Consider the following 224,562-nt stretch of genomic DNA (forward strand, 5'->3'; position numbering starts at 1 on the left):
GCGGGCGCAGCGGCTCGACCGGCTGTTCGCCGGCGTCGCCGCCGATCCGCTGTTCGATCGTTCGAGCGACGAGATCATGCGCGCGCTCCGCGGCGACGAGCGCCTGCCGTGATCTTCCTCGACACCAACGTCGTGATCGACCTGTTCGGCGCGCAGCAGAGCGTCGGCGCGGCCTGGTCGCGCGACGCCTATCGCGCGGTTGCCGACCGTCTATTGATGGTCAATCTGGTCGTCGTCGCCGAGCTCGCGGGCTATGCGACGCGGCCGGAGCGACTGCTCGACCGCCTTCAGGCGTTCCGGATCACCGCCGTCGATCTCACCGTCGACGCTTGCTTCGCTGCTGGGACCGCCTTTCGCGAATATCGCCGACGCGGCGGCGCCCGTGACGCGATGCTCGCCGACTTCCTGATCGCCGGTCATGCCGTCGCGCTGGGCGCCTCGCTCATGACGCGCGACCGCCGGCTCAGCTCCTATTTCCCGAACCTCACCCTCATCACACCCGAGACCGATCATGGCTGACGCATCCACCCCCTATCGTATCAAGGGCGACACCGGCGACTGGGAAGTCGTGATCGGCCTCGAAGTCCACGCCCAGGTGACCAGCCAGGCCAAGCTCTTCTCGGGCGCGGCGACGGCCTTCGGCGCCGAGCCTAATACCCAAGTGTCGCTGGTCGACGCGGCGATGCCCGGCATGCTGCCCGTGCCCAACCGCGAGTGCATCCGTCAGGCGGTGCGCACCGGCATGGCGATCGACGCGCAGATCAACCGCTGGTCGCGCTTCGACCGCAAGAATTATTTCTACGCCGATCTCCCGCAGGGTTATCAGATTTCTCAGCTTTATCATCCGCTTGTCGGCGAAGGCTCGGTCGAGATCGAGGACGGCGAGATGGTCAAGATGATTGGGGTCGAGCGCATCCACGTCGAGCAGGACGCGGGCAAGCTGATGCACGATCAGCACCCGACGCGTTCCTACGTCGACCTCAATCGCTCGGGCGTGGCGCTGATGGAGATCGTCAGTCGCCCCGATATGCGTTCTCCTTCAGAAGCAGGGGCTTACCTGCGCAAGTTGCGGGCGATCCTGCGCTATGTCGGCTCGTGCGACGGCAACATGGAGGAGGGCTCGATGCGCGCCGACGTCAACGTCAGCGTGCGGCGGCCCGGCGCCGAGTTCGGGACGCGCACCGAGACCAAGAACGTCAACTCGGTCCGTTTCGTGATGGCGGCGATCGAGCATGAGGCGAAGCGGCAGGTCGAGCTGATCGAGGGCGGCGGCACGGTCGTGCAGGAGACGCGGCTGTTCAACCCCGACAGCGGCACGACACGGTCGATGCGCTCCAAGGAGGACGCGCACGATTACCGCTATTTCCCCGATCCCGACCTGCTGCCGCTCGAACTCGACGACGCCTTCCTCGAGGCGTGCCGCGCGAGTCTGCCCGAGCTGCCCGACGCCAAGCGCCAGCGCTACGAGGCGCTCGGCATCACGCCGTACAATGCCGCGGTGCTCACCGCCGAGGTGGAGAGCGCGCGCTGGTTCGACGCGCTGCTGGAGCAGGGTGCGGCGCCGGTCGCGGCGGCGAACTGGGTGACCAGCGAGCTGTTCGGCGCGCTCAATCGACTGGGCAAGTCGATCGGCGACAGCCCCGTGCAGCCGGGCCAGGCGGCCGAGCTGCTCGCGCTGGTGGCGGACGGTACGCTCTCGGGCAGCCTTGCCAAGCAGGTGTTCGAGGCGATGCTGGAGACGGGCGACGCGCCCGGCAAGATCGTCGAGGAGCGCGGGCTCAAGCAGACCAGCGACACCGGCGCGATCGAGGCGGTGATCGCCGAGGTGCTGGCCAAGAACCCGGGCCAGCTGGAGCAGTATCGCGGCGGCAAGGTGGCGTTGTTCGGCTTCTTCGTCGGGCAGACGATGAAGGCGATGGGTGGGAAGGCCAATCCTCAGGTCGTCAATGACTTGCTGAAGAAGGCGCTGAACTGAGCCAGCCGCCCGCTTGCCGGTCGGCGGGCGGGCGGTACTTTCTCCCTCGACGGCGGGGTCGTCGACGGGGGGAGTGAATGTCAGTCTGTCGCGCGGCCGTGACGGCCTGCTGTGTCGCGCTCGCTGTCGGGGCCGCTGGGCCGGCGTCGGCGCAGGAGCGATCGGCGGTGCGGCCGGGCTTCACGCTGCCGCGCGGCACGGCGCATATCCTGCTGCTGCGCCCGCGTATCACGGTCGGTGCGCAGTCGACCGCGGGTCTGTTCCAGGCTAATGCCGATTGGACCGCGCAGGCGCGCGAGCAGATCGACGCCGCGCTGGCGGCGTCGCAGCGCACGCTCGGCAATGAAGTGGTGCGCGCGCCCGAGGCGATCGGCGCCGACACGCGGCTGGTCGCCGACTATCAGGCGCTGTTCGCGGTGGTCGCCCAGTCGGTGATCGACTATCAGTTCTTCAGGGGCAATCGGCTGCCGACCAAGAAGCGCGCCGGCCAGTTCGACTGGACGCTCGGCCCGGACGTGGCGCGGATCGCGCGCGGGCAGGGGTGCGACTATGCGCTCTTCGTCGACACCGAGGACGCTTATGGCTCGACCGGGCGCAAGATCTTCCAGCTGCTCGCCGCGGTGACGGTCGGAGTCGGGGTCAGATCGGGCGAGCACACGGGCTATGCCGGGCTGGTCGACCTGCGCACCGGCGATCTGGTGTGGCTCAACGCCGACCGGCAGATGGGCGGGGACGTGCGTACGCCCGACGGCGCCGCCAAGCGGGTCGCCGAGCTGCTCGAAGGCTTCCCGGGTCGCGCCGAGGTGCCTGCCGCTCCCGCCGCCTCGCCGGAGGCGCATTGATGCCGCGTCCGATCGTCCGCGTGGCGCTCGCGCTCGCCGCACTCTGCCTTCCGATCGAGTCCGTCGCGGCGCGAGCGGCCGAGCCGACGCTGCCGCCCTTCGCCGGCGCTTATCAGCCCCGCACCGCGGCGGAACGCGGACTCTGGATGCAGGCCGACGAGGACGAGCGCCAGCTGCGCGACTCGCACCTGCTGATCGACGACGTCGCGCTCAACGCCTATGTCCGCCACGTGCTATGCCGCACCGTCGGCGACGAACGCTGCCACGCCGCCCGGCTGTACCTGCTCCGCATCCCGGCGATGAACGCCACCACCCATCCCAACGGCGCGATCTCGGTGTGGAGCGGGCTGCTGCTGCGCGTGCGCGACGAGGCCGAACTCGGCGCGGTGCTGGGGCATGAGTTCGCGCATTTCGAGCAGCGCCATCTATTGGCGCTCCAGCATCGCCAACTCGGCGCCAGCGATCTCGCCGCCTGGACGGCGCTGTTCGCGGGCGGGGCGGCGCCGCTGGTCGGGCTGCTCACGACGGCCAGCACCTATTCGTTCAGCCGCGCGCAGGAGAGCGAGGCCGACTCGCTCGGCCTCCGCTTCGTCGCCGCCGCGGGCTATGATCCGCGCCGCGTCGCCGAGGTCTGGGGCCGGCAGATGGACGAGGCCGACGCCAGGGCGACGGGGCGCAAACAGCGCTCGCGCCGCTACGACGGGGTCCACCTCCTCGACACACATCCGACCGACCTGCAGCGCATGACCGCGCTGCGCGCCGCCGCGGCGTCGCTGCCCGCCGGGGGCGTGACCGAGGCGGCCGCCTATGCCGCGGCGCTGCGGCCGTGGCGCGCGGCGTTCCTGGCCGATCAGATCAAGCTCAACGATTTCGGCGGCACCGACTATCTGCTCGGCCAGCTGGCACAGGACGGCTGGAGCGAGGATCTGCTGTTCGCGCGCGCCGAACTCTACCGCCAGCGTGGCAATCCCCGCGATTTGGTGGCCGCGGCCGACTTCTACCGTCAGGCGCTCGCGCTCGACCAGCGCCACGCCGAGAGCCACAGGGGGCTCGGCATGGCGCTGCTGCGCGGTGGCGAGGCGGAGGCGGGGCGCGCCGAGCTGCGGCGCTATCTCGAGCTCGCGCCCGCCGCCGGCGACGCCGCGATGGTGCGCGCGCTCGTCTCGTGAAGGATCGCGCGATGAACCGCTCGACGAACCGCTCGCTGGGCGCGTGCGCGCTGCTGCTCCTCGCCACCGCCACGCCTGCCTGCGCGGGCAATCGCCTGATCGACGCCGGCCACCCGGTCGCGGTGGCGCATGACACGCTGACGGTGACGCCCGACCGCGAGTGGAACGAGCTGGGCTGGGGGCCGGGGCCGCGCTGTGACCGCTGGACGCTCGACGGCGCGGCGCTCAACGCGGTCACCTTCTGCGGCGCGATCGAGAGCGGTCGGCCGCTGTTCCGCGAGGTGTCGAAGCGCGATCGGCCGTTGCCGCATTTCTCCACGACGATGCTGCTCACCGACGTGCCCGATCTCGTCGAGAAGAGCTATCGCATCGCGCTGGGCGCCGCGGTGATGACGATCGACTCGGCCGAGCCAGCGCTGATCGACGGCGAGCGCGCGATCCGCTTTCGCTACACCTTCACGCGCCAGGACGAGGAGGTGGAGCGGCACGGCGAGGCGCTCGCGACCATCCGCGGGAAGAAGCTGTACTGGATGAGCTACGAGGCGCCCGCGATCCATTATTACGCGCGCGATCTGGAGAGCTGGCGCCGACTCGCCGCGTCCGCACGCTTCCGCTGAGCCGGCCGACGCGAGCGCCCCGGCCGGCTCCGTTCCGCCTCACTGCTGATCGTAATCCTGGTTCTTCACCTCACCGCCGGTGCCGCTGTTGCCGTCGAACGCGCCGGTGTCGGTGAAGCGCGCGGGCTCCTTGCCGCCCTCGCCGCGCGCGACGGCGTCGCTGCGCGCCTCGACCGCCTGCTGGAGGTCGGGGCGCTCGTCGTCGCGGTTCGGGATGGGGTCGATCTCTCGCTCGGTCATGTCGGTCTCGCTCAGATGCTGGGGTTGGCCGGGGCCGGGTCGCCCGCGGGCGCGCCGGGGGCGGGGACGTCGATGTCGGGGCCGGGCGGGTTGATCTCGGGCGGCGGCGCGTCGGGCGTACCGGGTGAGGTCGGCTGCGGCACGTCGGGCGGGCTGACGGGGTTGGTGGCCATCGCTTTTCTCCTTTACGGGTCAACGTATCGCCGCGCGCGGAGTTGCCCGTTCACGGCGCTTGCTCCGGCCGCGCCCGCGGTATAGAGCCCGCCGACCGGCGGTGTCCGACTTGCGGGCGTGGCGGAACTGGTAGACGCGCCAGATTTAGGTTCTGGTATCGCAAGATGTGGGGGTTCGAGTCCCTTCGCCCGCACCAGTCCCCGCGCTTCACGCGGGGTGGCCATCACTCATCCTATTCCAGACGAAAGCGGCCTATGCAGACTGTCGAGACGTTGAACGAGGGCCTGAAGCGCGCCTACACCGTGACCATCCCCGCCAGTGCGATCGCGGGGCGGGTCGATGCCGAGCTGAAGCGCGTCGCGCCGCAGATCCGCATGCCCGGCTTCCGCCCCGGCAAGGTGCCCGCCAATCTCGTGCGCAAGATGCACGGCCCGGCGCTGCACCAGGACGCGCTCAACACCTCGATCCAGGAGGGCATCCAGGCGCTGATCAGCGAGAAGCAGCTGCGCCCCGCGATGCAGCCGTCGGTCGAGCTGACCGAGGGCTATGAGGCGGGCAAGGACGCCGAGCTCAAGGTCGAGCTGGAGGTGCTGCCGCAGGTTCCGGCCCCCGCGATCGAGGGGCTGAAGCTGGAGCGTCTCACCGTGCCGGTCGACGACGCGGCGATCGACGTCCAGCTCAAGCGCTTCGCCGACATGCAGAAGCGCTGGGAGGACGCTGGTGACAAGGCGGCCGAGACCGGCGACCAGGTGACGATGGACTTCGTCGGCAAGACGCTGGACGGCGTCGCCTTCGAGGGCGGCACCGGCAGCGACATGGCGGTCGAGCTCGGCGCGGGCCAGCTCATCCCGGGCTTCGAGGACCAGGTCGTCGGCGTCAAGGCGGGCGACGAGCGCCAGATCACCGTGACCTTCCCCGAGGATTACGGCGCCAAGGAACTGGCCGGCCAGCAGGCGACGTTCGACCTGACGATCAAGGCGGTGAAGACCGCCGCCGAGAGCGCGATCGACGAGGAGCTCGCCAAGGCGCTCGGGCTGGAGAGCCTGGACCAGCTGCGCGGGCTGCTGCGCGGCCAGATCGAGCAGGAGCACAACCAGCTCACGCGCACCTATATGAAGCGCAAGCTGCTCGACCAGCTCGCCGAGGGGCATGATTTCGAGGTGCCGCCGTCGATGGTGGAGGCCGAGTTCAACCAGATCTGGCAGCAGCTCCAGCACGAGGCGACGCACGAGCCCGATCCGCAGGCGGCGCTGGCCGAGATGGAGGCCGAGCGCGACGACTATCGCAAGATCGCCGAGCGCCGCGTCCGCCTCGGGCTGCTGCTGAGCGAGATCGGCCAGGCCAATGGCGTCGAAGTGTCGCAGCAGGAGATGAACCGGCTGATCGCCCAGGCCGCGCAGCAGTATCGCGGCGAGGACCAGCAGCGCTTCGTCCAGTACATCCAGCAGGATCCGATGGCCGCCGCGCAGCTGCGCGCGCCGCTGTACGAGGACAAGGTCGTCGACTTCCTTTTCGACAAGGCCGAGGTGACCGAGCGCGAGACCACGCGCGAGGAGCTGGAGGCGGCGATCGAGAGCGAGGACGGTTTCGCGACCGGGACGCACCACCACGATCACGACAACCACAAGCCCAAGCAGACCCGCGCCAAGAAGAAGCCCGCGGCCAAGGCCGAGGGTGACGCGGCGGAGGCGGCGCCCGCGGACGAGAAGCCCGCGGCGAAGAAGCCCGCCGCGAAGAAGGCCGCCGCCAAGAGCGAGCAGCCTGCAACCGAGGCGGCGCCGGCCGAGCCCGCGGCCGAGGCACCCGCCAAGAAGCCGCGCGCCAAGAAGGCGGCGCCGGTGAGCGAGGAGACTCAGGTGGTGGAGTCCGATCCGGCGGCGGCCGAGGCCGCGGCGGGTACGGAGGCCGCCGACGCGCCCGCGCCCAAGCGTAGCCGCGCCAAGAAGGCCGAGTAAGCGGCGGACGCGCCGTCGCGCCGATGATCGAGCCGGGCTGCCGCGACGCAGCCCGGCTTTTTCACGTTTCGGTGGTGAACATCGTCTACGGTGTCGGATGTCGCGCGCCAACGCGCAGGGGATGGGACGGGCAATGACAGGGGACGAGTCGGTCACGGCGCCGCGCGTGGCGGTACTGCTGCCGTGCTACAATGAGGAGGCCGCGATCGCCGACACGATCGCCGGCTTCCGCCGCGCGCTGCCGGCCGCGACCATCTACGTCTACGACAACAACAGCCGCGACCGCACCGTCGCGGTCGCGCGCGCCGCCGGGGCGGTGGTGCGCACCGAGCGGATCCAGGGCAAGGGCGCGGTGGTGCGGCGCATGTTCGCCGACGTGGACGCCGACGTCTATGTCATGGCCGACGGCGACGCGACCTATGACTCCGCCTCGGCGCCGGTGATGGTAGCGCGCGTGCTCGACGAGCAGCTCGACATGATCGTCGGCACGCGCGTGGGCGAGGCGGCGGCGGCCTATCGTCGCGGCCATCGCCTCGGCAATGCGCTGCTCACCGGCATGCTGACACGGCTGTTCGGGCGCAGCTTCAGCGATATCCTCAGCGGCTATCGCGTCTTCTCGCGGCGCTTCGTGAAGAGCTTCCCGGTGCTGTCGGTCGGCTTCGAGATCGAGACCGAGATCAGCGTCCACGCGCTCGAGCTCAAGATGCCGCTCGGCGAGGTCGAGACGCCTTATTACGCGCGTCCCGAGGGCTCGGTGTCGAAGCTCAGCACCTATAGCGACGGCTGGCGCATCCTGCGCACGATCGCGACCTTGTACCGGATCGAGCGACCGCTCTGGTATTTCGGCGGGGCGGGGGCGCTGCTGGCGCTGCTGGCGGTGGTGCTCGCCGCGCCGCTGGCGGTGACCTACGCGCACACCGGGCTGGTGCCGCGGCTGCCGACCGCGGTGCTGGTGACCGGGCTGATGATCCTGGCGGCGCTGTGCGGCTTCGCCGGGCTGATCCTCGATACGGTGGTGCGCGGCCGGCGCGAGGTGCGGCGGCTCGCCTATCTGGCGCACCCCGCGCCCGCGCGGACGCCCGGTGACGGGGCTTGAACAAGCTGCGGCGAGCGACGATGTTGGCCGCCTTGAGGGCATAAGAGAGTTATTCCATGCACAATCCGTTCGAGACCGGCGATTTCGCAGGCGCCTTGGCGCGCGCCGGCGTCGGCATGCAGCAGACCCAGGCCGGGCTCGTCCCCATCGTGATCGAGCAGTCGAACCGCGGCGAGCGCTCGTTCGACATCTTCTCCCGGCTGCTGCGCGAGCGGATCGTGTTCGTCACCGGCGGGGTCGAGGACGGCATGGCCTCGCTGATCTGCGCCCAGCTGCTCTTCCTCGAGTCGGAGAACCCGAAGAAGGACATCTTCATGTACATCAATTCGCCGGGCGGTGTCGTCACGGCGGGCATGGCGATCCATGACACGATGCAGTACATTCGTCCGCGCGTCGGCACGCTCTGCATCGGCCAGGCCGCGTCGATGGGCTCGTTCCTGCTCGCCGCGGGTGAGCCGGGCATGCGCGTCGCCACGACGAACAGCCGCATCATGATTCACCAGCCCTCGGGCGGCGCGCAGGGCATGGCCGCCGACATCGAAATCCAGGCGCGCGAGATCCTGCGCATGCGCCACTTCCTCAACACGCTGTACGCCAAATACACCGGCAAGCCGCTCGAGGAGATCGAGCGCGCGATGGACCGCGACAAGTTCATGAGCGCGGAGGAAGCCAAGGAGTTCGGCCTGATCGACGAGGTGTTCGACAAGCGTCCGGTGCCGAGCGAGGACGTCAGCGCCGCGGCGTGATCCGGTCGATCGGCGCGGCCGACCGCGGCGCGCCGGTCGCCCGCGACGGCGGGCTCGGCGCCGCGGGTCAGCGCCGCGCCGCTACGCCCTTGAAGCCGCGGGGCGGAGGATAGATATTGCGGTTCGGCGACAACGCGTGACCGCCTCGGTGATGGCCAGAATTTCGCGGCTTTGTACGTTGTTGCTTAAGGTGCAGTGCGGTAGCCTGCGCCGCGCCCAGGGCAGGCGCCATGCCTGCGACGAAGGATGATCTGAATGACGAAACTCAGTGGCGGCGATAGCAAGAGCACGCTCTATTGCTCGTTCTGCGGCAAGTCGCAGCATGAGGTGCGCAAGCTGATCGCCGGCCCCACCGTGTTCATCTGCGACGAGTGCGTCGAGCTGTGCAACGACATCATCCGCGAGGAGACGAAGTCGGCGCTGGTCGCGAAGAAGGACGGCGGCGTGCCGACCCCGCAGGAGATCTGCGACGTGCTCGACGATTACGTCATTGGGCAGAAGCAGGCCAAGCGCGTGCTGTCGGTGGCGGTGCACAATCACTATAAGCGGCTCAACCACGGCGCGAAGGGCGCGGACGTCGAGCTCGCCAAGAGCAACATCCTGCTCGTCGGCCCGACCGGCTGCGGCAAGACGCTGCTGGCGCAGACGCTCGCGCGCATCCTCGACGTGCCCTTCACCATGGCGGACGCGACGACGCTGACGGAGGCGGGCTATGTCGGCGAGGACGTCGAGAACATCATCCTCAAGCTGCTTCAGGCGTCCGACTATAACGTCGAGCGCGCGCAGCGCGGCATCGTCTACATCGACGAGATCGACAAGATCAGCCGCAAGGCCGAGAATCCCTCGATCACGCGCGACGTCTCGGGCGAGGGCGTGCAGCAGGCGCTGCTCAAGCTCATGGAGGGCACCACCGCGAGCGTCCCGCCGCAGGGCGGTCGTAAGCACCCGCAGCAGGAGTTCCTCCAGGTCGATACGACCAACATCCTGTTCATCTGCGGCGGCGCCTTCTCGGGGCTCGAGAAGATCATCGGCGATCGTCTCCAGGGCAAGTCGATCGGCTTCGGCGCCTATGTCGCCTCGCCCGAGGAGAAGCGCACCGGCGAGGTGCTGCGCCAGACCGAGCCGGAGGATCTGCTCAAGTTCGGCCTGATCCCCGAGTTCGTCGGCCGCCTGCCGGTGATCGCGACGCTCGAGGATCTCGACGTGCCGGCATTGGTCAAGATCCTGGCCGAGCCCAAGAACGCGCTGGTGAAACAATATCAGAAGCTGTTCGAGATGGAGGAGGTCAAGCTCGGCTTCACCGACGACGCGCTGACCACGGTCGCCAAGAAGGCGATCGAGCGCAAGACCGGCGCGCGCGGGTTGCGGTCGATTCTCGAGGGCATCCTGCTCGACACGATGTTCGACCTGCCGGGGATGGACTCGGTCGACGAGGTGATGATCGATCGCGACGTGGTCGAGGGGCGCAAGGAGCCGGTGCGCGTCTACGCCGAGAAGAAGAAGGCCGGCGAGGTCGCCTGATCGTACCTTCGCCGCGGTGGAGAGCGGCGGGTTCGTCCGGAACTTCCCGTCACCCCGGACCTGCTCCGGGATCCACCGTGCCGCTTGTTCGGGAAAGCGGGCGTAGGGCGAGCGGTGGATCCTGAGACAAGCTCTGGCTGACGCCGGGAGAGAGGACGCGGCTACATCGAAGCGCGTCCTTTCGGTCTTCGTCTGAGCCCCACGCAGGGCGTCGCGGCACCACCGCGGCGCCCTTCTTCTTTGCTTATCATGTCCGGCGGATCGCACCGCCCCGCTCGCGCATTCCCTCGGGCATGGAGACGACGACCGACGCCCCGCTGCCGCCGCCCCCCACGCTGATGCCCTGGTGGGCGGTCGGCTTCCCGCTCGCCGGCGTCGTCGCGGTGCTCGCCAGCCTCGCCAAGTTCGGCAATGCGGGCACGATCGCGGCGGCGGTGATCCTGTTCGGCGCGGTGCTCGCCGCGGTCCACCACGCCGAGGTGGTGGCGCACCGCGTCGGCGAGCCGTTCGGCACGCTGGTGCTCGCGATCGCGGTGACCGTGATCGAGGTCTCGCTGATCGTCTCGCTGATGCTCTCGGACGCGGGCGACGCCTCGGCGCTGGCGCGCGACACGGTCTTCGCCGCGATCATGATCATCCTCAATGGCATCATCGGCCTGTGCCTGATGGCGGGCGGGGTGATCCACGGCGAGCAGCGCTTCTCGCTGCGAGGCGCCAGCGCGGCGCTGTGTACGCTCGCCGCGCTCGCGATCCTGACGCTGGTCCTTCCCAATTACACCTCGACCGTGGCGGGGCCGAGCTATTCCACCTCGCAGCTCATCCTCGTCGCGGTGGTCAGCCTGTTCCTCTACGGCGTGTTCGTGATGGTGCAGACGCTGCGCCACCGCGATTATTTCCTCAGCGCCGAGGGCGAGGACGATCACGGCGCGATCCCCGACGCGCGCACCACCTGGCTCGCTTTCGCGCTGCTGCTCGTCGCGCTGGTGGCGGTGGTGCTGCTCGCCAAGGCGCTGTCGGCAACGATCGAGCGCGCGGTGCTCGACGCCGGGCTGCCGCTCGCGGTGGTGGGCGTGGTGATCGCGGCGCTGGTGCTCGCGCCGGAGAGCCTTGCCGCCTTCCGCGCGGCGCGGCGCAACCGCATCCAGACCAGCCTCAACCTCGCGCTCGGCTCGGCGCTGGCGACGATCGGGCTGACCATCCCGGCGGTGGCGATCGTCAGCCTGGTGCTCGACCTGCCGCTCGCGCTCGGGATCGGCGCGAAGAGCCTGACGCTGCTCGCGCTGTCGCTGTTCGTGGCGACGATCTCACTGGGCAACGGGCGGACCACGGTGCTCCAGGGCGCGGTGCACCTGATGATCTTCGCGGTCTATCTGTTCACGACCGTGGTGCCGTGAAGGCGGTGGCTGGCCGCCGAAGGGATGGCGCAGGAGCACGCCGGCGATGGAGCGGACGCCTTGCCTCACCGCGCCCGCTGTCGGGCCGCCAGCGCGATGCCGGCGGCGATCTGCAGCACCGCATAGGCGCGCCGCCGCCCGGGCCGGCCGACGAAGGGCGCGACCAGCGCCTCTGCGCCGAGCGCACGCTTCTGCCACAATGCGACGTGGCGGCGCGGCTGGAGCAGCCCGAGCAGGCCGTCGCCGATCATGAACACCGCCGCCATCTCGGCGCCGCGCCGCGCCAGCAGCCGGCTCACTTCGAGGTCGTCGGTCGCGCGCGCCATGCCTGATACTCCTCCACCGCGACCGAGCGGCGCAGCACGCGCGCCGCCGGGTCGATCGTGACGCGCGCGCCCGCGGGGACGCGCAACTCACCCGGCACCGCGACGCGGCGGACCGTGTCGCCGACCTGCACCTCGACCGGCATCGCGAACGCGCGCGGGCGCTCGGTCGTCCACGCCAGCCGCAGCGTGTCGCCGTCGCGCGTCGTGACCAGTTCGGGTAACGCGCGGTCGCGCAGATAGGTGTCGAAGAACCAGCCATAGTCCTTGCCGGTCACGCGCGCGACGATCGCCTCGAACGCGCGCGTCGCGCCGTAGCGCGGGCGGAAGTTGCCGGGGCGCGGGTCCGGGCGGCCGTAGACCAGCCGACGCACCGACTCGTAGAAAGCGGCGTCGCCGATCAGCCAGCGCAGGGTGTGGAGCGTCCACGACCCCTTGTAATAGATGTCGGTGCCCGCGCCGCCCTTGGCGGGCTCATAGACCTCTTCCTCGGTCAGCACGCGGTCGCGCACGATCGGCGCGCGGTTCGCGATCTGGTTGCGCTGTGCCTCGAGCATCACCGCATAGCGCGCCTCGCCCTCGCGCCAGCGGCCGTACAGCGGCTGCATGTAGCTGCCGAACCCCTCGTGCAGCCAGTAATCGTCCCAATTGGCCGCGGTCAGCTGGTTGCCGAACCATTCATGCGACAGTTCGTGGTGGAACAGCCAGTCGAACCCCTCGGGCGCCTTGGCATAGCCGTTGCCATAAGCGTTGATCGTCTGGTGCTCCATGCCCTTGTGCGGCGTCTCGACCACGCCGAGCTTCTCGTCGCCGAAGGGATAGGGGCCGATCACCGCCTCGAAGAAGTCGAGCGTCGGCGCGAACTCGGCGAACAATGCGCGGGCCTGCGCCTCCTCGCCGGGCAGATACCAATAAGCCATCGGGATCGCGTTGCCGTAGCGGCTGCGGTACGTTCCCTCGATCACCTCATAGGGGCCGAGGTTGATCGCGATCGCATAGGTGTTGGGCTGGCGCGCGCGCCAGTGCCACACGCTGCGGCCGTCGGGCAGCGGCTCGACCCGGAGCAGGCGACCGTTCGAGGGCGCCTTCAACCCCTCGGGCGCGGTGATGTGGAGCAGGGCCTCGCCCGGCTCGCCCTCGGGGAAGTCGAGGCACGGCCACAACAGGTCGCAGCCATAGCCCTCGGTCGTGGTGGCGACCCACGGGCGGCCATCGGGCGTGGTCGACCAGACGATGCCGTCGTCCCACGGCGCGTTGACCGCGACGTGCGGCGTGCCGTCATAGACGATCTCGACGGTCGCGGTCGCGCGCGCGGCGAGCGGCACGGCCAGTGCGATCCGGCCGTCGGGCCGGCTGATCGCGCCCGCGCGCAGCGAGCGACCGCCGACGCGCACCGAGCGAACGTGATAATTCGAGTCGAGATCGAGCAGCAGGCGCGGGATCGCGGCCGTCGCCCGCAGCGTCAGCCGCGCGCGCGCGCTCAGCGTCCGCGTCGCCGGGTCGAGCGCGAACCACAGGTCGGCGGCGTCGAGCCGCAGCGCGGCCTGGTCGGGCGGTCGGACGCCGCCGGACACCTGGGTCTGCGCGCTGATCGGCGGCTCGCCCTTCTCCGGCACAGCGCCGATGGCCTGCGCCGTCCCGCCCGCGGCCATCGCGATCGACGCGACCCACACTGCCAGATTGATGCGGCGCCGCGGCACACCATATAAAGCGCCTTGGCCGTCCTCGTCGGACGGCGCCGGAGTATCCATGACGTCCACTTTCCCCGTACTGCCGCTTCGCGACATCGTCGTCTTCCCGCACATGATCGTGCCGCTCTTCGTCGGGCGCGACAAGTCGGTCGCCGCGCTGGAAGCCGCCATGGCCGCGGACAAGGAGATCTATTTGGTCGCGCAGCTCGATCCCGGCGAGGACGATCCCGCGCGCGACGACCTCTACACGATGGGGGTCACCGCCACCGTGCTCCAGCTGCTCAAGCTGCCCGACGGGACGGTGCGCGTGCTGGTCGAGGGCAAGGCCCGCGCCACGCTGGAGACGCTGGAGGAGAGCGGCGCCTATCTCACCGCCACGGTCGCGCCGGTCGCCGATGCCGAGGTGGAGGGGCCGGAGCTGGCCGCGCTGATGCGCTCGGTGGTCGATCAGTTCGAGAATTATGCCAAGCTCAACCGCAAGCTCCCCGCCGAGCTGGCGGCGCAGCTGGCCGAGATCGAGGCCGCCGGGCAGCTCTCCGACACGGTCGCCGGCAACATCCAGGTCAAGGTCGCCGAGAAGCAGGCGCTGCTGATGGAGGCCGACCCGCTCAAGCGGCTCGAGATGGCCTATGCGCTGATGGAGGGCGAGCTCGGCGTTCTCCAGGTCGAGAAGAAGATCAAGAGCCGCGTCAAGCGCCAGATGGAGAAGACGCAGCGCGAATATTATCTCAACGAGCAGCTCAAGGCGATCCAGCGCGAGCTGGGCAACGAGGGCGAGGAGGGCGAGGGCGACGAGATCGCCGAGCTCACCCAGAAGATCGCCACGCTCAAGCTCTCCAAGGAGGCGCGCACCAAGGCGACCGCCGAGCTGAAGAAGCTCAAGACCATGGCGCCGATGAGCGCCGAGGCGACCGTGGTGCGCAACTATCTCGACGTGCTGCTGGGCCTGCCCTGGGGCAAGAAGAGCAAGATCAAGAAGGACATCGCCGCCGCGCAGGCGGTGCTGGACGAGGATCACTACGCGCTCGAGAAGGTCAAGGACCGGATCGTCGAATATCTCGCGGTGCAGGCGCGCACCAACAAGCTGAAGGGGCCGATCCTGTGCCTCGTCGGCCCGCCCGGCGTGGGCAAGACCTCGCTGGGCAAGAGCATCGCTAAGGCGACCGGGCGCGAGTTCATCCGCCAGTCGCTCGGCGGCGTGCGCGACGAGGCCGAGATCCGCGGCCATCGCCGCACCTATATCGGCTCGCTGCCGGGCAAGGTGGTCACCAACCTCAAGAAGGCGGGGACCAGCAACCCGCTGTTCCTGCTCGACGAGATCGACAAGCTCGGGCAGGACTTCCGCGGCGACCCGGCCTCGGCGCTGCTCGAGGTACTCGATCCCGAGCAGAACGCGCGCTTCAACGACCATTATCTCGAGATCGACATCGATCTCAGCGACGTGATGTTCGTCTGCACCGCCAACTCGCTCAACCTGCCGCAGCCGTTGCTCGACCGCATGGAGATCATCCGGCTCGAGGGCTATACCGAGGACGAGAAGGTCGAGATCGCCGAGCGCCACCTCATCGCCAAGCAGGTGCAGGCGCACGGGCTCAAGCCCGGCGAGTTCACGCTCACCGACGAAGGACTGCGCGCGCTGATCCAGCGCTACACGCGCGAGGCGGGGGTGCGCACGCTCGAGCGCGAGGTGGCCAAGCTGTGCCGCAAGGCGCTGCGCCAGATCCTCGAGGGCAAGGTGGAGAGCGTCACGGTGACCCCGGACAATCTCGCGGAGTTCGCGGGCGTGCAGAAATTCCGCCACGGCCTGTCCGAGACCGAGGACCAGATCGGCGCGGTCACCGGCCTCGCCTGGACCGAGGTCGGCGGCGAGCTGCTGACGATCGAGAGCGTGACGGTACCCGGCAAGGGTCAGGCCAAGGTCACCGGCAAGCTCGGCGACGTGATGAAGGAGTCGGTCCAGGCCGCCTACAGCTTCGTCCAGGCGCGCGCGCCCTCGTTCGGGATCAAGCCCAGCCTGTTCCACCGCAAGGACATCCACATCCACCTGCCCGAGGGGGCGGTGCCGAAGGACGGTCCGTCGGCGGGCATCGGGCTGGTCACCTCGATCGTCTCGACGCTGACCGGCGTGGCGGTGCGCAAGGAAGTGGCGATGACCGGCGAGGTGACGCTGCGCGGGCGCGTGCTGCCGATCGGCGGGCTCAAGGAGAAGCTGCTCGCGGCGCTGCGCGGCGGCATCGAGACGGTGCTGATCCCGAAGGAGAATGAGAAGGATCTCGCAGAGATACCGGCCAACATCCGCGAGGGGCTGCGGATCGTGCCGGTCAGCCATGTCGACGAGGTGCTCAAGCTCGCGCTGACTCACCCGCTCGAGGCGATCGACTGGACCGAGGCGGACGAGCTGGCGGCGCTGCCGCCCGCTCCGATCACCCCGATCGGCGGTGAGCTGCATCACTAACCCAGCTTAACTCCGGGCAACTTGTCGCCGCCGCGTCCCACCTCGGGGCGCGGCGGTTTCGTTTGACTCAGGCCGGCGCGCGCGCCTTACTGGAGGGATGCGGGCCACGCTCCGCGAATCCATCACGAATGCGTAACGGTAAGGAACGGGGTCTTTTCGCATGAACAAACAGGAACTGATCGCGCAGGTCGCGACGGCGGCCGGGCTCGGCAAGAGCGAGGCGAGCCGCGCGGTCGAGGCGGTGTTCGACACGATCTCCGCGTGCCTCAAGAAGGGTGACGAGGTGCGACTGGTCGGTTTCGGTACGTTCGCGGTGAGCCGCCGCAAGGCCTCGACCGGGCGCAACCCGCGCACCGGCGAGCCGATGACGATCAAGGCGTCGAGCCAGCCCAAGTTCAAGGCGGGCAAGGTGCTCAAGGACTCGCTCAATTAATGCTGGACAGGGGCGGCGCGCTCTAATAGGTGCGCCGCTCCCGACGCGGATGGGCGCGTAGCTCAGCGGTAGAGCACACCCTTCACACGGGTGGGGTCACAGGTTCAATCCCTGTCGCGCCCACCATCCGATCGAACCACGAACCCCGCCGGTCACCCTGACCGGCGGGGTTCGTCGTTATGGCGCGGCGTGGAGCGCCGCGCCGTGTTGTAGCGCTACCAACCGGCCGCGGGGTGACCTGTGCCAGATCGGGGCGCCGGCTCGTATGTCACGCAACCGTAACGGAGGTGTCGCGGAAACGTCTCTGAAGACTCATTCAGCTGTCATGCTCACCGCCTAGCGGCGCTGCTCAGGGAGCGAGCGGGCGCACATTGTTCGACTCGCCGCACCGGGCCCCGACGCGGGGCTCGTCCTCAAAGGGAGTGAGTCATGGTCAGCTTCAGCCGTCGCAGCAAGTTCCTGCTGGCGACCTCCGCCACCTTGTTCCTCGCCTCGTGCGGGGCGGACGACGTCGCCTCGCCGGGCGCGGGCAGCCTGCCGATCACCATCGTCCAGCCGTCGCCGACGCCGACCCCGACCGGCCCGGTCGCACCGACCGCGCTGACCAATGCGCAGATCGCGCTGGCCACCACCCAGTCGGGCGTGACGATCACCGCGGACGAGCAGGTCGCGCTCCTCAACGCCGGCCAGAACAACAATCTGCAGGGCTTCGGCAGCACGCTCAACGGCGTCTACCCGATCAGCGGCACCTCGCTCGCGACCGCGAGCAACCCGCAGACGGTGCTCGGCAACAGCAGCTTCATCCAGAACACCAGCTATGTCGGCGCGCTGAGCGGCCCGAACGACGCGGCCTTCTCGGGCTGGACATGCAGTTCCACCGCGGCGAGCTTCCTCAACAGCGCGAGCTGCACCGCGGTGCCGGCGGTCGGCACCGGCGGATCGTCCGCGACCTGCCCGACCGGGCTCACCGACGACGGCATCGTGCAGACCTTCCGCATCTGCCGCCTGCCGCAGGTGGTCACGTCCGACCTGACGCTGCCCAAGATCGCGGGCGTGGTCTACCGCTTCCGCGGCCAGACCGAGGTGGGCGACATCAACAGCGCCACCGGCGTGACGCTGACGATCGCGCCCGGCGTGGTGCTCGCCGCGGACGCGTCGGAGGCGTCCAACGACCTGCTGCTCGTCAACCGCGGCAGCAAGCTCAACGCGGTCGGCACCGCCGATGCGCCGATCATCTTCACCGCGCAGCAGAATCTCGCCAGCAACGGCGTGTCGGACGCGACCCAGGGCCTGTGGGGCGGTGTGGTGCTGCTCGGCCGCGCGCCCACCGCGGTGTGCGCCGCCGGCACCGGCCCGAACGACGCCAACGGCAGCTCGGCGACCTGCCAGCAGGCGATCGAGGGCGTGACCGGGCGCTTCTACGGCGGCACCAGCCAGGCCGACAGTTCGGGCACGCTCCAGTACGTCCAGATCCGCTACACCGGCATCGCGATCAGCGAGGGCAACGAGCTCCAGGGCCTGACGCTCGGCGGCACCGGTTCGGGCACCACGATCGACCACGTCCAGAGCCACAATTCGTCGGATGACGGCGTCGAGATCTTCGGCGGCACCACCAACCTGCGCAATTTCGTCGTGACCGGCGCCGACGACGACGGCTTCGACGTCGACAATGGCTGGCGCGGCTTCATGCAGTTCATCATCGCCGCGCAGAAGCCGTCGGGCTCCACCGCTGACTCCTTCGCGACCGAGATCGACTCCAACGGCGCCGAGGACCTGCTGCCGCGCACCTATGGTCGCTACGCCAACTTCACCTTCGTTCAGACGACCTCGGCGCCCGCCGCGATCCGCCTGCGCGGCGGTGCGGACTTCGCCTTCGTCAACGGCATCGTGAAGAGCGCCGCGGGCGCGGCGTGCGTCAACATCATCGCGGGTGCCGGCGACGGCGCGACGCGTACGACGATCCGGGCCGCCGACAGCGCGCTGCAGGACGTCGGCCCGCCGACGTTCAACTCGGTCTACTTCCAGTGCCAGGGCCGCTGAGGCGCCATCAGCCCTCGTGAAGCTCGGCGGAGCCCGGGGCGCGCCTCACGGCGCGGCCCGGGTCCGCTCATAGAAACAGACTGGAACCTTCCATGCGCCAGCGCACCTATGCCTCGCTCCTTCTCCTGACGACCGTGCTGGTCGCCCCCGCGGCGCTGGCACAGGTCGCGCCGCAGACGGGCACGCCCACCACCACGTCGCCCGCCGGCCCGCCACCGACGAGCACGACGACCAACCCCGACGCCGCACCCGCGTCGCAGGATCAGGCCACCGCCACCGCCGCGCCCGGCACCGAACAGGGCGCCGACGAGCCGCAGGCCGAGGTCTCCGCTCCCGGGCTGGACGCGAGCGGCGGCGGCGACATCGTCGTGGTCGGGCGCAACATCCCCAACACCATCCGCGCCACCGCGCAGGTGGTCAACGTCTTGTCCAGCGCGGACATCGCACGCACCGGCGAGGGCGACATCGCCGGCGCGCTGACCCGCGTCACCGGCCTGTCGGTGGTCGGTAACGGCTATGTCTTCGTGCGCGGTCTCGGTGACCGCTACTCCTCGGCGCTGCTCAACGGCTCGCCGTTGCCGAGCCCCGAGCCGCTGCGCCGCACCGTGCCGCTCGATATCTTCCCCACCACCGTCGTCGGCTCGGCGCTGGTGCAGAAGACCTATTCGGCCAATTATCCGGGCGAGTTCGGCGGCGGCGTCATCAATCTGACCACCAAGGCGATCCCCGACGAGAATTTCTTCACCGTCGGCGCCTCGGGCGGGATCGACACCCAGACCACCGGCAAGCTCGGCTACACTTATTTCGGCTCCACCACCGACTGGCTCGGCTATGACGGCGGTGAGCGCAACGTTCCCGATTTCATCAAGCAGGCGCCCAAGGGCAATGGCGTGATCCCGAGCGCGCAGGTGCTCCAGCTCTCCAACGCGCGCACCACCTTGCTCCAGCGCAACACCGACACCCCCGCCAATTACTCGGGCAGCCTCGACCTCGGCGTGACCGGGGACGTCGGCGGAACGCGCGTCGGGCTGATCGGCAGCGTCGGGATCTCGAACACCTGGCGCACCCGCGACGCTACGCAGCAGGACACGGTCAGCGACGACGGCACGCTGCGCAACGACTTCCACACCGTCATCACCGACAATCGCGCGGTGGTGAACGGGTTGCTCGGCTTCGGCGCCGAGTTCGGCGAGAACAAGGTGCGCTGGACCAACGTCTACATCCACGACACGCTCAAGCAGGGCCGCGCCTCGGCCGCGACCGTCTACAACAATTCGAGTGGCAACCCGCTGTTCCAGCAGAACACCAACTGGTTCGAGCGCAAGCTGATCGAGACCCAGCTGGTCGGCGAGTTCAAGCCGGTCACCGACCTGTCGATCGACCTGCGCGGCGCCTATGCCAACACGCAGCGCAACTCGCCCTATGAGCGCCAGTTCATCTATCTGTGCAATACCGGGCTGACCAACCAGACCGGCGACGTGCCGATCAGCGACCGCGGCGTGAACTGCCCCGGCGCTTGGCAGGCGACCAACGCGTTCGATCGCTTCGCCACCGTGGTGTTCAGCGAGCTCAACGAGGATCTCTACTCGGGCCAGGCCGACGTCGCCTACAAGATCCCGGGCGAGCGGCCGATGACGGTCTCGGCCGGCTATTACTTCTCGGAGAACGACCGTACCTCGACGCGCCTGCCGTTCGTCTATCAGACCGCGACCGGCGCCGCGATCCCGTTCCCGTGCAACCTGCTGCGCCCCGACTATCTGCTCTCGCCCGACGTGGTGAACGGCTGCCCGGTCCCAGGTGCGGGCAACCCCGCCGATACGGCGGTGCAGCTGCGCTTCGACGCGGGGCAGAACGGCTCCTACGAATATGACGCGCTGCTGCGTGTCCATGCCGGCTATGCCCAGGTCGAGGCCGAGGCGCTCGACGGTCTGCGCGCGATCATCGGCGTGCGGTACGAGACCGCGACCCAGCGCGTCACCCCGATCAACGCCACCTCGACCCGGCTCAAGAACGATTACTTCCTGCCGGCGGCGACGCTCACCTGGAACTTCGCCAGCAACCAGCAGCTTCGCCTCGCCGCCTCCAAGACGATCGCGCGGCCGCAGTTCCGCGAGCTCGCGCCGCAGGCGTTCCGCGATTTCGAGTCGGATCGACTGTTCTTCGGCAACCCGCGGCTGAAGGATTCGGAGCTGTATAACCTCGAGGCGCGCTACGAATGGTTCTTCGCGCGCGACCAGCGCATCACGCTGGCGGGCTTCTACAAGCGGATCGACAATCCGATCGAGCAGGTCGGCTTCTTCCCGACGCCGGACGCGCGGCTTCAGACCGGCTTCACCAACCTGCCGCGCGCCAAGCTGTACGGTGCGGAGATCGAGGCGCAGAAATACGTCCCGCTCGATTTCCTCGGCGACGGCATGGCGGGCAAGCGCGCGGTGATCATCGCCAATTACACCTGGACCCATTCGGCGATCACCGCGGACCAGACCTGCGTGGCGGGCGTGCTCGAGGGGACGACGCTCGGCGGCTGCCAGGCCAATTTCGCGCCCGCGCAGACGCTGTTCCGCGACGGCGCGCCGCTGACGGGCCAGTCGGACCATCTCGTCAACCTTCAGCTCGGCTACGAGGATACCGACAACGGCACCCAGGCGACGCTGCTGTTCAACTATGCCAGCGAGCGCGTCACCAACCGCGGGCCGTCGCTGCTCGACGGTTCGGGCTTCCAGCCCGACATCATCGAGAAGCCGGGGATCCGGCTCGACTTCGTGATGCGCCAGCAGGTCGAGCTGGTCGGGCAGAAGGTCGAGATCAAGGCCGAGGCGCGCAACCTCACCGGAACCAAGTATCAGGAGTTCCAGACCTTCGACGGCGGCAACCGGGTCGACATCAACCGGTACCGGCTGGGTCGCATGTTCACGCTGGGCGCGAGCGTCAGCTTCTGATCGGGCGCGCGGCCGGCGCGATGCAGCGCCGGCCGCGTGCGCCCGTCGCGCTCACCAGCCCCAGGGTCGCTCGCGATACCATTTGGTGATGACGTATTTCACCCCGGCGCGCACCTTCATCCCGTGATGGATCGTCGCGGGGTTGGGGGTGTCGTCGGGACGTCGGTTGTTCCAGCCGATCAACTTGCCCGGTTCGGGCTGGATCGTCTTGTCGATCGCCTTGAACCGCGTCGCGCCACCCGCCTCGGGGGTGTTGAGATATACCATCAGCGTCCAGGTCCGATTGCCCGCAACACTGCAATAGCGCGCGAAATCGGCGCCGGTCGGCTCGAAATAGTCGGTGTGCGCCTTGAACTCCTGGCCCACCGCGTAGCGCTGCCCCTGGAGCGGTTCGCCGTGCGCGGGGTCGAGCCCGGTCGCGTCGGCGAGGCGGCGATTGATCGCGGCGACGAGCGGATCCGCGTCGGACAGATCGCAGGTCTCGCTGGTGCGAAAGGCGGTGTCGCCGTTGGGATCGGCGATGGTCGACGGGCGGCGGTCGGCGTCGATCCGCTCGATCAGCGCGGCGCATTCGCGCGCGTCGAGGAAGTCGCGCTGGATGAAGAGCGTCAGCTTGGGGGAGGGGACGCGCTGGATGCCGGGCTGTGCGCTCAGTCGCGCGATGATCGGGTCGCTGGCCATGGCCGCGCTATATTCCACTTAAGGCAAGGCGAACCAGCCACAGAAATATTACACAAGTCGTCGGCGTCGATGTAACAGGGTGGCAGAAGCCGGCGCACGCGGGAGTATCATCAAGCGCATGCGATTGAAGTTCGACGCCCGGGCGCGGGCGATCCTGCGGCGCTTGCCGGTGGTGAACGCCTATTCGGCCGTCGAGCTGCTGTTGCTCGCAGGGCTCGCGGTGCAATGCGCGCGGTTGATGTGGGTGATCGTCACCCCGGTGTCGCCGCTCGGCGCCTGGGTGCCGGCGGGGCCGACGATCCCGAGCGATCCCGGCGGCGTGCTGGCGAGCATCGATCCGTTCTACCGGGTCAGCGGCGCGCAGGCGGCGCAGGGGCCGGCGGTGGTGACCTCGCTCCAGCTGACGCTGTTCGGGACGCGGATGGACAGTGCGCAGGCGCGCGGCGCGGCGATCCTCGCCGGTCCCGACGGGCTGCAACGCAGCGTCAGCGTCGGCGAGGAGGTCGCGCCCGGCGTGGTGCTGCGCGCGGTGGCGTTCGATCATGTCACGCTTGAGCGCGGCGGGCAGCGCGAAGACCTGTTCCTCGACCAATCGACCCAGCCGTCGCCCGCGCCAGCGCCGCCCGCCGCGACCTCGGCGGAGGCGCCCGAGCCGCCGGTGGCGACATCCGGCCGCGCACCCGCCCTGCCGCGTTTCTCCGACGGTGAGGGCGGCGCGATGTCGCCCGACCGGCTGCGCACCGACATCACCGCCATCCCGCAGATCGAGGGCGGCCGCGTCGTCGGGCTGACGGTGCGCGGGCAGGGCGGCAACGCTTTCCGCGCCTCGGGGCTGCGCGACGGCGACGTCGTCACCCAGGTCGCGGGTCGTCCGGTGTCCGGCCCGGCCGACCTCGACCAGTTCACGCGCGAGCGCGCCCCCGGCGGCGCGGTCCCGGTCACCGTCCAGCGCAACGGCCAGACCGTCGCCCTCTCCATTCCGGTAAAATGATGAAGCGTCCCCACGTCCTCCTCGCTCCCCTCGCGCTCGCGGCCGCGGCGCAGCCCGCGCTCGCGCAGACCACGCTCAACGTGCGCGACGCCGACATTCGCGCCTTCATCGCCGACGCCGCCAAGGTGACCGGGCGCACCTTCATCATCGACAATCGCGTGCAGGGCAAAGTGACCGTGGTCACCGACCGGCCGCTGTCGCGCTCCGAATATCTCGAGGTGTTCCTCTCGACGCTGCGCGCCAACGGCCTGGTCGCGGTGCCGAGCGCCAACGGCGCCTTCCGCGTCCAGCCGATCGACAATGCGGCGAGCCAGCCGGGGCGGATCGGCCTCGCCGGCGCGCCGCGCAACCAGCTCGTCACCGAGATCATCCGGCTGCGCTCGGTCGACGCCGCGCAGGCGGTCGACACCGTGCGCCCGCTGGTCAGCGCGCAGGGCTCGGTGACCGCCAACCGCGGCGGCAACAGCCTGGTGGTGGTCGATTTCGCCGACAACGTCCGGCGCGTGCGCGAGGTGGTGCGGCGGATCGACTCGGACACGTCGGCGACGCGCATCATCCCGCTCAAGAACGCACGCGCCAGCGAGGTCGCGACCGCGCTCCAGGGCCTGATCGGCGGCGGTGGCGCGGGCGGCGCCGCCGCGGCGGCGGGCGGCGCCTCGGCGGTGGCGATCGAGAGCTCCAACGCGGTGGCGCTGCGCGGTGACCCGCAGACCGTCGCGCGGCTGGCGGCACTGGCGCGCGAGCTCGACCAGAGCGCGCGCAACGCCACCGAGATCCGCGTCGTCTTCCTGGAGAATGCCGACGCCAACCAGCTGCTGCCGGTGCTCCAGCAGCTCGTCGGCCAGGCGCCCGACGCGATCGAGGAGCAGGCGCTCACCCGCTCGGGGCTGAGCAGCTCGAGCACCGGCTCGACCGGCGTCGGCGCGACGCCGCAGCCGGCGACGCGCTCGCGGCCGACGCAATCGACGACGCAGCAGTCGGGCAGTCAGCCGCAGCAGGCCGCGATTACCGGGCAGGGCAACCGCACTGCGGCGGTGGTGACCCGCTATGCCGGTGCCAACGCGATCGTGATCGCCGCGCCCGCCGACATCCAGCGCCAATTGTCCGACGTGGTGAAGCAGCTCGACCAGCGGCGCCAGCAGGTGTTGGTCGAGGCGATCGTCGCCGAGGTGTCGGACTCGACCGTCAACCAGCTCGGCGCGCAGTTCATCCTGGGCAATCTCGACGGTGGCGCCTTCGCGGCATCGACCTTCAGCAACTCGGCGCCCAACATCCTCCAGATCGCCGGCGCGATCGGCGCGCGCGAGCTGGGGAGCAGTCGGACCGTCACGATCGGCGCGGACGGGACGCGGACGGAGGTGACCACCAACAATAGCGCCTCGGATCAGCTCACCCAGTCCGCGATCAGCTCGATCATCGGCTCGTCGGGCGGGTTCGGCGGTTTCGGCGGGCAGATCGGCAGCACCGTCTTCGGCGCGATCATCAACGCGGTGAAGCGCGACAACACGTCGAACCTGCTCCAGGTGCCGCAGATCATGACGATCGACAACCAGGAGGCGCACACGCTCGTCGGCCAGGAGATCCCGATCACCACCGGCGAGGCGCTGTCGAACAATTTCGACAATGCCTTCCGCACCACGCAGCGGCAGAATGTCGGCATCGGGCTGGACGTGCGTCCGCAGGTGAATTCCTCGGGCACGATCAAGATGAACCTCCACCTCGAGGTCAGCTCGATCGCGGGGCCGGTGTCGAACAACAACTCCGACCTGATCCTCAACAAGCGCGAGGTCGAGACGGTGCTGACCGTCGACGACGGCGCGATCGGGGTGATCGGCGGGCTGCTCTCCGACGAGGAGCGCCGCACGATCGAGAAGATCCCGCTGCTCGGCGACATCCCGCTGCTCGGCAACCTCTTCAAGTCGCGCGCCAAGAGCCGCTCGAAGACCAATCTGATGATCTTCATCCGCCCGACCGTGATCCGCAGCGCGGCCGACAATCGCCGCGTCACCGAGCAGCGCTACGGCTATCTCCGCCTCCAGCAGGCGGCGCAGGAGCCGCTGTCCGAGCCCTCGATCGACACGCTGGTGCGCGACTATATGGGCGCGACGCCGCCGCTGCCCCCGGCAGGCCAGCCCGGCAGCATCGAGGACCCGCGCGTGGCGGTGCCGGTCTATCGCAACTCCACCACCGTCATCCCCGGAGGAGGCAAGCGCCAGTGATCGTGCGCACCGGAGCCGAGATCGACGCCGCCGCAGCGCCGCTGCCGCTGCCCGGTGACGGGGTGACGGTGCCGCCCGCCGTCGTACCCCCTGCCGCGCTGCCCTATTCCTTCGCGCGCAAGTTCGGTGTGGTGCTCGATCAGGGCGGGACGGTCGGGACGCCCAAGGTCGCGCTGCGCGAGGGTGCCGACCCGCGCGCGCTGATCGAGGTGCGTCGCGTGCTCGGCCGCGCCTTCGACGTGGCGGTGGTGCCGGTCGCGGCGTTCGACCGCCTGCTCAGCGACAATTACGCGATGGACGGCCAGGCCACCGCCGCCGCCGCGGTCGGCATGGGCGACGAGCTCGACCTGCTCGCCGAGGGTCTGCCCACCGCGGAGGACCTGCTCGATACCGCCGACGACGCCCCGGCGATCCGGCTGATCAACGGCATCATCGCCGACGCCGCGCGCAACGGCGTGTCGGACATCCATATCGAGCCCTACGAGACCGGGCTGGTGGTGCGGATGCGGATCGACGGCGTGCTGCGCGAGACGCTGCGCATGCCGCCGCATGTCGCGCCGGTGGTGGTCAGCCGCATCAAGGTGATGGCGCGGCTCGACATCGCCGAGCGGCGCGTGCCGCAGGACGGGCGCATGGGGCTGACGCTCGGCGGCAAGCTGCTCGACGTCCGCGTCTCGACCCTGCCCAGCCGCGCCGGCGAGCGCGTGGTGCTGCGTATCCTCGACAAGGAGAATGCGGGGATCGACCTCGACGCGCTCGGCATGACCGCGCCGATGTACGCTTTGCTGCGCGAGGTGATCGCCGAGCCCAACGGTATCGTGCTCGTCACCGGACCGACCGGCAGCGGCAAGACGACGACGCTCTACGGTTCGCTGCGGCTGCTCAACGACGGCAGCCGCAACATCCTGACGGTCGAGGACCCGGTCGAATATGCGGTGGAGGGGGTCGGGCAGACGCAGGTGAACAGCAAGGTCGGGCTCACCTTCGCCGCCGGTCTGCGCGCGATCCTGCGCCAGGACCCCGACGTGGTGATGGTCGGCGAGATCCGCGACCGCGAGACCGCCGAGATCGCGGTCCAGGCCTCGCTCACCGGGCATCTCGTGCTCTCCACCGTCCATACCAACGACGCGGTCGGTGCGATCACGCGCATGCGCGACATGAAGGTGGAGCCGTTCCTGCTCGCCTCGACCCTGCGCGCGGTGATCGCGCAGCGGCTGGTGCGGCGGCTGTGCACCAACTGCCGCCGCGCGGTGCGCGCGAGCGAGACGGTGGCGCCGCTGCTCGGCGTCGATCCGGGCGCGACCGTCTACGAGGCGGTCGGCTGCGAGCAGTGCAACCGCACGGGCTTCCGCGGCCGGATCGGCGTGTTCGAGGCGGTGCGCGTCGACGCGGTCGTGCGCCGCATGATCAACGAGGGCGGCGACGAGGACGCGATCGCGCGCCACGCCTTCGCCACCGGCGACACGCTCGCGATCGCGGCGCGCCGGCTGGTCGAGAACGGCCAGACCACCGCGGAGGAAGCGGTGCGCGTGTCGCGTAGCGAGAATGCCGACGCCGCCGAGGTGGCGATCACCGATGCGTGATGGGGTGCCTCGCTTCGCACTCACTCCGTCATCCCCGCGCAGGCGGGGATCCAGACGCGCGGACCGTCGCGATAAAGTCGCGACATCAGCGTATATGGATCCCTGCCGGCGCGCGACCTCTGCGAGACCTTCTCGTCATCCCGGGCTTGACCCGGGATCCATCGGGCCGCGCACGCCTAAGCCGTTGTTTTTTTCGGCACCATGGATCCCGGCTCAAGGCCGGGATGACGGCGGTGCAGCAGTTTCGCAGACGTCTCGCCTGCGCGAGGATGACGGTAGGAGAGAGGGCGGGGCGCTGCGTCCCGGCGAGCGCCTGCCCCAATGCCGGATCGGCCGCCATGGCTGACTTCGACTATCTCGCGATCGACACGCGCGGCAACGAGACGCGCGGGCATGTCGCCGCGGCCGATCTCGCCGCCGCGCGCGCGACGCTCGACCGCCGCCGCCTCTACGTCGTCCGCCTCGAGCCGGGCAGCGCCCCCGCGACGCGGCAGCGCCCGCTCTTCGGGCTCGAGCTCGGTCGCACCAAGATGTCGGGCAAGCAGCTGACGCTCTTCACGCGCCAGCTCGCCACGCTCAACCGCGTCTCGCCGCTGGAGGAGTCGCTCCGCACCATCACGCGCCAGACCGAGCAGGAGAGCGTGCGCGCGATCGTCCAGACCGTCCATACCGGCGTGGTCGAGGGTCGCCGGCTCGCCGACGCGATGGCGCGCGAGCCGAAGAGCTTCCCGCCGCTTTACCGCGCGATGGTCGCCGCGGGCGAGAGCTCGGGGACGCTGCCCGAGATCATGGAGCGGCTCTCCACCCTGCTCGAGCGGCAGGCGGAGATCCGCGGCAAGCTGCTCACCGCGATGGCCTATCCCAGCGTGCTGTCGGCGGTGGCGTTCAGCGTGGTCATCGCGCTGATGACCTTCGTGGTGCCGCAGGTGGTCGAGCAGTTCGACACCGTCGGGCAGGAGCTGCCGCTACTCACGCGGATGATCATCGCGCTGTCCGACCTGCTGGTCGGCTGGTGGTGGCTGCTGCTGCTGATCGTGGTCGCGGCCGTCGGCGGCGCCGTGGTCGCGCTGCGCCAGCCGCCGATCCGGCTCGCCTTCGACACCTGGCTGCTGCGCGTCCCGCTGATCGGTCGGCTGTTGCGCGACCTGCACGCCGCGCGGATCGCGCGCACGCTTTCCACCATGGTGGCGAGCCGGCTGCCGCTGCTCGAAGGGCTGACGCTCACCGCGGGCACGATCCACAACCGCCGACTCAAGGCGGCGTCGGACGAGATCACCGAGTCGATCCGCGGCGGCGGCAGCCTTTCCACCGCGATGCGGCGCACCGGCGTGTTCCCGCCCTTGCTCGTGTATCTCGCCGCGAGCGGCGAGGCGGCGGGGCGGCTCGACGAGATGCTCGAGCGCGCCGCCGACTATCTCGAGCGCGAGTTCGACCGCTTCACCGCCACCGCGCTGTCGCTGCTCGAGCCGCTGATCATCGTCGTGATGGGCGCCATCGTCGCCACGATCGTGCTGTCGATCCTGCTCCCCATCCTCCAGCTCAACACCCTGGCCGGCCAGTGAGACCCTAAGATGCACAACGAACAGACCCAGCGCCGCAAGAAGAAGAACGGCTTCACCCTCGTCGAGCTGATGGTGGTGATCGTGATCATCGGCCTGCTCGCCACGATCGTCGCGCTCAACGTGCTGCCCTCGGGCGACACCGCGCGAATCCAGAAGGCCAAGGCCGACATCGCCACGATCGAGCAGGGGCTGGAGCTCTATCGTCTGCAGATCGGCAGCTACCCGACGACGTCGCAGGGCCTCCAGGCGTTGGTGACCGCGCCCGCGGGCGCCGACGCGGCGCGCTACCAGGCCGGCGGCTACGTCAAGAAGCTGCCCAAGGACCCGTGGGGCCGCGACTATCTCTACGCCTCGCCGGGCCAGCACGGCGCCGCCGACGTGTGGACCCTGGGTGCGGACGGCAAGGACGGCGGCGAGGGGATCGATGCCGATATCGGCTCCTGGCAGTAAGCGCGGGCCGATTCGGGTCGCGGCGCAAGGCGCGCATCGCGGGCGTCGCGGGCGTCTCGCGCGGAAGATCCGCGCCTTCCTCACACACGTCCGTCATCCCGGACTTGTTCCGGGATCCACCCGTCCGCGCATCCCGGAGCCGCGATTCCTGCGGAACGGTGGATCCCGGAACAAGTCCGGGATGACGGTGGGGGGCAGGTCAGCCGTCGAGACAAACGCGCCGGGCGCGAGCCTTCCAGAGCACCTCACCACGCGCGGCTTCACCCTCATCGAGCTCATGGTCGTGATCACCGTCATCGGCCTCGCCTCGGCCGCGGCGGTGCTCGCCATGCCCGACACGCGCGGCCGGCTCACCGACGAGGCGGCGCGCTTCGCCGTCCGCGCGCGCAGCGCGCATGACGCCGCGATCGTCGAGTCGCGTCCCGTCAGCCTGTGGGTGACCGAGACCGGCTACGGCTTCGACCAGTGGCGCGGCGGGCGCTGGTCGCCCATGGAGCCGCCGCTCGGGGTCGAGCAGTGGCGCCCCGGCACCGCGGCGGCGGGGCTGGTGCGCGAGCGCGTCATCTTCGACACCACCGGGCTGGCCGACCGCCCGCTGACGATCACGCTGACGCGCGAGGGCGCGCGCACCGACGTCGTGATCGAGCCCGACGGGCGCGCGCATGTCGCGGGCTGAGCGCGGCTTCACGCTGATCGAGATCATGGTGGCGCTGGCGGTGTTCAGCCTCGCCGCGCTCGCGCTGATCCGGCTGGAGGGGCAGACGATCCGCTCGACCGGCGCGCTCTCCGCCACGCTGCTGGCGCAGGCGGTGGCGCGCAACGTCGCGATCGAGGCGGTGACCGACGCCGAGCCGCCGGTGCGCGGGCGCAGCAGCGGGGTAGAACAGAACGGCGGCCGCGCCTGGACCTGGGTGCGCGAGGTACAGCCGCTCGGCGACGGCGACGTCATGCGGGTCGACGTCAGCGTCAGCGATCCCGGCGGCGCGGTGCTCGGCCGCATGACGATGGTGCGCCCGCCAGCGCCCGCGCTGTCGGTGGACGTGGCGGGATGAACGCGCGCCGCGACGCCGGCTTCACCCTGGTCGAGGTGATGATCGCGCTGATGATCTTCGGCATGATCGCGGCCGCGGGCGTCGCGCTGCTCGCCTTCAGCGTGCGCGCGCAGGGCGCCAGTGCGGTCGCGCTCGACGACACCGGCGCGCTGAGCCGCCTCTCCTCGATCCTCACCGCCGACCTCGCCCAGGCGCAGGATCGCAACACGCGCGACGTGAACGGCGTGCTGCTGCCCGCCTTCAGCGGCGACGCCGCCGCGACGCCGCTGCTGCGGCTGGTCCGCGCCGGCTGGAGCAACCCCGATCAGGCCCCGCGCGCGGAGTTGCAGAAGGTGGAATATCGGCTCGAAGGCGACGGCCTCGAGCGGGTCGCCTATCCGGCGCTCGACGGTGCGGCGGCGCTGCCGCCCGCGTTGCTGCTCGACCGCGTGCGCACGGTGCAACTGCGCTTCCGCTATCGCGGCGCCTGGAGCGACACCTGGCAGGGCAACCCGCGCGCCGCGCTGCCCCAGGCGGTCGAGCTGGTGGTGACCCGCGCCGACTCGCGGCTGTACCGGCTGCTGTTCCTCGTCGGTACCGGCGCGGGGCGCGTGCAGGAGAGCGGCGCGGGTGGCCGCGAGGCCAGCAACGACGGCAGCGGCGCGGGAGCCGGCGCGCCGGGCGCTGGTTCGCCACCGCCCAGCCCCGGGGCCAGCCCCGGGGGAGGCCGCGATGCGCTCCGGTGAACGCGGCGCCGCCTTGCTCACCGTGCTGCTGCTCGTGGCGGTGATCTCGGTCATGGCCGCGAGCGCGCTGGAGCGGCTCCGGCTCTCGACCCGGCTCGCCGCCAACGCGGTCGCGCTCGATGCGGCGCGGGGTTATGCCTATGCCGCGGAGACGCTGGCGACGACGCGCGTCACCGCCCTGCTGAGCGAGACGCGCGATCGCGTCGCGCTCGCGGGCGGCTGGAGCGGACGCCCCTTCGGCCTGCCGATCCCCGGCGGCACCGCCACCGCACGCGTGACCGACGGGGCCAATTGCTTCAACCTCAACAGCCTGGTCGCGCGCCAAGCGGACGCGACCTATGCGCTCAATCCCGCCTCGCTGCGGCAGTTCCAGACGCTGATGCGCGTGCTGCGCGTGCCCGACGGCGACCGCGTCGCCGCCGCGGCGGCGGACTGGATCGACAGCGACGACGCCGCGCTGCCCGGCGGCGCCGAGGACGGCGACTATCGCGGCTATCGCACCGCCGGCGTGCTGATGGCGGACGTCAGCGAGCTGCGCGCGGTGCGCGGCGTCACGCCCGAGATCTATCGCGCGCTGCGCCCCTATCTGTGCGCGCTGCCGCTGGCGCAGCGCAACGTGCTCAACGTCAACACCTTGCTGCCGGAGCAGGCCCCGCTGCTGGCGATGCTGATGGACGGCACGCTCAGCGTCGAGGCGGCGCAGGGGGTGTTGCTGCGCCGCCCGCCGACCGGCTGGTCGAGCGTCGACCAGATGTGGACCCAGCTGTCCACGCAGGGCGGCGGCGCGTCGCAGGTGGAGGCGCGCCAGTCGACCAGCGTCAAGACCATATGGTTCGCGCTGCGCGTCGATGTGACGCTGGGCAGTGCGGAATTGCACGAACAGGGCCTGATCGACGCGCGGACCCTTCCCGTGCGGCTCGTGACGCGGCAATGGGGAGACGCGTCATGACCGCTGCCACGCTCCTCTTCCTGCCCCCCGCCGACGACCAGCCGTGGCGCTGGTGGCGGATCCGCGACGACCGCGTCGAGCGCGAGGGCGAGGGCGTGCCCGCGCCGGACGAGACCGCGCCGGTGATCGCGGTCGCGCCCGCGGACGCGGTGACGCTCCACTGGGCCGACCTGCCCGCGCGCTCGCCCGCGCAGGCGCTGGCCGCGGCGCGGGTCGTCGTGAGCGACGCCACCGCCGAGCCCGCGCACGACCTTCACGTCGCGGTCGGCGGGGAGCGCGACGGGGCGCGGGCCATCGCTGTGGTCGCGCCGGCGCGGATGCGCGCGTGGCTGGAGGCGCTCGCGCGGGCCGGGATCGACCCGGGCGCGATCCTTCCCGCGCCGCTGCTGCTGCCCGCGCCGGAAGAAGGCTATGTCGCCGCCGACCTGCCGGGCCAGCGCGTCGTGCGCGGCCGCACCAGCGGCTGGGCCGACGAGCCGCTGCTCACCGAGCTGATCACCGCGGGCGAGCGCCCGTCGCCGCTCGCGCGCGACGCGGTGCGCGATGCCGCGGTCACGGCGATCGCCGTGCCGGCGATCGACCTGCGCCAGGGGGCGTTCGCGCGACGCCGCCAGCGCGCGGTCGACTGGGCATTGCTGCGCCGTATGGCGGTGCTGGTCGGCTGCATCCTGCTCGCCACGCTGGCGATCGATCTGGTGCGGATCCTGCGCTATTCCTTCGGCGCCGACGCGATCGAGGCGCAGGCCGACACGGTGGCGCGCCAGGCATTGCCGCGCGGTGCCGGGGCGGGCGATTCGTCGCGGCTCCTCGGCGAGCGGCTGACGCGGCTGCGCGGGCCGGGGCAGGGCTTCACCCGCACCGCCGCGGCGGTCTACGCGATCGTCGACGCGGTGCCGGAGAGCGAGGTCACCGCGCTCCAGTTCGAGCCCAACGGGTCGCTGCGCGTGTCGCTCTCGCTCGCCGGCGAGGCGCAGGCCAACACGATCAAGCAGCGGCTCGCCGGCGCGGGCTTCACTGTGGAGTCGAGCGTGTTCCAGCAGGCCAACAACCGGCTCACCGGCGACATGACGGTGCGGCCGTGAACGCCGCGCGTGCCTGGTTCGAGTCGCGCTCGCTGCGCGAGCGGCGGCTGATCGCGGTGATGGTCGTGCTGCTCGTCGTCACGCTGATCTGGGCGGCGGTGATCCTGCCGGTGCGCAACGGCCTATCCTCGTCGCGCGCGCGTTACACCGACGCGGTGGTGCGGCTCGGCGCGGCGCAGAGCGGGCTCACGCAGGTGAAGTCGCTCCAGCGCCGCGGCGCCACCGCGCTCGGCGGCTCGCTCGCCGACGTGGTGCGCGCGCGCGCCGATGCGGCGGGCTTCGCTTTGGCCTCGCTCGACGTGGTCGCGCCGGATCAGGTCCGCACCTCGATCACCAGCGCGCGCGCTGGGGCGCTGATGCGCTGGGTCGCGGGGCTGGAGCAGGAGGGCATCCTGGTCGACTCGCTCAGCGTCACCGGCAGCGGCGCGGGCAGCGTCACCGCGCAGCTCAGCCTGCGCCAGCGGGGCGAGTGATGCGGATCCGTCTCGCCACCGGGCGCCGCGCGCTCTTCATCGCGCTGTTCGTGCTGGCGGTGCTAGCCTTCCTGCCGATGCGACTGGCACTTGGCTGGGCCGGGCTCGACGCGCAGGGCTTCACCGCACGCGAGGTGACCGGCAGCCTGTGGTCGGGCCGGCTGGTCGAGGCGCGCTTCGGCGACATCGCGCTGGGCGACCTCGACGCCGGCGTATCGCCGCTGGCGCTGCTGATCGGGCGTGCCCGGATCGGGCTGGAGGGCGCGGGGGCGGATCCGTCGCGGCAGCTGTCCGGCACGGTCGAGCTGGCGCGCAACCGCGCCGCGATCATCGGCGCGCGCGGGCCGCTGACGCCCGGCAACGCCTTCCGACCGCTGCCCGTGACGTCGCTCGACCTCGACGACGTCACCGTGCGCTTCGTCGACTCGGCGTGCGAGCAGGCCGAGGGCCGCGTCCGCGCGACGCTGTCGGGGCAGTTCCTCGGCCAGCCGCTGCCCGGCGCGATCAGCGGCGCGGCACGCTGCGACGCGGGCGCGCTGCTGCTGCCGCTGAGCAGCGGCGCGGGTGAGGGCGTCAACCTGCGACTGTGGCCCGACGGCCGCTACCGCGCCGAGCTGACGCTGGTGCCGACCGACCCGACGATCGCGGCGCGGCTCGACGCCGGCGGCTTCGTCGCCAATGGCGCGGCGCGCACCTTCGCGGTGGAAGGAAGATTCTGAGCGCCTTGACGAGGGGCCACGCGCCCCGCTAGGGGACCGGCCTTCGCGGCGATCGTAGCTCAGTTGGTTAGAGCATCGGTTTGTGGTACCGAGGGTCGCGGGTTCAAGTCCCGTCGATCGCCCCATCATCTCCCTCTGCATTTCGCGCTGGCGTCGGCCGCCGGCTACGAATATTGCGCTTCGCGGTAATATTCTGCTGCGCTTGACGGAGGCGTGATGACCTCGCTGTGGGACTATCCCGATTTCGACGCCCATGAAGGGCTCCACCTGTTCGCCGATCCGGCCTCCGGGCTCAAGGCGGTGGTCGCGATCCATTCCACCGCGCTCGGGCCGGCGGCGGGCGGGGTGCGCTTCTGGCATTATGCCGATGATTCGCGCGCGCTGACCGACGCGCTGCGGCTGTCGCGCGGGATGAGCTACAAGAACGCGATGGCGGGTCTCGCGCTGGGCGGCGGCAAGGGCGTGGTGCTCGCGTCGCGGCCGGGCGAGGCGATCAGCGAGGCGCAGCTGCGCGCCTTCGGCCGCGCGGTCGAGTCGCTCGGCGGGCGCTACGTCACCGCGGAGGACGTCGGCATGTCCGAGGCGCGGATGAAGGTGATCGCGGAGGAGACGCGCTACGTCTCCGGCCTTCCCGTGGCGCAGGGCGCGGCGGGTGGCGATCCCGGGCCGTATACCGCGCACGGCGTCTATCTCGGCGTCCGCGCCGCCGCCAAGCGTGGGCTCGGCAGCGGCGACGTGCGCGGCGTGCGGGTCGCGATCCAGGGGCTCGGCTCGGTCGGTGGCGGGCTCGCCAAGCTGCTCGCGCGCGACGGCGCGGTGCTGACGCTCGCCGACGTCGACCAGGCGCGCGCCGAGCGGCTCGCCGCCGAGCTGGGGGCCACGGTGGTGGCGCCCGACGCGATCCTGAGCGCCGATGTCGACATCGTCAGCCCCAATGCGCTCGGCGCGATCCTGACGGAACAGTCGATTTCTGCGCTCAAGGCGAAGATCGTCGCGGGCGGTGCCAACAACCAGCTCGCCACCGCGGCGGACGGGCGGCGTCTCCATGACGCAGGGGTGGTCTACGCGCCCGATTACGTCATCAACGCGGGCGGGATCATCAACGTCGGGCTGGAGTATCTCGGCCACGGCGACGAGGCCGAGGTGATGGCGCGGATCGCGCAGATCCCGGGCCGGCTCGATCAGGTGTGGGACGAGGCCGCGGCGACGGGTGACCCGACCGCCGAGGTGGCGGACCGGATCGCGCGGCGGCTGATCGGGCGCGAGTGAGGGGGGCGCCGCGGCTGAGGGAGCGGCGCGTGGTGAGCGCCCCTGTGGGACACGATAGACGCCGTGAGGGGCGCGACCTCTCCACTCTCACTTCCGTCATCCCGGACTTGTTCCGGGATCCACGGTGCCGCGTATCCACCCGCGCCTGAGTGCGTGGGTCAGTGGATCCCGGAACAAGTCCGGGATGACGCCGGGAGGGCACGGGACGACGCCGGGAGGGCACGGGACGACGCCGGGAGGGCACGGGACGACGGCGGGAGGGCACGGGACGACGGCGGGAGGGCGCGGGGGCTCCAATTGCGACCACGCCTCCCGCCTACCGCCACCCCCAGACCGCCCTACCGCGCCAGACCTGCCGCCGCCCGCGCGCGCGCCTCGATCTCGGGCAAAGTACCCTCGGTCACCCAGCTGCCGCCGACGCACAGCACCGGATCGAGCGCGAGCCAGTCGGGCGCGCTCGCCTCGGTGATGCCGCCGGTCGGGCAGAAGCGGCACTGATAGAAGGGCGCCGCCAGCGCCTTCAGCGCCTTGATCCCGCCGCTCGTCTCGGCCGGGAAGAACTTGAAGTGCGACAGACCCATGTCGAGCCCGCGCATGATGTCGCCGGCGGTGGCGACGCCGGGCAGCCACGGGATACCGCTCGCCAGGATGGTCTCGCCCAGCTTCTGCGACAGGCCCGGCGAGACGATGAACTCGGCGCCCGCGTCCTTCACCTGCGCCACCTGCTCGGCGGTGACGACGGTGCCGGCGCCGACGATCGCGCCGGGCACTTGCTTCATCGCGCGGATCGCGTCGAGCGCGGCGGGGGTGCGCAGCGTCACCTCCAGCACCTTGAGCCCGCCGGCGACCAAGGCCTCGGCCAGCCCGCGCGCCTGCGCGGCGTCCTTGATCACCAGCACCGGGATCACCGGGCTGGTGCGCATCACGGTCTCGATGTCGCTCATGGTCTCACTGATGCTCCTGCGCGAAAGCCGCCGCGGCGCCGAACAGGCCGGGCTGGGGATGGGTGATGAGCTTGACCGGGATCGCCGCCATCATCGACTGGAACCGGCCCTTGGAGACGAAGCGCTGGTCGAAGCCCGAGCGCAGCAACTTGTCCTTGATCCGCAGCCCGAGCCCGCCCGCGATCACCACGCCCTGCGCGCCCTGCGCCAGCGCGAGATCGCCCGCCACCGCGCCGAGCGCGAGGCAGAAGCGGTCGAGCGCGGCGAGCGCGATCGAATCGGTGCCCTCCAGCGCCTCGGTCCAGATCGCCTTGTCGTCGCGGCGCAGCACCGCGCGGCCCTCGAGCTCGGCGAGCGTCTCGTAGATCGCGACGATGCCCGGGCCAGCGACGATCCGCTCGGCGGAGACGCGCGTGTAGGTCTTGCGCAGCCGCTTGAGGATCGCGTCCTCGATGCCGTCGAGCGGGGCATAGTCCATGTGCCCGCCCTCGGTCGGCAGCACCCAATAGCGCCCGTCGCGTTTGAACACCTGCGCCACGCCCAGCCCCGTGCCGGGACCGCAGACGGTGGTGACGCCGTCGCCCGGCAGATCGGTGTCGGGGCCGCAGAGATGCTCGAAATCGTTCGCGGGCAGCTGCGCCACGGCATGGCCGATCGCGCCGAAGTCGTTGATGATCGTCCATTGCTCGGCGCCGAGCCGCTCGGGGATCAGCGACGGGCGGATCACCCAGGGATTGTTGGTCAGGCGGATGACGTCGCCGGTGATCGGCGAGGCCACCGCGATCGCGGCGGCGGGGGGCAGCGTGCCGCCCTGGCGCGCGCGGAACGCCTCATAGGCGGTCTGGAGGCTGGCGTGCTCGGCGGTCTTGAGCGTCACCGGCTCGCCGAGCGACTGGACGCGGCCCTGGTCGACCTCGGCGATCGCGAAGCGGGCGTGGGTGCCGCCGATGTCCACCGATACGATCTGCATGCTCTTCTCCCTCTCCCCGCCGCGCGGGCCGCCGGTCACCGCGTATCGCGGTGCCGCGCTCGCGACCCTCTTCCCGCGGGAGAGGGCCCTTCGCTACTACAATCCGGCGCCCGCCAGTATCGCGCTGGCACCTTTCTCCGCCTCGTCGGCCAGCCCGCGAAACAGGCCGAACAGCTCGCGTCCCATGCCGCTGGCGGGCGGGGGCGCCGCGGCGGGCGCGCGCGCGGTCCATTCGTCGGCGTCGACCAGCGCGGTGAGCGTGCCCGCCTCGGCGTCGACCCGAATCAGGTCGCCGTCGCGGATCAGCCCAATCGCGCCCCCACCCAGCGCCTCGGGCGAGCAGTGGATCGCGCACGGCACCTTGCCGCTCGCGCCCGACATGCGCCCGTCCGTGACGAGCGCCACCTTGAAGCCGCGGTTCTGCAACACGCCCAGCGGCGGGGTCAGCTTATGGAGCTCGGGCATGCCGTTGGCGCGCGGCCCCTGGAAGCGGACCACGACGACCACGTCGCGCTCGAGCTCGCCGTTGCGGAAGGCGGCGAGCACCTCGAGCTGGTCGGCGAAGACGCGCGCGGGGGCCTCGACCACCCAGCGCTCGCGCTCGACCGCGGACACCTTGATGCAGGCGCGACCGATATTGCCCTGAAGGATGCGCATCCCGCCGTCTGGCGAGAAGGGACGGTCGGCGGGGCGCAGGATCGTCTCGTCGCCGCTCGCCAGCACTGGCTGCCACGTCAGCCGCTCGCCCTCGATCACCGGGCGCTCGCCATAGGCGGCAAGATCGTCGCCAGCTACGGTCATCAGGTCGCGGTGGAGATAGCCCGCGCCGATCAGCTCGCGGATCACGAAGGGCATGCCGCCGGCCGCCTCGAACGCGTTCACGTCGGCCGAACCGTTGGGATAGACCCGCGCGACGGTCGGCACCGCGGCGGAGAGCCGGTCGAAATCCTCCCAGTCGATCACGATGCCCGCGGCGCGCGCGATCGCGGGGAGGTGGAGCAGGTGGTTGGTCGAGCCGCCGGTGGCGAGCAGCCCGACCGCGGCGTTGACGATCGCTTTCTCGTCGACGCAGGCGCCGAGCGGGCGGTAATCGTCGCCGTGCACGCCGATCGCGGCGAGCCGGTGAACCGCGGCGCGGGTCAGCTCCTGGCGCAGCTTGGTGCCGGGATTGACGAAGGCGGCGCCCGGCATGTGCAGCCCCATCACCTCCATCATCATCTGGTTGGTGTTGGCGGTGCCGTAGAAGGTGCAGGTGCCCTGCGTGTGATAGGCGGCGATCTCCGCCTCCAGCAGCTCCTCGCGCCCGCAGTCGCCGGTCGCGAAGCGCTCGCGCACCGCCGCCTTGGCCTTGTTGGGCAGGCCCGAGGGCATCGGGCCGCCGGGGATCAGGATCATCGGCAGATGACCGAAGCGCAGCGCGCCCATCAGCAGGCCGGGCACGATCTTGTCGCAGATGCCGAGCAGCGCGGCGCCCTCGAACGTGCCGTGGCTCAGCGCCACCGCGGTGCTGAGCGCGATCGTGTCGCGGCTGAACAGCGACAGCTCCATCCCGGCATAGCCCTGCGTCACGCCGTCGCACATCGCAGGCACGCCGCCCGCGACCTGCGCGGTGGCGCCGACCTCGCGCGCCCACACCTTCATCTGCTCGGGGTAGCGGTAATAGACCGCATGCGCGGAGAGCATGTCGTTATAGGCGGTGACGAGGCCGATGTTCATCGCCTCGTGCCGCGTCGTCATCGCCTCGCGGTCCTCGGGCGTGCCGGCATAAGCGTGCGCGAGATTGGCGCAGCCGAGCCGCGGGCGGCCGATCCAGCCCTCGCGCTCGCGCTCGATCAGCGAGAGATACGTCTGGCGGGTCGGGCGCGAGCGCTCGATGATCCGGTCGGTGACGGCGCTGACGGCTGGATTCATGCTGCTAACCTTCGGCTCGGGCGGGTCGTCGCGCGGCGGCGCGGTTGTGCGGCAGGGGCCTGCCGCACTCAAGTCCCGCGAGGTCGGAATACGTATTCGGCGGTGGACTCAGGCGGCCCAGTGGATGTCGACGGGCAGCTCGACGTCGGCGAGCACGCGGCCGATCGGATAGGGCGAGCCTGCGCCCTCCTTGATGGCGTCCTCGATCACCTTGCGCTTGGCATCGCCGGTCACCGCGATCATCAGCGCGCGCGCGGTGGCGATCGCCTGACGGCTGAGCGTGACTCGCGCCACCGGCGCCTCAGGCGGCAGCGGATCGGGCATGACGCCCAGCGCGCGGCGCTCCTTGGGCCCGTTGAGCGCCTCGTCATAATCGGGGCCGGGGAAGATCGAGGCGGTATGGCCGTCGCCGCCGACGCCGAGTAGGCACAGGTCGAGCGGCCAGTGCAGGTCCTGCATCAGCGCGTCGGCGGAGCGGCCCGCGGCCTTATAATCGTCGGTCGCCTTGGGCACGATCGGCATCACGCGCGCGCCCTTGGGGATGAAGATCTTGCCCAGCGCGGTGACGTTGGAGAGCGGGTCGCCGAGCGGGACGATGCGCTCGTCGCCGGGGATGATCGTCACGCGCTTCCAGTCGAGCTTGGCCTGCGCCAGCTTCTCATAGGCGGGCAGGGGGGTCTTGCCGCCTGCCAGCGCGATCACCGCCGAGCCGCGCGCGTCGATCGCGCTCTCGATGACGAACTGGATGTCGCCCGCGACGGCGTCGGCCAGCTCGGCCGCGTCGTCATATTCCCACCATTCGATCTCGGTCATGTCTCTCTCCGTCGCGACGCTCGGGGTCGCGCTGGTCGCCGCGCGGGTACGCGCCGGCAGGGTCGTGGCCCTGCTTTCGCAGGAAGTTGCGTAAGGTCAACCGAGCAATGCGGTGATGGGGGCGAGGGGGGCCTTGTCGCACGTTCAAGCGCGTGCCTGCGTCAGCCTTCGCCCCGGCGCCCTCGGACTGATGCTACACCCTCCCGTCGCACGGACCGATGCTACACCCTCCCGTCATCCCGGACTTGTTCCGGGATCCACCGTTCTGCGAACGCACCGCACGTTGCTCGCGCGCCACCATGGATCCCGGCGCAAGGCCGGGATGACGGTGATGAAGAGCAAGCCGCCTTTTGGGTCCGCACCAACCGTTCCGCGAACGCACCGCACGTTGCTTTCGCGGTGGGATGGATCCCGGAACAAGTCCGGGATGACGGGAGAAAGGGAGCGGTCCGCGACGTTCGCGGAAATCACGCGTATGCTCCGGGCGTTCAGGCGATTCGTGCTCCTGCGCACGCAGGAGCCCAGAGCCACCAGCGCACCGCCCGACAACCCCGCGCTCCTGCCTGCGCAGGAACACCGAACAACTCAATCGTCATGCCAGCTCACGCCGTCGCGCTCGGTCAGCGCGATCGCGCCGGCGGGGCCCCATGTACCCGCCGCATAATGTTTCGGCTTGGTCTGCGCCGCGGCCCAGCCGGCGCGGATCGCGTCGATCCACCGCCACTGCGCCTCGACCTCGTCGCGGCGGACGAACAAGGTCTGGTCGCCCTCGATCAGGTCGAGCAGCAGCCGCTCATAGGCGATGCGCCGGCGCGAGCCCGCGAACTGCGCGTCGAGGCTCAGGTTGAGCGGCACCTCGCGCAGCTTGATCCCCTCGCGGTCGAGCCCCGGCTCCTTGGTCATCACCAGCAGCTGGATATATTCCTCGGGCTGAAGCCGGATGATCAGCTTGTTGGGCTGGAGCAGCCCGCCGCGGCCCGAGAACATCGAGTGCGGCACCGGCTTGAACTGGATCGCGATCTCGCTGCGGCGCTTGGCCATGCGCTTGCCGGTGCGCAGGTAGAAGGGCACGCCCTGCCAGCGCCAATTGTCGACGAACGCCTTGATCGCGACGAAGGTCTCGACGTCGCTGTCATAGCCGAGCTCGGAATCGTAGCCGCGCACGACCTTGCCGCTGACCGCGCCCTCCTCATACTGGCCGGTGACGGTATAGCCCTGCACCTCCTCCGGCTTCATGTGGCGCAGCGAGCGGAACACCTTGGCCTTCTCGTCGCGGATCGCGGTGCCGTCGTACAGCGCCGGCGGCTCCATCGCGATCAGCGCGACCAGCTGGAGCACGTGATTGGCGACCATGTCGCGCAGCGCGCCCGCGCCCTCGTAGTAACCGGCGCGATCCTCGAGCCCGACCGTCTCAGCGATCGTGATCTGGACGTTGTCGATCCCGGTCGCGTTCCAGATCGGCTCGAACATCGAGTTGCCGAAACGCAGCGCCAGGATGTTCTGCACTGTCTCCTTGCCGAGATAGTGATCGATCCGGAAGATCCGGTCCTCGGGGAAGGCGGAGGCGACGGTGTCGTTGATCTCGCGGCTCGACTCGAGGTCGTAGCCGAGCGGCTTCTCCAGCCCGATCCGCACCGTGTCGCCGGCGAGGCCGACGCTCTCCAGCCCGCGCACCGCGGGTTCGAACAGCGAAGGCGCGGTGGAGAGATAGATCGCCAGCCCGCTCGACACGTCGCCGATCTTGTCGGCGAGCGGCTGGAAGCTGTTCGGGTCGGACAGGTCGGCTGGCTGGAACTGGAGCCGCTGGAGGAAGCTGTCGATCGCGCCCGCGTCCTTGCGGTCGGCCGGCAGGAACTCGTCGAGCGCCTTGCGCGTGACGTCGCGGAAAGCGTCGTCGTTGAGGTCGCTGCGCGCCGAGCCGGTGATCGTCAGCCCGGCGGGCAGCAGCCCGTCGGCGTGCAGCCCGTAGAGCGAGGGCAGCAGCATTCGCTTGGCGAGGTCGCCGGTCGCACCGAACAGCAGCAGCTTGCCCACCGGATTGCGCTCCATCTGAGTCTCCTGCGTCGCTTTCTAGAGGGTCAGACCGGCGACGGGGTCGAAGCCGGCCATGATATTGAGATTCTGCACCGCCGCACCGGCGGCGCCCTTGCCGAGATTGTCGAGCGTGGCGATCAGCAGCGCCTGGCCGCTGGCCTGGTTGCCGACGACGCGCAGCGTCATGCGATCGGTCCCGGCGTCGTCCTCGATCTTCACCACGGTCGCGGCCTCGTGCGCGAAGCGGACGACGCGCTCGCCGTCATAGGCCGCGGCCAGCACCTCGGAGAGGTCGGTGAGCGTGGCGGGGCGGGCGAGTTGGCTGAGGTGAAGCGGTACCTGCACCACCATACCGCGATAGGTGCGCGCCACCGCCGGCTGGAAGATCGGCGCGACGCTGAGCCCGGCGTGCCGCGTCATCTCGCCGACATGCTTGTGCGCGAGCGCCAACGCATACGGCCGGAAAGCCGTCGCCGCCTCGCCGCCCTCGAACTCGGCGATCATCGCCTTGCCGCCGCCCGAATAGCCCGACGCGGCGTTGACGCTGAGCGGCGCGTCGGCGGCGAGCAGCCCCGCGCGCACGAGCGGGCGGACCAACGCGAGGAAGCCGGTGGGATAGCAGCCCGGATTGGTGACCCGACGCGCCGCCGCGATGCGATCGGCCTGGTCGGGCTCCAGCTCGGCGAGGCCGTAGGTCCAGTCGGGGGCGACTCGATGCGCCGTCGAGGCGTCGATCACGCGCGTGCGTTCGTTGGCGATCATCGCCACCGCCTCGCGCGCGGCGTCGTCGGGGAGGCACAGGATCACGACGTCGGCGTCGTTGAGCGCCTCGGCGCGCGCCGCGGGGTCCTTGCGGCGCGCCTCGTCGATCGTCACCAGTGCGACGTCACCGCGGCCGGCGAGCCGCTCGCGGATCTCCAGCCCGGTGGTGCCCGCCGCGCCGTCGATGAAGACCGAGACCGTCACGCCGCGCGCACCGTCGCCGCGTCGACATAGCCGACGAGATTGGCGTCCACCGCTATCCCCCAGGCGACGCCGCCGGTGAGGTCGAGCAGGTCGAACGCGGCGCCTGCGGGCAGCTCCGCCAGCGCCGGCGAGGCAGGGTCGCGCGACTCGCGTAACGTCGCCGTCGCGGCGAGCGCACGGCGCAGCGGCGCGGCGTAATGCGGTGCGAAGACGCGATCGGCGAGGCGGACGTCGGCGATGTCGGCGCGCACGGCGTGGGTGCGCGGGTCGAGCGTGCGCGACCGCCCCGTCAGCGTGAAGCCGCTACGCGGTGACGTGCTGCTGCCCGACGGCGCGGGCGGGCGGGTGGTCGCCGTCACCGATGAACTGGCCGAACTCCTCAAGAAAATCTGCCCCTTCGGATGTACGCGCGACGAAGATGTTGCGCTTGTCGCTGTCGTCGCGTTGGCGGCGCAGATAGCCGAGCGCACCCAGTCTGTTCAAGGCGCGCGTCACCACGGGTTTGGAGACGTTGAGCACGCGCGCCAGCCCTCGCACGGTATGCGGCCCGGGCCGCAAGTAAACGACCAGGAGAAGCGCCATCTGGCGATTGGTGAGATCGGGCTCGCCCGAGCGCACGTAATCGACCAGCGCGTTCATCCACGAACTGAGTTCGGGTTGCGCAAATGTTGCCACGGCCTCGTCCCGCTTGTATCGCGCCCGGTCCGTTCCGGGTTTGTGCGGGAATAACGCCTGCTTCCGCGGCTGGTTTCAGCCATGTCACGAATTTGCGAGGCGAAATCGTCCCGGAACCATGGCGAGCGGCGCGGTTGATCCGCGCCCGTCGCTCCCCTATGTGGCCGGCATCCGGCGTGCGCGACCCATCGTGCGCGCCCCTCGCTGAATCGGACCCGCGTCGCTCCCATGTTCACCTTCCTGCTCGTCGTCCAGGCCATCATCGCGGCTGCCCTCGTCACCGTGATCCTGATGCAGCGCTCGGAAGGCGGCGGCCTGACCTCGTCGGGCAGCCCGTCGGGGCTGATGTCGGCGCGCGGCGCGGCCGACTTCCTCACGCGCGCCACCTCGGTGCTGGCGGGGATCTTCGTGGCGATGAGCATCCTGCTCGCGTTCCTCGCCGCCAGCCGCGGCGCGGTGTCGGTCGACACCTCGCTGCAGCGGCGCGCACCCGCGGCACAGACCCAGGCGCCTGCGCAGCCCGATGCGGCGACTCAGGTGCCGCTCGCGGGCGACTCGGCCAATGCCGCCGCACCCGCGCCGGCGCCGGCCGACAACGGCGTGCCGCTGGCGCGCTGATCGCCCCCACAGCGTCGACTCGTCGCGCGCGGCCCCACCGCGCGCTTGCCCTCGCTCGTACTCTAAGGATAAGCAGTTCGCCCCATGGCGCGGTATATCTTCATCACCGGCGGCGTGGTCTCCTCGCTCGGCAAGGGTCTCATGGCAGCGAGCCTCGCGGCGCTGCTCCAGGCGCGCGGCTATCGCGTGCGGATCCGCAAGTTTGACCCCTATCTCAACGTCGACCCGGGCACGATGAGCCCGTATCAGCACGGCGAGGTGTACGTCACCGACGACGGCGCCGAGACCGACCTCGATCTCGGCCATTACGAGCGTTTCACCGGGGTGGCGTCGCGGCAGTCGGACAACGTCACCTCCGGGCGCATCTACAAGACGATCATCGAGCGCGAGCGCCGCGGCGACTATCTCGGCGCGACGGTGCAGGTGATCCCGCACGTCACCGACGCGATCAAGGCGTTCGCGCGCGCCGAGACCGACGACCTCGACTTCGTGCTGTGCGAGATCGGCGGCACGGTGGGAGACATCGAGTCGCTGCCGTTCATCGAGGCGATCCGCCAGCTCAAGAACGAGGTCGGCCGCGGCAACGCCATCTCGGTCCATGTCACGCTGGTGCCGTACATCGCCGCGGCGGGCGAGCTGAAGACCAAGCCGACGCAGCATTCGGTGCGCGAGCTCGCCGCGCTCGGCGTCCAGCCCGACGTGCTGGTGTGCCGCTGCGAGAAGCCGCTGCCGGTGTCGGAGCGCGCCAAGATCGCCTTGTTCTGCAACGTGCCCGAGAGCGCGGTGATCCCCGCGCTCGACGCCGCCAGCATCTATGCGGTGCCGCTGCAATATCACGCCGAGGGGCTCGACTCGGAGGTGCTGCGCGCCTTCGGCATCACGCCTTCCTCGCCGCCCGACCTCAGCCGCTGGCAGGAGATCGTCGATCGCCTCCAGCATCCCGAGGGCGAGGTAACGGTGGGCGTGGTCGGCAAATATGTCGGCCTGCAGGACGCCTATAAGTCGCTCAACGAGGCGCTGGTCCACGGCGGGATCGCCAACCGGGTCAAGGTCAACGTCCGCTGGATCGATGCCGAATTGTTCGAGCACGACGACGAGGAGATCGTCAGCCAGCTCGAGCCGCTCGACGCGATCCTCGTCCCCGGCGCCTTCGGCGAACGCGGCGCCGAGGGCAAGATCAAGTCGGTGCGGTTCGCGCGCGAGCGCGAGATCCCCTATTTCGGCATCTGCTTCGGCATGCAGATGGCGTGCATCGAGGGCGCGCGCGACCTCGCCGGCATCGCCGAGGCCTCGTCGACCGAGTTCGGCCCGACCGAGCAGCCCGTGGTCGGCCTGATCACCGAGTGGATGGGGCGTGACGGCCTCGAGCAGCGCGAGGCGCAGGGCGATCTCGGCGGCACGATGCGGCTCGGCGCCTATGACGCGACGCTGGCGGGGAACAGCGTGGTCGCCTCGATCTACGGCGACACGCAGATCTCCGAGCGGCATCGCCACCGCTACGAGGTCAACACCGGCTATCGCGAGGCGCTGGAGAAGGGCGGGCTGGTCTTCTCGGGCATGTCGCCCGACGGCACCTTGCCCGAGATCGTCGAGCGGCCCGATCACCCGTGGTTCGTCGGCGTCCAGTTCCACCCGGAGCTGAAGAGCAAGCCGTTCGACCCGCACCCCCTCTTCGCCAGCTTCATCGAGGCGGCGCTGCGGCAGAGTCGTCTGGTCTGACGATAGCGGCGCGGCGTCGTCACCGCGACGTCGCGTTTCGCCGACCGGCGGCTCGGCCATCATATAATTTCGGGGACACCGGAACGCGCGCTGCGGAGGCGGGCGGGAGGTGAATGGAGCGATCCCCGGGATGAACCATTTGCGCATCGCTTACCGCCTGATGATCGCCTTCTCGGTCGTCCTGGTCCTGACTCTCGCGACGAACCTGCTGGCGCTCTCCAATGTCACCCGCGTCGAGGCGATCGCGGAGGAGCTCGGCGCCAACCGGCGGCTCACCTTTGAGGCGACCTCGTCACTCAATCTCGCCGTGATGCGCTACCGGCTCGCGGAAGGGGCGTTGGTGATGGCGCGCGGGACGACCGGCGCCGCGACCGCCAGCGCCGAGATGACGGAACAGGCGCGCAGCGCGGACGCGCGCCTCGCCGAATTGAGCAACCGGCTACGCTCGGACGAGACGCGGGGGATGCTCCGCGACTTCGAGCATGACTGGGAGACCTATAAGAACGAGAGCGCGGCCTTGGTACGGCGCGGTGATCCCGCGACGTTCAGCGCGCATGCCGCGCGCTTCATCGGCATCAACCGCGACGGCGCGCAACTGCTGTCAAGCCAGTCGGCCTCGCTCGACGATGCGCTGGCGACCGCGCGCGACATCATCGCCACGGCGCGCTGGACCACCTGGGGTGCGATGGCATTCGCAGTGCTGCTGGTCGCGGGGCTGCTGGTGCGGCTGATCGCCGCGATCGCCCGCCCGCTGCAACAGGTGACGGAGGCGCTGCTACGGCTCGCCGAGGGTGACCATAGCGTCACCCTCTCGGGCACCGAGCGCGGCGACGAGATCGGCAATGTCGCGCGCGCGACGATGCAATTGCGCGACCGGCTCGACGCCGCGGAGCAGGAGAAGGCGCGTCAGGCCACGCTGATCGTCACCAGCGTCGGCACTGGCCTCGACGCGCTCGCGCGCGGCGACCTCACCGCGCGGGTCGATTCCGAGCTCGACGGCGTGTTCAGCAAGCTGCGCAGCGACTTCAACAATGCGATCGACTCCATGGCCGCGGTGCTGGCCACGGTGCAGGACGGGATCGACGGCATCGCCGAGGGGTCCGCCGAGATCCTCCAGGCCAGCGACGACCTGTCGCTGCGCACCGAGCGTCACGCCGCCAGCCTGGAGCAGACGTCGGCGGCGATGCAGCAGGTGAGCGACACGGTGCGTCAGACCGCGGAGGGCGCGGCGCGGGTCAATGTCGTGGTGGTGGAGACGCGGACCGACGCCGAGCGCTCGGGCGAGGTGGTGCAGCGCGCCGTCGATGCCATGTCGGGCATCGAGCGTGCCTCCAAGGAGATCGGCGACATCATCGCGGTGATCGACGGGATCGCGTTTCAGACCAACCTGCTCGCGCTCAATGCCGGAGTCGAGGCGGCGCGGGCGGGTGACGCCGGACGCGGCTTCGCGGTGGTGGCGCAGGAGGTCCGCGCGCTCGCGCAGCGCTCGGCCGACGCGGCCAAGGACGTCAAGACCCGGATCACCGCCTCGGCCGAGCAGATCGGCGTCGGTGCGCGGCTGGTGACCGATGCGGGCGAGGCGCTCGCGCGCATCATCGCGCGCGTCGGCGAGATCAGCACCTTGGTGGCGCAGATCGCCGAATCGGCGCGGCAACAGTCGACCGGGCTGGAACAGGTGACCCGCGCGGTCGCGGACATGGATCAGGTGACGCAGCAGAACGCCGCGATGGTGGAGCAGACCACCGCGGCGGCACGCGGGCTCGCGGCCGAGGCGGAGCAACTGGCGGAGGAGATAGCGCGCTTCGTGCTCGACCGCGCGCCGCGTACCCGCGACGCGGTGATGCGGCCGCAGCAGCTCGCCGGCCCGGCGCCGCGGCTACCGCGCCCGGTGCCGCGGCTCACCGCGGCGGAACGGTCGCCGGCCACCGCCCGCCAGCGTCTCGGCGACGGTCGGCGCGGCGGCACCACCGTGAATGAGGAGAGATGGTCGGATCACTGACCCGTGACGGCGACCGGCGCACCCGCCGCGACGCCGCCGGCCGCAAAAGGAAAGGCGCCCGAGCCTGACGGCCCGGACGCCCCCACCGACGCCTCGAAAGGGAGCAAAGAGGCGCCGATCTTGCTCGCGCGACTGCGGTTACGCGGCCTTGGCCGCGTCGGCGGCCTTGTCCTCCACCGCGGCGAGCTGCGGACCGGTCTTGATCGCGATCGACTTCGGCTTCATCGCCTCAGGCACCTCGCGGACCAGATCGATCACCAGCAGCCCGTCGTTCAGCCGCGCATCCTCCACGAACACGAAGTCGGCCAGCTCGAACCGCCGCTCGAAGCTGCGGTTGGCGATGCCGAGGTGGAGAAACTGCGCATTGTCCCCGCGATCGTCCTTCTTGCCGGCGACCAGCAGCAGGTTCTGCTGCGCGGTGATCTCGATCTCGTCGCGGGTGAATCCCGCCACGGCCAGCGTGATGCGGTAGCGGTCGTCGGCGACGCGCTCCAGGTTGAACGGGGGGTAATTCTCGGAAATGCCGCGCGCATTGGCCTCGATCATGTCGAACAGACGGTCGAAGCCGATGGTCGAGCGGCGATAGGGAGTCAGGTCGAAACGCATGTTCAAATCCTCCGATGAGCTATTTGAAGCAAGGCGCCCGGTTCTCCGCGACGCCTCTGTTCGTACGGCCCGGCCAGCGGCGCCGCACGCCTTCGTAGATGGTGGCGCGGCGAAGCGTTTCAAGCCCCGGCTAAACTCCTAGTTTGTTGATGGATTATCTCCGTTAGGCGATGCAGGAGCGAAGAACCGAGGTAAACAGGGGGTCTCCGATGTCCGTCACGCTCGCGCTGCTCCTGGCGCAGGCCGCCGCGCCGCCCGCGGTCGCGCAGGAAGCGCCCGCCGCGGCGCCGGCCACCACGCCGGATGCGGTCGTCCAGGCCGAAGAGGATCCCGAGCGCGGCCGGCTCGGCCCGGCGCAGCAGGGTGGCGGCGACATCGTCGTCACCGCGCGGCGCCGGGCCGAAAGCGTCCAGCGCGTGCCGCTCGCGGTCTCGGTGATCGGCGGTACCGCGCTCGCCGAGACGGGCGCGTACAATGTCAGCCGGCTGACCCAGATCCAGCCGACGCTGCAATTCTACTCGACCAACCCGCGCAACTCGGCCGCCAACATCCGCGGCCTGGGCGCGCCGTTCGGACTCACCAACGACGGGATCGAGCAGGGCGTCGGCATCTATGTCGATCAGGTCTATTATTCGCGCATCGCCTCGGCGACCTTCGACTTCACCGACACCGAGCGGATCGAGATCCTGCGCGGGCCGCAGGGCACGCTCTACGGCAAGAACACCACCGCGGGGGCGATCAACATCACGACCCGGCGGCCGAGCTTCACCCCCGAGGCGCGGGTCGAGCTGACGACCGGCAACCTCGAATTCCTCCAGGCCAAGGCCTCCGCCTCGGGGCCGCTGATCGACGACACGCTGGCGATCCGCCTGTCCGCCTCGGTCACCTCGCGGCGCGGCACGATCTACAACACGCGCACCGGCGCGTACGTCAACGCGCAGGACAATCGCAGCCTGCGCGGCCAGCTCTTCTGGCAGGCGGCGCCCAACCTCGATCTGACGCTCGCGGGCGACTATAATCACCAGGATCCGGACTGCTGCGCGCAGATCTTCGCGCGCGTCGGCCGCACCCAGCGCCCGCTGAGCCGCCAATATGAGGCGCTCGCCGCCGCCTTCGGCTATGCGCCGCCGTCGCGCGACGCCTTCGACCGGCTGACCGACCTGGATACCCCGCTGCGCGCGCGTCAGGAGCTGGGCGGCGTGTCGCTGGTCGCCAATTGGGACGTGGGCGCGGCGACGCTGACCTCGGTCTCGGCGTGGCGCTTCTGGGACTGGGATCCGTCCAACGACCGCGACTTCATCGGCCTGCCGATCACCACCGTCTCGGCCAACCCGTCGCAGCAGGAGCAGGTGAGCCAGGAGCTGCGAATCGCCTCCAATGGCCGTCACACGATCGACTATGTCGCGGGCCTGTTCTACTTCCACCAGACGATCGACACCCAGGGGCTGCAGGTGCAGGGGCCGGCGGCGAGCCGGTGGCTGCTCAATCCGGGCGATCCGCCGTTCGGCGCCAACGGCTGCGCGCGCCCGAACAGCGCGGCGTGCAATCCCGTGATCCTCGACGGGCTGACCGCGCGCAACACCATCGGCTTCAGCAACACCTCGGCCGCGGCATTCGGCAAGCTGACCTGGCATCTGGGGGAGCGTTTCTCGATCGCGCCGGGCGTGCGCGTCAATTACGACAAGAAGCGCGGCTCCTACGTCTCGCTGGTGACGACGGGGAGCGGCTCGACCGAGCTCAGCAGCGATCAGCGCGGCGTGCTCGCGCCACAGGCCTACGCGCCCGACTTCGACAATTGGAACGTCTCGGGCGACATCACCGCCGCCTGGGACATCGCCGCCGACATCCACGGCTATGCCACGTACGCGCGCAGCTACAAGTCGGGCGGGATCAACCTGTCGGGCCTGCCGCTCGACGCGAACAACAACCCGATCCTCAGCGCCGCGACCGTCGCGCCCGAGAAGGTCAACCATTATGAGCTGGGCCTCAAGACGCAGTTCCTCGACCGTCGCGCGACGCTGAACCTGGCGGCCTTCTGGACCGACATCTCGGACTATCAGGCGACGGTCACCAACGGACAGCTCGGCGTGCTGCGCGGTTATCTCGCCAATGCGGGGAAGGTGCGGACGCGCGGCGTCGAGCTCGACTCGGCGTTTCGCCCGACGACGCGCCTCAACGTCTACGCCAACGCCGCCTATACCGACGCCGAATACGTCGATTTCACCGACGCGCCGTGCCCGCCCGAGCTGTCGGGCGGCAGCAGCAGCCCGGCGAATTGCGACATCTCGGGTCAGCGTCTGCCCGGCATCTCGAAATGGGCCTTCTCCTACGGCGCCGAATATGCGGTGCCGGTGACGCTCGGCGGGGAGGGCGGAAACGTCTACCTCGGCTATGACGGCAGCTATCGCTCGAATTTCTCGAGCAATCCGTCGGAGTCGATCTACACCAACATCCACGGCTATTCGCTGTCCAACGTGCGGCTGGGCTATCGCAGCGATCGCGGGCTCAACGCCTTCCTGTGGCTCCGCAACGCGTTCGACCAGAATTACTATGAGCTGCTGGCGACGCAGTCGGGCAATACCGGGCTGGTGGTCGGCCAGCCGGGCGACCCGCGCACCTACGGGGTGACGCTGTCGGCGAGCTTCTGAGGCGCGCACGCGGGCTGTCACCGCGGCGGGTCTCGCCTCTGCCACGGGGCCAAAAAAAGGGCCGCGACCTCGCCGGTCGCGGCCCTTGCATCATGGGTGCGGCGCGGATCAGGACGCTTTGGGCAAGCGGATCGTCGGCCCGACCGTCTCCACCACGCGGCGCGCGTTGAAGGCGCGGACGTTGCCCGGCTCGGGCTCGCCCTTGAACATCACGATCTCGGCCGACGCCTCGTAGCGATCGACGGTGCGGATGTCGGCGCCGCCGCCCCAGCCGCCCCACGGGCCGCCCCAGAAGGGATCCCAGGCGCGATAGCCGAAGCCACGGCCGTAGAAGCCCCAGCGCGGCCCCCACAATCCGCCACCGAAGGCGCCGAAGCCGGGACCGAACCCGCCATAGCCGGGCGTGGAATAGGTGCGCGCCTGGCGATCGGTGTCGCGATCCGCCATCACGAAATAATCATAGCCATTCTGCAGCGTCAGCTCGGCCGAGCGGAACAGCAGGTAGCGTTCCACCACGTCGCGGTCGGTCACGGTGTTACCCGCGAAGGTGACGCGGAAGCGGTTGGGCTCGATGCGGGTGTCGCTATAGCCGGTGCGATAGAAGCCCGATCCGGTCGCCGGGCGATAGGCAGTCTCGGTCGCGCACGCCGCGACCAACGTGGTGCTGGCCGCCAGCGCTATGACAGCGGCGGTGCGGCCCCATTTCTTCAACATGGCGAGTCACTCCAATCGCACCAGGGCGGCACGACTGGCGTCGTGTAGCCGAGGCGAGTGGAACGTGCGATGAACGGAATGGCTCCGATTGCCAAGGGGGTGCGACGGCAGGGCGCGTATCAGGCGTCACGACGGGGGACAGGCGCCGGCCGACGGTCGCGGTTCGGGCCCGGACGTCGGAGCGACGTCGCGTCAGGCATCGGCTGATGTGGAGTGGCTCCCCGAGTTGGATTCGAACCAACGGCCGCTCGATTAACAGTCGAGAGCTCTACCGCTGAGCTATCGGGGAACGCTGTGGAGGGGGTCTATAGCCGGGGTTTCGCGCGGCGCAATACCCTTTGTGACGGTTCGGCGATCACGCGACGAACTGTTCCATCGCGATCCGGTCGTCGAGCGCATGCTCGGGGTCGAACAGCAGCGTCAACTCGCGCGCCCGGTCCATCGCGATGTCGACGCGTGCGACGTCGCGCACCTCGCGCTGGTCCGCCACCGCCGAGACCGGTCGCTTGCCCGCGTCGAGCACGCGCAGCGACACGCGCGTGCGGTCGGGCAGGATCGCGCCGCGCCACCGCCGCGGGCGGAACGCGCTGATCGGCGTGAGCGCCAGCATCTGCGACCCCAGCGGCAGGATCGGCCCGTGCGCGGACAGATTGTATGCGGTGGAGCCCGCCGGGGTCGCCACCAGCACGCCGTCGCACGACAATTCGTCCATCACGATCCGGTCGTTGATCGTCACCTCGACCTTGGCGGTCTGGCGCGTCTCGCGCAGCAGCGACACCTCGTTGATCGCGGGCAGCGTGTGGACGCGCCCGTCGACCCCGGTGGCGGTGGCGGTGAGCGGGGTGACCTGAAAGGCGCGCGCGCGCTCGATCCTCCCGTCGAGGTCGTGGCGCCGCCACTCGTTCATCAGGAAGCCGACCGTGCCCAGGTTCATGCCGAACACGGGGACGATCGCGCGCCGTCGCTCGAGCAAGGTGTGCAGCGTCTGGAGCATGAAGCCGTCGCCCCCCAGGGCGACCACCATGTCGGCCTCCTCGAGCGCGCACCAATCCCAGGTGTCGGCGAGTTCGGCGCGCGCCGCCTGCGCGGGGGCGGTCGGCGAGGCGACCAGCGCCCGCCGCGGATAGCTCGTCATCCGCCGGTGACGCTCATGTGCCGCGCCACCGCGGGGGCGGCATCGCGCGCGATGCGGAAATCGTGGCGGCGCGGCTTGGTGCGCAACGCGTCCTCGATCGCCTCGTCCAGCGCGGCGACACCGCCCGCGCGCAACGCGGCGCGCAGGTCGCGCTGATCGTCATGGCCGAGGCAGGTGTACAGCCGCCCCTCGGTGGTGACGCGCACGCGGTTGCACCCGTCGCAGAAATTGGCGGTGAGCGGCGAGATCAGCCCGAGCCGCGTCGCGCCGCCATCCACCCGCCAGTAACGCGCCGGCCCGCCGGTGCCCGCGGCGTCGCGTGTCAGCGCGAAGTCGCGGTCGAGCCGCTCTTTCACCGCGGTCAGCGGCAGGAAACGATCGGTGCGATCCTCATCGATCGCGCCGAGCGGCATCGTCTCGATCAGCGTGAGGTCGTGCCCCTCCGCCGCGCACCAGCGCAGCATCGCCGCAATCTCGTCCTCGTTGAGGCCCTTGAGCGCGACCATGTTGATCTTGACCGCCAGCCCCGCCTCGCGTGCCGCGGCGATGCCGTCGAGCACCTCGGCGACGTCGCCGTGGCGGGTGATGTAGCGGAAGCGCGCGGGATCGCGCGTGTCGAGGCTGACATTGACCCGCCGGATCCCCGCCGCGACCAGATCGCGCGCATAGCGACGCAGCCGCGTGCCGTTGGTGGTCATGGTCAACTCGTCGAGCCCGGCGCCGACGTGGCGGCCGAGCCGCTCCACCAGCATCAGCACGTCGCGGCGCACCAGCGGCTCGCCACCCGACAGCCGCAGCTTGCGCACCCCGCGCGCGATGAAGCGCTCGGCGATGATCGCCAGCTCCTCCAGCGTCGCGATCTGCTCGCGCGGCAGGAAGGTCATGTGCTCGGCCATGCAATAGCGACAGCGCAGGTCGCAACGATCCGTCACCGAGACACGCAGGTAGCGGATAGTGCGGCCGAACGCATCGACGAGGGGCGCTGGCGCGCGATCAAGATCCATGCCCGTCACAACGAGAGAGCTAGGGAGTCGTTCACGGCGGGGCAAGATCGCATTGAAGCGTCGCGCGGCTCGCCCTACGAAGCGGCATGGAGCGGCGGTCACGGGCGATGCAGCGGGGCGGTCGGCGCCCGGGGGAGCGCGCGGCGAGCGCCGAGCAGCTGCGGCTGGTCGCGGCCCATGCGGGGCGCGGCGTCACCGCGATCGTCGCGGCGCCGACCAGCTTCGAGATCGTCAACACCGCCTACGGGCGCGCCGCGGGGGATCGGCTGGTCGCGGCGATGGCGGCGCGGCTGACCGAGGAGTTGGCGGGGCATGAGGCCGCGGCGGTGCGCGGCGGCGCGACCTTCACCATCGTCGTCGCCGGCGACGCCGCGACCGGTGACGCCGCGGTGGGCATGATCGAGCGCGCGCTGGAACGCCCGTTCGAGATCGACGGCGAGGTGATCCACGTCGGCGCGCGCATCGGCGTCGCGCGCATGACCGAGGACGAGCCGGCGGAGCATCTGCTCCGCCGCGCGGCGGAGGCGCTGGCGCGCGCGCGGGCCAGCGACGGCGCGACCACGCGCGTCGCCGCCGAGCACGAGGGCGTGCCGCTCGCCGCGCTGGCGGCCGATCTCCACCGCGCGATCGAGCGCGGCGAGATCGACGTGCGGTTCCAGCCACAGGTACGGCTCGCCGACGGCGTCGTGACGGGGGTCGAAGCGCTGGCGCGCTGGCAACATCCGCGCCTGGGGGTGCTCGGCGCGGAGACGCTGCTCGCGGCGGCGCATCGCGCCGATCTCGGCGTCGCGCTGTCGGATCAGGTCCAGGCGCTGGCGCTGGCGCGCGCGGCGCGCTGGCCGGAGCGGCTGGCGCGGCTCCGCGTCGCGGTCAACGTCACCGCGGCGGACATGGCGCGCGCTCCCTTCGTCGAACGCTTCCTGGCGCGCGTCCGCGAATCGGGGATCGGCTTCGATCGGGTGACCGCCGAGGTGACCGAGAACGGGCTGATCGACGATCTCGACGGCGCCGCGGTGTCGCTCGCGGCGCTGCGCGCGGCGGGCTGTCGCGTCGCGCTCGACGATTTCGGCACGGGCTATTCCAGCCTGTCCTATCTCACGCGCCTGCCGCTCGATTATCTCAAGATCGACCGTAGCCTGACGCAGACGATCACGCGCGAGGCGCGCGATCGCGTGGTGGTGGAGGGGGTGATCGCGATGGCGGCGGGGCTGGGGCTCGAGTCGATCGCGGAAGGGGTGGAGAGCGAGGCGCAGCGGGCGGCGCTGGCCGCGCGCGGGTGCACGATGTACCAGGGCTTCCTCTGCGCCGGCCCGCTCGACAATGTCGCGCTGGTGACGAGGCTGGCGGCATGACCGTCGACCCGCGCGACCTCAGCGGGACATGGTACGGCCGCTATCACGGCAGCGACGGGGTCCAGACGAACAGCTTCATCGCGCTGCTCAGCGAGACCGCCGGCCGCGTCAGCGGTTCGATCAGCGAGCCCGACGATCTCGGCATGGAGGCGACCCGCCGCGCCAGCGTCGACGGCCGGCGCGTCGCCGCGCAGCTCGCCTTCGTGAAGCAATATGACGGTGCGGTGCTGCTCCACGCGGTCCATTATATCGGCACGATCAGCGACGACGGGGTCGAGATTCGCGGCAGCTGGTCGTTCGATCGCTACGCCGGCAGCTTCGTGATGACGCGTGAGCGGTTCACGCACGACGCGCTCGCGGCGGAAGAGGGGGAGTTGGTGCGATGACGACGATGATCCTGGTCGCGTTGGCCGCCGCCGCGGCCACGCCGCAGGCGCAGGTCGAGGCGGCGATGGCGGACAGCGCCGCGGGCTGGAACGCGGGCGATCTCGCGCGCTTCACCGCCCTCTACGCGCCCGACGCGGTCTATGTCGCGGGCACCGAGGTGGCGCGCGGCAAGGAGGCGATCGCCGCGCGTTACGCCAAGAGTTTCACCGGCGGCACCAACAGCCGCGGGCGGCTCAGCTTCCAGCCGGTGATGTGGCGCCCGCTCAGCGCGGTGCATCTGCTCCACGTCGCGCGGTGGACGCTCACCCCCGCGGACGGGGCCGCGCCGCAGAGCGGGCTGACGACGCTGCTGTTCGAGCGGCGGCGCGAGGGCTGGCGGATCATCTCGGACCATAGCAGCTGACCCGCGAGCGCCGCGAACGCCGTCGGCGGTGCGGCTTCTCAGCGCCGCGGTCGGCGGCTACCTAGCGGCGATGTTTCGTCTTCTCGGCCTCGTCCTCAAGCTCGTCCTCGGCTTCGTGCTGGTGTCGGTCGTCTGGGTGCTGCTCTACGCCGCGGTGCCGGTGCCGTTCACGCTGACGATGGCGGGCGATCTTGTCGCGGGGCGGGGGGTGACCAAATCCTGGCGCGCGCTCGGCTCGATCGACCCCGATCTGGCGCGCGCGGCGATCGCGGGCGAGGACAGCAAGTTCTGCAGCCATAGCGGGTTCGACTGGGGCGCGATCGCGGGCGCGGCACGGCACAACGCCGAGGGCGGGCGGATGCGCGGCGGATCGACGATCAGCCAGCAGACCGCCAAGAACGTCTTCCTGTGGCAGGGCGGCGGCTATGTCCGCAAGGCGCTGGAGGCGTGGTTCACGCTGCTGATCGAGCGGATCTGGGGCAAGCGCCGGATCATGGAAGTCTATCTCAATGTCGCCGAGACCGGGATCGGCACCTATGGCGCCGAGGCGGCGGCGATCCGCTATTTCAACCACGGCGCGGGGCGGCTCAGCCCGATCGAGGCCGGGCGGATCGCCGCGGTGCTGCCCTTGCCCAAGAAGCGCGCGGCGATCGACCCCAGCGGCTTCGTGCGGCGCCATGGCAACCGGCTGGCGCGCTACGTCGGGGTGGTGCGCCGCAACGGTCTGGACGCCTGCCTGCGCTGAGCGCGGCGTTCCCGCGCATCCTTCGACAAGTGCCGCCCGCCCCCCTATATCCTGCGGCGATGGCCGAATCCCTCGATCTCGAGACCCCGCCGCCGCCTGCGGGCGCACAGCCCTACCGCGTGCTCGCGCGCAAATATCGCCCGCAGTCGTTCACGGCGCTGATCGGCCAGGACGCGATGGTGCAGACGCTCGCCAACGCGATCAGGCGCGACCGTATCGCGCACGCCTTCCTGCTCACCGGGGTGCGCGGCGTCGGCAAGACCTCGACCGCGCGGCTGATCGCCAAGGCGCTCAACTGCGTCGGCCCGGACGGGCAGGGCGGCCCGACGATCGACCCGTGCGGCGTGTGCGAGCCGTGCCGCGCCATCGCCGAGGGCCGCCACATCGACGTGATCGAGATGGACGCCGCGAGCCACACCGGCATCGACGACGTGCGCGAGATCATCGAGGCGTCGCGCTACGCCGCGGTCTCGGCGCGCTACAAGATCTATATCGTCGACGAGGTCCACATGCTGTCGAAGGCGGCCTTCAACGGGCTGCTCAAGACGCTCGAGGAGCCGCCCGCGCACGTGAAGTTCCTGTTCGCCACCACCGAGGTGAACAAGGTGCCCGTCACCGTGCTGTCGCGCTGCCAGCGCTTCGACCTGCGCCGCATCCCCGCGACCCTGCTCGCCGAGCATTTCGCGCGCGTGGTCGAGGCCGAGGGCGCGCAGGCCGAGCCCGAGGCGCTGGCACTGATCGCGCGCGCCGCGGAGGGCTCGGCGCGCGACGGGCTGTCGATCCTCGACCAGGCGATCGCGCACGCCGATCTCGCCGGCGGCGGGGTGAGCGCCGACGCGGTGCGCGAGATGCTCGGCCTGTCCGACCGCAGCGCGGTGCGCGACCTGCTCGGGCTGGTGCTGGCGGGCGACGCGCCGGGCGCGCTCGCCGCGCTGCGCCGGCAGTACGATCTGGGCGTCGATCCGCTCGGCGTGATCCGCGCGCTGCTCGAGGCGGTGCACGGCGTCACACAGGTCAAGGTCGGCGCACCCGACGACGCGGCGCAGCCCGCCGAGGAGCGCGCCGCCTATCGCGACTTGGCCGGCAAGCTGTCGTTCCCGCTGCTCCACCGGCTGTGGCAGCTGTTCCTCAAGGGGCATGAGGAAGTGCAGCGCGCCGCGCTGCCGATCGAGACCGCCGAGATGGCGCTGCTGCGCGCGATCCACGCCTCGACGCTGCCCGACCCGGGCGAGCTGGCGCGCCGGCTCGCGAGCGGGACGGTGCCGGCGCCCGCCGCCGTCGCACCGGTGCCGCCGCCCGCGCCGCCGTCGCCCGCCGATCGTGTGCCGAGCGAGTTCGCGGGCGTGCTCGCGCTGCTCGACGAGCTCAACAAGCTCGAGCTGCTCGTCCGGCTCAAGCGGGGCGCCAGCGTGGTCAGCTACGCGCCGCCCGAGATCGTGCTGAGCGGCACGCGCCCGCTCTCCACCGACACGCTGACCGAACTCGCCGCGGTGCTGCGCGAGGCGACCGGCATGCCGTGGAAGATCGCGGTCGCGGACGCGCCCGGCGCGCCGACGATGTTCGAGGCGGAGCAGGATGCAGTGCAGGCCCGCCACGACGCCGCGCGAGCGCACCCGATCGTCGCGGCCGCGTTCGCCGCCTTCCCCGAGGCCGAACTGATCGACCCCAAACCAGCCAAGCGGAGTATCACGTGAAGGATCTCAACGACATCCTGGCGATGGCCCAGAACGTCCAGAACGAGTTGCAGAAGGCGCAGGAGAGCCTCGACACGATCGAGGTGGAGGGCGTCGCTGGCGGCGGGCTGGTCAAGGTGCGCGCCTCCGCCAAGGGGCGGATCATCGGCGTCGCGATCGACGATTCGTTGATCGTGCCGTCCGAGAAGCAGATGCTCGAGGATCTCGTCGCCGCCGCGTTCAACGACGCGCGCACCAAGGCCGACGCGGTTTCCTCGACCGAGATGTCCAAGATGACCAGCGGCCTGCCGCTGCCGCCGGGCTTCAAGCTGCCGTTCTGAGGCGGGACAGTCGGACCGTTGCGCGGCGGGAACAAGCGCTCGCCGCTCGCATTCCTCCGCTCACTTAGGTGAGAGGAGGATGCCATGAGCGACGACCGTGTGACCCAGACCCCGCACACCACGGTGATTGAGCGCCGCGGCGGTGGCGGTGGCGTGCTGATCGGGCTGGCGGTGCTGCTGGCGGTGATCGTCGGCGCCTATCTGCTGCTCGTCCGCAACGACAGCGAGGTCGCCAAGAACAACGCGATCACCTCGGCGGCGAAGAGCGTCGGCGACACCGCCGACAAGGCGGGTGCCGCGGTGGATCGCGCGGCTAAGTGACAGGCGACGGGTGAGGCGCGGCGACCGCCCGTCTCACCCGAAGCGCGCCTTGAGCACGGCATAGGCGGCGCGCAGGCCATAGGCCTCGCCGCCGCGCGGGCGTGCCGGCCTCGCGGTCGGGCGCCACGCGAACGTGTCGAGATGCGCCCAGGGCAAGGTCGCGGGCACGAAGCGGCGCAGGAACAGCGCCGCGGTGATCGCCCCCGCGAAGCCGCCGTCAGGCGCGTTGACCAGATCGGCGACGTCCGACTTGAGCATGTCGTCATAGCCGCCCCACAGCGGCAGTCGCCACAGCGGGTCGCGCACCGCCTCGCCCGCGGCGAGCAGCTCGGCCGCGAGCGTCTCGTCCTGCACGAAGGTCGCTGGCAGATCGGGGCCGAGTGCGACGCGCGCGGCGCCGGTCAGCGTGGCGAAGTCGATCAGCAGGTCGGGCGCATCCTCCACCGCGCGCGCCAGCGCGTCGCCCAGGATCAGCCGGCCCTCGGCATCGGTGTTGGTGTTCTCCACCGTCAGCCCGAGCCGCGTCTGGAGCACGTCGCCGGGGCGGAAGGCGCTGCCCGAGATCGCATTCTCCACCGCCGGAATCAGCACGTGCAGACGCACCTTGAGCCGCGCCTGCATCACCAACCCGGCCAGCGCCAGCGCGTGCGCGGCGCCGCCCATGTCCTTCTTCATCAGCCGCATGCCCGCCGACGGCTTGATGTCGAGCCCGCCCGAATCGAAGCACACGCCCTTGCCGACCAGCGCCACGCGCGGGTGTGCCGGATCGCCCCACAGCAGCTCGATCAATCGCGGCGCGCGCTCGCGGCTCGCCGCCTGTCCGACCGCGTGGATCATCGGATAGCCGGTCGCCAGCGCGTCGCCCCGGGTCACGGTGACCGTGGCGCCATGCGCCTGCGCGAGCGCGTCCGCCTCGGCCTCCAGCTCGGCGGGGCCGAGGTCGCTCGCGCCGGTGTCGACCAGGTCGCGCACGCGCGCGGTCGCGGCGGCGAGGCGCACCGTCTCGTCGATCGACCCGACATCGCGGGTCAGCAGCACGCGCGGCCGCGTCGGCTCGGGCTTGCGGTAGCGCGTGAAGCGATGCTGCGCGAGCAGCCAGCCGAGCCCGGCGGCGCCGAGCGGAGCCTCGCCGGCGAGGCGATAGCTACCCTCGGGCAGCGTGTCGCCCAGCGAGGCGATCCGCCACGGTGACGACGGCTCCTCGTCGCACACCAGCAGCGCGGCCCAGTCCTCGGCGCCGTCGCCGGGCAGGATCGCGCGGTCGCCCGCCTTGCCCGTCACGCGCGCTGCCGCCGCGGCGGTGCGCGCGCGCGCCGGCTGGGTGGCGAGCCAGGCGTCATAGCCGTCAGGGTGAACGACGTGGAGCAGCCGCGCAGGCTGGCCGCGATCGGGTTGGAGGAGCGCGGAGAAGTCGGTCATCGCGCGACCAAAGCAGGACTTGGCCGCGCGCGCAACGCGCGGTTCCCTTCGCGCGACCGGCACCTTACATCCCCGCCATGACCACGCACACGACTCGCATGCTGATCCTCGGTTCCGGCCCGGCCGGGCTCTCGGCGGCCATCTACGGCGCGCGCGCCGGCATGGCGCCGATCGTCGTCCAGGGCATCCAGCCCGGCGGCCAGCTCACCACCACCACCGACGTCGAGAATTATCCCGGCTTCCGCGAGGTGATCCAGGGTCCCTGGCTGATGGAGCAGATGCAGGCGCAGGCCGAGCATGTCGGCACGCGGCTGATGTGGGACACGATCGTCGAGGTCGACCTGACCCGCCGCCCGTTCCGCCTGACCGGCGACGGCGGCGACGTCTATGAGGGCGAGGTGCTCGTGATCGCCACCGGCGCGCAGGCCAAGTGGCTCGGCCTCGACAGCGAGGACGCGATGAAGGGCAAGGGTGTCAGCGCCTGCGCCACCTGCGACGGCTTCTTCTACCGCGGCAAGAAGGTCGCTGTGATCGGCGGCGGCAATACCGCGGTCGAGGAGGCGTTGTACCTCACCAACCACTCGGACGACGTGACGCTGATCCACCGCCGCGACTCGTTGCGCGCCGAGCGTATCCTGCAGCAGCGGCTGTTCGCCCACCCCAATGTGACGGTGCTCTGGAACAAGGAAGTGCGGGAGTTCGTCGACGGCGGCGGGAATGCCGGCCTCGTCGCGCTCGAACTGGAGGACACGCGGACGGGCGAGCGTTCGCGGCTCGACGTCGACGGCGGCTTCGTCGCGATCGGCCACCATCCCGCGACCGAGCTGTTCCGCGGCCATCTCGCGCTCGACGAGGACGGCTATATCGCGGTCGAGACCGGCTCGACGCGCACCAGCGTGCCCGGCGTGTTCGCGTGCGGCGACGTGATGGACAAAGTGTATCGCCAGGCGGTCACCGCCGCTGGCACCGGCTGCATGGCCGCGCTCGACGCCGAGCGCTTCCTGGCCGCGGCGGAGTTCGCCGAGGTCAGCGAGGCGGCGGAATAAGGCTCAGACCAGCGCCTTGCTCGTGGCGAAGCGGGTCAGCGCGCCGAACGTCTCGAGCATCTCGCCGTCGACCTCGTCGTCCTCGATGACGATGCCGAGCCGGTCCTCCAGCTCGGTGAGCACGCCCGCCACCGCCATCGAGTCGAGCTCGGGCAGCGCGCCGAACAGCGGCGTGTCGGCGCGGAAGGTGTCGACCCGCTCGGGGGACAGCGCCAGTACGTCGGCGAGCACCGCGCGCACCGTGGTCTCGACCTCACTCATGCCTTCCGGGATCACGCTGCCTCCTCGCTCGCGCCGCGGCGAGCGGCGATGCGCGCGGCGTTAGGCGGCGACGCGGTGGAGTGCAACCTGAGGGTTGCGTCTGGCGGCGGGCGTGCGCGCAGCGGTGGAGGCTGCGTGCCCGGGAAGACGGTCGCGTGACGTGGGGGCGGCGCGACGTCTTCCCGCGCACCTGTGATTGTCGCGCCTGGTGCGGGTGGCACTGACCCACAGCCGTTCCGTGACGCCAACCGCGGTAAGCCGTCATCCCGCGACCCTCCGTCATCCCGGCCTTGAGCCGGGATCCATGGTGCCGCACAATCACGGGCCTTGGCGTACGCGGCGCCCTGGATCCCGGCTCAAGGCCGGGATGACGAAGCGATGGCGAAGCGGGGACGGAGCGGCGGCGAACCCGTGGCGAAGCTTCGCGCCCCGCGCACGCCGCCACACGCGCGCTACAGTCCGCGCGTGATCCGCTCTAAGGACCGTCCGATGATCCCGCTCGATCCCGTCCCGCTGCCGATCGACCATGTCCTGCGCGGCGCACCCGACGCCGCCGCGCTGGTCGATCGCGCCGGCACGCTCAGCGTCGCCGCGGCGGAGGAAGCGGTCGCGCGGCTCGCCGGCTGGCTCGCCGCGCAGCGGATCGCGCCCGGCGCGCGCGTCGCCACCTGGCTGCCGAAGACGCGTGAGGCATGCTGGATGCCGCTCGCGGCGGCGCGCGCGGGGCTGGTCCATGTGCCGGTCAACCCGCTGCTCAAGCGCGCGCAGGTCGCGCACATCCTCGCCGATAGCGGTGCCGCGCTGCTGCTCACCCACGCCCCGCGCGCCGCCACGCTGGAGGACGGCGACCTGCCCGCCGGCTGCGCGCTCCACGTCGAGGCGGGGGAGGGCGACGCGCTGCCGCGTTCCAACGCCGATCCCGAGTCGCTCGCGGCGTTGCTGTACACCTCGGGCTCGACCGGCCGGCCCAAGGGCGTGATGCTGAGCCATGCCAATCTGTGGCTCGGCGCAGTCAGTGTGGCGCACTACCTGGCGCTCACCCCGGACGATCGCGTGCTCGGCGTGCTGCCGCTGAGCTTCGACTACGGCCAGAACCAATTGCTCTCGAGCTGGGCGGCGGGAGCCAGTGTCGCCCCGCTCGACTATCTCACGCCCCGCGACGTGGTGAAGGCGGTGGAGCGCGTCGGCGCCACCACGCTCGCCGGCGTACCGCCGCTGTGGGTGCAGCTGCTCGAGGCGGAGTGGCCGGCAGCCACCGCGGCGCGGCTGCGACGGCTGACCAACTCGGGCGGGGCGCTCACGCCGGCGCTCGTGCGCGGTCTGCGCACGCGCTTCCCCCAAGCCCGTCTCTACCCGATGTACGGGCTGACCGAGGCGTTCCGCTCGACCTATCTCGACCCGGCGCTGGTGGACGATCATCCCGAGTCGATCGGCCGCGCCATCCCCTTCGCCGAGGTGCTCGTGGTGCGCCCGGACGGCACGCGCGCCGCGACGGACGAGCCCGGCGAGCTGGTCCATGCCGGGCCTTTGGTGGCGCAGGGCTATTGGCAGGATGCGGAGCGCACCGCGGCGCGCTTCCGCCCCGCGCCGTCCTTCGCACGCGCGGGCGGCACGGCGGTCTGGTCAGGCGACACGGTGGTGGAGGGCGCCGACGGGCTGCTCAGCTTCGTCGCGCGCGCCGACGAGATGATCAAGACCGCGGGCAACCGCGTCAGCCCGCAGGAGGTGGAGGAAGCGGTGACCGCCGGCGGCGAGACGAGCGAGGCGGTCGCGATCGGGGCACCCGATCCGCGGCTCGGCCAGGCGATCTTGGTGGTCGCGCGCGGCGACGGCAGCGCCGAGGCGGGACTTCGCGAGCGCCTGAAGCGCGCGCTGCCCGGCTTCATGCAACCGGCGCGCTTCGTGTGGCGTGCCGAGTTGCCGCGCAACGCCAACGGCAAGCTCGACCGCGCCGCGCTGCGGGAGGAACTCGCGTGAAGCCGATGGGTCCGCTGCCGCCCGCGTTCGCGCACCAGCAGGGTGCGCTGACGATCGCGGGCGCGGATGCCGCCGCGCTGGTGGCAGAACATGGCTCGCCGCTGTTCGTCTACGATCTGAGCGCGGTCGCGGCGCAGGTGGCGCGCTTCCGTGCGGCGATGCCCGCGGCGATCGGGCTGCATTACGCGATCAAGGCCAATCCGTTCGCGCCGCTGCTGGCGGCGATGGCGCCGCTGGTCGACGGGCTCGACGTCGCGTCGGGCGGCGAACTCGAACGCGCGCTCGCGGTGAAGCCCGCCGCCGCGGTGAGCTTCGCCGGGCCGGGCAAGCGCGACGACGAGCTGGCGGCGGCGATCGCGGCGGGGGCGACGCTCAACATCGAGTCGGCGGGGGAGGCGCGGCGCGCGCTCGCGCTCGGCGAGCGGCTCGGCATCGCGCCGCGCGCGGCGGTGCGGGTCAACCCTGACCTCGAGCTGCGCGGCTCGGGGATGAAAATGGGCGGGCGCGCCTCGCCATTCGGGATCGACGCCGAAGAGGCCGCCGCGGTGGTGCGCGCGCTGATCGCGGGCGGGGCGACGTGGCGCGGCTTCCATATCTTCGCGGGGAGCCAGGCGCTCGACGCGGGCGCGCTGATCGAGACCCAGGCGGCGACGCTCGCGCTCGCTGCGCGGCTGGCCGATGCGGTCGGCGCCGCGCCGCCGCTGGTCAATCTGGGCGGCGGCTTCGGCGTACCCTATTTCGCCGGTGACGTGGCGCTCGACGTCGAGCGGGTCGGCGCGGCGCTGGCGGAGTCGCTGGCGCGCCGTGCCGACGTGCTGGCGGAGAGCGGCTTCGCGCTCGAACTGGGACGCTGGCTGGTGGCGGAGGCGGGGGTGTATCTCACCCGCGTCGTCGACAGGAAGGTGAGTCGCGGCGAGACCTTCCTCGTGGTTGACGGCGGGCTGCACCACCAGCTGGCCGCCTCGGGCAATTTCGGCACCGTGGTGCGGCGCAACTATCCGCTCGCCGTGGCGGGGCGGATGGGGGCGGCAGGCGAGGAAGAGGTGAGCGTCGTCGGCTGCCTCTGCACCCCGCTCGATCGGCTGGGTGATCGCGTGCTGCTGCCGCGCGCGGCGGAGGGCGACGTGATCGCGGTGTTCCTCGCCGGCGCCTATGGGCTGACGGCGAGCCCGAGCGCGTTCCTCGGCCACCCGGCACCGGCGGAGGTCGTGGTCGGCTGAGCGGGACTCGGCAGCGTGGTGTCGAAAGAGGCTCGACGGTCGTGCTCGCGGCCAGATGGATCCCGGATCAAGTCCGGGATGACGGTCCTTGACGGGAGCGAGCGCCAAGGATCGGGCGCGCGGCCCGGGAGATCGATCATGCCGCCGTCAGCACCCGCTTGGTCCAGGCGTCGAACAGCTGCGGCCAGTGCGATCCCGGCAGCTCGGGTGGCAGATAGGCCGGGCCGAAGCCGTGCCCGCCCTCCTGGAAGAAATGCGCCTCCACCGGCACTTGCGCGGCCTGGCACGCGGTGAGCATCGCCATCGGCTCGCTCACCGGCACGGTGGTGTCGTCGAGCGCGTGCGCGATGAAGATCGGCGGCGTGTCGCGACGTACCCGTCGGTTCGTGTCGAACCGTGCCGCCGCGCGCGCACCCACCCGCATCCGGTCGCCCGTGATCACGGGATAGACCAGCCCGGCGAAGGCGGGGCGTGCGTCACCCGCGTCGGCGGCATCGACGCGATCGTACACTGGATCCATCGACGCGGTGGCAAGGCTGGCCGCGAGCAGCCCGCCCGCGGAGAAGCCGATCGTCCCCAGCTTCGCCGGATCCACGCCGTAGCGCGCGGCATTGGCGCGGATCAGCCGCATCGCGCGCTGCGCGTCCTGCAAGGGCACGTCCTCGCTCTCCAGCCAGCCCTCGCCGGGCAGGCGATAGGCCAGCACGAAGACGGTGACGCCGAGCGGGTTGAAGACCTTGGCGACGTTGATCCCCTCGTTCTCTACCGAGAGGAAACGATAGCCGCCGCCGGGCATCGACAATAAGGCGCGCCCGTCGGGCTGCGCCGCGCGATAGACGCCGACGACCGGCTCGGCGACGCCGCGCAGGTGCAGCTCGCGGCGCGGCGCGGAACCTTCCATGCGGTTGTCGGGCGTGGGCAGGCGGCGCGGCGCGCTGGGCGGCTGTTTGGGCCAGAGCCGGAAGTTCTCGGCGGGCGGCCAGGCGGTGTCGCGCGCCGCCTCCTGCGCGAGCGCGCGCGGCGCGGCGGCAAGTGTCGCCAGCCCGGCGGATGCGCCTATGATCCCGCGTCGATCGATCCGCATCTGCCCGCTCCCGCCGCTATTGTTCGTGTGAGCGGGTCTATGGGATGGCGGAGCGTGTAGGCAAGCGGCCGTCGAGCGCGGGTGAGCGTCGCGTCGGATGGTTCACGCGGAGGCGCGGAGGCGCAGAGAGGTGGCGTTCAACGGCGGCGATCGGGAGACCTCAACCGATTTCGGGAGGCTTTTGAGAACTTCTTTCGTCATCCCGGACTTGGTCCGGGATCCAGCGTCCCGCATACCTCTAAGGCGTTGCCTTGGCGGCGAAGTGGATCCCGGACCAAGTCCGGGATGACGGCAGCAGAAGAACGGCCCAGTCTCCTCGGAGAGGAACCCTATCGAGGGCAGGCGCGCGTCGCGCCGGGACTGCCCTCTCTGCGCCTCCGCGCCTCCGCGTGAACAATCTTTCTGAACGGTCCCGACACGAGAAGGCCCCCGCCGGATCGCTCCGACGGGGGCCTCGCCGTTCAGACCAAGCGCCGCCTCAGGCGAACAGCTTCGCCCAGGCGCGGGTCGGGCGGTCCTTCCACAGCCCGCGGTGATAGGCGTCCGACGCCAGCAGCGGCATCACCGAGCCGGCCTCGGCGAACACCATCTGCTCGATCCCGGTGTTGACCTTGCCCCAGCTCGCCGCCTCCTGCAGCGTCGAGGACGAGCAGGCGCCGTCGCGCACGTCCGCCACGGTGATCTGCACCGCATATTTGTGCACCGCGACGTCGTCGTGGCCGAGGATCTCGGCGCAGACCACCGTGTCCTGGATGAAGTTCTTCGGCACGCCGCCGCCGATCATCAGCAGGCCGGTGGTGCCCGCCTTGATCTTGATCTCGGTGAGCTCGCGGAAGTCCGCCACCGCGTCGATCATCAGATAGGGCTTGCCCGCCTTGGCCGAATCGACCTGGTGCTTGACCAGCCCGAAGCCCGCCGAGCTGTCGACGAACGCCGGGCAGAAGATCGGCACGTCATGCTCGTAGGCGAGCTTGACGAGGCTGTTCTCCTTCTTGCCGTGCTCGACGAGATACTTGCCCATCTCGCGGATGAAGGCGCGGCTGGAATAGGCCTTGGGCTCCAGCGACTCGGCGATCTCGAAGATCGTGTGGTCGACGTTCTGGAGCGCCTCCTCGTCGATGTACGTGTCGTAGATGCGGTCGATGTAGAGCGAGCGCAACGTGTCGTCGTCGGGGATCTCGAGCGCCTGATAATGCTTGTGGCCGAGGCCCTCGAAGAAATCCATGTCGACGATGGTCGCACCGGTGGCGACGATCACGTCGACCATGTTGTTGCGCACCAGCTCGGCGTACAGGTCCATGCAGCCGCCGGCCGAGGTCGAGCCCGCGATCACCAGACACACCGTGCAGTCCTTGTCGGCCAGCATCTGGTTGTAGATCTTGGTGGCGCGGCCGAGGTCGCGGCTGGTGAAGCTCATGTCGCTCATCGCGTCGACGATCGGTCGCGCGTCGAAGCTCTTGATGTCGACGTGCTTGACCTGCTTCGACAGCAGCTCTGCCTTGCGCGTGTCGTTGATCTTCGCCTGGTCGTGCGAGGGGGCGAGGGTGTCGGTCATGGGGTGCTCCCACTGGGGTACACGTCGTTCACGGGGACGCGGAAACCCATCTGACGGCGGCACGCCACTGCGCGCCGCCGCCGATTCCTTGTCGTCGTTAGGTTACAGCTTGACGACGTTGCTCGCGACCGCGGGTTCCACCGCGACGTAGAGCGATTCCATCGGCTCGTCGGTCGCGATCACCGTCTCGTCCGAGCCGAAGCCGTTGAACGCGGTGCGCATCGCCGAACCATAAGCGCCCAGCATGCCGATCTCGACATAGTCGCCGACCGTGATGTCCGCGGGGAGCGGGAAGGGGCCGGGCATATGGTCGAGGTCGTCACAGGTCGGACCCCAGAAGCTGAACGGATGATCGCGGACGGTCGACTCCGGCTCGCGCAGCAGCGCCACCGGGTAGCGCCAGCCGATGTGCGCCGCGTCGAACAGCGCGCCATAGGCGCCGTCGTTGATGTACAGCTCCTCGCCGCGGCGCCGCTCCACGCGCACCACCACCGAGCTGTACTCGGCGCAGAGCGCGCGGCCCGGCTCGGCCCAGAGCTCCGCCGAATAGCTGATCGGCAGGCTCTCGAACGCGCGGTGGATCGTCTCGAAATAGCGCTCCAGCGGCGGCGGGGTCATCCCCGGATAGGCCGAGGGGAAACCGCCGCCGACGTCGATGACGTCGACCGTCACCGCCGCGCCGACGATCGCCTGGCGCACGCGCTCCATCGCATTGCCATAAGCGTCCGGCGTCATCGCCTGCGAGCCGACGTGGAAGCAGATGCCGAGCGCGTCCGCCACCTGGCGGGTCGCCAGCAGCAGCTCGCGCGACTCGTCCGGCGCCACGCCGAACTTCGACGCGAGGCTGAGCTTCGAATGCTCCGACGACACGCGCAGCCGCACGCAGAGCGTGAGGTCCGCCGCGCCGCGGGTGGCACGAACGATCTTCGCCAGCTCTTCCATGCTGTCGAGCGAGAAGGTGCGGACGCCGTGCGTGAAATACGCCTCGGCGATGGCCTCCTCGGCCTTCACCGGGTGCATGAAGCACAAGGTCGCCTGCGGCAGCGTGCGGGCGACCAGACGCACCTCGGCGATCGAGGCGACGTCGTAGGTCGTCACGCCGTTGTCATACAGCGTCCGTAGCAGCTCCGGGCTCGGATTCGCCTTGACCGCATACATGGTCCGGCCCGGAAACTTCTCCGTAAAGAAGCGGGCGGCCCGTGCCGCGGCGTGCGGACGAACGATCGTCACCGGCTGGACCGGATGACGGGCGGCAATGTCGATGGCCCCGGCGACGGAATCGGCGGGAACGGTCGAGAGGGGCGCTAGCCCCAGCGCGCGATGATGCTGGTGCAACTCAAGGGACCTCCAATTGCCTTGCGGCATACGGTGACAAAAAGCTGCCTTGCGGTTGGAAGTCCCATGGGGCAGCGGAGGCGCGAATTAGGATCGCTCGATCGCCTTGTAAAGTGGTTCGGTGGACGAAAGGTTCAAATGTGACTGTTCTGCGACAACCGACGCGGGCGGGGGTGCGCGACGCCGCCGCCAAGGTCGCCGCCATCCTTCCGCCGACCCCGGTTTTCGTTCGTGATATCAACGGCGTAGACGTGGTGTTCAAGGCCGAGTCGCTGCAGCCGATCGGCGCCTTCAAGGTGCGCGGCGCGTGGCATCGGCTGACCGCTCTGGACGACGAAGCGAGACGTAGGGGCGTCGTGGCGTTCTCCTCGGGCAATCACGCGCAGGGGATCGCCTGGGCGGCGCGGCGGCTCGGCATCGCCGCGACGATCGTCATGCCCGCCGACGCGCCGCGCGCGAAGCGCGAGTCGACGCTCGCGCTCGGCGCCGAGGTGGTCGATTATGACCGCGCGACGCAGAGCCGCGAGGCGATCGCGGCGCGGCTCGCCGAGGCGCGCGGTGCGACGCTGGTGCCGAGCTTCGACGATCCGTGGGTGATCGAGGGGCAGGGCAGCGTCGGGATCGAGGCGGCGCGGCAGATCGAGTCGCTCGGCCTGCCCTCGGTACGACGTGTGGTGGTGCCGTGCGGCGGGGGCGGGCTGGCGGCGGGGATCGCGCTGGCGCTGCCAGAGGCGGCGATCACCGTCGTGGAGCCAGAGGGCTGGGATGACATGCGCCACAGCCTCGAGGCGAGCTGGATCGAGCCGGTCGGCGCCAACCCGCCGCCGACCGCGTGCGACTCGCTCCAGACCAAGCAGGTCTCGCCGCTGACCTTCGACGTGCTGTCGCGCCGTGACGCGACCGGCGTGGCGGTGAGCGAGCGCGCGGTGCGCGAGGCGCAGCGCTGGGCGGCGGCGCAGCTGCGGCTGGTGATCGAGCCCGGCGGGGCGGTGGCGCTGGCGGCACTGCTGACCGGGCAGGTCGCGGCCGAGCCGGGCACGCTCGCGATTCTCTCGGGCGGCAACGTCGACGCGGCGGCTTATGCCGCGGTCCTCGCGGGAGAACCGCTTGCGGTCGCGGCGGCGCACGAGTCGGTGGAGCCGGTATGACGCCCGCGTTCGGCAGCATCGCCGCGGCGGCGCCGGCGCTCGCGATGCTGGGTGCGCTCGCCTGCCTGATCGGCGGGGGCTATCTGATCGCGACGCGGCGCGATCGCCCGAAGGGCGTGCTGATGCTGGTGATGGCCGCGGTGCTGGTCGGCAACGTCTTGATCTGGGTGGCGTGAGCGCGGCGCCGCTGCGCAAATGTTGCGAATGTTGAGTCGCCGCGCGTTGGAGCGGGCAGCGTATGTTGAGTAGGCGCGGGAATGAGACGAGGACGAGGCGGATCGGTGCCGCTTACGTCCGCGACGCTGAGGTCGGACAGCGCGCGGGTCCACCAGATCCACCCCGGCAAAAGGGGAGGCGTCGTCCGCAGGCCGGTGGTGGAGGGGGCTCGCTCCACAGCGCTGGGCCTGCGGAAAGCCGTCTCCACCACGCTGGTGCATGGTCGCCTTCCCGCGAGCGGCAGGGCAATCGCATATCCCAGTTGGGACAGCTTCCGCTCGCCCTTCCGTTCCGTCATCCCGGGCTCGACCCGGGATCCATGTTTCCGCGAAAACAACGGCTCATGCATACGCGGCGCGATGGATCCCGGGTCGAGCCCGGGATGACGGCAAGTGAAGCACCCGATGCGTCCCGCCGTCATAGGCGGTCCCCCTCCCCGCGAGCGGGAAGGATTTCAGAAGTCCGTCACCTCACTTGATCGGCGAGTTCGGGTCCAGCCGCATGTCGAGGTAAGTGTCGACCGAGCGCATCAGGTCGTCCATCTCGTGCTCGAAGAAATGGTTGGCGCGCGGGATCACGTCGTGGTGGATCGTGATGTGCTTCTGCGTCCGCAGCTTGTCGACCAGCTTCTGCGAGGCGAGCGGGGTCACCACCTCGTCCTCGGCGCCCTGGATGATGATCCCCGACGAGGGGCAGGGCGCCAGGAAGCTGAAGTCGAACATGTTCGCGGGCGGCGCGATCGAGATGAAGCCGCGGATCTCGGGCCGGCGCATCAGCAGCTGCATCCCGATCCACGCGCCGAAGCCGAAGCCCGCCACCCAGGTGGTCTGCGCCTCGGCGTGGAAGCTCTGCACCCAGTCGAGCGCCGCGGCCGCATCGGAGAGCTCGCCGACGCCGTTGTCGAACACGCCCTGGCTCTTGCCCACGCCGCGGAAGTTGAAGCGCAGCGTGGCGAAGCCGCGGCGCTGGAAGGTCTTGTACAGCTCCTGCACGATCCGGTTGTTCATCGTGCCGCCCGCATTGGGGTGCGGGTGGAGGATCATCGCGACGGGCGCGCGCGGGCGCGGGGCTGGAGCGAAGCGGCCCTCGATGCGGCCTTCGGGTCCGGGGAAGATGACTTCGGGCATGGTCACTCGTCTGGAGGCGGGGCGTTGGGCCCGGCGAGAAGCGCGCTATATAGGCCGCGCGCCCGATAATGGAACGATTGGTTGACCGAAGCCTTGTCCCCCGACGATGCGACCCGCCCGGATACGCCGGTCTATCTCGATCACGCCGCGACCACGCCGCTCACCGCCGGCGCGCGCGCGGCCGTGGCCGAGGGGCTAGCGCATTGGGCCAACCCGTCGTCGCCGCATGCCGCCGGCCGCGCGGCGCGCGCCGCGCTGGAGCGTGCGCGCGCGCAGGTGGCCGCGGCCTATGGCTGGCGGCACGAGACGCTGTTCACCAGCGGCGCCAGCGAGTCGCTCGCGATCGCGCTGGGCCGGGCGGTGGCGGGGCGGCGCGTGGTCAGCGCGGTGGAGCATGACGCGGCCCTGCGCGCGGCGGGGGCGGCCGAGGTGCTGCCGGTCGACCCGCTCGGTCGCGTCGGCCCGGCGCGGATCGGCGACGTCGCGGGCGCGGTGGTCGCGGTGCAATGGTGCAACAGCGAGACCGGGGTCCGCCAGCCGATCGCCGCGATCGCGGAGGCGGTGCACGCGCGCGGCGGCATCCTGCTCGTCGACGCGGCGCAGATGCCCGCCTCGGACGAGCTCGCCGCGCACGCCGACCTGATCGCGCTGTCGGCGCACAAGCGCGGCGGTCCGCCGGGCATCGGCGCGCTGCTGGTGCGCGACCTCGCGCTCCTCCACCCCAGCGGCGGGCAGGAGCGCGGCTATCGCCCCGGGACCGAGAACCTGCCCGGCGCGCTCGGCTATGCCGCCGCGCTCGCCGAGCCCGAACCCGACCACGCCGAGCTGCGCGCACGGCTCGACGACCTGATCCGCCGCTCGGGCGGCGAGCTGGTCGGCGACGGCGCCGAGCGCCACCCCGCGATCGGCTCCTATCGCATGCCGGGAGTCGCCGCGGCGGCGCAGCTTATTCGCTTCGACCTCGACCGCATCGCGGTGTCGGCGGGCAGCGCCTGCGCCAGCGGCAGCCTCAAGCCCAGCCACGTGCTGCGCGCGATGGGCTGGGGCGAGGAGGCCGCGCGCGAGGTGGTGCGCGTGAGCTTCGGGCGCACCACCACCGCGGCGGAGGTGGAGCGTTTCGCCGCCGCCTGGCGTGCGGTGGCGCGGACGCGGCGGTTCGCGGCATGACCTATCTCGATTATCAGGCGACCACGCCGCTCGCGCCCGAAGCGCTGGAGGCGATGCTGCCGTGGCTGCGCGACCAGCATGCCAACCCGCACTCGCCGCACCGCTTCGGCCGCGCCGCGCGCGCGGCGGTGGAGCTCGCGCGCGATCGGGTCGCCGCGCTGCTGCCCGCGGGCGGGCGGGTCGCGTTCACCAGCGGCGCGACCGAGGCGCTCAACTGGGCGATCAAGGGCGCGCCGGCCGGCCGGGTGGTGACGATCGCGACCGAACACGCCGCGGTGCTCGACAGCGTCGCGGCGCGCGGCGACGCGATCGTATTGCCGGTCGGCACCGACGGGCTGGTCGATCTCGCCGCGGCCGAGCGCGCGATCGTACCGGGCGTCGCGCTGGTCGCGGCGATGCTGGTCAACAACGAGATCGGCGTGATCCAGCCGTTCGACGCTTTGGCGACGATGGCGAAGCGCGCGGGCGCGCTGCTGCTCTGCGATGCGGTGCAGGGGTACGGCCGCGTGCCGATCCCCGCCGGCGCCGACTTGGTCGCGGTGTCGGCGCACAAGGTGTACGGTCCCAAGGGGATCGGCGCCTTGTGGATCCGCGACGGCGTGACGCTCGCTCCGCTGCTCCACGGCGGCGATCAGGAGGGCGGTCGCTCGGGCACGCTGTCGCCGGCGTTGTGCGCCGGTTTCGGCGCCGCGGCGCTGCTGCTCGCCGAGCGGCGCGGGGCTGACGCCGACCATGTCGAGCGGCTGTGGGACGTGGCCCGCGAGCGGCTCCCGGCCTGGACGGTCAACGGCGCGACCGAGGCGCGCTATCGCGGCAACCTCAGCGTGCGGCGCGACGGGGTCGACGTCGCGCGGCTGATGAGCGACGTGCGCGACGTTGCCTTCTCAGCCGGGTCAGCCTGCGCCAGCGGCTCGGGGCGGAGCAGCCACGTGCTGCGCGCGCTCGGGCTGAGCGAGGCCGAGGCGCGCAGCACGATCCGGCTCGGCTTCGGCCGCTACACGCGCGAGGATGCGCTCGCGGTGGCGCTCGACCGGCTCGACGCCGCCGCTAGCGCGCAGCGGATCGCGGCATGAGGGTGTGCTTCACCGATGGCGGCGCCGTGCGCGAGGTCGAGGCGGTGCCCGGCGAGCGGCTGCTCGACGTGGCGCGGCGCGACGGTCAGCCGCTGGAGGGGACCTGCAACGGCGAGCTGGCGTGCGCGACCTGCCACGTCATCGTCGCCGCCGAGGACTTCGATCGGTTGCCGCCCGCCAGCGAGGAGGAGGAGGACATGCTCGACCTCGCCCCGGACGCGCGGCGCACCAGCCGGCTCGCCTGCCAGATCGTGCTGACCCCCGCGCTGGATAAGCTTTCGGTTCGATTACCAACAAGTTCAGCATGAGTGCAGCGCGACTCGGCGATGATCCTCGCACAGGGACATGTGAGGAGTGTTGCACATGAGATGGATGATGATGGGCCTCGCCGGCGTGCTCGCGGCGACCTCGCTGGCACCGGCGGCGGAGGCGCAGCGCTGGCGCGACAATCGCGGCTGGCACGACAATGGCCGCCATCGCGGCTGGGACCGCCACGACCGCCGCCGCTGGGATCGCGACCACCGCTGGCGCGACGACCGCCGCTGGCGCGGTGCCGGCCGGCGCTACGGCTGGAACGGCTATGGCCGCGGCCGCGGCTGGGACCGCGGGCGCACCGTCTGCCGCTGGCAGGACAGCTATTATGGCCCGGTGAAGCGGTGTTTCCGCGTCCGCGGCTGACGCGGGCTTGATCGCGCCGCCCGGCTCCGCCATATGGCGCGCGGGAGTCGGGCGGACGTGGTCGTCGCCAACCTGGTCAGGTCCTGACGGAAGCAGCCACAACGATTTCGCCGCGGGTCGTTCCGGCTCCCACCATAGCGCCATCGCGCTTCGCGGTCCCGCTCGGCACCGCGCCGGCCGCGACCGGAACAACTCCGGTCGGAGCCGCCCCGATCAGAACAGCCCCGATCAGAACAGCAGCGTCAGCGAATAGACCAGCGCGCCCACCGCCGCGGAGGCGGGGATGGTGATCACCCAGGCCACCACCACGTTCTTCGCCACGCCCCAGCGCACCGCCGAGGCGCGCCGCGCCACGCCCGCGCCGATGATCGAGCCCGTGATCGTGTGCGTGGTCGAGACCGGGACCCCCAAGGTGGACGCGCCGAACAGCACGATCGAGCCTGCCAGCGAGGCGCTGAACCCCTGGTGCTGCGACAGCCGCGTGATGCGCGAGCCCATCGTCTCGATGATCCGCCAGCCGCCCGTCATCGTGCCCAGCCCGATCGCGACATAGCAGCTGATCGCGACCCAGTGCGGCACCTCGAACGGCCCGGTCAGATAGCCGGTCGAGTAGAGCAGGACGGTGATGATCCCCATCGTCTTCTGCGCGTCGTTGAGCCCGTGGCTGAGCGAATAGGCGGCGGACGACACCAGATGCAGCGCCCGGAACGAGCGCTCCGCCTGATTCGCGGTGCGACGCCGCAGCGCCCAGCTCGACAGCAGCATCACCAGCATCGCCAGGAACATGCCGATCGTCGGCGAGAGCACGATCGCGATCAGCGTCTTGTTGAGCCCGCCCCATTGCACCCCGGTCAGCCCCGCATGCGCGACGCCGGCGCCGATCAGGCCGCCCACCAAGGCGTGGCTGCTCGACGAGGGTATGCCCTTGAGCCAGGTGATGACGTTCCACGTCATCGCCCCACCGAGCGCGCCGAAGATCACCGCCGGGGTCACCACCTCCTGCGCGATCAGCCCCTTGCCGATCGTCTCGGCGACGGCGTGGAGGCTCGGCACCGCCAGCGTCAGGAAATAGGCGGCGAAGTTGAAGAAGGCGGCGAACACCACCGCCTGCACCGGCGACAGCAGCCGGGTCGCCACCACGGTGGCGATCGAGTTGGCGGCGTCGTGCAGCCCGTTCAGATAATCGAACGCCAGCGCGACCAGGATGAGGCCGACCAGCAGCGGAAAAGCGAGCTCGTGCATGGCCGCGGCTCAGGCGTGGTCGATGACGATGCCATCGATCTCGTCGGCGACGTCCTCGAAGGCGTCGAGCACGCGCTCGAGATGCTTGTACAACTCGCGCTCCACGACGAAGCGAAGCGTGTCGGTGCGGCCGAACTCACCGAGCGAGCGCTTCAGCCCGGCGGCGTGCATCTCGTCGGCGCGGCCCTCGATGCGGATCAACTGCTCGGTGAAGTCGTGCAGCTTCTGGCCGTTGCGGCTGACGTCGCGCAGCAGCGGCATCGCCGCGACCGCGAGCTCGGCCGCCTCCACCGCGGCGGCGGCCATCTCGCGCATCTCGGGGGCGAACTCGCGCACCTGGTAGAGGTCGATCGCGGCGGCGGCGGCCTGCATCTCGTCGACCGTGTCGTCGAGCGCGCCGATCAGCGTGGCGATCGCGCCGCGGTCGAACGGCGTGAGGAAGGTCGAGCGCACCGTCTTGAGCACGTCGCGGGTGATCTCGTCAGCGCGGTGCTCGTGGGCGATGATCTCGGCGATCATCGCCGCCGCATCGCACTCGCCGCCGACCAGCTTGGCGAGCGCGCGCGCGCCCGCCAGGTCGGTCACGGCGTGCGCCTCGAACATCTCGAAGAAATTGCCCGTCCTCGGCAGAAGACGCTGGAACCAAGCGAACATCGAACTCCCATCCCCACCCGAAGGTGTTTCCCGTCCCGATAGCCCGAAGCACGAGTTGCGCGCGGCGCCAAGCAAAACCGAGCGGCGCCATGGCCGAGACATGTGACACTTGGGTTGCAGCGCCATCGGCGGTTTCGTCCCGAAAACCGATAACCTGCATCAAAGCCATTGTTTTTAAAGGAACATTGGGCGCTGCACCAGCTTGATCCGGGGAGCAAGGAGAGAGGCATGCCAGGCTATTCCAATGACGTGGTCCAGTCGGTGTTCGTGACCGGGTTGAAGAACGCGCACGGAGTCGAGCATCAGGCGCTCGCGCTGATCGACCGGCAACTCGACCATCTCGCCAACTACCCCGAGGTTGCCGCGCAGCTGCGCACGCACCGCGCCGAGACCGAGGAGCAGATCCAGCGGCTGGAGGAGATCCTCGCCGGCTTCGGCGAGACTCACTCGGTGCTCAAGGACGCGGCGCTGTCGTTCACCGGCAACATGGCGGCGCTGGCGCACGTCTTCGCGCCCGACGAGATCCTCAAGAACAGCTTCGCCAACTTCGCCTTCGAGAATTTCGAGGCGGCGAGCTACAAATCGCTGCTGACGCTGGCGGACGCCGGCGGTTTCCAGCAGCCGGTGTCGCTGCTGACGGCGTCGCTCAACGAGGAGCTGGCGATGGCGGCCTGGGTCGACGAGCACAATGCCGAGCTGACGCTGAAATATGTCGAGCGCCGCGCCGCGGGCGAGACGGCGAGCCACTGAGGCAAGCGGGACTCAACATTCACGCGGTGACGGCGCGCTCGGCCAAGTGACGGCGGAGCTGTGTTTTCGCCGAGCCGGTCGCCGCGGTGGCGGGCGCGAATGTTGCGAATGTTGAGTCGCTGGCGCGGTTCGCGCGAAAGTTGAGTTTGGCGGACGACGCGGTGATCATAGTTGACAGGCGTCGCCGGGCGCGACCGCGGCCGGTGACGATGAGACGGAGCGGCGCGTGTGTGACAGACCACCGCGGTGTAGGACAGCGGCGCACAATCTTCCCCGGTACGGCAGGCTAGCGCATAAGAGGTGTGACGCACCGGGTGCTTCACATCCCGCCGTCATCCCGGACTTGATCCGGGATCCATGTTTCAGCGAGACCAACGGCTTATGCGTACGCGACGCAATGGATCCCGGATCAAGTCGGGATGACGGGAGGGGGTTGGGCGAGCGAAAGCTGTACGAACCATTATATGCGATTGCCCTCCCTGGAACGGGGTGGGGCACCGCCCGGCGCAGCCGGGTGGTGGAGGGGGCTCGCCCCGCAGCGCTGCGCCTGCGGGAGCCCCCTCCACCAACCTCCGGCGGGTCCCCTCCGCTAAGCGGGGAGGATCTAGGTTTCGCAATTGAACCCGCTCACACCACCGCGACCGTCACTGGCCCAGCGGCGAACAGCGCGCTCGCCGCCATCTCCTCGCCCGAGGGGAAGCGCACGCGCGTGTCGCTCCAGTCGCTCGTCCCGTGCAGCGCCACCGCGCAGCGCAACGTGCGCCCGTCGCCGCGGCGTTCGAACGCGAGCAGGTGCGCGGCACCCGCACCGCTCACCTCGGCCGCTGCATAATCGCCGTCGCGGAACAGCGCCGGATGCGCGCGCCGCAGCGCCAGCAGCTCGGCGATCAGCCGCAGCTTCGGCGGCGCCTCTCCCTCCAGCAGCCGCGCGCGCAGGTCGTAGTCGACCGGCCGGCGATTGTCCGGGTCGACCAGTGACAGGTCGGCCAGCTCAGTCCCCTGATAGAGATCGGGCACGCCCGGCAGCGTGTAGCGCAGCAGCACCTGCGCCAGCGTGTTCGCCTCCGCGATCGGGCGCAGCTCGGCGAGCAGCGCCTCCACCGCCGCCACGAACGCCGCGTCGGCGAGCCAGCGGTCGAGCAGCGCGTCGGCGGCGGCCTCATAGGCCTCGTCGGGCGCCTCCCACGACGAGCGCAGCTTGGCCTCGCGCAGCGCCTTCTGCTGCCAGCCTTTCACGCGCTCGGCGAAGTCGCCGCCGGGGCTGTCGTCTGGCCCATTGTCTGGCCACGCCCCGACCAAGGTCTGAAGCAGCATATAGGCGTCGGCGGGATCGACCGCCTCGTCCTCCGCGACCCAGCGCAGCGCGAACGCCCGCCACGCCTCGAGCCGCGCGCTCACCGCCGCCAGCCGCGCGCGCACGTCCTCGCCGCGCTTGTGGTCGTGCGTCGCGGTGGTGAGCATCGCGTGCGGCACCGCGCGCGCGCGCTCGTCCATCGCGGCGTGGAAGGCGGCGGGGGGCAGCGCGAAGGTCTCGGCGTCGAAGCCGACATCGTTGCGCGAGAGCAGGCGGCCGTAGCGGTAGAAAGCGGTGTCCTCGACCGCCTTGGCCGCGATCGGCGCGGAGAGCTGCTGGAAGCGCCGCACCGCCTCGGCGGCGGGCGCCGCGTTGCCGGGGCCGTCGCCGGCGAGCCAGGCGAGGACGAGCTCTGTGATCGGTGCCTCGCCCGGCGGGATCAGCTCGGCGACGCGGGTGCGAACTCGCGCGCGCACCGCCTCGTCGCCCGCGGGGGCGGCATCGCCGGTGCCGTAGGTGCGATAGACGGGGAAGACCCACAGCAGCCGCTCGATCGCGCGGCGCAGTGCGGCCGGGGTGACGCCGTCGCCACCGGGGGCGCTCGCGGCGAGCGCGGCGAAGGCGGCGACGCAGCCGTCGAGCTGGCCCGCGAACTGCCACGACAGCAGGTCCTGCCGCGCCTGGAACTCCTCGGGCTCGAAGGTCGCGCTGCGCCCGCTGATCTCCTCCCACAGCGCCCCGAGCGGTTCCGCGCCGGCGGGATCGTGGAGCAAAGCGGTGACCTGCTCCATGAAGTCGTAGCCGCTGGTGCCGTCGATCGCCCACCCCTCCGGCTGCGGCTCGCCCGCGCCGAGGATCTTCTCGACGATGATCCAGGCGTCGGCGCCCAGCCGCTCGCGCAGGCGGTGGCAATAGCCGATCGGGTCGGTGAGCCCGTCGACATGGTCGACGCGGACGCCGTCGATCAGCCCCTCGTCGTGGAGGCGGACATAGAGCGCGTGCGTCGCCTCGAACACTGCGGGATCCTCGGCGCGCACGCCGGCGAGCTCGTTGATGGTGAAGAAGCGACGCCAGTTGAGCTGGTCGTTGGCGGTGCGCCAGTAAGCGAGCCGGTAATGCTGGCGCTCGAGCAGCGGAGCGAGCGGGCTGGTCTCGGCGCCGTCCTGGTCCTCATCGCGGAGCGGGAAGCGGTGCTCACCATAGGCGACCACTTCCCAGCGGTCAGCGGCGCGCTCGACCGCGATGTCGCCGTTGGCCAGCGCCTCCGAGAGCGGCGCGCCGAGCACGGGCAGGACGATCGGCTCGCGCCAGTCGATGTCGAAGACGCGCGCGTGCGGGCTGTCGGGGCCGCGCTGGAGGACGTCGGTCCACCAGGCGTTATGGCCGCCGGCGACACCCATGTGGTTGGGGACGATGTCGATGATCACGCCCATGTCGCGCGCGCGCAGCGCGGCCACGAGCGAGCGGAACGCCTCCTCGCCGCCGAGCTCGGGGTTGATCCTCGTCGGGTCGGTGACGTCATAGCCGTGGGTCGAGCCCGGCGTCGCCACCGTGATCGGCGAGGCATAGACGTGGCTGACCCCGAGCCGATCGAGGTACGGGACGAGCGCCTCGGCGTCGGCGAAGGTGAAGTCCTCGTGGAACTGGAAGCGATAGGTGGCGCGCGGGGTCATCCGTGTCTCTCGGCGGTGAGCAGGTCGGTGCGGCGCGCGACGTCGCGCTGCGCGAGCAGCTGCTCGGTGGGGGCGGGGAGGCGGCGGCGCCAATTGGGGTGCTCGTCGACGGTGCCGGGAAGGTTGGGCTGCTCCTCCTCGCCGAGCAGGTCCTCGACCGGCACGATCGCCAGCGGCGCGGGCGCGGCAGCGACGTGCGCGAGCACGCGGTCGAGCGGCGGCTCGGCGGGCGGTGTGCCGGTCTCGCCCATCGCCCGCCACAAGGCGGCGCGTTCCACGTCGCGGTGCGCCTGGTCGGCGGCGGCGTCGGCGTGGCGCGAGCGGCGGCCGAGCCGCCACGCCCAGTCGATGTCGCGGCCTTTCCACCAGCCGGCGACGGTGGGCGTGTCGTGCGTGCCGGTCATCGCGACCGTCATCTCGTCCCAGCCGGCGGGATCGGTGAAGCCGCCGTCGGCGTCGCGCTCGAACGGCAGCACGCGCATGCCGAGCATGCAGCGCCGCGCGAGCTCGTCGCGGAAGCCGGGCGGGACGGTGCCGAGGTCCTCCGCGATCACCAGCGCGCCGGCGCGCTGCGCCTCGATCGCGACGATGCGACGGAGGTGGTCGCCGGGCATGGTGAGATAGGCGCCGCGATCGGCGCTCTCGCCCGCCGGGATGACCCAGAGCCGCTGCAGCCCGAGCGCGTGGTCGATGCGGATCCCGCCGGCATGCGCCAGCGTCGCGCGCAGCGTCTCGATGAAGGGGCGGAAGCCGGTGCGCTCGAGCGCGAAGGGATCGAGCGCGGTGATGCCCCAATTCTGCCCGTCGGGGCCGAGCGGGTCGGGCGGGGCGCCGACGGTGAGGCCGGTGAGAAGCTCGTCGCGCGCGCCCCAGGCGTGGCTGCCGCCGCCATCCATGCCGACCGCGAGGTCCGCGATCAGCCCGACCCGCATCCGCTCGCGCGCGGCGCGCTGCGCGGTGGCGAGGCCGAGGTCGGCGAGCCACTGGAGGAAGGCGTAGAAGGCGACGTCGTCGGCGTGCTCGGCGGCGAAGCGGATCACTGCGTCGGAGGTCGGGTTCTGGTACGCGCTCGGCCAGTCCTGCCAGCCGTGCCCGCCAAGCTGCGCGTGGAGCGCGTCGAAGCGCGCGTGCGCCTCGAGCGCGGCACCGCGCTGGCGGCGGAAGGCGAGCGCGGCCGAGCGCGCCGCCTCGCCGGCGAGGTCATAGGCGGCGCGGAGTTGCTGGAGCCGCTCGCGCGCCGCGCTCTCCCACTCGATCAGCGCCGGCGCAGGGGCTGGGGGAAGCGGCACGCCGATGAGGCCGGGGTCGGCGAGCAGGACGTTGTGGAACAGCCGCGTCGATGGCGCATAAGGGCTGAAGCGCGTCGGGTCGGCGGGAAAGAGCGCGTGGGTCGGGCTGATCGCGAGCGCGTGCGCGCCGGCGCGGCCGAACGCCTCCGCCGCCTCGACCAGCGCGCCGGAATCGCCGAAGGCGCGCGGCGCGCGCGACTGGAGCGCGGGGATCTGCACCGCGGCGCCCCAGCTGCGCGGCGGCGGCTCGGGGCAGCGCCGCGGGGCGAGCGCGAGCGTGTAGGCGCGCTCGCCGACCAGCAGGCGGTGGTAGCCGGGGCGGTCGAGCGGGGGCAGGCGGCCGCTGGCATCGCGCGTCGGGGTGGCGCGACCGCCGTCCTCGAAGTGGAGCTCGACCGCGCCGGTCGCGTCGGCGGGGAGGTCGATCGCGGTGCCCGCATCGGCGGAGAGGAAGGGGGCCTCGGGCGGGGTCGGGTCGAGCCGGTCGAGGATCGCGGCGAGCACGTCGTCGGGGACCCGCTGGGCGTTGCCGTCGGCGTCTTCCCAGTCGCGGACGAGGCCGACGGCGGTGGCGCGGCGGACGAGGTCGGTCATGCGAGCGTGCCCAACAGGCGATGCGGGGGAGCGGTAATGGGGGAGAATACCTCCGCCCACACCCTCCCGTCATCCCGGACTTGTTCCGGGATCCACCGTGCCGCGACCTCAGCGGCCGACGGGTAAGCGGACAGGTGGATCCCGGAACAAGTCCGGGATGACGGAGAAGGAAGGGGGGGGACGGTTGCCTTGCCCGTCGAGAGGACGGGCGCCTCACCCGTTATGCCGGGCTTGACCCGGCATCCATCGCGCCGCGCACGCCGCCGATGATGCGTCTGCGGCGCCATGGACCCCGACTCGCGGCCGAACTGACGGGGAGCGGACGGAGCCACGCTTACCCTCACGCCTCCACCCACGCCACGAAACGTTCGCCCTCGCGCCACAGCGCGCCCTCGACCACCGGCAGCGGCGCGGGTTCGTCGGCGAGGTCGAGCGCGAGCGCCAGCGTGGTGCCGTCGCCGAGCCGCCAGCGCGCCTCCACCGCCGCTGCGCCGGTCGCGCGGGCGTTGAGCGAGGTCGCGCCCTCGAGTCCGGGCACGATCCGCTCCGCACGCAGCGCGAGCAGGTCGGCGTAGAGCGCGCGCCACGCTGCCGCCTGTGGCCCCGGCGCGGGGCGCGAGCGCTCGAACGTGCTCGCCGCGTTGGGGTCGGGGATGCGTTCGCGCGCCGCCTCGTCGGCGAAGGCGTCGAATTTGGCGAACTCCTTGCGCCGACCCTCGCGCACTGCGTCGGCCAGCTCGTCGTGGAAATCGGTAAAGAACAGGAACGGCGTCTCGCTGCCCTCCGCGTCGCCCATGAATAGCAAAGGCACCTGCGGGCACAGCAGCAGCAGCGCGGTCGCGGCGCGCAGCTTGTCGGGCGCGGTCAGCAGCGTCAGCCGCTCGCCCATCGCGCGGTTGCCGACCTGGTCGTGGTTCTGGAGGAAGGCGACGAAGCGTGTCGGCGGCAGGTCCTTGCTCGGCGTGCCGCGCGGCTTGCCGTCGTGGTTCTGGGACGGGTCGCCCTGGTAGATGAAGCCCTGCGCCAGGCAGCGTGCCAGCCGCTCGGCAGGGCGGTCGGCGAAGTCGCCGTAGTAAGCGCTCGTCTCGCCGGTGAGCAGCACGTGGAGGACGTTGTGGAAGTCGTCGTTCCACTGCGCGTCATAGCCACCGTCGTGGATCCGCGCGGCGTCGTTGCGCTCGTTCTCGAGCACGAGATGGACGTGGCGGCCCGGCAGCGTGGCACGCAGCTCGGCCGCCATGGCGTCGAGGAAGTCGTCGTCGGCGATGGCGTGGACGGCGTCGAAGCGCAGCCCGTCGACGCGATAGTCGCGCAGCCACATCAGCGCGTTGTCGACGAAATAGCGGACCACCGGCGGCGCCGACACGTTCACCGCGCCGCCCCAAGGGGTGTGGACCTTCTCGTCGAAGAAGCTCTTGGCGTAGAGCCCGAGATAATTCCCGTCGGGGCCGAAGTGGTTGTAGACCACGTCGACGAAGACGCTGAGCCCGAGTCCGTGCGCGGCGTCGACCAGGGTGCGCAGCTCGTCGGAGGTGCCATAGGCCTCGTGCAGCGCATAGGGCAGCACGCCGTCATAGCCCCAGCCGCGCTCACCGCCATAAGCGCCGAGCGGCATCAGCTCGATCGCGGTGGCGCCGCTCGCGGCGATGGCGGCGAGCCGCTCGGTCACGCCCGCGAACCCGCCGAGCGCGCCGGCGTGAAGCTCGACGATCACCATCTCGTGCCACGGCCGCCCGCGCCACTGCGGGTGCTGCCAGTCGAACGCGGCGTCGGTGACGACGCTCCAGCCGTGCACACCGCCGTCCTGCCGGCGCGACGCCGGGTCGGGCACCGCCTGGTCGCCGACGCGGAAGCGATAGCGCGCGCCGGCGCCGACCGACGCCTCGGCGGCGAACCAGCCGTCCTCGCCCGCGGTCATCTCGACCGGCGCGCCCTCGGCGAGCTCGAGCGTCACCGCGGCGGCGTCGGGCGCCCACAGGCGGAAGCGCGTGCCGCCCTCGATCGGCTCGGGACCCCAGGCCATCATGACGGGAACGCGCTTCGCCACGTCAGCAGCACCGCGCCCTGCGGCGCGACCTCGTATTGGTCGTCGACCTCGATCTCGCCCTGCTCGGGCTTGGCGCTGTCGAGCAGCACGACACGCTGCACCTGCGGTGCGGGCAGCTGGAAGGTGATCGGGTCGGCGCTGGCGTTGAGCAGCAGCGAGATCGCCTCGACCTCGCCCTCCTCGGTGCGAGTCGCGCGGCGCATCATCAGCGCGCGGCCCTCGGGATTGTCCCAGTCCTCGGGCGTCATGCGCTCGCCGCGCTCGTTCCACCACTCGACGTCGTTGACGCCCTCGCCCGGCGAGTCCTGGCCGTAGAGGAAGGTGGCGGCGCGCAGCACCGGGTAGCGCCGGCGCAGCTCGGTGAGCCGCGCGGTGAAGTCGATCTGGCGCTGGCCGTCCTCGCTCGCCGCCGCGGCCCAGTCGAGCCAGCTGATCTCATTGTCCTGGCAGTAGGCGTTGTTGTTGCCCCCCTGCGTGCGCCCGAACTCGTCGCCGGCGACCAGCATCGGCGTGCCGAGCGAGGCGAGCAAAGTGGTCAGCATCGACCGCATCACGCGGCCGCGGGCGTCGTTGATCGAGGGATCGTCGGTCGGCCCCTCGGCGCCCCAGTTGCGCGAGTAATTCTCGGAGTGGCCGTCGCGATTGTCCTCGCCGTTGGCCTCGTTGTGGCGGCCCTCGTACATCACCGTGTCGGCGAGCGTGTAGCCGTCGTGCGCGGAGAGCAGGTTGACCGTCGCCCAGGGGCGCCGCGCGCGCCGGTCGAACAGGTCGCCCGAACCCGACAGCCGCGCCGCGAGATCGCCGCGCTGCGATGGGTCGCTGCGCCAGTATTTGCGCACGGTGTCGCGGTATTTGTCGTTCCACTCGGCGAAGCCGGGCGGGAAGTTGCCGAGCTGGTAGCCGCCGGGGCCGACGTCCCACGGCTCGGCGATCAGCTTGAGCCGGCCGAGCACCGGGTCCTGCCGCAGCACGTCGAAGAAGGCCGCGCCGGGATCGAAGCCATAATCCTCGCGCCCGAGCGTGAGGCCGAGGTCGAAGCGGAAGCCGTCGATGCCGAAGCTGGTCGCCCAGTAGCGCAGCGAGTCGGCGACCATCTGGATCACGCGCCCCTTGCTCATGTTGAGCGTGTTGCCGGTGCCGGTGTCGTTGATCGTGTATCGCGGATTGTCCTGGACGAGGCGATAGTAACTGGCGTTGTCGAGCCCGCGCCACGACAGCGTCGGGCCGCGCTCGGAGCCCTCGCAGGTGTGATTGTAGACGACGTCGAGGATCACCTCGATCCCGGCCTTGTGGAGCCGGTGGACCGCACGGCGCAGCTCGTCCTGATGGTCCGAGGCCATGTACGACTGCTCGGGCGCGAAGAAGCCGAGCGTGTTATAGCCCCAGTAATTGCGCAGCCCCTTCTCCTGCAGGAAGCGGTCCTGCGTGAAGCTGTGGATCGGCAGCAGCTCGATCGCGGTGACGCCGATGCGCTGGAGATGCTTGATCACCGCGGGATGCCCCAGCGCGGCATAGGTGCCGCGCTCGCGCGCGGGCACGAGCTCCATCAGCTTGGTCAGACCCTTGACGTGCGCCTCGTAGATCACCGTCTCGGACCAGGGCGTGTTGGGCCGGCGGTCGCGCGACCAGTCCCAGTGATCGTCGACCACCATCGCCTTGGGCATGGCGGGGGCGCTGTCGCGCTTGTCGAACGACAGGTCCTCGCGGCGGTGGCCGATGCGATAGCCGTGGAGCGCGTCGGTCCACTTGATCTGGCCCTGGATGCGGCGCGCATAAGGGTCGAGCAGCAGCTTGTTGGGGTTGAAGCGATGCCCCTCCTCGGGTGCGTAGCGGCCGTGCGCGCGATAGCCGTAGACCAGACCCGGCCCGACATCTGGGAGATAGCCGTGCCACACCTCGTCGGTGCACTCGGGCAGCATCAGTCTGCGCAGTTCGCGCTTGCCCGCGGGATCGAAGACGCAGAGCTCGATCGCGTCGGCGTTGGCGGAGAAGACCGCGAAATTGACGCCCTCGCCGTCGAACGTGGCGCCGAGCGGATAGGGCGATCCCGGCGAGAGCCGGTCCGGCAGGTCGTGCAACATCGTGCTCCCGACAGGAGAGGGGGCCGCGCAACGGCGGCCGGTGACGTGGTGAGGTCTCGCGCCGGGGAGGGGCGCCGCGGCGCGCCTCAGCCGCGCTTGGTGCGCGGCCCGGGCTTCTTGGGCGCGGCGGTGGCTGCGCTCGCCTTGGTGTCGGCGGTGGCGGGCTTGACGTCGGCCGCGCCCGGGGCCGCGGTGGCGGCCTTGGTGCCGGTTCCGGCCGCCTTGGCGTCGGGCGCGCTGGCCTTGGCGTCGGTCACTCCGGACGAGGCGGGCGCCGTGCCGGGCTTGGCGTTCGAGGACGAGGCGGCGGCGTCGCCCTTCGCCTTGGCGGTGCGGCCGCGCGGCTTGGCGGCGCCCGCTTTGGGGCTGCCCGAGGCGATCGTCGTGGCGGGCGAGTCAGCGGGCTCGTCCGCCAGCGGGGCGGCAGCGCCGTTGCCGCGCGTGGACTTGGACTTCGCCGTGGCGCCCGTCGCGGCGGGCTGCTCGCCCGCGACCTCACTCTCGGCGCGCTGCCAGTGATCGTCGTGCTTGCCGTGCGGCTCGCCCTCGTCCTGCCAGAGGCGATAAGCGCGCTCGCGGATCCGTCCCTCGCGATCGTCCGACATGCCCGTTCCCTTTTTGCTCGGTTTTCCGCGGCTGTAACTCTCGAAGCGCGGTTCCGTCGCAGGAGGGCGAAGAAAATCGTTGCGGGGGAGCGCAGGTCCTCCCCTGCAAGGGGAGTGCGGGCGCGACGGAGGGGTGTCCACGCTGGCGATGATGGGAGGACTCCCACCGGGTTTACCCCTCCGCCAGCCCGTCGGGTTGCCACCTCCCCTCGCAGGGGAGGATCGATAAGGCCGTTCTTTCGTACGGTTACACCGGGCGCCTCACGCCTCTGCCAGCGTCGCGTTGTCGATCACGAAGCGGTACTTCACGTCGCTGCGCTGCATGCGGTCATAGGCCTCGTCGATCTGCTGGATGCGGATCATCTCGATGTCGGCGGTGACGCCCTTCTCGGCGCAGAAGTCGAGCATCTCCTGCGTCTCGGCGATGCCGCCGATCAGCGAGCCCGCGATCGCGCGGCGGCCGAAGATCAAGGTGCCGACGCTCGGCGACGGGTGCGGATGCTCGGGCACGCCGACCAGCACCAAGGTGCCGTCGCGCTTGAGCAGGCCGGTGAAGGCGTCGAGGTCGTGGCTCGCGGCGACGGTGTTGAGGATCATGTCGAAGCTGCCCGCATGCGCTGCCATCTCCTCGCCGTTGCGCGAGTTGATCACCTCGTCGGCGCCGAGCGCCTTGGCGTCCGCGCGCTTCGACTCCGAGGTGGTGAAGGCGATCACGTGCGCGCCCATCGCGTGCGCGATCTTGACCCCCATGTGGCCGAGCCCGCCGATCCCGACGATACCGACCTTCTTGCCCGGCCCGACGCCCCAGTGGCGCAGCGGCGAGTAAGTGGTGATGCCCGCGCACAGCAGCGGCGCGACGGCGGCGAGCTGCTCCTCGGGGTGCGAGATCTTGAGCACGAACTTGTCCGAGACGGTGATCGCCTGCGAATAGCCGCCGAGCGTATGGCCGGGCGCGTCCGCGGTCGGGCCGTTGTAGGTGCCGACGAAGCCGCCGTTGGTGCAATATTGCTCCAGCCCCTCGTCGCACGAGGCGCAATGCTGGCAGCTGTCGACCATGCAGCCGACCCCGACCGTGTCGCCGACCTTGAACCTCGTCACCTCGCCGCCGACCGCGGTGACATGGCCGACAATCTCGTGGCCGGGGACGCAGGGATAGAGCGTGCCGCCCCACTCGCCGCGCACCTGGTGGAGATCGGAGTGACAGACGCCGCAATAAGCGATGTCGATCTGGACATCGTGCGCGCCCGGCGCACGCCGCGTGATGTCCATCGGCTCGAGCGGCCGGTCGCCGGCGGTCGCGCCATAGGCTTTGGTGGCCATGATTGTTCCCCTTGGCAGAAGTGGGCGCGCCGGAGGACGCGCGGAAGACCAGATAGGGGCGGCGGGGCGGCGCAGGCAGGCCGGCCGCGCTCAACGCGGCGATGAGGGTTGTTCAATGAAGGGTCGTGAGACGGGAATGTGCTGCGCCACGGCACCACCTCCCGGTGCTCCTCGACGCGCCTCGAGAATCGGCGTTGGGCCGCACGGTGGAGCGCGACCGCTGCCGATCCACGCCGTGACGATGAAGGTTGGTAGCGCGGTCCTCGCGCGGCTCGCGCTTGAACGCGGGAGCGGCGCCACCACATTGCCGCCACAAAGCAAACGCCCGGGCCGCTCATCGCGACCCGGGCGCCTGCGTGACGATCGCTCGTCAGCCCCCTATCCCGCCGTCTGCCCGCGCGCTTCGGTGTGAAGCGGAGCTCGACGACATTCCCCGAACCACGGCCTTTGCCTGTGTGCCAGTGCCGAGAGGTATGCTGGGGACGCGCTCGGCTGTCGACCGAAATGAACGCGGGCAGAACCGATTGCGGCAGCTCTGTGTCGAATCCGCCACACGCCCCGTTGCACCGCAGCGCGCGCCATCCTAGAGGCGGCGGCATGTTGCTGTCGCGCTACGAGAGCATGATCGCGCGGCGGTATCTGCTGCCCGGTCGCGGTGAGCGGTTCATCGTCCTGGTCGCGGGCTTCTCGCTCGGCGCGGTGATGCTCGGCGTCGCCGCTCTGGTCATCGTGATGAGCGTGATGAACGGCTTTCGCGCCGAGTTGTTCGACAAGATCGTCGGGCTCAACGGCCATGCCGTGATCCAGGGCTACAACGGACGGCTGCCCGACTGGCGCCGCGCGCTCACCGAGGCGAAGGCCACCCCCGGTGTCACCAGCGCGATCCCGATGATCGAGCAGCCATTGTTCGTCACGTACAACGGCCGCGCCGAGGGCATCATCCTGCGCGGCATGCGGCCCGAGGACATCCGCGCGAACCGGACGATCAACTCCAAGGTGATCGTCGGCAGCCTCGCCAGCGTGACGCCGGGCAGCAACAACGTCGCGATCGGCGCGCGGCTGGCGGAGCAGCTCGGCGCGACGATCGGGTCCGAGATCACGTTGATCAACCCGCTCGGCCCCTCCACACCGTTCGGCACGATGCCGCGCTACGTCAATTACACCGTCGGTGCGATCTTCGAGGTCGGCGTGTACGACTATGACAAGGCCTATGTCGTGATGCCGCTCGCCGACGCCCAGACGCTGCTGCTGAGCGGCGATAGCGTCGGCATCATCGAGCTGCAGACCAGCGACGCCGATCGCGTCGGCGAGATCCTCGCGCCGCTCTCGCGCAAGGTGCAGGGCTATGCCGCGGTGGCCGACTGGCGCCGCCTCAACGCCGAGCTGTTCGACGCGCTGGCGGTCGAGCGCGTGGCGATGTTCACCGTGCTGTGCATCATCATCCTGGTCGCCGCCTTCAACATCGCCTCGTCGCTGATCATGCTGGTGCGCTCCAAGACGCGCGACATCGCGATCCTGCGTACCATGGGCGCGAGCCGCGGCGCGATGCTGCGGATCTTCATCACGGTGGGGACGACGATCGGGGTGCTGGGCACGGTGGCGGGGTTGCTGCTCGGCTTCGGCTTCCTGTTCATCCGCCAGTCGGTGGTGAACGCGGTGCAGGCGATCACCGGGCAGAACCTGTGGGACCCGTCGATCCGCTACCTTACCGAGCTGCCGTCCAAGCCCAATCCGGTCGAGATCGTCGCGATCGTGCTGATCACGCTGCTGATGACCTTCCTGGCGACGGTCTATCCCGCGCTCAAGGCGGCGGGCACCGACCCGGTCGAGGTGCTGCGTTATGAGTGAGGCGGTCCTCCGGACGAGCGGTTTGGCGCGCAGCTTCACGCAGGGCGGGGCGACCATTCACGTGCTGCGCGGGGTCGACCTCGCCATCGCGCCGGGCGAGATCGTCGCGCTGCTGGGTCCGTCGGGCTCGGGCAAATCGACCTTGCTCCAGGCGGTGGGTCTGCTCGAGGGCGGGTTCGCCGGATCGATCCGCATCGGCGGCGTGGAGGCGGCGCAGCTCGACGCCGCCGGGCGCACCGCGATGCGGCGCGACCGGCTCGGCTTCGTCTACCAGTTCCACCATCTGCTGCCCGACTTCAACGCGATCGAGAATGTCGTGCTGCCCCAGCTGATCCACGGCGCCGAGCGCGCGCCTGCGGAGGAACGCGCCGCCGCGCTGCTCACCGCGCTCGGCGTCGGTCACCGGCTGACGCATCGCTCGGCGCAGCTCTCGGGCGGCGAGCAGCAGCGAGTCGCGGTGGCGCGCGCGCTCGCCAACCGACCCGCTTTGGTGCTGGCCGACGAGCCGACCGGCAACCTCGACGAACATACCGCCGACGTCGTGCTCGCCGAGTTCCTGCGGCTGGTGCGCGGCGAAGGCTCGGCGGCGCTGGTGGCGACGCACAACGAGCGGCTCGCCGCCAAGATGGACCGCGTCGTGCGGCTGCACGAGGGCACGATCGCGTGAGCCGCTGGCGCGAGACGCCGCGGCTGGTCGGCCAGCACGTGGTGCTCCGCCCGCTCACCTCGGAGGACGCGCCCGCGCTCGCCGCGGCGGCGGGGGACGGCGACCTCACCAAGCTGTTCTTCGCCAACGTCTCCGGCCTGACCGATCCCGACGCCTTCGTCGCCGGCGCGCTGCGCGAGCGCGACTTCGGCCGCGCGCTGCCGTTCGCGGTCGAGACGCCCGACGGCCGCGTCGTGGGTCTCACGCGGCTGATGCGGATGAGCGAGGCGCACCGCCGCGTCGAGATCGGCGGCACCTTCTACGCGCGCGCGGTGCAGCGCACCGGGGTCAACACCGAGGCCAAGCTGCTGCTGCTCGGCCATGCCTTCGACGCGCTCGGCTGCCAGGTGGTGCAGATCCGCACCGATTGGTTCAACAAGCGCTCTCAGGCCGCGATCGAGCGGCTCGGCGCCAAGCGCGACGGCGTGCTGCGCTCGCACCAATTGTTCAACGGGCGGGTGCGCGACCTGGTGGTCTATTCGATCATCGCGAGCGAGTGGCCGGGCGTGCGGACCAACATCGAGTTCCTGCTGCGGAGGCACGGATGAGCGCGATCACCGACCTGAGCGTGCGGACCGCCGACGGCGGCGAGCAGTCGCTCGCGGACTATGCCGGCAAGGTGCTGCTGGTGGTCAACACCGCGTCACAATGCGGGTTCACGCCGCAATATGCCGGACTGGAAGAGCTTCACCGCGCTTATGCCGAGCGCGGGCTGGCGGTGCTGGCCTTCCCCTGCAACCAGTTCGGTGCGCAGGAGCCGGGCGACGCCGCCGCGATCGCGACCTTCTGCACCACCCGCTACGACGTGAGCTTCCCGGTCTTCTCCAAGGTCGAGGTCAACGGGGCGGGGGCGGACGCTCTGTTCGAGCGGCTCAAGCGCGCCGCACCGGGGCTGCTGGGTTCGCGCGCGATCAAGTGGAACTTCACCAAATTCCTGGTCGCGCGCGATGGCGAGACGGTGCGCCGCTATGCGCCGACCACCGCGCCCGAGGCGCTGCGGGCCGACATCGAGGCGCTGTTGTAGCGGCGGGTGGCCGCGACTCACTGCCTTCCCGCCACCAACAGCGTCATCCTGAACTCGTTTCAGGATCCACGGTCCCGCGAGCGCCGCGGCCGCTGAGGACGCGGCACGGTGGATCCTGAAACGAGTTCAGGATGACGCAAGGCGGAGAGGCAAGGGAGCCACTCCACCGTCCCTCAACCCGGTCCACCTCATTGCTGCACCATCTCCTCCGGCACCGCGAAGGCGCTGGCGCCGCTGCGGTGGTCGCTCGCCGCGGCGATGGCGGTCACGCCGCCGAACAGGAAGCTGATCCCCAGCACATAGCCCGGCAGCGTCAGCGCCGACCATGGCACCGTCATCAGGATGAACAGCGCCAGCAGCAGGTTGATGACCCCCAGAACGATCATCATAGCCCGCCGGCGCTTCATCCGCGTTCCCGCCACGATCTCCAGCACGCCGCGCACGCCGAGCCATACCGCCACCATCAAGGTCAGCGATACCGCGCCCGTCATCGGCTCGAACACCATGATCGCGCCGACCACGACCGACAGGACACCGAACAGCAGCGCGTAGATCCGGCTCTCGCTGCCATGGCCGAACACGCCCGCCGCGATCGAGAACACGCCCGAGATGAAGAACAAGGTGCCGATCACCACGGTGGCGGCGTAGGTCGCCACATAGGGCCAGATGATCGCCGCCACGCCGACCAGCACCGACACCACGCCATAGGCCATGATCCAGCCCCAGCCCGCGCCCATCGCGCGCGACGCGCCTCTAACATCGCTCATGTCCGTCCTCCTGCTGCGCCGGCGAACGGGCCGGCGCGGGCCGGGTTCCGGCGGTCGCGCAGGTGCTGGCCGAATCGGGTAGGGGAGCTTAGCTAGGAGCGATGCCACATTCGGGCTTCGTGCCGCTCCGCATCTTCTCCAGCTACACCATGCTCGACGGCGCGATCGAGCCCAAGGCGATCGCCAAGCGCGCCGCCAAGCTCGGCTTCCCCGCCGCGGCGCTGACCGATCGCAACGGGCTCTACGCGGCCATGGCCTTCTCGGACGCCGCCAAGGGCGCGGGCGTCCAGCCAGTGATCGGCACGATGCTGGGAGTCGCGCGCCCCGACATGCCCGAGGGCGCCGCGACCGTGGTCGACTGGATCGCGCTCTACGCGCAGGACGAGGCCGGCTACGACAATCTCTGCGCGCTGGTGAGCCACGCGCATCTCGACCGACCGCTCGAGCTGGCGCCGCACGTCGGCTTCGAGCTGCTCGAGCGCCACGCCGCCGGGCTCATCGCACTGACCGCGGGCGGCGAGGGGGGGGTGGCGCGGCTGTTCGCCGAGGACCAGCCCGCGCGCGCGATCGCCTACGCGGAGCGTCTCCACGCCACCTTCGGCGATCGCCTCTACGTCGAGCTAAGCCGCCGCGGCGACGCGATCGAGGAGCGCGCCGAGGCGCCGCTGCTCGACCTCGCCTATGAGCGCGGCTGGCCGATCGTCGCGACCAACCCGAGCTGCTTCGAGGAGGCCGATTTCGGCGCCGCGCACGACGCCATGCTGTGCATCGCCAGCTCCAGCTATCTGGAGAGCGACGATCGCCCGAAGAGCTGCGGCCACGCCTGGATGAAGCCCGCCGAGACGATGCGCGAGCTGTTCGCCGATCTGCCCGAGGCGATCGCCAACACGCTGGTGGTGGCGCAGCGCTGTGCGGTCGCCGCGCCGAAGCGCAAGCCGATCCTCCCCAGCCTCGCGGGCGACCGCGAGGGCGAGGCGACGATGCTGCGCGAGCGCGCGCGCGAGGGGCTGGCGGCGCGGATCGAGCGGATCGTCGCGCTCGGCCAGGCGCCGGAGGAGCCGACGTGGCAGGAGACTTACCGGCAGCGGCTCGAGTTCGAGCTCGACGTCATCATCCAGATGGGCTTCCCCGGCTATTTCCTGATCGTCGCCGACTTCATCCAATGGGCCAAGGCGCACGACATCCCCGTGGGGCCGGGGCGCGGCTCGGGCGCGGGCTCGGCGGTGGCCTGGGCACTGACGATCACCGACCTCGACCCGATCAAGCTGGGGCTGCTGTTCGAGCGCTTCCTCAACCCCGAGCGCGTGTCGATGCCCGACTTCGACATCGACTTCTGCGAGACCCGGCGCGGCGAGGTCATCCGCTACGTCCAGGAGAAATACGGCCGCGATCAGGTCGCGCAGATCATCACCTTCGGTAAGCTCAAGGCGCGCGCGGTGCTCAAGGACACCGGGCGCGTGCTGCAGATGAGCTACGGCCAGGTCGACCGGCTCGCCAAGCTCGTCCCCAACCATCCGACCGACCCGTGGACGCTCGATCGCGCGCTCAACGGCGTGTCCGAGCTGGCGCGCGAATATTCCAACGATAACGAGGTGCGCCGCCTCCTTGACCTCGCGATGAAGCTCGAGGGCCTGCCGCGCCACTCCTCGACCCATGCCGCCGGCGTGGTGATCGGCGACCGGCCGCTGGCGCAGCTCGTCCCGCTCTATCGCGACCCGCGCTCGGACATGCCGGTGACCCAGTTCGACATGAAATATGTCGAGGGCGCCGGCTTGGTGAAGTTCGACTTCCTCGGGCTCAAGACGCTGTCCGTGCTCAAGAAGGCGGTGCAGCTGCTGGCCAAGCGCGGCATCGCGGTCGATCTCGACGCGCTGCTGTGGGACGACGAGGGCGTCTACAAGCTGCTCCAGCGCGGTGACACGGTCGGCGTGTTCCAGCTCGAATCGGAGGGGATGCGGCGCACGCTCTCGGCGGTGCGGCCGACCAATTTCGGCGACATCGTCGCGCTCGTCTCGCTCTACCGCCCCGGCCCGATGGACAACATCCCGTCCTTCGGCCGGCGCAAGCAGGGCACCGAGGAGATCACCTACCCGCATCCTTTGCTCGAGCCGATCCTGAAGGAGACCTACGGGATCTTCGTCTACCAGGAGCAGGTGATGCAGGCGGCGCAGATCCTCGCCGGCTACTCGCTCGGCGGCGCCGACCTGCTGCGCCGCGCGATGGGCAAGAAGATCAAGGCGGAGATGGACGCGCAGCGCGCCACCTTCGTCGCCGGCTGCGCCGAGCATAACGGGATCAAGAAGGACTACGCCAACCAGCTGTTCGACTTGATCGACAAGTTCGCGGGTTATGGCTTCAACAAGAGCCACGCCGCGGCCTATGCGCTGCTCGCCTATCAGACCGCCTGGCTCAAGGCGCATCACCCGGCCGAGTTCTTCGCCGCCTCGATGTGCTACGATCTGCACCTCACCGACAAGCTGGCGATCTTCGTCGACGACATGCGCCGGCTCGGCGTCGGGCTGCTGCCGCCCTGCATCAACGCCAGCGCGGCCGAGTTCGACGTCGAGGTCGACACCGAGGGCGTGCCGTCGGTGCGCTACGCGCTGGCCGCGCTCAAGTCGGTCGGCGAGGGCGCGATGGAGCGGTTGTGCGAGGAGCGCGCCGGTTCTGGCGCGTTCCGCAGCCTCGACGATCTCGCCACCCGCGTCGACCCACGATTGCTCAACAAGCGCCAGCTCGAGACGCTCGCGGCCGGCGGCGCGTTCGACTCGCTCGAGCCCAACCGCGCCGGGGTGCATGCGGTCGCCGAGACGATGCTGGCGATCGCGGCGCGCACGCACGAGGGGCGCGCGAGCGGACAGGGTGGGCTGTTCGGCGACGACGCGGGCGCGGGCGACACGATCAAGCTGCCCGACGCGCGCTGGTCGCTCGCCGAGCGGATGGAGCAGGAGAAAGAGGCGTTCGGCTTCTATTTCTCCGCGCATCCGGTCGATCGCTACCGCCATCTCGCCAGGACGCACGGCGCGCGCAGCTATGTCGCGCTCGGCGAGCTGCCGATCGCCGAGGGCGCGCGCGTGATGGCGACGATGGCGGTGTTGGTCGAGGACGCGCGCTGGCGCACCTCGGCGCGCGGCAAGCGCTACATGATGGCGACGCTGTCCGACTCGACCGGACAGTTCGTCGCGACCTGTTTCGACGACGGGCCCGCCGCCGATCTGGAGGAAGCGGCGCGCAACGGCGGCTGCGGGCTGGCGACGGTCGAGCTCGACCGGCGACCGGGCGAGGAGACGCCGCGCGTCACGGTGAAGTCGATCCGCCCGTTCGAGGGGCTGGCCTCGTCGACCCGCTTCGCGCTCGACGTCCATGTCAGCGACGCCGCGGCGGTGGCGGGGCTGCTGGCGCTGATCGGCGACTCGCGCGGCGCGCGCGGCAAGGTGACGCTCAAGGTACCGCTCGGCGGCGACGAGCAGGCGACCGTGATCCTCGGCCGCGACTTCGCGCTCGACGCCGAGCTGGCGGAGCGGATCGAGCATCTATCCGGTGTCACCGCGGTCGCATTCGACATCGAGGAGACGCGGCTCAAGTCGGTCGGCTGATCGCGCCGGCGTTCCGGCGCGACGGCCGCGCCGCCGCCGGGGGGTCAGTGATCGAGCGGGTAGAGCGCGGCGGCGATCTGCCGCTCCTCGGCGCGCAGCACGCCCCAGGCGCGCGCCGCGGCGCGGCTGTCCATCGGCTCCACCCCGATGCCGCGCGCGTCGAGCGCGGCGACCAGCGCGCGCGGTGCGCGGCGCAGCGTCGCGCCCGTACCGAGCAGCAGGAACTCGATTGGCGTGCCCAGCAACGGCGCCAACGCCGCCTCGTCGAGCGCGTCGAGCGGCGGGGGGGCCCAATTGTCCGCGCGGGTCGCGGTGAGCAGCAGCGCGGGATAGACACCCATCGTGCCGTCGGGCGCGTCGACGCGATAACCGCCGGCGCCGAAGCCGCGGACGAGCGGCCCCGCTGCCGGCCGCTCGCGTTCCATCCGCATCAGCTGCGCGGCCCGACGCGCTCGGCATTCTCGATGCCGCCGCGCCGCGGCGCGGTGCCGGCCTCGGGCTCGGCGCGCAGCCCGAGCGAGATCAGCAGCGACGACGACACGTAGATCGACGAATAGGTGCCGACCACGATCCCCAGGATCATCGCCGCGGTGAAGCCGCGTAGCACGTGCCCGCCGAGGAACAGCAGCGCGAACAGGGCGAGCAGGATCGTCACCGACGTCATCACCGTGCGCGGCAGCGTCTCGTTCACCGACAGGTTGATGATCTCGCGCATGTCCATCTTGCGATAGCGGCGCATGTTCTCGCGGATGCGGTCGTCGATCACGATCTTGTCGTTGATCGAATAGCCAACGATCGTCAGCACCGCGGCGACGATGTTGAGATCGAAGTCGAACTGGGTCAGCGCGAAGAAGCCCACCGTCATCAGCAGATCGTGGACGATCGCGACGATGGTCGAGACGCCGAACTGCCATTCGAAGCGGAAGATCGCGAACAGACCGATGCCCAGGATCGCGAGCACCACCGCGAGCACGCCGTGGCGGATCAGCTCGTTCGACACCTTGCCCGACACGGTCGAGTAACGGAGGAAGGTGGCGCCGGGGAATTTGGCGGCCAGTGCGGACTCGACCTTGCGCACCGCGGCATTGGTGGCGCCCTCGTCGCCGCCCTGCTGCACCGGCAGGCGGATCGTCAGCGTGGTGCCGTCGCCGACCGGCTGGAGATTGGCGTCGCCGAGCCGCTGCGCATCCACCACGGCGCGCACCGCGTCGATCGCGGGCGGCTGCGCGAACCGCTCCTCGATCATCAGCCCGCCCTCGAAGTCGACGCCGTAATTGAGTCCCTTGTAGACGGTGATCCCGACCGCGAGCACGCTGAGCAACAGCGTCAGCGCGAAGGCGATGCCGCGCAGCTTGACGAAATCGATGTTGGTGTCGTCGGGGACGAGCTTGAGCAGTTTCATGTTACCTCGTCACCCCGGCGAGCGCGGGTGTCGTACGCGGGTTCGATGTCCGCCCGGCGCGCGACGGTGCGGCGCCGAGCGCAGGGGTAGCGGGCGAGCGGGCCGCGATCATATCGTGATCGTCTTCGGCTTGGCGCGACGCAGCCAGCCCGCGACGAGCATGCGGGTGAAGGTCACCGCGGTGAACACGCTGGTCGCGATGCCGATCAGCAGCACCACCGCGAACCCCTTCACCGGGCCGGAGCCCAGCAGGAACATGATGATGCCCGAGATGGCGTGGGTCACATTGGCCTCGAAGATCGTGCGGCTGGCCTCCTTATAGCCCAGCTCCACCGCCTGGACGACCCCGCGGCCACGCCGGCGCTCCTCGCGGATCCGCTCGTTGATCAGCACGTTGGCGTCCACCGCCGTGCCGATCGTCAGCACGAAGCCGGCGATGCCCGGCAGCGTCAGCGTGCCCTTGATCAAAGCCATCACGCCCAGGATGACGAACACGTTGATGACCACGGCGAGGTTGGCATAGAAGCCGAACCGGCCATAAGTGACGAGCATGAACGCCACCACCAGCGCCACTGCCACCGCCGAGGCAAGGATGCCCGAGCGGATCGAATCGGCGCCGAGATCGGGGCCGACGGTCGATTCCTCGACGATCTTGAGCGCCACCGGCAATTTGCCCGAGCGCAGCGCGATGGCGAGCTGGTTGGCGCTGTCGACGGTGAAGCCGCCGTTGATCGCGGCACGCCCGCCGATGATCGGCTCGTTGATATTGGGGGCCGAGATCACCTGATTGTCGAGGATGATCGCGAAGGGCTTGCCGACATTCTCCTGCGTCACGCGCGCGAAGCGGCGTCCGCCCTGGCTGTCGAAGGTGATCGACACCTGCGGCGCGTTGGTCTGCGGCTCGAACTCCTGGCGCGCGTCGGTCAGCATGTCGCCCGACAGGATCGCCTGGCGCTTCACCGCGATCAGCGGCAGCCCGCTGGGATTGCCCGGATAGGGCAGGATCTGGCTGCCCGCCGGAGCCTGCCCCTTGGCGAGCGACTGCGGGTCGGCGTTGAGGTCGACCAGTTTGAACTCTAGCTTGGCGGTCTTGCCGATGAGGTCCTTGAGCGCCTGCGGGTTCTGCAGCCCGGGCACCTGGACGACGATGCGGTTGCTGCCCTGGCGGATGATTGTCGGCTCGCGCGTGCCCAGTTCGTCGATGCGGCGGCGCACCACCTCGGTGGCGTCGCCCATCGCGGTCTCGACCGCCTGTTTGAGCCCGGCCGCGGTGGGGGTCAGCACGAAGCGGCTGGTGTCCACCACCTGAATGTCCCACTGGCGCTGGCCGGTCATGCCCGCACCGGTGCCGGTGATCTGGAGCAGCCGCTCGCGCGCGGCATCGACCTGGCGCGGGTCACGCAGCAGGAAGGACAGCTGGCCGTTGCGGCTGGAGATCTCGCCGATCTCGATCCGCGGCGTCTGGCGGCGCATCTCGGCCTGGACCTGCTCGCGCATCGCCTCGACGCGCGTGGTCGCGACGTCGTTGGTGTCCGCCTCGAGCAGCAGATAGCTGCCGCCGGCGAGATCGAGGCCGAGGTTGATGCGCGGCGGCGTCACGCCCCAGCCCTGGGTCACGCGCTCGGGCACGAAGCTAGGGATCGCCAGCGACACCAGCGCGGCGAGCAGGAGCCAGATGCCGATCACCTTCCAGCGGGGAAAGTCCAGCATCTCAGTCGTTCGCCGGCTTGCCGCCGAGCGGCGTCACTTCCGCCAGCGTCGCCTTGACCACGCGGACGCGGGTGTTGGGCGCCAGTTCGACCTCGACGAAGCCCTCCTCGACCTTGGTCACCCGTCCGACCAGGCCGCCGGCGGTGACGACCGAATCGCCCTTCTTGACCGCGGCGATCGCGCGCTGGAGCGACTTCATCCGGCTCTGCTGCGGGCGGATCATCAGGAAGTAGAAGACGACGAACACCAGGAGCAGCGGCGCCAGGCTGATGAAGCCGGCGAGACCGCCGCCCTGGGCGGCGCCACCGGCCGTCTGCGCATAAGCGGGAGTGATGAACATCGGATTCCGTGCATGACATTGGGGCGGCCGAAGCCCGGCCGCACGAAGCCGCTGCCGCTATCATCGCCGGCGCGCGGGCGCAACAGAGGCTCGCCCCGCCGCGGCAGGCGGCCGCCGGACAAAGGCGCGCGGCTAGCCGCTTGCAAAGCCCGGCGACCGCGCGTAGAGGCGCCCCCTCGGTCGGGGCGTAGCGCAGCCTGGTAGCGCATCACACTGGGGGTGTGGGGGTCGCAGGTTCGAATCCTGTCGCCCCGACCAATCGAACGGCGGCGACGCAGCCGCCGCTCTCGTCAGACATTAGCGACGACAAGCGCGCGAGCGGCGCCGCATCGGCGGTGCGTGCGACGCAATTCGGTCGCGCGTCCACCACTTCTTCTTCGACTGTCCTGCGATACGCGGCTGTTGCCATGGCGCGGGCTGCGATTCGCACCGCGACGCAGGCAGGGTCGGCGGTGTGACGCGACGGGGCAAAGCGCTCCAACCTACCTCTCCGCGATGCCGCGACCGTCTCGAGCGACGCGAACTGTGCAACCGTCGTCCGACACAAGCGCGGGACCCAACATCGCGGCGGTGCGCCTCGCGCCGGTGGCGCGGGCAGGGCGAGGATCGCGCGCTACCGCAGCCACAATCCCTACCGCCGACATGGATGTTCGGAAGAAATGCTTGCGCGGTTGCAACGCAGATTTGAGCCGCCGCGCGGCGAAAGCGCGTAGACCGGGGCGCAGGGAAGGTGAGGCGCCCGCGGCGTTCTCGCGCCAGATAAAAAGGGACCATCGCCATGCACCGCCGCACCGCGCGCCTGTTGTTCTCCGTCGCGCTGACCGCGCTCGCCACCCCGGCCTGGGCGCAGCAGCCGCCGCAGGATCCGGCCCCGTCGGCACAGCCCGCCGCGGACGCGCAGGCCGCGCCGACCGGGGATGCCGCCGCGCCGCCGGCCGAGGGCGACGACATCGTCGTCACCGGCACGCGCGCCGCGGGACGCACGCGGCTCGACAGCCCCGCGCCGGTCGACGTGCTCAGCGGCGCCAGCCTCCAGCGTCAGGGCACCACCGAGGTCGCCGCGGCGCTCGCCAATGTCGCGCCCTCGGTCAACTTCCCGCGCGCGGCGGCGACCGACGCGACCGACGCGGTGCGCCCCGCGACGCTGCGCGGCCTGTCGCCCGACCAGACGCTCGTCCTCATCAACGGCGTGCGCGGCCACGCCTCGGCGCAGCTCAACACCAACGGCTCGGTCGGGCGCGGCTCGTCGGCGGTGGATCTCAACACCATCCCCGTCGCGGCGCTCGACCGGATCGAGGTGCTCCGCGACGGCGCCTCGGCGCAATATGGCTCGGACGCGATCGCGGGCGTGGTCAACCTGCGGCTGCGCGAGGCGCGCTCGGGCGGTGGCGCCACCGTGACCTATGGCTTCTACGACACCGACGTCGACACCGCGCGCGGCAACCGCCACGTCACCGGCGAGAACAACGTCACCGCCTCGGCGTGGCAGGGGATCGGCTTCGGGAGCGACGGTTTCCTGACGGTGTCGGGCGAGTATAACCGGCGCCAGCCGACCAACCGTGCCGATCTCGATCCGCGCGTGTCGCCGCGGCGCGTGACCGGGCGGTTCGGCGATCCCGCGGTGGAGCAATATACCGTCTTCGCCAACGCGGGCACGTCGCTGGCGGGAAGCTGGAGCCTTTACGGCTGGGCGGGCTATCAGGATCGCGACGTGCGCGGCACCGCCTTCCCGCGGCTGCCCGGGGTGACCAGCGGCTATACCGTGGGGACGCTCTACCCCAACGGCTTCCTTCCGGTCATCAACACCAAGTCGACCGATCTCAACGCCGCGCTAGGGACACGCGGGGAGGTGGCGGGCTGGAACGTCGATCTCAACGTCAGCTACGGGCGCAACCGGCTGTCGTTCCGCACGCTCGACAGCGTGAACTTCGCGGCGGGCAACGCATCGCAGACCGACTTCTTCGACGGCCGCCTGATCTACGACCAATGGGTCGCGGGGCTCGACGTGACGCGCCGCTTCGACGTGTTCCGCTCGCTCAACGTCGCCTTCGGGCTCGAGGGGCGGCGCGAGGGCTATCGCATCCAGGCGGGCGAGCCCGCGGGCCAGCCGGTGTCGGGCGTGTCGGCGGGGGCGCAGGGCTTCCCCGCGCTCACCCCGGCGAACGCGCTCGAGCGGTCGCGTCGCAACGGCAGCGCCTATCTCGACCTCGAGGCGCAGCTGACCGACGCGCTGCTCTTCGGCCTGGCGGGGCGGGTCGAGGATTATTCGGACTTCGGCTCGACCGCCAACGGCAAGGCCTCGCTGCGCTACGACGTCGCCGACTGGCTGGCGCTGCGCGGCACGGTCTCCACCGGCTTCCGCGCGCCGTCGCTCCAGCAGCAATATTTCACCTCCACCGCCTCGGTGGTGCAGAATGGCGTGCCGTTCCTCACCGCCACCACGCCCTCGACCAGCGGGCTCGGCACCGCGCTGGGCGGGGTGCGGCTCGACCCGGAGAAGTCGACCAACTTCTCGGCCGGCACGGTGATCCGCTTCGGCGGCTTCGACCTCTCGGTCGACGGCTATTACATCAGGCTGCGCGACCAGCTCGCGCTGTCGGAGAATATCAACGCCTCGTTCAGCCCCGGGGTGGCGGCGCTGCTCGCGCCTTATGGCGTCACCGCGGCGCGCTTCTTCATCAACGGGGTGCGCTCGACCACCCAGGGGATCGACGCGGTGGCGCATTATCGCCTGCGCACCGGCGCCGCGGGCGCCTTCGACCTGACGCTCGCGGGCAACGTCAACAAGGTGGACGTGACCCGCGTCCCGACCTCGACCGCGACGCTCGACCCCGCGCCGACGTTGTTCGCGCGCAGCCGCGTGCTGACGCTCGAACAGGGGACGCCCGGCGAGAAGGTGACCGGCACGATCGACTGGTCGCTCGACCAGCTCGGCGCGCTCGCGCGCGTGACCTATTATGGTGACGTCAACCAGCCGGGGACCACCCCCGCCGCCGACGTGCGCACCGGGCGCCACGCCGTGACCGACCTCGAGCTGCGCTACCAGGCGGTGCCCGGCGGGCAGGTCGCGCTGGGGGTGAGCAACCTGTTCGACGTCTATCCCGATCGCACGATCGCGGCGAACAACACGACGGGAGTGATCGGCTTCCCTTATTACTCGCCCTTCGGGTTCAACGGTCGCTATCTCTACGTCCGCGCGGGGCTGAGCTGGTGAGCGATTGACCCTCCCCGCGCGAGAATCTACGGGGCGGGCGGCGCCCCCGTAGCTCAGCAGGATAGAGCGACGGTTTCCTAAACCGCAGGTCGTGAGTTCGAATCTCGCCGGGGGCACCAGAACGCTCCCGGCGGAACGGGATCGGGTCGAACGCCACCTTGCCAGCGTCGCGCGCGGGATTGTACCGACGGCAACACGGCCGCGTTCGTCGCGGCACCGACCAGGAAATCATGACGTGGCCAAACCCCTCCGCCTGTTCCTCGCCACCTTGCTGTTCGGCACCAGCGGGCTGACCCATGCCCAGTCGGAGAAGACCGACAAGACCGTCACCAAGGTGGAGAGCAAGAAGCAGGACGCCGAGAACAAGCTGCCCGCACTGCCCGCCGACCGCACGATCACGCAGAGCGCGCGGATCGGCGCGCGGACGATCAGCTACAAGGCGAGCGTGGGCACGATCGCGGTGCGCGACGATAGCGGCAAGGAGATCGGCCAGGTCGTCTATACCGCCTATGTCGTGCCCGGGCGCGACCCGTCGCGGCCGGTGACCTTCGCGTTCAACGGCGGGCCGGGCGCGGCCTCGGTCTATCTCAACATGGGCGCGGTCGGCCCCAAGCGCGTCCAGTTCGGCGCCCAGGGCGACTCGCCCTCGGACGCGCCGATCGCGCGCGACAATCCCAACAGCTGGCTCGACTTCACCGATCTGGTCTTCATCGATCCGATCGGCACGGGGTTCAGCCGCAGCCTGGTCGACGCCGACGAGACCAAGAAGGCGTTCTACGCCAACGATCCCGATATCCGCTATCTGTCCAAGATCGTCTACGACTGGCTGGTCAAGGAGGAGCGGCTACGCTCGCCCAAATACGTGATGGGCGAGAGCTACGGCGGCTATCGCGCGCCGCGGATCGCCTATGAGCTCCAGTCGCAGATCGGCGTTGGGGTCAACGGGCTGATCATGGTCTCGCCCTATCTCGATCCCGCCTCCGGCGACGACGCCACCGCGCTGTCGCCGCTGCCCTGGATGATCGACCTGCCCTCGATGGCGGCCGCGAACCTCGAGCGGCAGGGGCGGCTGACCCCCGCGGCGATGGCCGAGGTCGAGGCCTATGCGCGCGGCGACTTCGCGCGCGACCTGCTGCGCGGCCGCTCCGACCCGGAGGCGACCGGGCGTGTCGTCGGCCGCGTGACGCAGCTCACCGGGCTCGACCCCGCGCTGGTGCAGAAGCTCGGCGGGCGTGTCGACAGCCGCACCTATCTGCGCGAGATCCACCGCGGCGAGGGGACGATCGGCAGCGTCTATGATTCGAACGTCACCGCCTTCGACCCCTTCCCTTGGTCGGCGCAGCAGCGGTCGAACGACCCGATCCTCGACGCGCTGATCGCGCCGACCACCAGCGCGATGGTCGATTTCGTCACGCGCGAGGTCGGCTGGAAGACCGACGCGCGCTACAACGCTTTGTCGTACAAGGTGAACGAGGCGTGGGACCGGGGCAAGCCGGCGGACACGCCGGTGACCGACCTGCGCAAGGCGATCGCCAACGATCCCAAGATGAAGGTGATGATCGTGCACGGCTGGGACGATCTGTCCTGCCCGTTCTTCGCGTCGCGGCTGATCGTCGACCAGATGCCCGCCTTCGGTGCCGCGGAGCGCGTGCAGCTGCGCGTCTACCCCGGCGGGCACATGTTCTACTCGCGGAACGACAGTGGGGCGGCGTTCAAGGCGGATGCGGAGCGGCTGTACGGGGCCGGGTGAGACGCGGGAGAGCACCGACCGCTCACGGTCACCTGCTCGCCCCACGTTCTCACCAGCCCGTCATCCCGGCCTCGAGCCGGGATCCATGGTGCCGCGCGAGCAACGTCGGCGTCTCTCGCGGCACGATGGATCCCGGGTCAAGCCCGGGATGACGATGGAGGGAGCAGCTTTCGCGACAGCGGATGATGTCGGTCCGGACTTCTGGATGCAGACCACGCCCGCGACGACGGATGGGGAGGGGCTCTCCTCTGGTCGTGCCGCCGCGCGCCGCGCCGGCGCCTCAGCCGCGCAGCGCCTCGACCCGCCCCATCTCGTCCGCCGGGATCAGCCCTTCGAGCACCGCCCAGAAGCCCGTCACCGCGCCCTGGCCGGCACGCGAATAGGCCGCCGACAGTTTCTCGCGCAGCGAATCGTACAGCTCGCTCTCCAACGCGGTGCCCTGCGCGGTGAGCCGCAGCAGCCGCTGGCGGCGGTCGCGCTCGCCCGGCCGCGTCTCGACCATGTTGCGCTCGATCAGCTCGTTGAGCACGCGCCCGAGCGACTGTTTGGTGATCGCGAGCAGCGCCAGCAGCTCGCTCACCGGCATGTCGGGCTTGCGCGCGATGAAATAGAGCGCGCGGTGATGCGCGCGGCCGAGGCCCTGTTTGGCCAGCCCGCGATCGATCGAGCGCGTGATGTGGCTGTTGCCGAAATAGAGCAGCTCGATCCCGCGGCGGATCTCGGTCTCGCGCAGGAAAAGCGGCGAGGCGGATTGGGTTGAGGCAGCCATGTTGACCGGCTTTGCCATCGGCCCTAGGCCACCGCAACCCGGCAATGCGATCTCTTGTCGCGGCGCCCGGCCATCGCCGACCCTGGTCCCTGGGAGCTGATTTCCGTGAACTTCGCGTTCGAGCCGCATCCGTCGCCCGTCCCCGCCAATGAGCGTACCGCGCGGCTGGTAGACCCGGGGTTCGGGCGCGTCTTCACCGATCACATGGCGATCCTGCATTATTCGGAAGGGCGCGGCTGGCACGACGGGCGCATCGGCGAGCGCGTGCCGCTGACGATGGATCCGGCCTCGTCGGTGCTCCATTACGCGCAGGAGATTTTCGAGGGGCTCAAGGCCTATCGGCTCGAGGACGGCGGGCTGGCGCTGTTCCGCCCCGAGGCCAATGCGCGCCGCTTCAATGCCTCGGCGCGGCGCATGGCGATGCCCGAGCTTCCGGAGGCGCTGTTCCTCGAATCGTGCGAGCGGCTGGTGCAGACCGAGCGCGACTGGATGCCCTCGGTGGAGGGCGGCTCGCTCTACCTGCGCCCGTTCATGATCGCGTCGGAAGCGTTCCTCGGCGTGAAGCCGTCGGCCGAATATCTCTACATGGTGCTGGCCTCGTCGGTCGGCGCCTATTGGAAGGGCGGCGCGCGCGCGGTGTCGCTGTGGGTCAGCCACGAGTACACGCGCGCCGCGCCCGGCGGCACCGGCGCCGCCAAGTGCGGCGGCAATTACGCCACCAGCCTGGTCGCGCAGCAGGAGGCGATCCGCCGCGGCTTCGACCAGGTCGTGTTCCTCGACGCCGCCGAGCGGCGCTGGATCGAGGAGCTGGGCGGCATGAACATCTTCTTCGTGTTCGAGGACGGCTCGCTGCAGACCCCGCCGCTGACCGGCACGATCCTGCCCGGCATCACGCGCGACTCGATCCTCCAGCTCGCGCGCGACGAGGGACTGGTGGTGCGCGAGGAACCCTATGCGATCGAGCAGTGGCGCGCCGACGCCGCGAGCGGGCGGCTGGTGGAGAGCTTCGCCTGCGGCACCGCCGCGGTGGTGACCCCGATCGGCCGCGCCGCCGGCCCCGACTATGAGTTCACCATCGGCAGCGGCGCCACCGGGCAGCTGACCGCGCGCTTCCTCGACCGGCTGAGCGCGGTGCAGCGCGGGCGCGCACCCGATCCGCACGGCTGGTTGCGACGTATCGGTTGAGTTGTGCGCCGCGCGCGGCTAAGCGCGCGGGCCTGTTGGGGCGTCGCCAAGCGGTAAGGCACCGGTTTTTGGTACCGGCATTCGCAGGTTCGAATCCTGCCGCCCCAGCCAGTCTCCTTGCGAGAAGGTGTTCCTGTTCGATGCCGCTGGCCTCGATGGCCCTTTGGCGGGCGATACGGAGGCACGTCTTGCTCGACCTCGATGCGGAGCCGGGGGCGGGGAGCGAGTCGCCCGCGCTCCTGGGCTGCGACACCTGCACCATCCGCCTGAGCCTGCCGGAGGATCGGCGCGACAAGGTGATGGCCCCCTATCGCGCAGCTTATGGGCTCAGCAGCGGCACGCGTCACAACAGATCCCTGAGCGGCGCGCTCCAGTGGAGGGCGAGCGCTCGGCTCAATTTCGTCCTGGAGGGTTCCTATTTCGGCGGTCGATCCGCGGGATCCTATGCGTCGCTGTTCCTGCGCACGCGCGAAAACTATTACACCCTGCAGAATGTCAGATACGCCAGTGATGGCGCTCTGCTGGGATATGACATCTTCAATCTTCCAGATGACGAGGGCGAACTGAAAAACCACGGTCGCCTCACCACTGGCTTCGACGGCGGGCGCAGCGAGGGCAGCTCGCATTCGTATCGCACGAATCTGGAAACACATTATGCCGTCAGTGGATTGTCCATCGACGTCAGTGCGCAATATCAATGGGGCGATACGCAAGGCTACTCCAACGGGCACAGTGGCGAATATTTCGGGCTCACCCAGGCCCGGATCGACTTCGACTCGCCCCATGTCGCCAATAACGGCCCCTATTTCTCGTTCAACGTCTCGCCGACGGATGCATCGCTCGGCCGGATCACCGGCCTCCGCGACAATATTTCCGCGGGGAAGAACAACTCGGTCTCGACGCAGGTCGACATCCGCAAGGATCTCAGCCGCACCGGACTGTTGCGCGTCGGTCGGTTCGGCGCGCGCTATGTCCACAGCGACAATCAGTTCAGCACCAGCTATCGCAACGCAAATTGGCAAAATCCGGAGACGGAGCCGCTGCTGACATCGGTCGTCGGGATCGATCCGGTGACCATCGCCCCCCGCTTGCCATCGGGTTCGCCGATGCGCTGGACGCAGCTCGACTCCGACCAGTTGTTCGCGCGTTGGCCCGAGGTCACCGCGTTCATCATCGCCAACCGACCGGATGAGCTCGTTGGACCTGGTAGTAACCGAGGAGTGGCCGCGCACTTCGCGGATCGGCGGCCGGACATCGGCGACCCGGTCAACGTCGGTCGAACGACCGAGAACGTCTTCGCGGCCTATGCCAGCCTGGGCTACGGGTTCGAATGGGGACTGCCGTTCGACGGCGAAGTCGGCCTGCGCTACGTCAACACCTTCGCCTCGATGATGGGATCGAACATCCGCATCGGGGCACAGATCTACGACGAGTTCGATCGTCCGACCGGCAAGTTCTTCCCGAACGTCTATACCCTGACCTCGGTGCGCGGCAATTATATCGATCTTCTTCCGAGCGCCTTCATCAACGTCGCGCTCGCGGAGAAGCTGAAGCTACGCGGCAGCTATAGCCACAACGTACAGCGCCCCGGCCTGTACTCGCTGCGCAATTTTCTCCAGTTCAATTATGCCAATCCGAACGACCCGGTGTACGCGGGCAATCCCGACCTCAAGCCTACCCGGACGGACGATTTCAACCTGGCGCTCGAATGGTATTTCGGCCGCGGCGGGATCATCTCGCTCGGGGGTTTCTCGAAGAACCAGAAGGGGTTCATCTACGAGACCCGGCAGCAGGAGTTTGTTCCGGAATTTCACGGACTGCATTATGTCGTCAAGCCGCGCAATGCCGGCCCGGGACAGACGCAGGGTTTCGAATTCCAGGCGACCAGCTTCTTCACCTTTTTGCCGGGTGTCCTCCGCAACCTCGGCGTCACGGCCAATGCCACGTGGATCCCGACCGCCGACCTCTATTTGCCGGCCGAATCCGAGGAGGAGGAAGAGACCGGCGTGATCCACTATGAACTGGTAAAGAAACGCGCGCCCTACGTATCGCGCTGGAGCTATAATGTGATCGGCTATTATGAGTCGAAGCAGTTCAGCACCCGTATCGCATATAATTGGCGATCCACCTATCAGACCGGCGTCGACGCCATCGACGAGAATAACATTGTCTCGGATCGCGCGACGTCGCGACTGGATGCAGCAATCAACTACACGCCGGTCAAATTCCTGACGGTCTCCATCGAGGGAACGAACTTGCTCAACGTCATCGACAAGAATTATTATTATCTCTTCCCGGATCTGCCGACCGGACTCAATTCGATGAGCCGGCGGTTCACGCTCGGCGCGCGCTTTCGCTTCTGACGGGGGCGGGCGCAGCGCGCGCCCTTCCGGCCATCGCCTCGGCCGCCACCATTCTCGGGAGAAGACCGGATGTTCCTCGCTCTCGCCGCGGCGATCGTCGCCGCGCCCACCGCCACCGCCACGCCGCCCGCGCGCGTCGTCGACTATGCCGAGCGCACGATCGGGCCGCCGCCGGCCGATCTCCAGCTCGATCCCTTCTACCGCCGCTATCTCGATGCGGCGGGGCTGCCCATCGTGTCGTCGGCGGCGGTGCCCGATGCCGCGCTGCTCGCCGCGCGCGACATCGCGGTGGAGATGCTGGTCGAGCGGCCCGATCTGCGCCGCGCCATGATCGCGCGCCATTTCCGCGTCGTGATCATGGGCGTGGACGAGGGCACGCTCGATCTGCCCGAACAGCGCAAGTGGAAGAAGCCGTCGCGCTACGATCCTCGCCTGACCGCCTGCGAGCAGAAACATAATGACGAGCGGATCGGGCGGATGACCGATGCGCAATATTGGAATGCGCGCGCGCGCGGCATGGGCGGCACGCTCACCAGCGCCGCCACCGAGAACCTGCTCGGCCTGCCCGGCACGCGTTATTATGGCGAGAACATCTTCGTCCATGAATTCTCGCACGGCATACTGGAAGCGGCGCGCTGGGCCGACCCGGCGCTCTATGCACGGGTCGAGCGTGCTTATGCCGCGGCGATGGCGCGCGGGCTGTGGAAGGGCGAATATGCCGCCACCACGGTCGACGAATATTGGGCCGAGGGGACGCAGACCTGGTTCAATTCCAATCGCATCGCGGTGATCGACGGCCAGCGCGTGCTCGATGATCCCGATCTCGCGCGCTATGACGTCGCGCTCTACAACGTGCTGTCAGAAGTCTATGGCGAGCGCCACCGGCTCGCCGCCGACGTCTTCTACCGGCACGCGGCGCGGGTTCCCCCGGGCGGCGTGCCCGCCTCCACCGCCGAGGTCTGCTGATCGCGGCGCGCGGCGCGCGGTGCGAGCGCCTCCCATTCCTCCACCGCGACGCCGGCATAGTGACCGTCGACACCCGAGGCGTCGAGGATCGCGCGCAGGCATCGCGTCGTCACCGGCGCGAAGGTCATGCTGTGCCAGCCGTCGCGCCCAGTGGTGGCGCGCGCGTTCAGCCTCTTCCAGCCATGGTCCCAGTAAGCGAGATGCCAGGCACGCGGTGGCGCGACACCCTCGCGCGCGCCCGCGGGGTGATCCGCCCAGAAGCGCAGGCGGCTGCCGTTCAGCGTCACCGGTCGCAGCCAGCGATATTCGATCCACTGGCGCGGCGGGTTGGACGGCGACCAGCTTCCCCACAGGTCGGGCGGCAGCGGCGCGGTGCGGACGGTCCCGTCGTTCAGCGCCTTGATCCAATATTGCGATGGCACCGGCTCGTTCGAGGCGTGCGGCTCGGCCGCGGCGGCGAGGTTGCGCGTCGGCGGGGCGGCCGGGCGGGGGCGCCGCGTCGCCACCACCGGCCGGATCGCGGCGGGCACGACGCTGTCGTCCCACGCGAGTCGGTCGATCGCGACGCTGCGGCGGAAATGACCGCCACCCACGGCATCGGCGGTATGGTAGGTCAGATACCATTGCCCCTTGAACGCCACCGCACCCGCGTGGCTGGTGGTGGAACTCACCGGACGCAGCACCGTCCCGCGCCAGGTCCACGGCCCGAGTGGGGAGGGGGCGGTGCCGTAGGCGATACAAGCGTGATACACCGCCGGCGTACAGGATGAGCCCGGCCCGGCGTTGTTGGCGGCGTACAGCATGTAATAGGTGCCGCGCCGCTTCATCAGCCAGGGCGCCTCGAAGAAGCCGGTCAGCGTGCGTACCGCGACGATCGGACCCTTGGGCGTGATCATGTCGGAAGCCAACTCGACGCCACGCAGCTGGCCGAACGTCCCCCAATAGAGATAGACGCGCGCATCGTCGTCGATCAGGACGGTCGGGTCGATGTTCTGGATATCGTTGGCGACGGGCCGGCGCTGCGACACGATCGGCCCCGCCGGGTGCGCGTCGCGCCACGGACCGGTGATCCGCTCGGCCACCGCCACCCCGATGGCGAAGCGGTCGCGCGCGTCGCTGTCCTGCTCGATCACGGGGGCGTAGAAATAGAAGCGCCCGTCCGCCCCCTTGACGATCTCGCCACCGTAAGCGCGGCCGTGATCGGCCCAGGCGAACATCGCCTCCGGACGCGCGATCGCGGGATGATGCCGCCAGCGACCGGCGGCGGGATCGCGGGTCGACAGCAGCTGCCACTCGTTCATGATGAAGTCGTTGACCCCGTCGGGCGCCTCGTCGCGGCCGGCGAGGATCCACAAGGTGTCGCCATCGACGATCGGCGCGGGGTCGGTGGAATAATAGCGCCCGTCGGCGAGGATCGGATTGCCCGGCGCGGTGACGGCGATTCCCTCCGGCGGCGCCGTGAAGTCCGGCTTGGGCGATGACGGGGCGGCGAGCGTGAGCGCGACGAGCGCGCGGCCGATCGCGCGCCTCATCGTCCGTCCCCCGTCGCGACGAGCAGCCGCGCGCCGTAGATCGGTCCCGCGCTGCGTCCCTGGTGCGGCACGACGCGCACGTGCAGCGCGGCCTTGCCCCGGGTCAGCGCGAGCGGCAGCGGATAATCGCGGTCGACGAAGACACCGGGGGCATCGCCGCGAAGGGTCACGCTGGCCACAGTCGCGCCCTCGACCAGCACGTCGAACGCGCGGTCGGCATCCTCGCCCCAATAGGTCAGTTGCAACACCAATGGCCCGCGCCGTGCCTTGAGCGTGAACGCCATGAACCCGCCCGTACGCACGTCGCGGCCGTTGCGACCGTGCAAGGTCACCGGCCAGGAATAGTCGCCCTCGAGCGCGTGGTCGCGCTCGGGCTGCATCTCGCCGAAGTGCAGCACGTCGACCGAGCGCGCCGCGATCGCCTGCTGGCGCGATCGCTCGGCGCGGAGAGCGGCTTCCGCCTCGCGCCATTGCTCGGGCGTGAAGTGACGGAAGTAGATCGCGCTGCGCCGATCATATTGGCGGTAGAAGGGCACGAAGGTCAGGTCGCCGGGGCGGCCGACCCCGGCGGCAGTGAAGGTCGCCGCGCGCCCCGCCACCGGCTTGAAGCCCGCGAGCACATCCTCCCCCACCAGTACCGGATCCATCCCCGAACGGTTGACCGCCGCCGGCCCCAGATCGGCGGCGAGCACGAGCGGCCCGCGCAGCACCGCCACCGCGTAGCCGCCCGGCGCCGCCTCCAGCCGCAGCGGCAGCGGCAGCGTGATCGCGACCGTGTCGCCCTCGCGCCACTCCCGCTCGACGACGGCATAGCCCGCTTCGTGGCTCACGCTCGTCGGCCCGCCGTTGACGGTGACGCGCGCGTCTCCCGCGGCCCAGCCGGGAAGGCGCAACGCGACCGCGAAGAAACCGGCGCGCGCGAGCGCGGTGAAGCGCAGCCGCGCCTCGGGCTCATAGGGGTAAGCGGTGTCCAGCGTCAGCGTCGCCCCGCGCGTCCGCCACGCGGCGCGCGCCGGGATGTAGAGGTTGACCAGCAACATGCCGTCGCCCTCCCAGAAGATCGAGTCGCCGTGCTTGGCATGCGCCTCCATCCCGCTGCCGCCGCAGCAGACGAAACCCTCGTGCCCCGCGGGCGCATGGTTGCGCCCCGCGCCTGACTGCATCGGGGTGAAATAAGTGAAGCCCGTCTTGCCGGGGTCGAGCTGCGCCAGCGTATGATTCAGATGCGCGCGCTCGTAATAGTCGAAGAAGGCGCCGTCCGGCCGCTGCGCGTACAGTGCGCGCGTCAGCTTGAGCATATTGTAGGTGTTGCAATGCTCGCAGGTCGCCTCGGTCAGATGGTGCGCGATCTGGTCGGGACCGAAGAAATATTCGCGATCGGCGTTGCCGCCGATGACGAAGCTATGGTGGCGCGTCACCGTCTGCCAGAAGAACAGCGCCGCGGCGCGATAGCGTTCGTCTCCGGTGAGATCGTGGAGCCGCGCGAGCCCGACGAGCTTGGGCACCTGCGTATTGGCGTGGAGGCCGGCCAGCCGGTCCTCACCCGCCGCGAGCGGATCGAGCACGCGCCGGTCGTAGAGGCGCTCGGCGATCCGCAGCCATCGAACATCGCCGGTCCGCGCGTGAAGTTCGGCGAAACTCTCGTTCAGACCGCCATATTCGCACGCCAGCAACCGCTGCATCTGCGCGTCGTCCAGCGCCGCGAAGACGCGCGCGAAATAGCCGGCGAGCCCGAGCAGGACGGTCAGCGCGGTCGCATTGCCCCAGCCGGCATGGACGTCGAGCAGCCCGGCGAACAGCTTGTGGACGGTGTAGAGCGGTGACCAGGAACCGTTGAGATCGAAGCCGCCGGAGCGGATCTCCCCGCGCATGATCTCGGGGAAGATCTCTTCGCCGTCGACGATCGCGTCCTCGCCCTTCCGCTTGCGGCCGAGCGCGCCGACATAGCCGGTGCCGCGCCGGGCCTGCGCCTCGGCCAGCTCGCCGACGATATAATCGGCGCGCGCGCGGCACTCGCCATCGCCGGTCTGTTGGTACATCAGCACCAGGGCGGTGAGATAATGGCCCAGCGTATGCCCCGCCAGCGAATCGCTCTCCCACCCGCCGTAGATCTCGGCCTTGGGAGCGAGCCCGGCGTAGCGGCGCACGTTGTGGAGCAGCCGGTCGGCGCTGAGACCGAGCAGATAGCGGTGATTGGCCGCCACCGCGGTGGCGAAGTCCGATGGCGCGAGCCGCACGTCGCTGAGCGCGAGCGGAGTGGCCCGGCGCGGCAGTCGCGATGGTACCGCGGCACCGGCGCGGATCGGCCATGGCACCGCGACCGCCGCCGCGATCGAGGCACCTCGGCGCATCGCGCCGCGACGGGTCAGCGGGTCCATGACATCTCCTCCGTCGGACGACCGGGCCGGGGATCGCGCGCACGGCGGGGCGAGCGGGCGATCATCTCACGACCGCGCGGGTGGGGCTTCGTTCAGCAGGTGCCGAACAAAATAGTCCCACATCTTGAGGAAGAAGAAGGGTTGGTAGAGGCGGTGCGAGGTGTTGGGCAGGATGACCACATCCACGTCCCGCCCCTTGGCGATCAGCGCGGCAGCAAGCCGATAGGTCTCGGTCACGGGGACATTGTCGTCGACGTCGCCGTGGATCAGCAGCAGCTTGCCGCGTAGATTTCCGGCCACCGACATGTTCGAGTTGCGCTCCCACACCTCCGGCGCGGCGAGCCCCATCGAGACCTCGGGCCACCACGCCTTGTCGAGCCGCAGATCGTGGTTGCCCGCGCCCGCCACCGCCACCTTGAAGAAGCCGGGCCGGCGCAGGATGAAGCGCGCGGCGTCATAGCCGCCCGCCGAGAAGCCGAACACGCCGGCGCGGTCCGGATCGATCGACGGATAGCGCACTGCCATCTGGCGGATCATCGCGATATGATCGTCGATCCCGACCTCGCCCAGGTTCTGATAGGCGGGCAGGCGGAAGGCCTGCCCGCGCCCCGACGTGCCGCGCCCGTCGATGGTGACGGCCACAGCGCCCAATTGCGCGACACTCGCCGGCGGCGCGCGTACGGCATCGCGCCACGTCACCGGCACGGCATGCGTCGTCGGGCCGGTGTAGACATAGTCGATCACGGGGTAGCGTCGCCCCGGGTCGAAATGCGCGGGTCGCCAGATCATGCCGTAGAGCGGCGTCTTGCCATCCGCCGCCAGCCCGCGGAAGGGCTCGGGCATCGCGTAGCCCTGCGCGAGCAAGCCGGCGGCGTCAGCGCGGCCCAGCTCGGCGACGATCCGCCCGTCGACCGTCGAGCGAACGACAGTCACGGTGGGCTTGGTCGGGCTCGACATCGCGTCGACGAACCAGCGGCCGTCGGCGGATACCTCGACGTCATGGTCGATCGGCTCGGGGGTGAGCAGCATCGGCGGCGCGCCGTTCAGCGTCACGCGATACAGGGCGCGGCAATAGGGATCGCGATCGTGCTCGCGCCCCATCCCGGTCAGCAGGATCGTGCCCGCCGCCGCGTCGACGCGGTTCAATGCGGTGACTTCCCAGTCGCCGCGCGTGAGCGGGAAGCCGCCGTCGGGATCGTCGGGGCGCACCAGATACAGCTGCGCCCAACCGCTGCGCTCCGACGTCACCAGCTCGCCGCCCAGCGCGGGCTCGGGTCGGAGCTCGGTGGCGGTCACGGTGACCAGCGGCTTCACCGCTTCCCGCGCGACGGTCGTCGCCACTCCGGTCATGGGATCGACGCTGAAGATCTCGATCTTGCCGTAACCGCGTTCGGTGCGCTGGACACGGATCGTGCGGTCGATCCATCCGACATAAGGGTCGCCCGGATAGAGAAGCTCGCCGTCCGGCACCGCCAGCGGGACCGACCGCGCCCGACGACGCGCCAGCGCCTGCTCGACGTCGACCGCCAAGAGGCTGAAGCGCGGCACCTTTGCCGCGCCGGCGAGCGGATAGATGTAATGGAAGCTGCGCGGATAGGGCGTGCCGGGGTTCTGCTGCGTCATCGTCAGCGGGATCACCCCGCGCGTGTCGAGCCGCCAGGTCACGATCGAGCGGCTGTCGGGGGACCAGCGCACCGACACGGGCATCGGCGGCTCCTCGGATCCGGTCCGGATCATATCCGCGAGCAGCGCCAGCCCGCGGCCATAGGGCTGTTCGCGCGTCCCATCGCGGGTCAGCGCGACCTCGCGCCCCGAGCGACGGTCGCGCGCGACCAGATCATAGCCGTGCGCGACGATCTCGAACCGTCCGTCAGGCGAGCGTGCCGCATTCGGGTCGGACGGCGCGTCGGGCGTGCCGTCCAACCTCCCGTCGGCCGACAGCGACCAGCGCCGGCCGCCGAAGTCGAAGCGGTAGATGCCATCGGCATAATCGGCGCCGTCGAGCCCCACGCCATAAGCCGAGACCTGCCGCCCGACTGCTCGCGACAGCATGTCGGCGAGCCGCGCCTCGGTGACGATGGCGTGCGATCGACCCTGTGCCAGATCGTAGACCATCAGCTCGCTGCTGCCGCTCGCGCCGAGGCGGTAGAGGACGCTGCGGCCGTCGCGCGAGAACATCGGATGGAGGTCCGTGTTCGCCATCAGTCTGTCATACCCGCCGTCGTAGAAGGCGCTGGCACGGGCATATCGCTCGGCGATCGGCGCCAGCGGCGGCGGAGCAAGGGCAGCCCGCGGCAGTGCGGACGTCACGGTTGCCGTCGTCGCCATGAGGATCGCGGCCGTGACGTGTTGGACCATCCGTTCAACTCCTCGCCGGTCGTCTCCCGGCGCCTCACTCTATGATCATCGTATTCGGTATACCGCGAAGGTCAAAGGGCTGGCGGTGATCGGGAATAGTTATGCAAGACAAATTGTTAGCTGGAGAGCCGGGCGTCCGCGGCGCGGGACGTTCCCCAGAATGGCGATCCTGTGGGGCGGAGCGGACCACCTTGCGCCGGGCGCTGCTCGCGCGCTCAGACCTGCCGCCAGCGCGGCCGGGGCGGTCCGGCGCTGACGTCGCTGGCCTGCGACCTCCTGTAGCTCGGGCGCGGGCGGGTGAGCGGCGCTCGACGTCTCGGACGGTCAGCGGCTGCGACGGCGCGTCACCGCGGCCGGTACGCGATCTCCGCGGTCCCCTGCGCGCGCACGGGCAGGAACAACCCCGCGCCGGTGACCTGCAACTGCCCGTTCTCCACCGAGGTGACGTCGGTCGAGAGGAAGAAGTCGCCCTGCTGTCGCGCCCCGATCGCGCGCTGCGCCTTGCCGAGCACCTCGGCATAATCATCGTGGAAGTCGTGCTGGAGCGCGAGCGCCACCGCGCGCTGCACCTGCGCCTCGCCGAGCAGCCGGATCAGCAGATCGAGCGCGGCCGAGTCGGTATGCGCCACTAGCTGGACGTCGCGCGCGCGCACCAGCTGCGAGCCCGGCTCGTTGTACGGCACCGCGGTGAGCCAGGCCTCGCCGCTGGTCGCGGCGCTGCCGGCCGCGCGCGGCGCGACCCTGGCCTGCACGCCCACCGCGAGCCGCTCTCCCGCGGTGGCATAGACCGTCACCTTGCCGAACGTGACGTCGACCGGCCCGACGCCCGCGACGCTGATCCCGCGCGCGGCGAGCTTGCGCAAGGTGCGCTCCACCACCGGTTCGAGCGTGCGATAGTCCGCCAGCACCGGCACCGAGAAACGCAGCCCGACGCGGGCGCTCACGCGCGACGGCGCGGGCAGCGGTGTCACCGCGGGGTCAGGCGGACGATCGCCGACGAAGGTCTCGGTCAGCGCCTCGGCGGCGAGCGTCAGCCGCAGCGTTCGCCCCTCGACGCGATAGCCGCCGAACCCGAGCGCGCGCGGCGTCACGCGCAGCCAGGCGGGCGGGTTGCGCTTGCTCAGCTCGATCGCGGTGAAACCCTGCGCCCAGAGCTGGTCGAGCTGGTCGCGCAGGTGCAGCTTGGCGAGCTGACGCGGCAGGTCGCGCTCCAGCTTGCGCACGATCCCCTTGAGCCTCGCGTCGGCGCGCGAGGTGAAGGTGACGCGCTGGCCGGCGATGTCGACGCCGGGTTCCTCGCGCCAGTCATAAGCGATGTGGAGTGTGGCGCTGGGCTGCCAGTCGCCGACGATGCCGAGCCGTCCGGTGGCGCGGACCAGCGCGCTGCCGGTCGCGGTCTTGCTCAGCACGCCGCCGACGTCGCGCGCGGCGATCGCGGCCTGGACCCGCATGACGATGTCGATCCGCTCGCCCCGGCCCGACACGCGGATCGCGCCGCGGGTGACGCGACCGACGAGGCGACAGCCGAGATCGGGCAGGACCTTCACCGTGCCGATGCCGAGATCAACCTTCTTGGCGGCGACGCAGCGGTCGCGATGCTGGTCGATCGTCCAGAGGACGCGCGGCGTCTCCTGATCGAGCCCGCGCTCGAGCGCGGCGAGATCGGCGGTGACGGGCACCACGATGGTCGAGCTCTCCGCCGGCAGCTGCCCCGCTCGCGCCTCGACCCGCGGCGGCGCGGGCGTGTCGCGCTGCTTGCCGCAGCCGCTCAGCAGCGCGGCGATGGCGAGGAGCCCGAGGGCGGCAGAGCGCGGCGGTGCGGGGAGGGCGGTACGCGGCACGATCGACTCCCCCGGGGTGCGGCTGAGCGCCGCGCCGTCGGCCGGCCGATTGATCCGCGGCGTCGACCGGGGTGTCAAGGGCGGGGGCGGAAGGTCGTGCGCTACGTCGTTGAGTTTGCAAGCTGTGGGGAACGCGGGACAACCGTACAACCCTCCCGTCATCCCGGACTTGTTCCGGGATCCACCCCACCGCAGGAGCAGCTCGCGGCGCGTTCGCGGCACGGTGGATCCCGGAACAAGTCCGGGATGACGGATGAGGAGGAACGTTCCGCGACCGTCGCAACGGTTTGCGGAAGCTGTGATTTACTTGAGTGACAAGCCCGGTGTGAAGGAAGGAGTGCGCAGCGGCGATCGCTCTCGACCATAGGACATCAGCCTACCGCCGCGACCTTCCGTCATTCGCAGGCGGACACACGCCAGCCCGCTTAGAACGCCGGCTCCTCGCCCGGTTTGCCCGCGACATGGATGCCGCATTCCACCTTGTCCCAGCCGCGCCAGCGCCCCGCGCGCGGGTCCTCGCCCGGGCGCACCTTCGAAGTGCAGGGCGCGCAGCCAATCGACAGATAGCCCTGCGCCTCAAGCGGATGGTGCGGCAGGTCGTGCTCGCTGAAATAGGCGTCGAGCCGCTCCTTCGACCAGTCGGCGAGCGGGTTGATCTTGAGCCGCCCGTCATCGACCTCCACGCGCGGGATCGCGCGCCGGGTAGAGGCCTGAAAGCCCTTGCGCCCCGAGATCCACGCCGCGAACGGCAGCAGCGCGCGCCGCAGCGGCTCGACCTTGCGCAGCTCGCAGCAGCCGTCGGGGTCATACGACCAACGCAGACCCTTCTCGTCCTTGAGCCGCAGCAGCCGCGGGTCGGGGCGGAACACGCGCAGGTCGGTGAAACCGAGCCGCTCGGCGAGCTCGTCGCGATAGGCCAGCGTCTCGCCGAACATCTTCTGCGTGTTGGTGAAGATCACCGGCACGTCGCGATCCACCGCCGCGACCATGTGGAGCAGCACGGCGGACTCGGCGCCGAACGACGACACCGCCGCGATCCGTCCCTTGAGCGGACCGCCGATCAGTTCGGCGAGCAGCTCGGGCGCGGTGGCGTCGGCGTAGCGCGCGTCGAGCGCCGACGCCTCCTCCGCGGTGAAGGTCGGCGTCACGTCGATCGTGTCGAGCTGGCGCGCGGGCTCAGCCATGACGCAGTTTCCACACCGGCACCTTGGCATCGGCGGCGCGCTGATAGGGGGTCGGATAACGCGCCAGCGAGCGCTCCAGCACCGCCGCGTCGACCGCCGCCTCGGGCGCGAAACTGTCGAAGCCGCAGCGGCGCATGTGCGGGATCTGGTCGACCAGCACATCGCCCGCGGCGCGCAGCTCGCCGGCATAGCCCGCCTCGCGCAGGATCCGCGCGCTGGAATAGCCGCGCCCGTCGCGGAAGCTCGGGAACGACACCTCGACCAGCGCGAGCCGGTCGAGATGCGGCAGCAGCGCGCGCGCGTCGTCGCCCGCCTCCAGCCGCACCGCGCCGGCGTTGGTCTGCCCGGCGACGAAGGCGTCGAGCGTTACCGCGGGCTCGTCATGCGCCTCGTCATCGCGGTAGCGCAGCACGTTGTCGCTCATGCGATGATCCTCCGGGCGCGCGGCTCAACCATAGATCGCCTCCTTGAACGGTTGCATGCCGACGCGGCGATAGGTGTCGACGAAGCGCTCGCCCTGTTCACGGACCTGAAGATAGGTGTCGGTGACTCGCTCGATCGCGTCGACCACGCCGTCCTCGTCGAAGCCGGGGCCGGTGATGCGGCCGAGGCTGACGTCTTCCGCGCCCGAGCCGCCGAGCAGCAGCTGGTAATTCTCGGTGCCTTTCTTGTCGACGCCGAGGATGCCGATATGCCCGGCGTGATGGTGGCCGCAGGCATTGATGCAGCCCGAGATCTTGAGCTTGAGCTCGCCCAGATCGCGCTGCCGCCCGCCGTCGGCGAAGCGCTGGCCGATCTTCTGCGCCAGCGGGATCGAGCGCGCGTTGGCGAGCGCGCAATAGTCCAGCCCGGGGCAGGCGATGATGTCGCTGATCAGGTCGAGATTGGCCTCGGCCAGCCCCGCCTCGGTGAGCTGCTGCCACACCGCGTAGAGGTCGGCCTTGCGGACGTGCGGCAGGACGATGTTCTGCGCGTGGGTGACGCGCAGCTCGTCGGCGCTGTAGTGCTCGGCGAGATCGGCCATCACATCGATCTGCTCGGCCGAGGCGTCGCCGGGGATGCCGCCGATCGGCTTGAGCGAGATGTTGACGATCGCATAACCCGGCTGCTTGTGCGGCTTGACGTTCTGGTCGAGCCACAAGGCGAAGTCGGGGTCGGTGCGGTCGACGCTGTCGGGCGCGGCGGGGTCGAACGGCGGGGGCGCGAACATCGCGCTGATCCGCGCCAGCTCGGCCGCGGGCGGGTCGATGCCGAGCTGCTTGACCGCGCGGAACTCCTCCTCGACCTGGCGGCGATACTCGTCCGCGCCGATCTCGTGGAGCAGGATCTTGATCCGCGCCTTGTAGATGTTGTCGCGGCGGCCGTAGCGATTGTAGACGCGCAGACACGCCTCGAGATAGCTCATCAGCTCGTCCGCGCCGACGAAGTCGCGGATCAGCGGTGCGATCATCGGCGTGCGCCCCATGCCGCCGCCGACATAGACTCGCGCGCCGAGTGCGCCGTCCCGCTCGACCAGCTGGAGCCCGATGTCGTGCAGCCGCATCGCCGCGCGGTCCTCGTCGGCGGCGATCACCGCGATCTTGAACTTGCGCGGCAGGTAGGTGAACTCGGGGTGGAAGGTGCTCCACTGGCGCAGCAGCTCGGCCCAGGGGCGCGGGTCGGTGACCTCGTCCGCGGCGGCGCCGGCGAACTGGTCCGAGCTGATGTTGCGGATGCAATTGCCGCTGGTCTGGATCGCGTGCATCTCCACCGTTGCCAGCTCGGCGAGGATGTCGGCGGCGTCCTCCAGCTTGATCCAATTGTACTGGATGTTCTGGCGCGTGGTGAAATGGCCGTAGCCGCGGTCGTACTTGCGCGCGACATGGGCGAGCATGCGCATCTGGCGCGCGTTGAGCGTGCCATAGGGCACCGCCACGCGCAGCATATAGGCATGGAGCTGGAGATAGAGGCCGTTCATCAGCCGCAGCGGCTTGAACTGATCCTCGCTCAGCTCGCCCGCGAGCCGGCGCCGGCACTGGTCGCGGAACTCGTCGACCCGTGCGTCCACGATCGCCTGATCATATTCGTCGTAGCGGTACATTCGTCGTTCCTAGCTCCTTCCGGCCATGGGAAGGGGGAGCACCACCCGCAGGCGAGTGGTCGCCCTCCCCACGCCGGGGAGGATCGTTTCTCATATTACCCAGCTGCCCGCGTTGGGGTCGGCCGGCTTGAGCGTCAGGTCGGTGCGCACGGTCGGGCCGAGCGCGCGGATACGGTCCTTGATGTGCGCGGGGCGCGGACCCTCGGCGGTCGCCGTCGCCTCGATCACATAGGGCACGTTGACGCGTCGCGCCGCTTCTTCCTCGCGCGCGATCGCCTCGGCGCGCTCGCCCGCGTCGATCGCCTCCGCGATGTGCCGCGACCAGCCGCCGCCCGCCCACCAGACCACGTCGCCGGTCGGCAGATCGTTGCCCGTCACCAGCCTCATGCCGAGAGACTCCCGACGCTCTCGGCGACGCGCGCGTAGCCGGCGAGCCGGTCCTCGGCGTCGGACAGCTCGACCACCTCGCCGACCACGATGATCGCCGGGCTGGCGACCTGCTCGCGCGCCACCATCGCACCGAGATCGGCCAGCAGCGTGCGCAGCGCGCGCCGGCCCGGCAGCGTGCCCTTCTCGAGCACCGCGACGGGCATGTCGGGCGCGACGCCGTCGGCCATCAATTTGTCCGCGATCGCCTCGGCGGTGGCGACGCCCATGTAGATCACCAGCGTGCGACCCTGGCCGGCGAGGCCGGACCAGTCCTGATCGGTCAGCCCCTTGCACTGGCCGGCGACGAAGGTGACCGCCGAGCTGTGATCGCGATGCGTGAGCGGCAGCATCGCCTCGGCGGCGCAGCCGAGCGCGGCCGAGACGCCGGGGATCACCTCCACCGCGAGGCCGGCGGCGCGCACCGCCTCGACCTCCTCACCGCCGCGTCCGAAGATGAAGGGGTCACCGCCCTTGAGCCGCACCACCACGCTGCCGGCGCGGACGTGCGCGACGATCAGCGCGTTGATCGCTTCCTGCGGCAGCGTGTGGCGCGCGCGGCGCTTGGCCACCGAGATGCGCTGCGCGGTGCCGGGGGCCAGCGCGAGCACGCGGTCGTCGATCAGCCCGTCGTGGACCACGACATCGGCGAGGCGCAGCGCCTCCACCGCGCGCACCGTGAGCAGCCCGGGATCGCCCGGTCCCGCGCCGACGAGAATGACGCGGCCGCGCGCGTCGGGATCGAGAAGGCTTGCCATGCCCGCAACATGGGCGGCGGGTAGGGGGGCGCGCAACCGTTGTTCGCTTGTCGCGTGCCTAGCCTGGCTTTTTCCCCGGCCCGGTGGCGTGAGCGCCTGCGGGCGAGCAGGTGCCCGGGCCATCGTCACAACCCGGAGGCGGACACACCCCGGCACACCGGCGGCCAGCGGTCGACCTCGCGCGCGGATGGGCCGCAGATCCTCTCAATGCGCCTCGTTGCCGCCGCGGTGGAACAGATGGAGCAGCCCCGCGATCGCGCTGCCTACCGCCAGTCCGACCAAGCCTGACAGCGTCGCGGTCAGCAGCCAGCCGAGCACCGCGCCGAGCGCCGGCACGCCATGCTCGACGCGCTCGGCGAGATGGTGGACGAGATGCTGCGGCGCGCGCCATCCCAACGTCTCGGCGCCGTGGAGCAGGATGCCGCCGCCCACCCACAGCATCGCCGCGGTGCCGATCACCGCCAGCCAGCGCATCAGCACGGGCACGCCTTTGACCAGCCCGCGCCCGATCGCGCGCAGCGCGGGCGAGGGGCGCTGCGCGAGGTGCAGCCCGACATCGTCCGCCTTCACGATCAGCGCGACGACGCCGTAGACGCCCGCGGTGATCGCCACCGCCACCACCGCCAGCGTGATCGCCTGGGTCAGCAGCGGGGTGTCGGAGACCTCGCCGAGCGCGATCGCCATGATCTCGGCGGAGAGGATGAAATCAGTGCGGATCGCGCCCGACACTTTCTGCCGCTCCAGCTCGGCGGGGTCGGTGCTGGCGTCGGCCTCGTCGTCGTGATGCCCGCCGGACAGGGCCTCGATCACCTTCTCCGCTCCCTCGAAGCACAGATAGGCGCCGCCCAGCATCAGCAGCGGGGTGATCGCCCAGGGCGCCCAGGCGCTCAGCCCGATCGCGACCGGCAGCAGGAAGACGATCTTGTTGCGCAGCGACCCCAGCGCGATCTTGCCGATGATCGGCAGCTCGCGCTGCGGCGACAGGCCGGTGACGTAGCGCGGCGTCACCGCGGTATCGTCCACCACCACGCCCGCCGCCTTGGTCCCCGCCTTGGCCGCGGCGCCGGCCACGTCGTCGAGCGAGGCGGCGGCGAGGCGAGTCAGGCCGGCGATGTCGTCGAGCAGCGCCACCAATCCGCTGGGCATCATCTATCTCCCTGTTCGCGCGCGCTGATGCCCGGCGCACCCGGGGCTGTCGAGGGGCGGCGTGGGTTCAGCCGTCGGCCAAACCGATGCCGATCGAGGCGCGCGCCGCCTCGGCCTCGTTCGACACCACCGGATAGGCGCAATAATCGGCCGCGTAATAAGCGCTCGGCCGATGGTTGCCGGACCAGCCGATGCCGCCGAACGGCGCCGAGGAGGAGGCGCCGTTGGTCGGCCTGTTCCAGTTGACGATGCCCGCGCGCGCGCCCGCCCAGAAGCGGTCGAACAGCGCGGGCGTCTGGCTGATCAGCGCGGCGGACAGGCCGTAGCGCGTCGCATTGGCCTCGGCGATCGCGGCGTCGAAATCGTCGACGCGCACCACCTGGAGCAGCGGGCCGAACAGCTCCATGTCGGGCCGCTCGCTCACGTCGGTGACGTCGATGATACCGGGGGTGAGGAACGGGCGCTCGGGATCGGGGCGCGCCATGTGACGGATCGGGCGGCCGCCCTTCATCATCAGCGCGAGGAAGCTCTCGCTCAGCCCGTCGGCGGTCTCATTGTCGATCACCGGGCCCATGAAGGGCTGGGGATCGTCGTGCGGCGCGCCGACGATCAGCCGGTTGGTCAGCCTGGTCAGTTCGGCGAGCAGCGCGTCGGCCAGCGTGTCCTGCACGATCAGCCGCCGCGCCGCGGTGCAGCGCTGCCCCGCGGTGGTGAAGGCCGATTGCGCCACCAGCACCGCGGCGGTGGGCAGGTCGGGCGTGTCCCACACCAGGATCGGGTTGTTGCCGCCCATCTCGAGCGCGAGGATCTTCTCGGGCTTGTCGGCGAAGGCGCGGTTGAGCGCGATGCCGGTGCGCGCCGAGCCGGTGAACAGCAACCCGTCGATCCCCGGATGCGCCGCGAGCGCCCGGCCCTCCTCCGGCCCGCCGATCACGACGCGCACCGTCTCGGCGGGGACCCCCGCGGCGTGGAGGCACTCGACCAGGAACAGCCCGGTCGCGGGCGTCTTCTCGGACGGCTTGAACACCACCGCATTGCCCGCGATCAGTGCGGGGACGATATGGCCGTTGGGCAGGTGCGCGGGGAAATTGTACGGGCCCAGCACCGCGAGCACGCCGTGCGGCTTGTGGCGCAGCGCCATGCGGCTGTTCATCGGCGCATCCATGCGGCGCTGCGCGGTGCGCTCGGCATAAGCGGTGACCGAGATGTCGACCTTGGCGACGACGCTGTCGACCTCGGTGCGCGCTTCCCACAAGGGTTTGCCGGTCTCGCGCGCGATCACCTCGGTGAAGGCGTCGGCGCGCTGGCGCACCACGTTGGCGAAGCGGCGCAGCGTCTCGATGCGGAAGGAGAGCGAGCGCGCCGCCCATGGCACGAAGCCGTCGCGCGCCGCGGCGACCTCCTGATCGACGTCGCTCGTCGGGCCGCGCCAGAGCTCGGCGCCGGTGGCGGGCTCGTACGAGATCAGTTCTGCCATGCGCCCTCTTCGCGCACTTTGCGTAACTTGCCAATCGGGGGCGGGGGAAGGGGGCACGCGCGCGCCGCTCACCCGACTGGCGTCATCCTGAGCTCGTCTCAGGATCCACGGTGCGGCAGGAGCTAACGATCTGGTGTTCGCGGCCCGGTGGATCCTGAAACGAGTTCAGGATGACGCTGGGGAGGAGGCGGTTTGATTTCGCCCGCGCCTCTCTCACCCCAGCGCCTCCGCCATCTGCCGGATCGCCGCCAGCTTGGCCGCGAACGCGCCCCAGTCGTCGCGCTCGGCGATCGGCGCCCAGATCGCCTCGACCTCGTCGATAAGCATCGCGCACGGTTCGCCGCGCCAATAGGCATGGTCGCGCGGCCTGCGCGCCGCATAGTCCGACAGCGCCGCGCGCACCCCGTCCCATTCGGCGCCGTAGCGCTCCGGCAGTTCCTGCGCGAACACGTCGAAGAAGAAGCGGTCGAGCCCGACCCCGCTCGCACGCAGCGCGCGCTCCACCGCCTGCACCAGCGCTCGGTCGCTCGCCTCGTCGCGCGAGGCGCGTCCCATCCGCCACAGCAGCGCCGCCGCCACTGCGGGCTGATACGCCGCCGCGAACCCGTCGAGCGCCGCCACCAGCGGGTCGCTCTCCGCGATCAGCCGCAGCGAGGAGGCGAGCTGCATCACGTCCCACAGGATCGCCTCGGGCTGACGACCGAAGGCGTACAGCCCGCCATGGTCGAAATAGGCAGCGGTGAAGCCGGGGTCCCATGTCGGCGCGAAGCGCCACGGGCCATAATCGAAGCTCTCGCCGGTGACGTTGATATTGTCCGAGTTGAGCACGCCGTGGACGAACCCCGCCGCCATGTAGCGCGCCGCCAGCACCGCGGTGCGCGCCACCACCAGCTCGAGCAGCCGCACCGGGTCGTCGCCGGGTTCATCGTACAGCTCGGTCAGCACGTAGCGCACCAGCCGCCGCATCGCGTCCTCGTCGCGGTGATAGGCGAGCCGCTGGAAGGTGCCGATACGGATATGGCCATGGCTCAGCCGCACCAGCACCGCCGCGCGCGTCGGTGAGGGCTCGTCGTTGCGCTCCAGCGCCTCGCCCGTCTCGATCAGCGAGAAAGTGCGCGAGGTCGGCACGCCGAGCGCCTCGAGCATCTCGCTGGCGAGCACCTCACGCACCCCGCCCTTGAGCGTCAGCCGGCCGTCGCCGAAGCGGCTCCACGGCGTCTGCCCCGATCCCTTGGTGCCGAGATCGAGCAGCCGCCCGTCGCGGTCGCGCAGCTGCGCGAAGGTGAAGCCGCGCCCGTCGCCGATATCGGGGTTGTACGCGCGGAACTGATGCCCGTGATAGCGCAGCGCCAGCGGCGTCTCGAGGCTGTCGGGCAGCGGCATGAAGCGGCCGAAGTGCGCCACCCATTCCGCGTCGTCGAGCCCGCGCAGCCCCACCTCCGTCGCGGCGCGATCGTTGCGGAAGCGCAGCCGCGTCTCGGGGAAGTCGGCGGCGCGGACGGGATCGTAGAAGGGCTCGCCGAGCGAGAGGATCGCGCGCTCGGGGCGATATGCTTGCGGGTCGAAGGGCATGCGTGGATATGGGGGCCGCGGAAGCGGGGAAGCAAGCATGGCGGGATTTCGCGACGTCTATTGGTGGTCCGCCGACGGGCTGCGGCTGCACGCGCGCGACTATCCCGGCCCCGCCGGCGACGCCTCGCCGCCGCTGCTGTGCCTGCCCGGGCTGACGCGCAACGTCCGCGACTTCGAGCCTCTGGTCGCCGCGCTGGACGGGCGGCGGCGCGTGCTCGCGGTCGAGTTCCGCGGCCGCGGCGAGAGCGGCTATGCCAAGGATCCGATGACCTATGTCCCGCTCACCTACGCGCAGGACGTGGTCGCGCTGCTGACGCAGGAGTCGGTCGAGCGCGTCGTCGCGGTCGGCACCTCGCTGGGCGGCATCGTGACGATGCTGCTCGCGGGCATGCTGCCGGGGCGGATCGCGGGCGCGCTGCTCAACGACATCGGTCCCGCGATCGAGCCGGGCGGGCTGGCGCGGATCCGCGGCTATGTCGGCAAGCCGAGCAACTATCCCACCTGGCTCCACGCCGCGCGCGGGCTGCAGGAGAGCAACGCCGATGCCTATCCCGGCTGGACGATCGAGCGCTGGCTCGCGATGGCGAAGCGGCTGTACCGGCTCAACAGCGCGGGACGGATCGTGCTCGACTATGACATGCGGATCGCCGAGCCGTTCCGCCTGCCCGGCGGCGAGGCCGGGCCGGACCTGTGGCGTGCCCTCGCCGCGCTGGGCGAGGCGCCCGTGGTGGTCGCGCGCGGCGAGCGCAGCGACATCCTCAGCGAGGCCACCGCGATTCGCATGACCGAGACGCTGCCGCGCGCCGAGCGCGTCACGGTGCCGGGGGTGGGCCATGCCCCGCTGCTCGACGAGCCGGTGCTGCTGCCCGCGATCGATCGGCTGCTCGCCGCCACCGCGGAACCCGCGCGCTGACGGTTCGTCTCGCTCGGTCGGGGTGAGCGAGAGGACCAGCATGACCCAGATCAGTGACGCGCATACCGAGCGGCTCTCGCTCGCCGGGCGACGCGCCATCGTCACCGGCGGCACCACCGGGATCGGCCGCGCCATCGCGGTGCTGCTCGCGGCCGAGGGCGCGCGCGTCTATCTCGTCGGCACCGATCAGGCGCATCTCGACGACGCGCTGGCGCGCGTGCGCGAGGTCGGCGACGGCGAGGGCGGGCTGTTCGATCTCAGCCGGCCCGACCAGGTCGGCGCCGCGGTCGACGCCGCCGGCGCGGCGCTCGGCGGCTATGACGTCGTGGTCGCCAATGCGGCGGAGGCGGCGGGCGGCGTGACCGAGATGGACGAGGCCGCGCTGCTCCACGCGATCGCGCTGAATTTCACCCACTATCTGTTGCTCACCCAGCGCGCCGCGTGCGACCTGACCGCCGGCGACGTGGTGATGATCGGCTCCACCAGCGCCTATGCGCTGGGGCCGCATTCCACCGTCTATGCCGGGATCAAGAGCGGGCTGCAGGGTTTCTCGATCGCGCTGCGGCGCGAGCTCGGACCGAGGGGCGTGCGGGTCGCGCTGGTCGAGCCCGGCCTGACGGGGTCGGACATGCAATTGCCCGACATCCCACCCGAGCGGCAGCGCGACATGATCGCCGAGGAGAAGATGCTCCGCGCCGAGGACATCGCGGTGGGGGTGCATTACCTCCTCACCCAGCCGCGCCGCGCGGTGATCCAGCGCTTGACGATCAGCCCGCGCGTCACGGACGAGGGGTGAGTACGATGACCATTGCCTTTCCGCACGACGCGCTGGTGTTCGGCCCTGACGACGTCGACCTGTCGCGCTCGCCGCTGGCGGGGCACCTCGACGCCGAGACCTATGTGCTGGGCGCGTTCAACCCGGGGATGACGCGGCTCGCCAGCGGCAATCTGCTGATGATGGTCCGCGTCGCCGAGGCGCTGCGCCACCCGGTGCGCGACCAGCAGATCGATGCGATCCGCTGGGATGGCGACCGCTACGTGCTCGACGCCTGGCCGCTGTCGCTGGTGGACACGTCGGACCCGCGCAAGTTCATGATGCGCGGCGGCGGGTGGAAGGTGATGGCGCTGACCTCGCTGTCCTGGCTGCTGCCGGTCGAGCTCGATCCCAGCGGCACGCGCGTGGAGGCGGTCCACTACGACCGCGCGATCGCGCCGCGCGCCGCCTATCAATGCTATGGCGTCGAGGACGCGCGGATCAGCCGCGTCGACGGGCGCTATTATATGACCACCTGCTCGGTCAGCCCCGAGCGGCATTGCACCACGCTCTACACCAGCGACGACGCGCTCGACTGGTCGCTGCGTGGCATCGTGCTGGATCATCAGAACAAGGACATGTTGATCTTCGAGGGCAAGGTGCGCGGCGCCTTCTGGGCGCAGACCCGGCCGCTCGGCGACCTGTATTTCGCTTACCCGCCCGAGGCCGAGTGGCGCGCCGGCCCGTCGATCAACCTCGCCACCTCGCCCGACGCGCTCCACTGGAAGCCGCACGACGCACCGGGCATCCGGCCCCATGCCAAGACCATGGCGACCGCGCGCATGGGGGGCGGGGCGCCCCCGGTGCTGACGACGGTGAACGGGCAGGAGGGCTGGCTGACCCTATGGCACGGCGTCGAACCGTCGGGCGTGGTCGGCATCTACCGCACTTATTGGACGCTGCTCGACCGCGACGACCCGTCGCGCGCGCTCGCCACCAGCGACGTCGCGCTGCTTGAGCCGGCGCCGGCGCTGACCGAGCCGCTCAAGGAGCAGATGTACCTGGACAATGTCGTGTTCACCACGGGCATCGCCGACGGCGGCGATCATTGGGTCGTGGCGAGCGGGGAGGCGGATCTCGCGTGTCGGATCACGCACGTCCCCAAGGACGCGATCGGCTGATCACGTCGGAGAGCTGCCGGCGCCGCTCAGGCGACGCCGGCGCGCCGGTCAGTTGCTGTCCGAATCGTCGTCGTCGTCGACCGCGATGATGACGCCCGCGACCACCACGGCGGCGGCGAGCACCAGCCCGACGATCGCGCCCGGCGCGGCGAGCTCGCTCTTGCCCTTGGCGGCGGCCGAGGCGCGCGCCGACTTGGCGACCGACAGCGAGGAGGCGGGATTGGCGGCGGCGAGCGCCGGGGTGGCGGTGAGCGCCAGCGCGCTCGCGCCGGCGATGATCGACTTCAGCATTGAGAGACTCCCTTGGTCCAACGAGCGCCGGCCAACGGCCGCACCACCCGCAATTTACTTTAAGCACGAGAGTTGCGGTTAAATCTCGCCGCGGGCGGGTGCGTCGTCGCTTTCGCTCGGCTATGTGGCCGACATGTCACAGCCGCTCTCCCTGCTCCATGTCCTGCCGAGCTTCGATCTCGACGCGCGTGGGGCGCGCGTCGCGCGGCTGATGACCGCGTTCGGCGCCCGCGCGCGGCACCGGTTGGTGGTGGCCGACGCCACGCGGCTGGGCGCGCGCGCGCGCGTCGGCACCGGCGTTCGCTATGAGATCGCGCAGGACGCGCCGCCGCTCGCGGGAAAGCCCTCGCTCGCGCGCTACGAGGCTTGGGCGCGATTGACGCACGGCCATGATCTGGTGCTCACCTACGACTGGGCGGCGATCGACGCGGTGATGGCGCGGCGCGTCTTCGCTCGGCGGATGCCGCCGGTGATCCACCATGAGGACGGGTTCGTCGACGCCGAGGCGGGCGGGCTGCGCCGTGACCGCACCATCTATCGTCGGCTCGCGCTGTCGGCGGCGCAGGCGCTGGTGGTGCCGAGCCACGCGCTCGAGCGGATCGCGCTGGAGACCTGGAAGCAGCCGCGCGCGCGCGTCCACCGTATCGCCACCGGCATCGACACCGCGCTCTATGCCGCGCGCCCCGACCCACGCGCGATCCCCGGCTTCGTCCGTGACGAACGCGTGCTGACGATCGGCGCGGTCGGCGCGCTCCTCCCGCACAAGGATCTTTCCGCGCTGGTCCGCGCGGTCGGCGGCCTGTCGACTCGCTTCCGGCTGGTGATCGTGGGCACCGGGCCCGAGCGCGCCGCGATCGAGCGCGCCGCGCTGGCGATGGGGATCGACGATCGCGTCCTGCTCGCCGGCGCGGTCGAACGGCCCTATCGCTTTCTCGGGCTGTTCGACCTGCTTGCCCTGTCCTCGACGAGCGAACAATCGCCCACCAGCGTGATCGAGGCGATGGCGGCGGGGCTGCCGGTGGTAAGCCCGCCCGTGGGCGACGTGGCGGAGATGGTCGCGCCCGACAACCTGCCTTATATCACCGAGCATCACGGCGAGGTGCGGCTGCGCGACGCGATCCAGGAGTTGGCGGCGGATCCCGGCTTACGCGCACGGATCGGCGCCGCCAACCGCGCCAAAGCGCAGGCGGCGTTCGACGAAGCGGACATGATCCGGCGGTACGCGACGCTCTATGCCGCGGCCGCGGGTCGGCCGGCCTGTCTCGGTTGAGTCGCAATTTTGTCGCGTTGCGGCCCGATTGCTTTATACGGGCGCGCTGGATCAGCGATAGAAGTGGGAATAGCGTGTTCAAGGGCCTGAAGCCGATCGTCTATGGAGGCCGCGAGGTGTGGCCGCTGGTGGAGGGGGGCAAAGGCGTCGCCGCCACCAATCACGCCTCGGCCGGCGCCTGGGCGGCGGCGGGCGGGATCGGCACGGTCTCCGCGGTCAACGCCGACAGCTATGATCCCGAGGGGCGCATCATCCCCCAGGTCTATCGCGCGCTGACGCGACGCGAGCGCCACGAGGAGCTGATCGCTTATGCGATCGACGGCGCGGTCCAGCAGGTGCAGCGCGCCTGGGACATCGCGGGCGGCAAGGGCGCGATCAACATCAACGTGTTGTGGGAGATGGGCGGCGCGCAGCGCGTGTTGCACGGCGTATTGGAGCGGACCCGCGGCCTGGTGGCGGGGGTCACCTGCGGCGCGGGCATGCCGTACAAGCTGAGCGAGATCGCTGCGTCCTACAATGTCAGCTACCTGCCGATCGTCAGCTCGGGCCGCGCCTTCCGCGCGCTGTGGAAGCGCGCCTATTCCAAGGCGAGCGAGTGGCTCGCCGCGGTGGTCTACGAGGATCCCTGGCTCGCCGGCGGCCACAACGGCCTGTCCAACGCCGAGGACCCGCTCAAGCCCGAGGACCCGTACCCGCGCGTGAAGGCGCTGCGCGAGACGATGCGCGAGGGGGGCATCCCCGACACCACGCCGATCGTGATGGCGGGCGGCGTCTGGTACCTGCGCGACTGGAACCACTGGATCGACAATCCCGAGCTCGGCACCATCGCCTTCCAGTACGGCACGCGCCCCTTGCTGACGCGCGAGAGCCCGATCCCCGAGGCGTGGAAGGCCAAGCTGATGGAGATAGAGGAGGGCGAGGTGCTGCTCCATCGCTTCTCGCCGACCGGATTCTACTCCTCCGCGGTGCGCAACCCCTTCCTGCGCTCGCTCGAGGCGCGGTCAGAGCGCCAGATCGCTTTCTCGACGCAGGAGGCGGGCGACCACGTCTTCCAGCTCGACGTCGGCGTGAAGGGCAAGAACTTCTGGGTGACGCGCAACGACCTGCTCCGCGCGCGCCAATGGTTCGGCGAGGGCTTCACCGACGCGATCAAGACTCCTGACAACACGCTCGTCTTCGTCTCGCCCGGCGAGAAGACCGAGATTCGCAAGGACCAGGCCGATTGCATGGGCTGCCTCAGCCAGTGCCTGTTCTCGAGCTGGGCAGATACCGAGACCAACTCGACCGGCCGGCTCGCCGACCCGCGCAGCTTCTGCATCCAGAAGACGCTGCAGGACATCGCGCACGGCGGCGACACCGACCAGAATCTGATGTTCGCCGGTCACGCCGCCTATAATTTCAAGCGTGATCCCTTCTATTCGAACGGCTTCGTGCCGACGGTGCAGCAGCTGGTCGATCGCATCCTGACCGGCGACTGAGCCGCGTGGCGCCGCTCGCGGCCACGCTCGACGTCGTCGCGGAGGCGCTGCGCGACGCGCGCGCGCCCTGGTGGGTGATCGGCAGCGCGGCCGCGTGGCTTCACGGCGCCGCCACCACGGTGGACGACGTTGACGTGCTGCTCGGCGGCGACGATGCGCGCGCGATGATCGCGGGTTGGACGGGCAGGGTCACACTCGGCGCGGCGGGGGAACGTTTCCGCTCCTCGCCCATCGCGCGCCTGTCCGGCGCGGCCCTGCCGATCGAGGTCATGACGGGTTTGCACGTGCGCGTCGCAGACGGCTGGCGCGCGGTAGCGCCCGCGACGCGGACGCCGGTGGGCCGGGTCTATGTGCCCGAGCGCGGCGAGTTGATCGCTATTCTGACACTCTTCGGCCGGCAGAAGGACCGCCACCGCGTCGAGCTGCTGCGCGCGGGCCCGGGCTGAGCGACTGCGGGCGGCGGCGGCGCGCGGCAGTACCGACGGCCGCGCGCCGCGGTCGCGTGTCAGTCGACGACGGTGCCGACCACCGCGCCCGCGGTCCCGCCGACCGCCGCGCCTTTCTCGACGCTGCCGCCGGTCGCCGCCGCGACACCCGCGCCACCGGCGCCGCCGATCGCGGCACCGCGCAGCGTCGAGCAGGCCGACAGGCTCACCGCGCCGGCGACGAGAAGGGTGGGGAGGATGAGGCTACGCATGATGGGCTTCCCTGTGCTGGATGAGGTGCCCGCTCCAATGAGGCGCGCGGCGATGGGTTCCATCGCGCAACCTTTCGTCACGCTGTGGCGCGATGGGCGGCGAGGATGACGCGCGCGCAACATCGCCGACATGCCGCGGACACGTGCGTCGGCGACGGGAGGGGCGAGGAGATCGCTCATGCCGCACGACCGTCACGCCGACTACCATGCCGCCCGCGCGCGCACCGAAGCCGTCCGCGCGATCAGCGCGACCAGCGCCGCGGCGGCCGCGGTGCATCAGGAGCTCTGCCTGCGCTACACGGGCCGGCTGCTCGCCGCTCTGGTGCTGGGTGCGGCGGACAAGGGCGGCGAGTGAGCGCGGCGGCGTGGCTGTCCTACGCTTGCCGAACCGTGCGAGGGGCAAGGGGTCTCGATGCGCGATTGAGTGTCGGCAGAGAGACGATCCCGTTCGTAAAGAAAACAATAGGTTATCGTGTTTTTCTTATGAGCAATAGGAGGAGCGTGTCGCCACGCCGTCCCGCTTTCGTCGCTACCAAGGCAATTGTGTGGCGCGAGCAAGATGCTCCTCGCGGCGGGCCGCCGCTCGCGCGCCTTGCCCTTGTACGTGCCCGTGCCGGATTGATTGTTCCACGTTCGATACGGCAGACCAGTATGCTCATCATAGAGGAGCGCGTCATCCCGGGCTCGACCCGGGATCCATCATGCCGCGGACGCCGCTCTCGCGGTAGGATGGTTCCCGGCTCAAGGCCGGGATGACGGAGTGGAGGAACAGCGAACTTTCCCCACTCGCGACCGGACATTCACAACATTCGCGCGCCGGGTCAGACCCAGCCTTCCAGCACCTGGTCGGGTGGTCGGTGGCCGTCGGCCCAGGTCCGGATATTGGCGATCACTCGCTCGCCCGAGGCGACGCGCCCCTCGTAGGTGGCCGACCCCATGTGCGGGGTCATCACCACGTTGGGCAAGGCGAGCAGCCGCGGGTCGATCTCGGGTTCATGGCGCCACACGTCCAGCCCCGCGCCGGCGAGCCGCCCCGCCTCCAGCGCGTCGACGAGCGCTTCCTCGTCGAGGATTCCGCCCCGGCTCGCGTTGATCACGAAGACGTGCGGGCGCAGCAGCGCGATCCGGCGCCGGTCGATCAGGTCGCGGCTGTCGGGGTTGAGCGGCGTGTGGATCGTGAGCACGTCGACCGCGCCGAGCAGATCGTCGAGGTCGGCGTGCCACGTCGCGCCGAACTCGGCCTCCACCGCGGCGGGCAGGCGGCGCCGGTTGTGATAGTGGATCGCCAGCCCGAACGCGCGGGCACGCCGCGCCACCGCCTGGCCGATCCGCCCCATGCCGACGATCCCCAGCACCTTGCCGCCGATGCGATAGCCGAGCATCCCGCCGGGGCTCCATCCGCTCCACTGGCCCGACCGCACCAGCTTCTCGCCCTCGGCGAGCCGGCGCGGGACCGAGACGATCAGCGCCATCGTCATGTCGGCGGTGTCTTCGGTGAGGACGCCGGGCGTGTTGGTGACGATGATGTCGCGCGCGCGCGCGGCGCGCAGGTCGATATGGTTCACCCCCGCGCCGAAATTGGCGATCAGCCGCAGCCGCTCGCCCGCGCCCGCGATCAGGGCGGCATCGATCGTGTCGGTGACGGAGGGCACCAGCACGTCGCTGTCCGCCATCGCGGCGACGAGCCGTTCGCGCGGGAGCGGGCGGTCGCCGCGGTTGTTGGTGGCGTCGAACAATTGTTCGAGCCGCTGCATCACCACCTCGGGCAGTTCGCGCGTGACGGTCACCTTGGGGTGGGCGCAGCGTCGCAGATCGGCCATGCGCCCGAATTGGCGCAGCCCCGGACGGGCGTCAACGGGTAGACGGTTGATGGCGGCTCGCGCGCCGCATAGGAGATCGAGGGTGAACAGCGGGATCTCAGCGGCACGCCGCGCCCTGGCGGCGGCGGTGATGGTGGCGGCACTGGCGTGCGGCGTGGCGGCGGACGCCGCGCCCGATCAGCGCGAGCCGCCTTATTATGCCTCGCTCAGCCCGTCGCGCGCGCGGATGCGGACCGGGCCGGGGCGCACCTTCCCGTCGAGCTGGGTCTATGTCCGCGCCGACCTGCCGGTGCGCGTCGTCGCGGTGTTCAAGGAATGGCGCAGGGTGGAGGATCCGGGCGGGACGCAGGGCTGGATGCTCGGGACGCTGGTCAGCCACACGCGCACCGCGATCGTCACCGGGGGCGAGCCTGCCGAGCTGCGCGACCGCCCCGGCGGGCCGCACGTCCTGTGGCGCGCGCAGCCGGGGGTGGTCGGGCGATTGAGCCAGTGCGGCAACGGTTGGTGCCGGTTCGACGTCCACGGGCAGGCGGGCTTCGTCCAGACCGAGCGGCTGTGGGGCGTCGCCCCGGGCGAGGTGCTGCCATGACCTTCGCGCTCGACGGGTTCGACACCGCTGCCTTCGTCGCCGCGACGCTGGCCGAGGATCTCGGCGACGCGGGCGACATCACCTCCGCGGCAGTGATCCCGGCGGAGGCGCGCTTCACCGCGGTGATGGACAGCCGCGACGCGATCACGGTGTGCGGGCTCGAACTCGCCGCCGCTTTCTTCCGCCGGCTCGATCCCGCCGCGATGATCGAGCCGCTGGTGCGCGACGGCGAGCGCGTCGCGCCCGGTACCGCGCTGCTGCGCGTCACTGGCGCGGCGCGTGCGATCCTCACCGCGGAACGATCCGCGCTCAACACGGTCCAGCACCTGTCCGGGATCGCGACGCTGACCGCCACCTATGTCGCCGCGCTGGCGGGGACGGGCGCGACGCTGCTCGACACGCGCAAGACGATCCCCGGGCTGCGCCGGCTGGAGAAATATGCCACGCGCACGGGCGGGGCGCGCAACCATCGCATGGGCCTGTGGGACGCGGCGATGATCAAGGACAATCACGTCGCGGTCGCGGGCGGTGTCGGCCGCGCCGCGGCGCTCGCGCGCGCCGCGGGGATCGCGGACATCATCGTCGAGGTCGATCGGCTCGACCAGATCCTGCCCGCGCTCGACGCCGGGGCGACGCACCTGCTGCTCGACAACATGCCGCCCGCGGTGCTGCGCGAGGCGGTAGCGCTGGTCGGGGGGCGTGTGCCGACCGAGGCTTCTGGGGGCGTGTCGCTGCAGACGATCGGTGCGATCGGCGCGACCGGGGTGACCTATGTCAGCGTCGGGCGCATCACCCAGTCGGCACCGGCCGCGGATATCGGGCTCGACGTCGCCGCGGCGTGAGTCAGCCTCCCCGCGCGGCGCGTCTACAATAGCCCGGGAGGTATGGGCGATGGGAGAAGCGTGGCGGGCGCGGGAAGCAGGAGCGGCGCGAGCGGATGGCGTGATCACGGCAGCCGCGCCGCTTCCGATCTCCCTCGCTGCGTCATGCTATTATGCGGTGGCGCTGTGTTATCTGTTGCAGCTTGCGCCCATAGGCTCAGGACCGAACGCGCCCGTGATGTGGTACGCCGCTGCGCTGGTGATACAGGTCGGCCTTGCGGTGGTGACGCTGTCGCTCGCGCTTCTGGTGGCGCGGCGGCGTAGTCGCGTCGCCTGGGTGATGCTGATGACTCTCGCCGTCATCCATCTCGTCGCCCGTCGAGAACTCATTCTGTCCCCGACGACATGGTACCCGACGGCGATGCCCGCGCGGGTCGCCTGGCCGCTCTACGTCACGACCATGAGGCTCCTGCTCGAGACCGTCGCGTCGGCCCTGCTCGCCTTGCCCCCGGCGGTTTCGTGGATCTGGCAAGGTCAGCGGTGAACAAAGCCGGGAACGACAGCATGTGCTCGCTTGCGTCGGCGCGCCCGCCAGCGCAGAGCGCGCGCGCAACCATGAGAGGTCATCGTGACGCGTCCGCCCCCGATCGTCCGTTTCGAGCGGCTGTACCTGGCTTCCTTCGCGCTGGGGCTGCTCATCTGGGCGCTGACCTGGGATCAGCTTTCGACCCAGCTCGCGGCGGACCCGCGCACCGCCGGCTTCGGCTGGATGCTCGTCGCGGCGCTGGGGCTCAACGTCGCGATCGCGCTGTTCCAATGGTATGCGGTGGCGCGACGCGGGATCGCCTGGGTGCGCTGGATGGTGGTATTGCTGACAGCGCTCCATCTGCTGACGTTGCTGCCCGGCCTGTTCGGCGCGCCGGTCGCGCTGACCACGCTGCTCGGGCTGGTGCGGGTCGCACTCGAAGCGACCGCGGTGGCGCAGCTGTTCGCGCCCGCGTCGCGCGACTGGTTCGGGTTGGACGTGGCGGACGACCAGGACGCGTCGGACGGGGATCGGGAGGAGCTGGCATGACGCGCTGGATGGCTGCTGCGGCGCTGGTAGCGCTGCCGGGGAGCGCGGGAGCGCAAGCGCTCTCCTGCGCGCTGCCGGAGACGATCGCCGCGCCGCGGCCGGATCTGCCGAGCCCACGCCAGCCCGCGCGGCGCGTGCCGATCGGCAGCTACACGCTGGCGGTGACGTGGAGCCCGCAATATTGCCGCGACCACGGCGACGATCGCGACGCGCGCTTCCAGTGCGGCTCGGGCAATCGCTTCGGTTTCGTGCTCCACGGCCTGTGGCCCGACGGTACGGGCAAGGAGTGGCCGCAATATTGTCGCGCCACCCCGATCCTGCCGACGGCGGTGCTGCGGCGGCATCTCTGCGCGACTCCCTCGGCGCAGCTGCTCCAGCACGAATGGGCCAAGCACGGCACCTGCATGGCGGGCTATTCCCCCGAGCGCTACTTCACCCAGTCGAACGCGATGTACGGGCGGCTGCGCTTCCCCGACATGGCGGCATTGTCGCGCCGGCCGCTGACCGCGGGCGCGATGGCCGCGGCGGTGGCGCGCGTGAACCCGGGGATGCGCCCCGACATGATGCGCGTCACCGCGACCAAGCAGGGCTGGCTCGACGAGCTCTGGCTCTGCGTCGACAAGGCCTTCCGCTACACGCGCTGCCCCGCGCACCAGGGCGGGTTGCGCCCGGGGGCGCCGCTACGGGTCTGGCGCGGCTGAGCGCGGCTCAGCGCCGCCGCGCCAGCGTGCGGGTGGCGGCGTCGATCCCCTCGATTGTCAGCGGGTACATGCGATCCGCCATCAGGTCGCGGATCAGCGCGGTGGAGGCGGTATACACCCATTGCGCGACCGGCGCGGGATTGAGCCAGGCCGCGGCGGGATAGGCTTCGGTCAGCCGGCGCAGCCACAGCGCACCGGCCTCGTCATTGTGGTGCTCGACCGAGCCGCCGGGATGGGTGATCTCATAAGGGCTCATCGCCGCGTCGCCGACGAACAGCAATTTATAGTCGCGGCCGTAGGTGTGGAGCAGGTCCAGCGTCGGGATCCGCGCGTCGAAGCGGCGACGGTTCTCCTTCCACACGCCCTCGTAGACGCAATTGTGGAAGTAGAAGAACTCGAGGTCGCGGAACTCGCTGGTCGCGGCGGAGAACAATTGCTCGCATTGCGTGACGAAGGGATCCATCGACCCGCCGACGTCGAGGAAGAGCAGCAGCTTGACCGCGTTGCGCCGCTCGGGCCGGAGGCGAACGTCGAGCCAGCCCTGGCGCGCGGTGCCGTCGATCGTCGCGTCGATGTCGAGCTCGTCGGCGGCGCCCTCGCGCGCGAAGCGTCGCAGCCGCCGCAGCGCCACCTGGAGGTTGCGCGTGCCTAGCGCGCGATCGCGGTCGAGATCGCGGAAGGCGCGCTGCTCCCACAGCTTGACCGCGCGGCCCTGGGTCGAATCGCCGCCGATCCGCACGCCTTCCGGGTTGTAGCCGGCGTTGCCGAACGCGCTGGTGCCGCCCGTCCCGATCCACTTGCTGCCGCCCTGATGGCGGCCCTGCTGCTCGGCGAGCCGCTCGCGCAAGGTGCGCATGATCGCGTCCCAGTCGCCCAGCGACTCGATCGCGGCGCGCTGCTCGGGGGTGAGATGCCGCTGCGCCACCGCGCGGAGCCATTCCTCCGGCAGCGCGACGGGCGCGACGCCCTCCGGCGCGAGCGCGCCGCGAAACACCGCCTCGAAGACGCGGTCGAAGCGGTCGAGCAGCGCCTCGTCCTTCACGTAGACCGCGCGGCTGAGATAATAGAATTGCTCGGGCGACCGGTCGATCACCTCGGCGTCGAGCGCCTCGAGCAGGAGCAGATGCTCCTTGAGGCTCGCCGGGATCCCCGCGGCGCGCAGCGAGTCGAGGAAGGCGAGGAACATGCCGCCCCGGCTCAGCCGCGCGTTCCCCGCCGCGCCATGAAGGCGAGCCGCTCGAACAGCATGACGTCCTGCTCGTTCTTGAGCAGCGCGCCGTGGAGCGGCGGGATCGCCTTGGTGGGGTCACGCTGCTGGAGCGTCTCGAGCGGCAGATCCTCGTGGAGCAGCAGGCGCAGCCAGTCGAGCAGCTCGCTGGTGGACGGCTTCTTCTTGATGCCGGGCACCTCGCGCACCTCGTAGAAGAGGTCGAGCGCGCGGCTCACCAGCGTCTTCTGGATGCCGGGGAAATGGACGTCGACGATCGCCTGCATCGTGTCGCGGTCGGGAAACCGGATGTAATGGAAGAAGCAGCGTCGCAGAAAGGCGTCGGGCAGTTCCTTCTCGTTGTTCGAGGTGATCACCACGATCGGCCGCTCGGTGGCGCGGACCGTCTGCCCGGTCTCGTAGACATGGAACTCCATGCGATCGAGTTCCTGGAGCAGATCGTTGGGGAACTCGATGTCGGCCTTGTCGATCTCGTCGATCAGCAGCACCGCGGGCGTGTCGCGCTCGAACGCCTCCCACAATTTGCCGCGGCGGATGTAATGCGCGATATCGTGGACGCGCGGGTCACCGAGCTGGCCGTCGCGCAGCCGCGCCACCGCGTCATACTCATACAGGCCCTGATGCGCCTTGGTGGTGGATTTGACGCTCCACTCGATCAGTTCATGACCGGTCGCGCGCGCGATCTCGTGCGCGAGCACGGTCTTGCCCGTTCCTGGCTCACCCTTGACGAGCAGCGGACGGCGCAACCGCACCGCGGCGTTGACCGCGACCTTGAGGTCGTCGGTGGCGACATAGTCGCTCGTACCCTCGAAACGCTCCATCACGACGTCATGCGGCGCGCGGGCGCAGCACGCAACCCGCGCCTTACCCGGCGCGAGCGGCGGCACGCGCCTCCAGCAGCTGCCACAGCCCACGGTGCTGGGCGAGCAGCTGCTCCGCGCCGAAGGTGAGCGCGCGGAGGCGCGCGGGAGCCAGGTCGAGCGCGCGCAGCGCGACCTCCGCCTCGTCCCGGACCGGCGCGAAGCTGGGCGATTCGGGCTGAGCGACGCGGCGCGCGCAGCTGTCGAGCACCGCACGGATCGCGGCCCAGTCGAGCACGAAGGCCAAGGTCGCGCCGGTGGCACAGCCGACGCGGTCCGATCGCGCGAGCAGCGCCAGCGTGTCGCGCTGCTGCAGGATCGTCGCCGCGGCATGCGCCTGACCCGGGGTCGAGGGCAGGGGGCCGACCGCGGCGGTCAGCCGCACCAGCAGCGCGCGCTCGTCCGCCATCGCCGCGGCGGCGCGCTGCATCCACGATGCCGCCAGCGCGTCGACGCCGTGCGCTTTGGCGTGATCGACCAGACCGGGGAAGGTGCCGTGCACGACACACAAGGCGTGGACGGCGTCGGCGAGGTCACGCAGCGGCGCCTGCGTGTCGCTCAAGCCCGCGGCATGACGTGCCCCGGCGGTGCCGTCGCGCGCGACGGCCGTCAGGATCGCATCGTCCCACCCCGCGTCCGCGCGCTCGCTCGCGTCCGCCATGTCTCGTGTCTCCGCCCAGGCGCGGCACCCGTCTGTCCGCGCTCCGGCACCTAGCCGATCGACGTAAAGGGGCGGTTTACGCGGCCGCCGCGGCGAGCGCGGCGACCACCTCCTCGACGCGCCCGCCGACCCGCATCGGCCAGAATCCCACCCTTGTCGCGAGCGCTTCGCCATTGCCGGTCAGCAGGCGCGCCGGGCGCGCGGCGGTCTCGCTGCCGCCGCTGGCCAGTTCGAGCGATTCGCCGAGCGCGGGACGATCGGCCGGATCGACGAGGGTGAGGAAACGCGCGCCGGCGAGTTCCTCCACCGGCCGTCGCAGCAGCGCAGCGAGCGCGGGGCGCGGGGCCGTGAGGTAGCCACGCAGGCTGACCCGCGCGATCGCGGCGAGCCCGGTTGCCTCGACGGCGGCGACGATCGCGTCGCGCTCGGCGACCGCGATGCGCGCCTCGCGCTCGGCACTCGCATCCTCGATCCGCACGAGACAGCCCTCGGGCAGCGGCTCGACCACGATGCGCAACAGCCGCTCGGGAAAGCGATCGGCGACGAGCGCGACGCGCTGCGCCCCGGCGCCGTCGAGCACCCGGTGGATCGCGGCGGCCAGCGCGCCGCCGTCACGGCTCGACAGCGCGACGAGCGCGCGCCCGGTCGCTACCTGATCGCCGAAGCGCGCGCGCGCGGCGGCGTTGGCGATGCCCATCTCGCCGCGCTGGTCCAGCAGGAGCAGCGGCAGATCGATGCCATCGAGCACCGCGGTGAGCAGCGGGGGAGGCGGGGGCATCACGGCCGCCTCGTCGACCGCGGCGCGATCGAGCAGGTCGACTCCGAGCAGCACGAGCCGCGGGCGGCCGTGGTGAAGGACATAGACGGGGGTGCGCGCCGCACGCTCCTGCCATTCGCCGAAATGGCGCACCAGCGCGGAAGCGGTCACTTGCAGCCGACCGTCGGGTCGGCGCCCCACCAACTCGTCCATGAAGCAAATAACTGACATCGACGGCTTTCCATGGAAAGCACGTCGTTGCCGCGGTGGTGGTAATCGCACGAAGCTACGCGACGGACGCCGCCGTAACGGTGGCAATCGCCGGCGGGCGCGGACGCCCGCCGGATCGCGATCACTGGTCGAGGAAGGATCGCATCTTGCGGCTGCGGCTCGGGTGCTTGAGCTTGCGCAGCGCCTTGGCCTCGATCTGGCGGATGCGCTCGCGCGTCACCGAGAATTGCTGGCCGACCTCCTCGAGCGTGTGATCGGTGTTCATGCCGATGCCGAAGCGCATGCGCAGCACGCGCTCCTCGCGCGGGGTGAGCGAGGCGAGCACGCGCGTCACCGTCTCCTTGAGGTTGGCCTGGATCGCGGCGTCGACCGGGATCACCGCATTCTTGTCCTCGATGAAGTCGCCGAGATGCGAATCCTCCTCGTCGCCGATCGGCGTCTCGAGGCTGATCGGCTCCTTGGCGATCTTCATCACCTTGCGCACCTTCTCGAGCGGCATGCTCAGGCGCTCCGCCATTTCCTCGGGCGTGGGCTCGCGGCCCTGCTCGTGGAGGAACTGGCGGCTGGTGCGGACCAGCTTGTTGATCGTCTCGATCATATGGACCGGGATGCGGATCGTGCGGGCCTGATCCGCGATCGAGCGGGTGATCGCCTGGCGGATCCACCAGGTCGCATAGGTGCTGAACTTGTAGCCGCGGCGATACTCGAACTTGTCGACCGCCTTCATCAGGCCGATATTGCCCTCCTGGATGAGGTCGAGGAATTGCAGGCCGCGGTTGGTGTACTTCTTGGCGATCGAGATCACGAGCCGAAGATTGGCCTCGACCATCTCCTTCTTGGCGATCCGCGCCTCGCGCTCGCCCTTCTGCACCATGTTGACGATGCGGCGGAACTCGGCGAGCGCCATGCCGGTCTGCTGGCTGATCTCGCTGATCTCGGTGCGGATGCGATCGATCGCGGGCGCCTCGTTGGTGGCGAAGGCGGCCCATTTCTTGTCGCGCCCGCGCACCGCGTCGAGGAAGCCCTCGTCGAGCTCATGGCCCATATACTGGTCGAGGAAGTCCTTGCGGTTCACCTTGTGCCGCTCGGCCAGCCGCAGCATCTGCCCGCCCAGCGCGGTGAGGCGCCGGTTGTAGCTGTAGAGCTGGTCGACCAGATATTCGATCTTGCTCTGGTGGAACTGCACGCTCTCCACCTCGGCGGTGAGGTCCTCGCGCAGCTTCTGGTACTTGCGCTCCTGCGCGTCGGACAGGTCCGCGCCCGACGCCATCGCGTCGAGCCGGCTCTCCTGCATCTTCGAGAAGTTGCGGTAGATCGCGGTGATGTTGGCGAACTTCTCGAGCGCGAGCGGCTTGAGCGTCTCCTCCATCTGCGCGAGGCTGAGCGTATTGTCCTCTTCCTCGTCGTCGGACGGCCGCGGCGCGCGGCGCTCGGTCATGTCGTCCTCGTCGTCGGCGGGCGCCTCCTCGGGCTCCTCCTCCTCCTTGAACGACGGGCCGGTGCTCGACTCGCTGATCTCGCCGCTGTCGTCCTCGGCGCCCTCGACCTGCTCGGCCGACGGCCCCTTGGACAGCATCGCGTCGAGATCGACGATCTCGCGCAGCTGCATCGTGCCCTCGTTGAGCGCGGTCGACCAGTCGATGATGGCGTTGAAGGTGATCGGGCTCTCGCACAGCCCGAGGATCATCGTGTCGCGCCCTGCCTCGATGCGCTTGGCGATCGCGATCTCGCCCTCGCGGCTGAGCAGCTCCACCGCGCCCATCTCGCGCAGGTACATCCGCACCGGATCGTCGGTGCGGTCGATCGTCTCTTTCTTCTTCGCCTCGGGGGCGGGGGCGGTGCCGTCGGAATCGGACTCATTGTCGACCGGCTCGGCCTCGTCGTCGTCGGCGCGCTCCTCCGGCTCGCCGTCCTCGCCGGCTTCCTCGTTCTCGACGATGTTGACGCCCATCTCGTTGAGCGCGGACATCACGTCCTCGAGCTGGTCCGAGGACATCTGGTCCTGCGGCAGCGCCTCGTTGAGCTGGTCGTAGGTGATGTAGCCGCGCTTCTTGGCGCGCGCGATCAGCTTCTTGACGCTCGCGTCGTTCAGATCGATCAGCGGAGCGTCGGCCACTTCCGCGCCCTCGTCACCACCGCCACCGTTCATCTTCGCCATCAATCGTCCTCAAGTCCGAGCGCGCGGGCGTCTTCGTTTGCCTGCACCAGATTTGCAAGCCGCTCATCCAGCGCGCGTTGTTCGTTCACCAACGCCACTTGTCGTTCGAACGCCTCGGCGGTGAAGCGCGCCTTCATCGCGGAAGTTGCTTCCGCCAGCGCAGCATCGACCTCCGGCCGGGCGACCAGGATCGCGATCGCCTCGTCGAGGTCGTCACGCGCCTGCTTCTCGTCGGCGCCGGCGCGCGTGAACGAATAGGGCATCGTATCGGCTCTCAAGAGGTCATGCGCGACCGTATCGAAACCGGACCGCGCCAATATGGTGACGAGCCGTCCGCTATCAAGCGGATCGCCGCGACGATCCTCCAGCGCGACATCCACCACCGCCTCGAATAGCCGCCCGAGCGCCCCCTCGGCGAGGCGCAGGCCGCCCAGCACCTCCATGTGGCGCGCGATCTCGGCGGGGTGGCGGACCAGCCCGGCGAGCACCGCCTTGGCGAGCACGCGGTCGATCCCGCCCGCGGCGCCGACGCGCTTGGCGTCCTCGGTGACCGGCGGGGGCGGGGGCGTCCACTTCTGCCCGGGGCGACGCTGCGCCATCGGGTAGAAGGGCGTGCGCTGCTGGAACGGCTGGCGGGTGCGCGCGAACTGCTCGTCGAAGCGGTGTCGGAACTCGGCCTGATACTCGGCGCGCACGCTCGGGTCGGTGATCGACTGGACGAGGTCGCCGAGGCGGCGCTTGAAGCCGGCGCGTTGCTCGGGCGTGGTCAGCGGCTCGGCGGCGAGCTCGTGCTGCCACAGCCGGTCCACCAGCGGCTGCGCGCTCCGCACCAGCGACTCGAACGCGCCCGGCCCCTGCGCGCGCATGAGGTCGTCGGGGTCCTGCCCCTCGGGCAGAGTGACGAAGGCGAGGCTGCGCCCCGGCGCGAGCAAGGGCAGCGCGCGCTGCGCCGCGCGGATCGCGGCTTTCTGCCCGGCCGCGTCGCCGTCGAGGCAGACATAGGGCACGTCGACGACGCGCCACAGCCGCTCGAGCTGCGCCTCGGTGAGCGCCGTGCCGAGCGGCGCCACCGCCTCGCCGATGCCGTGCTGCGCCAGCGCGACCGCGTCCATATAGCCCTCGACGACGAACAGCCGCTCGGCCTTGCGCGCGGCCGCGGCGGCGCGGTCGAGGTTGTAGAGCGTGCGGCCCTTGTCGAAGAGCGGGGTGTCGGGCGAGTTGAGGTATTTGGGCTCGCCGTCGCCGATGATGCGCCCACCGAAGGCGATGACGCGGCCGCGCGGGTCGCGGATCGGGATCATCAGCCGGCCGCGGAAGCGATCGTAGGGCTCCTTGCCCTCGACCTGGATCAGCAGCCCCGCCTCGATCAGCATGGCGTCGCCGAAATCCTTGAGCGCCGCGCGCAGCCGGGTGCGCGAGTCGGGCGCGTAGCCGAAGCCGAAGCTTCGCTGCGTCGCCCCGCTCACCCCGCGCTTGTCGAGCAAGGCGCGTGCGGCGGCGCCCTCGCTGCTGCCGAGCTGCTGAGTGAAGAAGTCGGCCGCGGCCTGCATCACGTCGTGGAGCGACTTGGCGCGCTCGGCGCGCTCAGCCGACTGGCGGTCCTGCGCGGGCATCTCCATCCCCGCCGCGGCGGCGAGTTCCTTGACCGCGTCGATGAAGGGCAGGCCCTGGTGATCGGTCAGCCAGCGGATCGCGTCGCCGTGCGCCGAGCAGCCGAAACAGTGATAGAAGCCCTTGTCGTCGTTGACGTAGAAGCTGGGCGTCTTCTCGTTGTGGAAGGGGCAGCAGCCCTTCGACTCGCGCCCGGCGCGGGTGAGCTTGACCGTCTTGCCGACCAGCGCGGTGAGCGAGGTGCGCGCGCGCAGCTCGTCGAGGAAGGCGGGGGTGAGACTCACCGTCGCATTATACCCCTTATGACGCAGGGGCGCGCGGAGGGCAATGTGTCGCAGTGGGACGGGGTGTTTTCACCCCGTCCGGTCGTCACACCGGAACACCTCCTACCGTCATCCCGGACTTGTTCCGGGATCCACTGTTCCGCGGGCGCAACGCTTTCCGGAAGTGCGGCTCGGTGGATCCCGGAACAAGTCCGGGATGACGGCGGTGTGGGGGCGAAGCGCTCGAACCACTGCGCCTCCCCGCGCCCCCGCGCGAAGCCTCACCCGGCCCCCGGTCTCACCCCGCCAGCGCCGCCTTCACCAGCGCGCTCGCCTTGCTCATGTCGAGCGTGCTGGCGTGACGCGCCTTCAGCTCGGCCATCACCCGGCCCATGTCCTTCATGCCGCCAGCGCCCAGCTCGGCCTTGATCGACTCGATCGCGGCGCGGGTCTCCTCCTCGCTCATCTGCTGCGGCAGGAAGCGCTCGATCACCGCCACCTCGGCCTGCTCGGCCGCGGCCAGCTCGGGGCGGCCGCCCTGCTCGTACATCGCGATCGACTCGCGGCGCTGTTTCACCATCTTCTGCAGCACCTCGACCACGACCGCGTCGTCGTCCGCCGGCGCCGCGCCGGTGCGCAGCTCGATGTCACGATTCTTCACCGCCGCCTGGATCAGCCCGATGGTGGCGCGCGCCTCCTTGTCGCCCGCCTTCATCGCCGCGATCTGCGCGGCCTTGATGTCGTCCCGAATCATACCCGTGTCCTTAACCGATTGACGCGTCCGGCGCGCGTCTCTAGCGGGCGGGGCTTAGCGACATTGCCGACCCACACAAGGAGTGCCCGCCTGCCATGGCCGACGCCACGTTTCCGCACGCGCCCAGACCGGATGGAGCGACGGGTGTCCTCGTCCTCGCCAGCGGCGAGGTGGCGTGGGGCCGCGGCTTCGGCGCGACCGGCCAGGCGGTGGGCGAAGTGTGCTTCCACACCGCCATGACGGGTTACCAGGAGATCATGACCGACCCGAGCTTCGCCGGTCAGATCATCACCTTCACCTTCCCGCATATCGGCAATGTCGGGGCCAACCCGGACGACGTCGAGGCCGACAACCCGCACGCGCTCGGCATGATCGTGCGCGAGGACCCGACCGCGCCGAGCAACTTCCGCGCGATGGAGAATCTAGACGGCTGGATGGAGCGGCATGCGCGGATCGGGCTGGCGGGGGTGGACACGCGCGCGCTGACGCGGCGCATCCGCGGCGGCGGGGCGCCGACCGGCGTGGTGGCGCATGCGCCCGACGGGCAGTTCGACCTCGACCTGCTGCTCAAGCTGGCGCGCGGCTGGCCCGGGCTGGAGGGCATGGACCTCGCCAAGGACGTCACGCGCGAGACGCACGGTAGCTGGGAGGGCGGCATCTGGCGGCTCGGCTTCGGCTATGACGGCGCCGGCGAGGGCGCGCGACCGCACGTGGTCGCGGTGGATTACGGCAGCAAGTTCAACATCTTCCGCAACTTGGTTCAGGCCGGGGCGAAGGTGTCGGTGGTGCCCGCGACCGCGACCTTCGACGAGATCATGGCGCTCGCGCCCGACGGCATCTTCCTCTCCAACGGCCCCGGCGACCCCGCCGCCACGGGCGAATACGCCGTGCCGGTGATCCGTCAGCTGCTCGACACCGGCAAGCCGCTGTTCGGCATCTGCCTCGGCCATCAGCTGCTCGCGCTGGCGGTGGGGGCGCGTACGACCAAGATGTTCCAGGGGCACCGCGGCGCCAACCACCCGGTCAAGCGGCTGAGCGACGGCGCGGTCGAGATCACCAGCATGAACCACGGCTTCGCGGTCGAGCGCGCGACGCTGCCCGCCAACGCGCGCGAGACGCACGTCTCGCTGTTCGACGGCAGCAACGCCGGGCTCGAGCTGACCGACCGGCCCGCGTTCAGCGTGCAATATCACCCCGAGGCGAGCCCGGGGCCGCAGGACAGCCTGTATTTGTTTGAGCGCTTCGTGGGAGCGTTGACGCCGCTCAAGGATCCCACGGATTGATGAGCGAGACGCCCATCATCACGAAGTCCGACGTGTTGCGTGTCGCCAGTGGGACGCCGAGCGACAGAGCCTGCGCCGCGAGCAGGCTGTCCGGGTATCGCGCGCGGAGGTCGGTGACGATCATCGCGCCCGTCATCTCGCCCCAGCGGCGTGCCGCGGCAATGTCGAACGGCACGAGCCGCGCGACATGTGTCTCGATCAATCGCTCGAGCCAAGCGGCGAGGAGCTCGCGTTTGGCGCGACCGCGCGTCGTGCAGATGCCGGCGGTGATCTCGGCCACTACGACCGTGGACAGCAAGGTCCTGCGTCGGTGCTCGAACAGCCAGTCCACCACCCGCAGAGCCGGAATGGGGCGCGCGAGTTCGCTGAAGACGTTGGTATCAATCAAAATCATCGTAGAGGAACGGCACGCTGCGCTGCTCGATCGTCCGCGCCGGCCAGTCGATCTCGACGCCGGGACGGGTCATGGCGATCAACTCGCTGACCCAATCGTCGTCGGTCCGCTTGGCCGCGCTGCGCTGGACCAGCCCGCCGATCTCTTCCTCGACCGAGCGGCCATGGCTCTCGGCACGGTCACGCAAGGCGCGCGTGGCCTCGTCGCCGATCTCCACCGTGAACCGTTCCATCGCCGCCGGCGCTCCGTTGCTGGCCCGTTCCTATCATATCGCGATAGAGCTGAGTAATGCCCAAACGCACCGACATCTCCTCGATCCTCGTCATCGGCGCGGGGCCGATCATCATCGGCCAGGCGTGCGAGTTCGACTATTCCGGCACGCAGGCGATCAAGGCGCTCAAGGAAGAGGGCTATCGCATCGTCCTGGTCAATTCGAACCCGGCGACGATCATGACCGACCCCGAGCTGGCTGACGCCACCTATGTCGAGCCGATCACCCCCGAGGTGGTCGCCACCATCATCGCCAAGGAGCGCCCCGACGCGGTGCTCCCGACCATGGGCGGACAGACTGCGCTCAACACCGCGCTGGCGCTGTTCCGCGACGGCACGCTGGAGAAATACGGCGTCCAGATGATCGGCGCCGACGCCGAGGCGATCGACAAGGCCGAGGACCGGCTCAAGTTCCGCGACGCGATGGACAAGATCGGGCTGGAGAGCGCGCGCAGCCATATCGCCCACACTGAGGCCGAGGCGCTGGCGGGACTCGACAAGGTCGGACTGCCCGCGATCATCCGCCCCAGCTTCACGCTCGGCGGCACGGGCGGCGGCGTCGCCTATAACCGCGAGGAGTTCCTCGAGATCGTCCGCAAGGGGCTCGACGCCTCGCCCACCACCGAGGTGCTGATCGAGGAATCGCTGCTCGGCTGGAAGGAATATGAGATGGAGGTGGTCCGCGACCGCGCGGACAATTGCATCATCATCTGCTCGATCGAGAACATCGATCCGATGGGCGTCCACACCGGCGATTCCATCACCGTCGCGCCGGCGCTGACGCTGACCGACAAGGAATATCAGATCATGCGCAACGCCAGCATCGCGGTGCTGCGCGAGATCGGCGTCGAGACCGGCGGCTCCAACGTCCAGTTCGCGGTCAACCCCAAGGACGGGCGGCTCATCGTCATCGAGATGAACCCGCGCGTGTCGCGCTCCTCGGCGCTGGCGAGCAAGGCGACCGGCTTCCCGATCGCCAAGGTCGCCGCCAAGCTGGCGGTGGGCTACACGCTCGACGAGATCGAGAACGACATCACCGGCGCTACCCCGGCCTCGTTCGAACCGACGATCGACTATGTCGTCACCAAGATCCCGCGCTTCGCCTTCGAGAAGTTCAAGGGCGCGCAGGCGACGCTGGGCACCGCGATGAAGTCGGTCGGCGAGGTGATGGCGATCGGGCGCAACATCCATGAGTCGATGCAGAAGGCGCTGCGCGGGCTAGAGACCGGCCTGTCGGGCTTCAACCAGGTCGAGCGGCTCGCCGGCGCGCCGCGCGCCGAGATCGAGGCCGCGCTGGCCGCGCCGACGCCCGACCGGCTGCTGGTGGCGGCGCAGGCGCTTCGGGAAGGCTTCACCGTCGCCGAGGTCCACGCCATCGCCAAATACGACCCCTGGTTCCTCGAGCGGATCGCCGAGATCGTCGCCGCCGAGGGCGAAGTGATGGCGAACGGCCTGCCGATCGACGCGCCCGGCATGCGCCAACTGAAGGCAATGGGCTTCTCCGACAAAAGGCTCGCCTGGCTCGCGCTCCAGTCGGCCAATCTGCGCGGCATGGAGCGCGGCATCGCGCGCGGCTCGGGGCTGATCCACGAGGCGGTCAAGGCGATGACCGGCGGCGTCACCGAGGAGGAGGTGCGCCAGCACCGCGTCAAGCTCGGCGTGCGCCCGGTCTTCAAGCGCATCGACACCTGCGCTGCGGAGTTCGAGGCCAAGACGCCGTACATGTACTCGACCTACGAGGCGCCGATGTTCGGCGAGCCCGAGAACGAGGCGCAGCCGAGCGACCGGCGCAAGATCGTGATCCTGGGCGGCGGCCCGAACCGGATCGGGCAGGGGATCGAGTTCGACTATTGCTGCTGCCACGCCTGCTTCGCGCTGGCGGACCAGGGCTATGAGACGATCATGGTCAACTGCAACCCGGAGACGGTGAGCACCGACTATGACACCTCGGACCGGCTCTATTTCGAGCCGCTCACCGCCGAGGACGTGCTCGAGATCCTCCACGTCGAGCAGCAGTCGGGCGAACTGGTCGGCGTGATCGTCCAGTTCGGCGGCCAGACCCCGCTCAACCTCGCGCGCGCGCTGGAGCAGGCGGGCATCCCGATCCTCGGCACCTCGCCCGACGCGATCGATCTCGCCGAGGACCGCGAGCGCTTCGCCGCTCTGGTCAACCGGCTCAAGCTGCTCCAGCCCGCCAACGGCATCGCGCGCAGCCGCGAGGAAGCGCTCAACGTCGCCAACCGCATCGGCTATCCGGTGCTGATGCGGCCGAGCTACGTGCTCGGCGGGCGCGCGATGGAGATCGTCGACAGCGACCAGCAGCTCGAGGATTATATCCAGACCGCGGTGCAAGTGTCTGGCGATGCTCCAGTTTTGATCGACCAATATCTGCGCGACGCGGTCGAGGTCGACGTCGACGCGATCTGCGACGGCGATCAGGTGGTGGTCGCCGGCGTGCTCCAGCATATCGAGGAGGCGGGGGTCCATTCGGGCGACAGCGCCTGCTCGATCCCGCCCTATTCGCTCGCGCCCGAGATCGTCGCCGAGATCGAGCGCCAGGCCGAGGCGCTGGCCAACGGCCTGTCGGTGCGCGGGCTGATGAACATCCAGTTCGCGGTGAAGGATGGGCTGGTCTACCTCATCGAGGTCAACCCGCGCGCCAGCCGGACGGTGCCGTTCGTCGCCAAGGCGATCGGCGCGCCGATCGCCAAGATCGCGGCGCGCGTGATGGCGGGCGAGAAGCTCGCCGATCTGCCCGCGATCGACCGCGACATCGACTATTTCGCGGTGAAGGAGGCGGTGTTCCCGTTCAGCCGCTTCCCCGGGATCGATCCGGTGCTGTCGCCCGAGATGAAGAGCACGGGCGAGGTGATGGGGATCGACCGCGACTTCACCACCGCCTTCGCCAAGTCACAGCTCGGCGCGGGGACGGTGCTGCCGAGCGGCGGCGCGGTGTTCGTCAGCGTGAAGCAGGGTGACAAGGAGGCGATCGTGCCGGCGGTGCGCGCCTTGGTCGAGGCCGGCTTCGCGATCGTCGCCACCGCGGGCACCGCCGATCATCTCGAGCGCGCCGGGCTACCGGTCGAGCGGATCAACAAGGTGGCGCAGGGGCGGCCGCACATCGTCGACCGCATCAAGGACGGCAAGATCGACTTGATCTTCAACACCACCGAAGGGTGGCAGAGCCTCAAGGACTCGCAGCCGATCCGCGCCTCGGCGGTCAACGGCAAGATCCCCTATTTCACCACCGCCTCGGCGGCGGTGCAGGCCGCGGCGGCGATCCGCGCCGGTGTGGCGGGCAATTCCGGGGGCAAGCTTGAAGTGCGTCCGCTGCAGGCCTATTATTCGCAGCCGCACAACTGATCCCCAGACAATCCGGATGGTGCGGGTGGTCGCGACGACGCGGCCGCTCGGGGGGTGTTATTCGAAGGATAGACGATGGCGACGGTCGAGAAGATGCCGATGCTGCAGGAGGGCTATGAGAAGCTGAACGCTGATCTCAAGCGCCTCAAGACCGAGCGGCCGCAGATCGTCGACGCGATCGAGGAAGCCCGCGCGCACGGCGACCTCTCCGAGAACGCCGAATATCACGCTGCCAAGGAGCGGCAGGGCCAGATCGAGGCGTCGATCGCCGACATCGAGGACAAGCTCAGCCGCGCGCAGATCATCGACCCGCGCGACCTGTCGGGCGACAAGATCGTGTTCGGCGCCACGGTCACGCTGATCGACGAGGACGACAAGCCGGTGCGCTATCAGATCGTCGGCCAGACCGAGGCCGACGCCAAGACCGGCCGCATCAGCTACAACTCGCCGCTCGGCCGCGCGCTGATCGGGCGCAGCGTCGACGACGAGGTCGAGGTCGCGGTGCCGGCGGGGGATCGCTATTACGTGGTGTCGAAGATCGAGTTCATCTGAGCGCGGTGGGCAGGGTTCGTCCACTCGAACGATAGGTCGGCGCGTCGTTCGTAAGCGACACTTGCCCCTTCCTCTCTCCCGTCATCCCGGACTTGTTCCGGGATCCACCGCGCCGCGTACCTTTCGGAGAGTTGCTGCCGCGGAGCAGTGGATCCCGGAACAAGTCCGGGATGACGGAAGGGTGGGAAAGGCCTACTGGCGCCGCTTCGTCGGCTGCCGGATCGTCGCCTTGGGACAGGGTATCGAGCGCGCCGCGCCCATCGCTCAGCCCCGATCACCATCCAGCCGCCGCGCCACCGCGACGAACTCCTCGACGCTGACCGTCTCCGCGCGACGCGTCGGGTCGATCCCCTCCGCCTCGGCCGCTTCGATCGCGCCGGGCACGCCGCGCAGGCTCTGCCGCAGCATCTTGCGCCGCTGCCCGAACGCCGCCGCGGTCAGCCGCTCGAGCGTCTCCAGCCGCACGCCCTCCGGCGCATCCTCCGGCACGAGATGGACCACCGCCGACATCACCTTGGGCGGCGGGGTGAAGGCCGAGCGGTGCACCGGCATCGCGATCCGCGCGCTCGCGCGCCACTGCGCCAGCACCGCGAGCCGACCATAAGCGTCGCCGCCGACCGGCGCGACGATCCGCTCCGCCACCTCGCGCTGGAACATCAGCGTGAGCGACTGCCACCACGGTCGCCACTCCGCCGATAGCCAGCCGACCAGCAGCGCCGTGCCGACATTATAGGGCAGGTTGGAGACGATGTGCGGCGCGCTCGTGAACAGCGCGCGCGCGTCGATCGCGGTGGCGTCGCCCTCGATCACCTCGAGCCGCCCCGGATAGGCCGCGCCCAGTTCGGCCAGTGCGGGGATGCAGCGGCGGTCGCGCTCGATCGCGGTGACGCGCGCCCCCGCGGCGAGCAGCGCGCGAGTCAGCCCGCCCGGACCGGGGCCGACCTCGAGCACCTCGGCGCCGGCGAGATCGCCGGGGACGCGCGCGATGCGGGCGAGCAGCTGCGAGTCGAACAGGAAGTTCTGCCCCAGTGCCTTGGACGCGTTGAGGCCGTAGCGCGCGATGACGTCGCGCAGCGGCGGCAGCGCCGCCGGCGCGGGCACGTCACTCACGCCGCGGCTGCGCAGAGCGCGCGCTGGCGCGCCGCGGCGTCCGCCATGGCGATCGCGGCGATCGTCGCGCCGGGGTGCGCTACGCCCGTACCGGCGATACCGAAGGCGGTGCCGTGATCGGGCGAGGTGCGCACGATCGGCAGCCCCAGCGTGATGTTGACGCCATCGTCGAAGTGGAGCGTCTTGAGCGGCACCAGCGCCTGGTCGTGGTAGCAGCACAGGGCCGCGTCATACTGATCGCGCGCGCGCGCGTGGAACATCGTGTCGGCGGGGAAGGGGCCGCGCGCGTCGATGCCCTCGGCGACGAGCTGCTCGATCGCGGGGCGGATCACGTCGATCTCCTCGCGCCCCATCGTGCCGTCCTCGCCCGCGTGCGGGTTGAAGCCCGCGAAGGCGAGCCGCGGCGCGGCGATGCCGAAGTTGCGCGTCAGCCCGCGCGCGGTCACGCGCGCCTTGGCGACGATCAGCTCGACGCTCAGCAGCCCCGACACCGAGGCGAGCGCGACATGGGTCGTGATCGGCACCACGCGCAGCCCCGGTCCGGCGAGCATCATCACCGCATTGTCGCGCGCGATGCCGCAGCGCTCGGCGACGAACTCGGTCTGGCCCGGATGCGTGAAGCCGACGCCGTAGAGTTGCGACTTGGACACCGGCCCGGTCACCAGCGCGCGGCCCGCGCCCGAGCGTACCAGCCCGGCGGCGAGCTCCAATGCGTGGAGCGCGCAGCGCGCGCCGTCGGCGTCGGGCTGGCCCGGCACGATCTCGCCCGCGTCCTGCACGGTGAGCACGGGCAAGGCCTCGTCGAAGACGCGGTCGACCGCGGCGAGATCGCTCACCGGCGCGATCGGCCCGTCCCATACGCGTGCCACCGCGCGCCCGTCGCCGACCGCGACGAACGGCGGGAGCGCGCGCGCCTCGCGTTCCATCCACGCCTTGGCGATCGTCTCCGGCCCGATCCCCGCGGGATCCCCCATCGAGATGACGATCGGCTGGGTCACGCGGCGGTCCTCAGCGATACTCGATCACCGCGTCGCGGCGCAGATCGCGGAGTGCCTGCTGCGCGCGCAGGTTGACGCGCTGTTGCTCGAGCTGGCTCTGCACCTGCTGCGCGCCCGGCAGCTGACCGCCCGACGCCTCGTCACGACCGCACAGCACCAGCGTGCGCACGCCCTCGGTCGGCGAACCGAAGGGCGGCGTGGCCTGACCGACCTGGAGCGACACCATGATCGTCTGGAGCGGCGGGGGCAGGTCGCGGATGCGGATGGCGTCATTGTCGACCACCTCGGCGTTGAGCGTCGCCGCGACCTTCGCCACCGAGCCGCAGCCCTGCAGCTTCTGGATCGCCTCGGCGAAGGCCGAGGTGCGCGCGGTCGCCTGCGTCTGGGTCGTGTTGGCGGGGAATTTGATCGTCATCTGCTTGAGGCTGAGCCGCGCGTCGCGCGGGTCGGCGCTGCCGACGCGGCGCTTGTCGACCAGATAGAGGATCGAGAAACCGCCCGGCGTCGCCACCGGGCCGGCGACCTGACCGACCTGCATCGTCGTCGCCGCCTGCGCCAGCGCCTCGGGCAGCTGTGCGGTGCGCACCCAGCCGAGATCGCCGCCGACGCCGCGGGTCGAGGCTTCGGAGAAGTTGCGCGCGAAATAGGCGAACGGCGCCTGTCCCTTGCCGATCTCGGCGATCAGCTGGCGCGCGTTGGTGAAGACCTGTTCCTGGCGATCGGGCGTCGCGGACAGATAGATCTCGTTGAGGTGGAACTCTTCGGTTCCCTTGGCCGCCTCGAGCCGGTCGAGGATCGCCTTCACCTCTTCGTCACCGACGTTGACGAAGGGTTCGACGCGGCGGCTGAGATACTTGTTCCACGCCAGCTCGCCCTCGATCTGGCGGCGGATCGAGCGGTCGGACGAGCCATTCTCGCGCAGGAAGGTGGCGAATTGCTCGGGGGTCTTGCCGAAGTTGCGCGAGACGCGCGCGAAGCTCTGGTCGATCTGATCCTTGGTGATCGTGACGTCGGCGGTCTTGGCCTGCTGGATCTCGAGCGTCTCGTCGATGAGCTGGCGCAGCACCTGGAGCTGGAGCCGCTCGCGTTCCTGATCGGACAGTTTGACGTTGTTCGCCGCGGCGATCAGCGCGACGCGCTGGTCGACGTCGGTGCGCGTGATCACCGTCTCGTTGACGATCGCGGTGGCCTTGCGGATGTTCGGGTCGACATTCCCGAAGACCTGCAGGTTGGCGGGCAGGCCGAGCCCGGTCGGATCGACCGCGCCGGCGCCCTGCTCGGGGCCGTCCTGATCGGCCGCGGTCTGCGCGATGGCGACCCCGGCGGTCCCCACCATCAGCAGCGCCGCCAGCATCCGGCGGGTCAGCGCCACGCCCCTCGTCTTCGTCATCACGTGTGTCTCGACATCCCTATCGCATCGCCGTCCGTCGATCGCGTCCACCGCGAGACCCGCACGGCCGGACGTACGCGACCTGTTGCACGGAGCGAACTGAACAGGGGCTTAGCGGCCGAGGTTCTTGAAGGAAAGCGTCAACAGATAGCTGTCGCCACGGCGGGCATCGCCGACCGTCCGATAGTCGCGACGCCAGGTCACGCCCAGATCGAGACAATCATCCTGATATGCGACTCCGAGACGGTGACGGATCGGCGTGAAGCCGTCCGCCTGCGACAGCGGGTCCTCGGCGCGATCGGTCAGATCGACCACCGCCGAGCCCCACATCGACCAGAAGCGCGCGAAAGCGACGCGTCCGCCGAGCCGCACCTCCTCGCGGTCCTGCAGATCCTCCAGCTCGTCGATGTCGCGGTTGAGCCGCAGATAGCCGACCGTGGCATAGGTGCGGCGCGATCCCACCGTGGCGTCGAGTTCGTTGCGGCGTACCGCCAGATTGCTCTTGTCGAGCCGATAGCGGTGGGTGAGCGTGACGAACTCGCCGACGCGGACGTTGGTGCGCCCGACGATGTCGGAGAAGCGGTCGGACAGGCCGGTGCCGTCGGGCAGGATGCTCGCGCGCGTGTTGAGGCGGTAGCTCTGCCCGACGTTGCTGGTGATCGCGATGCCGGGCAGGTCGAGCGACCAGTCGGCGCCATAGGTCACCCGGCTCGAATCCTCCCACCGGTCGTAGCCGGGGAAGCGATTGAGCGAGAAGAGGTTGGAATCCTCCAGATCGACCGCGCGCGCGTCCTCGTTGGGGATCTGCAGGTTGCGGGTGCGCGGCGTGGCGACGACCTGGACGCGCGGCGAGAAGCGTTGCAGCCCGCCGAACAGCTCGCCCACGAAGGGCCAGCGCACGTCCGCGGCCAAGGCGCCGATCGCGCGCGTCTGGAACCCGTCCATGCCGCGATATTGGTCCACCGCCGTGGCGACCGTATCCTGCGCATTATAGGCATCGCCGCGCGCGAAGGCGGTGAGCGTCACCTCCTGCCCCAGGACGGTGATGCCGCGCCAGTCCCAGCGCGCGCTGGCGAAGGCGCGCTGCGTGTCCTGCCCGGCCTTGCGACCGACGGCGAGCGTGTTGACCTGGATCTGGAACAGCCCGCCGAGCAGCGGGTCGGCGATGCGGCGGCGATAGTCGAACTCGGGCAGCGCCACCGGCTGCATCCCCTGGCGATCGCCGACGCGCAACGTCTGCACCGCCCAGCCGGCAAGCGAGAGATAGCTGTCGGCGTCGATCCGCTCCAGCGCGAAGGTCGTGCGCAGCCGGTCGTCGTTCGATATGTCGTATCGGCGCAGGAAGGTGCGGTCGGTGACGACTCGCAGCGACCCCGAGAGGCTCCAGTTCGGGTCGAGCTGGAACCGGCCCTTGCCGTCGACATAGCCGCGGAAGGCGCGCTCGGTGCTCGAGCTGAAACCGGAGGAAAGGTCCTCGCTGCGCCGGCTGCTGGTGGCATAGCCCGCGATCGAATAGGCGCCGAGCTCGTTGACCGCGCTGTAGCGCGCCTCGATCATCGGTATCTCGGAGGAGAACAGGTGCGGCGCGACGACGAGCGAGCGGTTCGGCCCGAGCGCGAAGTTGAACGGCAACACCAGCTCGGCACCGTTGAGCCGGGTGAGCCCGATCGACGGGGTCAGCAGCCCGGTATCGTTGCTCTGCGCCACCGAGTGGCTGAAGCGCGGCAGCGGTGGGCTGGTCAGCCCGAAGAGGTGGAAGCGCGCGCCGTCGTAGGAGACGCGCTGCCGATTGGCGTCATAGGTGACCTTCACCGCCGTGATCTTCCACGACGGCTCCTTCGGGCAATTGTTCGAATCGACCACCGGGCAGGGCGAGTAAGCGGCGCGATCGAGCCGGTAGATCCCGTCCGTCCCGCGCGTGCCGCGCACCGCGGCGAGGCGGCCGCCCTGCTCGAGCACGACGAGGAGATTGTCGACCAGCCCGTCGCGCAGCGTGTCGGTGAGCTCGATCGAGTCGCCATAGGCGATGTCGCCCTCGGGATTGGTGACCGCGACGTTGCCGGACGCCACTACCTTGCCGCTCTCACGGTTCCACACCACGCGCTCCGCGCGCAGCCGCTCGCCGCCGCGAGTCATCCGCACGTCGCCGGTGGCGGTGACGACATCGGCGTTCGTGTCATATTCCAGCGCGCCCGCGCTGAACTGCACCTGTTCGGCTTCGCCACCCGCGGCCACCGCCGGCGGCGAGGATGCGGCGGGAGGAGCGACCGGCGCGGGTGTCTGCGCCGCTGCCGGGGCAGCGGCGAGCAGCCACAGCGCGCCGCCGGCGAGAAGATCGTTACGCGTCACGTCGCTCCCGTTGCACCCCCGCGCGCGCGGCCAGGATGGCGGCGGCGCAACGCCGCCCTATCGCATCGCGCTCGCGCCGCTGCAACGCTTTGCCAGTTCGCGCGCTCGGCCCTATTCAACGCCGATGAGTGAGAAGGACCATCGCATGAAGATCGCGTTCGCCGACCAACGTCCCGACACCACCGAGGTGCTGGCGCTGCCGGTGCAGAAGGGCGGGAGCACCACCGGCCTGATCGACGGGCAGGACGCGCTGCTCGCCGCCGCGGCGAGCGGTCAGCGCTTCGACGGGGAGGCGGGGAGCGTCGTCGAGCTGTTCGTTCCGGGCGCCGATGGGACGGCGCCGCGACGCGTGCTGCTGCTCGGCGTCGGCGCGGGCGACGATGCCGCCTATGAGCGCGCGGGCGGCGCGCTGACCGCGCGGCTGCTGACCAGCGGCGTCACGGCCGCGGTGGCGGACCTGAGCGCCGCCGCGCCGCTGGCGGCGGCGCGCTTCGCCGCGGGGGCGGCGCAGCGCGCGTGGCGCTTCGACGAGTATCGCACCAAGCTCTCCGACAAGCAGAAGCAGACGCTCGCCGCGCTCACCGTGATCGGCAACGACTCAGCATGGCGCGACCGCGCCGCGGTGACCGACGGCGTCGCGCTGGCGCGCTTGCTCGCGACGCTGCCCCCGAACATTCTCTACCCCGAGACCTTCGTCGAGCGCGTGCTCGCCGCGGTCGACGGCCTCGGGCTGGAGGCGACGGTGCTGACCGAGGCGGAGATGCGCGAGCTCGGCATGGGCGCGTTGCTCGGCGTCAGCCAGGGCTCGACGCGCGACGCACGCATCCTCGCGCTGCGCTGGGCAGGGGCAGGCGAGGGTGCGCCGCTCACCGCGCTGGTCGGCAAGGGCGTCACCTTCGACACCGGCGGCATCTCGATCAAGCCCGCCGCCGGCATGGAGGACATGAAGTGGGACATGGGCGGCGCCGCGGCGGTGGCGGGCGCGATGCTCGCGCTGGCCAAGCGCGGCGCCAAGGCGAATGTCATCGGCGTGATGGGACTGGTCGAGAACATGCCCGACGGCAACGCGCAGCGGCCGGGCGACGTCGTCACCACCATGTCGGGCCAGACCGTCGAGGTGATCAATACCGACGCGGAAGGGCGGCTGGTGCTGTGCGACTGCCTTACCTGGGTGCAGCGCGAGCACAAGCCAACGCGGATCGTCGACCTCGCCACGCTGACCGGCGCGATGATCGTCAGCCTCGGCAATGAGTACGGCGGCCTGTTCAGCAACGACGACGCGCTGGCCGACGCGTTGCTCGCCGCCGGACGCGCCTCGGGCGACCAGCTGTGGCGTTTCCCGCTCGCGGACGCCTATGACCGGCTGATCGACTCGCCGATCGCCGACGTGAAGAACGTCGGCCCGCGCGGCGCCGGCTCGATCACCGCGGCGCAGTTCCTCCAGCGCTTCGTCGACGCGGGCGTCGCCTGGGCGCACCTCGACATCGCGGGCATGGTCTGGGCCGACAAGGACGGGCCGACCTGGGCCAAGGGCGCGACCGGCTATGGCGTGCGCGTGCTCGACCGCTTCGTCGCGGACGCCTGCGAGGCATGAGCGCGGCGGCGGGCGACCCGAGCGAGCGCGCGGTGCAGGTGGACTTCTATCACCTGACCCGCATGCCGCTCGAGCGCGCGCTGCCGCAGGTGGCGGAGAAGGTGGTGGCGAACGGCGCGCGGCTGCTGATCGTCGCGGCCGAGGAGGAGCAGCGCGCCGCGCTCGACCGGCTGCTGTGGAGCTACGCGCCCGCCAGCTTCCTGCCGCACGCGCGGTTGGGTGGGGACGACGACCAGCGCCAGCCGGTGCTGATCGCGCAGACGCTGGATGCCGCCAACGGCGCGCGTCACGTCGCGCTGGTGGACGGCGCCTGGCGCGACGACGCGCTCGACTTCGACCGCGTGTTCCATTTCTTCGCCGAGGACCAGATCGCGCCCGCGCGCGTGGCATGGAAGGCGCTGGCGGAGCGTCCCGCCGTGACGCGGCGCTACTGGAAGCAGAACGACAGCGGGCGCTGGGAGCAAGCGGCCTAGCGCTTGCCTCGCGCCGCGCCGCCGCCTAGGGCAGCGCCACTTTTCCCTTCCTATCAGCAGGAGCCCGTGACCGTCATGGCCGCGAACCGTACTTTCTCGATCATCAAGCCCGACGCGACGCGTCGCAACCTGACCGGCGCCGTCACCAAGATGCTGGAGGAGGCGGGGCTCCGCGTCGTCGCGTCCAAGCGCATCCAGATGACCAAGGAGCAGGCCGAAGGCTTCTACGCCGTCCACAAGGAGCGACCGTTCTTCGGTGACCTGGTCAGCTTCATGATCTCGGGTCCGGTGGTCGTCCAGGTGCTCGAGGGCGAGAACGCGGTGCAGCGCAACCGCGACATCATGGGCGCGACCAACCCCGAGAACGCCGCGCCGGGCACGATCCGCAAGGAGCTGGCCGAGTCGATCGAGGCGAACTCGGTGCACGGTTCGGACTCGGACGAGAATGCCGCGATCGAGATCGCCTATTTCTTCAAGCCGGAAGAGATCGTCGGCTGAGATGACGGCGCCGCCGTGGCGACTGCGTCGTGCCGGCGCCGAGGACTCGGATGCGCTCGCGCTGGTCGCGGGCGCGACCTTCCTCGAGGCGTTCGCGGGCGTGCTCGACGGTGCCGATATCGTCGCGCACGTCGCGCGCAACAGCAGCGCTGACGCCTTCGCGCGTTATCTCGCCGCCGGCGCCACCGCCACGCTGGCGGAGACAGAACAGGGCGGCGCGCCGATCGGCTACACGCTGCTGACCGCGCCGGACCTGCCGATCGCACCTCAGCCGGGCGACGTCGAACTCAAGCGGATCTACACGCTCGCGCCTTTCTATGGCAGCGGGCTGGGTGCGGCGCTGATCGCGCGCGCGCTGGCCGATGCACGGGCCGCGGGTGCAGGCCGCGTGCTGCTCGGCGTCTATGGCGGCAACCACCGCGCGCACCGCTTCTATGAGAAGCATGGCTTCGCCGTCGCGGGCGAGCGTCGCTTCCTCGTCGGGGCGACCTGGCACGACGATCGCGTTTACGCGCACCCGCTCTGACTCATCGGTGACCGCCCCGCCGCTCCGGCGCGGTCACCGACGCGCGGCTCAGCCGGTGAAGGCCGCGTTGACGGTGAGGCGCACCTGATCGGACACCGCCGGCGCGGCATAGCCGAGGCCGAAGTCGGTGCGCTTGATCGTGCCGGTGCCGACGAAGCCGAAATTGGGCTTCTTGCTCATCGGATTGTCGCCCGCGCCGACGAAGGTGACGTCGAGCGTCACCGGCTTGGTGATGCCCTTGATCGTCAGATTGCCCGCGAGCACCGCCTTGTTCGGCCCGCGCGGCGTCACCGCGGTGGAGACGAACCGGGCAGTCGGATTGCTGGCGGCATCGAAGAAGTCTTTCGACTTGAGGTGGTTGGCGAACTGCGCCGAGGTCACTGAGAGCTGGTCGATCGCGAAGCTGACCTCCACCTTGGTCGCGGCGGGCTTCTTCGGATCGATCGTGATCGACCCGCCCGAGGCGCCGAACTGGCCCTGCAGCATCGAGAAGCCGAGATGGTTGACCTCCCAGGTCACCTGCGTGTGCGCGGGATCGACCTGATAGGTGCCGGCCGCGACGCGCGCGGCGGCGGGTTGCCCCGGCTGGCCCGGCGCGGTGGCGATCTGCGCGGCGGCGGGAACGGCGACCGTGGCGACCAGCCCGGCGGCGAGAAGATGACGCATGATGCTTCCTCCTGTGGTGCGCCCGTTGCACCATAGAAGCGGTGTCCGCGATAGGGGGCCTGCGCGAAACGAAGGATTTCAATCGCTACTCGCCCGGCTCCCCCGCATCGGGCGGGCGGTCGCCCGGCGCCCGCTCGATCGTGACGTCGAAGCGGATCCTCACCCAGGCGCCGATCATCGGCTGTCCGCCGCGCCGCGGCGGGCGCACCAGGAACTGCCAGGCGGCGCGGCGCAGCCCGCGCGCGATCCCCGATCCCGGCGTCTCGCCGAGCTCGCGACAGTCCTCGACGTGGAAGCGCGGCGCGGTCCGGCACGCGACGATCCCCCAGCCCGAACGGCCGCGCGGCAGGAAGGGGGCGGTCTCGGCATGGGTCGGCTCGCGATACCATTCCGCGGCGTACAATGGTTCCCCGCCCGGGCCGGCACCGACCGAGGGTGTGTCGTCGCCAGCGCCGGCGTTCGCGCTCTCCTGGCCGTCCATCCCGGTGGCGCCGGGCGGCGCCGCGGTGCCCTTGATCTTGCCGATGTCGGAGGCGGCATAATCGCGACGGTTGAGGATCATCACGCCGGGCAATTTGAGCTCGGCCAGCGGCGGGGGCGGGGTCTCGGCCGGCCGCTCGACCGGACGCTCGCGCGCGGCGGGGGCGGTGCGCTGACGGCCCGACTGGCGCGCGCGCTCGGTTCGCTTGGTCGCGGCGGTCTCGGCGCGCTGGCCCTGCGCGCTGACGTCGAAGGTGCTGAGCGGGCGCCGGTCGCCGAAGTCGCCGGTGACGACGCCGCCCATGCGCAGCAGCGCGTAGAGCAGCAGCGCGGCGAGGCCGAGCGCGAGCGCCCAGGAGACGGCGCGGCTGCCGGTGTCGGCGCGCGTGCGATACGACGAGTCTCGGTACGTCGCCGTCCGCATCGCGCGCGCCTACAGGAGCGCGCGCGCGGCTTCAATCCGCCGCGCGCGCGCCGCGCGTCAGTTGCGCTCCTTGTCGACCAGCTTGTTGGCGCCGATCCACGGCATCATCGCGCGCAGCTCGCTGCCGACCTGCTCGATCTGGTGGCGCTTGGCGGCGCTGCGGCTGGCCTTCAGCTCGGGCTGGCCGGCGCGGTTGTCGAGCACGAAGTCGCGCACGAAGCGGCCCGACTGGATGTCGGCGAGCACCCGCTTCATCTCCTTCTTGGTCTCGTCGGTGATGATGCGCGGGCCGGTCTTGATGTCGCCGTATTCGGCGGTGTTCGAGATCGAGTAGCGCATGTTGGCGATGCCGCCCTCGTACATCAGGTCGACGATGAGCTTGAGCTCGTGGAGGCACTCGAAATAAGCCATCTCGGGGGCATAGCCTGCCTCGACCAGCGTCTCGAACCCGGCCTGGACCAGCGCGGTCGCGCCGCCGCACAGCACCGCCTGCTCGCCGAACAGGTCGGTCTCGCATTCCTCGCGGAAGTTGGTCTCGATGATGCCCGAGCGGCCGCCGCCCACGCCCGAGGCATAAGCGAGCGCGACGTCATGCGCGTTGCCGCTGGCGTCCTGGTGGATCGCGATGAGGCAGGGGACGCCGCCGCCGCGGACATATTCGGAGCGGACGGTGTGGCCAGGCCCCTTGGGGGCGATCATGATCACGTCGATGTCCGCGGGCGGCTCGATCAGGCCGAAATGCACGTTGAGCCCGTGCGCGAAGGCGAGCGCGCTGCCGGGCCTCATGTTGCCCTTGAGGTCGCTCTCCCAGATCGCGGCCTGATGCTCGTCGGGCGCGAGGATCATCAGCACGTCGGCCCAGGCGGCGGCATCCTTGTTGGCGAGCACCTTGAAACCGGCGTCCTCCGCCTTCTTCGCCGAGGCGCTGCCGGGGCGGAGCGCGATCGCGATCTCCTTCACGCCCGAGTCGCGCAGGTTCTGCGCGTGCGCGTGGCCCTGCGAGCCATAGCCGAGGATCGCGATCTTCTTGCCCGTGATCAGGTTCAGATCGGCGTCGCGATCGTAATAGACCTTCATGTTCAAACCCCTCGTTTTTCCCGCGCAGGCGGGAACTCAGACCCGCAGACGCCAGTGGTGATGGATCCCCGCCCGCGCGGGGAGGACGAAAGACGTGGCGGTCGTTATCCCGCCTCGGCGCCGCGCGCGATCGCGACGATGCCCGTGCGCGCCACCTCGACCAGACCGACCTCGCCCATCAGCTCGACGAACTTGTCGATCTTCTCGATCGTGCCGGTCACCTCGAACACGAACGAGGCGATCGTCGCGTCGACGACGCGGGCGCGATAGACTTCGGCGAGGCGCAATGCCTCGATGCGATGGTCGCCGCTCCCGGCCACCTTCACCAGCGCCAGCTCGCGCTCGACGTGCGCGCCGCGCGCGGTGAGGTCGGTGACCTGGTGGACCGGCACCAGCCGTTCGAGCTGCGCGACGATCTGCTCGAGCGTCGCCGGGCTGGCCGAGGTGACGATCGTGATCCGGCTCACCGCCTTGTCGAGCGTGATCTCGCTGACGGTGAGGCTCTCGATATTGTAGCCGCGTGCGGTGAACAGGCCGGCGATCCGCGCGAGGATGCCGGGTTCGTTGTCGACAATCACCGCCAGCGTGTGCCGCTCGGCCTTCTCTTCACGTATCTGCATGTCGTTCTCACTTCCGTCCCGGCGGGGGAGGGGTGGGGGAGGGTTAAGTCCAGTGTTACGGGCGACAAGCGGGGACAGGAGCGAGGAGCGGACGCCTTGTCCATACTCGCATCCCCCGACAGGATTACTGCAAGCCCCCTTCCGTCATCCCGGACTTGTTCCGGGATCCACCGGCCCGCGCGCTCCGACAGCGTTGCTCTTGCGGAAGAGTGGATCCCGGAACAGGTCCGGGATGACGGATTAGGACGGACGTCACGCAGAATTACCTATCGTAAGCTGGCCGAGCGTCCCGTGCCTAGACAACGTGCCCTACACCAGCGCCTTGGCCTCGTCGTCCATCGTCCCCGAGACCTCGTTGGCCTGGAGGATCATGTCGGTGTGCGCCGCGCCCGACGGGATCATCGGGAAGCAATTGGCTAGCTTGGCGACCATGCAGTCGACCATCACCGGCCCGTCGTGCGCGAGCATGTCGGCGATGCTCTGCTCGAGCTGGTCGGGATGCTCGATGCGAATGCCCTTCCAGCCATAGGCCTCGGCCAGCTTGACGAAATCGGGCAGCGAGTCGGAATAGCTCTCCGAATAGCGGCTCTCATAAGTCAGCTCCTGCCACTGGCGTACCATCCCCATATATTCGTTGTTGAGGATGAAGACCTTCACCGGAAGCCGGTATTGCGTGGCGGTGGCGAGCTCCTGAATGTTCATCTGGATCGAGGCTTCGCCGGCGATGTCGATCACCAACGCGTCGGGATTGCCGAGCTGCGCGCCGATCGCCGCGGGCAGGCCGTAGCCCATCGTGCCGAGCCCGCCCGAGGTGAGCCACTTGTTGGGCGCCTCAAAGCCGAAATGCTGCGCCGCCCACATCTGGTGCTGGCCGACCTCGGTGGTGATGATCGGGGCGCGCGCGTGCGTCGCCTCCCACAAGGCGCGGACGGCGCGCTGCGGCATGATCTCGCTGCGGCTCTCGGGGAAGCTGAGCGACTTCTTGGCGCGCCACGCCTCGACCCGCTGCCACCAGTCGGCGAGATCCGGACGCGGGTGCTGCCGCTCGCGCCACACGCGCACCATGTCGGCGAGCGCGTGGCCGGCGTCGGCGACGATCGCGAGATCGATCCGCACCGTCTTGTTGATGCTCGATCGGTCGATGTCGATATGGACCTTGCGGCTGTTGGGCGAGAAGGCGTCGAGCCGCCCGGTGACGCGGTCGTCGAAGCGCGCGCCGACGTTCACCACCAGGTCGGCCTGGTTCATCGCCATGTTGGCCTCGTAGGTGCCGTGCATGCCGAGCATGCCGAGCCACTGCGGACCGGTGGCGGGATAGGCGCCGAGCCCCATCAGCGTCGAGGTCACCGGCGCGCCGGTGAGATGCGCCAGCTCGACCAGCAGCTCGGAGGCACGCGGGCCGGCGTTGATGACCCCGCCGCCGGTGTAGAACACCGGGCGCTCGGCGGCGGCGAGCATGTCGACCACCTGCTCGATCAGCGCCGGGTCGGCCGCGAGCGCGGGGCGGTAGGTCTTGTGCTGGATCGGACCCGGCGCGCCGTAGGCGGCGGTGGCGACCTGCACGTTCTTGGGGATGTCGACCACGACTGGGCCGGGGCGGCCCGAGGTGGCGATGTGGAACGCCTCGTGGATCACCGGGCCGAGCCGCGCCGGGTCCTTCACCAGGTAATTGTGCTTGGTGCAGTGGCGCGTGATGCCGACCGTGTCCGCTTCCTGGAAGGCGTCGCTGCCGATCAGGTTGGTCGGCACCTGGCCGGTGATCACCACCATCGGGATCGAGTCGAGCAGCGCGTCGGTGATACCAGTCACCGCGTTGGTCGCGCCCGGGCCGGACGTGACGAGCACGACGCCGGGCTTGCCGGTGGAGCGCGCATAGCCCTCGGCGGCATGCGTCGCGGCCTGCTCGTGGCGCACGAGGATGTGCTTTATCCGCTGCGAGCGGAACAACGCATCGTAGATCGGCAGGACGGCGCCGCCCGGATAGCCGAACACGACCTCCACGCCGAGATCGCACAGCGCCTCGACGAGAATATCGGCTCCGCTCTTCTCGGTGGTCACGTCACGTCTCCTCAGTTGAAGTCGGGGCGCGCTACGGCATCGAAAGTTGCCCGTCAACACGCTCTCGAGAAATAAAATTCCAAAGTAGCGCTTTCGCTGCGGTGCCAGTCAGCGGGTGGCTGATGGCGGAACCACGTGTACTGACGCTTGGCGTAGCGCCTGGTTGCGAGCTGCGCGCGAGCGAGCGCCTCGTCGCGCGTGATCGCCCCGCCGAGGTGAGCTGCGATCTCGGGGACGCCGATCGCGCGCCGTACGGGCGCGTCGTCGGGCACGTCGTCGCGCGCGAGCAGCGCACCCACCTCGTCGATCGCGCCCGCGGCGAACATCGCCTCCAGGCGGGCGTCGCAGCGCGCGACCAAGCGCTCGCGCTCGGGCAGCAGTACCAGCGCGCTGAGATCGACCGCCGCGCCGATCCCGCCGGTCCGCTCACGCTGCCAGTCGGCGAGCGGGCGGCCGGTCGAGCGCACCACCTCGAGCGCGCGCGCCACCCGCGCGGAGTCGCCCGGCGCGAGTCGCGCCGCGGCGGGTGGATCCTCGCGCGCGAGCGTGGCGTGAGCCTCGGCGACCGGGAGCGAGCGTATCGCCGTGCGGACCGCCGGGTCGATCTCGGGCACCGGCGCGATCCCGTCGAGCAGCGTGCGCAGGTAGAGGCCGGTACCACCGACCAGGACCGGAAGCCGGCTCTCAGCGTGCGCCGCCACGATCGCCGCGCGCGCGTCGGCGGCCCAGCGTGCGGCCGAGCAGGCCTCCGCGCCGTCGACATAGCCGAACAGCCGATGCGGCACGCGCGCCTCGTCCGCCTCGGACGGCCGGGCGGAGAGCAGCCGCAGGTCGCGATAGACCTGGCTGGCGTCGGCGTTAATCACCACGCCGCCGGCGCGCTCGACGAGGTCGATCGCGAGCGCGCTCTTGCCGCTCGCGGTCGGCCCTGCGATGAGCGCGACCCGCGGTTTCCGATAGCTCTCAGGGGAAGAACCCATGTTCACGGCGACGCTGATAGCAGCCGGGCGGCTGACGCCCAATATCGTCGCCACGGCGCAGGAGCGGCTCGCCGCGGCGGGCTGCGCGCCGACGACGCTCGGCTGGATTGACGAGGGCGACGCCGCCGACCTTCACTTCGAACTCGCCCTCGCCGACGCGCGCGCGGCGCTGGAGGGCGCGTTCGATGCCGTCGACGTAGTGGTCCAGCCGCGCGAGACCCGGCGCAAGATGCTGCTCGTGGCGGACATGGACTCGACCATGATCACGGTCGAGTGCATCGACGAGCTGGCCGATTACGCCGGGCTCAAGCCGCAGATCGCCGCGATCACCGAGCGCGCGATGCGCGGCGAACTCGACTTCGAAGCCGCGCTCGACGCGCGCGTCGGGCTGCTCAAGGGCCTGCGCGGCAGCGTGATCCAGGAGTGCCTGGAAGAGCGCGTGCGGCTGATGCCGGGCGCGACCGCGCTGGTGCAGACGATGCGCGCGTGGGGCGCGACGGCGGTCCTGGTGTCGGGCGGGTTCACCCGCTTCGCCGAGCCGGTGGCGAACGCGATCGGCTTCGACCGCGCGATCGCCAACGTGCTCGAGCTGGAGGACGGCGTGCTGACCGGGACGGTGGCGCGACCGATCGTCGGCGCGGCGACCAAGCGGACGACGCTGCTGGAGACGCGCGCCGCGCTCGGGCTCGCGGAGAGCGCGACGCTGGCGGTAGGCGACGGCGCCAACGATCTCGCGATGATCGAGGTGGCAGGGCTGGGCGTCGCTTACCGCGCCAAGCCGATCGTCGCCGCCGCGGCGGCCGCGCGCATCGAACATGGCGACCTGACCGCCCTGCTATGGGCGCAGGGGGTGCCGCGCGCCGAATGGGCCGACGTCGCGGGCTGACCCCCTCACGTCTCTCAGTCGGTGCGCCCGCGTCCCGTCCGTTCCTGGAGTGAGTCGATCCGCTTCGACGCGTCGGCCTTGCTGAGCGTGTCGTCGAACGTCTCACCCGCTTCCTCGCTCAGCGTCTTGAGATAGCTCGCCTGCGCGCCCGTCATCGGCTCGTCGCCCGTGGTCCAGTCGTCGGGATCCTTCTCGGCATTGGAGAAGGGGTGGTTCTTCGGATTGGTGTCATCGCTCATCGGATCGTCCTTCCGTCGCGACCAACCCACACGTTCGACATCTGTTCCGCGTTGCCGGGCCTAAGCGCGCGTGCTAGGCGCGCCGTCACCATGGGTAGACACGCGGGCGACGCCTTGAGCACGGTCGGCAACGCATGAGCGTGAACACCGACGATCCCGCGGTTCGCGCACAGGCGATGGCGGGACACCATCACGGCAACGGCGATGGTCTCGCGCGGCTCGCGCTCGGCGCGATCGGTGTCGTCTACGGCGATATCGGCACCAGCCCGCTCTACGCGCTCAAGGAAGTGTTCGTCGGGCATCATCCGCTCGCGGTCGATCCGCTCCACATCTACGGCGTGATCAGCCTCGTCTTCTGGTCACTGATGCTGATCGTCACGCTCAAATACGTGCTCGTCATCCTGCGCGCCGACAACAATGGCGAGGGGGGCAGTCTCGCGCTGCTGGCGCTGATCCAGCGGCGATCGGGTGCGGGCAAGCGCTGGGGGCCGAGCCTCGTCATCCTCGGCGTGCTTGCGACCGCCTTGTTCTTCGGCGATTGCATGATCACGCCCGCGATCTCGGTGCTGTCCGCGGTCGAGGGCCTGGCGACGGTGGAGCAAGGCTTCGACTCGTTCGTGCTGCCGATCGCGGTGACGATCCTGATCGCGCTCTTCTATCTCCAGTCGATCGGGACGGAGAAAGTGGGGCGGCTGTTCGGGCCGATCATGCTGGTCTATTTCGTTGTGCTCGCGGTGATGGGGCTGATCCACATCGTCGCACGCCCCGACATCCTGTACGCGCTCAACCCCGTCTACGCCGTACGCTTCGCGGCCAATGACGGGATGCTGGCCTTTCTCGCGCTCGGCTCGGTGGTGCTTGCGGTCACCGGTGCCGAGGCGCTGTACGCCGACATGGGACATTTCGGCCGCAAGCCGATCTCCTACGCCTGGCTCGGTTTCGTGCTTCCCGCGCTGATGATCAACTATCTGGGGCAGGGCGCGCTGCTGCTCGAACAGCCGAGCGCGGCGCAGAACCCCTTCTTCCTCATGGCGCCCGAGAGCTGGCGGCTGTGGCTGGTGATCCTCGCCACCATGGCGACGGTGATCGCGAGCCAGGCGGTGATCACCGGCGCCTATTCCGTGGTCCAGCAGGCGGTGCAACTCGGCCTGATGCCGCGCATCCGCATCACCCATACCAGCGCGTCCGAGGCCGGGCAGATCTATATCCCGGCGGTCAACTGGGCGCTGATGGTGATGGTGCTGCTGCTGGTGTTCGGCTTCGGCGAATCCTCGAACCTCGCGGCGGCATATGGCATCGCGGTGACGGGGACGATGTTCATTTCCACCTGCATGGTGGGCGTGCTGATCCGCCGCGTCTGGCATTGGCCGATCTGGGCGACCGCGCTGTTCGAGATCGCTTTCCTGTCGATCGACGGCCTGTATTTCGCCTCCAACCTGACCAAGGTGCCCGACGGTGGCTGGTTCCCGCTGCTGGTCGCGGTGATCGTGTTCGTGCTACTCACCACCTGGTCGCAGGGTCGCAAGCTGATGCTCGAGCGGATGCGCGAGGCGGCGATGCCCATCAAGATCTTCATCGACTCGGCCGCCACCTCGGCGACGCGCGTGCCCGGCACCGCGGTGTTCATGACCTCGACGCCGGAGGGCGTGCCGCACGCCTTGCTCCACAATCTCAAGCATAATCGCGTGCTGCACGAGCGCGTCATCTTGCTCACCGTGCGCGTGACCGATATGCCCTATTTTCCCGAGGAGGACCGCTTCCTCCACGAGGATCTGGGGCAGGGCTTCCATCGCGTGGTGCTGCGCTATGGCTTCATGGAGGAGCCCGACGTACCCGCGCACCTGCGCTCCTATGACGGTTGCGGCGCCGAGTTCCGCATGATGGACACCAGCTTCTTCCTCAGCCGGCAGACGCTGCTCGCCTCGGACCGGCCGGGGATGGCGATCTGGCGCGAGAAACTGTTCAGCTGGATGCTGCGCAACGCCGAGAGCGCGATGGAATTTTTCCGGCTGCCGACCAACCGCGTCGTCGAGCTGGGCAGCCAGATCGAGATTTGAGCGAGATCGGCGCCCCGATCATCGTCACTGCGCTGTTCGGCCCGGCCGATCAGGCGTTCTTCGACGCGCAGCGACAGGAGCATTTCCCGGCCGAGCGCAACCAGCTCGACGCGCATCTGACGATGTTCCACCATCTGCCGCCGAGCAGCGCGGCCGAGCTGCGCCAGCGGCTGCTCGCCGAGACGCGCGGCGTGCGTGCGCCCGCAGCGCGGCTCGCCGGGGTGATCTCATTGGGGCGCGGCGTGGCCTATCGCGTCGACAGCCCCGACTTGTCCGCGATCCGCGTGCGGCTGGCAGAGGCGTTTCACGGATTGCTGACGCCGCAGGATCAGGCCGGCTGGCGCGCGCATGTCACGATCCAGAACAAGGTGGCGCCGGCCACCGCCAAGGCGCTGCTCGACCGGCTCCGCGCGGAGACGGTCGAGCGGCCGCTATCCGTGGTGGGGCTCGGCGCCTACTGGTATCGCGGCGGGCCGTGGGAGCCGCTGATGCAGCACCGCTTCGCCGCCTGACCTCATTGCGGCAGGGTCATGGTGCCGCGTGGGCGCCGCATCTCCTCGGAGGCGGAGTCGCCGTCCGCGCGATCGATCTGAACCCATTCGGCGCGCGTGTGGCACACGCTTTTGGTGAAGCGCGACCCGGTGGACTCGATCGAACGACAGACGCGCTGCGCGGGATCGAGCGCTGGCCTGGGCTTGCGCGTGCTTTGCGCGCCGGCGACCGTCGACACCACGCCCGCGATCAACGCTGCCGCGATCAGATACTTCACCCTCGATCCTTTCCCTGCCTCGCGACAGGATAGGCACGGGGCGTCTTCTTGGGGAAGCGAATTAGTGGTGACGCCGCCCGCCGATGCCCCAATACGGCTCGTGCGGACATCGCTCGGGTACGACGTAGCAGACGCCGACGCTCGGATCATCGTCCGCGAGCCGAGATGGGCGACGGCATGGATGGTCGGGGAGACAGGATTCGAACCTGCGACATCCTGCTCCCAAAGCAGGCGCGCTACCAGACTGCGCCACTCCCCGACGCGGGTGCCGGCCTAGTCGCCGCGGCGCGGCGGCGCAAGCTCGGCCCGACAAGCGAAGGGGCACCCGCGGGTGCCCCTTGCCGAAAACAATATCGCCAGCGGGACGATGCGCTCAGCGCTCCGTCGCCTCGACGGCGCCGTTACCGACGGGATCGGCATCGTCACCGAAGTTCGTCTCAGCGCCGGCCAGTATCGCCGATGCGCTGTCGTTGGCGGCGGCCTCGGCCATCGCCTCGAGATTGTCGGCGCGACGCTCGAGCGCGTCGGCCATCATCTCGGCGTTGTTGCCGATCGAGGCGGGTTCGGGGCTGCGATCGCACGCGGTGGCGCCGAGCGGCGCGACCCAGGCGAGCAACGGAAGCAGCGAGCGCTTCATCACCCCGAACCCGACCCGCTCGATCACATGTTGTGCGCGGCGTCCTCGCCGGCGTCACGGACGTTGTCGGCGGCCGAGTGGATGTTCTCGGCGACCGCCTCGGCATTGTCCTCGGCAAACGGGTTGGCGGTGGTGTTCGACATGTCGGCGACGTTGCCCGCGAGCGCGTCCATGTTGTCCGCCATCATGTCGGCGTTGTTCTCGACCGCGGCGGCCTCCGGCGACTTCGAGCAGGCGGCGACCGACATCAGCGACGCGGCGGCGGCGACGAGCAGGATCTTCTTCATCTGAATGCTCCCAAGCATCATAAACCATTCGCGGCCGACCCCAACGCCGTCGCGAACGCCCGCCATACCCTACCGCGGCGGGGGGTCAATAAGCAAAATTCATCTCTCCGAAAGGTTGCGACGAACGGTGACACATCGCCGCACCGTCCGGCACCGTCACGGGCGCGCCACCGCACCGATCTCCTCGGGAGCGTTCGCCACCACCGCGAGCATCGTCGTCCAGGCCGCGACATTCTGGCGCAACTGCTCGGGATCGACCCGCTCGAGCGTGTCGTCGGGCGTGTGGTGGACGTCGAAATAACGCAGACCCGACTGGTTGAGGTCGACGCCGGCGACGCCGGTCGCGATCGTCGGCGCGATGTCGGTGCCGTCGCCCGCCTTGCCCTGTCCGCGCACGATGCCCAGCGGCGCGAGCGCGCTGGCGAGCCGGTCGCCGACCGCCGCGGCGCTCTCCGGCAGCGTCGTCTCGAAACGCCACACGCGGTCGGCGCCGAAGTCGCTCTCCGCCGCGATCGCGTGGCGCTCCTTGCCGTGGCGCTCGGCATAGGCCGCGCCGCCGAGCCCGCCGACTTCCTCCGCGCCGAACCAGACGACGCGGATGGTGCGGCGCGGTCGGTGCCCGCTGTCGAGGATGCGCTTGGCCGCGGCGGCGGTGATCGCGACGCCGCTGGCATCGTCGATCGCGCCGGTGGCGAGGTCCCAGCTGTCGAGATGGCCGCCGATCAGCACCACGCCCGCGCTCGGGTCGGTGCCGGGCACCTCGGCGATGACGTTGCCCGACTGGCTCGGCCCGGGCGAGCGCGGGGTGAGCAGCAGGTGCATCCGGATCGGCTGGCCGCGCTGGGCCATACGCTCGATCAGCGTGGCATCGGGCACCGACAGCGCGGCGGCGGGGATCGGCTTCACGCCGTCGGGAAAGTCGGTGGTGCCGGTATGCGGCAGGCGGTGCGTGTCGGTGCCGATCGAGCGGATCACGATCGCCGCCGCGCCCTTGCTCGCCGCCACGCCGGGGCCGTTGAAGCGCGCGACGCCGTTGGCGCCGTAGCCGGAGCCGTCCTGCGTCGGTTGCATGCTGTTGCCGACATAGGCGATCTTGCCCTTGAGCGAGCCCGCCGGCGCGGCGACGAGGTCGCCGTACGTCGGGAACACGACCAGCTCGGCGGTGAGCCCCTTGGGCGGCGTCGCCGCCGAGTGCCCGAGTGCCACAAGTTTCAGTTTCTGCGGGAAGGGCGCGACGATCTCGGCCTCCTCCTCGCCGCGCAGCCATAGCGGCATGGTGAAGGGCTCGTCGCGGACGTTGCTGAAGCCGAGCGCGGTTAGCTTCTTCACCGCCCACTCGCGCGCGCGCGCCTCGGCGTCGGTCGCGGCGAGGCGCTGGCCGATCTCGGTGGTGAGTCCCTCGACCAGCTCATAGGCGAGCTCGTCCTTCAGCGCGGCATCGCGCAGCGCTGCCACCTCGGGCGCCACCGCCGCGGGCGCGTGCGGCACCGCGTGCTGGGCGGCGGCCGGTGCGGCGAGCGCGACGAGGGCGGCGAGGGCGCTGGAGGCGAGCGCGGCGATCCGGAGCGGGGAGCGGTTCATGCGCCGCGGCGTAACCAAAGCTTGCCGGTTTGCCAACGCGCCCGCGCGCGCTTACATGCGCGCCACCGATTTCCCGTCGCACCCAGCCCATGGAGCAGCGCGCCAGATGGCCGTCCAGTACACCTATGTCATGAAGGGTCTGACCAAGACCTTCCCGGGCGCGAACAAGCCCGTTCTCAACAACATCCACCTGCAGTTCATTCCCTCGGCGAAGATCGCGATCATCGGCCCCAACGGTGCCGGCAAGTCGACGCTGATGAAGATCATGGCGGGAATGGATCCGGACTTCACCGGCGAGGCCTGGGCCGCCGAGGGCGTGCGCGTCGGCTATCTCGCGCAGGAGCCGCAGCTCGATCCCAGCAAGGACGTGATCGGCAACGTCAAGGACGGCGTGCGCCCGATCGCGGACCTGGTCGATCGCTTCAACGCGATCTCGGCCGAGATGGGCGATCCCAAGGACGACACCGACTTCGACGCGCTGATGGAGGAGATGGGCGAGCTCCAGGGCAAGATCGACGCGGTCGACGGCTGGACGCTCGACAACCAGCTCGAGGTCGCGATGGAGGCGCTGCGCTGCCCGCCGGGCGACGCCGACGTCACCAAGCTGTCGGGCGGCGAGCGCCGCCGCGTCGCTTTGTGCCGGCTGCTGCTGGAGAAGCCCGACATCCTGCTGCTCGACGAGCCGACCAACCACCTCGACGCCGAGAGCGTGTCGTGGCTCGAGAATTTCCTCAAGGAATATGCGGGCAACGTCATCCTCGTCACCCACGATCGCTACTTCCTCGACAATGTCGTGAATTGGGTGCTCGAGCTCGATCGCGGGCGCTACTACACCTATGAGAGCAACTATTCGGGCTATCTCGAGAAGAAGGCCAAGCGCCTCGAGCAGGAGGAGCGCGAGGAGGCGGGCAAGCAGAAGGCGATCGCCGACGAGCTCGCCTGGATGCGCCAGACCCCCAAGGCGCGCCAGACCAAGAGCAAGGCGCGTATCCGCGCCTTCGACGAGCTGATGGCGAAGCAGGAGAATCGCGTCGCCGGCAAGGCGCAGATCCTGATCCAGCTGCCCGAGCGGCTCGGCGGCAAGGTGATCGAGGCCAAGGGGCTGACCAAGTCCTACGGCGATAAACTGCTGTTCGAGAATCTCGACTTCATGCTGCCGCCGGGCGGGATCGTCGGGGTGATCGGGCCGAACGGCGCGGGCAAGTCGACGCTGTTCAAGCTCATCACCGGGCAGGAGCAGCCCGACGCGGGGACGATCGAGGTCGGCTCGACCGTCAAGCTCGGCTATGTCGACCAGAGCCGCGACGACCTCGATCCCAACAAGAACGTCTGGCAGGAGATCTCCGACGAGCTGGAGGTATTCCGCTTCGGCAAGCAGGAGCTGGGCACGCGTGCCTATGTCGGCGCGTTCAACTTCCGCGGGCCGGACCAGCAGAAGAAGGTCGGCCAGCTCTCGGGCGGTGAGCGCAACCGCGTCCACATGGCCAAGATGCTCAAGGAGGGCGGCAACGTCCTGCTGCTCGACGAGCCGACCAATGACCTCGACGTCGAGACGCTGCGCGCGCTCGAGGAGGCGCTGGAGACCTTCGCCGGCTGCGCGGTGGTGATCAGCCACGATCGCTTCTTCCTCGATCGGCTGTGCACGCACATCCTCGCGTTCGAGGGCGACAGCCATGTCGAGTGGTTCGAGGGCAACTACGAGAGCTACGAGGAAGACAAGCGCCGCCGCATGGGCGACGCCGCCGACCGCCCGACGCGCCTGGCCTACAAGAAGCTGACGCGCTGAGGGCAGGGGACCGGGCATGGTCGTGCCCGGACGTCGCGGCGCCCGGGCGCTGGCTTCTTACCAGCGCTCGGTCGCCCCGGCACGATCGGTGATCGGGGCAGCCGTGATCGGGGCGAGGAACTGAACGAGCCGCCGGCGCGGTGACGGGGTGAGCGAGACCCGGTCCGTCACGCCCCCATCATGGTACCCCCGCTCGGCCGATCACTTCCGCTCGGCGGCGCTCCGCTCCCGCGTGGCGGCGAACTCGCTGCCCGCGCTCCAGCGCGGCCAGATCCCCGGCCGGGCCAATCGCGTGCCGATCGCGTGGAACAGGTCGACGTCCATCGCCGCGCCGCGCAAGTCCCAGCCAGCGTCCCAACTGTCGCAGGTCTTGTGATAACAGGCCATGTAATCGTCGAGCCACTTCTGCCCGGCGGCACGGCCGCCCCGCGCGAGGTCGGGTGCCCCGCCGAGCGCCATCAGCAGCAGCGCGGGCACGCCGCGGCGCACCGTGGAGAAATGGTCGGCGCGGTAGAACAGGCCGCGCTCGCTGAACGTCTCGGGCGTGATCGTCCGTCGCTGCGCGCGCGCCGCCTCGGACAGCAGCGGGTCGAGCGTCGATTGGCCCGGGCCGACCAGCACCACGTCCTTAGCGGCCCCGGCGGTCTGGAGGATGTCGAGCGTCAGGTTGGCCGCGGTCGTGGCCAGCGGCATCGTCGGATGGGTGGCGTAATATTCCGAGCCGAGCAGCCCGCGCTCCTCGCCCGTCCACAAGGCGAAGACGAGCGAGCGGTCGGGCGCCGGCCCCGCCTTGAACAGCCGCGCCAGCTCGACGACGCCGGCGGTGCCGAGCGCATCGTCGTTGGCGCCGGGGCGGAGCGTGCGCCCGCTCGCGTCGGGCGGCCCCTCGCCATAGGCGTCCCAGTGCGCCGCGAACAGCACCGACTCGTCCGGACGGCTCTTGCCCGGGATCTTGGCGAGCACGTTGGCGCTGACGATCCGGTCGACCGTCACCGCGGCGTCGGCCGAGAAGGTCTTGCCCATCGGCACGGGGCGGAAGGATGCCGAACGCGCCTTGACCCGCAACGCGGCGAGATCGAGCCCGGCCTCGGCGAAGAGGCGGTCGGCGGCGTCATGCTCGATCCAGCCCTGAAGCGGTACGCGCGGGTCGTCGGCGCCGCGGACGATGTCGTAATTCTCGCCGTTGGAGGCGTTCACGGTGGACCAGGGATAGCCAGCGCCGGCGGTATCGTGGATGATCAGCGCCGCCGCGGCCCCCTGTCGCGCGGCTTCCTCGAACTTATAGGTCCAGCGGCCGTAATAGGTCATCCGCCGGTCGCCGAACCGCCCTTTGGCGTCGTCGCCGGCGCTCGCCTCGAAATCGGGATCGTTGACGAGGAAGACCAATGTCTTGCCGCGCAGATCCATGCCCTTGAGATCGTCCCATCGCGCCTCGGGCGCGCGCACGCCATAGCCGACGAACACCATGGGCGAGTCCGACACCGCGATCCGCGCCGCGGCGCGCACGGTGGTCACCGCGATCTCCTTGCCCTGCGCCAGCGTGATGTCGCCGACGCGCATCGTCGCGTCTGCCGCGACGCGGGTGTGGATCAGCGGTACCTGCTGGAGAAACTGACCGTCCGGCCCTGCCGGCGCGAGCCCGAGCGCCTTGAACCGGGCGACGAGCCAGTCGAGCGTCTTGCGCTCCCCCGGCGTGCCCGGCGCACGGCCGCCGAAATCGGGTGACGCCAGGGTGCGAACGTCGGCGGAGAGCCGGGCCGGATCGGCAGGGGGCACGGTCTGCGCGACCGCGGGCGGCGATATCAGGGCGAGCGCCGCGAGCGCGGCGAGGGATCGGGGCAAACGTCAGTCCTTCCAGCGCACGTAGACATGGTTCTCGCGGCGATCGACGTCGATCGAGGGGATTGCGTCGACCAGGTCGGAGAGCCGCTTGTAGCCATAATTGCGCACGTCGAAGCTCGACCGGTTGGCGGCACGCTGCCCCAATGCGGAGAGCCCGACGAAGCCGCGCGAGTCGGGCTTGAGCGAGTCATAGGCGTCGTGAAGCAGGTGGAGCAGCTCGGGATCGTCGACCGTGCCGCTCGCGCGCGCCGCCGCGGCGGTGGCGCCGATCGCGGGCGGGACCGACTGATCGAACGGCACCTCGACGCGCCGCGCGCGCTTGGGCTTGGTGGTCTCCAGCAGCGCGTTGACGTCGATGAAGCGCGTGCAGGCGTTGCGGAAGCCCTCGGGCGTGTTGCTGTTGCCGAAGCCATAGACGTCGAGCCCGTCCTGCCGGATCCGCGTGGCGAGCGGCATGAAGTCGCTGTCGGACGACATGATCCCGAAGGCGTCGACGCGACCGCGGTGGAGCAGGTCCATCGCGTCGATCGTCATCTTCATGTCGGTGGCGTTCTTGCCGCGCGTGAGATCGAATTGCTGCTGCGGCTCGATGCCATGCTTGACGGTCATGTCGCGCCAACCCTTGAGCGCCTCCTTGACCCAATTGCCGTAGACCCGGCGGACGTTGACGCTACCGAACTCGGCGAGCGCGGTCAGCACCGGGTCGAGCGCATGCCAGGACGCATTGTCGGCGTCGATCAGCAGCGCGATGTTGCGGGTGGGGAGGTCGTCGGCGGCCATGAGGCTGCATCGGCGGTGCGGCGGCGCAGGTCAACGGTTAAGGCCCCGTCGTCCGTCGCGGCGGACCGCCCCGGCCGACGTCATCCCACCTCACGGCGGAGCGTCGCGATCAACCCGCCGGCGCTGCCCAGCCGCGCCTCTTCCTCGTCGAGGATGGCGCGGAAGACCGCGCGCTTGATCGCCGCGACTCGACCGGGGCGCAGCCGGGTCGCGGCGGGCAGGGTGGAGACGGTGATGTCGATCATCCGCTCGGCGCCGTGCAGCCGACCCCAGAGGTAATCATTCTCGCGGTAGGCGCGGCTGAAGAATGCGCCGAAGCTGTTGAATTGAATGCCTTTCAGCGTCGCCGCCGCGCCTCCCGCGCGGATCGAGCGCGCGTCGTCGGGAGAGACGCGGTCGACCTTGATCGGGTCGAACTCGTCGAGCCCCTCGCCCTGAAGCAGCGGCAGGGTCGCCACGTCGACGAAGGGAAAGCCCAGATAGTTGAGCAGCATCGGTCGACGGGCCTCGCGCGGCACCGCGGCCAGCGCCGCCGCCATCCGCGTGTCGGTCGCGGCGTCGAGCGCGGTGAGGTCGAGCGAGGCGCCGAAGGCATCGAGCAGCGGCGCGGCATCGTCGCGCAACGCGCGCACGTCGTGGCGCAACGCGGCATGGGTGTCGGTCTGTTTGGCGCGCAGATAGGCGGTCAGGGAATCATAGATCGCGTCGCGCAGCGGCTGGAGCGTCGCCGCGCTGGCCTCATGATCCAGCTCCCCCAGACGGCGCGCGAGCAAGCGCAGCCGGCGTACGCGGAAGTTGAGGTCGAAGGTGCGCAGGAACGCGACCATCGCCTCGCTCGCGCCGCCGGCATAGACCGCATCGGCGTCGAGCCCGCGCGCGGCGAGTGCCGCATCGATCCGCTCGCGGATGCGGCTCCACCGCTGCGCCCCCGGCGCGCCGCCGATGGCGTGGAGCAGCGCCGCGACGAACTCGACCACGCCGGCCGCCTTGAGCTGTCCATAACCGACATAGCCATATCCGGCGCGATCCGCCGCCGCCTCCTGTGCGCGACGGCGCCACGCCACCAGCCGCGCCGGGGTCGGGCGATCGAGGAAGAAGGTGCGGCCGAACAATTCCTCGATCGCGGCGTCGACCTGCGGGCGGATCGCCTCGGTGATCGCGCGCATCCGCTCGATCCGGCGCGAGCGCTCGGCCAGCGCTTCCAGATTGTCGCGGATCGGCTGTTGGCGCGGCAGCTCGCTGATCGCCCCGAGGATCGTCTGGAAGAAGCCGGGCGGCCCGTCACCCCCGCCTCCCAGCGTCAATTTGTGCCCCGGCGAGGGATCGACATAGACGAAGCGGCGGTCGATCTCGCGCTTGGCGGGCCGTTCGCGCAGCGCATCGATCGCGGGACGGAACGGCGCGTTGGCGAGCACCGAGCCGTCGATCAGCACCGCGCCTTCGGCCGCGCGCGCGGCGGCATGGCGCGGCAGCACGCGCTCGAGGAAGTCGCGCCGACCGGGCCAGCGCCGCCGCCGTGCCCTGAGCACGCGATCGAGCTCGGCGACGGTGAAGGGCGGAAAGGCGCCGGGAAAGCTCGACGTCGCGCGCGCGGCGAAGATCAGCTCGGGCACCGCGGCGAGCGTGTCGCGCGCGGCCCCATGATCGCTGAAGGGAAGCACGAGCCGATGCTCGGTCTCCATCACTTCGGGCGGCGAATGAAGCTGGAGGCGTTCGGGATGCCCGCCGAAGTCGGTGACGGTGACGAACAGGTCGAGTGGCTGTCCCGGGGGCAACAGTCGCGGCCCGCGCGGCGCGGCCGCCATGGCGTCGAAGGCGTCGAGCAGCATGCCCGTGAATCCCTCGCCCGAGAAGGGCGGCTCGAACCAGCGGGAGCGGACGAAATGCGAGAGTTTGGCGCGCACCTCGTCGCGGGTCGCCTCGTCGAGCGCCTCGAGCTGTTCCGCGCTGCGTCCCGCCGCCATCCAGGCCAGGGGGAGCGCCCAGACTTTCGAGAAGCGCGAGGCGGGCGCCGCGTCGGCGTCGATCAGGCGCTCGACGTCGGCCCCGTCGAGCCACAGATCGGTGAGCGGATCGAGCGACTGCCCGCTCGCGATCGCCTGGGCCAGGAACACGCCGTTGATCCCGCCCGCGCTGGCGCCCGCGACGATATCGGGCAGCACGCGCACGCGCCAGCGCGCGCTCTCCTCGATCTCGTCGAGCAGCGCGCGATAGACCTGCGCGCTCGCGCCGTCGCACGGCGCGCCGTCCCGCGCGGCGCGGCTGGCGCGCGCGAGGTGCCACACCTCCTTGACGATGCCGTGCATATAGACCGCCAGGCTGATCCCGCCGTAGCAGACCAGCGCCAGCCGCACTTCCTTCTCGCGCACCATCGCCTCGCTCATGCGGCGGCGATCTCGGCCCAGATCGGCAGATGGTCCGACGCGACCCGCGCCGCCGCCGTCTGATGGACACCGCAGGCGACGACGCGCAACGCGCGCGACACCATGATGCGATCGAGCCGCGCGATCGGGCGGCGCGCGTGGAAGCTCGGCCCCGTCTCGGCGAAATGGAAGTCGCGCGCGAAGTCGCTGAGGCAGCCCGAGGCGCGGGTCCACTCGTTGAGATCACCCATCATCACCGTGGCGTCCCCGGGGGCACGATGCGCCGCATGCGCGAGCACCGCCGCGGCCTGACGCCGACGCCACAGGCCCGAGAGATCGAGATGCATGCCGATCACCCGCACCACCGCGCCACCCAGCGCGACGTCGACGCTGACCGCACCGCGCGGCTCCAGGGCGGGCAGATGGAGCTGCTGGCAGTCGACCACCTCCGCCGTCTTGCGCACCAGCAACGCATTGCCATGCCATCCCATGCTGGTGGCCCGCATCCCGAGCGCGACCGAGCGCCAGTCGCTGTGCTCCTCCAGCAGATGCGGGGTGAGCACCGCGGCGCGCTGGCCGAAGCGCCGGTCGGCCTCTTGCAGCGCGATGACATCGGCGTCGATCTCGCGCAGCACCTGGAGGATCCGCTCGGGATTGCGCCGCCGATCGGTGCCGATCGCCTTGCGGATGTTGTAGCTGGCGACCTTGAGCCTCATCGCAGCCGTAACGAGTCGGGGCGCCCCGCGGTTGCAGCGTCATGTCCGTGGCATCGGCGTTACCGACCCGCGCTGGACCGTTTCATCAGCCTTGTCGCGGGGGCGCGATGCGTCGGGCGCCGTGCTGGCTGCGATTATCGCTTCCGGAGAAGCGAACGAGTCGAAAGCAGGAGGCATGCGGGAGGTGGCAGGTGGCCGGCGTGGTCGTCGCGGCGCGAGTGAAGTGGCCGAGCAATAGGCCACTCAACTTGCCGTAATGTTCTCAATATGTTCTGTCCTACATCCCGGGTAGACGCTACGATCGGGGACATGGAAGGAGATGTTCCATGATCCTGCTCGACGCCCCGCTCGTCACCGCCCTCGCAGCCGTCATCGGCAGCTTGGCCGCCTTGGTCTGGTCGTGCCGCCGGCGGCCGTGAGACGCGCCTCAGCGATCGTAGGCGCCGCGGATATGGCCGAGCCAGCCCGCGGCGCCGAGCGAACGCTCGTCGCGCGCGGGCACGGCGCTGCCCGCCTGCTTCGCCACGAAGGTCTTGGCACGCGCGTCATCGGGATTGATCGGCTGGGCGAAGCGCAGTCCGGCGGCACCGTGTTCGACCCAGATCACCGTCGCGCCGACCGCGGCGAGCGAGCCCACCGTCACCAGCACGGTCGCGCCGCGTTGCAGTCGCTCGGCCTGATCGACGCGCACGCCGGTGGACGACAGATCGCGCACGCGGTGCCGCGTCGCACCCCCGGCACCGAAACGCTCGATCAGCGCGCCCAGCATCACGCGATGCCGCTCGGCGCGCGGCTGATGCTCGCGCGCTGGTGCGCCGATCGGCGGATCGCGGCCGGCGATCTCGCTCACGTTCAGATGTCCTCGAACTCGGTGTCGCTCGCGCCGGAGGCGCGACCGGCGAGCAGCGAGATGACCTCGGGCGCGAGTCGCTGCTCGAAGCGCACGCCGACTTCGCCGTCATAGCACCAGGCGACGATTCCCACCTGGGTTTCCATGTCGCCGATGCGGAGCCACACCCGCTGCGCCACCTTGAGCGTCACGCCGCGGAGGCGGCAGCCGCGATTGGACACGTCGACCACCTGGACGCTCTCGCTGGCACCGAGGAACAAGCGGACGCTGCCCTCCAGCGCGGTCGGTACGCGCAGCTCGCGACGGTTGTCGTTCCACGACTCCGCCTCCAGCCACACGTCCTCGCCCTGCGTCGCGCCCGCCTGATCCACGATCCGTCCCATCTGCCGCACTCGAACACCCTTATCGGTCAACAGGCTTAACAGCCCGTAATCGGCGCGAAGTTGCAACTTGACCAGGATCAGCACGAATCCGCTGCGTCGATGCACAGACGCGAAACGTTCCTGCCAAGACCGAGGAGAGAGAGATGCGGGACGAACGCGCGGCCGCGCAGGAGCGGGTGACCCTGCTCCATGCCGAGGAACAGCAGGAGAAGCGCATCGCGCTCGGCCTGCCACCCGGCGAGGAACATGACCGGCACTGGATGCGCGGCGAACGCCTGTCCGACGAGGCCTGGTCGATCGAAGAGGCCTATGATCTCGATCCGGTGCCGAGCGGGCTCTGGCGCTGAGCGTCAGGTCGACGGTGGCGACGCGGTGGACGTAGGATAGCAACTCGGCTCAACATGGTCGGGCCGTTGCCAGCGCGGCGACCGGCGTCGACGCAGCATGTCCGCTTTTTCGCGATCGCTGTCGAAACTCCCCGCACCGTCGATCCGCCGCGCCTGTGGCCCAGCACGATCAAATTGTGAGGATGGTCGATTGTGGGCTGATGCAGATCAACCTAGACTGTGTACGCGACCCGGAGGGACTTTGACGCATGAGGCCCTCTACCTCGGCCCGGTGACGCCTTCGTCGCCGGGCCGTCCTGTTGCGCCGATCACCGTCCCATCCTGGGTCACAGCGCGCCGGCGGCGCGTGCTGCACCGGGATCGATCGGAACCTATCGGCCTGCCGGCCGCTTGGCAGCCACGCTGATCCGCCGGCTTGCGGCGCTCGCGCCGCGCCCCTGTGGGTGCTCGCCCGGATCATCCAGGACGAGGGAATACTCACGATGGAAGCCGATACCTGTGCGGTCTCACCTCGCGTGTTCGCGGACAAGGGCGTGGTACGGATCGAGTCGCGCTCGGGGATGGCATTCCGCGTGACCCCCGATGTCGCGATCCGGATGAGCCAGGATCTGATCCGCGGCGCAGCACAGGCGGCCGGGCAGGGGCGGCTCGATAGCCTGCTAGACCTGTGAACGTTCTTGCGCGGCTGCCGAGGCGGGGTGTCCGTTGCCTCGGTCCGCGAAAACGCCGATAAGCTCTCGCTCATGACCATCCTCTGCGTCCTGGGGCTGCATCGCTGGACGAGCCACGCCACCGCGCGGCCGGGCACGACCGTCCACCGCTGCGATCGGTGCGGGCGACGGACGCACACGCATCACGGTCGCGGCCGCTTGCGCAAGCGCGCATTGCTGGTGCCGGCGCTGATGGTGTCGGCGGCGCTCTGGTTCGTCGGCTACAATCTCATCTTCCACGGGCGGACCCGCGTGATCCACACCATGTCGCGCACCGCGAGCAAGGTCGAGGTGGCGGCGTCGCGCGGGCGCGCGATGATCCACCGCGCCCAAGGCGATCGGGGTCAATACGTTCAGCCCGAGGATTGAGGCTCAGGCCGGTCACCTCGCATCCGATCGCCCGCCCCTTCTCTGGGATCCGCGGTAAATCTCCCGAAAAATGCGTAGCCTGATCCCGATCGCGGTGGCAGTTCGCGCGTGCGGATAGGCAGGGCCATGCCTGCTTTCCGCATCACCATCACCGACGCCGAATCCGCCAGCGAAGGGCTGGAGCGCCACGCCACCTACGCCTCGGCGCGACGATCGACGATCCGCTCCGCGGTCAGCATCCTGCTCGAACGGCGATCGAATGCGCCCGCGGTTGCCGCCACCTGCGAGATCCGCAACGAATATACCGGGACCGTGCGCCGGTTCGACATCGACCTGTTGGTCGGCCCCGACAAGCCGTGACGCCGGCCCGGCCGGATCGTCGCACGCGCTGTCGGCTGTCACGATGGTAGCGGAGGAGGGACTTGAACCCCCGACACGCGGATTATGATTCCGCTGCTCTAACCAGCTGAGCTACTCCGCCCCAAGGGCATTCGCCGAAGCGAGGGCGCCTCTTAGCAGTGCGCGCGCGGTCGTCAAGCCGCAACCGGCACGCCGAACAGGTCGTGCTCGTCGGCTTCCTCGATCAGCACGCGGACGATGTCGCCCGGGGCGAGATGCGCCGAGTCGCGGAGCTGAACCTCGCCATCGATTTCCGGGGCGTCCGCCTGCGATCGCGCGGTCGCGCCGCCGCTGTCTGGATCCACCGCATCGACAATCACCTCGAGCGTGCGCCCGACCTTGGCCGCGAGCTTCGCCGCGGAGATCGCCGCGGTCTTGGCCATGATGCGGGCGTAGCGCTCCTCCTTGACCTCGTCGGGGACGTGATCGGGCAGGTCGTTCGCCGCCGCGCCGGCGACCGGCTCGAACCGGAACGCGCCGACGCGATCGAGCTGTGCCTCGTCGAGCCAGTCGAGCAGATAGTCGAAGTCCGCCTCGGTCTCCCCCGGGAAGCCGACCACGAAGGTCGAGCGGATCGCGATATCGGGGCAGATCTCGCGCCAGGCGCGGATGCGGCCGAGCACCTTGGCGTCGTTGGCCGGCCGCTTCATCCGTCGCAGCACCGCGGGCGCGGCATGCTGGAACGGTATGTCGAGATAGGGCAGCACCAGCCCCTCCGCCATCAGCGGGATCACCTGATCGACGTGTGGATAGGGATAGACATAGTGGAGCCGCATCCAGGGCGCGATCCGGCCGAGCTCACGCGCCAGATCGGTCATGTGCGGTCGCACCTCGCGATCCTTCCAGCGCCGCGGCTGGTCGCGAATGTCGAGGCCATAAGCGGAGGTATCCTGACTGATCACCAGCAGCTCGCGCGTCCCCGCGGCGACCAGTTTCTCCGCCTCGCGCAGGATGGCGTCGGGGCGGCGGCTGACCAGATCGCCGCGCAGCGACGGGATGATGCAGAAGGAACAGCGGTGGTTGCAGCCCTCCGAGATCTTCAGATAGCTGTAATGTCGCGGCGTCAGCTTCAGCCCGGCGTCGGGGATCAGATCGACATAGGGGCTGATCGCGGCAGGCGCGGCGGCATGGACCGCCTCCACCACCTGCTCATATTCATGCGCGCCGGTGATCGCGAGCACGTCGGGGAAGCGCTGGCGGATCGCCTCGGCTTCCTTGCCCATGCAGCCGGTGACGATCACGCGCCCGTTCTCGGCGATGGCCTCGCCGATCGCCTCGAGGCTCTCCTCCTTGGCGGAGTCGAGGAAGCCGCAGGTGTTGACCAGCACGACGTCGGCGCCGGCATAATCGGGCGACATGTGATAGCCGTCGGCGCGGAGTTGGGTCAGGATCCGCTCGGAATCGACCAGATTCTTCGGGCAGCCGAGCGAGACCATGCCGACGCGCGGCGGGGAGGGGAGTAGAGTTGCCATGAGACGTCGCGCACATAATGCGGGACGGCTCGATTTGCCAGCACCGTGCCCGCGACGATAGGAACGGCGCGTGAACGAAGGGGAAGCAGACACGATGCGGGCGATCGGGCTGATGTCGGGCACCTCGCTCGACGGGATCGACGCGGCGCTGATCGAGAGCGACGGCGACCGCGCCGCGCGGCTGGTCGCGTTCCGCGACGAACCCTATTCGGATCAGGCACGCGCGCAGCTCGCGGCCGCGACGCAGCTCGCGCTCGGCTTCCAGCGCCCGCGGGCGAGCCCGCCGATCGTCGCCGCGGCCGAGCTGATCACGCGGACCCATGTGATGGCGGTGCAGAAGCTGCTGCGCGACGCCGGGCTGAGCGCCGGGGAGATCGACGTCATCGGCTTTCACGGCCAGACGGTGGCGCATCGCCCCGACCGCGGCTGGACCTGGCAGATCGGCGACGGGCAGACGCTCGCCGACGCGACGGGCGTCACCACCGTGGCCGATTTCCGCTCCGCCGACGTCGCCGCCGGCGGGCAGGGGGCGCCGCTGCTGCCGGTCTATCATGCCGCACGCGCGGCCGAGCTCGACGGGCCGGTGGCCATCCTCAACCTCGGCGGAGTCGCCAATATCACGCTGGTCGCCGACGGTGAGCCGCTCGCCGCCTTCGACACCGGTCCCGCCAACGGGCTGATCGACAGCTGGATCGAGCAGGAGACCGGCGAGCGCTTCGATCGCGACGGGGCGACCGCGGCGGCCGGGCGCGTCGACGACAGCGTGCTCGGCGCGATGCTGGATCATCCCTTCTTCGACGCGCCTTATCCCAAGTCGCTCGACCGCAACGATTTCACCGTGCAGCCCGCGCGCGGGCTGGCGCTGGCGGACGGCGCGGCAACGCTCACCGCCTTCACCGCGGCGAGCGTCGCGGTCGCGTTGCGGCTGCTGCCGCGCGCGCCGCGGCGCTTGCTGGTCGGCGGGGGCGGGCGGCACAATCCCACGCTGATGCGGATGATCGCCGAGCAGACCGGGCTTCTGCCCGAGCCGGTCGATGCACTCGGCTGGAACGGCGACTCGCTCGAGGCGGAGGGCTTCGCCTATATGGCGATACGGACGCTGCGCGGGCTGCCGATCAGTTTCCCCGGCACCACGGGAGCGCCGCGCCCGCTGCCGGGCGGCACCACGTTCCGGCCGCGCGGACGTTGAGCGCCGGCGCCTGATCCTCAGCGCGTGACGGTCACCGTCGCGGGATGGTGCTTGTCGAGATAGCGCTTGATCCGCTTCACGTTGCGCGTGTTCGAGCGATACATCAGGTCGGCCGCGTCGCCGATCAGCGGCACCGCGCCGAGCAAGGTGTCGAAGCCGATCCGCGCGGTCATGCCCAGCAGCGCGGCGCGGCTCATGCCGAGGTTGCGCGCTTCCCAGACGATCCACATGCCCATCGCCGCGGTCACCAGGTCGCCGACCACCGGCACCAGCCCGATGATCGCGTCGAGCCCGACGCGGCGATTGAGGCCGGGAATGACGAACAATCCTTCGAGCAATTGCTCCATCGCCTCGACGCGGCGGCGGACCGAGGCGGGATCATTGCCGATGGGCAGCGACGCGAGCAGCGGCGACGCGAGCGGGGTGGGGCGGACGACCATGGAACTTAGTTGGTGTCGGCGCGCAGCCGGTTCAACGGGTGGAAGGCGCGCGCATTGGCCTGCCATTGACGCAGCCGCAGCGCGACCAGCGACCAGCGGAAGGGACGCGCGATCGGGATGAAGGCGATGTCGTCGGTCAGCAGCCGGTCGGCTTGTGCGATCGCGCTCGCGCGCGCCTCGAGCGTGTCGGCGAGCCGCGCCGCCTCGATCGCGTCGCGCGCCGGCTCCGCACAATCGTCGCAGGCGCGCGCCAGATACCAACGCGCGCTGTCATAAGGTGCCACGTCATCGACCAGACGCAGATCGGCCGCCTTGTCGTCCGGCGCGACCCGCACGGCGCGAACCCCGATCGCGGCGAGATCGCGTGCGAGCCGCGCCCACAGCAACGTCCCTCCCGCGCCAGCCGGCAGCGCCAGCCGCAACGTCGGTGCCGGCGCGCCCGCGCGGGCGCGCCATGCCGCGACCCGCGCGCGCGCGGCTGACTGTCGCTGCTCGGGCAGCACGATGGCCCAGCCTGGCGCGGCCGGAGGTGCCGCCGAGTCGAGCTGCTCGGGCAGGATCGTCTCGCGCGCGATCCAGTCGCCTGAGACGCTGGCGGTCAGATCACCGCGGTCGATCGCCTGGGCCACCGCCGCGCGATTGGTCGCCTCGGCGAGGAAGCCGTCGCGGCGCGTGACCGCCAGTCCGAACAGGCCCGCCGCAGGGTCGATCCGCACGTTGACGGGGGCTGGATTCGCGGCGCGCAGGATCGGCCAATCGATCAGCGTACCGCCCGACACCAGATCGGATTGCCGTTCGACGAAGCGGAGGATCGCGCTCGCGGCGCGTTCGCCGCGCAACAGCACATTGTCCTCGGCGGCCGGGGCAGGGTCGTCAGGATCGCGCTCCGGGTCGAGCGCTGGGGTCAGCAGCTGCCCGGCGGCATGGCCCGGCCTCAGGCGCATCGGTCCCGCACCACCTGCCGGACGTGGTCGCTCGCGCACCAGCGCCAGTTCGGGCTGCGCGAACAATTTGAGCAGGTCGGGGCGCGGGCGCGCGAGTTCGATCTCGATCACCTCGGGCGTCATCTCGACGATCGAGGACACCGCGGTGAGGAAGGGCGCGAGTCGATTGTCCGCGCGGGCCGATGTCTGGCGCTTGAGCGCGGCGACCACCTGCGCGGCGGTCAGCCGCTGCCCGTCCGACCAGCGCGCCTCGCGGAGGCGGAAGATATAGCTGCGCCCCTCATCGGTGACGATCCAGCGTTCCGCCACCCCCGCCTCGACCTGGCCGGCGGCATCGAGCCGCACCAGTCCTTCCGCGAGCGAGTCGGTGAGCAGGCGATCGGGTTCGGCGAGCGCGCGCCGGTCCGCGCCGGCGAGGTGCGGGGTCGCACCGATGACGCTCACCACCACGGGGCCGACATCGGCGCGCCGACCGCAGCCGGTCGCGCTCGCCAGCGCCGCGAGCAGGAGGGCGCCGCGTCCGATGATGGTGCGGACGGCGGGACTCGAACCCGCACGCCGATGGCAGAGGATTTTAAGTCCCCAGCGTCTACCGATTCCGCCACGTCCGCCCATCGTCGACCACGAAGCCGTTGCGGCGCGGCGCGTCAACCCGGCTGGCGCTCAGCTCACGTTGAGCCGAAGGCGCATCTCCTTGCCGGGCTTGAAGAAGGGGACGCGCTTGGCGTCCACCTCGACCGTCTCGCCGGTGCGCGGGTTGCGCCCGACTCGCGCGTTGCGCGCGCGCGTCGAGAAGGCACCGAAGCCGCGCAGCTCGACCCGGCCGTTGTCGGCGAGACGCAAGGTGATCTCGTCGAAGAAGATCGAGACGATCGCTTCCACGTCGCGCTGCGCCAGCTCCGGATTGCCCGCCGCCAACTGCTGCACCAACTCCGAGCGTATCATCGTCTCTCCGTTCACATCCGTATACCGAGCGGGTCGGGTTGATACAGGTAAGCTTCCCCGCGCGATAGCACCGAACTGGTACTGTTTCGGCATAATGGGTCATCGGCGGACGGTTGAGCGCGACACCAACGAGAAAGGGGACCGGCCGACCGGCCGATCCCCCTTTTACCCGTCGCGATGAGCGACCTGCGGCTTACTTCTTGGTGTCGCGCGCCTTGAGCGCCTCGCCCAGGATGTCGCCCAGCGACGCGCCCGAGTCGGACGAGCCGTACTGCGCCACCGCCTGCTTCTCCTCGGAGATCTGCATCGCCTTGATCGAGAAGGTGGGCTTCTTCGAACGATCGAACCCGGTGACCATCGCGTCGAACTTCTGACCGACCTGGAAGCGCTCCGGACGCTGCTCGTCGCGGTCGCGGCCGAGGTCGGTCCGCTTGATGAAGCCGGTCGCGCCATCGTCGCCCTGCTGCACCTCAAGACCCGCGTCGCGGACCTCGAGCACGGTGACGGTGACGACCTGGTTCTTGCCCAGGCGATCGCCCGCGCCCGCCGCGACCGGACCGCCGCGCTCGAGCTGCTTCATGCCGAGCGAGATGCGCTCCTTCTCGGGATCGATGTCGAGCACCACCGCCTGGACGGTCTCGCCCTTGCGGTGCAGGTTGAGCGCGTCCTCACCCGAGACGCCCCACGCGATGTCGGACATGTGGACCATGCCGTCGACGTCGTTGTCCAGGCCGATGAAGAGACCGAACTCGGTCGCGTTCTTGACCTCGCCCTCGACGGTCGAGCCGATCGGGTGCGCGGCGGCGAACGCCTCCCACGGATTGGCCTGTGCCTGCTTCAGGCCCAGCGAGATGCGGCGCTTGTCCTCGTCGACCTCGAGCACCACCACGTCCACCTCCTGCGAGGTCGACACGATCTTGCCCGGATGGACGTTCTTCTTGGTCCACGACATCTCGGACACGTGGACGAGGCCCTCGATGCCCGCCTCGAGCTCGACGAACGCACCGTATTCGGTGATGTTGGTGACGCGGCCCGACAGCTTGGCGCCGACCGGATACTTGGCCGACGCGCCGTCCCACGGATCGCTCTCGAGCTGCTTCATGCCCAGCGAGATGCGCTGCGTGTCCTTGTTGATGCGGATGATCTGCACCTTCACGGTGTCGCCGATGTTGATCATCTCGCTCGGATGGCCGACGCGCTTGTAGCTGAGGTCGGTGACGTGCAGCAGGCCGTCGATCCCGCCCAGGTCGACGAAGGCGCCATAGTCGGTGATGTTCTTCACCACGCCGTCGATGATCTGGCCCTCGTGGAGCGACTGGATCAGGCCCGAGCGCTGCTCGGCGCGGGTCTCTTCCAGCACCGCGCGACGCGACACCACGATGTTGCCGCGCTTGCGGTCCATCTTGAGGATCTGGAACGGCTGCGGGATGTCCATCAGCGGCGTGACGTCACGCACCGGGCGGATGTCGACCTGCGAGCCGGGGAGGAACGCCACCGCGCCGTTGAGGTCGACGGTGAAGCCGCCCTTGACGCGGCCGAAGATCACGCCCTCGACGCGCGCGGTCTTGCTGAACTCGAGCTCGAGCTTGTCCCAGGCGGCCTCGCGGCGCGCGCGGTCGCGGCTGAGCATCGCCTCGCCGTGCATGTTCTCGACCCGGTCGACATAGACCTCGACCTCGTCGCCGACCTTGAGCTCGGCCTTCTGTCCCGGTGCCGGCGCGAACTCGCGCAGCGGCACGCGGCCCTCGCTCTTCAGACCGACGTCGATCACCGCCAGGTCGTTCTCGATGCCGGTCACGGTGCCGAGCACCACGCGGCCCTCGAAGCTGTCGGCACCGCCGAACATGTCATCGAGCAGCGCCGCGAATTCGTCGCGCGAGGGAGTTGCCGTAGAGGCCATAAATGCTTCGTCCTAGTCGTGTTTCCGGCCAAGCGGTTGGGTCCGCTGGTCTTGGCCATCACCGTCGCGGCGGCCGCATGCCGCGCGCGACATCCGTGTCGGCACGAGGTGCGAGGAGACGCCGCCCATAAGCGAAAAGGCGCGAGAGGACCTGCCTGTCGCGCCATGCCTCCGCGAGCCCCAGCCCACCGGACCTGAGTTATATAGCGGATAAGCGGAGGGTGGACAAGCGGCGGACGCACGGTCGGCCAAGGTGCTGCCAGTGGCTCCCTACCACCGCCGTCATCCTGAACTTGTTTCAGGATCCACCGCTCCGCAGGCGCCGCGACGTGGATGACAGCGGCACCGTGGATCCTGAAACGAGTTCAGGATGACGGCGGGAGGGGTAGGGCCCCCTCACACCGGTGGCGCGGCCACCGCGGCGGCGCGCGCGAGCCGTGCCTCGACCAGCGCGATCGACTTGGCCACCGCCGCCTCGATCGACAGGAAGCTGGTGTCGAGCTGCGCGGCGTCGATCGCCGGCACCAGGGGGGCGGTGGCGCGCGAGCTGTCGCGGTCGTCGCGCGAGCGGATGTCGGCGAGCACCTGGTCGTAGCTGGTGTCGTCGCCGCGCGCGCGCAGCTCGGCGTGGCGGCGCTGCGCGCGGATCGTGGGCGTCGCGCGGATGAACAGCTTGGCGTCGGCGTCGGGGGCGATCACCGTGCCGATGTCGCGCCCGTCGAGCACCGCGCCGCCAGGCTGGTGCGCGAACCGCTTCTGCCGCTGGAGCAGCGCCGCGCGGACCAAAGGATGCGCCGAGACGATCGAGGCGATCTGCCCGGTCGCGTCGTCGCGCAACGCCGGATCGGCGAGCAGATCCTCGTCGAAGCCGCAGGCGGCGACCGCGTCGGCCTCGATCGATGGGTCGAGCTCGAGCCGCACCACGGTGAGCGCCACCGCCCGGTACAACAGGCCGGTGTCGAGGTGGGGGACGTGATAGTGACGCGCCAGCGCGCGCGCGATCGTGCCCTTACCCGAGGCCGCCGGCCCGTCCACCGCGATGATCACGCCGTCTCTCCGGAAAGCTCTGCGAGTTGCTGATAGAAGGCGGGATAACTCGTGGCGACCGGGCTCGCGTCGTCGAGCGTGATCGCGTCGCGCGCGTGCAGACCGGCGACCGTCATGCTCATCGCGATGCGATGGTCGAGCTGGGTCGCCACGGTGGCACCGCCCGCGATCTTCTCGCCACCGTTGCCATGCACGGTGAGCCCATCCTCGTGCTCGACCGTGGTGACGCCATTGGCCTCGAGCGCGACGCGCATCGCGGCGATGCGGTCGCTCTCCTTGACGCGCAACTCCTCGGCACCGCGCGCGACGGTCGCGCCGGCGGCGAAGGCGGCGGCGACGAACAGCACCGGATATTCGTCGATCATCGACGGCGCGAGATCGGGCGGCACCTCGATCCCGCTGAGCGCGGCGTGGCGCACGCGCAAGTCGGCGACGGGCTCGCCGCCCACGGTCCGCGGCTCCAGCTCGGTGATGTCGGCGCCCATCATCCGCAGCGCGGTGACGAGCCCGGCGCGCGTGGGGTTGAGCCCGACATTCTCGACCACCACGTCGCTGCCCGGCACCACCGAGGCGGCCACCATCCAGAAGGCTGCGGACGAGGGGTCGCCCGGCACCGTGATCGACTGCGGCCGCAGCTCGGCCTCGCCCTCGAGCGCGATCACGCGGCCGCGCGGCCCCTGCTCGACCGTCAGCCGCGCGCCGAAGCCCGCCAGCATGCGCTCGCTATGATCGCGCGTCGGCACCGGCTCGATCACGCGCGTGATGCCCGGCGTGTTGAGCGCGGCGAGCAGCACCGCCGACTTCACCTGCGCCGAGGCGACGGGCAGCTCATAGTCGATCGGCACCGACGGGACGAGGCCGCGCACCGTCAGCGGCAGCCGCCCGCCCGGCGCCGACGTGATGTCGGCGCCCATCTGCGCCAGCGGCGTGATCACGCGCCCCATCGGCCGGCCCGACAGCGAGGCGTCGCCCACGAAGGTGGCGCTGACGGCGTGGCTCGCCACCAGCCCCATCAGCAGGCGGGTCGAGGTGCCCGAATTGCCCATCTCGAGCGCCTGCGCGGGCTGGAGCAGCCCGCCGACGCCGACGCCCTGGACGCGCCACACTGCGTCGTCGCCGCGCGCGATCGTCGCGCCCATCGCGCGCATCGCCGCGGCGGTGGCGAGCACGTCCTCGCCCTCCAGCAGGCCCTCGATCCGGCTCTCGCCCACCGCCAGTGCCGAGAGCATCAGCGAGCGGTGGCTGATCGACTTGTCGCCGGGGACCCGGATGCGGCCGGAGAGCCGGGCGGGCGCGCGGATCACGCGCGGGGAAGGGGAGGTGTGGGGGGAATGCGCCATGGTGCGCGGTGCTTGCCAGCCGGCTTGTGCTATGGCAAGGCGCGCCCCACTTCGGCGGCCACCCATCGTCGATCCACCCATCCGAAAGGCTTTGCACGGCATGATCAAGCCGGAATGGGGCACGAAGCGTACGTGCCCGAAATGCGCGACGCGTTTCTACGACCTCGAGAAGGACGACCCCGTCACCTGCATCAACTGCGGGCACGCGTGGGAGCCCGAACCGATCCTCAAGTCCAAACAGCCGCTGCCGTTCGAGCAGGCCAAGCCCGACAAGCAGGAGCCCGACCGCGATCTCGCCGGTGACGACGAGGATCTGGACACGAACGAGGACGAGGAGCCCTCGGCCGACGACGAGGTCGACCTCGGCGGCGACGACGATCTCGGCGTCGAGACCAGCAGCGACGACGACGACAACAACTAAGTTCGAAAAAAATGCGAGGCAGGCGGCTCAGGCCGCTTGCCAAGCCAGCAGCCCCCGGCTAGGGGGCTGCCTCCCGGGACGGAATGGGGCCGTAGCTCAGCTGGGAGAGCGTCGCAATGGCATTGCGAAGGTCAGGGGTTCGATCCCCCTCGGCTCCACCATTCCTCCACGGCTAGGGCGCCAGGGCGCCTCATCGCCCGCGCTGCCGGGCCTGGTCGACGCGATCGTGGTCGCGGGCCATCATCCCTCGACCTACTTCCACCGCTGATCCCCCGTCTCAACGAGCGCGCGCGTCGCGAGCGCACGTTGTTGCGCGTTTGCAATGGATCGCTTGACATCGTGCATAAACGTGCGGCACGTATTCTGGTATGAACGAGCTGTCGCACCATCGTCGTCTCCAAATCGCCCGTCGGTTGTCCGAGGGGCAGCCGGTCGTCGCGATCGCGCTCGCACGCGAGTTCCAGATATCGGAGGATGCGATCCGCCGTGATCTGCGCGCTCTGGCAGCCGAAGGGCGGTGCCGCCGCGTCTATGGCGGCGCCGTGCCCCTGGCGAATGACGAACGGCCGCTGTCGGCGCGAACCATGCAAGATCGTGCGGCAAAACAGGCGCTGGCGCGCGCCGCGGTGGGCGAGGTGACGCCCGGCCAGGTCATCTTCATCGATGCGGGTTCGACCCATCTGGCGCTGGTCGACCTGCTGCCGGAGGACGCGGACCTGACGGTGGTGACCAACGCGCCGGCGATCGCGGTCGCGGCGCTCGCGCGCGGTGACCTGCGCGTCGTGACGATCGGTGGCGCCGTCGATCCCGCGGTGGGTGGCTGCGTCGACGCCACCGCGGTCGCGGCGATCGAGCTGATCCGCGTCGATCGTGCCTTCCTGGGCGCCTGTGCGCTGTCAGTGCGCGACGGTGTGGGCGCGTCGGGCCACGCCGACGCCGCGTTCAAACGCCGCGTTGTCGCGCGCGCCGCGACGATCACGGTGCTCGTGACCAACGACAAGATCGACGCGCGCGCGCCCTATCAGGTCGTCGCGCTCGCGCGCGTCGATCGCCTCGTCGTCGAACATGATCTCGCGGCCGAGACGCGCGAGGCCCTGGCCGCTGCCTGCGCCGACGCACTCGTCGTGGCAGCGGCGGCGTGAGCGGCTCGGCGCGCTTCGCGACCCGGCTCAGCTTCCTGGTGGCGGGCTTCGGCATCGCCTGCTGGGCGCCGCTGGTCCCGATCGTCAAGGAACGGCTCGCGATCGACGACGCGACCCTGGGCCTGTTGTTGCTGTGCATCGGCGCGGGTTCGGTCGTCGCGATGATCGCCACCGGCCCGCTGAGTGCGCGGCTGGGCAGCCGGCCGATCATCATGAGCGGCGGCGTCGCGCTCGCCCTGCTTCTCCCGCTGCTGCCGCTGGCGGGCAGCGCGACCATGCTTGCCGGGCTGCTGCTGCTGTTCGGTGCGGCGCTCGGCTCACTCGACGTGGCGATGAACATCCACGCGGTCGAGGTCGAACGCAGCGCGGCCCGCCCACTCATGTCAGGCTTCCACGCGCTGTTCAGCGTCGGTGGCTTCGCCGGGGCGAGCGCCATGACCTTGTTCCTCACCGCGCGCGTGGCGCCGGCGCTGGGGGCTGCGGTCTGCGCCGCGCTGATGCTCGCGACGATGCTGGTGGCGTGCCCGCGACTGCTGCGTACCGGCGGGGCGGAGGAGGGGCCCTTGCTCGCCGTGCCGCGCGGCGCCGTCCTGCTGCTCGCGCTGCTGGCGCTGGTGACCTTTCTCGTCGAGGGCGCGATGCTCGATTGGGGCGCGCTGCTCATCGCGCAGCGCGCGCTCGTCGCGCCTGACCGGGCGGGCCTAGGCTATATCCTCTTCTCGGTCGCGATGACGGCGGGCCGCTTCGCGGGCGACGCGGTGATCACGCGATGGGGCGAGAGGCGTACCATCGCGGCGAGTGGCACGCTCACCGTCCTCGGGTTCGCGCTGCTGCTGCTCGCGCCGACCCCGACGGCGCTGGGCGGCTTCGTCCTGATCGGGCTGGGCGCGGCCAACGTCGTCCCGGTCCTGTTCCGCCGTGCCGGGGCGCAGACCGTGATGCCCGCGCCGCTCGCGATCGGGGCGGTCACCACGCTGGGCTATGCGGGGGTGCTGGTCGGCCCCGCGGCGATCGGCTTCGTCGCCGACGCGGTCGGCCTGGTCGCCGCTTTCTGGCTGCTCGCGCTGCTGATGCTCGCGGTGCCGCTCAGCGCCGCGCGTGTCGCGCGGATGACGTGAGCGCGTCGGCGCGTCACTCGCGGGTGCGGCGCATCGGCATGGCGTCGATCGTCTCCTCCAGCGTCGCGGCGGCGATGGGGCGCTCGTCGCGCAGCTTCGCGCCGCCGTCCTTGCCGATCAGCACCACCGCGAAGCCGCGCGCGGGCAGGCGATAGCGCCGCCGCAGCGCCGCGGCGGTGTCTGTCGCACCCGTGACCCGTTCGCCGATGACCTCGACGAGCACCAGCTCACGCTCGTCGGCGCCCGCCTTCCAGGCGCGTAGGATGCGGCGCTGCGCCGCGACGCGTGGGTCGCGCTCCGCGTCCGTGCTGACGAGCAGGACGCGCTGCTGCCACTTCAACGCGGCGACGGTCGTCGGAGCAGCGGCACCGAGCGCGGCGCCGGCGAGCAGGGGAAGCATGATCATCGGCCATCAACGCCAAGCGCCGCGGCGATGTTTCGGCACGTGGAGGCCGACGCTCAATTGCGCCGCGTGACGGCCGCGATCATCACCTGCGCGATGGCGCCGTACAGCGCCTCCCACGCCGCGCGGGTCGCCGCATCGAAGCGGGGACCGGCCATCTCGGCGAACGTGTCGATCAGCACCGCGCCGACATAAGCATAATGGTGCGGTCGAACACCGTAGCCGACATGGCGGATCGCCAGCTGCGACAGTCCGGCGCGCGCACCGGCGAGGTCGTCGAGGTCGGCCACGAGCGAATCGACGGTCTGGCGGAACACGCTGATCTGGTGGGTCATGTCATCGGGAAAGAGGGCGCGGGTGAAGGGATGGCGCTCCTGTAGCCGGTGGTAGAAGCGGGCCGCATAATCTTCCGGCAAACGGGCGATCTCGGCATAGCTCGCTCGCACCAAGGCAGCCTGATCGGGCGTGACGGAGAGCGGTGCGGTCATCGCGGATCGGTTCGCCGGCCCGGCGCGGCATCGCGCCCGCGCGCGGGTGCGCGATCGGCGTGAGTCGTCGGCGTCGGCCGTTCCATCCCGCGACGATACTACCAAAGGGTAATGCTTTCAGTACCCTAATATAGGTTGTTTCTTCCTGTTGCCGGAGGACGCGAGGCCTGCGCTCGCGCCTGCATCGCGATCACTTGTTTCCGGTCGAGCCGACTTCGAGCGCTCACCGCCGATTGTGGAGGCTGCCAGGATCGATCATCATCACCATGTGCCGAGGTATGGAGTCGACGACATGAGCTACGAGATCGATGGTCGCAGCCGTGTTCGGGCGGTCGCCGTCTACGCCGCCGTCATCAGCGTGGCGATCGTCATAGGCATGCTCGTGCGATCGGGCGTGATCACCGATCACATTCTCTGGTGAGCGCCGCCGAGGTACTGAACGTCACCGCGTTTTCCGCAGCGCTTTGCCCATAGGTCGCGAGACGGCGGTTGCTCCAGCGCCCAGAACAGGGGCGGTCTTTGCCAACGAACACCATCGCCAGAATTGAAGTTGATAATATGTATTATGTAAATAGCTTGACCAGCGCGAACAGGGCGACGAACACCAATCCCCACGCCACGGCGTAGCGAACCATGGTCGCACCGGGCATTCGTCGCGCCAGCAAGGCGGACAGCGGCAGTAGCAGGATCAGCAGGAGAACCAGCGCCTCGCCCGCACGATCGCTCATCGCGCGATCTCCCAGCCGTCATAGCCCGGTTCGACGCCGTCGGGCAGTTCGGCGCGTAACCCGGCATAGTCCATCGACTGGTCCATGTGGACCAGCACCGTGCGAGTCGGGCGCAGGTCGTCGACCCAACCGAGCACCGTCGCCAGGTCGGGATGCGTCGCATGCGGACGCCGACGCAGCGCATCGACGATCCAGACGTCAACGCCGCGGTACAGATCGCGCATGGCATCGGTCATCGCGCTGATGTCGGTCGCGTAGCCGATCGAGACACCCGCAGCGTCGAAGCGCAGACCCGCCGAGGTGATCGAACCGTGCGGCTGGTCGACGACGCGGATCGCGAGTTCACCGAGCGCGAGTCGATCGGGCAGCACCGACAGCGCTACCGTCGGCGGATAGCCACCCGCACCCTTGAACACATAAGCGAATTGCTGGCGCAGCGCCGCGGCGCAGTCCTCGCGTGCATAGCCCGGCACGGGATGGCCGAGCGCGTGATAGACCTGCCGCAGGTCGTCGATGCCGAAGACGTGATCGGCATGCTGATGGGTCCAGATCACCGCGTCGACCCGCCCGACCCTCGCGGCGAGCAGCTGCTCGCGCATATCGGGGCTGGTATCCACCAGCACGCGGGTGCCGTCGTGCTCGACCAGCAGCGAGGAACGCGTGCGGCGATTACGCGGCTCGGCCGGGTCGCAGTCGCCCCAGTCGTTGCCGATCCGCGGCACCCCCGACGACGTGCCGGAGCCGAGGATACGGACCTTCACGCGCCCCGCGTCTTGCTGAAGAGCGAGTGAAAGTTCTCGGCCGTATAGCGCTGAAGTTCCTCGACATCCTCGCCGCGAAGCTGGGCCAGGAACGCCGCGGTGTCGGCGACGAAGCCGGGCTCCCCGGTCTTGCCGCGATGAGGCACCGGCGCGAGGAACGGCGCGTCAGTCTCGATCAACAGCCGCTCGCGCGGGATCCGCGCCGCGGTCGCGCGCAACGCCTCGGCGTTGCGGAAGGTGGCGATGCCGGAGATCGAGATAAACATCCCGATCTCAAGCGCTTGATCGGCGAATTTGTCGCTCGCCGTGAAGCAGTGGATCACCCCGGTATAGGCCCCCTGCTCCATCTCCTCGCGCAGGATCGCGGCGGTGTCCTCCTCGGCGTCGCGCGTGTGGACGATGATCGGCGTGCCGCTCTCGCGCGCGGCGGCGATATGCGCGCGGAAGCTCGCCTGCTGCCGCTGGCGGTCGGAATGATCGTAGTGATAGTCGAGCCCGCTCTCGCCGATGCCGACCACGCGCGGGTGGCGCGCGCGCTCGACCAGTCTGGCCGTGTCGATGTGCGGGTGCTGGTCGGCCTCGTGCGGGTGGATGCCGACGCTGGCCCAGACGTCGGGCTCGCGCTCGGCGGTGGCGAGCACCGCGTCCCACTCGCGCTCGCGCGTGGCGATGTTGAGCATCGCGGTGACGCCGCGCGCGCGCGCGCGCTCGAGCACCGCGGCCTGCTGCTCGAACACGCCCTCGTAATTGAGGTGGCAGTGGCTGTCGACGAGCATCAGGCGGGCTCCGTCTCGGCGGGCAGTTCCAACCGCGGGAAGGCCGGCGTCGGCGGCGCGATCGTCGCGCCGGCGTCGACGCGACGCTGGTACCAGCCGTCGTCGTCGATCGCTTCATGGTCGCGCTCGTCGGCGCCGAGCTGGTCGAGCACCCTGCCCGCGCCCTCGGGCACCACCGGCAGGATCGCGATCGCGAGCATGCGGATCGCGCGCACCAGCGTGCGGAGCACCGCGTGCATCCGCTCGAGATCGGTCTTGCGCAGCGACCAGGGCGCCTGCGCGTCGATATATTGGTTGCACGCGAACACGCCGCGCAGCCACGCCTCGACGCCCTGGCTGAGCAGCAGGTCGGTGAAGCCGGCGCGCAGCCCGGCGCAGGCCACGACCACCTCCTCGATCAGCTGCGCGTCGGCGTCCTCGGCGCGACCCGCGTCGGGGAAGGCCCCGCCGAGGTTCTTGGCGATGAACGACAGCGTCCGCTGCGCGAGATTGCCGAAGGCGTTGGCGAGTTCGGCGTTGACGCGCGTCACGATGGCCTCGGCCGAGTAGCTGCCGTCCTGCCCGAAGCTGACCTCGCGCAGCAGGAAGTAGCGCAACCCGTCGACCCCGAACGCCTCGGCGAGATCGAGCGGATCGACCACGTTGCCGAGGCTCTTCGACATCTTCTCGCCGCGGTGGAGCAGGAAGCCGTGGCCGAACACCGTCTTCGGCAACGCGATGCCGGCGGACATCAGGAAGGCGGGCCAGTAGACCGCGTGGAAGCGCACGATGTCCTTGCCGATCAGGTGCAGGTCCGCCGGCCAGTAATGCAGCTCGCCGTCGGGATAGCCCGCTCCCGTCAGATAGTTGGTCAGCGCGTCGACCCAGACGTACATGACGTGGCCGGGGCTGCCCGGCACCGCCACGCCCCAGTCGAAGCTGGTGCGCGACACCGACAGGTCCGACAGCCCGCCCTCGACGAAGCGCAGGATCTCGTTGCGCCGTGCCTCGGGGCGGATGAAGTCGGGGTTGGCCGCGTAGAAGTCGAGCAGCGGCTGCTGGTACTTGGAGAGGCGGAAGAACCACGTCTCCTCGGCGGTCCAGGTCACCGGTGTGCCCTGCGGCGAGAGCTTGGCGCCCCCTTCCCCCTCGGTCAGTTCCTTCTCGTCGTAGAAGGCCTCGTCGCGCACCGAATACCAGCCCTCGTAGCGGTCGAGATAGAGGTCGCCGGCCTCCGCCACCGCCTGCCAGATCGCCTGGCTGGCGCGGTGGTGATCCGCGTCGGTGGTGCGGATGAAGCGATCGTAGCTGATCGCAAGTCTGTCGCACATCGCTCTGAAATATCCGGACATTTCGTCGGCGAGCGCGCGCACCTCGACGCCGCGGTCGCGCGCCGTCTGCACCATCTTGAGCCCGTGCTCGTCGGTGCCGGTCTGGAAGCGGACGTCCCGCCCCGCCTGGCGCTGGAACCGCGCGATCGCATCGGCGGCGATCGCCTCATAGGCATGGCCGATGTGCGGGCGGCCGTTGGGATAGCTGATCGCGGTGGTGATGTAGAAGGGATGGCCCATGCCGCGCCTCCTAACGCTCTCCCTCGCGCGATGCCAGCCGCGCGACGATGCCGGCGAGCTCGTAGACGGTGCCCTGCTGATCCAGCGACAGTGCGCGCGCCGCCGCGGCGACCGCGCGCGCCTCGTCATAGGCGTCGAGCGCGGCGCGCAGGTCGGTGCCGACGCGCGTCGCGGCGGTGCGCGCGATCAGCGTCGGCACGCGGTCGAGAAAGGCCTCGTAGCGCGGCTGCGCCGCCTTGAGCGCGAGCGACTTGGCCAGCGCGCCGCGGCGCGTCAGCGTCGGGTCGCCGTCGCGCGCGATGCCCGCCAGCGCCTGCTCGATGGCGCCGAGGTCGAGCCCGGCATAGCCGAGCGCGCGGCCGGGCGAGCCCTCGCCGGCGGCGACGAGCGAGGCGATCTCGTCCGGCTCGGCGTCGGGGAGCGCGCCGCGCAGCACCGACGCCATGTCGTCGTCGCCGAGCGGCTGGAAGCGCAGCACGCGGCAGCGCGAGCGGATCGTCGCGAGCAGCCGGCCGGGCGCGTGGCTCACCAGCAGGAACACCGTTCCCGCGGGCGGCTCCTCCAGGCTCTTGAGCAAAGCGTTGGAAGCGCCGGGGCGCTCGAGGTCGTCGGCGGCGTCGATCACGATCGCGCGGCGTGGTGACAGCGACGGCATCGTGCCGAGGAACGGGCCGAGCGCGCGCACCTGATCGACCGTGATCGAGCGCGCCAGCTCATCATCCTTGTCCTTCTTGGGCAGGCGGCGCAGCTCGCGGTAGTCGGGGTGCGAGCCGGCCGCGAGCAGCGTGGCGGCGCGATGGTCGGGCGGCACCGCCAGGCCGGAGGGGAGCTGACCCGGTGTCATCGCCTCGGCGAGCAGCCGCGCCGCGGCGGCGCGCGCGAACGTGGCCTTGCCGACGCCCTCGGGGCCGGCGAGCAGCCAGGCGTGGTGGACGTTGCCGCCGCGCAGCGCGGCGGTGAAGGCGTCGACCGCGGCGCGATGGCCGCGCAGGTCGGTCACGGCAACCAGTCCGCCAGCTCGGCGAGCATCGCGGCGGTCACCGCCTTGGGTGGCTGGGCGGCGTCGATGCGGCGGAAGCGCTCGGGTTCGCCCTCTGCAAGGGTCTCGAAGGTTTGGAACGCTGCTGCGACCGCGACGTGGAACGCTTCATCGCGCGACGCGAAGCGATCCGTCGCGCCGCGATCTCGCTCAGCGGCGCGCGCCGCTCCGACGTCGGGCGCGACCGTCAGCAGGAACGTACGGTCCGGCAGCAGCCCCTCGCTGCCGAAGGCGTGGAGCGCCAGCACGTCGGCGTCGTCGATACCACCGGCCACGCCCTGATAGGCGCGCGTCGAGTCGACGAAGCGGTCGCAGATCACCCAGCGGCCCTCGTCGAGCGCCGGGCGGATCACCTTCTCGACATGGTCCGCGCGCGCCGCGGCGAACAGCAATGTCTCCGCGCGCGCGCTCCACCGCCCCGGCTCGCCCTCGAGCAGCAGCGCCCGGATCGCCTCGGCGCCCGCACTGCCGCCCGGTTCGCGCGTGACCACCGCCTCGACGCCGCGCTCGCGCAGCGCCGCGGCGAGCGCGCGCGCCTGGGTCGATTTGCCGGCCCCTTCCCCGCCCTCCAGGCTGAGGAAGCGCCCCCGCGACATCAGAACAGGCCGCGCAGGCCCGCCATGGCGCGCCCGAAGAAGCCCGCCTCGCCGACGTCGCGCGCCGCCACCAGCGGCATGCGCTGCTCGGGCAGACCCGGCGCGGAGACGACGAGATCGGCGATATGCGCGCCCTGCTTGATCGGTGCCTTGACCGGACCGTCATAGACGATCTTGCCCGAGAGCTGCGGGCGCGTGCCCGAGGGGACCGTCACCGCCAATGCCTTGGGCGCGACCAGCTCGACCTCGCTCGAGTCGCCCAGCTGCACCGCCGCGGTGCCGACGGTCTTGCCCGCCTTCACCACCGGACGCGCCTGCCAGGCACGGAATCCCCATTCCATGAAGCGGATCGACTCCTGCGCGCGCTGATTGAAGCTGGTCAGCCCCGCGACGACCATCACCAACCGGCGCCCGTTCTGCTCGGCCGAGCCGGTGAAGCCATAGCCGGCCTCCTCGGTATGGCCGGTCTTGAGCCCGTCCGCCCCGGCGACGCGGCCCAGCAGCGGGTCGCGATTGGCCTGGGTGATCGCGGCGCCCGCGCCCATGGTCTTGCCCCAGGTGAAATCGCGGCGCGAGTAGAACTGCTTGTAGAGCTGTGGGAACTCAGTGATCGTCGCGGCCGCCAGCTTGGCGAGGTCGCGCGCGGTGACATAGGTGACGCCGCCGTCGGGCCAGCCGTTCGACGTGCCGAAATGGCTGTTGGTCAGCCCGAGTTTCTGCGCATTCTCGTTCATCCGCTCGGTGAACGCCTGCTCGGTACCCGACGCACCCTCGGCGATGACGACGCAGGCGTCGTTCCCCGACAGCGTGACGATGCCGTACAGCAGGTTCGCCACCGACACGCGCTCGCCGACCGAGAGGAACATGGTCGAGCCCGCCGCCGGGCCGTGCCAGCGCTGCCACGTCTCGGGGCGCACCTCATATTCGGTCGACAGCTTGATGTCGCCCGCCTTGATCATCTGGAAGATGGTGTAGACCGTCATCATCTTCGCCATCGAGGCGGGCGGCATGCGGCGGTCGGCATCCTTGGCGTAAAGGATCGCGCCCGAGGACAGGTCCTCCATGAAGGCGACCGGCGCGGGCGTGTCGAACTGCGGCGCCGCCGCCATGGCGGGATAGGCGACCGCGAGGACGGCGGCGGGCAGCGCGAGGACGGTCAGCAGCTTGGTCATGGGGCGGGATCCGGTTCGATAACAGGCGGGGGAATTGCGTGGGTGCGCGTCGAGGCTCGCGCCCTAGCGCGCGATCGCGTCGGCGAGCAAGCCCACCGACAGAGCGTAGAAGTTGGAGCAATTATAGTCGAGGATGACGCGATAGTTGCTCGTCAGCAGATAGGCGGTCGCGCCGGGACCGTCAGGCTCGATCAGCACCGCCTGCACCTGGTCGCCGGGCCAGCGCCCGCCGAGCGGCGCCAGCCCGAGCGCGCGCCACTCCGCCATGCTGCGCCAGCCGCTGTGCCGCTCGAACACGCGCGGGCAGCGCGGCGACACCAGGCGGTTGGCGACACTCGCGCGCGAGAAGCCCGCGGGCACGCTGACCGCGACGCCCCACGGCTCTCCCGCGCGCCAGCCCGCCTGTGTGAAATAATTGCCGATCGAGGCGAGCGTGTCGGCCGAGGAGTTCCAGATGTCGATGCGCCCGTCGCCGTCGCCGTCGCGCGCGAGGCGGAGGTAGACCGAAGGCAGGAACTGCGGGTTGCCCATCGCGCCGGCCCAGCTGCCGACCAGCTGCGAGCGCGGCACGCCGCGGTCGATCATCTTGAGCGCGGCGATCAGCTCGCCCTCGAACAGCGGGCGGCGGCGTCCCTCATAAGCGAGGCTGGCGAGGCTGCGCAGCAGGTCGAAATTGCCGGTGTACGAGCCGTAGTTGGTCTCATGCCCCCAGATGGCGACCATGATCTGCTCGGGCACGCCGGTCTCCGCCTCGACGCGCGCCAGCTTGGCGCGGTTGGCGGTGTACGCGGCGCGACCGCGCGAGATGCGGGCGGTGTCGACGTGCGCGGCGCGATACGGCGCGAACAGCGGCACCGGCGCATTGGGACGCGCCTCGGGTTGCTGCTGGTCGAGCGCGACGACGCGCGGGTTGAAGGTGAGCCCGGCGAGCGCACTGTCGGCCGTGGCCGGGCGCACCCCCGCGGCGACGGCTCGGGCGCGGACCTGCGCCAGATAGGTCTGGAAGCCCGAGGCCTCGGCGTCGACCGCGGACGGCGCGACGCTCTGCGCCGAGGAGGCGGGCGCGGCGAGCAGGAGGAGCGTGGCGGCGATGCCGCGGGCGAGCGTTGCGACCGCTGTCATGGTCGGGGCGTTCTGGCACAGCGGGTCGGCGCACGGAACCGCAAATCGAGCGAATCCTTGCACTCGTCGCCGCGTCGCGCGTAAGCGGGTCGCCTGCGGAGAGGTGGCCGAGTGGTTTAAGGCAGCGGTCTTGAAAACCGCCGTGGGTTCACACTCACCGTGGGTTCGAATCCCACCCTCTCCGCCAGCGCCGCTACCCGGCAGCGTCGACCCGGCTCCTCTCATCGACATCGGGCCGGCCGGGAAGGTACCCGGCCGGCCCGCGCCGCGTCAGAGCTTCACCGAAGCGCCGACATACATGAAGCGGCCGATGTTGTCGTAGATGCCGTCGTTGCCGAACGCGGTGGCGCCAACACCCAGCAGCCCGTAAGGCGGCTTCTTGTCGGTCAGATTGTCGACGCCGCCGTAGAAGCGGAACGAGTCGTTGACGTCCACCGACGCGCGCAGCGCGTGGTAGAACACCTTGGGATAATAGACGACGTCCGCATAGTTCGGGTCCAGCGCCGCCACGCCATTGGTGTCGTGCTGCGCCTCCCAGTCGGTGATCGACTGGCGACCGATGTAGCGCAGCTGATAGCCCAGCGACCAGTTCTTGTGCGTGAAATCGGCCGTGAAGTTGAGGTTCCAGATCGGATCGCCCAACTCGCCCTTGACGCGATCCGGCTGGGTCGGATTGTCGAGATAGGGGAAGTCGGTGCGGTCATCGACCCAGGTGTTGACGACGCGGAACGCCACCTTGTTATCGTCGTCGAGCCGAAGATTATAGGCGACGTCGATGTCGAGCCCCTTGGCGCGCAGCGCGGCGAAGTTGACCGTGCTCTGCAACAGCGCCGGCCGCGCGAACAGGCCGTTGGACTGACGCGGGTTGATCAGCGCGCAGAACTGATTGTCCAGCGACGCCGCGTCATAACAGGCGTCGAGGATGGTCTGCGCGTCGACCGGGCTGATCACGTTGCTGATCTTGATGTCGTAATAGTCCGCGGTAATCGCCAGGCCCGGGACGAAGGACGGCTGGATCACGACGCCATAGGTCCAGCTGCGCGACGTCTCCGCGGTCAGATTGGGGTTGCCGCCCGACAGGAACTCGGTGCTGCCCGACCGCGCCACCGAGTTGATGAACCCGGTCGGCACCCCCGCCGCGGCGCAATTGGCGGCACGGGTCGACTTGCCCGTGTCGATGAAGTTCACATCGCAGGGATCGTCGAGCAGGTTGAAGTTCTGCGACGGCGACGAATACAGATCGCTCAGCGTCGGCGCGCGCACCGACTTGGAATAGTTCACGCGGAACTTGATGTCGCGCACCGGCGCATAGATGCCGCCGGCATTCCAGGCCCAGACAGTGCCGGTCGCCCCCTTGTAATCGGCGACGCGGGCGGCGCCGTTGACGGTCAGCTCCTGCGCGAACGGCAGGTCGCGGAGCAGCGGCAGCTCCAGCTCGCCATAGGCTTCCTTCACCGCGAAGGACGGCGGATCGAAGGCGGGGATGGCGTTGAAGAAGGTGTCGCCCCCCGTCACCGTCGCGTCATAGGCGTAACGCGCCGTCTCGCGGCGATATTCGGCACCGATCGCGAAGCGCACCGGTCCGCCGGGCAGCTCGAACAGCTGCGAGCTGTCCCCGACGATATTGGCGTTGACGTCGAACTGCGTCGCCTTGCCCGAGCGGTAGGATGTGGTGCGGATATAGTCGAGCGCCGCCTGGCTGGCATTGCCCTCGCCGAACAGGTTGAGCGGGGCGCAGCCCGGATCGGTCACCGTCGTCTGGTTGATCCGGCAGACGATATCGCCGGCGCCGTTGCGCACCGCGTCGACCGCGTTGAGGAAGCGCGACTCGTAGCGGTTGTTGTAGAAGCGCGAGCGGCTGCGGAACTCGCCGTAATTGACCGACACGTCATAGTGCCAGTCCTCGTTGAACGTCCCCTCCGCGCCGACCACGACGCGATAGGTGTCACGGCGGTTGAACTCGTCGCGCGTCCCCAGGTCGTTGTTGTTGCGGTTCATCCGGAAGAAGCTCGCGCCCGAGGGCAGCAGCGAGCGGATCGTCGCCGCGGCCTGGGGGTTGAGATAGGCATTGTCGAACGCGATCGGGATGCCCGAGCCGAGGAAGGCGCCGGGATCCGCCGCGATCAGATTGCCCTCGCCGTCGTCGACCAACCCCTGGTCGCCGCCCTGCCCGAACGTCGGCGTGCCCTGGCTGAACGCCTCGACGCGGACGAACTTGGCCTCGATGAACGGCTTGAAGGCGTCGGACACGTCATAATGTGCGACCAGATTGGCGACATAGCGCTTGAGCGACGGGTCAAGCGTGCCGCGGTCGTTGAGCACCGCGCCGTCGCCGCCCTGGTTGTTGTTCGACCCGGCCGGCCTATAGTCATTGCCGTAATTATACTCGCGCAGCGAGCCGTCGCCGTTGAAGCCGAACACGCGCGGGAAACCGTTGGCGCGGCAGGCGGCGGGAACGTCGCCGCAGGCGAACGGGTCACCGCCGCTATACGCGATGAAATTGCCGCCATTGTCGTAGCCGAAGCTGTGGACGCCGCGGCGGAAGCTGCGCTTGGGCGCATTCTCGTCGGCACGCGGCACCAGCTGGAACTGATTGCGCCCGGCATAAGCGCCGGTCAGATCGGCGCGGTCGGTGTAGGTGACGAGATCGGCCTGATTATACTCGAGGCTCAGCGCGACGTTGCCACGCCCGTCGGCGAAATTCTTGCCGTAGGTGCCGGACAGGCGATAGGTCCCGCGCCCGCCCTTGTCGGTCAGCCCGCCCTGCGCGTTGAGCGACAGACCCTCGAAATCGCGCTTGAGCACGAAATTGACCACACCCGCCATCGCGTCCGAGCCATAGACCGCCGAACTGCCGCCGGTGACCACGTCGACACGGTCGATCAGGTCGGTCGGGATGGTGTTGGTGTCGACGAGGAAATCGCCCTCGGACGAGGTGACGTGGCGGCGGCCGTTGACCAGCACCAGCGTGCGCGTGATGCCGAGCCCGCGCAGGTCGAGGAAATTGACCCCGGCGGTGCCGATGAACTGGGTGGAGTTCGCCTGGCTGTAGGTGGAGCGCAGCGACGGCAGGTCGTTGAGCACGTCACCCACCGCGACCGCGCCGGTGCGCGTCAGGTCGGCGGCGGTGACGCTGGTCACCGGGATCGGCGAGTCGAGCGTCGGGCGCGCGATGCGCGAGCCGGTGACCACCACCTCGTCGCCGCCGACCTCACCCGCCGCATCGGCGATCGCGGGCGGCGGCACGTCGGTCTGCGGCGCACCGATCTGATTGTCCTGCGCGGACGCTGGCGGCTGGTCGGCCGGCGTGGTCGTCTGCGCCGCGGCGGCAGCGGTCCAGCCGGTGGCGAGCAGCGAGACGCCGAGCAGAAGTGCGCGACGGCGGCGGAAAAACTGGTTCATGGGACCCCTCTACGACTCGGCGCCTGCGACGAACGGGCGGCGTCTTATGGTTAATGCTTAGGACAAGCACGCTGCCATTAAGCAAGCCGTATCAGCAATATTCTGTAACGATGTTGCGCGATGGCAACACCGTAAACCGCGACGGCGCGCCGCTCAGAGCCGGACGAACAGCGTCGCACTCAGCACGTGGTTGACGCGGTCCTCGCCCAACCGCCGCACCCGTTGGTTGAGGTAGCCGGGCTCGAGCCGCGCGGTCGGCAGCACGGGGAAGCCGATGCCGACGAAATTGCGCCACTGGTCCACCCCGTCGCGCACGCCCCAGCGGGTCGCGTTGAGGTTGAAGAAGCCCTCGGTCGTCGCGACCGCCTGTATCCCGCCGGTCCCCGCGAGCGGCACCTGGAGCCGAACGAACTGACGCAGCCGCCAGCTCGTCCCGTCGCGCCCCTCGACCATCCGCTGCTCGAGCCGCGTCCGGCTGATGATCAGCGGCGCGCCCGAGCGGAGCCGGACCGGCGCGAACTGGACCTGTTGCCACGGGCGATGCTCATGCGTGACCCCGCCCCCCGCCGGGTCGGTGCGGACATAGGCATAGCCGGCGACTGCGTGCGCATCGCGCCCGATGCGCGCGCCCACGGCGGGGCGGAACAGCAACTGGCTGCCACCGCCGACATCGTCGGTGGCGCGCGCCTGCGCCTCGAGCCACAGGAACAGGTCGCCGCGCACCGCACCGGACGCGATCACCGCGCCCCAGGCCTGCGCGTCATCTTCCGCGCGCGCGGGCGACGCCGGCGCGAGCGTCACGATCGCACCCAGCGCGAGTTGGGCGAGACGGGGACGACGGTGGGACCACATCGGGGGACACTCCATGGCTCGGCGATGGCGACGTCGGTTCACGCCGCATCAAAGGCTTAGGAGGTGATCGCGCGGGTTTGAAGCCTCGTCCGACGCGCGGCCCCGGCCATGGCTTGCCTGCCCCCAGTCATTGTCCGGCAGGGAAAGTGGCGCGCCCGGAACGATTCGAACGTCCGACCCTCAGATTCGTAGTCTGATGCTCTATCCAGCTGAGCTACGGGCGCATCGCGGCATGGCATGATGCCGGCCGTCTGCTCCACCTCGCGGTGGGCTTCCATTGGCGCGCCCGGAACGATTCGAACGTCCGACCCTCAGATTCGTAGTCTGATGCTCTATCCAGCTGAGCTACGGGCGCGCAATGGAGCGGCGCTGTTAGACGCCGCGGCGCGGGGGCGCAAGAGCGTTGCGGGAAGTTTTTCGCCCCTCTACGCAGATCGCATGCTTCGCCCGTCGCGCGCTCTGTCGCCGCTCGCCCTGATCGCTCTTCCCCTGATCTCGGGATGCAGCGCCGATCCCAGCGGTTACCCCTCGCTCGCACCGCGCCCGATCGAGAAAATGGGGTTCGAGGAACCCGCCACCCCGCCCCCCGCGCCGATCGCGGCGGACCCTGCGCTCGACTCCCGTCTGACCGCCATCGCGGCGACGCGGGCCGCCGCGGCGCGCGCCTTCGACGCCGCGGCGGACCGTGCCGCGACGCGCACCACCGCCGCCCGCGGCGCCGCGGTCGGCAGCGAGCGCTGGCTCGACGCGCAGACCGCGGTGGCGGAGCTCGACTCGCTGCGCTCGACCCATGCCGATTCGGTCGGTCAGCTAGAGGAGCTCGCCGCGGCGCGCGCGCAGGCGCTCCAGCCTGCCTATCCCGCGCTCGATCAGGCGCTCGACGCGGCACGCGCCACGGCGGCGGCGCAGACCCGGCGGATCGACTCGCTCGCCGCCGCGCTGCCGGCCGGCTGATCGCACCGCAAACGGCGCGGCGGCGCCTCGGTCAGAAGCGGAGCAGCGGCAGGATCGTCGCGTAATCGTCGGTCCAGGGCGCGAAACCGGGCCGTCGGCGCAGCGCGCGCCAGTCGCCCTCGTCCCCGGCGAGCAACGCCTGCGTCCAGGGATCGCGCGTCAGCACGATCCACGACGAGGGAGTCCCTTCCTCCTCCGTCGCGTCCGGGCGGTGGTTGAGGATCAGCGCGCGCCACCCGCCCGCGCGCGCCGCCGCGGCGACCACCGGGCCGAGATTGACGAAGCGGTTCGAGATATGGACCGCGAGCACCCCGCGCGGCGCGACCACGCGCGCATAGACCGCGAACGCCTCGCGCGTCAGCAGGTGCATCGGCACCGCGTCCGAGGAGAAGGCATCGAGCGCGAGCAGGTCGAGGCTCGCGGGCGCGGCGCGTTCGAGCGAGACGCGCGCGTCGCCCAGCTCGATCGCGGCGCCGGGCGCGCAGTCGGCGAGGAAGGTGAAGCGGCGCGCGTGGCTCAGCTGCGCCATCGCGGGGTCGATCTCGTAGAAGCGCCAGCTTTGTCCCGGCCGCGCGTAGCAGGCGAGCGTCCCGGTGCCGAGCCCCACCACGCCGATCCGCGCGCGCGCGCCGAACAGCAGCGGCGCGGCGCGCATCGCGCGGCCGACCCCGCTCCCCGGCGTGTAATAGGTCGTCGGCGTCCGCTCGCGCGCGGGCGAGCCGGTCAGCTGCACGCCATGGAGCGTCGTGCCGTGCACCAGCGTGCGCCGGTTCGGCTCGTCCACCACGGTATAGACGCCGAAATAGCTGCGCAGCCGGGCCCCGGGCTCGAGCGAGAGCGACAGCGAGCGGAAACCGCCGAACAGCAGCAGCGCGCTGGCCAGCACCATCAGATAGGGCAGCCGAGCCCCCAGCGTCAGCAGCCCCGCCGCGGCGATCACGACGAAAGTCGCGCTGGTATGGCGCACGACGCGCAGCCCGCCCGGTCCCTGCGCGACGATCGCCGCCGCGACCGTCAACCCGACCAGGATCACCGCGGCGGCGCCGAGCCGCGCGCCGCGCCGCTCCCACAGCACGCGCAGCGCGGCGGCGAGCGGCGCCTGCGGCACCAGCGCCCCCGCCGCGAGGATCAGGATCGGATATTCCCACGTCCAGTCGAACAGCGTCGGCGCGACCAGCCCCGCGAACACCCCGCCGAGCGCGCCGCCGACCGACATGGCGAGATAGAATCCGGTCAGCCGCGCGGGCTCGGGGCGCAGCCGGTACAGCGAGGTGTGGAGCGCGACCGAGATCATGAACAGCAGGACCAGCGCCATCAGCGTGCTCAGCGTCGCCATCTCGGAGAAGCCGCCCATCATGATCCCGCCGAACAGCAGGATCGTCACCGGCGCCGCGCCCGTCAGCGTGTCGGCGAGCCAGCGCCGCGCCGCGAAGGCGATCGAGAAGCTGAGCAGGTAGAGCGCGAGCGGGATCACCCACAGCAGCGGCATCGCGACCAGGTCGGTGCTGATGAAGGTCGAGGTGGCGAGCATCATGCCCGAGGGCACCAGCCCCAGCACCACCCACAGCAGCACGCGCGAGCGCGGCGGCGCCGGCTCGCTCGGCGCGACATCCGCGGCCGAGGTGGCACGCGGCGGCAGCCGCGTCGCACAGGCCAGCACCAGCGCGATCAGCAGCAGATATCCCCCGGTCCACAGCCAGCGCTGGCTGGTCACGCGCAGCAACGGTTCGACCAGCAGCGGAAAGGCGACCAGGCCGGCGAAACTGCCGAGGTTGGACGCGGCGTAGAGCGGATAGGGATCGGTGCCGGGGCGCGCCAGCTCATACCAGCGCTGCATCAGCGGCGCTTGCGACGACACCGCGAAGAACAACGGCCCGATCGACACGGCGAACAGATACGGCACCCATAGCGCCGGCTCGGCCCCGGCCGGCGGGGCGCGGGCGCTCAGCCCGATCGGCAGGAAGGCGCAGGCGGCGAGCAGCACGGTCAGGTGAAGCGTGCGCTGGCGCCGCGGCGCCAGCCGGCCGAGCAGATGCGCATAGCCATAGCCGCCGAGCAGCAGCGCCTGATAGACCAGCATCGCCGAGTTCCACACCGCGGGGGCGCCACCCAACCGCGGCAGCGCCAGCCGCGCGATCATCGGCTGGACCAGGAACAGCAGGAACGAGCCGGTGAGCATGGTCGCGACGAACAGCGCGCCGACCGCGCCGCCGCCTCGCGCCGCCCCGCCGACGCCCGGCTCAGCCACGCGCCGGCCGCGCGATGCGATAGAGCAGATGGCGGCGGAGCGGATCGCCGACCTCGAGTTCGGGATGATCGAAGTCACCTCCGACGACGCGCGTCATGCCGAGCCGCTCCATCAGCAGCCGGCTGCGCGTGTTGCCGGGCACGGTCACCGCCGCGATCGTCGGCACGTCGAGATGCTCCCACGCCCATTCGAGGCAGGCGGACGCCGCCTCCCGCGCATAGCCCCTGCCCCAGTGCGCGCGGCCGAGCCGCCAGCCGATCTCCACCTCGCCCGCCACCGGCGGCTTGAGCGGCAACAGCCCGCACAGGCCGACGAACGCCTGATCGGCGCGGCGCTCGACCACCCAGAAGCAATGGCCGTACCGCGCCTGTGCCGCCGCCATGCGCCGCCACGCGCGGCGGCTCTCGCGCCGCGTCTCCGACGGGCCGATGTGACGCATCACCTCGGCATCCTGCGCGATGGCGTGGAAGGACTCGACGTCCTCGGCGCGCCAGCCGCGCAGCGTGAGCCGCTCGGTCTCGATCATCGTGGCCGGTCGATCGCGTAGGTCACCGTGGCGCGGCGCGCGTCGTCCGCGGCGAAGTCGGGATGGTCGAAGTCGCCCGCGGCGAGCCGGTGCATGCCGAGCCGCATCATCAGCCGCTGGCTTGCGGCGTTAGCGGCGGCGGTGATCGCGACGACACGCGGCTCGGCGCGGTGCGACCACGCCCAGTCGAGCCACGCCGCCGCGGCCTCCTGCGCATAGCCCTGACCCCAGGCGGCGTGCGCGAGCATCCAGCCGATCTCGAGCTCGCCGCGGATCGGGGTCGTCGGCGCGCCCGGCTTGAGCCCGCAGAAGCCGATCAGGTCACCCGAGTCGCGGCGCTCGACCGTGCCGAACCCCAGTCCATGATCGGTGCGGTAGCCGGCGTGGCGTGCGATCGCCGCGTCGCTCGCAACCTCGTCCTTCACCGGCCCGAGATCCGCCATCACGCGCGCGTCGGCCCACATCGCGTGGAGTGCGGCGCGGTCGCGCGGCTCGGCCGGGCGCAGGATCAGGCGCTCGGTGACGATCACGCGCCGAGCAACCGCGCCGCGTGCACCGCGTGATAGGTGAGCACGCCCGCGCAGCCGGCGCGCTTGAAGGCGAGCAGCGTCTCCAGCACCATGGCGTCACGGTCGGCCGCGCCCGCGGCCACCGCCGCCTCGATCATCGCATACTCGCCCGACACCTGATAGGCGAACACCGGCACCGCGAAGGCGTCCTTCACCGCGCGGACGATGTCGAGATACGGCAGGCCCGGCTTGACCATCACGCTGTCCGCGCCTTCGGCGAGATCGAGGGAGACCTCGCGCAGCGCTTCCTCGCGGTTCGACGGGTCCATCTGATAGGTGGTCTTGTCGCCCTTGAGCAGCCCGCGCGTGCCGACCGCGTCGCGGAACGGGCCGTAATAGGCCGAGGCATATTTGGCGGCATAGGCCATGATCTGGACGTTGACGTGCGAGTCCCGCTCCAGCGCGGCGCGGATCGCGCCGACGCGCCCGTCCATCATGTCGCTCGGTGCGATGATGTCGGCGCCGGCGCGCGCCTGGTTGAGGCTCTGCCCGACCAGCAGCTCGACCGTGTCGTCGTTGCGGACGTAGCCGGCGGTGTCGATCACCCCGTCGTGGCCATGCGCGGTATAGGGGTCGAGCGCGACGTCGGTGAGGATGCCGATGTCGGGCACCGCGTCCTTGATCGCGCGCGTCGCGCGGCAGATCAGATTGTCGGGGTTGAGCGCCTCGGCGCCGTCGTCGCTGCGGCGTTCGCGCGGGGTGTTGGGAAAAAGCGCGAGGCACGGGATGCCGAGGTCGTGCGCCTCCCTGGCGCGCGCCACCGCGAGATCGATCGACCAGCGCGACACGCCCGGCAGCGTCGCGATCGGCTCCTCCACCTGCTCGCCGTCGGTCACGAACATCGGCCAGATCAGGTCGGCCGGGGTGAGAATATGCTCGGCGTGGAGGCGGCGGCTCCAGCCGGCGGCACGGGTGCGACGCAGGCGCAGCGCGGGATAGGCAGCGTGCATGCCAGCGGCTTTCCCGCAATCGGACGCGCCATGCAAGCGTTACGGCAGCGGAACGCCCGCTCGCGCGTTAGGCGGCGCATGAGAGAGATCCGCTCCGCCGCGCTCGTCGTCAACGCAAAGTCGCGGCGTGGGCGCAAGCTCTTCCGTCGCGCCTGCCGGCGGCTGCGCGAGCTGCCGTTCAAGGTCGAGCCACACGCGGTGAAGGACCCCAAGCATCTCGACCGCACCGTGCGCAAGGCGCTGGAGAAGAAGCCCGATCTCCTGATCCTCGGGGGTGGCGACGGCACCATCAGCGGGTTGGTCGACCTGATGGTGGGCCATGACGTCGTGCTCGGGGTGCTGCCGCTCGGCACCGCCAACAGCTTCGCGCGCACGCTCGGCCTGCCGCTCGACATCGATGGCGCGATCGAGGTGTTCCGCACCGGCGCGCCGCGGCGGATCGACCTCGGCATGATCGACGACGATTATTTCGCCAATTGCGCCGCGATGGGGCTGAGCCCGCAGATCGCCGAGACGGTGCCGCACCGGCTCAAGAAGGTGGCGGGGCGGCTCGGCTATCTCGGCTGGGCGGGCTATCAGCTGACGCGCTTCCGGCCCTTCACGCTCTACGTCGACGCGGGCGACGGCAAGGGCGAGCAGAAGCTCAAGGCGGTCGAGGTGCGGATCTCCAACGGCCCCTATCACGGCGGTACCTGGCTGGTGGACGAGGCCGCGGTCGACTCGGGTGAGATCGTCGTCCAAGTGGTGAAAGGCCATTATAAGCGCCGGCTGGTGAGCAACTGGGCGGCGAGCTGGCTCGGGCGCCCGGAGCGTCACCACGAGGTGGTGACCTTCTCGGGCACGTCGATCCGGGTGCGCAGCGACCCGCCGCTGCCGATCTCGATCGACGGCGAGGTGCTGGCGCACACGCCCGTCACCGCGCACGTCGCCGCCGGAGTGATCGAGGTGATGGCGCCGCGCTGAGTTCCTGCCGTCATCCTGAACTCGTTTCAGGATCCACGGGTCCGGACACAAAAAGGTTCATTGTCGCGGAAGCGGCTTCCTCCCGTCATCCCGGGCTTGACCCGGGATCCATGGTGCCGCGAGAGCCGCCGGCGTTGCTTTCGCGGAAAAATGGATCCCGGCGCGAGGCCGGGATGACGGTGAGGGAAGAGAAAGCGGCCTCCCTCATCGCAGCGTATCACCCGCGAATAGTAGCGGCAGATCAGACCGCCGAAGATGCAAGCCGCCTTTTGGGTCCGGAGCCACGGTGTAGCACACGTAGACGCGCAGGCTCTCGCGGAGCCGTGGCTCCTGAAACGCGTTCAAGATGACGCTGGTTGGTACGGCAAGTTCTGGCGAACCGCTTCCGCCCCCCACACCACAGGGTCGACTTCGCCCGCGCCGCCCCCTAGATCGCGCGGCATGTCCGCCGTTCCCCAGCCCGAGGTCGTGACGCTCGGCTGCCGCCTCAACATCGCCGAGAGCGAGGCGATCCGCCAGCTCGCCGACGCGGGTGTGGCGGTGGTGAACGGCTGCGGCGTGACCAACCAGGCGATGCGCGACACGCGCGCGGCGGTGCGCCGGCTGCGGCGTCGTCTCCCCACCGCCGAGCTGGTCGTCACCGGCTGCGCCGCCGAGATGGACCGCGCCGGCTTCGCCGCCATGCCCGAAATCGATCGGCTGGTCCCGAACGCCGCCAAGCTGCTGCCGGCGAGCTGGGGGAGCGCGCGCGGCAACGCGCTGCGACCGCGCGCGCAGACCCGCGCTTTCGTCGGCGTTCAGAACGGCTGCGACCATGTCTGCACCTTTTGCGCCATCCCGCAAGGCCGCGGCGCGAGCCGCAGCGATCCGATCGCCGAGATCGTCCCGCGCGTCGACGCGCTGGTCCAGGCGGGGCAGCGCGAGGTGGTGCTGAGCGGAGTCGACCTCGCCAGCTACGACGACCGCGGCGCCGGGCTCGCGGCGCTGGTCGAGCGGCTGCTCGCCGGCGTGCCGGGGCTGGAGCGAGTCCGGCTCTCCTCGCTCGACCCGCACGTGATCGACGACGCGCTGTTCGCGCTGCTCACCCAGGAGCCGCGCGTCATGCCACACGTCCATCTCTCGCTCCAGGCCGGCGACGACCTGATCCTCAAGCGCATGCGCCGGCGCCACCGCCGCGCCGAGGCGATCGCGCTGGTCGAGCGGCTGCGCGCCGCCCGGCCCGAGCTGGCGATCGGCGCGGACCTGATCGCGGGCTTCCCGACCGAGGACGAGGCGATGTTCGCCAACACGCTCGCGCTGGTAGACGAGGCCGACATCACCCACGCGCACGTCTTCCCTTACTCGCCGCGCGCGGGCACGCCGGCGGCGCGCATGCCGCAGGTCGAGCCCGAGGTGGCGCGCGCCCGTGCCGTCACCTTGCGCACCGCCTCGACCGCGCGGCTCGCCAGCCGCCTCGCGCGCCAGGTCGGCACCGTGCAGCGCGTGCTGGTCGAGCGTCCCGGCGACCGCGGCCACGCGCCTGACTTCAGCGAGGTCCGCCTCGCCGTCCCCCTCCCCATCGGCAGCGTGCACGACGTCACGATCGTCGCCGCCGCGCCCGACCATCTCACCGGAACCATCGCATGAGCACGAGCTGGCACGACAAGCTGCTGGGCGGCTTCCGCCGCACCTCCGACCGGCTGGTCGGCAACCTCGCCGGCCTCGGTGGCGCGCGGCTGGAGGAACACACGCTCGACGAGGTCGAGGAGGCGCTGATCGGCTCCGATCTCGGCCCGGAGACCGCCGGCCGCGTCCGCGCGCGGCTCGCCGAGGGCACGTTCGAGCGCAACATGGAGGAGCTCGGCATCCGCCTCGTCGTCGCGGAGGAGGTGGAGAAGGTACTGGCGCAGGTCGCCAAGCCGCTCGGCATCGATGCCTTCCCGCGCCCGCAGGTGGTGCTGGTGATCGGCGTCAACGGCTCGGGCAAGACCACCACCATCGCCAAGCTGGCGCACCTGTTCCTCGAGCAGGACTATCAGGTGATGCTCGCCGCGGGCGACACGTTCCGCGCCGCCGCGATCGGTCAGCTGCGCACCTGGGCGGAGCGGATCGGCGTGCCGATCGTGACCGGCCCCGAGGGCGGCGACGCCGCGGGAATCGTGTGGGACGCGGTGAAGAAGGCGACCGAGATCGGCACCGACGTGCTGATCGTCGACACCGCCGGCCGGCTCCAGAACAAGCGCGAGCTGATGGACGAGCTCGCCAAGATCCGCCGCGTGCTCGGTCGGCTCAACCCCGCCGCGCCGCACGACGTGCTGCTGGTGCTCGACGCCACCACCGGCCAGAACGCGCTGAACCAGATCGAGGTTTTCAAGGAGGTGGCGGGAGTCACCGGCCTCGTCATGACCAAGCTCGACGGCACGGCGCGCGGCGGCGTGCTGGTCGCCGCGGCGGAGCGCTACGGCCTGCCGATCCACGCCATCGGCGTCGGCGAGCAGATGGACGACCTGCGCCCGTTCGACGCGCGCGAGGTCAGTCGCATCATCGCCGGGGTCGACACGGGGCCGCGCAAGTGAGCGCGACGCCGAAGGAGTCGGCGGGCGCGCGCGCTTTGGTCGATTACGGCCCGCTGGCGGTGTTCTTCGCGGTCAACTTCCTGCTGCCGGGTGAGAGCGCGCGCCGGCTCGTCGCCGCGGTGACGCCCGCGCTGTCCGATCTCACCCGCGTCGAGGCGCTGCTGCTCGCGCGCGTGATCGTCGCCACCGCCGCCTTCGTGCTGGCGAGCATGCTCGCGCTGGTGATCGCCAGGGCCAAGCTCGGCCGCGTGCCGCCGATGCTGCTGATCTCGGCGGGGCTGGTGATCGTGTTCGGCGGGCTGACGATGTATTTTCGCGATCCGCGCTTCATCCAGACCAAGCCGACGATCGTCTACGCTTTGCTCGCCGCGACCCTGGGCTTCGGCGCGGCCACCGGGCGGCCGCTGCTCCAGCAGCTGATGGGTTCGAGCTACCCCGGGCTGAGCGAGCGCGGCTGGCACCGGCTCACGCTCAACTGGGTGTGGTTCTTCGTCGCCATGGCGTTCGCCAACGAGGCGGTATGGCGCGGCGCCGCGGCCACGTTTGGCGCGCAGCGCGGCTGGGACCTGTGGGCGATCTACAAGGTGTGGGTGGTCATCCCAGTGACCATGCTGTTCGCGGTGGCCAACGTGCCGATGCTGATGCGCCACGGGCTGAGCCTAAGCGACGAGACGCCGCCGGTACCGCCCGAGGGCTGAGCGCCGCGCAACGACGACGAGGATCGAGGAGAGAGAACGAGCGATGAGCGAGACGTGTCACCCCGCGCCGGCGGGCCTGCCCGACAGCATCGACCGCGCCGGCTATGAGGAGGCGTATCGCCGCTCGGTCACCGATCCCGAGGGCTATTGGCGCGACGAGGCGGCGCGGATCGACTGGATCACGCCCTTCACCCAGGTGAAGGACACGTCGTTCGACGAGGCCGACTTCCGCATCCGCTGGTACGCCGACGGCGAGCTCAACGTCTCGGTCAACTGCGTCGACCGCCATCTCGCGACCCGCGGCGATCAGGTCGCGATCGTGTGGGAGGGCGACGAGCCCGGCGAGACCCGCACGCTCACCTATCGCGAGCTGCACCGTGACATGTGCCGCTTCGCCAACGTGCTCAAGTCGCTCGGCGTACGCCGCGGCGACCGGGTGACGCTCTACCTGCCGATGATCGCCGAGGCCGCCGCGGCGATGCTGGCGTGCACCCGCATCGGCGCGATCCACTCGATCGTGTTCGGCGGCTTCTCTCCCGACAGCCTCGCCAACCGCATTCAGGACTGTGATTCGCGGATCGTCGTCACCGCCGACGAGGGCTGCCGCGGCGGCAAGCGCATTCCGCTCAAGGCCAACGTCGACAGAGCGGTGGCGCACTGCCCCGGCGTCGAGCACGTGCTGGTGATCCGCCGCACCGGCGGCGACGTGGCGATGACCGCGGGCCGCGACGTCTGGCTCCACGACGCGCTGGAGAGCGTCGACGACGATTGCGCGCCCGAGCCGATGGGGGCCGAGGACCCGCTGTTCATCCTCTATACCTCGGGCTCGACCGGCAAGCCCAAGGGCGTGCTCCACACCACCGGCGGCTATCTCGTCTGGGTGACCAAGACCTTCAAGGAGGTGTTCGACTATCGCGACGGCGAGCTGTTCTGGTGCACCGCCGACATCGGCTGGGTCACCGGGCACAGCTATGTCGTCTACGGCCCGCTCGCCAACGGCGCGACCACGGTGATGTTCGACGGCGTGCCCAACTACCCCGATCACGGCCGGCTGTGGGAGACGGTCGACCGGCTCGGCGTCAACATCCTCTACACCGCGCCGACCGCGATCCGCGCGCTGATGCGCGAAGGGGACGAGTGGGTGACGCGCCACAGCCGCGCCTCGCTGCGGCTGCTCGGCAGCGTCGGCGAGCCGATCAACCCCGAGGCGTGGAACTGGTATCACCGCGTCGTCGGCGACTCGCGCTGCCCGGTGGTGGACACGTGGTGGCAGACCGAGACCGGCGGCATCCTGATCTCGCCGCTGCCCTATGCCACCGATCTCAAGCCCGGCTCGGCCACCAAGCCGCTGCCCGGCGTCCAGCCGCAGATCGTCGACGCGGAGGGCAAGGTGCTCGAAGGCGCGACCGAGGGCAACCTCTGCCTGATCGACAGCTGGCCGGGGCAGATGCGCACCGTGTGGAACGACCACGAGCGCTTCTTCCAGACCTATTTCACGACCTACCCCGGCAAATATTTTACCGGCGACGGCTGCCGCCGCGACGGTGACGGCTATTACTGGATCACCGGCCGGGTCGACGACGTCATCAACGTCAGCGGCCATCGCATGGGCACCGCCGAGGTGGAGAGCGCGCTCGTGGCGCACGCCAGCGTCGCCGAGGCCGCGGTGGTCGGCATGCCGCACGACGTGAAGGGCCAGGGGATCTACGCCTTCGTCACGCTCAACGCGGGCGAGCAGCCCTCGGACGCGCTGCGCGCGGCGCTGCGGCAATGGGTGCGCGAGGAGATCGGGCCGATCGCCACCCCCGACGCGCTCCAGTTCGCGCCGGGGCTGCCCAAGACGCGCTCGGGCAAGATCATGCGCCGCATCCTGCGCAAGATCGCGGAGAACGACCTCGGCGCGCTGGGTGACACCTCGACGCTGGCGGACCCGTCGGTAGTGGACGCGCTGGTGGCGGATCGGGTGGGGTGAGCGGGGGAGCGGGATAGCTCGATCGCTGCCCCACCCTCCCCTCTTGTCCTCCCGTCATCCTGAGCTTGTCTCAGGATCCACGGTGCCGCGAACCCAGCGGCCGAAGCGTGCGCGGCACGGTGGATCCTGAGACAAGCTCAGGATGACGGCGCGGACCAAGGCGGGAGCAGCGTGCCCCCCCTCACCAGTCCGCCAGCACCTGCCCGGCGCGGATCGTGTCGCCGAGCCGCAGTCCGTCGCGCAGCCGCGTCCCCGGGGGCAGGAACAGCAGGATGGTCGAGCCGTGCTCGAACCAACCCATCTCCTCGCCCTTCCCGATCCGCGCGTCACACGCCACCCTCGCGCTGCCCTGCTCGCGCAGCACCGTCTCGACGTCGAGGAAGCCGAGCCGGATGCTCGCCACCAGGATCGCCGCGACCGGCACCAGCAGCAGCGGCCGCCCGCCCGCGCTCGCCTCGATCACCGCGCGCTCGTTGCGGCAGAAGAGCTGCTCCACCCGCTTGAGCGCGATCGGGTTGACGTTCCAGCAGTCGCCCGAGAGATAGGTCACGCCCTCCACCGTCAGGTCGGCCGGCGCGTGGAAGCGGTGGTACATCGCCGCGGTGAGCCGCAGCGTCACGTACCAGCCGTCGCGGAAGCGCTCCACCAGAGCGGGATCGGGCACCAGCTCGCCGAGGCGATAGGGAAAGCCCTTCACCTGATAGACCCGGTCGCCCTCGATCCGGCCGTGCGCGCCGAGGATCGCGTCGCACGGGCTCGCCAGCGTCGCCGGGTCGCGGTCATAGGCGCGCGCGCCGGGGCGCAGCCGGCGGATGAAGCCGTCGCGCAGCGAGCGGAACTCGGTGGTGGCGGCGTCGGACAGGTCGACGTCGGAGAAGAAGCGCCACGCCGCCAGCGCCGGCCGCGCCACCAGCGGATGCTCCATGGCGGCGATGCGGCCGACCAGCCCGGTCGCCCAGCGCCGCGGGATGCGGTTGGTCAGCAGGAAGTTGAGGTCTTCCTGCAGCAGCAGGCGGAGGAAAGCCGAGCGCATTGTCACACCTGCGTCATCGTGAGGGTCTGTGGGGAGGCATGGAGAAGAAGACGTTCGTCGCGGTGGCCGGCGCGGTCGCCACCACCCTGTTCGCGGTCACCAAGGGGCGCGAGCGGCTGCGCCTGTCGCGCGCGAAGCATCCCTCGCTCGGCGGGCACGTGCGCATGGCCAAGCGCGTGGCGGGGCAGATCCCTTACTACAGCCACCCGGAGGAGCGCTTCTTCCGCGCCGACGGCTGCGACGACGCGGTCGCGGCGCGACGGCGCGACGGCTTCCGCCGGCTGAGCGAGCTCTACGCCGCACGCTTCCCCCAGACGCTCGCGCTCACCGCCGAGACGCGCATCGGCCTGTCCGACCTGCAATTCACCGGCCGCTACCGCGTCCCCTTCCCCTTCGCCGAGGTGGTGCGCGCCAAACTGCCGACCGGCGCCTTCGTCGCGCGGACCGAGGGCGCGTGGCTGATCGACCTGGACGGGAACCGGCTGATCGACTGCACCGGCTCCTACGGCGTCAACCTGTTCGGCAACGACTTCTACAAGGACACGCTGCGCGAGGCGGTCGCCACCGCCGAGCCGGTCGGCGCGCTGCTCGGCGCCTATCACCCGGTGGTGGCCGAGAATGTCCGCCGGTTGCGTGCCTTGTCGGGGCACGACGAGGTGTCGTTCCATATGTCGGGCACCGAGGCGGTGATGCAGGCGGTGCGGCTGGCGCGCTATCACACCGGCAAGCGCCGGCTGGTGCGCTTCGCCGGTGCCTATCACGGCTGGTGGGGCGACGTGCAGCCCGGCATCGGCAACCCCGTCCCGGCCGATCACACACTGACGCTCGCCGAGATGAGCGAGGAAACATTGCGCGTTCTCGCCACCCGCAAGGACATCGCCTGCGTGCTGGTCAACCCGCTCCAGGCGCTTCACCCCAACGCGGGCGCGCCGTCGGACAGCCAATTGGTCGACAGCGCGCGCCGCGCCGGCGCCGACCTCGACGGCTATGCGCGCTGGCTTCACCGCCTCGCCGAGACCTGCCGCGCCAACGGCATCGTGCTGATCGCGGACGAGGTGTTCGTCGGCTTCCGGCTCGCGCCGGGCAGCCTGCTGCGCCGCGTCGGGGTCGAGCCCGACCTGATCACCTGGGGCAAGACGCTGGGCGGCGGGTTGCCGGTGGGCGTGCTCACCGGGCGCGCCGCGCTGATGAGGCGCTGGCGCGACGACCGCCCCGTCGATATCTGCTTCGCGCGCGGCACCTTCAACGCGCATCCCTATGTGATGGCGGCGATGGACTCGTTCCTGCGCCGGCTCGAGGCCCGCCCGGTGCAGGCGCTGTACGACGGGCTCGACGCCCGGTGGGACGCGCGCGCGGCGCAGCTCAACGCCGCGCTCGCGGCCGAGGATTTGCCGGTCGCCGTCGCCAACCTCTCGACGATCTGGACCGTGCTGTACACGCGGCCGTCGCGCTACAATTGGATGCTGCAATATTACCTCCGCGCCGAGGGGCTGGCGCTGAGCTGGGTCGGCACCGGGCGACTGATCTTCAGCCTCGACGTGGACGAGGCGCTGTTCGACGAGATCGTCCGCCGCTTCGTCGCCGCCGCGCGCGTGATGCAGACCGACGGCTGGTGGAGCGGGCCGGCGGTCAGCGACAAAAAGCTGCGTCGGATGGCGCTCGCTGAGTCGCTGCGGGCGAGGATGCGCGGGTAGATCGCTTATCTCACTTGTTCCCCGGCGAAAGCCGGGGCCCAGGTGGGGGACGGCAGTGATACTCACAACGGCCGTCCCAACTGGACCCCGGCTTTCGCCGGGGAACATGCTGGAGGCGAGGAAAGCGTCTCCGTCGCAGCCTCACGCCGCGGCGTGGTGATCCCCGCTGCGCTCGCCCTTGAGCAACCGCGCGGGCGCGGTGCGGTAAAGCCGGAAGTCGCTGAACGGGTCGGTGACGATCTTCGTCGCCCAGACGATCCCGGTCTCCAGGTCGCGCTCGATCCACAGCTGGGTCACGCGGAACAGGATCGCCGCCACGCCGAAGCACAGCCAGCCGAAGCCGACGTGCCGGAGGAAGTCGAGCGCCGTCTCGGGTCGCTGAAGCAGCCCGAACAGCGTCGGCTCGGCCGCGAGCACCAGCGGGATCGCCAGCCACAATCCCATCAGCACATATTTGCGCGTGAGATTGTAGCCGACCTTCACCTCTTCCTTATATTCGTGGCTGACCCCATTCTCGTGGTCATAGTCCTTGGGCTCGAAGAAGAAATGCCCGGCCTGGCGACTCGTCATCGCCACGCCCCAGGCGAGCAGGCTGGCCAGCGCCGCGTCGACGAACAGCAGAGCATAAGCCACCAGAAAAGTGCAGGCGCTGACGAAGTGCAGGCTCTGGTTGACCAGATTGTGGTGGTAGAAGCGGTGGTCGTCCCAGCGCTGCTCCTTGAGCTGCGCGCGGAAGCCGGGATT

At 70.2% G+C, this 224,562-nt stretch carries 205 protein-coding genes, 14 tRNA genes and 1 other RNA gene (2 of these 220 running past the window's edge); 107 read left to right on the plus strand and 113 right to left on the minus strand.

Annotation, left to right across the window (positions count from 1 at the left end; translation table 11 throughout):
* The 6 genes from EV292_RS03625 to EV292_RS03650 all read left to right on the plus strand — a co-directional run.
* On the plus strand, window positions 1-112 hold the 3' end of the coding sequence (locus EV292_RS03625) for an AbrB/MazE/SpoVT family DNA-binding domain-containing protein (protein WP_132907788.1). The gene continues 185 nt to the left of window position 1, outside the view; only the last 112 of its 297 coding nucleotides appear in the window; its start codon lies off the left edge, out of view; it ends in the stop codon at window positions 110-112.
* Entirely contained in the window at window positions 109-519 is a 411-nt protein-coding gene (locus tag EV292_RS03630) for a type II toxin-antitoxin system VapC family toxin (protein ID WP_132907789.1), read from the plus strand. The genes EV292_RS03625 and EV292_RS03630 overlap by 4 nt, the downstream gene beginning before the upstream one ends.
* Window positions 512-1,975 carry an Asp-tRNA(Asn)/Glu-tRNA(Gln) amidotransferase subunit GatB gene (gene gatB, locus EV292_RS03635; RefSeq protein ID WP_132907790.1) on the plus strand — a complete coding sequence of 488 codons (1,464 nt, stop codon included), beginning with the start codon at window positions 512-514 and terminating at the stop codon, window positions 1,973-1,975. Before EV292_RS03630 ends, gatB begins: the two co-directional genes overlap by 8 nt.
* A gap of 167 nt (window positions 1,976-2,142) precedes the next feature.
* Window positions 2,143-2,817, plus strand: a complete 675-nt coding sequence (locus EV292_RS03640) for a hypothetical protein (protein WP_347812571.1) — start codon at window positions 2,143-2,145, stop codon at window positions 2,815-2,817.
* Window positions 2,817-3,986 (plus strand): M48 family metallopeptidase, encoded by a 1,170-nt coding sequence (locus EV292_RS03645; protein WP_132907792.1) that lies wholly within the window; start codon window positions 2,817-2,819, stop codon window positions 3,984-3,986. The genes EV292_RS03640 and EV292_RS03645 overlap by 1 nt, the downstream gene beginning before the upstream one ends.
* 11 nt (window positions 3,987-3,997) lie before the next feature.
* Window positions 3,998-4,603, plus strand: coding sequence for a hypothetical protein (locus EV292_RS03650; protein WP_132907793.1), 606 nt, complete (start codon window positions 3,998-4,000; stop codon window positions 4,601-4,603).
* 39 nt (window positions 4,604-4,642) lie between these two features.
* Here EV292_RS03650 and EV292_RS03655 read toward each other — a convergent pair whose 3' ends face one another.
* Both EV292_RS03655 and EV292_RS22495 read right to left on the minus strand, forming a co-directional pair.
* Window positions 4,643-4,843, minus strand: coding sequence for a hypothetical protein (locus EV292_RS03655; RefSeq protein ID WP_132907794.1), 201 nt, complete (start codon window positions 4,841-4,843; stop codon window positions 4,643-4,645).
* A gap of 11 nt (window positions 4,844-4,854) precedes the next feature.
* The gene (locus EV292_RS22495) at window positions 4,855-5,016 is read right to left on the minus strand and encodes a hypothetical protein (protein WP_165927005.1); all 162 of its coding nucleotides are present in this window, start codon (window positions 5,014-5,016) and stop codon (window positions 4,855-4,857) included.
* Between the two features lie 112 nt (window positions 5,017-5,128).
* Between EV292_RS22495 and EV292_RS03660 the strand changes: the two genes are divergently transcribed.
* The 6 genes from EV292_RS03660 (at window position 5,129) to EV292_RS03685 (ending at window position 11,729) form a co-directional block, all read left to right on the plus strand.
* Window positions 5,129-5,213: transfer RNA gene (locus EV292_RS03660), tRNA-Leu, on the plus strand.
* Window positions 5,214-5,271: 58 nt separating this feature from the next.
* On the plus strand, window positions 5,272-6,972 hold the full coding sequence (gene tig / locus EV292_RS03665) for a trigger factor (protein ID WP_132907795.1): 1,701 nt from the start codon (window positions 5,272-5,274) through the stop codon (window positions 6,970-6,972).
* Window positions 6,973-7,105: 133 nt separating this feature from the next.
* Complete coding sequence (locus EV292_RS03670; protein ID WP_132907796.1) at window positions 7,106-8,068, plus strand: glycosyltransferase family 2 protein; 963 nt, start codon at window positions 7,106-7,108, stop codon at window positions 8,066-8,068.
* A 56-nt stretch (window positions 8,069-8,124) separates the two neighbouring features.
* Window positions 8,125-8,814 carry an ATP-dependent Clp protease proteolytic subunit gene (locus EV292_RS03675; RefSeq protein ID WP_207913325.1) on the plus strand — a complete coding sequence of 230 codons (690 nt, stop codon included), beginning with the start codon at window positions 8,125-8,127 and terminating at the stop codon, window positions 8,812-8,814.
* A 255-nt stretch (window positions 8,815-9,069) separates the two neighbouring features.
* Window positions 9,070-10,335, plus strand: coding sequence for an ATP-dependent Clp protease ATP-binding subunit ClpX (gene clpX / locus EV292_RS03680; RefSeq protein WP_132907797.1), 1,266 nt, complete (start codon window positions 9,070-9,072; stop codon window positions 10,333-10,335).
* A gap of 293 nt (window positions 10,336-10,628) precedes the next feature.
* Window positions 10,629-11,729, plus strand: coding sequence for an ionic transporter y4hA (locus EV292_RS03685; RefSeq protein ID WP_243693582.1), 1,101 nt, complete (start codon window positions 10,629-10,631; stop codon window positions 11,727-11,729).
* Window positions 11,730-11,794: 65 nt separating this feature from the next.
* Here EV292_RS03685 and EV292_RS03690 read toward each other — a convergent pair whose 3' ends face one another.
* Both EV292_RS03690 and EV292_RS03695 read right to left on the minus strand, forming a co-directional pair.
* On the minus strand, window positions 11,795-12,055 hold the full coding sequence (locus EV292_RS03690; RefSeq protein ID WP_132907798.1) for a hypothetical protein: 261 nt from the start codon (window positions 12,053-12,055) through the stop codon (window positions 11,795-11,797).
* Window positions 12,025-13,704 (minus strand): M1 family metallopeptidase, encoded by a 1,680-nt coding sequence (locus EV292_RS03695; RefSeq protein ID WP_132908173.1) that lies wholly within the window; start codon window positions 13,702-13,704, stop codon window positions 12,025-12,027. Before EV292_RS03695 ends, EV292_RS03690 begins: the two co-directional genes overlap by 31 nt.
* 97 nt (window positions 13,705-13,801) lie before the next feature.
* Between EV292_RS03695 and lon the strand changes: the two genes are divergently transcribed.
* The 5 genes from lon (at window position 13,802) to EV292_RS03720 (ending at window position 21,610) form a co-directional block, all read left to right on the plus strand.
* The gene (lon, locus tag EV292_RS03700) at window positions 13,802-16,198 is read left to right on the plus strand and encodes an endopeptidase La (RefSeq protein WP_132907799.1); all 2,397 of its coding nucleotides are present in this window, start codon (window positions 13,802-13,804) and stop codon (window positions 16,196-16,198) included.
* 160 nt (window positions 16,199-16,358) lie between these two features.
* Window positions 16,359-16,631 carry an HU family DNA-binding protein gene (locus tag EV292_RS03705; protein ID WP_132907800.1) on the plus strand — a complete coding sequence of 91 codons (273 nt, stop codon included), beginning with the start codon at window positions 16,359-16,361 and terminating at the stop codon, window positions 16,629-16,631.
* Between the two features lie 51 nt (window positions 16,632-16,682).
* A tRNA-Val gene (locus tag EV292_RS03710) sits at window positions 16,683-16,757 on the plus strand.
* A 303-nt stretch (window positions 16,758-17,060) separates the two neighbouring features.
* Complete coding sequence (locus EV292_RS03715) at window positions 17,061-18,671, plus strand: hypothetical protein (protein ID WP_132907801.1); 1,611 nt, start codon at window positions 17,061-17,063, stop codon at window positions 18,669-18,671.
* A 92-nt stretch (window positions 18,672-18,763) separates the two neighbouring features.
* The gene (locus EV292_RS03720) at window positions 18,764-21,610 is read left to right on the plus strand and encodes a TonB-dependent receptor (RefSeq protein ID WP_132907802.1); all 2,847 of its coding nucleotides are present in this window, start codon (window positions 18,764-18,766) and stop codon (window positions 21,608-21,610) included.
* A 51-nt stretch (window positions 21,611-21,661) separates the two neighbouring features.
* Here EV292_RS03720 and EV292_RS03725 read toward each other — a convergent pair whose 3' ends face one another.
* Window positions 21,662-22,291 carry a 2OG-Fe(II) oxygenase gene (locus EV292_RS03725; RefSeq protein ID WP_132907803.1) on the minus strand — a complete coding sequence of 210 codons (630 nt, stop codon included), beginning with the start codon at window positions 22,289-22,291 and terminating at the stop codon, window positions 21,662-21,664.
* Window positions 22,292-22,409: 118 nt separating this feature from the next.
* Here EV292_RS03725 and EV292_RS03730 point away from each other — a divergent pair, with 118 nt between their 5' ends.
* The 14 genes from EV292_RS03730 to EV292_RS03795 all read left to right on the plus strand — a co-directional run bounded on the left by EV292_RS03730 (window position 22,410) and on the right by EV292_RS03795 (window position 35,365).
* Window positions 22,410-23,282, plus strand: coding sequence for a type II secretion system protein N (locus EV292_RS03730; protein ID WP_132907804.1), 873 nt, complete (start codon window positions 22,410-22,412; stop codon window positions 23,280-23,282).
* Complete coding sequence (gspD, locus tag EV292_RS03735) at window positions 23,282-25,501, plus strand: type II secretion system secretin GspD (protein ID WP_132908174.1); 2,220 nt, start codon at window positions 23,282-23,284, stop codon at window positions 25,499-25,501. The genes EV292_RS03730 and gspD overlap by 1 nt, the downstream gene beginning before the upstream one ends.
* 47 nt (window positions 25,502-25,548) lie before the next feature.
* The gene (locus EV292_RS03740) at window positions 25,549-27,084 is read left to right on the plus strand and encodes an ATPase, T2SS/T4P/T4SS family (protein WP_132908175.1); all 1,536 of its coding nucleotides are present in this window, start codon (window positions 25,549-25,551) and stop codon (window positions 27,082-27,084) included.
* Between the two features lie 338 nt (window positions 27,085-27,422).
* A complete protein-coding gene (gene gspF, locus EV292_RS03745; protein ID WP_132907805.1) occupies window positions 27,423-28,646 on the plus strand; it encodes a type II secretion system inner membrane protein GspF in 1,224 nt (407 codons plus the stop codon).
* 9 nt (window positions 28,647-28,655) lie between these two features.
* Window positions 28,656-29,096, plus strand: a complete 441-nt coding sequence (gene gspG / locus EV292_RS03750) for a type II secretion system major pseudopilin GspG (protein ID WP_132907806.1) — start codon at window positions 28,656-28,658, stop codon at window positions 29,094-29,096.
* Between the two features lie 277 nt (window positions 29,097-29,373).
* A complete protein-coding gene (locus EV292_RS03755; RefSeq protein ID WP_243693583.1) occupies window positions 29,374-29,772 on the plus strand; it encodes a GspH/FimT family pseudopilin in 399 nt (132 codons plus the stop codon).
* Entirely contained in the window at window positions 29,759-30,148 is a 390-nt protein-coding gene (gene gspI, locus EV292_RS03760) for a type II secretion system minor pseudopilin GspI (RefSeq protein WP_132907808.1), read from the plus strand. The genes EV292_RS03755 and gspI overlap by 14 nt, the downstream gene beginning before the upstream one ends.
* Entirely contained in the window at window positions 30,145-30,873 is a 729-nt protein-coding gene (gene gspJ, locus EV292_RS03765) for a type II secretion system minor pseudopilin GspJ (protein WP_132907809.1), read from the plus strand. The genes gspI and gspJ overlap by 4 nt, the downstream gene beginning before the upstream one ends.
* Window positions 30,860-31,822: a type II secretion system minor pseudopilin GspK gene (gene gspK / locus EV292_RS03770; RefSeq protein ID WP_132907810.1), complete on the plus strand. Its 963-nt coding sequence runs from the start codon at window positions 30,860-30,862 to the stop codon at window positions 31,820-31,822. The genes gspJ and gspK overlap by 14 nt, the downstream gene beginning before the upstream one ends.
* Window positions 31,819-32,904 carry a type II secretion system protein GspL gene (gspL, locus tag EV292_RS03775; RefSeq protein WP_132907811.1) on the plus strand — a complete coding sequence of 362 codons (1,086 nt, stop codon included), beginning with the start codon at window positions 31,819-31,821 and terminating at the stop codon, window positions 32,902-32,904. The genes gspK and gspL overlap by 4 nt, the downstream gene beginning before the upstream one ends.
* On the plus strand, window positions 32,901-33,377 hold the full coding sequence (gene gspM / locus EV292_RS03780) for a type II secretion system protein GspM (RefSeq protein ID WP_132907812.1): 477 nt from the start codon (window positions 32,901-32,903) through the stop codon (window positions 33,375-33,377). Before gspL ends, gspM begins: the two co-directional genes overlap by 4 nt.
* Window positions 33,377-34,096 (plus strand): type II secretion system protein N, encoded by a 720-nt coding sequence (gene gspN, locus EV292_RS03785; protein WP_207913326.1) that lies wholly within the window; start codon window positions 33,377-33,379, stop codon window positions 34,094-34,096. Before gspM ends, gspN begins: the two co-directional genes overlap by 1 nt.
* 48 nt (window positions 34,097-34,144) lie before the next feature.
* Window positions 34,145-34,221, plus strand: a tRNA-His gene (locus EV292_RS03790).
* A 91-nt stretch (window positions 34,222-34,312) separates the two neighbouring features.
* Window positions 34,313-35,365 (plus strand): Glu/Leu/Phe/Val dehydrogenase family protein, encoded by a 1,053-nt coding sequence (locus EV292_RS03795; RefSeq protein WP_132907814.1) that lies wholly within the window; start codon window positions 34,313-34,315, stop codon window positions 35,363-35,365.
* 338 nt (window positions 35,366-35,703) lie between these two features.
* On the opposite strand, the gene eda is transcribed toward EV292_RS03795, so the two are convergent.
* The 8 genes from eda to EV292_RS03835 form a co-directional block, all read right to left on the minus strand.
* Entirely contained in the window at window positions 35,704-36,309 is a 606-nt protein-coding gene (gene eda / locus EV292_RS03800; RefSeq protein WP_132907815.1) for a bifunctional 4-hydroxy-2-oxoglutarate aldolase/2-dehydro-3-deoxy-phosphogluconate aldolase, read from the minus strand.
* A gap of 4 nt (window positions 36,310-36,313) precedes the next feature.
* Window positions 36,314-37,279, minus strand: a complete 966-nt coding sequence (gene glk, locus EV292_RS03805) for a glucokinase (protein WP_132907816.1) — start codon at window positions 37,277-37,279, stop codon at window positions 36,314-36,316.
* A gap of 96 nt (window positions 37,280-37,375) precedes the next feature.
* Window positions 37,376-39,190, minus strand: a complete 1,815-nt coding sequence (edd, locus tag EV292_RS03810) for a phosphogluconate dehydratase (RefSeq protein WP_132907817.1) — start codon at window positions 39,188-39,190, stop codon at window positions 37,376-37,378.
* A 108-nt stretch (window positions 39,191-39,298) separates the two neighbouring features.
* Window positions 39,299-40,003 (minus strand): 6-phosphogluconolactonase, encoded by a 705-nt coding sequence (gene pgl / locus EV292_RS03815; protein ID WP_132907818.1) that lies wholly within the window; start codon window positions 40,001-40,003, stop codon window positions 39,299-39,301.
* Window positions 40,004-40,588: 585 nt separating this feature from the next.
* Window positions 40,589-42,052 (minus strand): glucose-6-phosphate dehydrogenase, encoded by a 1,464-nt coding sequence (zwf, locus tag EV292_RS03820; RefSeq protein ID WP_132907819.1) that lies wholly within the window; start codon window positions 42,050-42,052, stop codon window positions 40,589-40,591.
* 21 nt (window positions 42,053-42,073) lie between these two features.
* Window positions 42,074-43,003, minus strand: a complete 930-nt coding sequence (gene argC, locus EV292_RS03825; protein WP_132907820.1) for an N-acetyl-gamma-glutamyl-phosphate reductase — start codon at window positions 43,001-43,003, stop codon at window positions 42,074-42,076.
* Entirely contained in the window at window positions 43,000-43,362 is a 363-nt protein-coding gene (locus tag EV292_RS03830; RefSeq protein WP_243693584.1) for an SH3 domain-containing protein, read from the minus strand. Before EV292_RS03830 ends, argC begins: the two co-directional genes overlap by 4 nt.
* Window positions 43,307-43,642: a MarR family transcriptional regulator gene (locus tag EV292_RS03835; protein ID WP_132908177.1), complete on the minus strand. Its 336-nt coding sequence runs from the start codon at window positions 43,640-43,642 to the stop codon at window positions 43,307-43,309. The genes EV292_RS03830 and EV292_RS03835 overlap by 56 nt, the downstream gene beginning before the upstream one ends.
* A 264-nt stretch (window positions 43,643-43,906) precedes the next feature.
* On the opposite strand from EV292_RS03835, the gene secG reads away from it, so the two are divergent.
* From secG to EV292_RS03850, 3 genes are all read left to right on the plus strand, one after another.
* On the plus strand, window positions 43,907-44,296 hold the full coding sequence (secG, locus tag EV292_RS03840; protein WP_132907821.1) for a preprotein translocase subunit SecG: 390 nt from the start codon (window positions 43,907-43,909) through the stop codon (window positions 44,294-44,296).
* Window positions 44,297-44,380: 84 nt separating this feature from the next.
* On the plus strand, window positions 44,381-46,015 hold the full coding sequence (locus EV292_RS03845) for a CTP synthase (protein ID WP_132907822.1): 1,635 nt from the start codon (window positions 44,381-44,383) through the stop codon (window positions 46,013-46,015).
* A 130-nt stretch (window positions 46,016-46,145) separates the two neighbouring features.
* The gene (locus EV292_RS03850; RefSeq protein WP_132907823.1) at window positions 46,146-48,014 is read left to right on the plus strand and encodes a methyl-accepting chemotaxis protein; all 1,869 of its coding nucleotides are present in this window, start codon (window positions 46,146-46,148) and stop codon (window positions 48,012-48,014) included.
* 138 nt (window positions 48,015-48,152) lie between these two features.
* Here the strand turns inward: EV292_RS03850 and EV292_RS03855 are convergent, their stop codons facing one another.
* Window positions 48,153-48,620, minus strand: coding sequence for an Hsp20 family protein (locus EV292_RS03855; protein ID WP_132907824.1), 468 nt, complete (start codon window positions 48,618-48,620; stop codon window positions 48,153-48,155).
* A 209-nt stretch (window positions 48,621-48,829) separates the two neighbouring features.
* Here EV292_RS03855 and EV292_RS03860 point away from each other — a divergent pair, with 209 nt between their 5' ends.
* Window positions 48,830-51,268 carry a TonB-dependent receptor gene (locus tag EV292_RS03860; protein ID WP_132907825.1) on the plus strand — a complete coding sequence of 813 codons (2,439 nt, stop codon included), beginning with the start codon at window positions 48,830-48,832 and terminating at the stop codon, window positions 51,266-51,268.
* A gap of 108 nt (window positions 51,269-51,376) precedes the next feature.
* On the opposite strand, the gene EV292_RS03865 is transcribed toward EV292_RS03860, so the two are convergent.
* The 4 genes from EV292_RS03865 to moaA form a co-directional block, all read right to left on the minus strand.
* Complete coding sequence (locus tag EV292_RS03865) at window positions 51,377-51,982, minus strand: hypothetical protein (protein ID WP_207913327.1); 606 nt, start codon at window positions 51,980-51,982, stop codon at window positions 51,377-51,379.
* Between the two features lie 214 nt (window positions 51,983-52,196).
* A tRNA-Asn gene (locus EV292_RS03870) sits at window positions 52,197-52,271 on the minus strand.
* A gap of 66 nt (window positions 52,272-52,337) precedes the next feature.
* Window positions 52,338-53,117: an NAD kinase gene (locus EV292_RS03875; protein ID WP_132907826.1), complete on the minus strand. Its 780-nt coding sequence runs from the start codon at window positions 53,115-53,117 to the stop codon at window positions 52,338-52,340.
* The gene (gene moaA / locus EV292_RS03880) at window positions 53,114-54,121 is read right to left on the minus strand and encodes a GTP 3',8-cyclase MoaA (RefSeq protein WP_132907827.1); all 1,008 of its coding nucleotides are present in this window, start codon (window positions 54,119-54,121) and stop codon (window positions 53,114-53,116) included. The genes EV292_RS03875 and moaA overlap by 4 nt, the downstream gene beginning before the upstream one ends.
* Window positions 54,122-54,207: 86 nt before the next feature.
* Between moaA and EV292_RS03885 the strand changes: the two genes are divergently transcribed.
* The 7 genes from EV292_RS03885 to EV292_RS03915 all read left to right on the plus strand — a co-directional run bounded on the left by EV292_RS03885 (window position 54,208) and on the right by EV292_RS03915 (window position 59,343).
* Window positions 54,208-55,473: a GGDEF domain-containing phosphodiesterase gene (locus EV292_RS03885; protein WP_132907828.1), complete on the plus strand. Its 1,266-nt coding sequence runs from the start codon at window positions 54,208-54,210 to the stop codon at window positions 55,471-55,473.
* Window positions 55,470-55,859 carry a hypothetical protein gene (locus EV292_RS03890; RefSeq protein ID WP_132907829.1) on the plus strand — a complete coding sequence of 130 codons (390 nt, stop codon included), beginning with the start codon at window positions 55,470-55,472 and terminating at the stop codon, window positions 55,857-55,859. The genes EV292_RS03885 and EV292_RS03890 overlap by 4 nt, the downstream gene beginning before the upstream one ends.
* On the plus strand, window positions 55,856-56,263 hold the full coding sequence (locus tag EV292_RS03895) for an SgcJ/EcaC family oxidoreductase (protein WP_132907830.1): 408 nt from the start codon (window positions 55,856-55,858) through the stop codon (window positions 56,261-56,263). Before EV292_RS03890 ends, EV292_RS03895 begins: the two co-directional genes overlap by 4 nt.
* A gap of 70 nt (window positions 56,264-56,333) precedes the next feature.
* Window positions 56,334-57,008: a monofunctional biosynthetic peptidoglycan transglycosylase gene (gene mtgA / locus EV292_RS03900; protein ID WP_132907831.1), complete on the plus strand. Its 675-nt coding sequence runs from the start codon at window positions 56,334-56,336 to the stop codon at window positions 57,006-57,008.
* Between the two features lie 59 nt (window positions 57,009-57,067).
* The gene (locus EV292_RS03905; protein WP_132907832.1) at window positions 57,068-58,702 is read left to right on the plus strand and encodes a DNA polymerase III subunit gamma/tau; all 1,635 of its coding nucleotides are present in this window, start codon (window positions 57,068-57,070) and stop codon (window positions 58,700-58,702) included.
* Window positions 58,699-59,022, plus strand: coding sequence for a YbaB/EbfC family nucleoid-associated protein (locus tag EV292_RS03910; protein WP_132907833.1), 324 nt, complete (start codon window positions 58,699-58,701; stop codon window positions 59,020-59,022). Before EV292_RS03905 ends, EV292_RS03910 begins: the two co-directional genes overlap by 4 nt.
* 84 nt (window positions 59,023-59,106) lie before the next feature.
* On the plus strand, window positions 59,107-59,343 hold the full coding sequence (locus EV292_RS03915; RefSeq protein WP_132907834.1) for a hypothetical protein: 237 nt from the start codon (window positions 59,107-59,109) through the stop codon (window positions 59,341-59,343).
* A 33-nt stretch (window positions 59,344-59,376) separates the two neighbouring features.
* On the opposite strand, the gene EV292_RS03920 is transcribed toward EV292_RS03915, so the two are convergent.
* Window positions 59,377-60,762, minus strand: a complete 1,386-nt coding sequence (locus tag EV292_RS03920) for a leucyl aminopeptidase family protein (protein WP_132907835.1) — start codon at window positions 60,760-60,762, stop codon at window positions 59,377-59,379.
* Window positions 60,763-60,839: 77 nt separating this feature from the next.
* Between EV292_RS03920 and trxB the strand changes: the two genes are divergently transcribed.
* Entirely contained in the window at window positions 60,840-61,808 is a 969-nt protein-coding gene (gene trxB / locus EV292_RS03925; protein WP_132907836.1) for a thioredoxin-disulfide reductase, read from the plus strand.
* A 3-nt stretch (window positions 61,809-61,811) separates the two neighbouring features.
* On the opposite strand, the gene EV292_RS03930 is transcribed toward trxB, so the two are convergent.
* On the minus strand, window positions 61,812-62,069 hold the full coding sequence (locus EV292_RS03930; RefSeq protein WP_207913358.1) for an acyl carrier protein: 258 nt from the start codon (window positions 62,067-62,069) through the stop codon (window positions 61,812-61,814).
* Between the two features lie 489 nt (window positions 62,070-62,558).
* On the opposite strand from EV292_RS03930, the gene EV292_RS03935 reads away from it, so the two are divergent.
* Window positions 62,559-64,046: an AMP-binding protein gene (locus EV292_RS03935; protein WP_132907838.1), complete on the plus strand. Its 1,488-nt coding sequence runs from the start codon at window positions 62,559-62,561 to the stop codon at window positions 64,044-64,046.
* Window positions 64,043-65,266, plus strand: a complete 1,224-nt coding sequence (locus EV292_RS03940; protein WP_243693585.1) for a pyridoxal-dependent decarboxylase, exosortase A system-associated — start codon at window positions 64,043-64,045, stop codon at window positions 65,264-65,266. The genes EV292_RS03935 and EV292_RS03940 overlap by 4 nt, the downstream gene beginning before the upstream one ends.
* Window positions 65,267-65,402: 136 nt before the next feature.
* Here EV292_RS03940 and EV292_RS03945 read toward each other — a convergent pair whose 3' ends face one another.
* The 3 genes from EV292_RS03945 to EV292_RS03955 form a co-directional block, all read right to left on the minus strand.
* Window positions 65,403-66,350 carry an alpha/beta hydrolase gene (locus EV292_RS03945; protein ID WP_132907839.1) on the minus strand — a complete coding sequence of 316 codons (948 nt, stop codon included), beginning with the start codon at window positions 66,348-66,350 and terminating at the stop codon, window positions 65,403-65,405.
* A gap of 478 nt (window positions 66,351-66,828) precedes the next feature.
* Window positions 66,829-67,905 carry a deoxyhypusine synthase gene (locus EV292_RS03950; RefSeq protein ID WP_132907840.1) on the minus strand — a complete coding sequence of 359 codons (1,077 nt, stop codon included), beginning with the start codon at window positions 67,903-67,905 and terminating at the stop codon, window positions 66,829-66,831.
* Window positions 67,906-68,007: 102 nt separating this feature from the next.
* Window positions 68,008-69,240 (minus strand): type III PLP-dependent enzyme, encoded by a 1,233-nt coding sequence (locus EV292_RS03955; RefSeq protein ID WP_132907841.1) that lies wholly within the window; start codon window positions 69,238-69,240, stop codon window positions 68,008-68,010.
* A gap of 140 nt (window positions 69,241-69,380) precedes the next feature.
* Here EV292_RS03955 and EV292_RS03960 point away from each other — a divergent pair, with 140 nt between their 5' ends.
* Entirely contained in the window at window positions 69,381-70,388 is a 1,008-nt protein-coding gene (locus tag EV292_RS03960; protein ID WP_207913328.1) for a threonine/serine dehydratase, read from the plus strand.
* A complete protein-coding gene (locus EV292_RS03965) occupies window positions 70,385-70,564 on the plus strand; it encodes a hypothetical protein (RefSeq protein ID WP_132907842.1) in 180 nt (59 codons plus the stop codon). The genes EV292_RS03960 and EV292_RS03965 overlap by 4 nt, the downstream gene beginning before the upstream one ends.
* A 510-nt stretch (window positions 70,565-71,074) precedes the next feature.
* Here EV292_RS03965 and EV292_RS03970 read toward each other — a convergent pair.
* Window positions 71,075-71,731: an alpha/beta hydrolase gene (locus EV292_RS03970; protein WP_132907843.1), complete on the minus strand. Its 657-nt coding sequence runs from the start codon at window positions 71,729-71,731 to the stop codon at window positions 71,075-71,077.
* Window positions 71,732-71,812: 81 nt separating this feature from the next.
* Between EV292_RS03970 and EV292_RS03975 the strand changes: the two genes are divergently transcribed.
* The 5 genes from EV292_RS03975 to ffs all read left to right on the plus strand — a co-directional run bounded on the left by EV292_RS03975 (window position 71,813) and on the right by ffs (window position 74,786).
* The gene (locus EV292_RS03975; RefSeq protein ID WP_243693586.1) at window positions 71,813-72,898 is read left to right on the plus strand and encodes an aminotransferase class V-fold PLP-dependent enzyme; all 1,086 of its coding nucleotides are present in this window, start codon (window positions 71,813-71,815) and stop codon (window positions 72,896-72,898) included.
* Complete coding sequence (locus tag EV292_RS03980; protein WP_132907844.1) at window positions 72,895-73,971, plus strand: cysteine desulfurase family protein; 1,077 nt, start codon at window positions 72,895-72,897, stop codon at window positions 73,969-73,971. The genes EV292_RS03975 and EV292_RS03980 overlap by 4 nt, the downstream gene beginning before the upstream one ends.
* A complete protein-coding gene (locus tag EV292_RS03985; protein WP_132907845.1) occupies window positions 73,968-74,279 on the plus strand; it encodes a 2Fe-2S iron-sulfur cluster-binding protein in 312 nt (103 codons plus the stop codon). The genes EV292_RS03980 and EV292_RS03985 overlap by 4 nt, the downstream gene beginning before the upstream one ends.
* A 55-nt stretch (window positions 74,280-74,334) precedes the next feature.
* The gene (locus EV292_RS22880; protein ID WP_207913329.1) at window positions 74,335-74,649 is read left to right on the plus strand and encodes a hypothetical protein; all 315 of its coding nucleotides are present in this window, start codon (window positions 74,335-74,337) and stop codon (window positions 74,647-74,649) included.
* A 39-nt stretch (window positions 74,650-74,688) separates the two neighbouring features.
* An RNA gene (ffs, locus tag EV292_RS03995) (signal recognition particle sRNA small type) lies at window positions 74,689-74,786 on the plus strand.
* A 91-nt stretch (window positions 74,787-74,877) separates the two neighbouring features.
* Here ffs and EV292_RS04000 read toward each other — a convergent pair.
* Both EV292_RS04000 and EV292_RS04005 read right to left on the minus strand, forming a co-directional pair.
* A complete protein-coding gene (locus EV292_RS04000) occupies window positions 74,878-75,891 on the minus strand; it encodes an inorganic phosphate transporter (protein ID WP_132907846.1) in 1,014 nt (337 codons plus the stop codon).
* Window positions 75,892-75,900: 9 nt separating this feature from the next.
* Window positions 75,901-76,545, minus strand: coding sequence for a DUF47 family protein (locus EV292_RS04005; protein ID WP_132907847.1), 645 nt, complete (start codon window positions 76,543-76,545; stop codon window positions 75,901-75,903).
* Window positions 76,546-76,773: 228 nt separating this feature from the next.
* On the opposite strand from EV292_RS04005, the gene EV292_RS04010 reads away from it, so the two are divergent.
* Window positions 76,774-77,295: a ferritin-like domain-containing protein gene (locus EV292_RS04010; RefSeq protein WP_132907848.1), complete on the plus strand. Its 522-nt coding sequence runs from the start codon at window positions 76,774-76,776 to the stop codon at window positions 77,293-77,295.
* Window positions 77,296-77,922: 627 nt separating this feature from the next.
* On the opposite strand, the gene treY is transcribed toward EV292_RS04010, so the two are convergent.
* The 6 genes from treY to EV292_RS04040 all read right to left on the minus strand — a co-directional run bounded on the left by treY (window position 77,923) and on the right by EV292_RS04040 (window position 88,198).
* Window positions 77,923-80,262: a malto-oligosyltrehalose synthase gene (treY, locus tag EV292_RS04015; protein ID WP_132907849.1), complete on the minus strand. Its 2,340-nt coding sequence runs from the start codon at window positions 80,260-80,262 to the stop codon at window positions 77,923-77,925.
* On the minus strand, window positions 80,259-82,145 hold the full coding sequence (gene malQ, locus EV292_RS04020) for a 4-alpha-glucanotransferase (RefSeq protein WP_132907850.1): 1,887 nt from the start codon (window positions 82,143-82,145) through the stop codon (window positions 80,259-80,261). Before malQ ends, treY begins: the two co-directional genes overlap by 4 nt.
* Before the next feature lie 340 nt (window positions 82,146-82,485).
* Window positions 82,486-84,171 (minus strand): malto-oligosyltrehalose trehalohydrolase, encoded by a 1,686-nt coding sequence (gene treZ, locus EV292_RS04025; RefSeq protein WP_132908182.1) that lies wholly within the window; start codon window positions 84,169-84,171, stop codon window positions 82,486-82,488.
* Window positions 84,168-86,270: a glycogen debranching protein GlgX gene (gene glgX / locus EV292_RS04030; RefSeq protein ID WP_243693587.1), complete on the minus strand. Its 2,103-nt coding sequence runs from the start codon at window positions 86,268-86,270 to the stop codon at window positions 84,168-84,170. The genes treZ and glgX overlap by 4 nt, the downstream gene beginning before the upstream one ends.
* Before the next feature lie 89 nt (window positions 86,271-86,359).
* Window positions 86,360-86,878 (minus strand): DUF2934 domain-containing protein, encoded by a 519-nt coding sequence (locus EV292_RS22885; RefSeq protein ID WP_207913330.1) that lies wholly within the window; start codon window positions 86,876-86,878, stop codon window positions 86,360-86,362.
* 261 nt (window positions 86,879-87,139) lie between these two features.
* The gene (locus EV292_RS04040) at window positions 87,140-88,198 is read right to left on the minus strand and encodes an NAD(P)-dependent alcohol dehydrogenase (RefSeq protein ID WP_132907852.1); all 1,059 of its coding nucleotides are present in this window, start codon (window positions 88,196-88,198) and stop codon (window positions 87,140-87,142) included.
* A 597-nt stretch (window positions 88,199-88,795) separates the two neighbouring features.
* Here EV292_RS04040 and EV292_RS04045 point away from each other — a divergent pair.
* The 4 genes from EV292_RS04045 to EV292_RS04060 are packed head-to-tail and all read left to right on the plus strand — an operon-like array spanning window position 88,796 to window position 91,776.
* Window positions 88,796-90,046, plus strand: a complete 1,251-nt coding sequence (locus EV292_RS04045) for a lipoprotein-releasing ABC transporter permease subunit (protein ID WP_132907853.1) — start codon at window positions 88,796-88,798, stop codon at window positions 90,044-90,046.
* Entirely contained in the window at window positions 90,039-90,713 is a 675-nt protein-coding gene (locus tag EV292_RS04050; RefSeq protein ID WP_132907854.1) for an ABC transporter ATP-binding protein, read from the plus strand. Before EV292_RS04045 ends, EV292_RS04050 begins: the two co-directional genes overlap by 8 nt.
* Window positions 90,710-91,300: a GNAT family protein gene (locus EV292_RS04055; RefSeq protein ID WP_132907855.1), complete on the plus strand. Its 591-nt coding sequence runs from the start codon at window positions 90,710-90,712 to the stop codon at window positions 91,298-91,300. The genes EV292_RS04050 and EV292_RS04055 overlap by 4 nt, the downstream gene beginning before the upstream one ends.
* Window positions 91,297-91,776 carry a glutathione peroxidase gene (locus tag EV292_RS04060; protein WP_132907856.1) on the plus strand — a complete coding sequence of 160 codons (480 nt, stop codon included), beginning with the start codon at window positions 91,297-91,299 and terminating at the stop codon, window positions 91,774-91,776. Before EV292_RS04055 ends, EV292_RS04060 begins: the two co-directional genes overlap by 4 nt.
* A gap of 188 nt (window positions 91,777-91,964) precedes the next feature.
* Here EV292_RS04060 and EV292_RS04065 read toward each other — a convergent pair whose 3' ends face one another.
* Window positions 91,965-92,543, minus strand: a complete 579-nt coding sequence (locus EV292_RS04065) for an HdeD family acid-resistance protein (protein ID WP_132907857.1) — start codon at window positions 92,541-92,543, stop codon at window positions 91,965-91,967.
* A gap of 101 nt (window positions 92,544-92,644) precedes the next feature.
* Between EV292_RS04065 and dnaE the strand changes: the two genes are divergently transcribed.
* Window positions 92,645-96,139: a DNA polymerase III subunit alpha gene (gene dnaE, locus EV292_RS04070; protein ID WP_132907858.1), complete on the plus strand. Its 3,495-nt coding sequence runs from the start codon at window positions 92,645-92,647 to the stop codon at window positions 96,137-96,139.
* A gap of 44 nt (window positions 96,140-96,183) precedes the next feature.
* Here dnaE and EV292_RS04075 read toward each other — a convergent pair whose 3' ends face one another.
* The 4 genes from EV292_RS04075 to yajC all read right to left on the minus strand — a co-directional run bounded on the left by EV292_RS04075 (window position 96,184) and on the right by yajC (window position 99,591).
* On the minus strand, window positions 96,184-96,570 hold the full coding sequence (locus EV292_RS04075) for an Mth938-like domain-containing protein (RefSeq protein ID WP_132907859.1): 387 nt from the start codon (window positions 96,568-96,570) through the stop codon (window positions 96,184-96,186).
* A complete protein-coding gene (secF, locus tag EV292_RS04080; RefSeq protein ID WP_132907860.1) occupies window positions 96,570-97,541 on the minus strand; it encodes a protein translocase subunit SecF in 972 nt (323 codons plus the stop codon). Before secF ends, EV292_RS04075 begins: the two co-directional genes overlap by 1 nt.
* Window positions 97,542-97,649: 108 nt before the next feature.
* Window positions 97,650-99,251 (minus strand): protein translocase subunit SecD, encoded by a 1,602-nt coding sequence (secD, locus tag EV292_RS04085; RefSeq protein ID WP_132907861.1) that lies wholly within the window; start codon window positions 99,249-99,251, stop codon window positions 97,650-97,652.
* A gap of 1 nt (window position 99,252) precedes the next feature.
* Entirely contained in the window at window positions 99,253-99,591 is a 339-nt protein-coding gene (gene yajC / locus EV292_RS04090) for a preprotein translocase subunit YajC (protein ID WP_132907862.1), read from the minus strand.
* Window positions 99,592-99,772: 181 nt separating this feature from the next.
* On the opposite strand from yajC, the gene EV292_RS04095 reads away from it, so the two are divergent.
* From EV292_RS04095 to EV292_RS04110, 4 genes are all read left to right on the plus strand, one after another.
* Window positions 99,773-99,849 (plus strand) — tRNA-Pro (locus EV292_RS04095).
* 520 nt (window positions 99,850-100,369) lie between these two features.
* Window positions 100,370-102,805, plus strand: a complete 2,436-nt coding sequence (locus EV292_RS04100; RefSeq protein ID WP_132907863.1) for a TonB-dependent receptor — start codon at window positions 100,370-100,372, stop codon at window positions 102,803-102,805.
* Between the two features lie 42 nt (window positions 102,806-102,847).
* Window positions 102,848-102,924, plus strand: a tRNA-Arg gene (locus EV292_RS04105).
* 116 nt (window positions 102,925-103,040) lie between these two features.
* Window positions 103,041-104,555 carry a peptidase S10 gene (locus EV292_RS04110; RefSeq protein WP_243693588.1) on the plus strand — a complete coding sequence of 505 codons (1,515 nt, stop codon included), beginning with the start codon at window positions 103,041-103,043 and terminating at the stop codon, window positions 104,553-104,555.
* Between the two features lie 280 nt (window positions 104,556-104,835).
* Here the strand turns inward: EV292_RS04110 and EV292_RS04115 are convergent, their stop codons facing one another.
* Complete coding sequence (locus tag EV292_RS04115) at window positions 104,836-105,324, minus strand: helix-turn-helix domain-containing protein (RefSeq protein ID WP_207913331.1); 489 nt, start codon at window positions 105,322-105,324, stop codon at window positions 104,836-104,838.
* Between the two features lie 96 nt (window positions 105,325-105,420).
* Here EV292_RS04115 and EV292_RS04120 point away from each other — a divergent pair, with 96 nt between their 5' ends.
* From EV292_RS04120 to EV292_RS04135, 4 genes are all read left to right on the plus strand, one after another.
* Complete coding sequence (locus EV292_RS04120; RefSeq protein WP_132908184.1) at window positions 105,421-106,509, plus strand: branched-chain amino acid aminotransferase; 1,089 nt, start codon at window positions 105,421-105,423, stop codon at window positions 106,507-106,509.
* A gap of 36 nt (window positions 106,510-106,545) precedes the next feature.
* A tRNA-Gln gene (locus tag EV292_RS04125) sits at window positions 106,546-106,620 on the plus strand.
* Window positions 106,621-106,697: 77 nt separating this feature from the next.
* On the plus strand, window positions 106,698-108,872 hold the full coding sequence (locus EV292_RS04130) for a TonB-dependent receptor (protein ID WP_165927006.1): 2,175 nt from the start codon (window positions 106,698-106,700) through the stop codon (window positions 108,870-108,872).
* 69 nt (window positions 108,873-108,941) lie between these two features.
* Complete coding sequence (locus EV292_RS04135; protein ID WP_243693589.1) at window positions 108,942-109,838, plus strand: glycoside hydrolase; 897 nt, start codon at window positions 108,942-108,944, stop codon at window positions 109,836-109,838.
* Here the strand turns inward: EV292_RS04135 and EV292_RS04140 are convergent.
* The 12 genes from EV292_RS04140 to EV292_RS04195 form a co-directional block, all read right to left on the minus strand.
* Window positions 109,775-111,370, minus strand: a complete 1,596-nt coding sequence (locus EV292_RS04140; protein ID WP_132907866.1) for a family 43 glycosylhydrolase — start codon at window positions 111,368-111,370, stop codon at window positions 109,775-109,777. The two genes, EV292_RS04135 and EV292_RS04140, sit on opposite strands and share 64 nt — an antisense overlap.
* On the minus strand, window positions 111,367-113,748 hold the full coding sequence (locus EV292_RS04145) for a glycoside hydrolase family 127 protein (RefSeq protein ID WP_243693590.1): 2,382 nt from the start codon (window positions 113,746-113,748) through the stop codon (window positions 111,367-111,369). Before EV292_RS04145 ends, EV292_RS04140 begins: the two co-directional genes overlap by 4 nt.
* A 66-nt stretch (window positions 113,749-113,814) precedes the next feature.
* Window positions 113,815-116,106 carry a prolyl oligopeptidase family serine peptidase gene (locus EV292_RS04150; RefSeq protein WP_132907867.1) on the minus strand — a complete coding sequence of 764 codons (2,292 nt, stop codon included), beginning with the start codon at window positions 116,104-116,106 and terminating at the stop codon, window positions 113,815-113,817.
* Between the two features lie 344 nt (window positions 116,107-116,450).
* Entirely contained in the window at window positions 116,451-117,947 is a 1,497-nt protein-coding gene (locus tag EV292_RS04155; protein ID WP_243693591.1) for a DUF4403 family protein, read from the minus strand.
* Window positions 117,948-118,372: 425 nt separating this feature from the next.
* Entirely contained in the window at window positions 118,373-119,131 is a 759-nt protein-coding gene (locus EV292_RS04160; RefSeq protein ID WP_132907869.1) for a phosphoadenylyl-sulfate reductase, read from the minus strand.
* Window positions 119,124-119,555 carry a DUF934 domain-containing protein gene (locus tag EV292_RS04165; protein ID WP_132907870.1) on the minus strand — a complete coding sequence of 144 codons (432 nt, stop codon included), beginning with the start codon at window positions 119,553-119,555 and terminating at the stop codon, window positions 119,124-119,126. The genes EV292_RS04160 and EV292_RS04165 overlap by 8 nt, the downstream gene beginning before the upstream one ends.
* A 24-nt stretch (window positions 119,556-119,579) precedes the next feature.
* Complete coding sequence (locus EV292_RS04170; protein WP_132907871.1) at window positions 119,580-121,211, minus strand: nitrite/sulfite reductase; 1,632 nt, start codon at window positions 121,209-121,211, stop codon at window positions 119,580-119,582.
* A 90-nt stretch (window positions 121,212-121,301) separates the two neighbouring features.
* Window positions 121,302-121,598: a DUF2849 domain-containing protein gene (locus EV292_RS04175; protein ID WP_132907872.1), complete on the minus strand. Its 297-nt coding sequence runs from the start codon at window positions 121,596-121,598 to the stop codon at window positions 121,302-121,304.
* Window positions 121,595-122,395: a uroporphyrinogen-III C-methyltransferase gene (gene cobA / locus EV292_RS04180; protein WP_132907873.1), complete on the minus strand. Its 801-nt coding sequence runs from the start codon at window positions 122,393-122,395 to the stop codon at window positions 121,595-121,597. Before cobA ends, EV292_RS04175 begins: the two co-directional genes overlap by 4 nt.
* 204 nt (window positions 122,396-122,599) lie before the next feature.
* The gene (locus EV292_RS04185; RefSeq protein WP_132907874.1) at window positions 122,600-123,541 is read right to left on the minus strand and encodes a DUF808 domain-containing protein; all 942 of its coding nucleotides are present in this window, start codon (window positions 123,539-123,541) and stop codon (window positions 122,600-122,602) included.
* Between the two features lie 67 nt (window positions 123,542-123,608).
* A complete protein-coding gene (gene astD / locus EV292_RS04190; protein WP_132907875.1) occupies window positions 123,609-125,018 on the minus strand; it encodes a succinylglutamate-semialdehyde dehydrogenase in 1,410 nt (469 codons plus the stop codon).
* A 213-nt stretch (window positions 125,019-125,231) separates the two neighbouring features.
* Window positions 125,232-126,590 (minus strand): protein adenylyltransferase SelO family protein, encoded by a 1,359-nt coding sequence (locus EV292_RS04195; RefSeq protein ID WP_132907876.1) that lies wholly within the window; start codon window positions 126,588-126,590, stop codon window positions 125,232-125,234.
* A gap of 37 nt (window positions 126,591-126,627) precedes the next feature.
* Between EV292_RS04195 and EV292_RS04200 the strand changes: the two genes are divergently transcribed.
* From EV292_RS04200 to EV292_RS04210, 3 genes are read left to right on the plus strand one after another with little or no spacing between them, the layout of a single operon-like run.
* Window positions 126,628-127,503, plus strand: coding sequence for an alpha/beta hydrolase (locus EV292_RS04200; protein WP_132907877.1), 876 nt, complete (start codon window positions 126,628-126,630; stop codon window positions 127,501-127,503).
* A gap of 40 nt (window positions 127,504-127,543) precedes the next feature.
* Window positions 127,544-128,299 (plus strand): SDR family oxidoreductase, encoded by a 756-nt coding sequence (locus tag EV292_RS04205; RefSeq protein ID WP_132907878.1) that lies wholly within the window; start codon window positions 127,544-127,546, stop codon window positions 128,297-128,299.
* 5 nt (window positions 128,300-128,304) lie between these two features.
* Window positions 128,305-129,438 carry a glycosidase gene (locus EV292_RS04210; RefSeq protein WP_207913332.1) on the plus strand — a complete coding sequence of 378 codons (1,134 nt, stop codon included), beginning with the start codon at window positions 128,305-128,307 and terminating at the stop codon, window positions 129,436-129,438.
* 48 nt (window positions 129,439-129,486) lie between these two features.
* Here EV292_RS04210 and EV292_RS04215 read toward each other — a convergent pair whose 3' ends face one another.
* Window positions 129,487-129,729 carry a hypothetical protein gene (locus tag EV292_RS04215; protein ID WP_132907879.1) on the minus strand — a complete coding sequence of 81 codons (243 nt, stop codon included), beginning with the start codon at window positions 129,727-129,729 and terminating at the stop codon, window positions 129,487-129,489.
* Between the two features lie 133 nt (window positions 129,730-129,862).
* Between EV292_RS04215 and EV292_RS04220 the strand changes: the two genes are divergently transcribed.
* The 3 genes from EV292_RS04220 (at window position 129,863) to EV292_RS04230 (ending at window position 132,923) form a co-directional block, all read left to right on the plus strand.
* On the plus strand, window positions 129,863-130,999 hold the full coding sequence (locus EV292_RS04220; protein WP_132907880.1) for a glycosyltransferase: 1,137 nt from the start codon (window positions 129,863-129,865) through the stop codon (window positions 130,997-130,999).
* Window positions 131,000-131,073: 74 nt separating this feature from the next.
* On the plus strand, window positions 131,074-132,477 hold the full coding sequence (locus tag EV292_RS04225) for a nitronate monooxygenase (RefSeq protein ID WP_132907881.1): 1,404 nt from the start codon (window positions 131,074-131,076) through the stop codon (window positions 132,475-132,477).
* A gap of 5 nt (window positions 132,478-132,482) precedes the next feature.
* On the plus strand, window positions 132,483-132,923 hold the full coding sequence (locus EV292_RS04230; RefSeq protein WP_132907882.1) for a hypothetical protein: 441 nt from the start codon (window positions 132,483-132,485) through the stop codon (window positions 132,921-132,923).
* Window positions 132,924-132,982: 59 nt separating this feature from the next.
* Here the strand turns inward: EV292_RS04230 and EV292_RS04235 are convergent, their stop codons facing one another.
* Window positions 132,983-133,174 carry a hypothetical protein gene (locus EV292_RS04235; protein WP_132907883.1) on the minus strand — a complete coding sequence of 64 codons (192 nt, stop codon included), beginning with the start codon at window positions 133,172-133,174 and terminating at the stop codon, window positions 132,983-132,985.
* 178 nt (window positions 133,175-133,352) lie between these two features.
* On the opposite strand from EV292_RS04235, the gene EV292_RS22505 reads away from it, so the two are divergent.
* The gene (locus tag EV292_RS22505; protein ID WP_165927007.1) at window positions 133,353-133,529 is read left to right on the plus strand and encodes a hypothetical protein; all 177 of its coding nucleotides are present in this window, start codon (window positions 133,353-133,355) and stop codon (window positions 133,527-133,529) included.
* 466 nt (window positions 133,530-133,995) lie between these two features.
* Here EV292_RS22505 and EV292_RS04240 read toward each other — a convergent pair whose 3' ends face one another.
* Complete coding sequence (locus EV292_RS04240; RefSeq protein WP_132907884.1) at window positions 133,996-134,994, minus strand: D-glycerate dehydrogenase; 999 nt, start codon at window positions 134,992-134,994, stop codon at window positions 133,996-133,998.
* A 130-nt stretch (window positions 134,995-135,124) separates the two neighbouring features.
* Between EV292_RS04240 and EV292_RS04245 the strand changes: the two genes are divergently transcribed.
* The 5 genes from EV292_RS04245 to EV292_RS04265 all read left to right on the plus strand — a co-directional run bounded on the left by EV292_RS04245 (window position 135,125) and on the right by EV292_RS04265 (window position 138,180).
* Entirely contained in the window at window positions 135,125-135,583 is a 459-nt protein-coding gene (locus EV292_RS04245) for an SH3 domain-containing protein (protein WP_207913359.1), read from the plus strand.
* The gene (gene nadC, locus EV292_RS04250) at window positions 135,580-136,425 is read left to right on the plus strand and encodes a carboxylating nicotinate-nucleotide diphosphorylase (RefSeq protein ID WP_132907886.1); all 846 of its coding nucleotides are present in this window, start codon (window positions 135,580-135,582) and stop codon (window positions 136,423-136,425) included. Before EV292_RS04245 ends, nadC begins: the two co-directional genes overlap by 4 nt.
* 100 nt (window positions 136,426-136,525) lie before the next feature.
* Window positions 136,526-136,948 carry a hypothetical protein gene (locus EV292_RS04255; protein ID WP_132907887.1) on the plus strand — a complete coding sequence of 141 codons (423 nt, stop codon included), beginning with the start codon at window positions 136,526-136,528 and terminating at the stop codon, window positions 136,946-136,948.
* A gap of 84 nt (window positions 136,949-137,032) precedes the next feature.
* Complete coding sequence (locus EV292_RS04260; protein ID WP_132907888.1) at window positions 137,033-137,479, plus strand: hypothetical protein; 447 nt, start codon at window positions 137,033-137,035, stop codon at window positions 137,477-137,479.
* The gene (locus tag EV292_RS04265) at window positions 137,476-138,180 is read left to right on the plus strand and encodes a ribonuclease T (RefSeq protein ID WP_132907889.1); all 705 of its coding nucleotides are present in this window, start codon (window positions 137,476-137,478) and stop codon (window positions 138,178-138,180) included. The genes EV292_RS04260 and EV292_RS04265 overlap by 4 nt, the downstream gene beginning before the upstream one ends.
* Before the next feature lie 7 nt (window positions 138,181-138,187).
* On the opposite strand, the gene EV292_RS04270 is transcribed toward EV292_RS04265, so the two are convergent.
* The 7 genes from EV292_RS04270 to EV292_RS04300 form a co-directional block, all read right to left on the minus strand.
* The gene (locus EV292_RS04270) at window positions 138,188-139,366 is read right to left on the minus strand and encodes a VWA domain-containing protein (RefSeq protein ID WP_132907890.1); all 1,179 of its coding nucleotides are present in this window, start codon (window positions 139,364-139,366) and stop codon (window positions 138,188-138,190) included.
* An 11-nt stretch (window positions 139,367-139,377) separates the two neighbouring features.
* Window positions 139,378-140,229, minus strand: a complete 852-nt coding sequence (locus EV292_RS04275) for a MoxR family ATPase (RefSeq protein WP_132907891.1) — start codon at window positions 140,227-140,229, stop codon at window positions 139,378-139,380.
* 43 nt (window positions 140,230-140,272) lie between these two features.
* A complete protein-coding gene (locus tag EV292_RS04280; protein WP_132907892.1) occupies window positions 140,273-140,929 on the minus strand; it encodes a hypothetical protein in 657 nt (218 codons plus the stop codon).
* A 76-nt stretch (window positions 140,930-141,005) separates the two neighbouring features.
* A complete protein-coding gene (locus EV292_RS04285; protein WP_132907893.1) occupies window positions 141,006-141,917 on the minus strand; it encodes a hypothetical protein in 912 nt (303 codons plus the stop codon).
* Between the two features lie 121 nt (window positions 141,918-142,038).
* A complete protein-coding gene (gene rpoD, locus EV292_RS04290) occupies window positions 142,039-144,075 on the minus strand; it encodes an RNA polymerase sigma factor RpoD (RefSeq protein WP_132907894.1) in 2,037 nt (678 codons plus the stop codon).
* Window positions 144,075-145,970 (minus strand): DNA primase, encoded by a 1,896-nt coding sequence (dnaG, locus tag EV292_RS04295; RefSeq protein WP_132907895.1) that lies wholly within the window; start codon window positions 145,968-145,970, stop codon window positions 144,075-144,077. Before dnaG ends, rpoD begins: the two co-directional genes overlap by 1 nt.
* Before the next feature lie 277 nt (window positions 145,971-146,247).
* The gene (locus tag EV292_RS04300) at window positions 146,248-146,703 is read right to left on the minus strand and encodes a GatB/YqeY domain-containing protein (protein WP_132907896.1); all 456 of its coding nucleotides are present in this window, start codon (window positions 146,701-146,703) and stop codon (window positions 146,248-146,250) included.
* Between the two features lie 95 nt (window positions 146,704-146,798).
* Between EV292_RS04300 and carA the strand changes: the two genes are divergently transcribed.
* Entirely contained in the window at window positions 146,799-147,986 is a 1,188-nt protein-coding gene (gene carA, locus EV292_RS04305; RefSeq protein ID WP_132907897.1) for a glutamine-hydrolyzing carbamoyl-phosphate synthase small subunit, read from the plus strand.
* Here carA and EV292_RS04310 read toward each other — a convergent pair.
* Both EV292_RS04310 and EV292_RS04315 read right to left on the minus strand, forming a co-directional pair.
* The gene (locus EV292_RS04310) at window positions 147,967-148,374 is read right to left on the minus strand and encodes a PIN domain-containing protein (RefSeq protein ID WP_165927008.1); all 408 of its coding nucleotides are present in this window, start codon (window positions 148,372-148,374) and stop codon (window positions 147,967-147,969) included. The genes carA and EV292_RS04310 overlap by 20 nt on opposite strands.
* A complete protein-coding gene (locus EV292_RS04315; protein ID WP_132907899.1) occupies window positions 148,367-148,612 on the minus strand; it encodes an Arc family DNA-binding protein in 246 nt (81 codons plus the stop codon). Before EV292_RS04315 ends, EV292_RS04310 begins: the two co-directional genes overlap by 8 nt.
* Window positions 148,613-148,668: 56 nt before the next feature.
* Between EV292_RS04315 and carB the strand changes: the two genes are divergently transcribed.
* Entirely contained in the window at window positions 148,669-152,013 is a 3,345-nt protein-coding gene (carB, locus tag EV292_RS04320) for a carbamoyl-phosphate synthase large subunit (RefSeq protein ID WP_132907900.1), read from the plus strand.
* Window positions 152,014-152,088: 75 nt separating this feature from the next.
* Window positions 152,089-152,565, plus strand: coding sequence for a transcription elongation factor GreA (gene greA, locus EV292_RS04325; protein ID WP_132907901.1), 477 nt, complete (start codon window positions 152,089-152,091; stop codon window positions 152,563-152,565).
* Between the two features lie 264 nt (window positions 152,566-152,829).
* On the opposite strand, the gene rsmA is transcribed toward greA, so the two are convergent.
* From rsmA to lptD, 4 genes are all read right to left on the minus strand, one after another.
* A complete protein-coding gene (gene rsmA, locus EV292_RS04330) occupies window positions 152,830-153,666 on the minus strand; it encodes a 16S rRNA (adenine(1518)-N(6)/adenine(1519)-N(6))-dimethyltransferase RsmA (protein WP_243693630.1) in 837 nt (278 codons plus the stop codon).
* Window positions 153,667-153,671: 5 nt separating this feature from the next.
* A complete protein-coding gene (pdxA, locus tag EV292_RS04335) occupies window positions 153,672-154,673 on the minus strand; it encodes a 4-hydroxythreonine-4-phosphate dehydrogenase PdxA (protein WP_132907902.1) in 1,002 nt (333 codons plus the stop codon).
* Between the two features lie 10 nt (window positions 154,674-154,683).
* Window positions 154,684-156,063 carry a peptidylprolyl isomerase gene (locus EV292_RS04340; RefSeq protein ID WP_132907903.1) on the minus strand — a complete coding sequence of 460 codons (1,380 nt, stop codon included), beginning with the start codon at window positions 156,061-156,063 and terminating at the stop codon, window positions 154,684-154,686.
* Window positions 156,064-156,174: 111 nt separating this feature from the next.
* On the minus strand, window positions 156,175-158,412 hold the full coding sequence (gene lptD / locus EV292_RS04345; protein ID WP_132907904.1) for an LPS assembly protein LptD: 2,238 nt from the start codon (window positions 158,410-158,412) through the stop codon (window positions 156,175-156,177).
* 145 nt (window positions 158,413-158,557) lie between these two features.
* On the opposite strand from lptD, the gene EV292_RS04350 reads away from it, so the two are divergent.
* The 4 genes from EV292_RS04350 (at window position 158,558) to EV292_RS04365 (ending at window position 161,503) form a co-directional block, all read left to right on the plus strand.
* Window positions 158,558-160,006, plus strand: coding sequence for a leucyl aminopeptidase (locus EV292_RS04350; RefSeq protein WP_132907905.1), 1,449 nt, complete (start codon window positions 158,558-158,560; stop codon window positions 160,004-160,006).
* 32 nt (window positions 160,007-160,038) lie between these two features.
* Window positions 160,039-160,479, plus strand: a complete 441-nt coding sequence (locus EV292_RS04355; protein WP_132908189.1) for a DNA polymerase III subunit chi — start codon at window positions 160,039-160,041, stop codon at window positions 160,477-160,479.
* A gap of 75 nt (window positions 160,480-160,554) precedes the next feature.
* Window positions 160,555-160,977 (plus strand): nucleoside-diphosphate kinase, encoded by a 423-nt coding sequence (ndk, locus tag EV292_RS04360; protein ID WP_132907906.1) that lies wholly within the window; start codon window positions 160,555-160,557, stop codon window positions 160,975-160,977.
* A 1-nt stretch (window position 160,978) separates the two neighbouring features.
* Window positions 160,979-161,503, plus strand: a complete 525-nt coding sequence (locus tag EV292_RS04365) for a GNAT family N-acetyltransferase (RefSeq protein WP_132907907.1) — start codon at window positions 160,979-160,981, stop codon at window positions 161,501-161,503.
* A gap of 48 nt (window positions 161,504-161,551) precedes the next feature.
* Here the strand turns inward: EV292_RS04365 and EV292_RS04370 are convergent, their stop codons facing one another.
* From EV292_RS04370 to miaA, 6 genes are all read right to left on the minus strand, one after another.
* Window positions 161,552-162,169 carry a YceI family protein gene (locus tag EV292_RS04370; RefSeq protein WP_132907908.1) on the minus strand — a complete coding sequence of 206 codons (618 nt, stop codon included), beginning with the start codon at window positions 162,167-162,169 and terminating at the stop codon, window positions 161,552-161,554.
* A gap of 85 nt (window positions 162,170-162,254) precedes the next feature.
* A complete protein-coding gene (locus EV292_RS04375) occupies window positions 162,255-163,073 on the minus strand; it encodes a hypothetical protein (protein WP_132907909.1) in 819 nt (272 codons plus the stop codon).
* Between the two features lie 57 nt (window positions 163,074-163,130).
* Window positions 163,131-164,150, minus strand: a complete 1,020-nt coding sequence (gene ilvC / locus EV292_RS04380; RefSeq protein WP_132907910.1) for a ketol-acid reductoisomerase — start codon at window positions 164,148-164,150, stop codon at window positions 163,131-163,133.
* 104 nt (window positions 164,151-164,254) lie between these two features.
* On the minus strand, window positions 164,255-164,770 hold the full coding sequence (gene ilvN / locus EV292_RS04385; RefSeq protein ID WP_132907911.1) for an acetolactate synthase small subunit: 516 nt from the start codon (window positions 164,768-164,770) through the stop codon (window positions 164,255-164,257).
* A 309-nt stretch (window positions 164,771-165,079) separates the two neighbouring features.
* The gene (locus EV292_RS04390; protein ID WP_132907912.1) at window positions 165,080-166,828 is read right to left on the minus strand and encodes an acetolactate synthase 3 large subunit; all 1,749 of its coding nucleotides are present in this window, start codon (window positions 166,826-166,828) and stop codon (window positions 165,080-165,082) included.
* A 53-nt stretch (window positions 166,829-166,881) separates the two neighbouring features.
* Window positions 166,882-167,808, minus strand: a complete 927-nt coding sequence (gene miaA, locus EV292_RS04395) for a tRNA (adenosine(37)-N6)-dimethylallyltransferase MiaA (RefSeq protein ID WP_132907913.1) — start codon at window positions 167,806-167,808, stop codon at window positions 166,882-166,884.
* Here miaA and serB point away from each other — a divergent pair.
* Window positions 167,807-168,694, plus strand: coding sequence for a phosphoserine phosphatase SerB (gene serB / locus EV292_RS04400; RefSeq protein ID WP_132907914.1), 888 nt, complete (start codon window positions 167,807-167,809; stop codon window positions 168,692-168,694). The genes miaA and serB overlap by 2 nt on opposite strands.
* Before the next feature lie 14 nt (window positions 168,695-168,708).
* On the opposite strand, the gene EV292_RS04405 is transcribed toward serB, so the two are convergent.
* Window positions 168,709-168,933: a DUF3072 domain-containing protein gene (locus tag EV292_RS04405; protein WP_132907915.1), complete on the minus strand. Its 225-nt coding sequence runs from the start codon at window positions 168,931-168,933 to the stop codon at window positions 168,709-168,711.
* A gap of 134 nt (window positions 168,934-169,067) precedes the next feature.
* Between EV292_RS04405 and EV292_RS04410 the strand changes: the two genes are divergently transcribed.
* Window positions 169,068-170,990, plus strand: a complete 1,923-nt coding sequence (locus EV292_RS04410; RefSeq protein ID WP_132907916.1) for a potassium transporter Kup — start codon at window positions 169,068-169,070, stop codon at window positions 170,988-170,990.
* Window positions 170,987-171,502 carry a 2'-5' RNA ligase family protein gene (locus EV292_RS04415; protein WP_132907917.1) on the plus strand — a complete coding sequence of 172 codons (516 nt, stop codon included), beginning with the start codon at window positions 170,987-170,989 and terminating at the stop codon, window positions 171,500-171,502. The genes EV292_RS04410 and EV292_RS04415 overlap by 4 nt, the downstream gene beginning before the upstream one ends.
* A 2-nt stretch (window positions 171,503-171,504) precedes the next feature.
* Here the strand turns inward: EV292_RS04415 and EV292_RS04420 are convergent, their stop codons facing one another.
* The 5 genes from EV292_RS04420 to EV292_RS04440 form a co-directional block, all read right to left on the minus strand.
* Entirely contained in the window at window positions 171,505-171,759 is a 255-nt protein-coding gene (locus tag EV292_RS04420; protein ID WP_132907918.1) for a hypothetical protein, read from the minus strand.
* Between the two features lie 182 nt (window positions 171,760-171,941).
* Window positions 171,942-172,018, minus strand: a tRNA-Pro gene (locus tag EV292_RS04425).
* Window positions 172,019-172,132: 114 nt separating this feature from the next.
* Window positions 172,133-172,396 (minus strand): hypothetical protein, encoded by a 264-nt coding sequence (locus EV292_RS04430; RefSeq protein WP_165927009.1) that lies wholly within the window; start codon window positions 172,394-172,396, stop codon window positions 172,133-172,135.
* Between the two features lie 23 nt (window positions 172,397-172,419).
* Window positions 172,420-172,683, minus strand: coding sequence for a hypothetical protein (locus EV292_RS04435; RefSeq protein WP_132907920.1), 264 nt, complete (start codon window positions 172,681-172,683; stop codon window positions 172,420-172,422).
* 156 nt (window positions 172,684-172,839) lie between these two features.
* On the minus strand, window positions 172,840-174,264 hold the full coding sequence (locus EV292_RS04440; RefSeq protein WP_132907921.1) for a M20/M25/M40 family metallo-hydrolase: 1,425 nt from the start codon (window positions 174,262-174,264) through the stop codon (window positions 172,840-172,842).
* A gap of 106 nt (window positions 174,265-174,370) precedes the next feature.
* Here EV292_RS04440 and ettA point away from each other — a divergent pair, with 106 nt between their 5' ends.
* On the plus strand, window positions 174,371-176,050 hold the full coding sequence (ettA, locus tag EV292_RS04445) for an energy-dependent translational throttle protein EttA (protein ID WP_132907922.1): 1,680 nt from the start codon (window positions 174,371-174,373) through the stop codon (window positions 176,048-176,050).
* A 201-nt stretch (window positions 176,051-176,251) separates the two neighbouring features.
* Here the strand turns inward: ettA and EV292_RS04450 are convergent, their stop codons facing one another.
* The 6 genes from EV292_RS04450 to EV292_RS04475 all read right to left on the minus strand — a co-directional run bounded on the left by EV292_RS04450 (window position 176,252) and on the right by EV292_RS04475 (window position 183,068).
* Entirely contained in the window at window positions 176,252-177,892 is a 1,641-nt protein-coding gene (locus EV292_RS04450) for a M28 family peptidase (protein ID WP_132907923.1), read from the minus strand.
* Window positions 177,893-177,895: 3 nt separating this feature from the next.
* Window positions 177,896-178,672, minus strand: coding sequence for an NYN domain-containing protein (locus EV292_RS04455; RefSeq protein WP_132907924.1), 777 nt, complete (start codon window positions 178,670-178,672; stop codon window positions 177,896-177,898).
* Between the two features lie 80 nt (window positions 178,673-178,752).
* Complete coding sequence (locus tag EV292_RS04460; protein WP_243693592.1) at window positions 178,753-181,056, minus strand: patatin-like protein; 2,304 nt, start codon at window positions 181,054-181,056, stop codon at window positions 178,753-178,755.
* Window positions 181,053-181,751, minus strand: coding sequence for an endonuclease/exonuclease/phosphatase family protein (locus tag EV292_RS04465; protein ID WP_132907925.1), 699 nt, complete (start codon window positions 181,749-181,751; stop codon window positions 181,053-181,055). Before EV292_RS04465 ends, EV292_RS04460 begins: the two co-directional genes overlap by 4 nt.
* Window positions 181,752-182,178: 427 nt before the next feature.
* The gene (locus EV292_RS04470; RefSeq protein ID WP_132907926.1) at window positions 182,179-182,601 is read right to left on the minus strand and encodes a PilZ domain-containing protein; all 423 of its coding nucleotides are present in this window, start codon (window positions 182,599-182,601) and stop codon (window positions 182,179-182,181) included.
* A gap of 2 nt (window positions 182,602-182,603) precedes the next feature.
* A complete protein-coding gene (locus EV292_RS04475) occupies window positions 182,604-183,068 on the minus strand; it encodes a hypothetical protein (RefSeq protein WP_132907927.1) in 465 nt (154 codons plus the stop codon).
* Window positions 183,069-183,127: 59 nt separating this feature from the next.
* Between EV292_RS04475 and EV292_RS04480 the strand changes: the two genes are divergently transcribed.
* The 4 genes from EV292_RS04480 (at window position 183,128) to EV292_RS04495 (ending at window position 184,770) form a co-directional block, all read left to right on the plus strand.
* Window positions 183,128-183,331: a hypothetical protein gene (locus EV292_RS04480; protein WP_132907928.1), complete on the plus strand. Its 204-nt coding sequence runs from the start codon at window positions 183,128-183,130 to the stop codon at window positions 183,329-183,331.
* 482 nt (window positions 183,332-183,813) lie between these two features.
* Entirely contained in the window at window positions 183,814-184,002 is a 189-nt protein-coding gene (locus EV292_RS04485; protein WP_132907929.1) for a hypothetical protein, read from the plus strand.
* 72 nt (window positions 184,003-184,074) lie between these two features.
* Window positions 184,075-184,410, plus strand: coding sequence for a hypothetical protein (locus EV292_RS04490; protein ID WP_132907930.1), 336 nt, complete (start codon window positions 184,075-184,077; stop codon window positions 184,408-184,410).
* Window positions 184,411-184,536: 126 nt separating this feature from the next.
* Window positions 184,537-184,770 (plus strand): hypothetical protein, encoded by a 234-nt coding sequence (locus tag EV292_RS04495; RefSeq protein ID WP_132907931.1) that lies wholly within the window; start codon window positions 184,537-184,539, stop codon window positions 184,768-184,770.
* Between the two features lie 44 nt (window positions 184,771-184,814).
* Here EV292_RS04495 and EV292_RS04500 read toward each other — a convergent pair.
* Window positions 184,815-184,891 (minus strand) — tRNA-Met (locus EV292_RS04500).
* 52 nt (window positions 184,892-184,943) lie between these two features.
* Window positions 184,944-186,281, minus strand: coding sequence for a 30S ribosomal protein S12 methylthiotransferase RimO (rimO, locus tag EV292_RS04505; protein WP_132907932.1), 1,338 nt, complete (start codon window positions 186,279-186,281; stop codon window positions 184,944-184,946).
* Between the two features lie 94 nt (window positions 186,282-186,375).
* Between rimO and EV292_RS04510 the strand changes: the two genes are divergently transcribed.
* Complete coding sequence (locus EV292_RS04510; RefSeq protein ID WP_132908191.1) at window positions 186,376-187,470, plus strand: anhydro-N-acetylmuramic acid kinase; 1,095 nt, start codon at window positions 186,376-186,378, stop codon at window positions 187,468-187,470.
* Between the two features lie 17 nt (window positions 187,471-187,487).
* Here the strand turns inward: EV292_RS04510 and EV292_RS04515 are convergent, their stop codons facing one another.
* The 7 genes from EV292_RS04515 to aroA all read right to left on the minus strand — a co-directional run bounded on the left by EV292_RS04515 (window position 187,488) and on the right by aroA (window position 194,086).
* A complete protein-coding gene (locus EV292_RS04515) occupies window positions 187,488-187,910 on the minus strand; it encodes a DUF4112 domain-containing protein (RefSeq protein WP_132907933.1) in 423 nt (140 codons plus the stop codon).
* A 5-nt stretch (window positions 187,911-187,915) separates the two neighbouring features.
* On the minus strand, window positions 187,916-189,301 hold the full coding sequence (locus tag EV292_RS04520; protein WP_243693593.1) for an ABC transporter substrate-binding protein: 1,386 nt from the start codon (window positions 189,299-189,301) through the stop codon (window positions 187,916-187,918).
* Between the two features lie 80 nt (window positions 189,302-189,381).
* Window positions 189,382-189,465 (minus strand) — tRNA-Leu (locus EV292_RS04525).
* Between the two features lie 52 nt (window positions 189,466-189,517).
* Window positions 189,518-189,799, minus strand: coding sequence for an integration host factor subunit beta (locus EV292_RS04530; RefSeq protein ID WP_132907934.1), 282 nt, complete (start codon window positions 189,797-189,799; stop codon window positions 189,518-189,520).
* Window positions 189,800-189,992: 193 nt separating this feature from the next.
* Window positions 189,993-191,699 (minus strand): 30S ribosomal protein S1, encoded by a 1,707-nt coding sequence (rpsA, locus tag EV292_RS04535; RefSeq protein ID WP_132907935.1) that lies wholly within the window; start codon window positions 191,697-191,699, stop codon window positions 189,993-189,995.
* A 396-nt stretch (window positions 191,700-192,095) separates the two neighbouring features.
* Window positions 192,096-192,746: a (d)CMP kinase gene (gene cmk / locus EV292_RS04540; RefSeq protein WP_132907936.1), complete on the minus strand. Its 651-nt coding sequence runs from the start codon at window positions 192,744-192,746 to the stop codon at window positions 192,096-192,098.
* The gene (gene aroA, locus EV292_RS04545; RefSeq protein ID WP_132907937.1) at window positions 192,743-194,086 is read right to left on the minus strand and encodes a 3-phosphoshikimate 1-carboxyvinyltransferase; all 1,344 of its coding nucleotides are present in this window, start codon (window positions 194,084-194,086) and stop codon (window positions 192,743-192,745) included. Before aroA ends, cmk begins: the two co-directional genes overlap by 4 nt.
* A gap of 100 nt (window positions 194,087-194,186) precedes the next feature.
* Between aroA and EV292_RS04550 the strand changes: the two genes are divergently transcribed.
* The 4 genes from EV292_RS04550 (at window position 194,187) to EV292_RS04565 (ending at window position 196,767) form a co-directional block, all read left to right on the plus strand.
* Window positions 194,187-194,507: a TIGR02300 family protein gene (locus EV292_RS04550; RefSeq protein ID WP_132908193.1), complete on the plus strand. Its 321-nt coding sequence runs from the start codon at window positions 194,187-194,189 to the stop codon at window positions 194,505-194,507.
* A gap of 85 nt (window positions 194,508-194,592) precedes the next feature.
* Window positions 194,593-194,668, plus strand: a tRNA-Ala gene (locus EV292_RS04555).
* 423 nt (window positions 194,669-195,091) lie between these two features.
* Entirely contained in the window at window positions 195,092-195,649 is a 558-nt protein-coding gene (locus tag EV292_RS04560; RefSeq protein ID WP_243693594.1) for a hypothetical protein, read from the plus strand.
* Entirely contained in the window at window positions 195,646-196,767 is a 1,122-nt protein-coding gene (locus EV292_RS04565) for an MFS transporter (protein ID WP_132907939.1), read from the plus strand. The genes EV292_RS04560 and EV292_RS04565 overlap by 4 nt, the downstream gene beginning before the upstream one ends.
* 13 nt (window positions 196,768-196,780) lie before the next feature.
* Here EV292_RS04565 and EV292_RS04570 read toward each other — a convergent pair whose 3' ends face one another.
* Both EV292_RS04570 and EV292_RS04575 read right to left on the minus strand, forming a co-directional pair.
* Window positions 196,781-197,173, minus strand: coding sequence for a DUF4174 domain-containing protein (locus EV292_RS04570; protein WP_132907940.1), 393 nt, complete (start codon window positions 197,171-197,173; stop codon window positions 196,781-196,783).
* 53 nt (window positions 197,174-197,226) lie between these two features.
* On the minus strand, window positions 197,227-197,658 hold the full coding sequence (locus EV292_RS04575; protein ID WP_132907941.1) for a globin domain-containing protein: 432 nt from the start codon (window positions 197,656-197,658) through the stop codon (window positions 197,227-197,229).
* Window positions 197,659-197,950: 292 nt separating this feature from the next.
* Here EV292_RS04575 and EV292_RS23325 point away from each other — a divergent pair, with 292 nt between their 5' ends.
* Entirely contained in the window at window positions 197,951-198,079 is a 129-nt protein-coding gene (locus EV292_RS23325) for a hypothetical protein (protein ID WP_279432398.1), read from the plus strand.
* 142 nt (window positions 198,080-198,221) lie between these two features.
* On the opposite strand, the gene EV292_RS22510 is transcribed toward EV292_RS23325, so the two are convergent.
* From EV292_RS22510 to EV292_RS04610, 8 genes are all read right to left on the minus strand, one after another.
* Window positions 198,222-198,386, minus strand: coding sequence for a hypothetical protein (locus EV292_RS22510; RefSeq protein ID WP_165927010.1), 165 nt, complete (start codon window positions 198,384-198,386; stop codon window positions 198,222-198,224).
* On the minus strand, window positions 198,383-199,147 hold the full coding sequence (locus EV292_RS04580; RefSeq protein WP_132907942.1) for an MBL fold metallo-hydrolase: 765 nt from the start codon (window positions 199,145-199,147) through the stop codon (window positions 198,383-198,385). Before EV292_RS04580 ends, EV292_RS22510 begins: the two co-directional genes overlap by 4 nt.
* Window positions 199,144-199,923: a TatD family hydrolase gene (locus tag EV292_RS04585; protein WP_132907943.1), complete on the minus strand. Its 780-nt coding sequence runs from the start codon at window positions 199,921-199,923 to the stop codon at window positions 199,144-199,146. Before EV292_RS04585 ends, EV292_RS04580 begins: the two co-directional genes overlap by 4 nt.
* Window positions 199,923-201,473, minus strand: a complete 1,551-nt coding sequence (gene metG, locus EV292_RS04590) for a methionine--tRNA ligase (RefSeq protein ID WP_132907944.1) — start codon at window positions 201,471-201,473, stop codon at window positions 199,923-199,925. The genes EV292_RS04585 and metG overlap by 1 nt, the downstream gene beginning before the upstream one ends.
* A 10-nt stretch (window positions 201,474-201,483) precedes the next feature.
* Window positions 201,484-202,473 (minus strand): DNA polymerase III subunit delta', encoded by a 990-nt coding sequence (locus EV292_RS04595; RefSeq protein ID WP_132907945.1) that lies wholly within the window; start codon window positions 202,471-202,473, stop codon window positions 201,484-201,486.
* Window positions 202,470-203,108 (minus strand): dTMP kinase, encoded by a 639-nt coding sequence (tmk, locus tag EV292_RS04600; RefSeq protein WP_165927011.1) that lies wholly within the window; start codon window positions 203,106-203,108, stop codon window positions 202,470-202,472. Before tmk ends, EV292_RS04595 begins: the two co-directional genes overlap by 4 nt.
* Window positions 203,108-204,280 carry a D-alanyl-D-alanine carboxypeptidase family protein gene (locus tag EV292_RS04605; RefSeq protein ID WP_132907947.1) on the minus strand — a complete coding sequence of 391 codons (1,173 nt, stop codon included), beginning with the start codon at window positions 204,278-204,280 and terminating at the stop codon, window positions 203,108-203,110. The genes tmk and EV292_RS04605 overlap by 1 nt, the downstream gene beginning before the upstream one ends.
* Window positions 204,281-204,343: 63 nt before the next feature.
* Window positions 204,344-205,402, minus strand: a complete 1,059-nt coding sequence (locus tag EV292_RS04610; RefSeq protein ID WP_132907948.1) for a lytic murein transglycosylase — start codon at window positions 205,400-205,402, stop codon at window positions 204,344-204,346.
* Between the two features lie 97 nt (window positions 205,403-205,499).
* Between EV292_RS04610 and EV292_RS04615 the strand changes: the two genes are divergently transcribed.
* Window positions 205,500-205,589, plus strand: a tRNA-Ser gene (locus EV292_RS04615).
* Between the two features lie 83 nt (window positions 205,590-205,672).
* Here the strand turns inward: EV292_RS04615 and EV292_RS04620 are convergent.
* From EV292_RS04620 to EV292_RS04635, 4 genes are all read right to left on the minus strand, one after another.
* Entirely contained in the window at window positions 205,673-208,804 is a 3,132-nt protein-coding gene (locus tag EV292_RS04620; RefSeq protein WP_132907949.1) for a TonB-dependent receptor, read from the minus strand.
* Window positions 208,805-208,957: 153 nt separating this feature from the next.
* Window positions 208,958-209,656, minus strand: coding sequence for a DUF2490 domain-containing protein (locus tag EV292_RS04625; RefSeq protein WP_165927012.1), 699 nt, complete (start codon window positions 209,654-209,656; stop codon window positions 208,958-208,960).
* A 147-nt stretch (window positions 209,657-209,803) separates the two neighbouring features.
* Window positions 209,804-209,880: transfer RNA gene (locus tag EV292_RS04630), tRNA-Arg, on the minus strand.
* Between the two features lie 54 nt (window positions 209,881-209,934).
* Window positions 209,935-210,011, minus strand: a tRNA-Arg gene (locus EV292_RS04635).
* Window positions 210,012-210,094: 83 nt separating this feature from the next.
* Here EV292_RS04635 and EV292_RS04640 point away from each other — a divergent pair.
* Window positions 210,095-210,610, plus strand: a complete 516-nt coding sequence (locus EV292_RS04640; RefSeq protein WP_132907951.1) for a hypothetical protein — start codon at window positions 210,095-210,097, stop codon at window positions 210,608-210,610.
* A 31-nt stretch (window positions 210,611-210,641) separates the two neighbouring features.
* Here EV292_RS04640 and EV292_RS04645 read toward each other — a convergent pair whose 3' ends face one another.
* The 4 genes from EV292_RS04645 to hemB form a co-directional block, all read right to left on the minus strand.
* The gene (locus tag EV292_RS04645) at window positions 210,642-212,789 is read right to left on the minus strand and encodes a fused MFS/spermidine synthase (protein ID WP_132908194.1); all 2,148 of its coding nucleotides are present in this window, start codon (window positions 212,787-212,789) and stop codon (window positions 210,642-210,644) included.
* Between the two features lie 61 nt (window positions 212,790-212,850).
* On the minus strand, window positions 212,851-213,384 hold the full coding sequence (locus EV292_RS04650; protein WP_132907952.1) for a GNAT family N-acetyltransferase: 534 nt from the start codon (window positions 213,382-213,384) through the stop codon (window positions 212,851-212,853).
* Window positions 213,381-213,914, minus strand: a complete 534-nt coding sequence (locus EV292_RS04655) for a GNAT family N-acetyltransferase (protein WP_132907953.1) — start codon at window positions 213,912-213,914, stop codon at window positions 213,381-213,383. Before EV292_RS04655 ends, EV292_RS04650 begins: the two co-directional genes overlap by 4 nt.
* Entirely contained in the window at window positions 213,911-214,903 is a 993-nt protein-coding gene (hemB, locus tag EV292_RS04660) for a porphobilinogen synthase (protein WP_132907954.1), read from the minus strand. The genes EV292_RS04655 and hemB overlap by 4 nt, the downstream gene beginning before the upstream one ends.
* Before the next feature lie 78 nt (window positions 214,904-214,981).
* Here hemB and EV292_RS04665 point away from each other — a divergent pair, with 78 nt between their 5' ends.
* From EV292_RS04665 to acs, 5 genes are all read left to right on the plus strand, one after another.
* On the plus strand, window positions 214,982-215,866 hold the full coding sequence (locus EV292_RS04665) for a diacylglycerol kinase family protein (RefSeq protein ID WP_132907955.1): 885 nt from the start codon (window positions 214,982-214,984) through the stop codon (window positions 215,864-215,866).
* A 441-nt stretch (window positions 215,867-216,307) separates the two neighbouring features.
* Window positions 216,308-217,492, plus strand: a complete 1,185-nt coding sequence (locus EV292_RS04670) for a MiaB/RimO family radical SAM methylthiotransferase (protein WP_132907956.1) — start codon at window positions 216,308-216,310, stop codon at window positions 217,490-217,492.
* Window positions 217,489-218,421 carry a signal recognition particle-docking protein FtsY gene (ftsY, locus tag EV292_RS04675; RefSeq protein ID WP_132907957.1) on the plus strand — a complete coding sequence of 311 codons (933 nt, stop codon included), beginning with the start codon at window positions 217,489-217,491 and terminating at the stop codon, window positions 218,419-218,421. Before EV292_RS04670 ends, ftsY begins: the two co-directional genes overlap by 4 nt.
* Window positions 218,418-219,119, plus strand: a complete 702-nt coding sequence (locus EV292_RS04680; protein ID WP_132907958.1) for an inner membrane-spanning protein YciB — start codon at window positions 218,418-218,420, stop codon at window positions 219,117-219,119. The genes ftsY and EV292_RS04680 overlap by 4 nt, the downstream gene beginning before the upstream one ends.
* A gap of 43 nt (window positions 219,120-219,162) precedes the next feature.
* Window positions 219,163-221,091 carry an acetate--CoA ligase gene (gene acs, locus EV292_RS04685; RefSeq protein WP_132907959.1) on the plus strand — a complete coding sequence of 643 codons (1,929 nt, stop codon included), beginning with the start codon at window positions 219,163-219,165 and terminating at the stop codon, window positions 221,089-221,091.
* 181 nt (window positions 221,092-221,272) lie between these two features.
* On the opposite strand, the gene asd is transcribed toward acs, so the two are convergent.
* Window positions 221,273-222,124 carry an archaetidylserine decarboxylase gene (gene asd, locus EV292_RS04690; protein WP_207913333.1) on the minus strand — a complete coding sequence of 284 codons (852 nt, stop codon included), beginning with the start codon at window positions 222,122-222,124 and terminating at the stop codon, window positions 221,273-221,275.
* Between the two features lie 38 nt (window positions 222,125-222,162).
* Between asd and EV292_RS04695 the strand changes: the two genes are divergently transcribed.
* The gene (locus tag EV292_RS04695; protein WP_132907961.1) at window positions 222,163-223,818 is read left to right on the plus strand and encodes an aminotransferase class III-fold pyridoxal phosphate-dependent enzyme; all 1,656 of its coding nucleotides are present in this window, start codon (window positions 222,163-222,165) and stop codon (window positions 223,816-223,818) included.
* 141 nt (window positions 223,819-223,959) lie between these two features.
* Here the strand turns inward: EV292_RS04695 and EV292_RS04700 are convergent, their stop codons facing one another.
* Window positions 223,960-224,562 carry the 3' portion of an Mpo1-like protein gene (locus EV292_RS04700; protein ID WP_132907962.1) on the minus strand. It continues 42 nt past the right edge of the window, so the window shows 603 of its 645 coding nt (coding positions 43-645); its start codon lies off the right edge, out of view — the gene reads right to left on this strand; the stop codon is at window positions 223,960-223,962.

Origin of the sequence: Sphingomonas sp. BK235 (assembly GCF_004345855.1) — a bacterium.
In the GTDB taxonomy this organism is placed as follows: Bacteria; Pseudomonadota; Alphaproteobacteria; order Sphingomonadales; family Sphingomonadaceae; genus Sphingomonas.

What these genes read in the sequence shown, in the direction of transcription:
- gatB (WP_132907790.1), top strand. Translation starts at nt 512, where the DNA reads ATGGCTGACGCATCCACCCCCTATCGTATCAAGGGCGACACCGGCGAC.
- EV292_RS03645 (WP_132907792.1), top strand. Translation starts at nt 2,817, where the DNA reads ATGCCGCGTCCGATCGTCCGCGTGGCGCTCGCGCTCGCCGCACTCTGC.
- EV292_RS03650 (WP_132907793.1), top strand. Translation starts at nt 3,998, where the DNA reads ATGAACCGCTCGACGAACCGCTCGCTGGGCGCGTGCGCGCTGCTGCTC.
- EV292_RS03655 (WP_132907794.1), bottom strand. Translation starts at nt 4,843, where the DNA reads ATGACCGAGCGAGAGATCGACCCCATCCCGAACCGCGACGACGAGCGC.
- EV292_RS22495 (WP_165927005.1), bottom strand. Translation starts at nt 5,016, where the DNA reads ATGGCCACCAACCCCGTCAGCCCGCCCGACGTGCCGCAGCCGACCTCA.
- tig (WP_132907795.1), top strand. Translation starts at nt 5,272, where the DNA reads ATGCAGACTGTCGAGACGTTGAACGAGGGCCTGAAGCGCGCCTACACC.
- EV292_RS03670 (WP_132907796.1), top strand. Translation starts at nt 7,106, where the DNA reads ATGACAGGGGACGAGTCGGTCACGGCGCCGCGCGTGGCGGTACTGCTG.
- EV292_RS03675 (WP_207913325.1), top strand. Translation starts at nt 8,125, where the DNA reads ATGCACAATCCGTTCGAGACCGGCGATTTCGCAGGCGCCTTGGCGCGC.
- clpX (WP_132907797.1), top strand. Translation starts at nt 9,070, where the DNA reads ATGACGAAACTCAGTGGCGGCGATAGCAAGAGCACGCTCTATTGCTCG.
- EV292_RS03685 (WP_243693582.1), top strand. Translation starts at nt 10,629, where the DNA reads ATGGAGACGACGACCGACGCCCCGCTGCCGCCGCCCCCCACGCTGATG.
- EV292_RS03690 (WP_132907798.1), bottom strand. Translation starts at nt 12,055, where the DNA reads ATGGCGCGCGCGACCGACGACCTCGAAGTGAGCCGGCTGCTGGCGCGG.
- EV292_RS03695 (WP_132908173.1), bottom strand. Translation starts at nt 13,704, where the DNA reads ATGGCCGCGGGCGGGACGGCGCAGGCCATCGGCGCTGTGCCGGAGAAG.
- lon (WP_132907799.1), top strand. Translation starts at nt 13,802, where the DNA reads ATGACGTCCACTTTCCCCGTACTGCCGCTTCGCGACATCGTCGTCTTC.
- EV292_RS03705 (WP_132907800.1), top strand. Translation starts at nt 16,359, where the DNA reads ATGAACAAACAGGAACTGATCGCGCAGGTCGCGACGGCGGCCGGGCTC.
- EV292_RS03715 (WP_132907801.1), top strand. Translation starts at nt 17,061, where the DNA reads ATGGTCAGCTTCAGCCGTCGCAGCAAGTTCCTGCTGGCGACCTCCGCC.
- EV292_RS03720 (WP_132907802.1), top strand. Translation starts at nt 18,764, where the DNA reads ATGCGCCAGCGCACCTATGCCTCGCTCCTTCTCCTGACGACCGTGCTG.
- EV292_RS03725 (WP_132907803.1), bottom strand. Translation starts at nt 22,291, where the DNA reads ATGGCCAGCGACCCGATCATCGCGCGACTGAGCGCACAGCCCGGCATC.
- EV292_RS03730 (WP_132907804.1), top strand. Translation starts at nt 22,410, where the DNA reads ATGCGATTGAAGTTCGACGCCCGGGCGCGGGCGATCCTGCGGCGCTTG.
- gspD (WP_132908174.1), top strand. Translation starts at nt 23,282, where the DNA reads ATGAAGCGTCCCCACGTCCTCCTCGCTCCCCTCGCGCTCGCGGCCGCG.
- gspF (WP_132907805.1), top strand. Translation starts at nt 27,423, where the DNA reads ATGGCTGACTTCGACTATCTCGCGATCGACACGCGCGGCAACGAGACG.
- gspG (WP_132907806.1), top strand. Translation starts at nt 28,656, where the DNA reads ATGCACAACGAACAGACCCAGCGCCGCAAGAAGAAGAACGGCTTCACC.
- EV292_RS03755 (WP_243693583.1), top strand. Translation starts at nt 29,374, where the DNA reads ATGGTCGTGATCACCGTCATCGGCCTCGCCTCGGCCGCGGCGGTGCTC.
- gspI (WP_132907808.1), top strand. Translation starts at nt 29,759, where the DNA reads ATGTCGCGGGCTGAGCGCGGCTTCACGCTGATCGAGATCATGGTGGCG.
- gspJ (WP_132907809.1), top strand. Translation starts at nt 30,145, where the DNA reads ATGAACGCGCGCCGCGACGCCGGCTTCACCCTGGTCGAGGTGATGATC.
- gspK (WP_132907810.1), top strand. Translation starts at nt 30,860, where the DNA reads ATGCGCTCCGGTGAACGCGGCGCCGCCTTGCTCACCGTGCTGCTGCTC.
- gspL (WP_132907811.1), top strand. Translation starts at nt 31,819, where the DNA reads ATGACCGCTGCCACGCTCCTCTTCCTGCCCCCCGCCGACGACCAGCCG.
- gspN (WP_207913326.1), top strand. Translation starts at nt 33,377, where the DNA reads ATGCGGATCCGTCTCGCCACCGGGCGCCGCGCGCTCTTCATCGCGCTG.
- EV292_RS03795 (WP_132907814.1), top strand. Translation starts at nt 34,313, where the DNA reads ATGACCTCGCTGTGGGACTATCCCGATTTCGACGCCCATGAAGGGCTC.
- eda (WP_132907815.1), bottom strand. Translation starts at nt 36,309, where the DNA reads ATGAGCGACATCGAGACCGTGATGCGCACCAGCCCGGTGATCCCGGTG.
- glk (WP_132907816.1), bottom strand. Translation starts at nt 37,279, where the DNA reads ATGCAGATCGTATCGGTGGACATCGGCGGCACCCACGCCCGCTTCGCG.
- edd (WP_132907817.1), bottom strand. Translation starts at nt 39,190, where the DNA reads ATGAATCCAGCCGTCAGCGCCGTCACCGACCGGATCATCGAGCGCTCG.
- pgl (WP_132907818.1), bottom strand. Translation starts at nt 40,003, where the DNA reads ATGACCGAGATCGAATGGTGGGAATATGACGACGCGGCCGAGCTGGCC.
- zwf (WP_132907819.1), bottom strand. Translation starts at nt 42,052, where the DNA reads ATGGAGCGCAATCCGGTGGGCAAGCTGCTGCTGTTCGGTGCGACCGGC.
- EV292_RS03835 (WP_132908177.1), bottom strand. Translation starts at nt 43,642, where the DNA reads ATGAACGCGCTGGTCGATTACGTGCGCTCGGGCGAGCCCGATCTCACC.
- secG (WP_132907821.1), top strand. Translation starts at nt 43,907, where the DNA reads ATGTTCACCTTCCTGCTCGTCGTCCAGGCCATCATCGCGGCTGCCCTC.
- EV292_RS03845 (WP_132907822.1), top strand. Translation starts at nt 44,381, where the DNA reads ATGGCGCGGTATATCTTCATCACCGGCGGCGTGGTCTCCTCGCTCGGC.
- EV292_RS03850 (WP_132907823.1), top strand. Translation starts at nt 46,146, where the DNA reads ATGAACCATTTGCGCATCGCTTACCGCCTGATGATCGCCTTCTCGGTC.
- EV292_RS03855 (WP_132907824.1), bottom strand. Translation starts at nt 48,620, where the DNA reads ATGCGTTTCGACCTGACTCCCTATCGCCGCTCGACCATCGGCTTCGAC.
- EV292_RS03860 (WP_132907825.1), top strand. Translation starts at nt 48,830, where the DNA reads ATGTCCGTCACGCTCGCGCTGCTCCTGGCGCAGGCCGCCGCGCCGCCC.
- EV292_RS03865 (WP_207913327.1), bottom strand. Translation starts at nt 51,982, where the DNA reads ATGTTGAAGAAATGGGGCCGCACCGCCGCTGTCATAGCGCTGGCGGCC.
- EV292_RS03875 (WP_132907826.1), bottom strand. Translation starts at nt 53,117, where the DNA reads ATGACGAGCTATCCGCGGCGGGCGCTGGTCGCCTCGCCGACCGCCCCC.
- moaA (WP_132907827.1), bottom strand. Translation starts at nt 54,121, where the DNA reads ATGGATCTTGATCGCGCGCCAGCGCCCCTCGTCGATGCGTTCGGCCGC.
- EV292_RS03885 (WP_132907828.1), top strand. Translation starts at nt 54,208, where the DNA reads ATGGAGCGGCGGTCACGGGCGATGCAGCGGGGCGGTCGGCGCCCGGGG.
- EV292_RS03890 (WP_132907829.1), top strand. Translation starts at nt 55,470, where the DNA reads ATGACCGTCGACCCGCGCGACCTCAGCGGGACATGGTACGGCCGCTAT.
- EV292_RS03895 (WP_132907830.1), top strand. Translation starts at nt 55,856, where the DNA reads ATGACGACGATGATCCTGGTCGCGTTGGCCGCCGCCGCGGCCACGCCG.
- mtgA (WP_132907831.1), top strand. Translation starts at nt 56,334, where the DNA reads ATGTTTCGTCTTCTCGGCCTCGTCCTCAAGCTCGTCCTCGGCTTCGTG.
- EV292_RS03905 (WP_132907832.1), top strand. Translation starts at nt 57,068, where the DNA reads ATGGCCGAATCCCTCGATCTCGAGACCCCGCCGCCGCCTGCGGGCGCA.
- EV292_RS03915 (WP_132907834.1), top strand. Translation starts at nt 59,107, where the DNA reads ATGAGCGACGACCGTGTGACCCAGACCCCGCACACCACGGTGATTGAG.
- EV292_RS03920 (WP_132907835.1), bottom strand. Translation starts at nt 60,762, where the DNA reads ATGACCGACTTCTCCGCGCTCCTCCAACCCGATCGCGGCCAGCCTGCG.
- trxB (WP_132907836.1), top strand. Translation starts at nt 60,840, where the DNA reads ATGACCACGCACACGACTCGCATGCTGATCCTCGGTTCCGGCCCGGCC.
- EV292_RS03930 (WP_207913358.1), bottom strand. Translation starts at nt 62,069, where the DNA reads ATGAGTGAGGTCGAGACCACGGTGCGCGCGGTGCTCGCCGACGTACTG.
- EV292_RS03935 (WP_132907838.1), top strand. Translation starts at nt 62,559, where the DNA reads ATGATCCCGCTCGATCCCGTCCCGCTGCCGATCGACCATGTCCTGCGC.
- EV292_RS03945 (WP_132907839.1), bottom strand. Translation starts at nt 66,350, where the DNA reads ATGCGGATCGATCGACGCGGGATCATAGGCGCATCCGCCGGGCTGGCG.
- EV292_RS03950 (WP_132907840.1), bottom strand. Translation starts at nt 67,905, where the DNA reads ATGACCGACACCCTCGCCCCCTCGCACGACCAGGCGAAGATCAACGAC.
- EV292_RS03965 (WP_132907842.1), top strand. Translation starts at nt 70,385, where the DNA reads ATGACGCCCGCGTTCGGCAGCATCGCCGCGGCGGCGCCGGCGCTCGCG.
- EV292_RS03970 (WP_132907843.1), bottom strand. Translation starts at nt 71,731, where the DNA reads ATGCCCGAAGTCATCTTCCCCGGACCCGAAGGCCGCATCGAGGGCCGC.
- EV292_RS03980 (WP_132907844.1), top strand. Translation starts at nt 72,895, where the DNA reads ATGACCTATCTCGATTATCAGGCGACCACGCCGCTCGCGCCCGAAGCG.
- EV292_RS03985 (WP_132907845.1), top strand. Translation starts at nt 73,968, where the DNA reads ATGAGGGTGTGCTTCACCGATGGCGGCGCCGTGCGCGAGGTCGAGGCG.
- EV292_RS22880 (WP_207913329.1), top strand. Translation starts at nt 74,335, where the DNA reads ATGAGATGGATGATGATGGGCCTCGCCGGCGTGCTCGCGGCGACCTCG.
- EV292_RS04000 (WP_132907846.1), bottom strand. Translation starts at nt 75,891, where the DNA reads ATGCACGAGCTCGCTTTTCCGCTGCTGGTCGGCCTCATCCTGGTCGCG.
- EV292_RS04005 (WP_132907847.1), bottom strand. Translation starts at nt 76,545, where the DNA reads ATGTTCGCTTGGTTCCAGCGTCTTCTGCCGAGGACGGGCAATTTCTTC.
- EV292_RS04010 (WP_132907848.1), top strand. Translation starts at nt 76,774, where the DNA reads ATGCCAGGCTATTCCAATGACGTGGTCCAGTCGGTGTTCGTGACCGGG.
- treY (WP_132907849.1), bottom strand. Translation starts at nt 80,262, where the DNA reads ATGACCCCGCGCGCCACCTATCGCTTCCAGTTCCACGAGGACTTCACC.
- malQ (WP_132907850.1), bottom strand. Translation starts at nt 82,145, where the DNA reads ATGACCGACCTCGTCCGCCGCGCCACCGCCGTCGGCCTCGTCCGCGAC.
- treZ (WP_132908182.1), bottom strand. Translation starts at nt 84,171, where the DNA reads ATGATGGCCTGGGGTCCCGAGCCGATCGAGGGCGGCACGCGCTTCCGC.
- EV292_RS22885 (WP_207913330.1), bottom strand. Translation starts at nt 86,878, where the DNA reads ATGTCGGACGATCGCGAGGGACGGATCCGCGAGCGCGCTTATCGCCTC.
- EV292_RS04040 (WP_132907852.1), bottom strand. Translation starts at nt 88,198, where the DNA reads ATGGCCACCAAAGCCTATGGCGCGACCGCCGGCGACCGGCCGCTCGAG.
- EV292_RS04045 (WP_132907853.1), top strand. Translation starts at nt 88,796, where the DNA reads ATGTTGCTGTCGCGCTACGAGAGCATGATCGCGCGGCGGTATCTGCTG.
- EV292_RS04050 (WP_132907854.1), top strand. Translation starts at nt 90,039, where the DNA reads ATGAGTGAGGCGGTCCTCCGGACGAGCGGTTTGGCGCGCAGCTTCACG.
- EV292_RS04060 (WP_132907856.1), top strand. Translation starts at nt 91,297, where the DNA reads ATGAGCGCGATCACCGACCTGAGCGTGCGGACCGCCGACGGCGGCGAG.
- EV292_RS04065 (WP_132907857.1), bottom strand. Translation starts at nt 92,543, where the DNA reads ATGAGCGATGTTAGAGGCGCGTCGCGCGCGATGGGCGCGGGCTGGGGC.
- dnaE (WP_132907858.1), top strand. Translation starts at nt 92,645, where the DNA reads ATGCCACATTCGGGCTTCGTGCCGCTCCGCATCTTCTCCAGCTACACC.
- EV292_RS04075 (WP_132907859.1), bottom strand. Translation starts at nt 96,570, where the DNA reads ATGCGGATGGAACGCGAGCGGCCGGCAGCGGGGCCGCTCGTCCGCGGC.
- secF (WP_132907860.1), bottom strand. Translation starts at nt 97,541, where the DNA reads ATGAAACTGCTCAAGCTCGTCCCCGACGACACCAACATCGATTTCGTC.
- secD (WP_132907861.1), bottom strand. Translation starts at nt 99,251, where the DNA reads ATGCTGGACTTTCCCCGCTGGAAGGTGATCGGCATCTGGCTCCTGCTC.
- yajC (WP_132907862.1), bottom strand. Translation starts at nt 99,591, where the DNA reads ATGTTCATCACTCCCGCTTATGCGCAGACGGCCGGTGGCGCCGCCCAG.
- EV292_RS04100 (WP_132907863.1), top strand. Translation starts at nt 100,370, where the DNA reads ATGCACCGCCGCACCGCGCGCCTGTTGTTCTCCGTCGCGCTGACCGCG.
- EV292_RS04115 (WP_207913331.1), bottom strand. Translation starts at nt 105,324, where the DNA reads ATGGCTGCCTCAACCCAATCCGCCTCGCCGCTTTTCCTGCGCGAGACC.
- EV292_RS04135 (WP_243693589.1), top strand. Translation starts at nt 108,942, where the DNA reads ATGTTCCTCGCTCTCGCCGCGGCGATCGTCGCCGCGCCCACCGCCACC.
- EV292_RS04140 (WP_132907866.1), bottom strand. Translation starts at nt 111,370, where the DNA reads ATGAGGCGCGCGATCGGCCGCGCGCTCGTCGCGCTCACGCTCGCCGCC.
- EV292_RS04145 (WP_243693590.1), bottom strand. Translation starts at nt 113,748, where the DNA reads ATGGACCCGCTGACCCGTCGCGGCGCGATGCGCCGAGGTGCCTCGATC.
- EV292_RS04150 (WP_132907867.1), bottom strand. Translation starts at nt 116,106, where the DNA reads ATGGTCCAACACGTCACGGCCGCGATCCTCATGGCGACGACGGCAACC.
- EV292_RS04160 (WP_132907869.1), bottom strand. Translation starts at nt 119,131, where the DNA reads ATGGCTGAGCCCGCGCGCCAGCTCGACACGATCGACGTGACGCCGACC.
- EV292_RS04165 (WP_132907870.1), bottom strand. Translation starts at nt 119,555, where the DNA reads ATGAGCGACAACGTGCTGCGCTACCGCGATGACGAGGCGCATGACGAG.
- EV292_RS04170 (WP_132907871.1), bottom strand. Translation starts at nt 121,211, where the DNA reads ATGTACCGCTACGACGAATATGATCAGGCGATCGTGGACGCACGGGTC.
- EV292_RS04175 (WP_132907872.1), bottom strand. Translation starts at nt 121,598, where the DNA reads ATGAGGCTGGTGACGGGCAACGATCTGCCGACCGGCGACGTGGTCTGG.
- cobA (WP_132907873.1), bottom strand. Translation starts at nt 122,395, where the DNA reads ATGGCAAGCCTTCTCGATCCCGACGCGCGCGGCCGCGTCATTCTCGTC.
- EV292_RS04185 (WP_132907874.1), bottom strand. Translation starts at nt 123,541, where the DNA reads ATGCCCAGCGGATTGGTGGCGCTGCTCGACGACATCGCCGGCCTGACT.
- astD (WP_132907875.1), bottom strand. Translation starts at nt 125,018, where the DNA reads ATGGCAGAACTGATCTCGTACGAGCCCGCCACCGGCGCCGAGCTCTGG.
- EV292_RS04195 (WP_132907876.1), bottom strand. Translation starts at nt 126,590, where the DNA reads ATGCCCTTCGACCCGCAAGCATATCGCCCCGAGCGCGCGATCCTCTCG.
- EV292_RS04200 (WP_132907877.1), top strand. Translation starts at nt 126,628, where the DNA reads ATGGCGGGATTTCGCGACGTCTATTGGTGGTCCGCCGACGGGCTGCGG.
- EV292_RS04205 (WP_132907878.1), top strand. Translation starts at nt 127,544, where the DNA reads ATGACCCAGATCAGTGACGCGCATACCGAGCGGCTCTCGCTCGCCGGG.
- EV292_RS04210 (WP_207913332.1), top strand. Translation starts at nt 128,305, where the DNA reads ATGACCATTGCCTTTCCGCACGACGCGCTGGTGTTCGGCCCTGACGAC.
- EV292_RS04215 (WP_132907879.1), bottom strand. Translation starts at nt 129,729, where the DNA reads ATGCTGAAGTCGATCATCGCCGGCGCGAGCGCGCTGGCGCTCACCGCC.
- EV292_RS04220 (WP_132907880.1), top strand. Translation starts at nt 129,863, where the DNA reads ATGTCACAGCCGCTCTCCCTGCTCCATGTCCTGCCGAGCTTCGATCTC.
- EV292_RS04235 (WP_132907883.1), bottom strand. Translation starts at nt 133,174, where the DNA reads ATGCGTAGCCTCATCCTCCCCACCCTTCTCGTCGCCGGCGCGGTGAGC.
- EV292_RS22505 (WP_165927007.1), top strand. Translation starts at nt 133,353, where the DNA reads ATGCCGCACGACCGTCACGCCGACTACCATGCCGCCCGCGCGCGCACC.
- EV292_RS04240 (WP_132907884.1), bottom strand. Translation starts at nt 134,994, where the DNA reads ATGGCCGATCTGCGACGCTGCGCCCACCCCAAGGTGACCGTCACGCGC.
- EV292_RS04245 (WP_207913359.1), top strand. Translation starts at nt 135,125, where the DNA reads ATGGTGGCGGCACTGGCGTGCGGCGTGGCGGCGGACGCCGCGCCCGAT.
- nadC (WP_132907886.1), top strand. Translation starts at nt 135,580, where the DNA reads ATGACCTTCGCGCTCGACGGGTTCGACACCGCTGCCTTCGTCGCCGCG.
- EV292_RS04265 (WP_132907889.1), top strand. Translation starts at nt 137,476, where the DNA reads ATGACGCGCTGGATGGCTGCTGCGGCGCTGGTAGCGCTGCCGGGGAGC.
- EV292_RS04270 (WP_132907890.1), bottom strand. Translation starts at nt 139,366, where the DNA reads ATGTTCCTCGCCTTCCTCGACTCGCTGCGCGCCGCGGGGATCCCGGCG.
- EV292_RS04275 (WP_132907891.1), bottom strand. Translation starts at nt 140,229, where the DNA reads ATGGAGCGTTTCGAGGGTACGAGCGACTATGTCGCCACCGACGACCTC.
- EV292_RS04280 (WP_132907892.1), bottom strand. Translation starts at nt 140,929, where the DNA reads ATGGCGGACGCGAGCGAGCGCGCGGACGCGGGGTGGGACGATGCGATC.
- EV292_RS04285 (WP_132907893.1), bottom strand. Translation starts at nt 141,917, where the DNA reads ATGTCAGTTATTTGCTTCATGGACGAGTTGGTGGGGCGCCGACCCGAC.
- rpoD (WP_132907894.1), bottom strand. Translation starts at nt 144,075, where the DNA reads ATGGCGAAGATGAACGGTGGCGGTGGTGACGAGGGCGCGGAAGTGGCC.
- EV292_RS04300 (WP_132907896.1), bottom strand. Translation starts at nt 146,703, where the DNA reads ATGATTCGGGACGACATCAAGGCCGCGCAGATCGCGGCGATGAAGGCG.
- carA (WP_132907897.1), top strand. Translation starts at nt 146,799, where the DNA reads ATGGCCGACGCCACGTTTCCGCACGCGCCCAGACCGGATGGAGCGACG.
- EV292_RS04315 (WP_132907899.1), bottom strand. Translation starts at nt 148,612, where the DNA reads ATGGAACGGTTCACGGTGGAGATCGGCGACGAGGCCACGCGCGCCTTG.
- carB (WP_132907900.1), top strand. Translation starts at nt 148,669, where the DNA reads ATGCCCAAACGCACCGACATCTCCTCGATCCTCGTCATCGGCGCGGGG.
- greA (WP_132907901.1), top strand. Translation starts at nt 152,089, where the DNA reads ATGGCGACGGTCGAGAAGATGCCGATGCTGCAGGAGGGCTATGAGAAG.
- EV292_RS04340 (WP_132907903.1), bottom strand. Translation starts at nt 156,063, where the DNA reads ATGACGAAGACGAGGGGCGTGGCGCTGACCCGCCGGATGCTGGCGGCG.
- EV292_RS04350 (WP_132907905.1), top strand. Translation starts at nt 158,558, where the DNA reads ATGAAGATCGCGTTCGCCGACCAACGTCCCGACACCACCGAGGTGCTG.
- ndk (WP_132907906.1), top strand. Translation starts at nt 160,555, where the DNA reads ATGGCCGCGAACCGTACTTTCTCGATCATCAAGCCCGACGCGACGCGT.
- EV292_RS04365 (WP_132907907.1), top strand. Translation starts at nt 160,979, where the DNA reads ATGACGGCGCCGCCGTGGCGACTGCGTCGTGCCGGCGCCGAGGACTCG.
- EV292_RS04370 (WP_132907908.1), bottom strand. Translation starts at nt 162,169, where the DNA reads ATGCGTCATCTTCTCGCCGCCGGGCTGGTCGCCACGGTCGCCGTTCCC.
- EV292_RS04375 (WP_132907909.1), bottom strand. Translation starts at nt 163,073, where the DNA reads ATGCGGACGGCGACGTACCGAGACTCGTCGTATCGCACGCGCGCCGAC.
- ilvC (WP_132907910.1), bottom strand. Translation starts at nt 164,150, where the DNA reads ATGAAGGTCTATTACGATCGCGACGCCGATCTGAACCTGATCACGGGC.
- ilvN (WP_132907911.1), bottom strand. Translation starts at nt 164,770, where the DNA reads ATGCAGATACGTGAAGAGAAGGCCGAGCGGCACACGCTGGCGGTGATT.
- serB (WP_132907914.1), top strand. Translation starts at nt 167,807, where the DNA reads ATGTTCACGGCGACGCTGATAGCAGCCGGGCGGCTGACGCCCAATATC.
- miaA (WP_132907913.1), bottom strand. Translation starts at nt 167,808, where the DNA reads ATGGGTTCTTCCCCTGAGAGCTATCGGAAACCGCGGGTCGCGCTCATC.
- EV292_RS04405 (WP_132907915.1), bottom strand. Translation starts at nt 168,933, where the DNA reads ATGAGCGATGACACCAATCCGAAGAACCACCCCTTCTCCAATGCCGAG.
- EV292_RS04410 (WP_132907916.1), top strand. Translation starts at nt 169,068, where the DNA reads ATGAGCGTGAACACCGACGATCCCGCGGTTCGCGCACAGGCGATGGCG.
- EV292_RS04430 (WP_165927009.1), bottom strand. Translation starts at nt 172,396, where the DNA reads ATGAAGCGCTCGCTGCTTCCGTTGCTCGCCTGGGTCGCGCCGCTCGGC.
- EV292_RS04435 (WP_132907920.1), bottom strand. Translation starts at nt 172,683, where the DNA reads ATGAAGAAGATCCTGCTCGTCGCCGCCGCCGCGTCGCTGATGTCGGTC.
- EV292_RS04440 (WP_132907921.1), bottom strand. Translation starts at nt 174,264, where the DNA reads ATGAACCGCTCCCCGCTCCGGATCGCCGCGCTCGCCTCCAGCGCCCTC.
- ettA (WP_132907922.1), top strand. Translation starts at nt 174,371, where the DNA reads ATGGCCGTCCAGTACACCTATGTCATGAAGGGTCTGACCAAGACCTTC.
- EV292_RS04455 (WP_132907924.1), bottom strand. Translation starts at nt 178,672, where the DNA reads ATGGCCGCCGACGACCTCCCCACCCGCAACATCGCGCTGCTGATCGAC.
- EV292_RS04460 (WP_243693592.1), bottom strand. Translation starts at nt 181,056, where the DNA reads ATGAGCGAGGCGATGGTGCGCGAGAAGGAAGTGCGGCTGGCGCTGGTC.
- EV292_RS04465 (WP_132907925.1), bottom strand. Translation starts at nt 181,751, where the DNA reads ATGAGGCTCAAGGTCGCCAGCTACAACATCCGCAAGGCGATCGGCACC.
- EV292_RS04480 (WP_132907928.1), top strand. Translation starts at nt 183,128, where the DNA reads ATGCGGGACGAACGCGCGGCCGCGCAGGAGCGGGTGACCCTGCTCCAT.
- EV292_RS04485 (WP_132907929.1), top strand. Translation starts at nt 183,814, where the DNA reads ATGGAAGCCGATACCTGTGCGGTCTCACCTCGCGTGTTCGCGGACAAG.
- EV292_RS04490 (WP_132907930.1), top strand. Translation starts at nt 184,075, where the DNA reads ATGACCATCCTCTGCGTCCTGGGGCTGCATCGCTGGACGAGCCACGCC.
- EV292_RS04495 (WP_132907931.1), top strand. Translation starts at nt 184,537, where the DNA reads ATGCCTGCTTTCCGCATCACCATCACCGACGCCGAATCCGCCAGCGAA.
- rimO (WP_132907932.1), bottom strand. Translation starts at nt 186,281, where the DNA reads ATGGCAACTCTACTCCCCTCCCCGCCGCGCGTCGGCATGGTCTCGCTC.
- EV292_RS04510 (WP_132908191.1), top strand. Translation starts at nt 186,376, where the DNA reads ATGCGGGCGATCGGGCTGATGTCGGGCACCTCGCTCGACGGGATCGAC.
- EV292_RS04515 (WP_132907933.1), bottom strand. Translation starts at nt 187,910, where the DNA reads ATGGTCGTCCGCCCCACCCCGCTCGCGTCGCCGCTGCTCGCGTCGCTG.
- EV292_RS04530 (WP_132907934.1), bottom strand. Translation starts at nt 189,799, where the DNA reads ATGATACGCTCGGAGTTGGTGCAGCAGTTGGCGGCGGGCAATCCGGAG.
- rpsA (WP_132907935.1), bottom strand. Translation starts at nt 191,699, where the DNA reads ATGGCCTCTACGGCAACTCCCTCGCGCGACGAATTCGCGGCGCTGCTC.
- aroA (WP_132907937.1), bottom strand. Translation starts at nt 194,086, where the DNA reads ATGGCGCATTCCCCCCACACCTCCCCTTCCCCGCGCGTGATCCGCGCG.
- EV292_RS04550 (WP_132908193.1), top strand. Translation starts at nt 194,187, where the DNA reads ATGATCAAGCCGGAATGGGGCACGAAGCGTACGTGCCCGAAATGCGCG.
- EV292_RS04560 (WP_243693594.1), top strand. Translation starts at nt 195,092, where the DNA reads ATGCAAGATCGTGCGGCAAAACAGGCGCTGGCGCGCGCCGCGGTGGGC.
- EV292_RS04570 (WP_132907940.1), bottom strand. Translation starts at nt 197,173, where the DNA reads ATGATCATGCTTCCCCTGCTCGCCGGCGCCGCGCTCGGTGCCGCTGCT.
- EV292_RS04575 (WP_132907941.1), bottom strand. Translation starts at nt 197,658, where the DNA reads ATGACCGCACCGCTCTCCGTCACGCCCGATCAGGCTGCCTTGGTGCGA.
- EV292_RS23325 (WP_279432398.1), top strand. Translation starts at nt 197,951, where the DNA reads ATGAGCTACGAGATCGATGGTCGCAGCCGTGTTCGGGCGGTCGCCGTC.
- EV292_RS22510 (WP_165927010.1), bottom strand. Translation starts at nt 198,386, where the DNA reads ATGAGCGATCGTGCGGGCGAGGCGCTGGTTCTCCTGCTGATCCTGCTA.
- EV292_RS04585 (WP_132907943.1), bottom strand. Translation starts at nt 199,923, where the DNA reads ATGCTCGTCGACAGCCACTGCCACCTCAATTACGAGGGCGTGTTCGAG.
- metG (WP_132907944.1), bottom strand. Translation starts at nt 201,473, where the DNA reads ATGGGCCATCCCTTCTACATCACCACCGCGATCAGCTATCCCAACGGC.
- tmk (WP_165927011.1), bottom strand. Translation starts at nt 203,108, where the DNA reads ATGTCGCGGGGGCGCTTCCTCAGCCTGGAGGGCGGGGAAGGGGCCGGC.
- EV292_RS04605 (WP_132907947.1), bottom strand. Translation starts at nt 204,280, where the DNA reads ATGACCAAGCTGCTGACCGTCCTCGCGCTGCCCGCCGCCGTCCTCGCG.
- EV292_RS04610 (WP_132907948.1), bottom strand. Translation starts at nt 205,402, where the DNA reads ATGACAGCGGTCGCAACGCTCGCCCGCGGCATCGCCGCCACGCTCCTC.
- EV292_RS04620 (WP_132907949.1), bottom strand. Translation starts at nt 208,804, where the DNA reads ATGAACCAGTTTTTCCGCCGCCGTCGCGCACTTCTGCTCGGCGTCTCG.
- EV292_RS04625 (WP_165927012.1), bottom strand. Translation starts at nt 209,656, where the DNA reads ATGTGGTCCCACCGTCGTCCCCGTCTCGCCCAACTCGCGCTGGGTGCG.
- EV292_RS04640 (WP_132907951.1), top strand. Translation starts at nt 210,095, where the DNA reads ATGCTTCGCCCGTCGCGCGCTCTGTCGCCGCTCGCCCTGATCGCTCTT.
- EV292_RS04645 (WP_132908194.1), bottom strand. Translation starts at nt 212,789, where the DNA reads ATGCTCACCGGCTCGTTCCTGCTGTTCCTGGTCCAGCCGATGATCGCG.
- EV292_RS04650 (WP_132907952.1), bottom strand. Translation starts at nt 213,384, where the DNA reads ATGATCGAGACCGAGCGGCTCACGCTGCGCGGCTGGCGCGCCGAGGAC.
- hemB (WP_132907954.1), bottom strand. Translation starts at nt 214,903, where the DNA reads ATGCACGCTGCCTATCCCGCGCTGCGCCTGCGTCGCACCCGTGCCGCC.
- EV292_RS04665 (WP_132907955.1), top strand. Translation starts at nt 214,982, where the DNA reads ATGAGAGAGATCCGCTCCGCCGCGCTCGTCGTCAACGCAAAGTCGCGG.
- EV292_RS04670 (WP_132907956.1), top strand. Translation starts at nt 216,308, where the DNA reads ATGTCCGCCGTTCCCCAGCCCGAGGTCGTGACGCTCGGCTGCCGCCTC.
- ftsY (WP_132907957.1), top strand. Translation starts at nt 217,489, where the DNA reads ATGAGCACGAGCTGGCACGACAAGCTGCTGGGCGGCTTCCGCCGCACC.
- acs (WP_132907959.1), top strand. Translation starts at nt 219,163, where the DNA reads ATGAGCGAGACGTGTCACCCCGCGCCGGCGGGCCTGCCCGACAGCATC.
- asd (WP_207913333.1), bottom strand. Translation starts at nt 222,124, where the DNA reads ATGCGCTCGGCTTTCCTCCGCCTGCTGCTGCAGGAAGACCTCAACTTC.
- EV292_RS04695 (WP_132907961.1), top strand. Translation starts at nt 222,163, where the DNA reads ATGGAGAAGAAGACGTTCGTCGCGGTGGCCGGCGCGGTCGCCACCACC.